Here is a 230686-nt window from a genome sequence, read left to right as displayed (position 1 = left end):
AGGTCAATGGAATGCATGGTTTGATACGTATTTGTATAATGGTTCAAGCCCTCATCTGACGACATTGCAATATGAACTGATGAAGGTTCTGCAGAGTACAACCAGTGGTAATGGTGGCGATTATCGCTCCAACATTGCTTCTCTAGCTTCGAATCAGGTCTCGCCAGAGTCTATCAAGATGGCGATTACGATTGTCGTAACCGTGCCAATTTTGTTGGTGTATCCGTTCATTCAGAAATATTTTGTTCAAGGTATGACACTTGGCGCTGTGAAGAGCTAATCACAGCTAACAGGGGAGCATAGTCTCCCCTAAGCTTTAAGAGTATTTTGTATCCGTTTTCTTTTCTTGTGGGAAGTTTTGGGATAAGTATTAACAGGATTTATCTGTGATACGATAGATAAACAATTTTAAGGAGGGTTTATGTAATGGGGAATAATAGAAAAATAAAAGCTAAAGCAACGGCACTTACACTTACTTCTATTATGATGCTCGGCATGCTCGCAGGTTGTGGTGGAAACAACGGCAATAACGCAGCTGGGGATGCAGCTGGAAATGCAACAAATAAGGGGAACGCGGCTAATTCGGCCAATGCGGTTGAGGATACTTCTCCGCTCACGATGACTTTCTTCAGTGCTGACCCTAACCCGAACTGGACAGGCATGCAAGATGAAGTAGGTAAAGTGATTACGGAAAAAACAGGAGTTACCTTGAATGCTGAATACGCGGTTGGTGACCCTGCTCAGAAAGTAGCGTTGATCGCAGCGAGCGGTGATTATCCGGATCTGATCAGTGCCAAGACCGACGTAAGCAAGCTGGTGGATGCAGGCGCAATGCTTGATCTGACAGATCTAATTGAAAAATATGCTCCGAACATCAAAAAAGTATTAGGCGAAGAAGGCATGAAACGCTCACGCTATAGTGACGATGACCACGCGATCTATGCTATCCCTACGTATGCAGGTGTGGATAACAAATACTTTGATGCTGGCGGCGGATTTGAACTACAGCACCGTGCTGTTAAAGAAGCGGGATATCCTGCAATTAAAACTGTCCAAGATTATGAGAACGTAATCAAGGCTTACCTGGAAAAACATCCAACCGATGAAAATGGTAACAAAAACATCGGTCTGACCCTAAATGCAGATGATTGGTACATGTACATTACAGTAACTAACCCAGCATTCACTACTACAGGCTCTCCTGATGATGGAGAATATGCAATTGATATCGACACACAAGAAGTAACTTATCACTTCCGTCGTCCTGCTGAGAAAGAATATTTTCGCTGGCTCAACCATATGAACGATATCGGATTGCTTGACCCGGAAAGCTTCGTTCAAAAGTATGATCAGTACAAAGCTAAAATCGCTACCGGCCGTGTTATTGGTTTGATCGACCAAGACTGGGGTTATGGCGATGGAGAAAGAGCATTGAAAGCTGAAGGTAAGCTGGATCAAGGATACGGACACTATCCAGTAACCCTGTCTGAAGAGTACAAAGAAACTTCCTTCTGGCCTACAGGCTTTATGGGTGGTAACGGCATTGGGATCAGTGTAGATGCTAAAGATCCGGTACGTGCAATTAAATTCTTGGACTACTTAGCTTCCGATGAAGGTCAAGTATTGGTTAACTGGGGTATCGAAGGAAAGCATTACAACGTAGTTGACGGCAAACGCGTCATTCCTGAAGATGTGAACAACCGTAAATATAATGACACTACCAATTTCCAAAAAGAAACAGGACTTGGCAATGTCGGATCAAACTATGCTCTGCTTAGCGCTCACTATGGTGACGGCGTATTGGATCCAACTGGAAACTACTATACAACTCGTTTCCCTGAGCAAGTAACTGTAGGCTACAATGCAGTTGAAAAAGAAACACTTGCTGCTTATAAAGCAACAACTTGGAAAGACCTCTTCCCAAATGAAGATGAATTCAAAGTTAAACCTTGGGGCGCGGCATGGAACATCACGATTCCTGGGGATAGCGAAATTGTCGTTCTCGACAACAAGCTGAAGGATATCAGTTGGAAACGGATTCCTGAAGCCATCTTGTCCAAACCAGCTGATTTCGACAAAGTTTGGGATGCTTACATGGCTGAACTGGATAAAGCTGGTGTGACGAAAGCTGAAGATTTACGTGAAGAGCTGGTTAAACAACGCGTGAAACTTTGGAATGAGTAATTATTCCTGAAACACGGCTAATAAAATAAAAGCATGAAGATGGCGGGAAGTCCGAACGAAAGTCCGGGCTTCCCGCCGATTTCTTTTCATCTGTAATTATAGGATAGGAGGAATATACGTGGGAGAAAGTAAGAACACTGGGGTGCATGATCTCTGGTATAAGCAGCCGGCGGCTGAATGGGAAGAGGCACTGCCCGTGGGTAACGGCCGTTTGGGCGGTATGATCTTTGGTGGAACGGAAGAAGAACTAATTCAACTAAATGAAGACACCTTGTGGTCGGGATTTCCGCGGGATACAGCTAATTATGAGGCGCTGCGTCATTTGACTCCGGCCAAACAATTAGTGGCAGAGGGGAAATACAAGGAAGCGGAAGCACTGGTAGATTCCAAAATGTTAGGCAGACGGACTGAATCCTATCAACCGCTCGGAGACTTGCGAATGAAGTTCAATCTTGGTGGTCCTGTAGAGGATTATCAGAGGGGGCTTGATTTGGATCAAGCGCTTGCTACGGTATCCTATACTGCTGGGGATGTAAGGATTGTGCGCGAAGTTTTGGCCAGCAGACCAGATGAACTTATAGTCATGCATATCCGTGCAGAGGGGAAAGAGGGGCTGGGTATTTTGCCGGATTTCTCAGTGGCTCTGACTTCGCCGCATCCTTTCCGACTAGAGATCACTCCGGATGGCGCGCTGATGATGACCGGTCGTGCTCCATCGCATGTGGCTGATAATTATGTAGGAGATCATCCGCGTGCCGTATTATACGAAGAGGGGCTTGGCATAAGTTTTGCCGCTGCAATGGAGATCCGTACAGATGGCGGCAAATGTAATGCTGAGAACGGCATGTTGTCGGTTTCAGGTGCGCGCTCCATTACGATCCGCCTAGCTGCCGCAACCGATTTTGTCGGGTATGACCGGATGCCAGGAAGCGGCGGTAAGCTGCCTTCGGAGTTGTGCCTAGAGCAATTGGCTTTGTCCTCTAATGGATATGCAGAGCTGAAGCAGCGCCATCTAGAGGATCATCAGTCCTTGTTCCGCCGCGTGGAGTTGACGCTTGCACCCTCGTCCTTCCGGATAGAGATTCCTACGGATGAGCGACTAGTACGGTATCAGGAGGGGCAGGCAGATTCTGCGCTAGAAGCGCTGCTGTTCCAGTATGGCCGCTACCTGATGATTGCTGGCTCACGGCCGGGGACGCAAGCTCTGAATTTGCAAGGGATCTGGAATCCCTATCTTCAGCCGCCATGGAACAGCAATTATACTTCTAATATAAACACTGAAATGAATTATTGGCCAGCCGAGTTATGCGGGTTGGGTGAATGCCATGAACCTCTAATCGATTTTATTAAAGAGCTTAGTATGGCTGGCAGCCGTACAGCAAATATTCATTATGGCGCACGTGGCTGGACGGTGCATCATAATACAGATTTGTGGCGTATGACGTCTCCGTCAGACGGCAAGGCGATGTGGGCATTTTGGCCAATGGGAGGCGTTTGGCTCTCTCGCCAATTGTGGGAGCGTTACGCTTTCCGTCCAGATGAGGAATATTTGCGAAACACAGCTTATCCTTTGTTAAAGGGAGCCGCGTTATTTTGTCTGGATTGGCTGGTAGAACTGCCTGATGGAAGCTGGACAACGGGTCTGTCTACCTCACCGGAGAATGTATTCTTGACTGCTGATGGCACGCCATGCAGTGTTTCAGCTGGCTCAGCTATGGATTTATCGCTGATCGCTGAGCTGTTCAAGCATTGCATTCAGGCTGCTGAGATTTTGAATACCGATGCCCAGCTGAGGCAGGAGCTACGCCAGAAACAGGAACGACTCGCTCATCCTGGGATTGCACCGGACGGACGTATTCGTGAATGGAATGAGGATTTTGCTGAACAAGAGCCTGGGCACCGCCATGTCTCTCATTTGTATGATTTATATCCCGGGAATGTAATTAGTCCTTCCTTCACACCAGAGCTAGCAGAAGCGGCAGCGTTATCGCTTAAGAAGCGCTTGGAAGGCGGGGGCGGACACACGGGCTGGAGTGCAGCCTGGCTACTTAATCTATATGCGCGTTTGAAGGATGGAGAGAGTGCGTATAGCTGTTTACGTCGTATTTTGCAAGATTCAAGTCTGCCGAATTTATTCGGTAATCACCCTCCATTTCAAATTGACGGTAACTTCGGAACTACGGCCGGAGTTGCTGAGATGCTCTTGCAGAGTCATCAGGAAGGGCTTGAATTATTACCCGCTCTTCCAGAAGAATGGTCTGAAGGAAGTGTGAAAGGCTTGGTAGCCCGAGGCGGCTTTATCACAAATATAGAATGGCGTGAGGGACGCTTAACGAAGGCGGAACTGACCTCGACGCATGGACAAATATGCAGAATTTACAGTCACCAGCCTTTGCTCATTCAAAGTCCCGATGGTTCACGAATAGGGATAGAGATGGAATTTGAAACCGTTATAGGAGAGACCTATATCATTACACCGCAAAGCGAATAAAACACATCGTTCTAGCATATAGGCTGTTCTCAGAGTAGAATTATTCTACAGGGAGCAGTCTTTTTTTGCCTAAACGCTCATTATCTATTAAATGGTAGGGTTCATTACAAGTCTATAGGAGCCGGAGGAACGGAATATATATGTGGAAAAAACGCTTCACATTAGTAAAGATCATTCTGGGAGGAGTGATTATATTCGCTGCTATTCCACCGATGATTTATTGGGGCTGGGGTCATGCTTATGCGGCTTCGAGTTCACCCACCCTTCGTTCTGTAAATGAAGTAGCGCAGAAGCTAACGGGTGCAATGAACAACCGCAGGGAGACCATTACTTTTACTTATGAGAGCAAAGCTTCAAATTTGAAAACGAAAATACAAGCGGCTCTGGATCAAGCGATGGCTAGTGACCCTTATTTGTATTACATTATAGACAGCTACGGATATACTTATCGAGGAAGCGCAAGCTCTGTAAAAGTTACGGTGGAAGTGAAATATTTGGAGACGCTGGAGCAGACGGCTTTTGTAAACAAAGAAGTGAAGGCTGCGCTGAAGAAGATCATAACGCCGGGCATGAACAATCATCAGAAGGTGAAGGCTATCCACGATTGGGTTGTGCTTCATCTGAAGTATGACACTTCGTATCGTAAATATACGGCTTATGAAGGATTGAAGAGTGGCAGCGCCGTTTGCCAAGGGTATTCGCTGTTGACCTATAAGCTGTTAAAGGAGGCTGGATTCACGAATAAAATCGTTGAGGGTACAGCCAAACAGCCTGGAGGACGTAGCCAGTTGCATGCCTGGAATCTTGTGCTGTTAGATGGACGGTGGTATCATCTCGACACGACTTGGGATGACCCGACACCTGATAAAGCAGGTGTGGTTAGCACTGCATACTACTTGAGAACGGATGCGCAGATGCGTCAGGACCATAGCTGGACGAAGTCTTATCCGGCAGCTTCTGTAGGTTATCATAAGACCTTGTCTGCGCTTGTGGAGCGTGGAGGACAGAATGCGGCTGTCTATAAACAGCTTCAGAAGGATCTCAATTATGAGCTATATGCCGAGGAGCTAATTGTACGTTCGGTAGGAGATCTGACTCGGCTAGCGAATAAGGCAATTGCCTCCGGTGAGGTGTCTATATTATTCCGTTATCAAGGGAGTGGGACCAAGCTTAAGAACGACCTGCAGGAGCTATATAAGCTTGGACTAGAGGATGTATCTTACTCCAGTTCTGCTTTTGACAATACGGGCGATCTCAAAGTGTTTGTGACCTGGGAATAGAAGGATAACAAAAAAGGACATCCCATAAGCCTAAGTGGCTACGGGACGTCCTTTTTTGTTTTTTACCGGGTCTATTTTATTCTGGGTGAGTACTTAGGTCGCATTTATCCAAAGGAATAATATTACTCTTCCGGAACCAGCGATAGCCTACCCAGATCAAGACAAACAGCGGCAAGCTGATATAGGAAACGGCGATACCATACCAGTCGATATTTCCACCTGAGAAGGCGCCCATATTCTGACCGAGGATAGCTACAATACAAAGTCCTAAAGCAAAGATAGGTCCGAATGGGAACCATCTAGCTCGGTAAGGTAGTTCATCTAGCGAATGCCCTTGTGCTATAAAAGCACGTCTGAAACGGTAATGGCAGACCGCAATACCCAACCAGTTAATAAATCCGCACATACCAGAGGCGTTCAGTAGCCAGTTATATACGGCACCGTCACCAAAGAATGAAGCGAGAAAGGCGAGCATTCCGACAGCCGTAGTTACTAGCAAAGCGCCAACAGGGACACCACGGCGATTGAGCTTACCCAGTGCGCGCGGAGCCATGCCATCCTTAGCCATTGCATACAGGACACGGGTGGAAGCATACATTCCAGAGTTCCCTGCCGACAGTACAGAGCTGAGAATGACGGCATTCATTACGGATGCAGCAATTGCAAGCCCGGCTTTATTGAACACGATCGTAAACGGACTGACTCCGATGTCATCGATGCCTCCACGCAGAAGATCTGGATTCGTATAAGGAATCAACATTCCGATTACAAATATAGCAAGGATATAAAAGATTAATATACGCCAGAATACTTGGCGGATTGCAATTGGGACGTTGCGGCGTGGGTTCTCGCTCTCACCAGCAGCAACGCCGATTAGCTCGGTACCCTGGAAGGAGAATCCGGCTGCCATAAAGACCCCGACGAAGGCGAAGAAGCCACCGTGGAAGGAGCTTCCCCCGATTTGGAAGTTACTGAAGCCTACGGCTTCTCCACCCATAATGCCGAATATCATGAGGACACCGACAACGAGGAAGGCGATAACGGTAATGATTTTGATAATGGCAAACCAATATTCTGATTCCCCGTAGCCACGAGCAGATAGGAAATTAAGGCCGAACATCAGCAGTAGGAACACCAGACTCCAGAGAAAGGAAGGGCTGTCCGGGAACCAATATTTAATGATGACGGTAGCCGCTGATAGCTCTGCTGCAATCGTAACCGCCCAGTTATACCAGAAGTTCCAACCGATGGCGAAGCCAAAGGCGGGGCTGACGAAACGAGTGCCGTAGGTACTGAAGGACCCGGAGTCCGGTAAATAGGTGGCGAGCTCCCCAAGACTAGTCATGAGAAAATAAACCATTACACCCACAGCCGTATAAGCTAGAAGCGCTCCACCAGGTCCTGCTGAAGCGATCGCGCCGCCACTGGCTAGAAACAGACCCGTACCAATAGATCCGCCAAGCGCGATCATGGTCAAATGTCTTGCTTTGAACGATTTTTTTAGCGCAGGCTGATTTATGTTGCCTTGCGCTGGGTTTTGCTGATTGCCCTGCATGAATATGACACTCCTTATGATCTAATCTTACTGTTCATGAACGGGGAGTGCTGAGCTGCTGACTCCCGCAAGGCGGGAGGTATACTTCGTGATTTCCAGAAGGTTATGGATGACTGTACGAAACATACAAATTCTGTAAACGCAAAGAAGCCGCAAACTATGTCTGCGGCTTCCATCTATACAGCTCCGCATCATACTCCCTGTGAAGATAGCGCAACACACTGCAGTCTGCTACTTACGCAGGCTGTACAATGTGACAGTTCCGTGCCTTTCGGCAACGGCCCCAGCCTGCACCGCTGTAAGAGCTACAGCGCAAGCTTCGGCGGATATTCCTTTCGACGTGATTCATAGACGGCTCTAACGTCTCCACACGCGTACTCTTTATATCCGCGACCTCTACCTCATCTTAGTATGACGAGGCTATCTTTACTTCATTCATTTATAAACAACAGGAATTAGTATAAAGCAAGTTTACTTCTCAAAGCAATGACAAAATCAGGTACTTCCATGTTAATTACGACGGCGTTCTGACATCTGCTGCCATACGGTGCCTGCTGCGGCTTCACCTGAGGCGATACGCTCCAAAGCCATCTTGGCCTGAAGGCCAACCTCGAACTCTGGATCATCCGCTGCAAGTGTGAGCGCATCTTGAGCTTCGGATGTGCCAACTTCATAAAGAAAACGTGCTGCGCGCCAGCGGACAAGCTTGCTCTTATCCGTTAGTGCCGCCGTCATCACTGGCGTGGCGGCAGGATCGCCGATGTCGGATAGCGTATCGCCAGCCGTACGTCTTACGGCTGGGGCGCTGTCAGCCATCGCCTCATAGAGCAGCTCCATCGCCTCAGGCGTGCGAAGGTCGCCTAGATACACGACCGCAAGCCTGCGAATATGCAGCTTGGAATCGTGTAGCGCCGCCTTAAGCTCCGGCAGGAGCTCCGCCGTCGGCGTAAGATCCTCTAGCGCGGCGTATCGCACGCGCCAATCCTCATGCTTCAGGTCTCGCAGCAGCTCATCCTGTGTGCGAGTTCGTCTCTGCTCGACGAACTCACCTTCGGCTCCGTGCGCAATGGCTTGCTGCACGAGGGAGTCGAGGCGTTCCTGCGGATACGCTGCCTCGATCTCTTGCTCGACCTCGCGCGCAATGTCCGCGGGCTCGCCATAACGCACGCCGTAATCGGTGAGCTTGCGCTCTTTGATCATCACGGCGCTAGCCACATCCATAACCGCTTTAGTAAAGCGGTTAGCTAAGGATATGCGCTCTTCATTCGCGCCCGTTTTGACGCGGATTTGCATCGGAATTCCGCGGAATAATTGGACGAAGACTTGCGCTTCCCCAAAATGAGCACCGGCATTCTCGTCAGCTAGGCTCCAATCTCCAGTTACACCTTCGCTGTTAGCGAAGCGGCTTTGAACTTCTCTTAGAATGGCTGCCCAATCGGCATTGCCTTTGCGCTCAAGTGCTGCGAAGTCAGCAGCATGATAAATGCTAATAACGCCCGGTATCGTTAACATTTCACGTGCCCAAGCAGGTGCGGAACGCTCACTTTCTGGAGTATAGGTTCTGCGAATTCCGGGTTCTAAACTTTCGTCCAAATGTAGCTTCATCGTATTTGGACTTGGAGTCGGTTCAATAAAAGTAATCTTCATACGTAGCTCCCCCTTGAACGGTATATGCACCGCCATACTTTATACACATATTATCTCATTTCTGGTGTGAAACCAAAAGAACTCTTCTATTATTTCGCTAAAGTCTGCAATTGTGAGGAATAAAAGGGCGAACCTTTACCATGCTATTTGTATATTTTGCAAAATACGCTGCTGTTCAATTTAGTTGTAGTATATTCGCTAAAGCTAGGGTTGCTCGGTAAACTTCTGTAGAAGAGGTGTTGTATGCCTAAAACTCGTTACCATAACGTCGATAATGTAAGTACCGATAAATCATTAAAGGAATTTCGCCAGTGGCGTGAGGAGCGTCGTCGCAAGAAGAAGGATTATTCATATGTTGTACCGAATACGCCGCCCAGATTATCTTATCTGTCTGAGAATCGATTGGAGTCTACCATTACGTGGATTGGGCATTCAACATTTTTCCTTCAATATGAAGGGATGAATATCATTACAGATCCCATCTGGGCGAGAAGGCTGGGCTTTGAGAAAAGACTGGGACAACCTGGGATTCCACTTAGCGAAGTGCCACCGATTGACCTGATTCTGATTTCGCACTCTCATTATGACCATTTGCATATTGCCTCTATCCGCAAATTATATCGGGCAGGGACAACGCTTGTAGTTCCTGTTGGTCTGAAGCGAAAAATGCTTCGCAAAGGGTTCCACAACTGTGTGGAAATGGAATGGTGGCAGGAGATTAAGCTAGGTAAGATCAAGCTTAGTTTTGTGCCTACCCAGCACTGGACGCGGAGAACGCCATGGGATACGAATACTTCACATTGGGGTGGGTACATCCTGGAGCCCGCTGATTCCGGAAATCAGAAGTCTTCTCCGAATCTTTATTTCGCTGGGGACAGCGGTTATTTTCCTGGCTTTAAGGAGATCGGAAGTCGTTATAAGATCGATATCGCGCTTATGCCGATTGGGGCCTATGAACCGGAATGGTTCATGACCTCTCAGCATGTAAATCCTGAGGAAGCCATTCAAGCTTTCCTAGATGTAGGGGCGGAGACCATGATTCCGATGCATTACGGTACCTTCAGACTTGCTGATGATACCGCCCGGGAAGCACTGGATCGCATGGAGAACGCCCGAGTTAAACATGCGATTTCGGAGGAAAGAATTCGTACACTCGGTTATGGAGAAACACTGGTCGTACAAAAGGAGAATCGCACATCTGGGGAATAATTGAAAAAATTCCTCCTTAAAAGTTGTCGCCGTAAAACAGTTGGAATAAGTTTCGTAGGAGTGAGATCAGCTTAAATGCCTATTTCACGGGATTTTTGCACTGATTTTATGCTATAATGAGCCGAAACCCTAAAGTGAAAAGGATGGTAATGCGTAATGATTAGCACAAGCGGCGTAACACTCCGCTACGGAAAACGCGCTCTCTTCGAAGATGTAAACATAAAATTCACCCCTGGTAACTGCTATGGTTTGATTGGTGCCAATGGTGCTGGTAAATCAACCTTTCTGAAAATTCTGTCTGGGGAGATTGAAGCGAACACGGGTGATGTTCATATAACACCAGGTGAACGCCTTGCAGTTCTGAAGCAGAATCATTTCGAGTACGATGAATTCCCAGTACTTGAAACAGTAATTATGGGTCACACTCGTCTTTATGAAATCATGAAAGAAAAGGACGCGCTTTATGCGAAGTCTGATTTCACGGAAGCAGATGGTCTGCGTGCCGGTGAGCTTGAAGGCGAATTTGCAGAACTTAATGGCTGGGATGCAGAGCCAGATGCGGCGGCTATGCTGATCGGTCTTGGCATTATGCGTGAACTGCATGATAAGAAAATGGCCGAACTGAGCGGCAATGAGAAGGTACGGGTACTCTTGGCACAAGCCTTGTTTGGCCGTCCAAACAACCTCCTGCTCGATGAGCCTACCAACCACTTGGATCTAGAATCGATTGGCTGGTTAGAGAACTTCCTCATGGATTATGAAGGTACTGTTATCGTCGTATCCCATGACCGTCACTTCCTGAACAAAGTATGTACGCATATTGCGGATATTGATTTTGGCAAAATCCAGATGTACGTTGGTAACTACGACTTCTGGTACGAGTCCAGTCAGCTTGCTCAAGCTTTACAGCGTGATTCGAACAAGAAGAAGGAAGATAAGATCAAGGAACTGCAAGCCTTTATTCAGCGTTTCTCGGCCAATGCTTCCAAGTCTAAACAGGCGACTTCTCGTAAGAAACAACTCGAGAAAATTACGTTGGATGACATTCGTCCATCTAACCGTAAATATCCGTTCCTCAACTTCAAACCTGAACGTGAAGCAGGTAAGCAGCTTCTGACGATCAGCGGATTGACCAAATCGGTTGAAGGTGAGAAGGTTCTTGATGAAATCAGCTTTGTAGTTAACAAAGGTGATAAGATTGCTTTCGTGGGTCCTTACTCCCAGCCTAAATCACTTCTATTTGATGTGATCATGGGTGAGCAGGAAGCGGATGCGGGTGAATATGCGTGGGGCGTCACTACAACTCAAGCTTATTTCCCAAAAGACAACTCCAGCTATTTCGATGGTGTGGACTTGAATCTCGTAGAATGGCTGCGTCAGTATTCTAAAGATCAGGATGAGACGTTCCTGCGTGGATTCCTTGGACGGATGCTGTTCGCCGGAGAAGAAGCACTGAAGAAAGCGAGTGTATTGTCCGGGGGCGAGAAGGTTCGCTGTATGTTGGCGAAGATGATGCTGAACGGTGCGAACGTACTTGTATTCGATGAGCCTACCAATCACTTGGATCTGGAATCCATTACGGCACTGAATAACGGACTGATCGATTTCGACGGGACTATTCTCTTTACTTCCCATGACCATCAGTTCATCCAAACGATTGCTAACCGTATCATCGAGATCACACCTACAGGTGTAATTGATCGCACGATGACTTACGATGAGTATTTAGAGAATCCTGAAATTAAGGAAATGCGCCAACGCATGTATCCTGTAGAAGTATAATATTTACTTTCCGTTATGCGGAAGGAACCCGTTAAGCAGCTACTCTAATCCTGATAGGATTAGGGTAGCTGTCTTTATAATTTCGATTTTGAAAAGGTAACGGTAGGTGAAGCATGTGGACAGAACTATTTTTATTATGAGGCATGGGGAGACCGAGTTTAATACGCAAGGTCGTTACCAAGGCCAATTAGACTCACCTTTGACTGAGTATGGAATAGATCAAGTCAGACAAATGGGGAGGCTGCTTCGTTATTCTGTGGATCATCCCTCCGAATGGAAGGTGATTTCAAGTCCACTTGGGAGAGCGCTGCAAAGCACACAAATTTTGTGTGAAATCTTAGGTTATGATTTCAATAAAATAGAAACGGATTCTAGGTTAAGTGAAGTTTCCGTTGGTTCTTGGTCAGGGCTAACGCTTAAGGAAATTGAGCAGGGCTGGCCGAATAGTCTTGAAGATACGACTATGTATGATTGGTATTTTCGTTCACCAGATGGAGAGAGCTATGAAGCGGTTCAGGAGCGTGTCACAGACTGGCTGGATAGCTTGTCCTCCACTCCGCGGGTCATTGCGGTTACACATGGATTAACAAGTAGAATTCTACGGGGAGTATACGCTGGGCTTGCAAGACAGGAAGCCTTATCACTTGAGGTTTCCCAAAGCGCATGTTTTCAGTTGTCTAATTGTACAATAAAGAGAATCAGTTATGAATTTGATGAGTTCTAGCCCATCCTTTAAGGCAGGCGAACGCATAAAAGGCTGCGTTGTCCCTGAGGGATGCGCAGCCTTTTATGTTTATAAAATAGTACTAGGATCCGCCGGTACGACGGCGTTGGTTGTTAGGCTTTTTGTTATTCTGACTTTTTAGTGGTTTAGCGGATCCGGCCTGAAAAGTTGATCCAGGTTTGGAGGAAGATTGTTGTTTCTTCTGCTCCAGCTTTTGCCGGATAGCTTCAGCTAAATTGATTTTTCCTTTTTCATTGTTTTCGCTCATTATGATAACCTCCTTTGAAGCAAGTCCTTCACTTTATTCTAATTGTTTTTAAATGCTGCTACAAGGGCAAGAATAATTGAAAGAATTCTTTTCTAACAAAACTGAAAACGAGGAGATAGCCAAAATGGTTGATATTTACGAAGATATACGTAAAGGCGAGCGGGGCGCTTGGGTTAGCATAGCGGCTTACCTCATTTTATCGACTTTCAAGCTGGTTAGCGGTTATCTATTCGCCTCTAGTGCATTGGTCGCGGACGGAGTCAATAATTTAACTGACATCGTAGCATCTGCAGCCGTGTTGGTTGGTCTAAAGATTTCGCGGAAGCCACCTGACTCTGACCATGCTTATGGACATTTTCGAGCAGAGACAGTAGCTGCATTGTTGGCTTCTTTTATTATGGCGGTAGTAGGTATTCAAGTGATTGTGGAGGCGGTGCGATCCTTTTTCGATCGTGCAAAGGAAACACCGCAGCTATGGTCTGCTGGTGTGGCTCTAGTGTGTGCAGTAGCAATGATGGGAGTATACATATACAACAAAAGGCTGGCTAAGCAGATAAATAGTAGTGCACTCATGGCAGCGGCGAAAGATAATTTTTCCGATGCTATGGTTAGTATAGGTGCTGCTGTTGGGATTGTAGGTGCTCAGTTCGGACTGCCATGGATTGATTCTGCGGCGGCAGTAGTTGTCGGACTGATTATCTCTAAGACGGCATGGGATATTTTTCGTGACTCGACCTACCGGCTTACGGATGGCTTTGATGAAGATAGATTGATGGATCTACGTAGTACGATTGCTCGAACACCGGGAGTAGAGGGGATTAAAGATGTGAAGGCACGTGTTCATGGGAATCATGTACACGTGGATGTTGTAGTGGAGGTAGACGCGAATATTACAGTGGTGGAAGGTCATAGGATCAGTGACTCCATTGAAGAGAGAATGAGCAAGCTACACAATATTATGAATGTACAGGTGCATGTGGAACCTAAAGATTAAATTTGAAAAATTCTATTTTAAGGAAAAAACAAACATATTTAAGGAGGATTCAAGACTTTAGTCCTGTATTTTACCATAAAGTGGCATGATTATATGTGCAATTTGGAGCATGTTCCAAATCCCGGGCAAGCCTATAATGAGGGCATAAAGGAATGTAGTTCACACCTTTGTTGAAATCTCATCATGGTATTGGGGGAACGTATGATTAAATCACATAAGCAATTAACAGCATCCTTATTGGTTTCAGCTGCAATTGTTGCAGGTTTAGGAGTATCTGCTCCTGGAAATGCAGCAGCAGCCTCAAGTCCATCAAATTCAGTTATGGCAGCAGCAGCCGGTCAAACAGCGGTCATCGAGGCAAGTGTTCGCCTTCGCAGTACACCTTCTACAAGTGGAGAAGTAGTGAAGTATTTGCAAAAAGGAGATCAAGTGCAGATTGTGGCACAACCGAATAGCTATTGGTATCAGGTGAAAGCAGCGGATGGATCCGTAGGCTATACAAGTACAGATGATAAGTATATCAGCGTAAATTCATCTTCAGTAGGTACACCAACAGCACCATCAGCACAAACGGGAACCATAAAGTACGGAGTGAATCTTCGAACTGCGCCTTCTACAAGCGGAAAAGTACTGAGACTTCTGAAGAAGGGGGAACAAGTACAGCTTCTGGCACAGCCGAACAGCTCCTGGTATCAAATTCAAACCTCTGATGGTAGCATTGGATATATAAGTTCAAGTGATCAATATACTTCGTTCGCTAATAATGGGGGGACTGGGACGGTAACGCCGACACCAACGCCGCCAGCACCAGTACCACCTATTTCTACACCTGGGGCTTCTGCCCAAATCGAGAGCGTAATCTCAGCAGGTATGGGCTATCTGGGTACACCTTATGAGTTTGGTTCCAGCAGATATGATACAAGCACCTTCGATTGTTCTGATTTTATCCGGCAAATTTTCATGGATGCTGTGAATTTGAAACTGCCTGCTGATTCCCGTCAACAGGGAGATTGGGTGAAATCGAATAGTACGGTAGTTACGTCTACTTCCGGTTTGAAACGCGGCGATCTAATGTTCTTTATGGATTATAAAGGGAACTCCGCTTCAGCGTATGAAGGGATCGACAAATCTAAGGCAAGAATATCGCATGTTGCTATGTATCTAGGAGATGGACAAGTTCTCCATACGTATTCCGTAGCTTCAGGCGGGGTGAAAGTAGATAAATTAAGCGCTTCTTGGACGAATCGTTTCCTCTTCGGGGGATCGGTCATCCGATAATTATATAGGTATACAGAAGCGGCAGCATCGCATGTTTGTGACGGGTGAACAAAGGCGGCGTAAGCGCAAAAGCTACCCCCTCAGTAGAATGATCTACTGAGGGGGTAGCTTTTTGTAAATATAAGAATTTATATGTTCCGTTCTATAAATTATCCTTATATTTCTCGCTTAAACACTTGCCGTCCTTATAGGGACGCCGAAAGCGTTTATGCTTGTTATCATCTTTTCTGTACTAATTACATAATTACATTGGCAGCAACAGGAACCTTTACCCACGCTTTTCCTAGCCAAGTGTAGATTTCTCTCCATTCATTGCCCCAAGTATCCGTAATCACTTCACCTGTGGTATCAAGCGTTTGAGCGCTAAGCCAGCCTGCAGGAATCATACTGCCAACTGAAAAGTGAAAAGCTGTTTTTTCGGTTAGAACAATTTGTGGTGTGGCTGGAGTAATATCCGATGGGGTAATGATCGTTTCAAAAGATGTTGTGTAAGTGCTTCCAGTTCCGGGCGTAGAATCTGTAGTTGTCCCTGTTACCTCAGCGGCTGATGCTGTAGCTGCTATTGAAGCCATAAGTCCCAAGGCAAGTGTAATGCTGGCGAATTTTTTCATGTTAAGTTCCTCCTCATTATGATCTAACTTCAAAACTTTTTCTTATTTTCTCAAGTGACATCTGTGTGGGAATGACCTATACTTTCTGCATGATGAATAAGATATATGGATAGATATGGGAGGAGGCTACATCGATCTACCTCTGCGTCCCGTGAAGAGGGAAACAACAAACAGAACCAAGAATACGAAGAATAGTATCTTTGCAAGACCAGCAGCGGCTGCTACAAGATTGAAGAAACCAAAGATACCAGCGATTACAGCTACAACTAGCAGAATTGCGGACCATTTTAACATTACATATCACCTATCCTTTTTTTGATTTGTAGTCATTGTATAAACGGGGACTTTGATTCTGAAACAAAGGGGAGCAGGGAATTTTGACAACGCTCGACAGATTGTTTCGGCATATGGTAGTAGGGGTAACTATGCAGTATACAAGGCTGATTAGCCACTATTTATGAGATTTGGAAGGGGTTATGAATATGATCATTGAACTTAGTGTAGCTCTCGTTGCTATCGCATTCGCAATACTTGTTTTCTTTCTAATTAAGACTTTGCAGTCAGCGAAGCAATCTCTCGACAAAGTAAGCCAGACCTTGGTGGAAGTGCAGAAGACGATGGATGAACTGACTTATGAAGTGAAGACTACAGTCAGACATGCAAATGAAATTACCGCTGATGTACAGAATAAAATTCAGAAGATTGATCCTGTCATAGATTCTGTGAAAAATTTGGGAGAAGTTATGAATGAGTTAACCTTAACCGTTAAGCAAGTTTCAGTAACTGTGATTGAGAGATATCGTAAATCACATGAACTGAGGGAGAAGCGTAAGGGGGTATCCATAAAAGAAGCTCCGCTGACTCCAGCTGAGGAACGTACGGTAAACTCTTATGATGCTGTTAATAACGAGAAAGCACCGGGGAAAATAGCTACTGTGTTAAAAAGTGTAGATGTAGCTGCAACTCTTTGGAAAAAATTCCGTCATTAAAGTTAAGGCAGCAAGTCCTCTGTAAATGGCGGCTGCAGATAAGAAAGGTGGGATAACAACATGAACATTATCATACTCTTGTTTAGTCTACTTTCCCCATACTTTGATGCGTCTCCACAGTTGACGCCTATCTCGACTTTTAGTGATCAGCCTAAGACAGTTCTTACATTTGAACATTCCTCAGAAACGAGCCCTGCTATAAATCAGTTTGATTCACTGCAAGGTGTTGCTTTATATGCTACGAAGGAAGAATTGCTTCTGGCCAAGGGCAATCCGCTGGCGGTAACAAATGATCCATTGCAAGGGACAGAGGAGTACCAATACGCAGATGTAACAGTGGGTGTTGGTGAGGGGTTTGTACTGTATGTGCATGTCTCACCTTCTCAAGCACAGCAGTTTGGGCTACAGGTAAATGGGGTGGGAATTGATCCCGTGAAGGATAATGTGCAATCGACCTTGGGTAAACCGTATTTTATTGCCGAAGATGGTGATGTATATATGAGAGGAAACAATGCGCTCAAAATATATCGAAATTTGGCAGGTGAATTTGAAGGTATTGATTTATTTGATAGTATTTCTTCTTAATATGTTTCACTTTTGATCATTTTGGTTAATAAACAGAGGCTGTCTTTACCATAGAGTAACCTCCCGAACCACTACATGTAGTGGTTCGGGAGGTTACTTTGCTGAAGGCGTAAATGAACCTATTACTATATTTACATATATTAAAAATAGAAATAACACATTTAAATAGCGTATGATATAGGTAATGAGTCGCAGAATTTTACGTTCGTAATACTATTCGTGTGAGGTGAAGATGATGAGAATCTTAATCGTAGATGACAATCCGACTAATGTTATCATTATCCGTGAAATCCTGAAAAAAGAAGATTACCGAAATTTCGTAACCGCATCCTCTGCAAAAGAGATGCTTACACGGTTGGGTATCGGTTCTGTGAGTGAAGATGGACGTCCTCGGATGTCAGATATCGATCTGATTTTACTGGATATGATGATGCCGGAAATGGATGGAATCGAGGCATGTCGTGTTGTACAGCAATACGAACACCTAAAGGATATTCCAATAATAATGGTTACAGCTGTTGGCGATTCCAAGAAGCTGGCAGAAGCACTGGATGCAGGTGCAGTAGATTATGTTACGAAACCCATTAACAAAGTGGAGCTGATGGCCCGAATTCGGCTCGCGCTGCGGTTGAAGCGAGAGAAAGATTGGCATAAGGAACGAGATCAGCGAATTCAAGAAGAATTGAGACTGGCCGCACTTGTTCAGAATGCTGTGTTGAGCTTGCCTCTTCAGGAAGAGAATTTTGAGGTCAATGCCATCTATCAGCCATCCTCTGAGCTTGCCGGTGATTTATACGCGTGGTACCCCCTTGGTGATGGCCGATATGGCGTGATCCTGCTGGACATTATGGGACACGGAATATCGTCATCTCTTTTTTGTATGTTTCTTGCTTCTGTGTTGAAGGACACGGTAACTACGTATGTAGAGCCGGAAAAGGTAATTCAGGAGCTCAATCGAAGGTTTAATCAGCTCTATATTGAGAAAAAGCTGATCCAATACTACTTTACGACCATTTATCTTGTGATAGATACCCGTATGAAACGTATTGACTACGTCAACGCCGGGCATCCACCTGCGCTATTTTTTGAAGGAGTGGCTAAGACTCCAGTCATGCTGGAAAGTAACTGTCACCCAGTAGGTTTGTTTGAACGGATTGATATTCAGCCACAGAGCTTAACCTATGAAGATGAAGGGCATCTAGTTCTTTATACAGATGGTCTATTGGAACTGGTTGAGGGCGAACAAGAAGAGCAGCTGAAATTTATGATTCAACATTTAAATGTTGAACATGAGTGGAACGAAGAAGCTATTCGAGCTGCTTTTTTCAATGTTGAGGTTCCTAAAGAGCGTGATGATGATAAGTGTATTGTGTGGATCTCACTGAAGAAGGGAACAGATAGAGAATGAAGATAAAGGCTAAACTCTTAATTGGCTTCAGTGCCATGTTAGCGATTATGCTTGCACTTACGATGATAGGATACGACCGCTTAAATTATATGAATAATCAACTGGAAGGGTATCAGGATAGATATATGAAGGGGCGGTCTTCTTCAGGGATGCGTGGAGAAGTCAATGATATGGCGCGAATATTAACCACGACCATGTTAAGTGCAGATGCATCATCGGTAGAATCTCAAAAGAATGAGATTGATAAAAAGATCACTAAAGCCAATGAGCACTACGAGAAAATAAAAGCGTCGATGACTAGCGCTGAAGAAATGCAAATGGTCAGTCAAATAGATGGCGCGTACACTACTTATTTAAATTATCAGGAAAAGGTATTGAAACTGCTATCGGCTGGTTATTTTCAGAATGCTAGCACGTATTCCAACACAGAGGGACAAGCGATTCAGAATGCCGTGTTAAACGCTCTGAACAGTCTCTCTGATTATAATGCTTTTATTATGAATGAAGAGAGTACGAAGGCCAACGAAGCTTATAAAAGTTCGACTCAGATGGTAGTTCTAATGATGATTATGGGCTTACTTCTCGGACTTGGAGTAGTTCTATGGATCATCCCAAGCATCACTCGGGGGCTTAATGTCGTTTCGATGATGATTACCAGCTTTGGCAACGGTAAAGTGAGGGCTATACGGCGTATAAAGGTTACTACTAAAGATGAAATTGGTGAGGTTGCTCTTGTCTTTAAAAAGATGGCTTTAGATCTTGAACAGAAGCAGCAAATGGAACAGGCCTATGCGCAAGCGCAGAATGACCAATCCTGGCTGAATGCGAATGTTGCTCGGGTGACGGAACTATTGCGAGGTGTTAGCTCCTTGGATCAGGTCTCACAGACCTTCATCAATGAGTTTACCCCTGTGCTGGGAGCACAGTTCGGAGCTGTATATTTAAAAGATGCCAATCGTCCTGATTTTTTACGAAGCAGTGGATATTATGCAGTAGATAATGATAAGAAACCTAAGGACGGGTTTGTGATTGGTGAAGGGCTTGTAGGGCAAAGTGCGCTCGATATGCACCCGATCAGACTGGAGAAAGCTCCTGAAGACTATTCATCCGTTAAGTCCGGATTCGTGGATGCACAACCTGGATATATTTCTATCCATCCGCTTATTTTTGAAGACGAACTGCTAGGCGTAGTAGAATTTGCTTCATTCCAACCTTTTAGCAGTTTGAAAAATGATTTGCTGCAACAACTCGCTAATAATTTAAGTATTATTTTTAATAATATTAGCCGTCGTTTGATCGTGGAGAAGTTGTTGCGTGATTCACAAGCTCTTACGGAAGAGCTGCAGTGTCAGTCGGAGGAATTACAGACTCAGCAAGAGGAATTGCGTCGTTCCAATGAGAACTTAGAAGAGCAGACGGATGCGCTTAAACGTTCGGAAGAACTACTCCAGCGTCAGCAGGAAGAACTGGAGCATTATAATACGGAACTTATTGCCAAGACCCGCGCTTTAGAGGAACAAGTGCAGGAGGTTGAAGAGAAGAAAGACGAAATTGAGCATGCAAAAATTCAATTAGAGAAACAGGCCAAGCAATTATCCGTTACTAGTAAATATAAATCAGAGTTCTTGGCGAATATGTCTCATGAATTGCGAACTCCGCTCAACAGTCTCTTGATCCTATCGCAGCTACTTACGGAGAATAAGGATGGCAACTTGTCAGAGAAACAGGTTGAATTTGCACATACGATTTATATGTCAGGTGCAGACTTGCTTAAGATGATTGATGAGATTTTGGACTTATCCAAGGTTGATGCTGGCAAAATGGAACTGAACCAAGAAGAAATTAAATTAACGGAGCTGAAGAGCTTTGTGAAGCAGAATTTTGCTCCGCAAGCGCTCAAAAAGGGACTTTCTTTAAGAATTACCTTTAACGAGCCGCTGCCAGATAGTGTCATTGCCGATGGTCATCGGTTGAAGCAGGTGCTAAGAAATCTGCTTTCTAATGCCTTTAAATTTACGATGGAAGGATTTATTGAGTTCTCGGTTAGCCAAGCAGATGACAATCTTATTCCGCTAGATCTGCCAAGTGAAGTTGAATATATTGCTATTGCTGTGAAGGATAGCGGAATTGGTATTCCGGCAGATAAAACTGATATTGTGTTCGAAGCCTTCCAACAGGTGGATGGAACTACCAGCCGTAAATTTGGAGGGACAGGATTGGGCTTGTCTATTAGCCGTGAGTTAGCGCGTTTAATGGGTGGAGCTATTGTGCTGGAATCCCGTGAGGGTCAAGGTAGTACCTTTACTATGTATTTGCCGGTTATAGGGAATTATAATAAGCAACCTTCAGTAATAGAAGCTGCTGCTTCTAGAGAGGATGTAACCTTCGAAGAATATATCGGAGATATGACTCCAACCCTTGTACCAACACCAGTCCATGAACCTATTCCACAATTAATGATCGATGATGACCGTGATCATTTGACTGCAAATGATAAGGTTCTGCTTATTATTGAAGACGATGAGAGCTTTGCGAAAATATTGCTGGATATGGCTCATGGCCGCAATTTCAAAGGACTTGTAGCCCTTCAAGGCGATACTGGACTGCAGATGGCGAAGACTTATCTACCTGATGCGATTATTCTAGATATTCAGCTGCCTGTTATGGACGGTTGGACCATCCTTAGAGAGTTAAAAAGTGCATCACAGACCCGCCACATTCCTGTCCATGTCATCTCTGTGAATGATGAAGTGAAGCAGGGACTTATGATGGGGGCTATGGCTTATTTAAGAAAACCATCTTCTAGAGAGGCTCTAGAGCGGGCGTTCTCCCAAATCGAGAATTACACCTCCAGTACGTTGAAATACTTGCTGATTGTTGAGGATGATGAAATTCAACGTCGTTCAATCATGGAATTGATCGGTCACGACGATGTGGCCATAACCGCAGTTTCAACTGGCGGGGAGGCACTGAGTGAGCTACGGAAGCAGAGATATGATTGTATGGTTCTGGATCTGATGCTTGAGGATATGACAGGTTTCGATCTGCTGGATCAAATTCGTGATGATGAGGAATTAAATGATCTACCTATTATTATTTATACGGGTAAGGATTTGGATGGCAAAGAAGAGACGCAGCTGCGCAAATATGCGGAATCAATTATTATCAAGGATGTACGTTCTCCAGAACGGTTATTGGATGAGACTACGCTGTTCTTGCACCGGGTAGAAGCAAATCTTCCGGAAGATAAACGTAAGATTCTGCAGAAGCTTCATAATAAAGAAGAATTGTTCGAAGGAAAGAAAATACTGCTCGTCGATGATGATATTCGCAATGTCTTTGCGCTCTCCAGTGTACTCGAAGAGTATCACATGGAAGTGAAGTTTGCGGAGAATGGACGCGAGGCGCTGGAAATGCTGGTAGAGCAAGAAGATTTTGATCTTGTATTAATGGATATGATGATGCCGGAGATGGACGGATATGAGGCTATGCGCCGGATCCGCGAGATGCCGCAGTATCAGAAACTCCCTATTATTGCGCTCACCGCCAAAGCTATGAAAGAGGATCGTGCCAAATGTATTGAAGCTGGAGCCTCCGACTATATGAAGAAGCCAATCGCAACAGGTCAACTTCTATCTTTAATGCGAGTCTGGCTGTATTCGTAACCTCAATATTGGGGTAATACTTTAAAAGAACTAACAAAAAGCCATTCTTCAAAAGTACGGCGTGTTGATAAGGGAGTCGGGATAACAATGAAAGCAATAGAACACGGATATGAGGAGCAGCCCGTTCTGGCGGGAAGTGACGAACTGGAGCAAATTGAGATTGAGCTGCTTCTTGATGGGGTACACCGTTTATATGGCTATGATTTCCGGAATTATGCGTTGCCTTCATTAAAACGACGCATCTGGCATCATGTTCATGCGGAGAATGTACTCACCATATCCGCGCTGCAAGAGAAGGTTCTGCATGATCGGGCTTGTTTTGAACGATTTGTTTACAGTCTCTCTATTCCTGTTACTGAAATGTTCAGGGATCCAGGATTATTTCTAACTTTTCGCCAGAAGGTAGTTCCTTTGTTAAGAACCTATCCCTATATTCGTATCTGGCATGCCGGATGTTCCACTGGGGAGGAAGTTTATTCTATGGCCATCCTGCTACATGAAGAAGGGCTTTATGATAAAGCTCGAATTTATGCCACAGATATGAATGAGCGTTCTTTACAGCAGGCTAAGGAAGGCGTTTATGATATTAGCAGAATGAAGCAATACACAAAGAATTATTTGGAGGCAGGAGGTACTCGGGCATTTTCCGAATACTACACTGCGAAGTATAACTCAGTCATTTTACAACCGTATTTACGCAAAAATATTATTTTTGCTGAACATAATTTAGCTACTGACACTTCTTTTAATGAATTTAATGTTATTTTCTGCCGAAATGTAATGATTTATTTCAATGATGAGCTTCGTGATCATGTTCACGGGTTGTTTCATGAAAGTCTCAGTCGCTTTGGAATCCTTGTTCTGGGCTCTAAAGAGTCTATTCACTTTACGAAATATAGCGATTGCTATGAATCTTTAGACAGAGTGGAGAAAATATACCGTAACATAAAATAACGCATGAAGGAGGGTGGTCCTATGGGGTTTCAAGAACCAATTCATATACTACTAGTCGACGACCGTCCTGAAAACTTGCTGGCGCTGGAGGCGGTACTTGAGAGCCAGCATTACGAGCTAGTCAAAGCCACCTCCGGTGAAGAGGCACTGCGGTGTTTGTTAAGGTATGATTTTGCTGTCATCGTACTGGACGTACAGATGCCAGGTATGGATGGGATCGAAACCGCAAAATTGATCAAAGCCAGAGAAAAAACAAAGGATATCCCCATTATTTTTATCTCTGCGAACAGCAAGGAAGCGGAGCACTTATTCGCTGGTTATTCGGCAGGGGCTATTGATTATATGGTCAAGCCGTTCATTCCACAGATTTTGAACTCTAAGATACAAGGCTTTGTCGAAATGTACATCACGAGTAAGAAACATCAGACTCAAACCATGCTGCTGCAGCAAAAGACGAAAGAACTGGAAATTATTAATAGTGAGCTTATTAAGGCAAAAGAAGAGGCGGAGATTGCCTCTAAAGCAAAGTCGGAATTTCTTGCTATGATGAGTCATGAGATTCGTACACCTATGAACGGCGTAGTTGGCATGATCGATCTATTAATGGAGACGGATCTTACTTCTGAGCAAAAGGAATATTCGGAGATCATTCGGAAAAGTGCCGACACGTTGATTACGGTAATTAACGACATTCTTGATTTTACTAAAATGGAATCCGGAAAAATGGAAGTTGAAGAGCACTTATTTGAACTTCGAAATTGTATTCAAGAGGTGTTCAGCCTCTTCTCGATAGAAGCGGGAAAGAAGAACCTGGAGCTCGCTTATTTTATTGATCAGAAATTGCCTCGGCTTTTATATGGGGATATGGCTCGTTTACGCCAAGTTCTAATTAATCTGATCGCTAACGCAGTTAAATTCACAAATCAAGGTGGGGTCTATCTAGTCGCCTCGATCAAGAGTGTTGCGGATCATAAGATGGAAGTTGAATTCACAATTATGGATACGGGGATTGGTATTTCTCCGGAGAAATGTGACCGATTATTTGAGCCCTTTTCGCAGCTTGATTCTTCCATGACACGGAAATATGGGGGAACAGGTCTGGGACTAGCTATATGTAAATCTCTTGTCGGAATGATGGGCGGAGAAATTCGGGTAGAATCGATGGAGCAAAAAGGAGCTACTTTTATCTTTACGATTCAGGCATCCATGCCAGGAGAAGATTTGATAGGTGGATATCAAGAAGAGGAATCCACGCATCCTGTTCCCAATCAAGAGGGGAGAAGTAGAATCCTTGTTGTGGATGACCATCCGATTAATCAGCGTCTAATGGTCAGCATGCTGGATAAGCTGGGCTATGCGGCCGATATGGCTGAAGATGGTCAACAGGCTGTGGATATGGCGATTAAACATCCTTATGATTTTATCTTTATGGACCTTCAAATGCCAGTGATGGATGGCTTAGAGGCGACCGCTCAAATTCGTCGAGAGGGTGGTCCTGCTGCCGAGAAGACCATTATCATTGCAATGACGGCGAACGTCATGGAAGGGATTCAGAATCGCTGTAAGGCCTCTGGAATGGATGATTACATCAGCAAACCGCTGAAGATGAGTAGTATAAAACAAATTATTTCTCGATATTCTAGCAACGACAATGTATTAGTAGAACCTGATATATCTATTTTCCAAGCGTAATCTAGTATTTACCAATCTGTTTTTTTAACGTTATCTGATTCAAAGGTATATCATTAAGGTTATTAATATAGAAAATATTTGTTCAGGAGAGATCGTCTAATGAATACGCATAAAAGTAACAAGTTCCATGCTAAGACAGAAACCAAAGGGAATGTATGCACAGTTTTCCTGAGTGGTGAACTTGATTTATCAGTTGCTTCCGATTTCCGCCTGGTTATGGAGCCACTTGTGGGAGATACCAAACTAGATCTAGTTATTAATCTAAAAGAATTAAAATACATCGATAGCACAGGGATTGGTATTCTACTTTCGATCCTGAAATCAAGACAAGGAATGGACGTTAAGTTTATGGTTGAGGATGTTCCTCCACAAATTCAGAAGCTGTTTGACATGACTGGTATTTCCAAGTTTTTTGCCTCCCAAGAGAATTCCCACTAGGAAAGGATAGAACAAAGAATGAGTGATGATGTGCAAAAAGTAATTCTTCAGTTGCCTGCTAGCGCAGAGTATGTGGATATTGTTAGGTTGAATTTATACGGCATTGCCTCGAAAATGGGTTTCACCTATGAGGATATAGAAGACATGAAAGTGGCAGTGTCAGAGGCGTGTAACAATTCAGTATTATATGCTTATGGCCAAAAAGACGGAGTAGTAGATGTTATTTTTGAGGTAGAGGAAAGCTCCTTATCCATTACAGTCAAAGACGAAGGGGAGAGCTTTGACGGCTTGGACAAGTCTAATGAACGTATGACACTGCACGATAAGGAGTTAAGTGACGTTCAGGTTGGCGGGTTAGGGTTCTACTTAATGCAAGCGTTGATGGATGACGTTAGTGTCGTAAGTGAAGCCGGAAAAGGGACGGTGGTAACTTTGAAGAAGCACCTTAATTTTAGCGAGGAGAAAGTATGAGTGACAAAGTGACTCCCCCCGAGTCCATGAATGAAGCAGTCACCCAAATTTGGGAGTATCAGCAGACCAAGGATAACGATCAGGCGACGTTGCTGATACAGAAATATGAGCCTATGGTGAAAATGGCTGCTGGGAAAATTTCCCGTAATCGCCCCGACTTGTATGAGGATTTATATCAGGTCGGGCAAATGGCGCTCATCCGGTTACTGCAGCAATATGATATCAGTCTCGGAATCCCTTTTGAGCCCTATGCGATGAAAAGCATGATTGGACATATGAAGAATTATTTGCGTGATAAATCTTGGTACATACAGGTTCCTAGACGGATTAAAGAAAAAGGAGCGCTTGTTCAACACGCGATTGATGAACTTACAGTGAAGCTTGAGCGTTCTCCTGCGGTCGATGAGATCGCTCATTATCTTGATCTGTCTGTTGAAGAAACTGTAGAAGTACTGGCAGGCAGAGAATGTTACCATTACGTATCTCTAGATTCACCGCTTTCTCAAGAGGAGACTGGAGCTACGCTAGGGGAGCTTATCAGCTCTGATGCGAACGATTACGAGACTGTAGAGAAACGAATGGATCTGCAGCAAGCACTAGGACAATTGAAGGAGCAAGAGCAGCAAGTGTTGCTGCTAGCCTTCCAAGATGGTCAATCCCAGCGGGCAATTGCTCAGAAGCTGGGGGTTTCACAGATGAGTGTTTCACGGATACAGAAGCGGGCCACTGAGAAGTTAAAGCAGATTATGGCCAACTCATCCTATTGAGCTCCTTTATGTGTAATATACATTACCTGGATTTGAATTTTACTGTTCGACGATAAGGACATGCCTCTCTCTGTGCCTGGAGAATAGCATGTCCTTTATTTGTGTTCCATAACGCCCTTACCCCGCTTGTCCGGCTAACCCTGAAGGATTAGACAGACAAGCGGGGTAAGGGGGAGCGGTGATAGATGGGCGATAGATAGCCCAGTTGTTAGCTGTTCGCATCGATGTATTTTTTGATCTCGCCAAGGTACTCACCGATCACGGGAACATCAAGAAATAGGCTAAGAATGTAGCCCAGAACACCAAGGACTACGAACGTTCCGAGAGATAGGCCGAGACCTCGGGATATACCGGCCATCAAGTTTGTGATAATTCTTTTTTTTGGATCTGAGTAGTTATCAAGGATGTCCTTAAATTCTGATTTTTCTAGTGAATCAGCAATCTTGTCCAGACGATTGTTTAAGCGTTTGACCTCATGACGTAATTCGAAAGGATGTTCATCAATTTCATATGCTTTTGTTTGGCTATTTGATTCTCCCATGGAGCACCCCTGCTTTCTGTAGCCCGATCGGGCATTCATTAAGGATCTATTCAATCAGATGAAACTTTATATAGGGTATAACTAAACAACAGCCAGCTGCGGACAGCTGGCTGTTGTCGGATGAAATGATAGCTGTATTATGCCGCAGATTAGTAACTGGATTTATAGGAGGATTTAACATCCTCTTTCGCATCTTTAGCCTCATCGGCGACTTCTTTAGAGGATGCTTTGGCTTCGTCAGCCACTTCTTTAGAAGCGTCTTTAACATCAGAGGCTACATTATTTGAGGCTTCACTTATAGTGTCACCAATTTTGCTGCCTGCGTCTTGAAGGGTAGCGGCAATTTGCTGCTTGCTGTCACTGACAGTAGTGTAGATATCAGAGGCTTTGACTGAAACCGTACTAGCCAGATCGGTTGCTTTTTCACCTACCGTTGTGGCAATGGCTTTGGTCTTGTCAGTTACGACACCAGCAACTTCTTTGGTTTTGTCAGTAGCAAGCGTAAGTTTATCGGACAGATCACTGCGCATTTCACGACCAGGCTTTGGTGCAAATAACAGGGCTGCTGCAGCACCTATTAAGCTACCAATAAAGATGCCTTTGAAAAAGTTGCTTCCGTTTTCTACTTCATGCTCTACTTTATGTTCTACGTTACTCATCACCAATCACTCCTTATAAGTTATCTTACTTCGTATTTAAACTTTGGCGTATAGGCTGAAACAATTGATGAGCAAGGCGTAGATGGCGAGGGGCTCTTGTTATGGACTATTTATTAACAGCTTGGAATACCGCATAGCCGAATTCGGGCAGATTCAGATGTAGTAATGATGTGCATTTTTCTGTTCGCTTCTGCGTCTCTAGGTTTACCCATATAGCGTCCATCCCGGGTACAGGAATGGTGGCGTCGACTAACACCTCTTCATTGTTGAGCACGATTAAGAAGCGGTTATGTTCGTCCCACCGTTCATATACAAGCAGACTTGGGTGGTCCGGGATATCCAGCGATTTAAAGCCGCTACTACGGAACGCAGTATGCGACTTACGAAGACCGATCATCCAGCGATAGTATTCGAACAGTTCCCTGTTCTGTTTCTGGATGTCCCACTCCATACATTTACGATTATCTGGGTCATATTCACCTTCCATACCGATTTCATCGCCATAGTAAATACATGGTGCTCCCTGAAAGGTCATTTGGAACAAAATGGCCAGTTTTAATCTCCGGATGTCACCACCGCAAAGGGTCAGGAAACGAGTTGTGTCATGGCTGTCTAATAGATTAAAAGTGGCCTCTGTAATTTGCTGCGGGTAATTTGCTAGCATAGTAGCAATCGATAGAGAGAATTGTGAAGCATTAATTTGTCCTTGAGCGAAGAAATTAATCTGAATATTGGTTAGTGGGTAATTCATAACGGCGTCAAACTGATCGCCAAGTAGCCACGGCAAGGAATCATGCATAATTTCGCCTACAAGATAGGCTTCTGGATTAATGCTTTTGATCGTATTACGGAATTGTCGCCAGAACGTATGAGAGACTTCATTCGCGACATCAAGCCGCCAACCGTCTACACCGATTTCCTCAATCCAATAACGACCAACGTTCAACAGATAATCTCTGACTTCAGGATTCTCAGTGTTGAATTTTGGCATGATAGGCTCGAATGCAAATGTCTCATAGGTGGGAATTCCGTCGATGACTTGTGGTGGCCACTCACGCACATGAAACCAATCGGCATAACGGGATGAGCGCCCGTTGGTGAGCAGATCAACAAATGGCGGAAAGGTATGGCCGCAATGATTAAAGACACCGTCTAGAATGACGCGGATCCCTTTGGAATGACAGGCGTCGACAAGTTCTTTTAGCAAAGCGTTGGTTCCCAAATGAGGATCCACCAAGAAATAATCCTTTATATCATATTTATGATTGGTGGTTGCCTCAAACAGAGGATTGAAATAGATGGCGGTAATGCCCAATTCACAGAGATAATCCAAATGATCTAGTACACCTTGCAAGTCTCCTCCGAAGAAATTCCGGGGACTCGGCGTACCGCCCCAATCTAGCACATCTGCCGGATCGTTAGTAGGATCGCCATTTGCGAAACGCTCCGGAAAAATTTGATAAAATACTGCATCCTTCACCCATGCTGGAGGGGAGTGTACATCTTCACGGTTCAAGAAAGGAAAGTCGAATAAGCCCTCATATATTATGACTGGAGGCTCTGAGAAGAAGCCTTTTTCCAAATAATAAAGGACCTCATCTTTGTTATAAAGTGCAAAATAGTAAGTGAGTCTGCGATAAACAGGACGGACCGCAGCCTGCCAATAATCGAATAAGCTGTCAGAAGCCATGTGCTGCATGGGAATAACCTCATGGGTTTTGTCCCAACCGTATTTATCTCCGCAAAAAAGATCAATCTTTGACACGTTATCCCGTTTAGTTCTTATGCGAATATGCAGTGTAGACTCATCGTAGGCATATGACCAATTCTGCCCCATGCGATGATAAACAGCTTCTTGTTGAATCATAATCAATTTCCATCCCTTCGCGGCATGTAAACGCAAAAAAGGGCCAACCTCATGATAATCAGAGGTTGAACCCTTGGCGGTTTCATTGCCTTTAAATTTTGTCTGAATCTTATCATACCCCTCAAGATTAAAGCAATAGATTATTTCACATGAATTCACAATATGGAATATTTAGTATGTAGTTAAAAAAAGGAGAAAATATAAGCAAAAACAAGAAAAGTGCTATTAAATCACCCCATTTGGATCTATACTCTGATTGCAATCCAAATTATGGGTATTATAGAATGAGGGCGAACGAACTTGATTTTTCTTAATACGCAAACAAATTAAAGGCGCTGTTACCTAAAAGGTACAACCTCGGCACTTTGTGCAAATGAGGTTGTACCTTTTTTGCATGCTCTTTTTCTATGCGTGTTAGGTCTGATCACTTATGAATAAAGGGGAGATGAGCAAATGAAGAAGAGTAAACGATCTAAAATGCAAGCGGTATCATTTAGTTTGACCCTGAGTCTGCTGTTGGCATTGACGGTTACGGCTTGCGGTTCAGGCAATGGGAACTCTACGGCTCAGCCGAATTCAAGCCCGAATTCCACAGTGAACGAGCCGGGGGGAACTACAAATGAGACGAATCCCGCCGAAGAGGAGCTGAAACCGGAAGCTGGGGCCGAATTAACGGTCTGGGAAGCCAAGGAGCAGGTTGAGTACATGAAGCAGTTAGCCGCTGATTTCGAAAAAGAATACGGCGTTCCTGTCAAGGTTGAGGAAATGGCGGGCGGCGATCAGGGAACAAGGTTGGCGACAGATGGCCCGTCCAAACTAGCCGCTGATGTGTTGACTCTCCCGCATGATCAGATCGGTCAGGCTGTCAAAGCGGGATTGCTTTTGCCAAATGATGTGTTTGAGGAAGAAACGAAATCAACTATGGTGGAGACAGCTATTCAGGCATCGACTTATGACGGTATCCTGTACGGTTATCCTAAATCGGTGGAGACCTATGCGCTGTTCTACAACAAGGATCTGATATCCGAAGCTCCAAAAACTTGGGATGATGTGATCGCTTTTGCCAATACGTACAATAAGCCGAAAGAGAACAAATTTGCGATCATGTGGGAATTCGTCGGGTATTACAGCTATCCATTCATTGGCAGCTTCGGCGGATACATTTATGGTGACAACAATACGAATGTCAAGGATATCGGCTTGAATAATGAAGGCACCGTCAAAGGATTTACTTTTCTCCAGAGCTTAAAAGGAATTCTGCCATTGAATGCAGGAGATATCACCTATGACGTTAAAACCCAATTGTTTCAGGAAGGCAAGCTGGCAATGAACATCGACGGGCCATGGTCCATAGCGATGTTCAAGGATCATATCAACCTTGGAGTGGCGCCTCTTCCTAAGGGACCTGATGGTCAAGACAGCATTTCTTTCTCCGGAGTTAAATCGTATTATGTCAATTCCTATACGGTATATCCGGTCGCAGCTCGCCTGTTCGCACATTTTGCAAGCAACAAGGAGAATCAGCTCAAGAACTTTGAAATGACGGGTGCGATTCCTGCGAACATTGAAGCCGGAGAAGCGCCGGTAATCAAAGATGATCCGATTATAAGTGGATTCTTCGAGCAATTCCAACACTCCGTGCCGATGCCTTCCCTATCGGAAATCAAATCCGTCTGGGAACCGCTAAAGGCAGCATTTGTATCCCTGTGGAACGATCCGGGTCTTGATGTTAAGCAGACGCTCGATAAGACTGTATCAACGATTCAGGCCGATCTGGATTCGAAGTAAAGGACAGGTGATTTGAGCTATGCACAAAAAAACAGGTGCAGCGCTACTCTCGGCTATTATTCCGGGACTGGGCCAGTTCTTCAATCGACAGTGGCTGAAAGGATTAGTATTCCTGCTGGTGGGGTCTGCTGGAATCTATTTTATTGCTCATGATCTAATGGGGTATTTGCGGGGGTTGATCACACTTGGTGAATTTCCAAGCCGTATGGTCAAGGTAGGTAAATTAACCCGGATGGTGGAGGGCGATCACTCCATTTTTATGATGATCAATGGTCTGATGTCATTGCTGGCGCTGCTGTTTTATACAGCTTTTCATTTACTGAATATCAGGGATGCCTTTCTAGTTGGAGCTGCGCGGGACCGGAATGAGCCCATTCATTCATTTGGTGAATCGCTCAGACATATGGGGCGTAGAAACTTCGCCTATCTTGTACTAGCGATTCCTTTTGTGGCAGTGGTTTTTCTGACGATATTGCCGCTTGTTTTTTCGGTGCTACTGGCGTTTACGAACTATGCCGACCCGATTTTACCGCCTGCGCATCTAGTAGAATGGGTGGGGTTCGGTAATTTTAATAAAATGCTAAGTTTGGATGTATGGAGTTCAACCTTCGGCGGAGTGCTGACTTGGACACTGATCTGGGCGATTATTGCTACTGCGACGACTTACATTGGAGGTGTGCTCATCGCTGTACTTATTCACCAGCCCCGTGTTCGGTGGAAAAAGCTTTGGCGTACACTGCTGATCGTTCCCTTTGCTATTCCTAATATGATTTCTCTGCTCGTCATGCGTAATATGTTCAATAATCAGTTCGGACCGATCAATAGTTATGTAAGAGCTTTGGGATTGGAGGGGGTGGCCTGGCTGACTAATCCTTTCTGGGCAAAGGTCACCGTAATTCTGGCTAATATGTGGATCGGAATTCCGGTTACCATGATTCTGGCCTTTGGGGTACTGACAACGATTCCAAGGGATATGTACGAAGCTGCTGAAGTGGACGGAGCTGGGGCATTCTACAAATTCCGCATGGTTACACTGCCTATGGTGCTGTTCGCGACCGCTCCAATCCTGATCATGCAGTTCGCCGGTAACATTAATAGCTTTAACGTCATTTACCTGATGACCAACGGAGAACCGGTTAATCCGGATTACCAGTATGCGGGCCATACCGATCTGCTGGTGACTTGGCTCTACAAACTGGCGCTTAACCAATCGCAATACAGCTTTGCTTCCGTAATCGGGATTGTCATCTTCCTGCTGGTCGCGACCTTCTCCATCTGGAGCTACCGCCGAACGCGATCCTACAAAGAGGAGGATATGATTGCATGAAGCCAAAACTGACAGAAGCGTTTAAAACGATTGGAAGCCACTTGCTACTGATTGTGCTCAGTTTTATTAGTCTTTTTCCAGCGTTTTGGATTATTATGTCTTCATTCAAGACGGGAAACAGTTTGTTCAGCGACTCGTTGATTCCTAAAAATTTCACGTTCATTCATTACAAGGAACTGTTTGAGCAAACTAAATATTTGATTTGGTTCATGAATACACTAAAGGTTGCAGCGCTGTCTACGCTACTTGGCACTTTTCTGCTGCTGTTGACTTCGTATGCCATCTCTCGCTATCGGTTCACGGGCAGAAAAACGACACTGACTGCGCTTCTAGTTCTGCAAATGTTTCCGGGATTCATGGCTATGATTGCAGTTTACGTGCTGCTGAACACGCTTGGGCTACTGAATTCCCATTGGGCACTTGTGCTTGTATACAGCAGTGGCGCCATTATCACCAATGTGTTTGTGGCTAAAGGTTTTTTTGATACTATTCCTAAAAGTCTGGAAGATGCTGCGCGGATGGATGGGGCGAGTCATATGAAAGTTTTTCTATCTATAATGATCCCGCTGTCCAAACCGATGCTTACCTATGCCAGTCTTATGATATTTAATGGCTGCTTTGTGGATTTCATATTCGCGGACCTTGTATTGCGTACGGAAGAGACGAGAACGCTCGCTGTCGGGCTTTTCCGGATGGTGAATCAAAGCAATTCGACCGAATTCACATTGTTCGCCGCCGGAGCTGTGCTGGTTGCTCTCCCGGTCACGCTACTGTTCATTTTCCTTCAGCGTTTCCTGGTGGACGGTCTGACCGCGGGTGCAAGTAAGGGTTAATTCGATTTGCGCTCCCACTCTACAGCAGTACTGAATTCTATAAAAACCACTTCCTTTTCAGAAGAGCAAGAATCTGATGCGGGAGTGGTTTTTTAATTTAAAAGCTTCATTTATGTTCCTGTCATTCAGGATTTATTGCTGATGGAATTTTTTTGTGTGATTTCTAAAATCTTCTTGGTGTGGAGAGGATTGAAGAATGATGAAAATAGGAGTAGAATTCCTCATGGAACTAACACTTAAGGGAGTTTGTGATGTACAAAAAATCCCCGGAGCACGGGGTTATTTTCTAGCATTTATTAAATGTAGAATCCTAATAAATCCTTGTGAGTTATAGAGCAGTAAAGAGAAAAGAGGAGAGTTACCATGGAAACAGTATTAGTACGAGAATATCGGTCAGATTTGCTGGAATGTGTCCATAGCGGACATATTGCTATTGTAGGAGAACAGGGGAACGTAAAGGGCTATGCAGGTGATCCTGAGTTTGTATCCTTTACCCGTTCTGCGGCCAAGCCACTTCAGGCTATCCCAGGCATTCGTGGAGGAATCGTGGAGCATTATGGTTTTACACCCGCAGAGGTTGCCCTAATGACTGCTTCTCACCGAGGAGAGAGCTACCATGTTGCCGCGCTAGAGAGTATTTCCTCCAAGATTGGGATCGATGAGCAACAAATGATATGTGCCACTAGCTATCCACTGGATTATACGAGTAGAGAGAATGCCATTCGCGGCGCGGGCAAAAGAAAGTTCTATCATAACTGTGCGGGCAAGCACATGGGGATTTTATCGTATAGTAAGCTCAAAGGACTACCACTTGAAGAATACTCTCAGCCGGAGCAAACGGTTCAGCGTGAGATTATAGATACGATTGCTTATATGGCTGGTGTAGCACCAGACAGTATTGGTCTAGGTACGGATGGATGCGGTCTGCCGGTATTTGCCATGCCTTTGACAGCCTTGGCGACTGCGTATTTGAAATTAGCCAATCCTGATTTAATTGCTGACGAGGCAACTCGCAGAGCGGTCACCACAATCACTGCGGCCATGAATGCTCATCCGGAGATGGTTTCTGGGTCTGGACGCCTTGATTCAATCCTTTTGGAAGATGAAAATATTATTGCTAAGGGTGGATTTAAAGGCGTATATTGCTTCGGGTTGCGCCGCGAGCGACTGGGCATTGCCTTCAAGATTCTGGATGGATCAGAAGAAGAGTGGGGACTTATTGTACAGGGGATTTTAAATCAGATTGGATACAGTCAGAAAAATACTTTGGAAAAGCTGCGTAATGCATTTTCAGGTGTGATCTACAATGATGGTGGTACACGGGTAGGTCATGCAGATACAGAATTTCAGCTTCATTTCATGAAATAGGAACTTAAAAAGGAGCCCGTCGCTGCGCATCCATCTCGGATTCGCAGCGACGGGCTCCTTTTGTAAACGAAGAACAATTATTTCTGACGTAGACGGCCGAGTTCGGAGACGAGCGCTTCCACCTGAGAAATACTGAGTCTATCGCTGCCCATGGCTACCTCATAGACATCGAAGATATCTTCATATTTATCTACTGAAAAAGCGGAGGCTTGCATTGCAGCAGCACTTGCCATCTTCAGTTTGTTCTTGATGGCCTCGATCATATATTCAACATTTTCCTGACTAGGTTGTGTTAAATCCATAGGGTTATTAACATCCTTTCTGTACACTGATTCATGTATTTTACCATGATTGTGAGCTTGATCACCATTTTTTTGTCGGGCTCACAGAAATCATGTTAAATTAAAGGCATGAAATCAAAAATATCGTCGAAGGGAGGAAAGGTATTGGCAATTAGAGAACAGGGAAGCAGTAAACGAAGCAAAATGGACGATGTAGGATTGGTGTCCTTTTTTATGGAAATTGCAGCGCTACATTCAGCTAAGAAAGTTACCTTTCTGTGTATCGGAACGGATCGATCTACAGGTGATGCTCTCGGTCCACTAACAGGCAGCAAACTTCTGGAATATGGCTTTCCGCACGTAATCGGTACGTTGCCATCTCCTTGCGATGCAGATAATTTGGTGGCCAGAGTCGCTGAGATTCCATCTGAGCATATCATTATTGCTGTGGATGCTTGCCTAGGACCTCCAATAGCTCTTGGATATTACTTCGTTTCGAATGAGCCGCTTCAGCCAGCACAATCGGTGGGGGTATGCCTTCCCGCAGTGGGGCATTATAGCTTGGCGGCGATTGTAGATATCAACGGTCCCAAGCCCTATCGGACGCTGCAGACGACTCCACTACATAGAGTTATGGTTATGGCTGAACAAATTGCTGCCGCAGCAGCAAAAGGGTTTGGAATTGGGCGTTAAGAATAGGATGCCGGTTTCAAGGAGAGCTGTTTTGCTTAATAATAGATATTAGTTAATATATCTTAGTATTTTGGAAAGAGGGAAGCAGCCATGGAAAGAGTACGTTGTGACGGAAGCAATATTTGCTACAGTGATCAGGGGAAAGGCGAGGTTATTGTATTACTGCATGGCTTTTGCGGAAGTGCTGAATACTGGGAACAAATCATTCCCATCTTAAGCAGCGACTACCGAGTGATTGCTCCCGATTTACGTGGTCATGGAGCTTCAGAGGCTCCACTAGGCCCCTATACTATTGAACAAATGGCAGACGATGTTCTGGGCTTGTTAGATACACTAGAAATTTCTGAATGCACCATGCTGGGACATTCTCTTGGTGGGTATATTACACTTTCGTTCGCGCAGCGGTATGCCTCTCGATTGAAGGGCTTCGGATTAATCCATTCTACTGCATATCCGGATAGTGAAGAAGCTCGGGAGAATCGATTGAAAAGTGTCAGCAGGATTCAAAATGAAGGCATTACTCCTTTTGTGGACAGCTTCGTCCCAGGAATTTTTGCTAAAGCAACCGCTTCTGCATCACCGCAGCTGCTGGAGCGAGCTAAAGAAATTGGTTACAAAACGCCTCCACAAGGAGCAGCGGGAGCTGCGCTGGCGATGCGCGAGCGTCCGGATCGGCGTGATGTGATCACAGCTACCACGTTGCCGGTACTACTTGTTGCTGGCGAGCAGGATGAACTGATTCCTGCGGAGCGCACCTTTACTTCGGATAAACCAAATATAACGCAAGCTACGATTTCTGGAGCGGGCCACATGAGCCTCTTTGAAGCTCCTGAACGGTTAGCTGAGGTTATCAAGGAATTCACCCAAGCTACGGTTAGTATTAACAGCCATTCGTGATCGCTGAAATAATAATTCAAAAAGAGGCAGCTCCGCGTCAAAGTAACTGGCGTGGGCTGCCTCTTTTTTAGGAGACTATTGAAACTTACGGATTCCCAATCCGGCAAAGATAGCTATGGTTGTTACGCCGCCAATGTGGAACGGCATTTCATGCCAATAAGTAGAAGGATTCTAGTCATTATTTTTCCCGTAATTGCTTTAGTGGCATAGCGTAGTGCAATGGTTTAAGATAAATGAATAAAACACATATAATACCTAGATACAAAAGCTTCACAGTTACAGTATGGAAAAGGGGGAAGTTCATGTTCCGAAGAGACTATATTGTCCGAATGATCGAAGATATGACGGCGATGGTTGCCAAGGTTTTAACGCTGAAGCAAGAGCGAAAGACAACGGAAGCCTTATGGGAAATTGATGAGCTATTGAACCGACATTTTCCGCTGAACTCACGTCTTTTAAATTCACTAACAGTAGAAGATATTATAGATATGTTCCGGTTTAACGGTGTATTGGAGTCAGATAAGCTTCAAGGTGTAGCTAAGCTACTTAAGGAAGAGGGCAGCATTTATGCTGCAAAAGGCGATCATGACGCGGCACTATTCAGAAGTATGAGAGCACTGCATTTATATTTGTACGCAGATTTGCACGGCGCTGATCGAGAAATGCTGCAGATGACAGAGGATATTAATGAACTTCTGGAGGAAGTCAAAGCGTATCGTCTTCCAGCCAAGACGGAACGGCTGCTTCTAGATTATATGGAGTCAATCGGACATTATAGTAAAGCGGAGGACAGTCTGTATCGACTATGGGAGCAGGGGGAAGATGTCTCACTGGAAGGTGATGAATTGTACAGACGGCTGCTGCTTAAATCACCGGAAGAATTGGAACAAGGCTCGCTTCCTATCCATGAAGTGGAACAAGGATGGAAAGAGTGGCGCCAAATCACAGAAGTTCGGAGGGAGTCGGAAGCCTAATGAATACCCCTTTATTTATTATCGATGCCTTTGCAGGAAAAGCATATTCAGGAAACCCGGCAGCAGTATGCTTGCTGAAGCATCCAGTCGACGAGGCATTTATGCTTAAGACAGCAGCAGAAATGAACTTGTCAGAGACGGCATTTCTCTGGCCGGAGAATGATGGATATCGTCTGCGCTGGTTCACGCCCAAGGTTGAGGTTAATTTATGTGGCCATGCTACTCTAGCGAGTGCACATATATTATGGGAGGTGGGATTGCTGGATCCAGAGGTGGAAGCTAGATTTTATACACGCAGTGGGTTGCTTAGAGCTTCTCGTGCGGATGACCTCATCTCACTGTACTTCCCGCCTTATGAGCTTAAGTCTTCTCCTACAATTCCGGCTCTTATAGAAGCGCTTGGTATTACAGAAGAAAATGTGGTAGAAACTATGCTCTATGCTGACAATGTACTTGTACGGCTCGATCAGGAATCCCTAGTTCGCGAACTTAGCCCAGACTTCGGGGCTTTATCCCGGCTTGAAGAGCGAGCCTTTGCGGTTACTGCAGAAAGCTCCAGCGAAGGCATTGATTGTGTGTCACGGTTCTTTGCACCGAAGATGGGGGTAAATGAGGATCCGGTCACAGGCTCAGCGCATACTGCGCTAGCACCTTTCTGGGCTAGTCGACTTAACCGTACGCAGTTGACCGCTTATCAAGCTTCCGAACGAGGAGGCTTACTTCAACTTGAGGTAAGCAAAGATCAGATTAAGATGTCTGGCCGAGCAATAACTATTGTTAGTGGAGAGCTGCATGTGAAGCCCTGATAGGATAACTCTTGTAGAGCCGTGATATAATGGAACGATGATGGTTAGGAGACAATGATTCTCCATTTTTAATCCCGAAAGTGAGATGTGCGTTGTGGAATCTTTAAAAGCTCTTATTGAACAACTGATTAATGACCGTACCTTGATTATGGCTACCTTAAGCCAAGTACGTAACAAAGGGGAGACCTGTACGAAGGTACAGATTAAACCTGTCGAACTAAAAGGTAAGTTGCATTATCAGTTTGCGTCCTATATTGGTACAAAGGTTGAACATCGCAACGTACCGGCAGAATTAGCAGCGGAGGACATGACTCTTTTATTTAGAGAATCATATCGCCAAGGCTTGTTATGCACGGTGGAAGCGGATTATCAGGTGCTGATTAGCAAGAAATTCAAAGTATCCATCCTTACCAAGTCTCCAAGTAAAAAAGAAGAGCCGGATCTGGCACATAACCGCCGCAAGCGTTATGTGCTGGAGGATGGAGAACCTGTCCCATTTCTTGTGGAGCTTGGCATTATGAACAGAGAAGGAAAAGTGCTGGCCAAGCGATACGATAAGTTCCGGCAGATCAACCGTTTTTTGGAGATGGTTGAGGATGTGCTTGCCGATCTGCCAACGGGACGGCCATTAACGATTGTTGATTTTGGCTGTGGTAAATCGTATTTGACCTTTGCTCTTTATCACTATCTGACCGTCCGCAAGAAGCGGCAGCTTAATATTATTGGACTTGATTTAAAAGCGGATGTAATCGAGCATTGTAATGAGCTTGCTGCGAAAATCGGTTATGATCACCTGAAGTTCCTTGTGGGTGACATTGCCGAGTACGATGAGCTGGATCAGGTAGATATGGTTATAACGCTTCATGCTTGTGACACAGCTACAGATGCTGCACTCGAAAAAGCAGTACGTTGGGGCGCCTCCGTCATTTTGTCTGTGCCTTGCTGTCAGCATGAATTGTTCGCGCAGATTGAGAATGAAGTAATGAGTCCGATGCTTTCACATGGGATACTTAAGGAGCGTTTCTCTGCCTTGGCTACGGATGCTATCCGTGCCAAATTGCTCGATATGATGGGTTATAGCAGCCAGCTGCTGGAATTTATCGACCTGGAGAATACACCGAAGAATATTTTAATCCGCGCCGTTAAAAGCTCGGGTGGTGATAACTCCGTCAAATGGCGTGAATACACCGCATTCCGTGATTTTATAGGGGCGAAACCTTACCTTGAGCGCGTATGTGCTGACCTGCTTCCGAGTGAAAGTTCGGTGGAGGGATAGCACGAGCAATTCTCCGCATATGGCGGAATTCTCGAAAAATAGTTGTACATTATGCAATTACACTAGGATGCAGTAACGAATATCAGAGGTTAGTTGTACTTTTTGCAACTATATAGCTTTTTTGATGAGAATTGGGACGGTACAGCTCCTTCGTGGAGAGGTATCGTCCTTTTTGCATTCTAGTTTTGCGAAGGGGAAATGTGGAAAGGATAGATATAACTTAACGAATATAGGGGTATCTAAATGGGGAGCGTTAACAGAGAGCGGAGTCTGAATTCAATAATCGTATATTTTAGTGCAGCCTTAGTCATCGCAGCCGGAGTAGGAGCTTGTTTGCTGCGTGGATTTTTTTTTACAGAGGAGATGTACCTCTTTCTGACCCTATGGTTTGTGATGTGTTCTGTGGCTTTGCTTTATTTGTACATTGGAGTAGGCAAGTGGAGAAGTAGCGCAGGGGGAGCAGGTGGAGTACGTAGAGCTTTGAAAATAATGTTGACTGCACCTTTAATAGTTCTATCACTCTATCTGATTCATTGGCTAAGAGATCCTCTTTCGGCACAGGGAACAATGAACGAAATATTACGGTGGGGCTTGTATGCTAGCTTTGCATTTTTGGTTTGTTTTTGCGCGTTGAATCGGGTGGGGCGTCAGCTTATCATTGCTGCGTGGTCTATTTTGGGCATATTCTTAAGCATAAGTGCTTTGCTGGCAGTGTGCGGGGTGGTAGAGTTACCTTTCGCTATAGCTTACAGCAATTCATCGGAAGTTAGCATTACAGGTGCCAGATTAGCAGGGGTGATGGAATATCCTAATGCCTTTGGTGCTGTGATGGCTGTTTTTCTACTGGAGCGGCTGTTTGCTGTCGCTGCTTATTATGAAAGACCTCAGAAGAGTGTGGATGGATGCGATAGATTGGAGCGGCGAGAACCGCGAAGCACGGCCGCCGCGCTGCTGCGCTTGCTGCCGCTGTTTCCGTGCGCCGCCGCGCTGCTCCTCAGCGAGTCGCGCGGCGCGTGGCTGACGGCGGCTTGCGCCTGCGCCGCCGTTTTGCTCTGGAAGCGGCAGCTCATCGCGCCGCTTCTTGCCGCTGGCGCCGCGCCCGTGGTCGCCGCGGCGCTGCTCTACCGCCAACTGGCCCGTGCCGGGTTGGCGGTAGAGCCTTTGCCCGGCCTGCTGTTGCTGGCCGGGCTTTGGGCCGGCGCGTTGCTAGCCGGCCTATGGCTGTGCCGCCGCCAGCGCAGCGCGGCGGGCAGTGCCCGAGCCGCCATGCTGGCATTGGCGGCAGCAGGTTGGACGGCGGCGGGCACCGCCGTCCTCCTGCACGTGCGCGAGCGGATCACCGGACCGTCATTGACGGTATCCGCGCGTGGTCTGTTCTACCGCGACGCCTGGCGGCTGGCGGTAGAGGCACCTTGGCTGGGGCGCGGGGGCGAGACTTGGCGGAGTTCATACCTCGCCGCCCAATCTCGCCCTTATGTTGGCAGCCAAGTGCATAGCGGTTATCTCGACATCCTGTTGAACCTAGGATTTGTCGGCCTGGCAGCCATACTGCTTATGCTGCTAGCAGCAGGCTGGCTGCTGGCTAAGAGATCGCCGCGTCTGCTGCCGCCATTTTTGGTTATCGTTATGCATAGCGCAGTCGATTTTGACTGGAGCTACGGATTAATCTGGCTGCTGCTTTTTTGGCTGCCAGCACTTGCCCTGTCTGAATATGAGCAGAAACATCAATCTGCGAATACCCGAATTACGTCCATAAGTTTGCTCACCACTCATTTCGCATCCGCGAACCTCGGCGCCACTATCCCTGCATTCGCGAGCCTGTCACATCCATATCCCCGCCGACTATTTATCACTGTCGCCTGCTGCCTTTGTCTCATGCTATCTGTATTGTCCCTTCAGGCCGCACAAGGAGAGAGGTACTACCGGCAAGCAGTTCAGACGGTTGATCCCTCGGTGAAGGTAGATTTGCTAGAGCAATCACTAGCGTGGAATCCCCAGTCTCCCAAAACAGCTGTAGCATTATCCAGGCTACTTACGGGTGAACAAAGCGTGAGTATACTCCAGCAGAGTTTGCAATATTCTCCGGATAATGCAAGTTTAAACTGGGAAATGGCTAGACGATGGATGTACAGTGATGATCCGGGAGCTGCATTATATTGGATACGTCGAAGTATTCAGCTTGATAAATACAACTCTGTTAAGTGGGTCAAAGGGATTGAAGGCATGCTTATGATGGGCCGGAAAAAGTTAGCGGAAGGGAATCGAATGGAGGCCATAAGCTGTATTGCCTCAGGGAACGAGCTTCTGCGGGAGTATAGAGTGTTGGCAGAATACGAGGGAAGTAAAGGTGAGCAGCATAATGACCGGAAGTTCCAAATAACAGAACAAGCCGACGACCTGAGTCGACGGCTTAGTGTATTGGCTTCACGATTTTAACTGACGTGAAATGATCCAAGAGTATAGAACAGGAACGAGAATAACAAGTACAAGAGCTGTAATAATAAGGGTCTGAGACAAGACGCCGCTCAAAAAGGCTCCCCCAAAAATAAGCAACCCGCCGATCATCCACATTCTTCCGGAAAGACGATGTGTTTTTCGCCACACCTCTGGGCTAGAGAGCGTCCATGCTGTGCGGACACCGAACAAATAATTATCTTTTACCTGTGGCATGTAGTTGCCGAGCGCAATAAACATCACTCCTAGGGCTCCTATAGCAATTTTACCCACATTAATATCTTTACCCAGACCGTAAGCAACCGTGAGCACGAGCATGAGATTAAAAAGCACCCCAATGGCGAGTCTGCTCATAGCATAGGCATTTTCGAACTTCTTATAATTTTCCCGTTTAGGATCGATGCTACGTGTGAATTGCATGATCAGCGGAAGCACAATACCCAGGATTCCGAACATAAAAATAGCTATGTTTTTATCCCAATACCGGTTGACTTTACCCGAAATTCCCCACTGCGCGGGCAGCTCCTGTGGCAGCTTGCCATAATTGATTAAAGCATAAGCTAATGAAGCTAAACCTAATATCACAATCAGTGTATCTTGCCATCTCCATTTAAAATCCTTCATCTTCAATCAGCCTCCTTCTCAGAATCCATACCACGGCTTTGTTTTCCGTCCAGTGATTTGCTTTCCGTCTCCGTTTGCTTTCCCGTACCTGTAAGCTCGAGCAACCAGCCAAGAACCTCTTCGAGAACCGTCGTATTTAATGAATACATAATGAATTGACCTTTGCGTTCATCCTGTACGAGATCGGCATGCTTCAGTGCATTCAGATGGTGAGAAATGCTTGGTTTTGACATGTTGAAAAAATCAGCAATTTCACCTGCGGTTCGGTCCTTCTCCCTTAGTAACCGAATGATTTGGCGACGGGTAGGGTCAGCTAGTGCTTTGAAAGACTCATTCATATTCCACCCACCATTTCGATATTTAGGTAATTGTCTAAATATATAATAACCATTCTTATTCTTATCTGTCAATGCGTATTCTCCTCATTTTGATTGAGAAAGAAATTGTCACCGAATCTTTGGATTTACCGCCGTTTGCGGCTATGCCCTTGCTAATACTAACTGTGGGCAAGTATTCGATGAATGGTTCGAAACATAGAAGCGGAGGAGAGGATATATGATGCTGACGAATAAGGTTGCAGTTGTTACAGGTGCGGGTTCTGGGATTGGGGAAGCAATTGCTCTTCTTTTTGCCCAGCAGGGGGCTAAGGTTATTGCAGCGGACATCCATCTGGGGGGTGTTGAAGCGGTGGCCAAGAAGGCAGAACAAGGTCATGGCAACGGGGTGGTGTATCCTGTAAAAGCAGACGTTTCGAAGGAAGAGGACACTCAGCGAATGATTGATATTTGGTGGACTTCATATTCTCGTTAATAATGCGGGGATCATGGATAAAATGACCCCGGCTCATGAAATCACAGACGACTTATGGGAGAACGTAATTGCAGTGAACGTCACCGGACCCATGAGAGCCATTCGTAAGGTCTTACCGATTTTCATGGCACAAGAAGGTGGATGTATCATCAATGTAGCATCGATCGGCGGCTTAGAGGGATCACGTGCAGGAGTGGCCTATACTGCCTCCAAGCACGCTGTCATCGGTATCACTAAAAATGTAGGGTATCAGTACTCGAAGCTTGGAATTCGCTGTAATGCTATAGCACCAGGTGGGGTAAAGACGAATATTGATTTGTCTAATCCGAGTGCTTTTGGTAGTCAAAAGGCAGGAGATGGTATGGCGTCCATGCCGCGAACAGGGGAAAGCAGCGAGATCGCATCGATAGCTTTATTCCTGGCTTCAGAAGCTGCGAGCTTCGTGAATGGAACGGTAATAACGGCGGATGCCGGATGGACCGCTTATTAAATAGCTTTTACATTTTAGACAAACAGGTGTCCATTTCCATCTTCATTGCTGGAAGTGTACACCTTTTCTGGTTATACAGGTCGTTCTAACTCTTTTTAAGAGAGGGTCTATATAGGGTAATGGCCTCGCCGCTGTAAGTAGATGTGATAAGGTTGCTTGTGCTAGAATAGGCTAAGAGAAACTGGAAAATAGAGCAGAGCGGCAGAGCTTTTAAAAATATAAGAAAGTATAAGTTTAGCATCTATACTTTATGTTCTTATATTTCTCGCTTAAACGCTAAGCGTCTTTATATAGACGCCAAAGATGTTTATGCTAGATACATAGCCATATTCTGCGGAAAAGGGAGGAGGAGTACGGTTGCATGTTATTTCTGATCTGATCTCAACATTGTTTGAATGGATTCAGAGTCTTGGTTATTTTGGGATTATGATCGGACTTATGATTGAAGTTATTCCGAGTGAAATTGTACTGGCTTTCGGTGGCTTTTTAGTATGGAGTGGAGATATTAATTTTTTTGGCGCAGTATTATTCGGTACGATCGGCGGAGTCATTGCACAGATTTTTGTGTATTGGATTGGCCGTTATGGTGGCAGACCTGTTTTGGAGAAATACGGGAAATATATTTTCATTCAAAAGAAGCATATTGACCATTCGGAAGAGTGGTTCAATAAATACGGGACTGGCGTAATCTTTACAGCTCGTTTTATTCCGGTTGTTCGTCATGCCATTTCCGTTCCAGCTGGGATATCGAAAATGCCTTTAGGTAAGTTCACTTTGTTGACTACGCTTGCTGTTATACCATGGAGTGCTTTGTTTGTATATCTGGGGATGACCTTGGGGAATAAATGGGAAGATATTGACAAAGTAGCAGCTAAGTATACCAACGAAATTATACTTGTAGCGATCGCTCTGATCATCATTTACTTTGTGTTTAAATGGTACAAATCCAAGAAAAAGGGGACTACAAAATGAAGCGGAATGTAGCTCAAAAGTTTGGAAAAGGCCTAACACCGCGCCAATTCGTAGAAAGTATGACGAAGAATCAACAGGCTTTTGAATCCTGGTATGAGAAGTTTAATTGGGAAGATGAGAGCGATAAGGAATATTTCGAAAGTCTGAACCATCGCGACGATTTGCGGGTACTTATCCTAGCAGCGGATTGGTGTGGAGACGTAGTACGCAATGTTCCTGCTGTATTCCGTATTCTGGAGACGGCGGGAATGAAGACAGAGGTATTTATTTTGGAAGAGAATCCGGAGCTTATGGATGATTTCTTGACCATGGGTGGCAGATCTGTCCCAGTCGTGATTTTTGCAGACACTGGAGGATATGTGCTCGGACATTGGGGTCCTAGACCAGAGCATGTGCAGCGTATAATGAGAGAGTTCAAACGTGAGAATCCTGACCGTGAGGCCGCTGATTACGACAGCAAAATCGCAGAAGCACGTAAGGCTATGGGGCAAGCCTATGGGGAAGGAACGGAATATCAGGCAGTTATCGCAAAAGAACTGCGTAGTCTGATTTCCGGATTCTAAACCGATGCTAAATATACGTTCATTTAATCTGGGTCCGCTTCAAACGAATGCCTACTTACTGACAGGTGCGGATCCTGCGAAGGGCATCATCATAGATCCTGGTATGAATCCTGCTGCATTAGTGCGGAGTATCGAAGGAATGGAAATCGAAGCTATTTTGTTAACACATGCACATTTTGATCATATGGGCGGTGTAGACGAAATTCGTAAAGCTAAGAAATGTCCTGTTTATTTACATCCACTTGAAAGTGAATGGCTAAGCAGCCCCAAGCTGAACGGTTCACTAATGTGGTCGGAGGTGTCACCTCCTTTAGCTACAGATCCTGCGGAATATGATCTGGCAGAAGGGCAAGTTCTGCAGTTCATTGGACACACCTTCCGTGTGTACCATACACCTGGTCACTCTCCAGGCAGTGTAAGTTTCCTTTGTGGAAATGATCTATTCTCCGGAGATGTACTCTTTAAAATGGGAGTTGGGCGCACAGATTTGCCTGGTGGTAGGGAACGGGATCTGTTCGATTCTATTCGTGGCAAGCTATACAAAATGGATGATGAAGTAAAGGTTTATCCAGGACATGGTCCACGGACAACCATTGGATTTGAAAAGATTCGCAACCCTTATGTTCCTCAATAGACGTTGGTTCTAGTAGAACCGACAAAAACCGAGGAAGTTTTAATAGACAAAAGACTACAAAAGGACTAGAATGAGGTTAATTAAATGTAACATTAACCTCGCGAAGCACGCAGACTGCGGAATTAATCCCGGTTTGCGTTCTTTTTTTGTCTTCATATAGGCTTAAAAGCATGGAGGGAAGTAGAATGGAGAAGAATATATACTACCCGCTGGACTACGGTTGGTATGACTCCAAGGAGAAATGGAACCATTTTTGCAGCAGTAATTGCCGATTTTTTTCGGAATGTTCAGGAAAGGGTGGCTTTTGTTCATCCATAGAACGTAGAGACATACAATTTGATAATAAGGAACTTCGTAATGGCTTGCTTCAGGAGACCTGTGGGGTTTACGGGGGAGTACCAGTGGTTTCAGGAGGCGAGCTCAGAAGAACGCCTCTTTTTTGGCATTTTCCGGCAAGGAAAGGGATAATTCAGCCCTGGCGGCGTAAGTTGTGGGATCTCAAAAAATAATTATGGAGTGGAATGAACGATTCATAATACATATTCGTACTACAAATAGAAAAGAAATCTTGAATGGAGGGGCAGATGAGCGATCAGTCGCTGGAGAGAATCAGACGGGCACAGCAGGGAGATACTTCAGCACTGTCTTCACTGCTGCGGGAACACTATACTTTTTTATTCAAATATTTAATCAAGGTGACCATGGACCCGTTGCTGGCAGAGGATCTTGTACAGGACACCATGGTCAGATGTATGGAGAAGATCAACACCTATAACGGAACTTCTTCCTTTTCCTCTTGGTTAATCACAATTGCTACCAGAATATTTATTGATCGAAAGCGGCGCTGGAAGCGTGAAGCGGAATGGAAACAGCGGGAGCAACAGGAACAGGGGATCCGTTCGATTCGTTGGCGATTTGAGAGCAGGGGGGAAGAGTGGGGTGAAGTGCTGGATTCCCTCTCCAAATTACCTTCTGCGCAAAGAGTGGCTGTGCTACTGAAGCATTACTATGGCTATAGTTATGACGAAATTGGCGAAATCCTGCGAGTTCCTTCAGGTACAGTCAAGTCGCGTGTATCCCTTGGACTTAACCAACTACGAAAGGAGCTGAATGAGGATGGAGAAGGATAAAGATAAGGAGCCTGAGTTGTATTTGCATAAGCTTTCAGATGAGCTTGACCGGTTAGATGCACAATATAATGACATCACACCACCTTCATTACAGGAACTGGAGAGGTTAATGGTTGATGCCTCTGTGCATAGAAAGAGCATGGAACGTAAAGAGCTGCTGTTATTCTGGGGCATATCGTTGATCCTGATCAGCGTATTTCTATCCATTCTCGGTTCTGCACCGATGATCTATTGGATTATTCAAGCGCTTATTCCTATTGCGGGACTCAGTGCTCTAGGAATAGCGAGGATCAGGAGGAACAGAGAAGGTGCGCAAGAATGAATGAGCTGCAGGATGTGCCTCTATGGTTATGGTTTTGCATAGCGATAGCATTATTGCTGCAAGGGACATTGCTGTTCCGGGACGCAAGACGACGCGGAAGAAAAGCTTGGTTCTGGGGACTGTGGGCTATTACTACAGTTCCGTCACCCGCATTAGTCTACTTACTTGTTGTCATTCTTCCTGACCGACGTAGAAGGAAGAAGCAGTTGTAAAGCTTTAGTAAGAAGCTCGTTCCTTTCATCCTATTACAAGGAGTGGTACTTCATGGAAGAGGTAAAATGGGGTTTAATCATGCCGTTAATCATTCTGCAGGCTTTGCTTGCTATTATTGGACTGATATCTCTGGCTAAAGCGGATAACGTTCGTGGTCCAAAATGGATGTGGATTATTATCATTATTTGCGGAAATATATTAGGCAGCGTAGCTTATTTCACAATAGGAAGGAAAGATGTCTGATGTCACTCCTTCAAGTTACGAATTTGCGCAAAAGCTATGGGGCGCATGTTTCCGTAAATGATATAAGCTTTGAAATTGAGAAAGGACGGTGCGTCGCTTTACTTGGGCCTAACGGTGCTGGGAAAACGACCACACTTCGTATGCTGGCAGGGCTGTTAGAACCCACCTCCGGAATGATTTCATTTGAGGGGAGCCGTCCGGGAGCAGGATATCGCAGGGGATTAGGATATGTGCCACAGTCTCCAGCTTTTTATGGGTGGATGACTGGACATGAATATGTTATTTTCGCTGCAAAGCTTAGTGGAATGGGAACTAAAGACGCTACCAGCAGGGCATTGGAATCGCTTGAGCGAGTAGGGCTTAAAGGTGATGCTCGTCGCCGGATTGGTGGATACTCTGGCGGGATGAAGCAGCGGCTGGGTCTGGCTCAGGCGCTTGTGCATCGGCCTCGTCTACTATTGCTTGATGAGCCTGTATCTGCACTTGATCCAATTGGTCGCAGAGAAGTAATGGGACTGATGCGGGAAATACGTGAAGAGACAACTGTAGTTTTTTCTACACATGTGCTGCATGATGCAGAAGAAATTTGTGATGATATTATTTTAATGAATCAGGGCTTGATTGCTGAGAAGGGGTCTTTATCACAGCTTCGTTCACAATACAGCCTTCCTGTTATTCGTGTACGTACGGAGAAGCAAGAAAAAGCTATTCAGTGGCTGGAGTCTCTTGCTGCCAAACCGTTTGTACTAGAGACTCAGTTGTTCGGAGATCAGGCCATTTTTAATGTGAACGATGTAGACATGGCTCGTTGGACGATTCTGCAAGAAGCGGCGCAGCTAGAAATTCCATTGCTGCAATTTGAAGCGGGTTCTTCCACGTTAGAGGATTTATTTATGAAGGTGGTGGGAGTATGAGAAGCGCCTGGGTCCTTTATCGCAAAGAAATGCTCGAAATGACTCGCAGTTATAAGTTAATCTGGATACCTGTCGTTTTTATCATATTAGGCATTATGCAGCCGTTAACTACTTATTATTTGCCGGAAATATTAAAAGCTTCAGGTGATGTTCCCCCAGGACTGCTAGAGGGGTATGAAATACCGAGTGCCGCAGCTGTGATGGCACAATCTCTGGGACAGTACGGAACGATCGGAATGTTAGTATTGGCGCTTGGCGCGATGAATGTTTTAGCTGGTGAGCGCTATAGCGGAACTATGGAATTAATTCTGGTAAGGCCGGTTTCTCCGGCCGCAATAGTGTTCGCTAAATGGGCAGCGCAGCTGACCCTGTTGATCGTTGCTCTTGGATTGGGTGCAGCGGGCGCGGCTTACTACACGGAGCAGTTGATTGGTTCACTATCTTGGGGCGATGTTATCGCAGCTTCTGGAGTATATAGTTTATGGTTATTATGTGCTGTCTCGGCTACGTTGTTGTTTAGTGCCTTTTTAAAACCTCCAGTAGCCGCATTTTTAGCACTGGCGTTAATGGCTGGCTCGTCATTAGGCTTAAGCTTATTGCCTAGATGGTTTGACTGGACACCCGCAGGACTTTCCGGGCTGTCAGCAGGAATTCTTACAGCTGGAGAGGGCTTTAGAGCAGGTCCATATCTTTCTGCCGGTGTATTGATCATAATTTGCCTTGTTGGGGCTTCGCTTTTGACAAGGAAGAATAACTTTCCCGACTGATTATTATCCTGTGCTGTATCGAATATAGTATATTTAAAAATATAAGAAAGTATAAGTTTCACACTATACATTTTCCTTCTATTTCTCGCATAAACGCATATCGTCCTTAGGGGACGCCGAAGGCGTATTGCTTGGTAGAATTCTCAGGATCGTCCGGCCTGCCGCTAGACAGTTCTATCTTTTTTTAGTAGACTGTTGAAATAAGCAAAATCATGATAGATTTTGGGGTCAGGAGGTAGGGCGATGCTGCGTTTAGGAGAAAAGATTGTCATTGTTGCGGACGCTTTTGAGCAGAGTCTTCCTATCGGGGAATACGGCTACCTAATTGCTTACGACCGCAATCCCGATAATGCGTTTGACTATGTTATACGTGTACCGGAAGCCAACAGGAACTTTTATGTTCCGGCTGAAGACATTGAGGCGGAAGAACATTTATTAGTAGCTGAGGCTGAAAGAGCAACGCATGAAGCGTTAATTGATTATGCTTTGTCCACGTACAATGAGAAGCTGTTCCATCATTTGATGAACGGTGAAGATATGGATACAGAAGAGACGGAAACAACGTCAACCGAAAGCATGTCCCAAGCAGATTTCATCAAACAAGTGAATCTTAGAGCTTGGATTTAAGGAAGGCCGGCGAAAGCCGGCTTTTTTGTTATAACCCCATCATTGAATTGTCCAAGCTTCTACAATATAATTAAAAACGTTATCCGGGCGCTTTAGCCCTTTAAACAGGAGGGATTTATCTTATGAGCATTACCGTTAAAGATGTGCAGCATGTGGCCAAGCTGGCTCGTCTGCAATTGAGCCCGGAAGAAGAGGCAACCTTTACAGAACAAATGAATGCTATTTTACAATATGCTGAGAAGTTGAATGAGCTAGATACGGAGAATGTGAAGCCGACCACGCATGTACTGCAGGTCAGTAATGTGATGCGTGATGATGTTGTGAAGGAAAGCCTAACGCAAGAGGAAGCACTTCTTAACGCGCCGGATGATGAAGACGGACATTTCAAGGTTCCAGCTGTTTTGGAATAACTACATAATTAGAAAGGGGGAAGAATCTTGAGCCTGTTTCAAAATCGATTGCCTGAAGTACATCGCATGTTAACTGCTAAAGAAGTATCGGTCAGTGAACTGACTGAAGAATCGCTGGCGATTATCGCTGAGCGGGATAAGAAAGTAAATGCATTTTTGACCTTGAACGAGGAGGGCGCTCGTAGCACCGCACGCGCTTTGGACGACAAACTGGCATCTGGAGCAGCACGTGGATTGCTGTTTGGTCTTCCTGCCGGAATTAAGGATAATATTGTAACTAAGGGACTACGCACGACCTGTGCCAGCCAATTTTTGAAAGATTTCCAGCCGATTTATAACGCTACTGTGGCTTCTAAACTGCAGCAGGCAGATGCCGTAACGATCGGTAAATTGAATATGGATGAATTCGCAATGGGTGGATCTAATGAGAATTCAAGCTTTGGTCCTGTACGCAATCCTTGGGATTTAGAGCGTGTGCCCGGCGGTTCCAGTGGCGGATCTGCTGCAGCAGTAGCTGCAGGCGAAGTGTTCTTCTCACTAGGTTCGGATACTGGGGGTTCCATCCGCCAGCCTGCTTCCTATTGTGGTGTTGTAGGTCTCAAACCTACTTATGGTCTTGTATCACGTTATGGACTGGTAGCCTTTGCTTCCTCACTCGATCAGATTGGACCATTAACACGTAATGTAGAGGATTCTGCATATGTGCTTCAAGCGATTGCTGGTTATGATGCCCAGGACTCTACTTCAGCTAAAGTAGAAATTCCTGATTATTTGAGTTCTCTGACTGGTGATGTTTCCGGACTTCGCATTGCTGTACCTAAGGAATACTTGGGAGCAGGTGTCGATGCTTCTGTGCGTGAGACAGTCTTGTCCGCACTTAAGGTGCTGGAAGGAATGGGTGCTGTCTGGGAGGAAGTTTCGTTACCACATACGGAATACGCAGTAGCAGCTTATTATTTGCTGTCCTCTTCGGAAGCTTCATCTAACCTCGCGCGTTTTGACGGTGTGCGTTATGGTGCACGTGTAGATGAAGGCGGAGGATTGCTTGATCTATATCTTAATTCCCGCAGTCGCGGCTTTGGCCCTGAAGTCAAACGTCGTATTATGCTAGGGACTTATGCGCTTAGCTCCGGGTATTACGATGCTTATTATTTAAAAGCACAAAAAGTGCGTACTTTGATTAAACAGGACTTTGATGACATCTTTAAAAAATATGATGTGGTCATCGGGCCTACAGCGCCTACGACAGCATTCAAATTAGGTTCACAGACGGAGGATCCGCTGACCATGTATCTGAACGATATTCTCACGATTCCTGTGAGCTTGGCGGGTATTCCTGCTGTTAGTGTTCCTTGTGGCTTTGCGGAAGGTATGCCAGTAGGTTTGCAAATTATCGGTAAAGAATTTGACGAGAGTACGATTCTGCGTGTTGCTCACGCTTTTGAACAAAATACTGATCATCACAAGCAGCGTCCACAGCTGTAGTAAAGGAGGGAATGGGATTACTTATGTCTAAATACGAAACGGTCATCGGCTTAGAAGTTCACGTAGAGCTTCATACCAACTCCAAAATCTTTTGCGGATGCTCCACTGAATTTGGAGCCCCGCCTAACACGCATACCTGTCCTGTCTGCCTGGGTCACCCCGGCGTATTGCCAGTTCTTAACAAACAAGCGGTAGATTACGCTATGAAAGCAGCGATGGCGCTAAATTGTACCATTGGTGATGTTAGTAAATTCGACCGCAAGAACTATTTTTACCCGGATTCACCGAAAGCTTATCAGATTTCGCAGTTCGATCAACCTATTGGTTTGAACGGCTGGATCGACATTGAAGTGAATGGAGAAACGAAACGGATTGGTATTACTCGTCTTCATTTGGAAGAGGATGCGGGTAAGCTTACGCACGTAGATGGCGGTTTTGCGTCGCTCGTCGATTTCAACCGGGTGGGAACACCGCTTATCGAAATCGTATCTGAGCCAGACTTGCGCTCGCCAGAGGAAGCTCGTGCTTATCTGGAGAAAATCCGTGCCATTATGCAATACTGCGACGTATCCGATGTCAAGATGGAAGAGGGATCGATGCGCTGTGACGCGAACATCAGTCTACGTCCAGAAGGACAAGAGGAATTCGGTATTAGAGCAGAGCTTAAGAACATGAACTCCTTCCGCGGTGTGCTGCGTGGACTGGAGTATGAACAATATCGTCAGGCTGAGATCCTGGATGATGGTGGAGTAGTTGTACAAGAGACTCGCCGCTGGGATGAAGCCCAAGGTAAAACTTTATCTATGCGTGGAAAAGAAGAAGCGCACGATTATCGTTATTTCCCAGATCCAGATCTGATCGTGCTGCATATTGACGATGCCTGGAAAGAATCCATTCGTTCGACGATCCCGGAACTACCGGATGCAAGGCAAGCTCGCTACAGTGAAGAACTGGGTCTTACAGCTTATGATGCTGGCGTGATCACTTCCTCTAAACCGCTAGCGGACTTTTTCGAAGGATGCCTTACTTATACGCAGGATGCCAAGGCTGTAGCTAACTGGATCATGGGTGATCTGCTTGCTTATTTGAACAGTAATAACCTGGAATTGTCTCAGGTCAAAATTACGCCGCAAGGGCTCGGGGAAATGATCGGCCTCATTGCAGGTGGAACCATCAGCAGCAAGATCGCTAAAACGGTATTTAAAGAAATGCTAGAGAGCGGTAAATTGCCTGCTGCAATCGTTGAGGAAAAAGGTCTGGTACAAATCAGCGATGAAGGTGCCATTAAAGGAATTGTGGAAGCTGTCGTAGCTGCCAATCCACAATCAGTGGAAGATTATAAAGCAGGTAAACAGAAAGCCATCGGTTTCCTCGTAGGACAAGTTATGAAAGAAAGTAAAGGTAAGGCAAATCCAGGTCTTGCGAATAAACTTCTGATCGAGGTATTGAGCAATTAAAACGATTATCGTCTTTAGTAGTCGATAACGTTGTTTATACTTGGGGTAATATACTTATGTAATAAGCTAAGGGCTTGTCGGCAACGGCAGGCCCTTAGCGGCATATAAGGGGACTAGTAGGGATGAATACAATTATTAAGCTAAACCTCCAGGATGATAGTACCGTTAATGAACTATGGAGCCTCCAGCATAAGGCCTACCGGCTAGAAGCGGAGTTAATAGGGTTTCGTGAGATCCCACCGCTTATGGAGACGAGAGAGATGCTCAGCCGCTCTAAAGAGGATTTTTACGGCTGCTTTGATGAAGATGAAGAACTGATGGGTGCTATTGCTATAGAAGAAGAATCCCCGGGCAAACTCACGATTACGCGGATGATGGTGGGACCGGACTTTTTTCGCAGAGGTATTGCAAGTTGTCTCTTGGAATATGTATTTGAACATTTTTCAGGGATGGAGCAATACATCGTATCTACGGGGAAGCTAAACCTGCCTGCCGTTTCTTTGTACAGCAAGCATGGTTTTGTACCTATGGGATCGCAGGAAGTTGCTCCCGGTGTGGAATTGATTGATTTTTATCGGAGTGGTTCACTTTGAAGAAGCATATACACAGACCCATGTTTACGAAAGGAGGAGCCGAGATATGACAAATGATTCTGCAATACTCTCAGCGCAGGAAGAGCAGCGGGGTTCAGCCGATCTTGAGACTACGGAGAGTGAGATTCAGAAGAAGATAATCCCTCCACGTCCAAAACGGCGCCGCCGCAAACGCAAATTTATCGCTGGACTATTGGCAGCTCTCATCCCAGGAACTGGGCACTTATACTTTGGGCTTCTCCGCAAAGGAATTACCTTTATCTTCATGATACTATTGGATATCTCAGCTTTAATTTATTTCTCATCCATTGGAATGCAGATTAATGTTCCGTTGCTTATTTTACTTGCACTGATTATTCCGGCGATATATTTCTATAATGTGTATGATGTACTGCAATCAGCGGACAAGATTCTCCGTTACCCTGAAGATCAAGAGCTTGATGATCCTGTGGCAAAAATAACTACACCTCCTAAGCGTCGTAGTATCGTCAGTGAACCTGGCGTATCCTTTGGATTTCTACTTCTTTTAGGGGGAGCGCTTCTCATTCTGTTTCGCCAAAAGCCAGCATGGCTGCAATTTTTTATTGAGCATTACTCCGAAGTGGCCGTGTCTGCAGTTTTATTATGTGGTGGTATATATGTAGGAGCGAGGGAAATCGTCAGAGGAATCGTTTCGCGCAAGAAAAATGAGTCTCAAAACCGGCGTGTAGGAAGATGTACGGCATCGGTCTTGCTTATTGCTATTTCCATCCCGTTGTTTCTGGATTGGAGAGATGGGTCGGATTATATGCTTTTACTTTTGAAGTGGTGGCCGGTCATCCCAGTGTTATGGGGGATTGAGTTCCTGTTCATGTATTTCTTCTCTGGTCGTTCAGGCTCTGTACAAAAGGGAACAAGAATCAGATTGGATTTACGCGGCCTTTTATCTGCTATATTGCTCGCTGCGAGTGTGTTTATCGTTGCCGAACAAGAACATTACTTATATCTGTGGAAAAATGTGAGTCTCAACCTTACAGCAGCTGCAGTCGACTATGGCGAGGCGAAGGGAAGTAAATTTCAGAAGGCTCCGCTTATTGTTCCAGTGAAGCTAAATACAGCCAAAATATCCGTTGATGGTATTAATGGAGATATTTTATTGCACCGGGCTCCCGTAGATAATATTCAAATTACTACTACAGTTTGGGTAGATCAATTGGAAGGTCCGATGGCTGAGGCCATTTCGGAACAGTCCTTTGTGGATGTTGTTGAAGGACCAACTATAAAAATCACTTCAAACAGCAAGGCGTACGGAGAATCAGGTAAGCGTCAGCCGCGAATGGATTTGGACATTTCTTTGCCGGAAGACCGCCGTTTTAACCTAGATGTTCGCACTATGAATGGTGGGATCACCCTGCAGAACATAGAGGCGATCGAAGATATTTCGCTGGAAACGGGAAATGGAGAACTTATTCTTCATCGTATCTTTGGTAATGTGAAAGGGAAAACACTGAATGGAGCTGTGCGTGCGAGATCCGTCCAGGGCAGCGTTGATTTATCAACGAGCGGTGGCAATATGAATGCTTGGAATGTCACAGGAGCCTTGAAATTATCAACGGCAGTTGGCAATATCGGTGCAACCGGGAATGAAGCCGAGATCGATATTTCTAGCAAAAATGGTAATTTAGAGATTGATGGAGCCAGATCGAAGCTGCATGCAGAATCCTTGAATGGCATCATTGATGTTCGTTCACATGAAATTGGAGGAGACTGGGACATTTATAGTGCAGTTGGCGATATTCAATTGTATTTGCCGCAGTTAGGGAACTATAAGTTGAATGGCTCAAGTGGATATGGCGATATTATTTCAGATTTACCTACCTTAACCATTGATAAGAAGAAGATATCTGGTGAAGTGGGCACAGGTGAGTTCAAGATTCAGGTTGAGGGAAACAGCAACTTAAATGTGAGAGGTTATTGAAAAAAGTAATTTTTCTTATATAATAATGAATATAATGTATCGACTTCGTTGACAAGATTGAAAACCCAGTCTTACAATTATAAGAAATATTTCTTTTATTTTTAAATTTAAAAGGCGGTGACAGTCATGGGGAGTGGCGTACAACATGCATTGGAACAATTAAAAACAACAGGTGTCCGTATAACGCCCCAGCGTCATGCGATTCTTACGTATTTGATGGAAGCAATGAATCATCCTACAGCTGACGATATATATCGGGCATTAGAGCCTAAATTTCCGAGCATGAGCGTGGCAACCGTATATAATAATCTCAAGATGTTTATGGAAGCTGGCATGGTTCGTGAGTTGACCTATGGGGATAGCTCCAGCCGTTTTGATGCCAATGTGTCTGATCATTATCATGTTATATGTCAGAAATGCGGTAAGATTGAGGATTTCAGTTATCCTTCGCTTAGGGATGTAGAGCTGCATGCTGAGCAAGCTACAGGCTTTAAGATTACAGGATTGCGTATGGAGCTGCATGGATTTTGCAAAAGTTGTAGAGAGAAGCAGCATTAAGACTAGAATAGAACGGTATCAAGGCGATCTACCAAGTTATCACTAAACGTGCGAAATCCGAAAGCGGAGGACTCACGTTTTTATTTTTTTACAAATATAAGAACGACAACGTCATTTCTTCTTGAATATAACAATTTGTAGGATAAATGACTATTTTCTACTGGTTATACGAAACCAAGTGGATGTTATAATCGTAATGTTAGACTCTACTAAAAATCATATTATTATCTGGAGGATATATTTTGGACAGAAGACTGGGACAGAGGCGCGTCAAAAAGCGCGGAGGTTTTTTTAGGCGGTTATTTGGACTTTTAATCATTGTAGCAGCAGCATATTGGGTAGTGTTTTATGTATTGCCAAATCGTCAGCACATAGATGTAGATTGGAAAGCTCAAGCGCACCCCATCTTTGTAAAAGGAGAGCATACAGGTTATTCTGCCTCGGGGACTGGAGATAGCATGCTATTACCATTACCATTGTTGCAAGAGTATGTGGATCCTTCCATTCGTTATGAAGAGAAGACGAAATCGGTCATCCTATCAACGGATAGTGAGCTCCTTTACATGCAGGAGGATAAAACCGATGCTAGTCTGAACAATCGTCCGCTGCAGCTGCGGTTAGCGCCTGAAGTAAAGGAGAAAGTGACCTACCTTCCTGCGGATGTATTAGAAGATCTATATGGGTTTGAAATACAGGAGGATACGAATACCGGAGCAATACTACTAATGACGGCAGGAGAATCTGTCTCGCTAGGAAAAGTTAAAGGTGAAAAAGGCGACAAGTCAGTAGCTCTACGAAATGAGGCATCCATCCACGCACCTATAGTTGCGGATATGTCTCCTGGGGCAGTCGTGAATATTTGGAATGAAGAAAATAAGGACTGGCTGTTTGTACAATTAAGCAGCGGGTATGCAGGTTATGCCAAGGCAAGTGACATTGTTCGGGATGGTCAAAAGACAGTGGAACCGAAAAAATCCACGCCAACACGCGCTGAACGTAACTGGAAAGGGAAGTCAGTGAATTTGTATTGGGAGGCTGTTTACCAACGCAAACCTAACCCAGAAACCTTCGGTGAGCTACCAGGCGTTAACGTGGCTAGCCCAACCTGGTTTAGTATTATAGATGGTGATGGCAATGTGCGCAGTCAGGCCGACAGTGCGTATGTGCAGTGGGCGCATGGGCGCGGGTTAGAGGTATGGGGGTTGCTTAGCAATAGCTTCGATCCAGACATGACTACTGAGGCATTGTCCAGCTATGAGAAACGGATGAATGCAATCGTACAGATCTTAGAATATTCGGATTTATACAATTTGGATGGAATTAATATCGATTTTGAGAATGTGTATACGAAAGACGGAGAGAATGTCACTCAATTTATGAGAGAGCTAAAACCGATGGCTCAGGCTAAGAATCTAATCGTCTCCATAGACGTGACACCTAAATCCAATAGCGAGATGTGGTCAGCATTCCTTGATCGTAAGGCTCTTGGGACATTAGTCGATTATCTAATCGTGATGGCTTATGATGAACATTGGGCAGCTAGCCCTATCGCGGGCTCTGTTGCCTCCTTACCTTGGGTAGAGAATTCAATAAGCCGGATCATAAAGGAAGACAATGTGCCGCCTGAGAAGGTGATTTTGGGGATCCCATTGTACACCCGCATCTGGACAGAGGCTCAAGTAGATGGCAAGACAAAGGTAAGCTCCAAATCCGTTAGTATGAATGCCGTTGAAAAAATTATCAAAGAGAAGAAGCTAACTCCTACATTTGATAAGGCTGCTGGGCAGAATTACGTAGAGTACAAGGAAGATGGCGCTCTTAAGAAAATATGGATAGAAGATAAGGTTAGCTTAAAATCAAGAGTTGAGCTTGCTAAGTCCATGGGGCTTGGAGGCATCGGATCATGGAATCGCAGTTTTAGCAATCCATCAGCATGGGAAGCATTACAAGAGATTCATAAGTAATCATAATTTCATTTATAACAAACAAAGAGGCTCCCATATCGGGGGCCTCTTTGTTGTATTAACAGATATTTGAGTGCATTTTAACTAGTTAGTAATGAGCCTCTGTAAGGTGTGTTTAGTGGTTTAGTTGCTGATGCTCAAGCTGATCTGCAGTAATAGTAGCCTCAGCCCGATCCATAGTAAGAATGGTGTGGCAGAACATACAGCGGTCTGTTTTACCGAGCATCTTGGTCAGCTTGTGACACTCAGGGCACTCTAGCTGAACTGCACTCGTTGAGAGCATGCCAGCCCAGAAATAGATCGCAAGACTTGCCATCATGGAAATTAAACCGATTACAAGTCCGATTCCAGCGAATACTTTCCCAGTCGATCCCCAGAATACGATGCCTGCTGTACCCAAAACCATAAGTCCCATTCCGAGCATTGTGAGCAGTAATCCCCATGTGCGAAAAGCGTTGATCTTAGCCGTTTTAAACTTCATGAGTGTTTGCTCCTAACTAAATATAGTTGGGTTGTCCAGAAGGAACTGTCTTTCATATGTAGAATAATTATTATAACTGAATTATAACTGACTGGACGCAAATTCGCCAAATTTAATGGAGGGAAGCATGGAATTATCCAATGTAACTTTGTTGAGTGGAGAAACGTTTGAAGAAAATGTTTTAGGAGCTGTCGCTTTGCGGCAGAAAGGGAGTACTCCTTTTCAAAGCGCGCTACTTCACGATTTTGATATGGTTGTGTTAGTTTTACATGAGGAACAGGATTTAGAACATATTGTTCGCCACACCATTGCCGGTGACACACGGACCCAGTCAGTCCATATTGGCCTTTCCGCTTTGGAGCGGGCTGTCATGGCGGGAGATAATAACGAGCTCCTTACTAGTTTGATGATTGGGGAAGTGATCTGGGATCCCAAAGGAATACTAGGGGATATGCGCCGGGAGATTTTACAATTTGAAGGGCCTCTTAAGGAACGAGTTGAGTTCATGGAGTTTGCACGATTCTTGCATTTGTATGTGAAATCTAAACGGTATATAGAAGCTGGCTACATTATGGATGCATATAACTGTGTATTGATGGCTCTATATCATTGGGCAAGAATAGAAGTGAGTGAATCTGGTTCATTTCCAGAGCCGGCTGTTTGGGAGCAGGTTAAAAGTATGAACACTTCGGTCCATAAACTATATGAGGAACTAACCATCAGCACGGAGACCTTAGAGCAAAGAGTAGAGCTTGTTCTTCTAGCATGTGAATTTGGGATCATGTCCAAAATGACGGATTGTTGTGCATTGCTTTTCAATATTCTGAATAGCCGTAAGGAAGCATGGAGTATAAAAGAATTACTACAGCATTCTGGCCTGTGTCAATTAGAGGCTGAGTTGCCCCTAGTTTTACGAAAACTTGTTTCTCGTTCGCTAATCCGTGAGATTACTTTATGGGCTGACGGTCATGGGGGAGAGGGTCATGCGATCCGATATACCTTATAGATAAGAAATTAGATGCAGGATTTGCCGGTAATCTATAGATAAAATAAGTAGGGATAGGGAGAGGCTGAGCACTCTCTTTTTTGTTTGCTCGCTATTATGATGCGCTCATATTTATTCTAATAAATTTATGGTTGACTCTTTCCTAGTTCATGTGTTAAATTATAACTCGTCCCTCTGACACAGAGATGTGCTTTCGAAAACATTCGAAAGACAACCGAAAAAAGAAATTAAAAAAAAGGTTGACTAAAACGAGGACGCTGTGATATATTATAAAGGTCGCTGCTGAACAACACAACGACGAAATAAACAGCTTGATCTTTGAAAACTGAACAACGAGTGAGTAGGGAATCACGAAAGTGAAATCCAAAATTAGAGAATTAATTTTCTCGTCAGATGTTTCAAAATGAGCATATCGCTCTTTTCAATACTAATTGGAGAGTTTGATCCTGGCTCAGGACGAACGCTGGCGGCGTGCCTAATACATGCAAGTCGAGCGGAGTTACTTTGAAAGCTTGCTTTCAAAGTAACTTAGCGGCGGACGGGTGAGTAACACGTAGGCAACCTGCCCCTTAGACTGGGATAACTACCGGAAACGGTAGCTAATACCGGATAATTTCTTTTTTCTCCTGAAGAAAGAATGAAAGACGGAGCAATCTGTCACTGAGGGATGGGCCTGCGGCGCATTAGCTAGTTGGTGGGGTAACGGCCCACCAAGGCGACGATGCGTAGCCGACCTGAGAGGGTGAACGGCCACACTGGGACTGAGACACGGCCCAGACTCCTACGGGAGGCAGCAGTAGGGAATCTTCCGCAATGGACGAAAGTCTGACGGAGCAACGCCGCGTGAGTGATGAAGGTTTTCGGATCGTAAAGCTCTGTTGCCAGGGAAGAACGTCCGGTAGAGTAACTGCTATCGGAGTGACGGTACCTGAGAAGAAAGCCCCGGCTAACTACGTGCCAGCAGCCGCGGTAATACGTAGGGGGCAAGCGTTGTCCGGAATTATTGGGCGTAAAGCGCGCGCAGGCGGTCATTTAAGTCTGGTGTTTAAACCTTGGGCTCAACCTGAGGTCGCACTGGAAACTGGGTGACTTGAGTACAGAAGAGGAAAGTGGAATTCCACGTGTAGCGGTGAAATGCGTAGATATGTGGAGGAACACCAGTGGCGAAGGCGACTTTCTGGGCTGTAACTGACGCTGAGGCGCGAAAGCGTGGGGAGCAAACAGGATTAGATACCCTGGTAGTCCACGCCGTAAACGATGAGTGCTAGGTGTTAGGGGTTTCGATACCCTTGGTGCCGAAGTTAACACAGTAAGCACTCCGCCTGGGGAGTACGGTCGCAAGACTGAAACTCAAAGGAATTGACGGGGACCCGCACAAGCAGTGGAGTATGTGGTTTAATTCGAAGCAACGCGAAGAACCTTACCAGGTCTTGACATCCCTCTGAATCCACTAGAGATAGTGGCGGCCTTCGGGACAGAGGAGACAGGTGGTGCATGGTTGTCGTCAGCTCGTGTCGTGAGATGTTGGGTTAAGTCCCGCAACGAGCGCAACCCTTAACTTTAGTTGCCAGCAGGTTAAGCTGGGCACTCTAGAGTGACTGCCGGTGACAAACCGGAGGAAGGTGGGGATGACGTCAAATCATCATGCCCCTTATGACCTGGGCTACACACGTACTACAATGGCCGGTACAACGGGAAGCGAAACCGCGAGGTGAAGCCAATCCCATCAAAGCCGGTCTCAGTTCGGATTGCAGGCTGCAACTCGCCTGCATGAAGTCGGAATTGCTAGTAATCGCGGATCAGCATGCCGCGGTGAATACGTTCCCGGGTCTTGTACACACCGCCCGTCACACCACGAGAGTTTACAACACCCGAAGTCGGTGGGGTAACCCGCAAGGGAGCCAGCCGCCGAAGGTGGGGTAGATGATTGGGGTGAAGTCGTAACAAGGTAGCCGTATCGGAAGGTGCGGCTGGATCACCTCCTTTCTATGGAGAATCGTCTTCTGCAATGAAGACATTCAAATCGGAAGTTAAACTTCCACAACTCACTCGTTGCTCAGTTTTGAGAGTTTAAGCTCTCAAGTAAGACTTGATCCTTGAAAACTGGATACCGAAACGAATTTGCGTTTTAGAACATCTTTTAGCAACTTGTGCAAACAAGTAAATGTTATTAGTGAGATGATTCCAAAGAGAATGTCATTATGTGATATTTTCCTGCGGAAAAATCAAGGTTAAGCTAATAAGAGCACACGGAGGATGCCTAGGCGCCAGGAGCCGACGAAGGACGTGGCGAACAACGAAACTGCCTCGGGGAGCTGTAAGCAAGCTTTGATCCGGGGGTGTCCGAATGGGGAAACCCAGCTGTGGTAATTCGCAGTTACTCATCTCTGAACACATAGGAGATGTAGAGGCAGACCAGGGGAACTGAAACATCTAAGTACCCTGAGGAAGAGAAAACAATAGTGATTCCGTCAGTAGCGGCGAGCGAACGCGGAACAGCCTAAACCTAAGAGCTTGCTCTTAGGGGTTGTGGGACGTCTCACATGGAGTTACAAAGGAATATGGTAGGCGAAGAGGTCTGGAAAGGCCCGCGATAGAGGTAAAAGCCCTGTAGCCTAAACTGTGTTCTCTCCGAGACGGATCCCGAGTAGTGCGGGGCACGTGAAACCCCGTATGAATCCAGCAGGACCATCTGCTAAGGCTAAATACTACCTGGCGACCGATAGTGAAACAGTACCGTGAGGGAAAGGTGAAAAGCACCCCGGAAGGGGAGTGAAATAGAACCTGAAACCGTGTGCTTACAAAAAGTCAGAGCCCGATCTATGGGTGATGGCGTGCCTTTTGTAGAATGAACCGGCGAGTTACGTTTAACATGCAAGGTTAAGTCGAGAAGACGGAGCCGCAGCGAAAGCGAGTCTGAATAGGGCGACTTAGTATGTGGACGTAGACCCGAAACCGTGTGATCTACCCCTGTCCAGGGTGAAGGTGCGGTAACACGCACTGGAGGCCCGAACCCACGCATGTTGAAAAATGCGGGGATGAGGTGGGGGTAGCGGAGAAATTCCAATCGAACTCGGAGATAGCTGGTTCTCCCCGAAATAGCTTTAGGGCTAGCCTCGGTATAAGAGTAGTGGAGGTAGAGCACTGATTGGGTGCGGGGTCCGCAAGGATTACCAAGCTCAGTCAAACTCCGAATGCCATATACTTATTGCCGGGAGTCAGACAGTGAGTGCTAAGATCCATTGTCAAAAGGGAAACAGCCCAGACCATCAGCTAAGGTCCCCAAGTGTGTGTTAAGTGGGAAAGGATGTGGAGTTGCACAGACAACCAGGATGTTGGCTTAGAAGCAGCCACCATTGAAAGAGTGCGTAATAGCTCACTGGTCGAGTGACTCTGCGCCGAAAATGTAACGGGGCTAAACACACCACCGAAGCTATGGCTAGATACGTATGTATCTGGGGTAGGGGAGCGTTGTATGTGGGTTGAAGGTGTACCGTAAGGAGCGCTGGACAGCATACAAGTGAGAATGCCGGTATGAGTAACGAAAAGATCAGTGAGAATCTGATCCGCCGAAAGCCCAAGGTTTCCTGAGGAAGGCTCGTCCGCTCAGGGTAAGTCGGGACCTAAGGCGAGGCCGAAAGGCGTAGTCGAAGGACAACAGTTTGAAATTACTGTACCACCGTAATCCGCTATGAGCGATGGGGTGACGCAGGAGGGTAGTGACGCGGACTGATGGATATGTCCGTCTAAGCAGTGAGGCTGATGTGTAGGCAAATCCGCACATCATTAAGGCTGGGCTGTGATGGGGAGCGAAAATTACAGTAGCGAAGGTCATGATCTCACACTGCCAAGAAAAGCCTCTAGCCAGGAGAAGGTGCCCGTACCGCAAACCGACACAGGTAGGCGAGAAGAGAATTCTAAGGCGCGCGGAAGAACTCTCGTTAAGGAACTCGGCAAAATGACCCCGTAACTTCGGGAGAAGGGGTGCCCCGGTAGTGTGAATAGCACGAGGGGGCCGCAGTGAAAAGGCCCAAGCGACTGTTTAGCAAAAACACAGGTCTGTGCGAAGCCGCAAGGCGAAGTATACGGGCTGACGCCTGCCCGGTGCTGGAAGGTTAAGGGGAGTGGTTAGGGGTAACCCGAAGCTATGAACCGAAGCCCCAGTAAACGGCGGCCGTAACTATAACGGTCCTAAGGTAGCGAAATTCCTTGTCAGGTAAATTCTGACCCGCACGAATGGCGTAACGACTTGGGCGCTGTCTCAACGAGAGATCCGGTGAAATTTTAATACCTGTGAAGATGCAGGTTACCCGCGACAAGACGGAAAGACCCCATGGAGCTTTACTGCAGCTTGATATTGAATTTGGGTACGATCTGTACAGGATAGGTGGGAGCCGTAGAAATCGGAGCGCAAGCTTCGGTGGAGGCGCCGTTGGGATACCACCCTGATCGTATCTAGGTTCTAACCTAGTACCCTAACCGGGTACGGGGACCGTGTCAGGCGGGCAGTTTGACTGGGGCGGTCGCCTCCTAAAGAGTAACGGAGGCGTTCCAAGGTTCCCTCAGAATGGTTGGAAATCATTCGAAGAGTGCAAAGGCATAAGGGAGCTTGACTGCGAGACCTACAAGTCGAGCAGGGACGAAAGTCGGACTTAGTGATCCGGTGGTACCGCATGGAAGGGCCATCGCTCAACGGATAAAAGCTACCCTGGGGATAACAGGCTTATCTCCCCCAAGAGTCCACATCGACGGGGAGGTTTGGCACCTCGATGTCGGCTCATCGCATCCTGGGGCTGAAGTAGGTCCCAAGGGTTGGGCTGTTCGCCCATTAAAGCGGTACGCGAGCTGGGTTCAGAACGTCGTGAGACAGTTCGGTCCCTATCTGTCGTGGGCGCAGGAAATTTGAGAGGAGCTGTCCTTAGTACGAGAGGACCGGGATGGACGTACCGCTGGTGCACCAGTTGTTTCGCCAGAAGCATGGCTGGGTAGCTACGTACGGACGGGATAAGCGCTGAAAGCATCTAAGCGTGAAGCCCCCCTCAAGATGAGATTTCCCAATTAGTAAGACCCCTTGAAGACGACGAGGTAGATAGGTTGGAGGTGGAAGTGCAGTAATGCATGGAGCTGACCAATACTAATCGGTCGAGGGCTTATCCTATACTTAAAATGCAAATTCAATTCGGATTCAGTTTTCAGGCATCAAGCCTGGTATGAATATTCCCTGATAGCTCAGTTGGTAGAGCACTCGACTGTTAATCGAGTTGTCACAGGTTCGAGTCCTGTTCGGGGAGCCATATGGAGAGGTGTCCGAGTTTGGCCGAAGGAGCACGATTGGAAATCGTGTAGGCGCCACAAGCGTCTCGAGGGTTCGAATCCCTCTCTCTCCGCCACAAATTTTACTTAGTATGGCCCGTTGGTCAAGGGGTTAAGACACCTCCCTTTCACGGAGGTAACATGGGTTCGAATCCCATACGGGTCACCAAATTTTCACTTGATTTTACATAGTGGACTTTGGTACAATAACAATTGTTGTTTACGGAGGCTTAGCTCAGCTGGGAGAGCATCTGCCTTACAAGCAGAGGGTCGGGGGTTCGATCCCCTCAGCCTCCACCATATTCATTTAAGAACGACGCGGGGTGGAGCAGCCCGGTAGCTCGTCGGGCTCATAACCCGAAGGCCGCAGGTTCAAATCCTGCCCCCGCAACCAATTTTCATCAAGTAATTATATCTTTTGGAACCGTGGTGTAGTTGGCCTAACATGCCTGCCTGTCACGCAGGAGATCGCGAGTTCGAATCTCGTCGGTTCCGCCATTTTCTTGGCTCGATAGCTCAGTCGGTAGAGCAGAGGACTGAAAATCCTCGTGTCGGCGGTTCGAATCCGTCTCGAGCCACCATATAGTATACAACTTAATATGCCGGTGTAGCTCAATTGGTAGAGCAACTGACTTGTAATCAGTAGGTTGGGGGTTCAAGTCCTCTCGCCGGCACCATCTTTGGGGGATTAGCGAAGTGGCCAAACGCATCAGACTGTAAATCTGCTCACGTACGTGTTCGGTGGTTCGAATCCATCATCCCCCACCATTTTTTTTAGGGGCATAGTTTAAAGGTAGAACAACGGTCTCCAAAACCGTTGGTGTGGGTTCAATTCCTGCTGCCCCTGCCAATCTTTATCTAAAGTCTTTCTCTAAAGTTTAATATGGCGGTCGTGGCGAAGGGGTTAACGCACCGGTTTGTGGATCCGGCATTCGTGGGTTCAAGTCCCATCGGTCGCCCCATTTACTTTAAGAAGAACAGCAATAATATTAGTTTAATATGGCGATTGTGGCGAAGTGGTTAACGCACCGGATTGTGGTTCCGGCATTCGTGGGTTCGAGACCCATCAGTCGCCCCTTTTATTTTAAAATGTTATTGGGGATTAGCCAAGCGGTAAGGCAACGGACTTTGACTCCGTCACGCATAGGTTCAAATCCTATATCCCCAGCCATTTTATGCGGACGTGGCTCAGCGGTAGAGCATCGCCTTGCCAAGGCGAGGGTCGCGGGTTCGATTCCCGTCGTCCGCTCCAAAGTTTTCATATGGCGCCATAGCCAAGTGGTAAGGCAAAGCTCTGCAAAAGCTTTATCCCCAGTTCAAATCTGGGTGGCGCCTCCATTAAGTTCATATGTGCCGGCGTGGCGGAATGGCAGACGCGCTCGACTCAAAATCGAGAGGGAAACCGTGGAGGTTCGAGTCCTCTCGCCGGTATATCAAAAAGGTTTGTAAAGTCGCTTGTATAAGCAACTTTACAAACCTTTTTTCTTTGTTTTTGAGCTTTTATTCTTAAGCCGTTGAATTAGAGGCGTCTCTAATCAACGGCCTTTTTGTGTGGAGTGTTGTTTTATTGACTGCTTAGTCGGAATGCTCGTGGGGTGAGACCAATTTCACGTTTAAACATATTGCAGAATTGGGCGTCATTCACAAACCCAGCAGCAGCTGATACTTCAGAGATATGCATTTGGGTATGTTGCAAGAGAGACTTTGCATAATCCAGACGTTTCAATAGTAGATAGCGCAGAGGTGAAGAACCGAATCGTTCTTTAAATAAATGGCGGAAACGATCATAGCTGTATCCAGACATCTCAGAAAGTGTTGCGACCGATAGCTTATGGCGGTAATGCTCATTCATATAGTTTAGAACATATTGGACTCTGTCTTCCGTTGGTGATTGAAACCCAGAGGCGCTAAGAAGCCGTATCAGATGAACAGTGATTTCGCTCATTTGCAGGTTCAATAGTTCAGAGAATCCATCTTGTTTGCGCGTAAACTCTGCTTTCATTCGAAGCAAGATCTGTAGAACAGTATGGTCTTTATCATCTTCATATACGCCTTGCAAATTCTCCATATTTGGGTGATTTGAATGGAAGCCTACAAATAGTATAGTAGCATCCTCGCGATGGTTCTCGTCATGTTTATGATTGGGTGGTATCAGCGCGAATGAAGAAGAACGAAAATGATAACTTCGCGAACCTACATTGGTAGTTCCTAAGCCGTTTAAATAATAGACTAGTTCATAACATTCATGCTGGTGTGGTGGAATATAGGTATTAACCTCATGTACTGCATTTACAATATATAGAACACGATCCATGATGACCCTCCAATAATTATGTTTTAGCCGAATCGTACAAAATCATGACCGAAATCATATAATTATTTTCATTAATATTTGATATGATCGTATCAGTAAATCCGAAGATTAGCAACCTGACTGGCCATCTCGTTCGGAAATTAGTCGGATTATTCGTAAAAATTATAATTTTATCTCTTTTTTTGAGTGTATTCGTTAAAATCGTTAAAATTTTGACAATGTTACATGAAAAATGAGAGTTTCCATCTAAATCGTGAAATATACAACGGACTAAGAAGGAGAACCTCTCAAATTACTAACCAACTATAAATAGGGGGAATAGAAAAATGAAAAAGAAAGTTCTTTCTTTGTTGTTACTAGTAGTAATGGTAATGGTCACAGCCTGTGGAAATAATACGTCGAGTAATGGATCTTCCGCGAATGCAGGATCTAATGCAGCTGAAGGTGGAGCAACGGGTTCAGGGGATAAACTCAAAGTTGTACTTCTGATTCCAGGAACGCTTGGAGATAAATCTTTCTTTGACTCTGCGAATAGCGGTTTGCAAAAGGTTAAGGATGAGCTGGGTGCAGAAACAAAAGTTGTAGAAATGGGTGTCGATAAAACGAAATGGGAGCCTACGTTTAACGATATCGCAGCTGAGGACTGGGATGTTATTATTTCTGGTGGATCGGAAATTACAGAGATGTTTAATGCAACGGCTGAATTATATCCTGACAAAAAGTTCATTAACTATGATACCGATATAGATGAAGCACCAGAGAATATGTACAACATGTCTTATGCAACAAATGAAGTATCTTTTCTAGCAGGTGCTGTAGCGGCGCTAGCTACACAATCGGATATGGAAAATGCTAATCCTGAGAATGTGATCGGTTTTGTAGGCGGCATGGACATTCCAGGAATTAACGCTTTCTTGGTAGGCTACATTCAGGGCGCTCAATATGTTGATCCTGATGTGAAGGTCGCTGTATCATATGCTGGTGATTTCGTTAACCCGGCTAAAGGTAAGGAGCTTTCGCTGATTCAATATAACTCCGGTGTGGATGTTATTTTTAACGTGGCTGGGGGTACAGGTCTTGGAATCTTTGACGCAGCTAAGGAGAAGAAGAAATATGCTATCGGTGTAGACTCCGATCAGGCGATGTTGCTTAACGATACAGATAGCGAAAAAGCAAACTTGATCGTTACTTCTTCTATTAAAAAGATTGATAGTGCTATTCTGGGTGCCGTGAAGAGATTACAAGACGGTACACTTGAGATGGGTAAACGTGATGTGTTGAGCTTTGTAGATGATGGTGTAGGCATTGCAGAGAATGAGATCTATAAAAATATCTTCCCTGCCGATCTTCAGGCTAAAGTTGAAGAAGTGAAGCAAAAGCTGATCAATAAAGAAATTACAGTAGATAACGCGATGGGAATGGAAACCTCTGAAGTAGAAGCCATTCGTAACGCAGTTAAGCCTTAAGTGTAGCTATAAAGTGATAAACCTACAGTTGGAGATTCTTCTTTAGAAGAATTCCAGCTGTATATTTTTGCAGACCTCCAAGTCGAAAGGCGTTGAGACCTATGAACAAAGCTCTGCTGGAAATGCGGGGAATTACCAAGGTGTATCCCAATGGTGTCGTTGCAAATAAAGACGTGCATTTTTCTTTAAGTGAGGGAGAAATTCATGCGATTGCGGGCGAGAACGGCGCTGGTAAATCAACTTTAATGAAGATCATGTTCGGCATGGAAGAGCCTAGTGAAGGTGAAATCTTTATCAAGGGTGAAAAAGTGAAGCTGCAATCTGCTCAGGATGCCATTGATAGAGGGATTGGTATGGTTCACCAGCATTTTATGCTGGTCCCTTCTTTTACGGTAGCAGAGAACATGGTGCTGGGCATGGAACCTCGTAAGGGCGTTGGCATCAATTATGCAGAAGCTGTACGCATGACCGAAGAGACTGCGAAAAAATACAATCTGGCAGTGGATCCAAAAGCAAAAGTGGAGGATCTCACGGTTGGTATGAAGCAAAAGGTTGAAATTCTGAAGGCGCTGCTGCGTGGTGCAAAAATCCTCGTTCTGGATGAGCCGACCGCAGTGTTGACCCCACAGGAAACAGAGGAATTGTTCCGGGAGCTTAAGCAGTTAAGAGAGCAGGGTCATACGATTGTTTTTATTTCACACAAGTTGAAAGAAGTTAAAGCGATCTGTGACAGAATTACGATCATGCGTAGTGGACGTAGTGAAGGTGTCTTCCAAACGAAGGATGTCACGGAGCAAGAAATCTCACGCCTTATGGTGGGCAGAGACGTCGTGTTGAAATATGACAAGGAGATTCTGTCTATTGGCGAGCCGGTACTCATTGTGCAAGGTCTAGGTGTAAATGATGCACACGGCAAAGCGTTGCTATCAGATATCAACTTTGCGGTACGCGGGGGACAAATTATCGGGATTGCTGGTGTAGAAGGAAACGGGCAGACACAGCTCATTGAGGCTCTTACGGGTAGCCTAAGAGGGGTCTCAAGCCAAGGCTCTGTGCTAGTGAAGGGAAAAGATATTCGTGAATCGGATATTTTAAATATTCGTCAGCTTGGCGTTTCCTATATCCCAGAGGATCGGATGCATCAAGGGATAGCCAGTGATGCGAGCATAGCGGATAATCTGCTGTCCACTCAGTATCGTACAAAAGCTATGAATAAAGGCCCCTTTTTAAATGGATCACGAATTGCCAAGCTTGCAGTATCACTTGTAGAAGAATTTAAAGTCCGCTGTTCGGGACCTTCTCAGCCAATAGGTATGTTATCAGGTGGTAACATGCAGAAGGTTGTCGTAGCTAGAGAGTGTTCTACAGAACCGCAACTGCTTATTGCAGAGCAGCCGACACGGGGCGTGGATATAGGCGCGGCGCAGTTCATACATCAAAAGCTGTTGGAGCTGCGCTCAGACGATTGCGCTATTTTGCTAGTGTCAGCAGACTTAAATGAGATCTTGGAGATCAGCGATAGTCTACTAGTGATGTATGAAGGAAAGATTGTTGCCTTTTTCGAGGAGCCTTCCAAGGTTAGTGAAGAAGAATTAGGGCTTTATATGCTAGGGATTCATCGACAGGACGAGGAGCAAATCAGGAGGGCCGTAAATCATGTTTAAAGTAAAATATTTTGAATACATTCGAACATCGGCAGTAATCGTAATTGCACTCGCTATTGCTTTTCTGATCATCTCATTGGTCAGCAATCAGCCGGTGAAGACGATTGGGATATTCCTATTTGAGCCGCTATCCAGTAAAGGTCATATCGGTAATGTGATTGAGATGGCCATTCCGCTCATGTTCACTGGGCTAGCAGTTTCCTTGTTGTTCCGGGCAAATATGTTCAATTTGGGAGCTGAAGGGATTTTCTATTTCTCCGGTGTTGTAACTTCCGTGTTGGCTATTCATTTAACGCTGGACGGGTGGCTTCATCCGATCGTAGCTATTGCTGCGGGTTCTATTGTTGGTGCGTTGCTCTCGGCAATACCCGGGATCCTCAAAGCCAAATGGAATGCTAATGAGCTCGTTACATCCTTGATGTTCAATAATATTTTGTTTGGAGTAGGTTTATATCTACTGAACTATCACTTACGTGATGCAAAAGCATTTGCCAATGTATCCTACAAATTCGAGAAAACGGCACTGCTGAGTAAAATGGTACCTGGCACCCGTATTCATACCGGACTTATTATCGTTATCGTGCTTATTATTGCAGCGCATTTATTCCTATACAAGACTAAATGGGGATATGAGCTGCGAATGACAGGCATCAACCGGAACTTTGCACGTTATTCAGGCATGAAGACCGCGAAGGTTATTATACTGGTTCACTTGATTGCTGGTTTTATCGCGGGAATGGGTGGTTCCGTAGAAGTGCTAGGGATGTACAATCGATTCCAATGGACATCGTTACCAGGTTATGGCTTAGATGGTGCTCTTGTAGCGATGTTAGCCAAGAATAATCCGCTATCCGTAATCGGCGCTGCATTGTTCCTTGCATATATCCGGATCGGAGCCGACATGATGGCACGTCTATCGGATGTACCTTCAGAGATGATTTCTATTATACAGGCGATTATCATTCTTCTGATTTCGGCTGAACAATTTCTGAAGTTCTGGAAAAATCGGATGCTCTTGAAGGAGGCGAAGGAAGCGTGAATAGCTTGTTTGATGTAATTTTTACGACTGACTTTGCGTTTTCTGTTCTTCGAGTGACGACACCGATTCTATTCGCCGCATTGGGAGCGTTAATCTCTAATAGGGCTGGCATCATCAACATTGGTATGGAAGGCATCATGCTTGTCGCGGCGTTAGCCGGTGTCATTGTAAGCAGCTACACGCATAGTGCGTGGGTAGGTTTACTTGGGGCTGTGATGTCCGGAACACTGATCGCTGGAATATTAGCTTTTTTCACACTGAAATTTAAAACACATATCATTCTCGGCGGTGTAGCTATTAATATGTTCGCTTCAGGAGGAACCGTGTTTATTCTTTATCTGCTGAGTGGAGACAAGGGTTCTTCTACTTCTCTGGCGAGTAAAGTGCTACCTAGTGTAGAGATTCCTTTACTGAAGGACATTCCGGTGCTGGGGCCTATTCTATCAGGACATCACATTTTGACGTATGTATCTATTATTGCTGTGTTTGTTGTCTACTATCTCTTAAACCGTACACCGCTTGGTCTGCGCATTCGTTCAGTGGGTGAAAATCCACATGCGGCTCAATCTGTGGGAGTAAGTGTTGTGAAAATACAGTATATGGCTTTGCTGCTTAGTGGATTTTTCGCTGGTTTGGGTGGAGCTTACATGTCGATGGGTTACCTGTCACTGTTCACTCGCGATATGATCGCTGGTCGGGGCTGGATTGCGATTGCCGCAGAGTCTATGGGGAGAAGTACGACAGTGGGTACGGCGCTGACCTCTCTATTATTTGGTACGGCAGACGCCTTGTCGAATGCGCTACAGGTCTTGAAGATTCCTGCAGAACTGATCGCGACGCTTCCTTATGTAGCAACGGTAATTGGACTAGTGATCTATGCCGTATCTGAGACACGGAAAAAGAATAAAAAACTTAAAAGCCCGCTAGTGAAATAGCGATAAGAGTAACGAGGATTTATACAACTAAGGAGTGAATGACTATGCGAACACCTATTATTATTGACTGCGATCCAGGGCATGATGACGCAATCGCTATCCTGCTTGCAATAGCAAATTCGGAGAAGCTGGATCTGCGCGGGATTACAACGGTTGGTGGAAACCAGATCCTCGATAAAATCACAGAAAACGCACTTAAAGTGATCAGCTTTGTGAATGCTGATATTCCTGTAGCCAAAGGGGCTGCGGGTCCGCTGTTCGGCAAGCTTGTTACAGGTGAGGAAGCGCATGGTGAATCAGGCATGGACGGCCCACTATTGCCACCAAGTAAATTCCGGCCTGTAGAAGAAGGCGCTGTGGAATTCATGCTGAATATTATCCGTTCTTCGGAGGAGAAGATTACGCTCGTACCGATGGCTCCTTTAACAAATATCGCCCTGCTAATCACTGCTTATCCAGAGATTAAGGAAAGAATTGAAAAGATTTCACTGATGGGCGGAGGAATTTCTTATGGAAATGTAACCTCTACTGCGGAGTTTAACATCTATGTAGATCCTGAAGCTGCTCGTATCGTGTTTGAATCGGGTATTCCGATTACGATGAGTGGTCTGGATGTGACCGATAAGGCTGCCATTTTCGAAGATGAGATCGTAGCATTGAAAGAGCGTGGGCCAGTGTCCACTATGGTCGGAGAGCTGTTAGATTTCTATTCGATCTTCGGAAAGAAAATGGGCTATGTCGGTAGTGCACTGCATGATCCATGCGCCGTAGCTTGGCTCTTGCACCCAGAACTGTTTGAATCCGAGCATCTATATGTAACGGTAGAGACAGAAGGTAAGCTGACGCGGGGAATGACGGTTGCAGACAAACGAAAGAAGACGGATCGCCCAGCGAATGTAGAAGTCCTGGTGGGAGTAGACCGGGAAGCATTTATGAAGTTGATTTTTGATTCACTGGAAAAGCTAGATCAAGAGCTGCTTGCGGCTGAAGGGAACTAACCTATGGCAGGATGGGAGAGACTTCAGGAGACGGTTCAGTTTGAATTGGTTCAGCGTGGAGAAGAAGGCTGCAAGATTGAAGGCTTCGCGGATAAACTAGCCGCTGCAGGTGCCGATGAGATTAAGCTGATGCAAGTATACAACGAGTTGATGGAGCTCACGGTTACTGAGGACTTTCCTTATGAAGAGCCGTCTTCACTGGAGGAGATTCGTCGTCTTCGTCCAGAAGGTCCACGTAAGCTTGAGGCTGACTGGAGCGAAGCAGAATGGAGAGATAAGTTCTACGGAGCTTGGCTAGGTAGAAGCGTCGGTTGCGCACTTGGCAAACCATTGGAGTATTGGGACTACCTCTACGGTAAAGATGGACGTCCGGGTTGGGAGAATATTGAGCTGTGGTTCCGTGGTGCCGATGCATGGCCAATTACTGGATATACCCCTGGGCATTCACGGGCAGAGGCAGAATATGGTCTTGGCTTAAGTGATTGGACGTATGCGAGTACCAGCGAGACTATTAAGTTTATGGAGAGCGATGATGATATTCGTTACACGTTACTGGGCCTTATGCTGCTGGAGCAGAAGGGGCTGGACTGGGATTCTTGGGATATCGGGAAGCTCTGGCATAAACATCTGACATATGCTCAGGTATGTACGGCAGAGACACAGTCGTATATGAATTTTGCGCAGGAAACGTCTCATCTGCATGGTGAGAAGCCTGCGGATTGGCTGGCGCGGCAGGAAAGAGTGCGGATGCACTTAAATCCATACCGGGAGTGGATCGGTGCGGCTATACGCGCAGACGGACTGGCGTATGGTGCAGCAGGCCATCCTGAGCTTGCGGCGGAGCTAGGCTGGCGTGATGCTTCTTTTTCACATGTGAAGAACGGGATCTATGGAGAGATGTTTAATGCGGCGATGATTTCGGCTGCTTTTGCTGAAAAAGATAACGAGCGTATTCTTAAGATTGGTCTTAGTGAGATCCCTAGTACTAGTCGTCTGGCAAATGACGTTCTACGAGGTATAGATATTGCGCAGAAGGCCAAAAGTGAGCGGGAGTTGGTAAGTAAGATTTGGGATACATTCAGCCACTATGATGCGGTGCACACCAATAATAATGCTGCTCTTGTAGCTGCTTCGCTGGTCTATGGCGGGAATGATTTTGAAAAAGTGGTCGTTACATCCGTTTACGGAGGAATGGATACAGACTGTAATGGTGCTACAGTGGGTTCTATTATGGGAGCGAAGCTTGGAGCAAATGTGTTGCCGGCTTCGTGGGTTGAACCGCTCCATGATACGCTATATGCGGATCTACCCGGGTTTCATCCGATAGCGATTTCGGAATGCGCAGAGCGCAGCTATCAGGTCTTCTTGAAGATTCGAGGAGAGCTTGCCGAAAAGTCTTAGATCAAGGATTACGAAAAGAATGAAAGGATGTCTTAAGCTATCGAGCTTAGACATCCTTTTTTTCGTGGCGATCTAGTTCTTGAAATAGATGTAACAGCGGGTTTAGGAGTTAGGTAACAGGAGAATCCTGATTTGAAGAGGGATTAAGCTCAGTCATTTATTGGGAGATAAGCACGTGAAAATAGTCCGATATAATGGGCTTTTATTCTTTAATCCTTTTAATCTGATATATTACTAAAATAAAAATGATGACACAGAACATAAAATGCCTTATTATTTAAAGAGATTTTTAGTAAAACAGTTTTTAAATAATTATAGTACAAACCTTGGCTTAGAAGGTTTCAGAATAAACGGAAAGGAAGGGGGAGTTTGCAATCCTATCGCTGAGTCGGGTGAGTAAAGGTTTCAAGCTGAAGGACGGCACATATCAGGCGGTAGATGATGTATCGCTTGATGTGAAGAAGGGATCGATTCACGGGATTATTGGTGAAAGCGGGGCAGGGAAATCCACGCTGCTACGATTGATTAATCTGCTGGAAAAGCCGGATCAAGGGACAGTTACCGTAGAAGGGCATAATTTAACCGAAATGCCGAGTAAACAGCTACGGAAAGCTAGGGAAAAGATTGGGATGATTTTTCAGCAATTCAATCTGGTCAATAACGTCACGGTAAGCCGCAACATTTCGATCCCTCTGGAACTGGCGGGGGTGCCGAAGCGTGAACGGATGAAGCGGGTGAAGGAATGTCTCGATTTTGTCGGATTGGCTGATAAGGCAGAGCAATATCCCGCACAGCTAAGTGGAGGACAGCGACAACGTGTGGCGATCGCCCGGGCGCTTTCGAACAGTCCAGGACTATTGCTATGTGACGAACCAACATCCTCACTAGATCCAGGAACAACTGCGGATATTCTAGACGTCCTGAAGCATATTAATGGGGGCCTTGGGGTTACGGTAGTGATTGTTACGCATGAGATGGATGTTGTCAAAAGCATATGCACTCACGTATCGGTGATGGAAAATGGTCGAATCGTAGATTCATTCTCACGCCAAGATGGTGATTTCCGGCCTGCTGCAGTCCGTACTGGATCTTACCGGGATCAAATTCTGGGTAAAGCGGGGGAAACGCATGTTTGATAGTGTACTTCAATATCAGGCACAAATGTGGGAATCTATCGGAGAAACTTTTATAATGGTCGGTATTTCTGTTGGTGCCGCACTGCTGCTGGGGCTTCCGCTCGGGACGTTATTGTTTTTTTGCCGAAAAGGGCAGCTCTATGAGAATAAAACATTGTCACTGGTACTCAACAGCATCGTAAATATTATCCGTTCATTTCCATTCCTGCTGCTTGTGGTTGCACTCATTCCGGTCACTCGTTTCCTCGTCGGAACTGCGATTGGAACAATGGCTGCCACGGTTCCGTTATCCATTGTTGCCATTGCTTATTACTCTCGTCTGGTGGAGCAGTCTTTGCTGGAGGTTCCTAAAGGAGTCATAGAAGCGGCGTTGTCTATGGGAGCCTCGAAGCTGGGGTTGATCTTTAAGTTTCTGTATGTAGAGGCTCGTTCGGGTCTAGTGCTCGGACTTACTACCTCCACCATAAGTTTTATCTCTTACTCGACCGTAATGGGGGTTGTTGGAGGGGGCGGGGTTGGTGATTTTGCGATCCGTTACGGATATCAGCGTTTTGAGACTGAAGTGATGATCTATGCGATTGTTGTGATGATTGTATTGGTTCAGTTGGTTCAATTCACAGGAGCTACGATCTCACGGCTGTTAGATAAACGTTAATCGTTCAACCCGTACATCAAATTTTGTAATACAAAATGGTTAAACATATAAACTGGGGGTTAGTTGTAGTAATGAAAAAATCAATGATAGTTGTGCTTATGTTAATGGTATTGGTCGTAGCGGGTTGTGGCTCTAATAAAGCAGCCGAGAACAATTCTGCAAAAGGTAGCGATGAGCTAACGAAATTAAAGATTGCTACTTTGATTCCACCAATGACGGAAATTCTGGATATTGTGAAGCCACTTCTGAAGGAAGATGGCATTGATCTTGAAATCGTTGTGCTGTCTGACAATGTACAGCCTAATGAGGCTTTGGCGAATAAAGAGGTAGATGCTAACTTTTTCCAACATGTTCCTTATATGAAGCAGTTTAATGAAAGCAAAGGCTCCAATCTAGTAGAGGTACAGCCTGTCTACGACGCTATTTACGGTGGATACTCCAAGCGTTACAAGAATGTTGCGGATCTGCCGGAAGGCGCAACACTAGTAATGGCTAATGACCCTTCAAATATCGGCCGTTCTTTACAAATGTTCGCTGCAGCTGATTTGATTAAGCTAAAAGAAGGTGTAGGCATTAAGGCTACACAAGCAGACATTACTGAGAATCCAAAAAACTTTAAGTTTGAGGAAGTGGATCTATTGATGTTGGCCCGTATGCTGGATGATGGAGATCTAGTGGCAATGACTCCGGCTTATGCCAGCCCGCTTGGATTGACACCAAAGAAAGATGCACTGATTACTGAAGGCGCGGATTCTGAATTCACGATCACCTTGGTTGCGCGTGAAGACAACAAGGACTCTGATGCGATTCAGAAGCTAGCTAAACGGATTAGCGGACCAGAAGTGAAGAAATTCCTTGAAGATAACTATGCGGATATTGCGTTGCCTGCTTTTAAATAAGCTTAAATAGTTAGATTAGTAATTCAACGAGACTTGTCCATTATGGGCAAGTCTTTTTTTACATATACAGAAAGTATGTATTGGGAGGCCCTGCTTTGTGGGGATATTTTGGTGTGTCACTAGAATGTAAGAACTGCTCTATATAATGGGTTGTAGAATAACAAAGCGGAATGGAGATGGGAAATATGTCTGTACTCAGCGCAATTAATCTCACAAAACATTACGGTAAGGGGACTAACCTGGTCAAGGCACTGGATGGTATTAATGTAGAGGTACACAACGGTGAATTTATAGCGATTGTCGGGACTTCAGGAAGTGGCAAATCAACGCTCTTACATATGCTAGGCGGGCTTGATCGGGCGACAGAAGGTCAGGTGATCATAGATGGTAAAAATATTTTTGGGATGAAGGATGATGAGTTGACGGTATTTAGAAGAAGAAAGATCGGATTTGTGTTTCAGAACTATAATCTAGTGCCGATTCTTAATGTATACGAGAATATTGTGTTGCCCATAGAGCTGGATGGAAACAAAATAGACAAGGATTTCGTGGATCATATTGTGAATACGTTAGGTCTTTCGCAAAAATTGGACAACCTCCCTGGTCAGCTTTCAGGCGGTCAGCAGCAAAGGGTAGCCATCGCACGGGCCTTGGCAGCTAAACCTTCCATTATCCTAGCAGATGAACCTACAGGGAACTTGGACAGCATCACTAGCCAGGAGGTCATTGGATTACTCAAAGTAACAAGCAGACAGTTTAATCAGACGATTCTAATGATTACTCATAATGAAGAGATTGCTCAGCTTGCAGACCGGACCATCCGGATAGAGGACGGTAAAATTACTGGAGGGGCATTGTGATGATGTTTCCAAACAGTAATAAGCCCGTTGTTAAAAAGCTGACGAGCAGAAGCCTGAAAGCCAATCGGACCCGAAATCGTTTTGTGATTCTGGCCATCGTGCTTACTACCTGGCTCATTACTTCTTTTTTTAGTATTGGACTGAGCAACTATAAGACCTTCGAAATGCAGCAATTGAAAATAAACGGAACCATGGCTGATGTCTACTTAACCTCCCCGTCAGAACAACAAATGAACAAGTTAAAGGAACTCTCCTATATTAAGACCATCGGACTCCAGTCCAGAGTAGGTAATGTGATCAATACGCCAGAAATAGGAGATCTTAATTTAGCTCTGCTCTGGTATGACTCTACAGAATGGACAGAGATGCGTAAGCCAGTGATCGATGGTCTAAAGGGAACTTATCCAGATAAGGAAAATGAAATCGCCGTTCCTTTATGGATATTACAGTCAATGGGGATGGATGATCCACAGATTGGTATGAGCTTGCATTTAACTTACTCTTTTACCCGTGATGGGGTGAAATCTCAGCAAAGTAGCAATTTCGTACTAAGTGGATGGTTTACCGATTACAGTCATGTTCGTACCGGAAATTCTGGAGCAATGCTGGTATCGGGGGCTTTTGCTACAGCTCATGGCGTAGATCTTAAGAATCCCAAAAATGCCACTATTCTATTTAATGAGAAAAATACGGATGGACTTATCTCACGTTTGCAACAGGATATTCCTTTGGGAAAAAATCAAAAGCTTGAACCTGTCTCTAACCAATCGTCTACCTCTTCGGATAGAACAGCAACTTTGATTGGTTACGCTGGAATTATATTATTTGTTATGTTGAGCGGATATTTATTGATTTATAATGTGCTATATATTTCTGTCTCACGGGATACAAGGTTCTACGGTCTGCTTAGAACGCTAGGAACTACACAACGGCAGATTAAAAAAATAGTTAGGGCACAGGCTTCACGGTTAGCACTTATCGCTATCCCACTGGGACTTGCCGCAGGAGCTGTGACTTCCTTCGTAATGGTGCCGCTTGCTATGAGTACAATGGATTTGGATACGGGCGTGGTGATTTCTTTTCACCCGTTAATCTTTATTGGAGCTGCGTTGTTTGCTTGGTTGACCACCATGTTTAGCGCTATCAAACCTGCCTCTATCGCTGGCAAAGTTTCTCCAATAGAAGCGGTGAGATATACAGGGACGATGGTTAAAGCTAAGACGAAGCGGGGAACTGGCGGATCTAAGCTGCACCGACTGGCTTGGCGTAATATTTTTAGAGTGAAAAAACGGGCGATGGTTGTGTTTCTCTCTTTATTTCTGGGACTGACAACTTTTCTGGTGATCAATACACTTGTGCTTAGTATGAGTACAGATCATTTTATTGCTGAATACATGGATAACGATTTCACGCTGTCTAATCAAACGATGTCCTTTGGATTTGAGGGGGAAGAGAAAGCCAAGATTACAGCGGATATGATCAAGGAAATTCAGGATATAAAGGGAGTAAAGGAGGTCTTCAAAGCTTATAGTGGGATAGGTCAGATCAAGTATGATCCTGAGGTATTCAGTAAGTATGTGGATGAATTCGCAAAATCATATCACACAGATCGCCCTACCGATGATCAATTGGCTGAGCCTCAAAGCATGTTCTCAATGACCCATGTTATTGGGGTAGATGCAGATCAGGTTAAGAAGATGGAAGAAAAATTAGGAATCACTGTGGATAAGGAACGTTTTGAAAAGGGTGAGATTGCCTTGCTGGACAATTTTAGTCTCGCTGGTATTAAGATTGGAGATAACTTTCAAATTAGTCCTATAAACAGCGATGCAGCACAATCTTTCGAAATTGGAGGGCTTGCTGATTTCAGCTCTCTAGGGTCGTCACACTTTGTAGCTCCAAATGTATACATTAGCCATACTGCTATGGAGAAACTCATGAATGACCCACTTATAAGTAAAGTATATATTAATGCAGACCCAAAAGACTGGAAGCCGATTACCGATCAATTGGAAGGACTCATCGGCGGAGATGGTGAGCTGAAGCTGGAGTCGAAGCTGTATATGGAAAAGTTCATGGAATCGGCTAAGCTAACCTTTTACATTATGGGTGGCGGAATTGCGCTCATTCTAGCGCTGATTGGAATTTTGAATTACGTTAATATTATGTATACAGGGGTTGTAGCTCGGAAGCTGGAGTTCGCAGTGATGGAGAGCATCGGGATGACCTCTAAGCAGATGAGAAAGCTGTTGCTGTTTGAAGGGGCAGGTTATGCGATCATATCGACACTGCTAATCTCAACAATAGGCACATTAATCAGTTACGGTGCTTATAGCCTGTTCAGCCAAGAGGCTACTTATGCAGTATTTAGCTTTCCAACCCTTCCGCTTTCTATTGCGATTGTACTCGTTTTTGCGGTTTGCCTGAGTGTTCCGCTTATTGCTTATAAGCAAATCAAAAAGGACAGCATTGTGGAGCGTCTGCGGCAAATGGAATAGAGCTAATTAATTAACAGCGTAGCCTTCCTCTGCTTGTTACAATGATAAGTATAGAGGTGAGTTTAATGACAACCATTCTAATTGTAGAGGATGACCGTCTCTTAAACGAGGGGCTGAAGTTCATGCTTGAAAAAGAAAACTATAATATTATTCAGGCCTATTCTTTTCAGGAGGCGGCTTCTAGAATTCAGGATCAGACCATCAGTCTGGTCCTTTTGGACATTAACCTCCCAGATGGGAGTGGTCTTGCACTGTGCCAGGAAATTCGGCGAACGAGTTCCATTCCGGTTATATTTCTAACTGCCAACGATACTGAGCAGGATATGGTAGCTGGATTTGGGCTAGGAGCTGATGATTATATTGCGAAGCCATTTAGCATGGTCGTACTTTTGCAGCGTGTTAAGGCTGTTCTTCGACGAACAGGCACTGATGGTGGCTCAGAGCTGTTTCAATACAAGGATATTACAATTAACTCAGCCAAAATGAAGGTTTACAAATATGGACAAGAGATAAAACTGACCACCAATGAGCATCGTCTCCTTGCTATCTTAACCGAGAATAGCGGTCAGGTTCTAACTCGGAGGTTAATGCTGGAGAAGCTATGGGATATAGAAGGTAATTTCGTGGATGAGAATACGCTAAGCGTAAATATTCGTAGGTTACGGGCCAAAATTGAGGATGACCCTAAAGATTGTCAATACATTAAAACTGTATTCGGTATTGGCTACACATGGGGAGAGTAAGGATGAAGAACCCTTTTAGAAAAATTATTTGGAGCTCGTTCACCCTTTTGTCAGTAGTCGTTGTGTTGTTTGTATCTATGCTTATCTATTATAAGCCTGAGAAGTATGTAGTTATTGGATGCGTGGTGTTTATTAGCGTGATGGCTCTGCTGTTTATAAGTTTTGTGCTCGCGCTTCGTAAAGAAATGCTAAACACGCTATCTTCATTGTCGGGATTGATTCAAGATCTTATCAATGGACAAATGACTCAGATGTTCCCGGTGCAGGAGGATACACTCCTCTCTAAATTACAGCATCAGGTTATTCAATTATCTGAGCTGTTGTCTTCGCAGAAGCAGCGCTACCGTGAAGAGAGTCAAGAAGTCAAAACATTGATCTCTGATATCTCTCATCAACTGAAGACCCCTTTAGCCAATTTAGGGATGTATAACAGTCTTCTTATGGATGAAGGGCTCCCCGCTGAAACACGCAGTGAATTTACTCGCCATATGGGTAGTCAGATTGAGAAGCTGTCTTGGCTTATGGAGAATCTGATCAAGTTATCACGGCTCGAATCCGGTATTATAGAGCTTCATGATGCGGAGAAGCATAATCTTGAGAATACTGTGCTGTCAGTGATCAAACAGGCATTTCCAGCAGCCGAGCAAAAGAATATAGAGATCTTACTGGAAACGGATCAGGAGATTACGCTGCAACATGATCCCAAGTGGACGGGAGAAGCTATCTATAACATCATCGATAATGCTCTGAAATATACGCTCGGGTCCTGCAGTGTTAGAATTACGATTCGCAGATATGATCTTTTTGCAAGGATTGATATTGCTGATGGTGGAATAGGAATTCCTGTCGCTGAGATGAATGACATTTTCAAACGATTTTACCGAGGAACGGGTTGTAATGGAACAGAAGGTGTTGGCATAGGCCTTTATTTAGCCCGTAAAATTGTGACCGAGCAGGGTGGATATATAAAAGTGAGATCAGAGTTAAGTAAAGGAAGTGTTTTTTCTATATTTTTGCCGTTACGCTGATTCTGAAGCTACTCGAAGCTTAGCCCCTAAATTGGGGGTTTTTCTCATTAAAGTCGCTATTTAATTGAGGAAAAGTGCTTTGCTAGCCCTATAGTGGTCTGCAGTCGCACAGCTACCTCGACTTAGGTCCAGTAACAAAAACCGTCGTTGGTCTGTTTTGAAAGTCTGCGAATTGCTCTAGAATAAGGCTATAAGGTTAAGGACAACGAAAGGCGGTGAGAAAATAATGCAAAGAAGACAAGGAAACGGATTGGCGGTTGTGCTGATTGTGATTGGTGCGGTAATGCTACTCGGTTTAGCGCTTCCTCTGATTCACGGTATTTTCAGACTACTGTTCCCAGTATTGCTGGTTGTTCTCGGGTACTATGGGATTAAGAGTGGACGCAAGGTTATCGGTTGGGTACTAATGTTCATTGGTGTCATGACCTTAATCGCGAAGCTTTCCTGGATCATCGGACCACTTCTAGGTGTGGCGTTGATCGTATGGGGAGTGTCAGCTTTAAAGGGTAGAAGAAATGGTACTTATTAAGAAGAATTGTACTTAAACAAGAAGCAGGGAGGGAGCAGGAGATTATGAGTGTTTTTCGTCGCATGAGGGATATTACAGTAGCTAATCTAAATGAACGTCTAGAGCAAAGTCAAGATCCTGTGAAGCTAATTGATCAATTTCTACATTCAACTCGCGAGGAAATCAGTGAAGCTGAAAGACTGTATCAGCAATACGCTTCCCATACGAAGCAATTGCAGCAGCAAGTGAATCAAGCGACTGCCATGAGAAATAAACGTGAGGAACAGGCGTTACTCGCATTAAAAGCGGGCGAAGATCATCTGGCAAAGCTGGCTTTGCAAGAAAAGATCATTCACGAGGAAAAGTTGGAGCAGTACAGCGGGCTACTTGAACAAAGTAAGCAATCCTTGTTTGAACTTGAAGGACAGCTGAATGAGCTGAAAATAGAGTATCAGACAGTGTACAGCAAACGTCAGTATTACGCGGCACGGATGGAGTCGCTGAGACTACAGCAACGTATGAACCAAAGAGCAAGTGCTTATGGTAACGGCGGTGATGTTCCCAAAATGTTCGGACGTCTGGAAGATCGGATGTCAGATTGGGAATTAGAAGCGAAGAGCTTGCGCGATGTGCGTCGCATGGGACAGGAATATGCGGTGCAAGCAGGTGAGACTGTAGCAACCGTACTCGAAAGAGAAATGGCTCGCTTAAAGGAGAAACTGAACAATGGTGGAAAGGAGTAGCGCTATGAGTCGATTATATCGTTCAACTAGAGATAAAGTGATGACGGGTCTTGCAGGTGGATTATCTGAGACACTCGGTATTGATTCCACGCTATTCCGGATTCTGTTACTGGTCAGCATTCCATTTACAGGAGGTGCCGTGATTCCAGTGTACTTCATTGCAGCGCTGGTCATTCCGAAGGAGCCTACGCATTATAATCCTTTCGGACCAGGCCCTGGTGCACCGGGTGGCCCATTCGATGGTCCTTACTCAGGTAGACCGGAACATGGACACGGACCGCATGCTAATGGCGGACATGGACCTTATGGACGCCAACCTAACTACAATCCTAATTTTGAGAAGAACAACGCATATTCAGCTCCGGATTCCGGTTTGGATGCGATGATGAAGGATATCGAGAAGAAGGCTTTGCAAAAAGAAGTAGAAGAACTCAAACAAAAACTGTCTAAATATGAGAAAGGGGAATTGTAAATCATGGGAGTATTTCAAAGAATTAAAGATATGACTAAGGCGTCGGTAAATGACTTGTTGGATAAGGTAGAGGACCCAATCGTAATGCTTAACCAATATCTGCGCGATATGGAGGCTGAAATCCACGAAGCAGAAGTTACAGTTGCCAAGCAAATGGCGAACGAACGCCGCATGAAACAACGCGTGGAAGAAGCAGCAAAAATGTCCGCACAACGTGGAGCACAAGCTGAATTGGCACTGAAAAACGGCCAAGAAGAAGTGACTCGTAAGCTGTTGGAAGAAAAAATCTACTTCGATCAAAAACAAGCGGAATACAGCGATCTTCATGCTCAAGCTGAAGTGCAAGCGAAGGAATTGGTTGGGCAGCTGCATGATATGAAGGATGAATTCTACAAGCTACGCAACAAGCGTAACGAGCTCGTATCCCGTGCTCAAATGGCTAAAGCGAAGAAACAAATGACGCAAATCAGCAGCGTACATTCCATCGAAAGTGGCAGTGCGTCACTCGGATTCCACCGGATGGAAGAGAAGATTATGCAGCTTGAAGCAGAAGCAGATGTAATGCGTGCACCTTACAGCCCATCCGCTGCCTACACAAAACCAGTCGATGTTGAGAAGCAACTGAAAGTGGATGAGCAACTGGCTGCACTGAGAAGCAAGCTGAATGATACACCGGCTGCTCCTTCTTTAAACAAAAAAGAAGAATAAATCCTGTTCCTAAAACTTAAGTAGATATGATATGCTGGACAAGAAGAAGCCATACGGTATGGATCTCCATACCGATATGGCTTTTGTAGCGGCTGGCTATAATATATTGATGGTTGTAGTTTTGCTTACAAAGTTAGTTTTGCTACGCAAAACTTTTGGGAGGTGCGAAATGGATAAACGAAACCGTTTGATTGCCATCGGACTGATCGGTGTTGGCTGCATGATGATTTTTGGTAGATGGCTCGGCTTTTTCTCCATTGTCGCGCTTCTATTCCTGTTCCTAGGGGTCTACCGCACGACGTCAGGAAAAGTGAAGCAGGGTTATAAGCTGCTCGGGATTGGCGCTATATTACTTTTGCTGGATCATTTGGTGCTCGTGCTGGGGATTTGTTTGATTTCATTGGGGATGTTTTTTACTAAATCCAAAAGAGTTCAGCGTAAGGAAGGGTTTATGCAGAAGCAAAACTTTTCGTCTAGATTTGACTGGGATCGCTCACCCTGGGTGATGCATAGCCTCAGCTCATGGCATATCCTTGGAGAGGCCGATCTTGATCTTTCACTGGCTATGGCGGAGCAAAAGGAAACGGTTATGCTGTTTCAAGGAATCTTTGGTGATATGGACATTCAATTGTCAGATGATTATGGTGTAGAAATAGAAGCCTTTGTGCTTTTTGGATCGATTGAATTCGGTAATGGGCGCGATACTGGTATGCTAAACCGTCTGAATTGGAAGTCCCCTAACTATGAGAGCAGTGAATATAAGGTAAAGTTTAGTGTGTCTTATTTGATGGGAGATTTGGATGTGCGATTATCCTGATTAGTTTGATACAGAAGGGAGGGTCCCCGTATGGATAAAAAGAACAAAAATATGATGTCACGTAGTATGGGTGAGGGGGCTCTGTTCTCTTTTGTCATGCTGCTTGTGATATTGTACACCATGTATACATATGGCTATTTAAAGCCTTTTGAAAGCTGGATGATTGGATTACGCACGGCATTTACTCTAATTCTGCTGCCCATGGGGTTCGGGGTTGGCTTTGGTTTCTATCAGAGCTTCCGAGTAAAGCGAAAGTTGGAACGCCTGAGAGAAACTCTCGTATTGTGGGAGAAGGGAAACTTAACGCTATCTATGCCTGACTTGGGTGACGATGAGCTGGGAAGGCTCGGAGAACAATTAGGCCGAATTAGTGGAAAATGGGAAAACCAAGTGACAACACTGCAGCGATTGTCTACAAATAACGCGAAGCTCGCGGAGCAAGCACGAGTATCTGCTATTATGGAAGAGCGCCAGCGGCTTGCGCGTGAATTGCATGATGCAGTCTCACAGCAGTTGTTCGCGATCTCTATGACCGCCACGGCTGTAGGCCGGACGCTGGAGAAGGATTTTGACAAGGCGCAACGGCAAATTGCACTTATCGAAGAAATGTCTGCTGTAGCCCAATCAGAGATGAGAGCACTATTGCTTCATTTAAGACCTGTTTATTTGGAAGGTAAGGGATTAGAGCAGGGGCTGCAGGAGTTGATCAAGGAACTTAAGGTTAAGGTTCCGATTGAAATCGTGTTCGAGATGGACCCTGATGTACAATTGCTAAAAGGGGTAGAGAATCACTTATTCCGTATTGTGCAGGAGGCAATCTCCAATACGCTTCGTCATGCGAAAGCAGAAAAGATGGAAATCAGGCTGCATCGGCGAGGAGATACAGTTCGTTTGACGCTCCGTGATGATGGGATTGGTTTTGAATTGGATGATAGTAAACAAACTTCCTACGGTTTGTCGAATATGCAGGAGCGGATGAATGAAATCGGAGGTTCCATTCAGTTTATTACCGCTCCGGGTAAAGGAATGCGGATTGAAATTACCGTTCCGTTAGTCAATGAATAATAGGAGGAAAGAGTGACCATGGAGATGGAGGAAGCCATTAAGGTATTGCTTGTAGATGATCATGAAATGGTGCGGATCGGACTAGCTGCTGTTCTAGGTACTGAAGACGGAATTGAAGTCGTAGGGGAAGCTGGAAGTGGGGAAGAAGGTATCCGCCTGGCACAAGAGTACAATCCGGATGTAGTCCTGATGGATCTCGTAATGGATGGGATGGATGGGATTGAAACGACCAAACACTTAATGAAGCAGTATCCCGAAATCAAAGTTATTGTGTTGACAAGCTATCTGGATGATGAAAAAATGTATCCGGTGATTGAAGCAGGTGCGTTCAGTTATCTACTAAAGACCTCACGAGCTAGTGAAGTGGCAGATGCCATACGCGCTGCGGCAAGAGGCCAGTCTGTACTGGAGTCACAGGTCGCCTCTAAAATGATGAATCGTTTTCGAAACAATGCAAAGGGTGAATCCCCTGCTTATAAAGAGCTTACGGAGCGCGAGATGGAAGTATTACGCCTGCTGGCGCAAGGTAAATCGAATCAGGATATCGCGGACCAACTAATTATTGGGATCAAGACTGTGAAATTTCATGTAACGAATATTCTCGCGAAGCTGGGTGTGGAAGACCGGACCCAAGCAGCAATTTATGCATATAAAAATGGACTAGCTGAATAATTGGATATCCCAATTGGTGTGAGTACAAGAACTGGCCAGAGTAAGAAGGGCTGGTTTTTTGTGTGCACGAGTATAAGAAAATACTTGTCTCCGTATAAAATCTTGTAAAGCGGACATCCTGTTTAGTAGATTAATAGACCGGATTGAGAGGGTGTTGGATTGTGGGGTATGTAGAAGAAAGTAAAGGAAAGAGACACGGTGCAGGCCGAAAAAGCGGTATTAAAGGAATGTTGCTGGTATTGATTCTATGCTGTACTGCGTTACTTTTGGCAGGTTTTCGGGGCGAAGGTGAAAAAGAGAGCAGTCAGATCGCCCAATTGAAAAAGTCACTTCCTCTCCTGACCTCCCTTGGTAAAAGTGTTACATTACCCGGCTCCCCTCTTCGTTTAGTTTTAAAATGGCAGGGAGAATTCAATGGTGATGGTCTAGAGGCTGGTGTCACTGCAACTAACCTATCCGATGATCTTGGGTTGGGAGAAACAAGCCGGGAAGACGAGGGTGAACATCTTACTTATCGTTCGGCTGCCGACAAAGCCGGTTTTCAAACCACCATGTTCTGGAGTGAGCTTGGAAACGGACGTAGTTATGTGATTGTAACCCTGGAGACACCCGATTTGTTAAATGCTCCCGATCTGCAAGCTGAAGCAGAAGAAGCTGGCGCGAAACTTCGGAAGATCGGAATCGCAGCGGAATGGAACACCTCACTTCAGGGTGCTGCGAAGGAGCAGGAGGACCCTCAGAAGGCTCTATTGTTAACGGAGCAGAATATGTACGCACAACTGCCCGATCTTAAAGTACAGGAAAGCTACGAAGACGAAACAACAGCCAGCCATACTTATAGTACATCAGCATTGTTGCATTCCGTAATCAGCGGAAACCACGAGGTAGTTCTACAGACAGCTATTCATCAGGATACAAAAGAGGGAAGCAGCCGCGTTACGATTGGATCACCATTAATAACAATAGAATATTGAAAAAGACCAATCAAGGATCTATTGTAGAATGCCCGTACTTACAATTTTAACATCAACCTTGGTATGGAATTTTACTTTCCGGTAATCCTCAGACCAATTTTTGTTGCTCCAGACATTGTGATGATAAGCAATAAGTTTTCTTCCTACACCAAAGATATCACAGTTTGCCTTTTGGATTTCATTAACAACTGTCTTGGCTTCCTTTGTAAGCAAATCCGAAAGATCTTGATTGACTTTTTTAAGTTCTTTTTCGTCGAGTACATCCGTAAACTCTTCTACGACGGCTTGCAGCTCTAAGCCCAAATTCACATCAATGCTTTCATCAGCAGAAACGGATACCTTGAATTGCCGCTTTATTTTTTTTGAACCCACATTAATAGTAATGAAATTCCGAATATCATCGGAATGTCCCAAATCAAGTTTCTTAGTGAAGCGGGCATTTTTCCCCTGTTGTCCCATCAGCAGAACCATCATGATTGACTGATCGGGGTTCAACATTCCGCTGTAATTCTGGTCATGAAAGAGAGCTACCCCTTTCGTGATTATTTCGCCCCCATCTCTGCCTAGATATGGAAGAGCAAAGTCATGCCCTGGATCCATCAGGGATCGGAACACGGTATCTGCCGTTTCTTTTGGAAAAATACTCATTTCTTCCAGACTATCGATCTTTTGCTTAATGAATTCACCGATCTTTAATTCCCCAACCTTTTTTTGTTCGAGAATTTGGGCAGCTTCTCCTTCCGTAATAATTAGCCGAACGTTGGATGTTGGATTGCTTGGATCCCTATAATTCACATCCAGAATAGGGTACAGGCCACGCTCAGCCGTAGTCCTTCCCATAAGCTCAAACCCATATTTAATAAATCTAATGTTTCCCCTAACTTTATTTCGCAATTGATTGCTTGCATTGCGCACAGTCGATCCGATACTTGAATGGATTTCATTCTTGGTAGCTTTCTGCTCAATATCGGGGGGAATGATTAATTCGATGGTTTCTTTGATCTCTCCGTTCTCTGTATAATCAATTGCAGCACAATAAGCCAGATGCAGGTCTTTCAAATATTCCCGGTCCCAACATCCAGTAAGACAGATGGAAACAAGGGCAATTAAAAGTAAATGCGACTTGAATTTCATGTCAAACTTCATGCAAGACCACCTGGCTTTCTCTTCATAAATAGGGAAATCATCAGCAATACCATCGATAATCCGGCAATAAACACATAGGCCGCATAGTTAGCGGCTGTATCAAAAAGATGTACACCTGCAGGAGTTACAGGTGCAAGTGCGATCATAAAAGAAATGATTTTTACAAACGGAGCAAAATGTTTATGGCTTTTTCGACTAAATAAAACACTGAGTCCAATGGATGCTGCATAGCAGTAGCTAACAATAGAACAAACAAGCGTGATGGCCCAAATCGGCAGAAACAGGATATCTGCACGATCCACGATATAAAAGTTAAGAGATTTTACTAAGTAGATGACGGGTTCGGGCATGATTTTGATTTGCTCAGAGTTAAATACCATCAGACAGGTGGATACCACGAAGACATAGAGCAGGGTTACGAACCAACTGGCTAGACTAATGGTCATTAATTTTTGTTTATTTGTACCTTCGGAAAGCGGATAGACGATCATCATCATTTCGAAACCATACATAGATTTAGTTGATTCCTGTGCTCCCTTCACGACATTCCAGAATCCGTTCTCCAAAAGGGGGAGCATAAATTCAAAATGAGCTTGAGTTAAACCATAGCTGACAAATAGTATAAGCGGGACAAAAAGAACTGTTGCCAATGTATAGAATCTGGCCAACACTGTAAGCTTTTCCCTTGCCAAATAGAGTGTCATGATCGAAAAGAGGGTTAATATAGCCCATCTTGGTGTGGATTGCAGAATCCACCTCTGCAGCACCTCTACCGCACTGAACATAATATTGGAGCCAAGCAGAACAAAGTAACTGATGTAAGCGATTATAAGTATTCTACCGATAATTGGACCTCCGAGCTTTAAACATATAGAAAATAAGTTGAGTCCGGGGAAATTTTTCAGCAGAACCCATAGAAGAATGATAACAAGTTGGGTAATGATGCCCGCAATCAAAACAGAGAGCGCTCCTCCACCCTTGGCCACTTCGTTAAGCTTGAAGGGAAGAGACAGAATGCCAACCCCGATTTGAGCTTGAATCATAAAGCAGAAAAGTTGCCCCCTCGTTATCATTTTTTCTTTTTGAGTCATTCTTATAACTCCTGTCAGTTCAGATTAAATGATTATTCTTCTTCTGCCCCTGATTTGCTTGTATTCTTGCGGATGGACCATATCGGAAGGCGCAAAAAGGTGTCTTTCAAGCCTTGAATATTTATCGGGCTTAGCGGTGTAAGGTAAGGTTGTCCAAAAGATTCAAGCTTACACAAATGTACAAAAATAAGTGTCAACCCAAATGATATCCCAATATATCCGAACAAAGAGGCCGCAACCATAAGTGGAAACCGCATAAATCGGATCGCGGAGCTCATCTCGTTGGAAGGGATGAGAAAGGATGATATGGCAGTCAATGCAACAACGATGATCATTGTGTAAGAGACCAATCCAGCTTTAACAATGGCATCCCCGATGACCAAACCGCCTACAATCCCAATGGTTTGACCTACACGGCTGGGCAGACGGAGCCCTGCCTCCCGCAGCAATTCGAATATGAGTTCAAGCAGCATTGCTTCAACCAACGGAGGAAATGGGATCCGGGTCAGTGAACCTTGAATCGTAAAAAACAATTGCAAGGGAAGGACACTGGAGTGAAAAGAAACGGTGGCAATATAGAGCGCGGGCAGTTGGAATGCTGTTACAAAACCAATCAGACGGATAAAACGGACAAAGGAAGCAATCAGCCATCGATTGCTATAATCATCCGGCGTCTGATAGAAGGTGAAGAAGCTGGCAGGTACAATCAGAGCTGTGGGATCTCCATCCAGCAGGATTGTGACGTATCCTTTCAGCAAGTAGAAGGAGGTATGGTCTGGGCGCTCAGTATTGATATGTTGTGGAAATATAGAGTACGAATTATCCTCCGTTAATTCCTGAATAAAGCCGGTGGAGAGCACCGAATCAAGAGTGATTTTTTTTATTCTAGATTCTACTTTTTTTACTAATTCAGGTTTGGCAAGGTTCTCCATATAGATTAAAGCTACCTTTTTGGGAGCGATTTTCCCAAGGGTGAAGTAGCGAACAGTAAGGTTTGGAGTGGTGATTTGTTTACGGATCAGGTATAAGTTAACCGTCATATCTTCAATAAAACCGTTATGCGGCCCCCGAATAACTGCTTCATTCAGAGGTTCGGTTATGGTTCGTTCGTGTTTGGCAGGAGTAGAGAGTATATAAAATTCAGATATTCCTTCAACAAAGTAGAGGCAGCCTCCGTTAATAAGTCCCTGAATGCCTTTATTTAGTTCTGTTTCCACACCGAAGCTGAGCGTTGTAAATAGTTTGGAAAGCTCTTTGTTTTTGCTATTGTGAAAAGGAGCAATCACATTCTGCTCAACCAGTTCCATGTCTGCCATGGACTCTAGATAAAAGAGAATTCCTTCAGTTCCGTTAAAGGATATTCTTCTTTTTTTGAGATCATTTGAATAGAACAAGGCTGCTTCGATGAAATCGGCGTTTTGATCTACAGTAGTGAATGAGATCTGTGTTTGGTCAGTCATTAAGGGCGCTCGACTTTCGAGTTATTTTCCTTTAACGTTCCCGAATGATTTGCAGAATATTCCTGAATGAAAGTAACTAATTGGTATAGGCGTTTGTCTGCACAGCTTGAGAAACAAAACGATTCACTTATATTAATGGATAAAGTGACAAACACTTCGTCAATATAGATAGTTTTATAAGGTGAAGTATAATTAGTAATAAGAAATTTTAATTGAAATTTGCGAAATCCCGAGAGTATTTGTCAGTAATCTGATAGCATCCTTTTTAGGAATATGCTAAAATGACATAACGTCGTTTTCTCGACGCTGAGAATGTCAATAAACTATATTACATACAGAAAGATGAGGAGCCATGGCTGAAAATCAAACCCTTGATGCACTGCACACACCCGGTGCTGTCTTTTTTATCTTTGGGGCAACCGGAGATTTAGCCCGGCGTAAGCTTTTCCCGGCGATTTACAGCTTGTACCGTGAAGGTAAGCTGGCACATGATTTTGCGGTAATTGGCGTGGCGCGGCGCCCGCGTACTCAGGAAGAATTTAGAAGTGATGTGAAGGAATCCATCCTTGAATTCTGCCGTTATAAAGCGGGAGAAGAGAATGAATGGAATGAGTTTGTACAGCATTTTGAATACAAATCTCTGGACATCAACGATATTGATGGCTTCCGTGAATTAAGAGCTCAAACAGAAGCTCTTGAAGAGAAGTTCAGAATTCCGGGCAATCGGATGTTCTATCTTGCGCTGGCACCTGAATTATTCGGCAGTGTCTCGTTCAACCTTAAGGCTGGCGGCATGCTGGATAGCACAGGTTGGAATCGCCTCGTCATCGAGAAGCCTTTTGGATATAATCTGGAATCAGCTGAGCAGCTGAACAAGCAGATCCGTGAGGTGTTCAAGGAAGAGGAGATCTTCCGGATCGATCATTATCTTGGTAAAGAAATGGTTCAAAATATTGAAGTCATTCGTTTTGCAAATGCTTTTTTCGAGCCGCTTTGGAATAATAAGCATATTGCCAATATTCAAATTACACTTGGCGAAACCGTAGGTGTTGAAGAGCGTGGTGGTTATTATGACCATGCTGGAGCGTTACGGGATATGGGCCAGAATCATATATTGCAACTGCTGACTATGATTGCAATGGAACCACCAAGCCGTCTGCTTGCAGAAGATATTCGTGACGAGAAGGTGAAGGTACTTCGTTCACTTCGTCCTTATGGTACATCTGACGAGGTTCGTGAGAACGTCGTGAGAGCACAGTATATTCAAGGCTTGCATAATGGAAAGACCCTTCCTGCTTATCGTCAGGAAGATAAGGTTGATCCTGAATCGAGTACTGAGACGTATTTTGCTGCCCGTGTGTTTGTAGATAACTTCCGCTGGGCTGGAGTTCCTTTCTATATTCGTACAGGTAAACGTCTACCGGTGAAGACAACGGAAGTGGTAGTTGAGTTCAAGGGAATGCCAACCAATGTTTATTTGGGACAAAAGCATACGCTGGAGCCTAACCTGCTTGTTATCCGTGTGAACCCTATGGAAGGCATTTATGTAAAGATTAATGCCAAGAAGCCGGGTTCCGAGTCTGAAATTCAACCATTAGCTATGGACTTCTGTCAGAGCTGCTTGGTTGGAATCAATTCCCCGGAAGCTTACGAGCGTTTGCTTCATGACGCGGCACGTGGAGATTCCACTTATTTCACTCGTTGGGATGAGGTATCGTCGGCATGGTCGTTCGTGGATCGTATTGCGAAGGCTTGGAAGGAAGAGTCGAGTGATCTATCTGCTTATCCTGCTGGCACTTGGGGTCCGGTTGAAGCGGATCAATTGCTTGCTCAGGATGGCTTCCATTGGTGGCCGGTAAACGGTCAGGAAGAAGATAATGTAGTATGGCTGAAGAATAACTAAACTTTGCTTTAATGCTATCTCCCTGCAGAGGATGCAGGGAGATTTTTTGTAATGCTGAGATTAGAGAACACTCAGCCTCCCCAGGCCACTCTGGCTCCAAATGCCGCTCGGGCGACAGGAGCATTTTTTAAATAACTGCACTTTGTACAATTAAAATCACATATTGGGTGGAAATTAGTCTTTTAAGTGTATTCTCTGCAACTATTTTCTCCGCATAAGGCCGAAAAGCTAGCACATTGAATTTTTAATTGCATCAAATACAACTAAAGGCGATTGGAAATGCTAATACTTCTTATAAGTGTAGGAAATACAACTATTTTACTATAAGAGACTGCGGAGAAATGTGGAAACGAAATCAAGGGAGGGGCCTATATTCAGCGGGGGGCCATGGGGAGCTCTGTTTTCAATTAACACACACCTCTTTGAGACGATCGAACGGACCTTATCCTCCCAAATGCATGTTTTAGTCGAGCTTACGGACAAATGTATGCGAAAAACCGAATATAATGTGCCGCCGGTAACGTAAACGAGCCGATTGTATGCGATAAACCGAATATAATGTGCCGCCGGTAACGTAAACGAGCCGATTGTATGCGAAAAACCGAATATAATGTGCCGCCGGTAACGTAAACGAGCCGATTGTATGCGAAAAACCGAATATAATGTGCCGGCAGTAACGTAAACGAGCTAATGCTGTTATCTGCCCTGAATCACCCGGGAATGGGCTTGTTATTAGGGAATAAGTGCAATAAGGACGCAGTCAGGCGTTTTTCTTGTTGAGCTACGGGAACTGGTGAACAGCATATAGACCTGATTTGGGATGATATTTTGCTGCAATAGCTTTTTAGTAGATAATGTCTGCCGGATTTTGATATACTTTAGAGGATGCTTTCACTTGAAGCGGACTGGAGCTAGACCTAAGATAGCTATTCATTCAGAAATGAAGGGGTATGAACGATGAGCAGAGCACCGATTTGAAGATAACCCCAGTGTAATTGAAGCAGAAGCAGGAATTTTATATATGAAGGGATATGTGTAATGAACAAAGCAATAGATCAGAAGCTGCAAAAGGAAGTGGACAGACGCAGAACCTTTGCGATCATTTCCCACCCGGATGCGGGTAAAACAACTTTAACGGAAAAACTACTGTTATTCGGTGGTGCTATCCGTCTGGCGGGAACGGTTAAGGCCCGTAAGGCGAACAAGCATGCAACGAGTGACTGGATGGAAATTGAAAAGCAACGGGGGATTTCTGTTACTTCCTCTGTGATGCAATTTGATTATTTGAATCACCGCGTGAATATTTTGGATACACCGGGTCACCAAGACTTTAGTGAGGACACCTACCGTACACTAACAGCAGCGGATAGTGCGGTCATGCTTATCGACGTGGCAAAAGGTGTGGAAACCCAAACGACCAAGCTGTTTCAGGTATGTGCTAAACGTGGGATTCCAATCTTTACTTTTATCAATAAGCTGGACCGTGAAGGACGCAGTCCGTTTGATCTAATGGAAGAGCTGGAGCAGGTACTGGGTATTCGCTCTGTGCCTATGAACTGGCCGATTGGTAGTGGACGTGAGCTATGCGGCGTATATGACCGTATGAAGAATCAGGTGGAGCTGTTCCAAGGTGACGATCACTCCGTAATCAAGGTGCAAAAGGTTGACGGATATCGTGATCCAATCATTCGTGAGATGGCTGGGGAATATCTGCATGATCAACTGTGTCAGGATCTGGAGCTGCTGGATGTAGCAGGCGATGCTTTTGACTATGAAAAAGTACTAAGTGGTGAACTCACACCTGTGTTCTTTGGTAGTGCAATCAACAATTTCGGCGTACAGACTTTCCTCGATAATTTCTTGGATCTGGCACCGAAGCCTGAACCACGCCGTAGTACTACAGGTTTGGTAGAACCAATGAACGAGAAGTTTACTGGCTATGTGTTCAAAATCCAAGCCAATATGAACCCGGCTCACCGTGACCGGATTGCTTTCCTGCGTATTGTGTCCGGGAAGTTCGAACGAGGTATGAGCGTGAAGCATGTACGTGCGGGTAAGGACATTAAGCTGGCCCAGCCGCAACAATTCTTAGCGCAAGACCGTGATATCGTAGAGGAAGCTTATCCGGGAGATATTATCGGGTTGTTTGATCCAGGTATTTTTAGAATTGGAGATACACTGAGTCAGGCCGGAGATTTGGAATTCGATGAGCTGCCAACATTCTCACCAGAGATTTTTGCTAAAGTGAGTATTAAAAATGCTTTGAAATCGAAGCAGTTCCAAAAGGGTGTCGATCAGCTGACTGAAGAGGGTATGATTCAAGTATTCCGTACGGTTAACTTTGACGATATTCTGCTCGGTGTAGTTGGACAACTGCAGTTTGAAGTGTTCGAGTACCGCATGAAGGGTGAATATGGTGTGGATGTTCAGTTGCAGCGTATGCCATACCAGTTCGCGCGTTGGATCGTAGATGAGGCTAAACCGGATGCGAGTAAGTTCCGTATTAACTCTACGCTCGTTACAGATAAGAAGGGCAATTTTGTCGTGTTGTTCGAGAATGAATATGCTATGCGGACAGCGATGGATAAGAACCCGACAGCTACGTTCCTAGAGATGGCTCCAAAAGCATTGCTATAGTAAGGAAGCTACAACTTTCTGATTGTTAATAAAAACCTCCGCCTTCAGCGTGCAATTGCACAATGAGAAAGCGGAGGTTTTTTGACTAGTTGCGGCTATCTATGACGTGATATTCCCGGGAGTAATCGCCTCCAGGTGATCATGGAGCATAGAAACCAAATTATCTTGCTTAGCGGTGTCTAAGTCCTTCCATATCATTTCGAACACGGCGCCAAGTCCCGGGAGTGCTGCTTCCGGTCCGTCTACCGAGCCTTCGATCATATGCCGCAAATCTTCTTCAGATTGACCATGCACTTTATGAATAATCGCCTGGCGTAAGTCAATAGTAACCGGCATAAAGTACCTCCTTTTTGAAATATAGTGATATTCACTTCGTTTTAATGTACCCTGTATAGGTGCTGGAAATTCAAGTTTTTGTTCGTGTATGCTATACTGTTTTAGATATAGAAATGCTACGGGAGGTACATAAGACATGGCCAAAAAACAATATGCCATCATTGGCATGGGGCGTTTCGGATCCAGTGTTGCGAGAGCACTCAGCGGTATGGGGTTTGACGTACTTGCGATTGATGCGGACGAGCAGCGGACACAGGAGATTTCAAATATAGTAACACACGCCGTATCTGCAGATTCAACGGATGAAGAAGCGCTACGCGCACTTGGTATTCGCAATTTTGATGTGGTGGTTGTGGCTATTGGAGAGGACATTCAAGCAAGTATTCTTACAACTTTAATCCTGAAGGACCTTGGTGTACCAGCAATTATCGCAAAAGCAAAAAGTGAGCTGCACGGCAAAGTATTAGGAAAAATTGGTGCAGACAAGGTGATTTATCCTGAACGGGATATGGGAATGCGGGTTGCGCATCATTTGGCTTCGCCTAATATATTAGATTATATCGAGCTGTCGCCTGATTATAGTATTTTGGACATGAAAGTATCCGGATCGATGCTCGGGAAAAATCTACAAGAGCTCGATATCCGTGCAAAATATGGCTGTAACGTAATGGCTATTCGCCAAGGTGAAGAGATGAACATCTCCCCTCGCGCGGAGGATCGCTTGATCGATGGGGATATCCTTGTAATCGTTGGGCATAAAGATAACCTGACGAAGCTGGAGATCGCGTATCAGTAGGTAAGTGTCCTGATAGAGTACGTTATTCCGAGGAAAGTTGGACTTCCGGTCGCTGTTGTCTCCAGATTTTTTGATTTGAACCGCTTGCTGCGGATAAAATCCCGAGACAAAGGCGAGCGCTACGCTCCTACAGTTCCAAATTTCCTCTCCATAACGTAATCATCAGGTTTATAGGGGAGTAGAAGTGAAGAAGAATAAAGATAAAGAGCAAAAAATATAAGAGCAAGAATAAATGGCAAGGCATAAGAAAGGAAGACTTTATGGAAATCATGTCTCCGCAAAATACGCGGGTTAAAGAGTGGGCCGGGCTGCAGGAGAAAAAGCACCGTGACAAGGCTCGTAAATATATCGTAGAAGGCGTTCATCTGGTACAGGAAGCGCTGCTGGCTGAAGCAGATGTGGAATGCCTTGCTTATGACCTGGACAAGGGAATGCCCGCTGAACTCAAGGGGCTTCTTCAGTCCGTTCAGGGCATGGATGTGATCGGCGTAACAGCGGCGATCATCTCGAAATGCAGCAGCACTAATACACCGCAGCCGGTGTTCGCCATCGTGCGGAAGGAACAGCAGGCGGTAGAGGCTATCCTAGCGAAGAAGGATAGTCTGGTGGTTGTCCTGGACGGTGTCCAGGACCCCGGTAATGTCGGCACCATCATCCGTAGTGCGGATGCAGCGGGAGCAGACGGAGTGATCCTCGGACAAGGCTGTGCTGACCTCTATAATCCTAAGACCATCCGTTCTACGATGGGCTCGATGTTCCATCTCCCGGTGGTGGAGGGAGATCTAAGTGAGATTTTGCCACAAGCACGGGAAGGCGGGGCATTGCTGGTAAGTACTTCGCTGCAAGGAGAAGAATCTTGCTATCAGCATGATTTTCACGGCAGTCAGTGGCTTCTGATTGGCAGCGAGGGTAAAGGTATTTCGCCCGAAACTGCTCGACTCGTGGATAAGAGTATCATCATCCCGATGGCAGGCCGTGCGGAATCGCTGAATGCGGCGATGGCGGCGACGATTTTGCTGTTTGAGGGAATGAGACAGCGAGAGGCATAAGCTGCTTCTAAAAAGGAACGGACGATAAAAAACTGCAAGCTCATGATTGAGTTGCAGTTTTTTTTGTCGTTTTTAAGAAGCCTGCTCAAACTGGCTATTGTACAGCTCTGCATAGAATCCGTTCTGAGACAGCAATTCCGCGTGGCTGCCGCTTTCCAAGATATCGCCGTCCTTCAGGACCAGAATCACATCAGCATTCTTGATCGTTGAGAGTCGGTGTGCGATAACGAAAGAGGTTCTGCCTTCCATAAGCTTATCCATCGCCTGTTGAATCAGCAGCTCTGTACGGGTATCCACCGAGCTTGTAGCTTCATCAAGAATGAGCATCGGCGCATCCTTTAGCATCGCGCGGGCGATGGTCATCTGCTGCTTTTGGCCGGCGGACAGATTAACTTTATCGTTCAGTACGGTGTTGTATCCGTCACTTAAGGATTTAATGAAGCGGTGCAGGCCAACGGACTTGCAAGCCTCTATAAGCTTCTCGTCTGTAATGTTCTGCTGATTGTAAATCAGGTTCTCTTTGATGGTACCCTCAAACAGCCAGGTATCCTGCAGGACCATACAGAACAGATCATGAATGTTCTTTCTCGTAAGGCTGCTGATCGGCGTATCATCGATGTAGATTTCTCCGCCCGTTAATTCGTTGAACCGGATGAGCAGATTGACCAGCGTAGTTTTGCCTGCGCCGGTAGGACCAACGATCGCCACTTTTTGCCCAGGTTTTACATCTGTCGAGAAGTTATTGATAATCAGTTTTTCTGAAGTCTCATACGCAAATTGTACTTGGTCAAATTTTACTTTACCTTTAGCAGTTGGCAGTGTGTTCTCTTTGTGGCTCTCGTCTTCCATTTCCTCAGCCTCCAGAAATTCGAACACGCGTCCGCCAGCTGCAGATGCAGCTTGCAGGCTCTGCGCGGCCTGGGCAATCTGGGACAACGGCTGGGTAAAGTAACGTACATACATAATGAAGGCGACGATAACCCCAAATGAAATCGTACCGTTCATGGCGAGTACACCTCCAACGATACAGACGGCAACGAATCCTAGATTACCAATAAAGCCCATCAGGGGTGGCATCAGCCCAGAGAGGAATTGCGCTTTAAAGGCGCTGTTCTTCAGCCCCTGATTTAATTCCTGGAAGGTAGTGCGCATCTGCGCTTCGCCATTATACGCTTTAACTACATTATGTCCTGTGTACACTTCTTCGACATGACCGTTGATTTTACCTAAATACTCCTGCTGGCTAGCAAAATATTTCTGCGATTTCTTCATAATGACCACCATAAGGCCAAAGCCGATGATCGTTGCCACGATAGCGGTAAGGGTCATAATTACATTGGTCTTCAGCATCATGACGATCGAACCGACGAACATAGCTAAGGCGGTTACGACATTACCAATACTCTGATTCATCGATTGCCCGATGGTATCTACATCATTCGTTACCCGGGATAAAATATCACCTGTGGCCGATTTATTATAGTAGGAGATTGGAAGTTTGTTCATTTTATGAGCCAGATCAGTTCTTAATTTCTTCGAGACCTTCTGGGTAATAATCGACATGATCAAGCCTTGTGAGAGTGACAACAACGCACCGACGCCGTAAATTACGACGAGGGTAATACCAATGGTAGTAATGCCGTCCATATCGATGCTGCCGGCAAGACCAGCTGTAATTTTGTCGGTGATCTCGGAGAGTTTGTCCGGACCGAATAACGTGAGCACCGTTCCAGCTGCCGCGCAGATTAGCGCAATCACAATAACCGGAACATATTTACGGCAGTAGCGGAGCAGCTTGCTCCATGTATTCTGGCCTTTATTTTTGGTTTTCATTATGCAAGCTCCTCCTTTGTAAGCTGAGAATAAGCAATTTCCTGATAGACGTCGCAGGACTGCATTAGTTCGTCATGGGTTCCCATGCCTGCGATTCGTCCGGCTTCCAGCACAATGATCTTGTCGGCATCTTTAATCGTACCAATACGCTGTGCAACGATCAGCATCGTTGAATCATGCGCGTCTTTCTTAAGCTCACTGCGCAGTTTGCGGTCAGTCTTATAGTCAAGCGCGGAGAAAGAATCGTCAAAGATTAATATTTCTGGACGCCGGGCAATCGCTCTGGCAATCGACAGCCGCTGTTTTTGCCCGCCAGACAGATTCGTTCCGCCTTGGGCGATATGGGCATCATAGTTCCCCTCTAGCTTTTCTACAAATTCAGAGGATTGGGAAGTGTACACCGCATCTACAATATCTGAACTGAGGACCTGACCGGATCCGTTCTCACCAAATGCAATATTGGAGGACACTGTTCCGCCAAATAGAACAGCCTTCTGAGAGACATAGCCCATTTTATTCCGCAGCGCTTGCTGGTCGTATTCTCTGACATTGATACCATTTACCAGCACTTCGCCTTCTGTAGCATCATAGAAACGGGGAATGAGGTTAACAAGTGTACTTTTCCCGCAGCCTGTAGATCCGATAAAAGCAACCGTCTCCCCCTGCTTCGCCGTGAAGCTGATGTTCTCCAATACATATTCCTCTGCATCTGGATATTTGAAGCTAACCCCCTTGAATTCAATCTCATCTTCTCGCTTCACAGGGAATTGAGTTACTGATCCATTCTTCAAGCTAGGTACTGTTTCTAGCACTTCATTGATACGTTTAGCCGATACTTGAGCACGGGGCAGTAGAATAAAGATCATAATCAGCATCATAAAGGCCATAACCACTTGCATGGCATAAGATGAGAATACGATCATATCTGAGAACAAGCCCATCTTGGCAGTGCCCTCGGCTGCTTGAATGAGCACTGCACCCACCCAATAGATGGAGAGACTGAGTCCACTCATAATCAAAGTAATACTCGGCATCAATAGGGTCATTACATTGTTGGCAAATAGGTTGGTACTGGTAAGCTCGTTGTTAGCTACAGCGAACTTCTGTTCTTGATATTCCTCGGCATTATAAGCCCGGATGACACGAAGACCGTTAAGATTCTCTCTGGATACACGATTCAGATTATCTGTAAGCAGCTGCAGCTTTTTAAATTTAGGCAGGACGAGCACGATACAGACTGCGACAATAACTACTAGCAATGCGACCGCGGCACCTGTCGTAAGAGTCCATTCCCAGCTTTTGCCCGAAATCTTGAGTATCGCCCACACTGCGAGGATGGGTGCTTTCACAAGTAGCTGTAAGCCGATCACAATCAGCATTTGTACTTGCGTGATGTCATTCGTGGAACGGGTAATTAGACTGGCTGTTGAGAAGTTACTGATCTCCTCCATCGAAAAGGATTGTACCTTATCGAACAATTTGGAACGCAATCTTGCAGACAAATCGGCTGCTATTCTTGCAGCAATGCCCGCTACAACAACCGAGGTCGCCAGACTGCCAAGAGCACAGAGCAGCATCCAACCGCCTGCGACAAGGATTTCATTCATTTCGCTCCCTGGTGTCTGGATCAGCCGGGTAATATCACTCATGTAGTCAGGCAGTTCTAAATCCAGCCAGACTTGAGCGATAATGAACATGAGACTGATACCGAATAAGAACCATTCTTTGGGTTCCAGATTCTTGAGTAATTTCAACATAAGAATGACTCCTTTGCATTATCGTTGCTATGATCTTAACGGAGAATGATAAACTGAAAGTTAACTTTTGCTATGAAAAGAAAGAAGAGACCGTCCCTTAAGCCATAGAATGACTGCTTGGGGTGGTCTCTTCTGTTTGAGCAGATATACGTGAACACATTAGCATTTTATAAAAAATACACATAATCTATGAATTCTTCAATAAAGTCTGCGCCAGTTTCACTTTTCCTTTTTTGATACATTGTGAATCCAACACTTTCGTACATCCGTTGAGCAGGGTTTAAATCGTCATTCGTGGTTACAATAATTTTTGTTACATCATTCTGGGTGATTCTATTAATTGCCTCTTGAAGCTGGATTTTACCATAGCCATTGCCTTTATGTTTTGAAGCAATGCAATTATGCCCAATTTCTGCATACTCAGGCATGTTTCTCGGGTCCCACACCACAAATCCGATGGGTTCATCATTTACAGTTGTGATAAAAGCATATTTATCTGCAATTTGTAAATGGTCAAAGAAAAAGTTGTCAAAATCCTGCCAATCAGAAATAGAGCTTTGTTCATATCTGCGATCAAATGAATACGCATCTGTCAATAATTCAAGGAGAATTCCCCGGTTAAAGCCGCTCAGTTTTTTGAATTGTACACTCATTTACTGGTAACCCCCAATTCTTTAGTTACCTTTTTAAAATCGGGGAGCAGCACGGTGAAAGTGGTTCCTTGCATTGGAACACTGGCGCAGGTGACGGTTCCGCTGTGCAGCTCAATGATTTTTCGGACAATCGTAAGCCCCAAGCCATTACCGGCAGTAGAGTGAGAGGTATCTTGCTGATAGAACTTGTCGAAGACCTTGGGAAGTGCACTTGGACTGATGCCTGCTCCATTATCACGGAACGTAATTTCAACCTGATCTTTCAACTGCCTCATAGTAACTTCGATTTCGCCGTGCTCGGGAGTGAATTTAATCGCATTGTCCAATAAATTCAGCCAGACCTGGTTCAGCATCTCTTTATTCCCAGGTACCATATAGTCCTGTACGTTGGCTTTGAAGGAAATATGCTTTTTCGTAAGTTTAGTATGCAGTAGCAGGACACATTGGCGAATTTGTTCTCCGACATTGAAGGGCTGCCGGTCGGTTAATATGGCCTGTGCTTCCACTTTGGAGAGGTTCAATACATTGGAGGCCAGTGTAGCCAGACGGGTAGATTCCTCGATAACAATATCCAGATATTCATTCCGTTCATCCTTACTCAGCTCGTCATCCTTCAGGATTTCAGCGAACCCTTTAATCGACACAATCGGAGTACGGAATTCATGGGAGAAATTGTTTACAAAGTCTGTTCGCAGAATTTCAATGCCACCCAGTTCCTCGGCCATCCGGTTAATATTCTCGGAAAGAATCTTGAACTCCGGAGGGTGCTTGAGCTGCAGACGCATGGAGAAATCGCCTCCGGCCAGTTGGTCAATAGCATCAATAAATGTGCGGATTGATTTCAGCATTCTGCGACTGGTAATTACTGATGTGACGGTGCCGATAATAATGCAGGCAATCAATATAATCAAGGTGAGAATTTTTTTGTCCTGAAGAATCCGCTCATCGAGTAGGCCGAAGGCTAAGGACAAGTAGGTCAGAATTCCGGTGATTAACACTGTAATGAGGAAAATAATGAATACAGCAAGCGAGAAGTAGATTGGCAGACTGATTTTGCTGCTTAGCTTTTTGATCATTTTCTCACCGCCTTGTATCCGAGACCGCGGACGGACACAAGTTCGAATTCCGGATAGTTTTCAAACCGTTTCCGCAATCGGTTGATATGTACATTAACCGTAGTGTCCGTAGTCTCGCTGTCCATCCCCCAGATTTCGTCCATCAGCTGGATTCGAGTGAAAATGCGCTCCGGATAGGATAAAAGCTTATAAAGGAGATGGAATTCCTTCTGGGGAAGCATCTGTTTTTCATTGTCTCGAGTTACTGTTAACGTATCAAAATCAAGAATAATTTTACCGACTACAAGCTTACGGGCGCTTACAATCTGCGAGCGGCGCAGTAGGGCTTGTATTCTCAACAGCATTTCTTCTGTATCTACAGGTTTGGTCATATAATCGTCGGTTCCGAGGCGAAAGCCTTTTTTCTTATCTTCTGGAAGCTGTTTGGCCGTGGCCATGAGGATCGGGATCATGTTGTTCGCATTCCTTAGCTCCTCGGCAAATTCATAACCATCCATCCCCGGCATCATGATGTCGAGAATAATTAGATCAATATGCTGGATTTCAAGAACTTCCAGTGCCTGGATTCCATTCTCGGCGGTTAATACTTCATAACCTTCCCGTTTCAGGACCGCGTTCATCAGCTTTCTGACATGCTTATCGTCTTCCACAACGAGGATCTTAATCATGGTTTCACTCCAATAGGTTTCGGATTTGACCGCTTTCCCCCATAATTCTAATTGATAAAAGTACTAAAGACAAAATCTTTAGTGGTTGGGCAAACTAAGTAGTCTCCCGTTCCACCAATGTAAACGAAAGTGGCTGCAGCTCCAAATCCCGCTCAAGCAGCACTGGAGCTAGCAGTAGAAAAGCGTTCTCCGCTTGTCCCGCAATCGGATTCAGAATGGTCGTGATTCCAAGAGTTCGCGACAGCTCTGAATTATCAAAACCAACGATGGCCAGATCGCCGGGCACATTAAACTGCTGCCTGCGTGCTTCGCTAAGGACGCCTACGGCAACCAAATCATTGGCGCACAGAATAGCATCCGGCTGATCAGGTTGTCCCATTAGGGTCTGCACCAATTGCTCTCCATCTCGGATTCCATAGATCGTGGAGTAATACCATTTCTCCATAATGGGAAGATTATATTTGGTCATGATTTGCTCATAGGCCAGGCGTCTACTGTGGGTATTAATGCTGCTGGGACGGCCAAAAGCATTGGCGATGCGCTTATACCCTCGCTCTATCAAATGCTCCAAAGCGAGTGTGTATCCATCATATTGGTTCATGGCAACGGACGGTATTTCAGGATGGTCCATACGCTGCCAGGATACGATGGGTCCGTATTTGCAGTAAGAAGAGATAACATTCTGTTCGTTTACGGAGGTCAGGATGAGCAGGGCGTCGACCCGTTTCATTTTGAGATCTTCAAAAGCCTGAAGCTCCTTCTGCTTATCCCCGCCGGTAGTATAAATAATCGTCTGGTATCCGTAACGACCTGAAATTTCGACGAAGCTGTTCATAAAACTCAGAATAAGCTCGTTTAGGTCCATGGTGATCATGCCGATTTGTTGTGTTTGACCTTTGGATAAAGAAATGGCATTTCGGTTAGGAACATAGTCCGTTTCTTTCATGATGGCGAGAATTTTCTCACGAGTCTCCTTGCTAACATGAGGAGATTGGTTCAGGACGCGGGACACCGTGGCTTTGGAAAAGCCCGATAGCTTAGCAATTTCGTCAAGAGTGGACATCGGTTTGTTCTCCTTCGCATGAATAATACTTGACATGTAACGCGTTCCAAGGTTTAGGATTCGAATTAGAGCAGTAATCCTATACTATCACAATAGCAAAGGCGGGAAAAAATATGGAATTGCAATTTCCAAAAGGATTCTTATGGGGCGGTGCTGTAGCAGCCAATCAGCTTGAAGGGGCGTATCAGGAGGATGGTAAAGGATGGTCCACCCAAGATGTTATGCCGAAGGGGATTAAGTCTGCGCCTACAGAAGTTCCTACCGACGATAATATGAAGCTGGTGGGAATCGATTTCTATCACCGATATAAAGAAGATATTAAGCTGTTCGCGGAAATGGGCTTTAAAGTGTTCCGGACGTCTATTGCCTGGTCCCGGATTTTTCCGAAAGGGGACGAGCTGGAGCCCAATGAAAAAGGTCTGCAGTTTTACGACGACCTATTCGATGAGTGTCATAAATACGGCATCGAGCCACTGGTGACTATCTCCCATTATGAGACTCCGCTGCATCTGGCAAGAGAATATGATGGATGGGTTAACCGTAAGATAGTGGATTTTTACGAGCGCTATGTGAGAACGATATATAATCGTTACAAGAACAAGGTTAAATATTGGCTGACCTTTAACGAGATTAACTCCATTCTTGAGTTCCCATTTATGAGTGGCGGGATCAATACGCCGTTAGAGAAATTGAGTAAGCAGGATCTGTATCAAGCTATTCACCATGAGTTCGTAGCAAGTGCTCTGGCTGTGAAGATCGGACATGAGATTAATCCAGACTTCCAAATAGGGTGTATGGTGCTTAGCATGCCGATTTATCCGCTCACTCCGCATCCGGACGATTTGATCAAGGCAATGCAAAGTGATCACAAAAATATGTTCTTTGCGGATGTTCATGCTAGAGGGTATTACCCTGGCTATATGAAGCGGTTCTTCAAAGAAAATGGGATTCACATTCATTTTGAACCAGGGGACGAAGAGATTCTGAAGCATACTGTGGATTTCATATCGTTCAGTTACTATATGAGCACTTGTGAAACGGCCGACCCGGAGAAGCAAATTAGAGGAGAAGGTAACCTGTTAGGTGGGGTTGCGAATCCGTATCTGGAAGCGAGCGAATGGGGCTGGCAGATCGATCCGCAGGGCTTGCGTTATGTTATGAATATGTTCTACGACCGATATCAGAAGCCGCTGTTTATCGTGGAAAATGGTCTTGGTGCTGTCGATCAGCTGGTAGTAGATGGGCATGGAGAAAAGGTAATAAACGACGATTATCGGATCAATTATTTACGAGATCATCTGGTTCAGGTCGCGGAAGCTATTGCAGACGGGGTAGAAGTTATGGGCTATACAAGCTGGGGCTGCATCGACTTGGTTAGCGCAACGAGCGCCGAACTAAAGAAACGTTATGGCTTCATTTATGTGGACCGTCATGACGATGGCTCGGGCACTCTTGAGAGATTCCGGAAAAAGTCCTTCCACTGGTACAAAGAAGTGATTGAATCCAACGGGCAGAACCTGTTCTAGTATGCCGGTTGACATCATGAATTGAACATGTTAATTTGTAAGTAACAATTAATCGGATATCAGGATTGCTACTGCATAGCAGGCAAAACCTAAGTTTCATTTATGTTTACGGGAGATTTCTCTCTCGTGCATGAATGTGATTTAGGTTTTTTTGCGTTCATTCCTTCTCGATTGATTAATAAATCGGTTACCAAAGGGGTGTAGGATAATGAGTTATGAACAGCTGGGTAAAGACATCATTCAATCTGTCGGTGGAGAGAAAAATATTAACAACGTAATTCACTGTGCTACTCGACTAAGATTCACGCTTAATGATGAACAGAAAATTGATAAAGAAAAGCTGGATAAAATGGAAGGGATTATTGGTGCAGTTAGCAAAGGGGGACAATTCCAAGTTATTGTGGGTACCCATGTTGCTGATGTTTATAAAGAGATAAGCAAATCCATATCCCCTAGTAGTAATTCTGGCGATAATACGGTTAAGAAACCTATAGGAACCCTGATTTTTGATGTGATTTCTAGAAGCTTCTCGCCTTTAATTGGTGCCTTAGCGGGTGCGGGTATGTTGAAAGCGCTATTAACTGTACTGACTTCGTTAAATGTTTTAGCGGCGGATGGAGAGACTTACAAAGTATTAGCCGGCGCTAGTAATGCTGTGTTTTACTTTCTGCCAATTTTCCTAGGCATTACGTTATCGATTAGACTTGGTGTAAATGCTTATGTAGGGGGCGCTATCGGTGCGGCCTTACTCGAACCTAATATTACGGGATTAGCCAGTGTTGAATCTCCACATTTTCTAGGTATTCCTTTAGTAATGTCGGATTATTCATCGAGCGTTTTTCCGATTTTCATCGCCATCTGTATATATGCTTTACTAGATAAGCAACTAAGAAAATTTATACACAAGGATTTACAATTGTTCTTGGTACCTATGTTATGTTTGATGTTAATTGTTCCTTTAACCATTTTGGTTTTCGGACCGTTTGGAGTGAATGTAGGGAACTTAATCGGAGACGCTATTGTGTTTCTCAGCAGTAAGAGTGGTATTATTACGGGTGCAATTGTGGGGATTTCCTGGACGTACCTGACCGTGCTCGGTTTGCACTGGGGACTCGTTCCGATTATTCTTGAAAACATTGCTAAGGGTGGAGATCCGATCTATGCAATGGCAGGTATGGCTATTTTCGCCCAACTTGGTGTAGCTTTAGGGATTTTCTTGAAAACAAAAGACAAAAAGTTGAAAACATTGGCCGGAAGTACCTTTTTACCTGGCGCGCTCTCAGGCGTAACTGAACCTATTATTTACGGATTGTTGACACGTTACAAACGGACTTTTATTTATGTATCCATTGCCGGTGGTCTAGGTGGAGCAATGTCGGGTCTTGCTGGCGTAAAAATGGAAGTATTCGCATTTGTGAGCGTATTAAGTCTTCCAGCATTCAATCCTTTGGCTATTCAAGCGATCATAGCTCTTGGGACGATTATATTGGCTACGGTGATTACGATGTTCTTTGGTTTTGAAGACAAAAAGAAAGCGAATGCTGTGGAAGAAACATCGAATGGTGTAGAAGAAAAGACGAATACTGAAAAGAGCGAAGTTATTCTCCCACACGCTGTGAAAAGTACAACTATTGTAAGTCCTCTAGCTGGTAACGTAATCCCTTTATCCTCAGTAGATGATGCTGCATTTGCTTCTGAAGCAATGGGCAAGGGGATGGCAATCGAACCTTCAGAAGGTAAGCTGTACTCCCCGGTAAGTGGGGTTGTATCCACCATTTTCAGAACAGGTCATTGTATTGCAGTCGTATCGGATGATGGCGTTGAAGTCCTGATCCATATCGGTATAGAAACTGTGAAGTTAAAAGGGAAATACTTTGATGTGAAAGTGGAAGAAGGAGCAACGGTTAAACAGGGTGACCTACTGATTGAATTTGATCTCGAACAAATAAAAAATGAAGGCTATCAAAGCACAACGCCAATCATTATTACCAATACAGCTAACTATAGTGACGTCATTGGCACCAAGAAAGCAGCGATCACTCCGGGGGAAGATTTGATGTCTGTTGTCGTTTGATTTAGTGGCTGGCCATAAGAATTAAAATGAAATCGATCTCTTAGTATGGATGCTGAGAGGTCGATTTTTTATGAAAAACATAATAAAAATATAGCTAGTTGCGCATAATGGAAAGGATTGCTAGATGCTTGTCGATTAAATAAGTCCATGGTATGATTTTTATTAATTAATAATTGTGGATTGTTACTGGTCGTGCAGGCAAAACCCGAAGTTTAGCCATTTTTTAATGGTTACTTTTGGTTTTGCCTTTTTTAATTTTTGGTGCAAGGGGTTGCCATATGCGGATCGAAAAAGTGTTAAACAACAATGTTGTTACTGTCATAGATGATCTTAATTTTGAACTGGTAGTCATGGGAAGAGGACTTGCCTTTAAGAAAAAACAAGGGGACTATCTAGAAGAAGACAAAATTGAAAAGATCTTCACTTTAAGCAATCAAAAGCTTTCAGATAAGCTAAAAACACTGCTTTCTGAGATTCCAATAGAGCATATGGAGCTTTCAGAAGAGATTATCAATTTCGCCAAGCTGCAACTAGGTAAAATGCTGGATGATAGTATCTACATCAGTCTGACCGATCATATCAGCTTTGCGTTAGAGCGATTCTCAAAAGGGATGAAGATTAAAAACGCCATGCTTTGGGAGATCAAAAAGTTCTATAAGGAAGAATATGAGGTTGGGAAAGCTGCACTTCAAATTATTCATTCAAAGTTTGGCATTATGCTTCCCGAGGATGAAGCTGGACATATTGCTCTCCATCTGGTGAATGCTGAACTGAATGAATATGGTCAATATTACGAAGATTATGAATGACATCTTAAATATAGTGAAGCATCATTTTAGACTAGAGTATGATGAGGAGTCCCTCGCTTATTATCGGTTTATCACTCACTTGAAATTTTTTGCCCAACGTCTCATCAACGGCACTCCACCGCCGGATAATGAGAATGGCCTATTTAATTTAGTGAAGGAGCAATACAAAGAAGCTTTCGCCAGCGTTGAGAAAATAAAAATCTATATTGATAAAACATACAATCGTGAATTAACAAATGATGAAATGCTGTATCTTACCATACACATTGAAAGAATTACAAACCAAAAAATGGAGTAGCAAACATCCTAATGATCAAGGAAGCCCTTGATTTATTAGGATTTTTTTTTAGAAAAAAGTCCAGCTATATTAAATTTTAACTTTGACTTTCGGTGGAATCACGTATAAGATAACTATTATGTTATCTATGATAATCATTATCAATAGAATGATAACAATTATCATAGAATATAACTTCGAGCGTTATATACAGGGGGATAAAGAGAATGCACAAAAGGTTAATTAGTTTATTTATGGTTATTGCTATCATATTGGTAGTATCGGGCTGTGGTACTAACCAAAAGAATAATTCAACATCAAACGCGGGAGCAAATGACAAACCAGCTTCTGAAAACGCAAGTAGTGATTCTACAAGCGGTCCGATCGTATTAAAAGATTCTAAAGGCGAGGTTAAGCTGGATAAGCCTGCGCAAAAGGTTGTAGTTCTGGAGTGGACATTTACGGAAGATATTATTGCGCTCGGAATGCAGCCGGTGGGGAATGCCGATAACGAAAACTACAAGTTATATGTAACTTCTGAAGTGCCACTCGATGCAAGCGTAACGGATGTTGGTTCACGCGACGAGCCGGATCTAGAGACCATTGCTTCATTAAAGCCGGATTTGATTATTGCGAATACGGGTGGACACGAAGGAATTTATGATCAATTAAAAGGCATCGCTCCAACACTGATTTTCGGTCTGTATCCGGAAGAAGGACAAGGCAATCAGTATACGTTGATGGAAGATACTTTCAAAACGATTGCAGCGGCTGTAGGTAAAACTGCGGAAGGCGACAAGGTTCTTGCTGAGCTGGATGCACATTATGCGGAAGCGAAGGCAAAGCTGGCTGAAGCAGGTAAAGAAGGCTTGAATTACGTGCTGACGCAAGCTTACAGCTATCAGAATGCAGCAACATTACGTCTCTTTACAGACAACTCACTGGCTGTTCAAACGTTGGATCGAATTGGTCTAAAGAACGACTGGAAACCCGAAAAATTCGAAGTTTACGGCTTCACTACATCAACAGTTGAAGCATTGCCGGCTGTTCAGGATACTAACCTGATGTATATCGTTCAGAAGGATGATAATATTTTCACGAAAGAACTGAAGGATAACTCCGTGTGGAACGGCCTTAACTTTGTGAAAGAAAATCGTACCTTCGGATTGAGCAGTACTACTTGGGTGTTTGGCGGTCCGATTTCCTCCAAAGTTATCGTGGATGAAGTAGTAAATACATTAACGAAATGAGTGCTTTTATGAACGGGAAGAGCAGCAAAGAAGCCTCAAGTGGAATGACTTGGCGAATCATTGGAATATTTGGGGGCGGCCTTGCCGTCCTCTTTGTTCTGTCCATTCTAAGCCTAGGCTTCGGCGAAGCCAAAATTCCTGCAGCTACGGTATTGGAGGGATTGCTAAATCGCCAGGATGTGATGGAACATAATCTGCTCTGGGATATCCGGATGCCGCGTACGGTAATTGGCCTACTGGCTGGGGCCGCTCTAGCTGCGGCTGGAGCATTATTGCAAACGATAACGAAGAATCCGCTTGCTTCTTCAGATACATTGGGGATTAATGCCGGAGCTTATTTTATGGTTGTCCTTGGAATGGTTACTTTTCCAGCTTTGCAGCATGAGTTCCCATTTTTGCTTGCAGTAGCAGGGGGGCTGCTTGCTGCACTGGCTGCCTATTTGTTGAGTGGTGGTAAGGGGGCCACGCCTGTCCGATTAGCTTTGTCAGGTATGATCGTGTCTATGGTTCTCGGCGCGTTTACATCGGCCCTACATATTTTTAACAAGAACGAAACGCAAAACCTATTTTTATGGGGCTCCGGCTCACTGATTCAGCTAGATTGGGACGGTGTTAAGTATGCCTGGCCTTTTGTTATTCCATTGCTAATAGCAGCTATGCTCGCAGGTAGGCAGTTTGACGCGTTGGAGCTTGATGAGTCCACTGCTCGTTCACTCGGGCAACGTGTTGGATTGGCACGGGGGTTAGGTCTAGGTTTATCTGTATTGTTGGCTGCGGTCGTGGTCAGCGTGGTCGGTCCGATCGGATTTGTGGGTCTGGTGGCTCCTCATCTGGTTCGGCTTAGCGGTATTCGAAAGCATCACCTGCTCATTCCTGCAAGTGCGCTGTGGGGAGCACTGCTCATTACGGCAGCGGATACGCTTGCGCGTATGGTTCGTAGCAGTGTAGGTGAGATGCCAGTTGGGGCGGTTATGGCGATTATTGGAGCGCCTTGGCTCATATGGCTGGTGCTCACCAAGATGAAAAATATATCGGGTTCAGGCTCAGGTCAGTCATCTATGAATATAGGTGGAACTGCGCTTCGGATGCGCTTTGTTCCGGCGGTGATAACCATGACCGTACTGCTCGTTGCGGTTATCCTTGTGAGTTTGTCACTTGGGGGAACGAGAATACCGATTAGCGAGCTACTGAGCAGTCTTATCCACAGCGGAGATGGATCTTATTCCGTCCTGCTGAATTTACGGCTTCCGCGTACACTCGTTGCGGCTGGAGGCGGTATCGCGCTTGCCATTAGCGGTGTCTTGATTCAAAGCGCTGTCCGAAATCCGCTGGCTGACGCCTCCATTATTGGTGTGACCTCGGGTGCTGGATTGGGGGCGTTAACCGTAATGGTCGCTTTTCCGGCATTGACGGTATTAGCAGTCCCTATTGCAGCAATTGCGGGTGGTGCTTTGGCTGCAGCCTTTGTGTTTGTTATGGCATGGCGTAGAGCCTTGAATCCATCTGTCCTTATCCTGCTTGGAATTGCAGTATCAGCAATTGCTTCTGCGGGAATACAGGTCATGATCGTCAAGGGCAGTTTATGGAGCAGCAGCTCCTTAATTTGGTTAACGGGTTCGACTTACGGACGAAGCTGGAATCAATTTAATAGCTTGTTTATCTTCCTGATTGTACTCGTTCCTTTTGCTTATTATTTAGGACGTAGATTCGATTTACTAGCATTTGGCGATGAGAGTTCAACAGGTCTGGGCTTGCCCGTTCGCGGAACTCGGCTTTGGGCGATGATTATCGGTGTGATGCTTGCAGCGGGAGCCGTTGCAAGTGTAGGAACCATTGGGTTTCTCGGACTTATGGCGCCGCATGCTGTACGGATGATGATTGGGCATCACACGAGACGATCTATTGTTCTGTCAGGATTACTTGGCGGATTGATGCTCGTGATTGCGGATACGCTGGGAAGAACCATTATGGCGCCGAAAGAAATTCCATCGGGTCTTATAATAATGTTGATCGGAGCTCCGTATTTCCTATTTTTAATGTATCGGTCGCAAGTCAGAAAGGTGTAACCCTTGGGGAGAGAGTGGTAATACTGCTCTCTCTTTTTTATTTCTCTGAGTGCTTAGCTCGTCTTTCATCATGGATTGATGGGTGTCTAGATTATTTTTTTGTAACCTATAAATCATGAAACTTTTATATACTTAGAAGCGTCAGATGAGTAGGTAAAAAATGTATTCGTCATTCCAGGAGGGTGGATCTGTGAAGAAGTTATGGATTTCAATTTTAGTAGTTTTAGTAGTCTTTCCGATGATGTTTCAATCATCTGTAAAGGCTGCTACTCCGATCAGTATTATTATTGACGGGGTTCGATTGTCTACAGATCAAGCACCGGTGATGGTGAATGGGCGGACGATGGTGCCGTTGCGGGCTATTTTTGAAGCCTTTAATGCCACCATCAAGTGGAATCAAAAAGCACAAACTGTAACTGCAACTAAAGATGATACAACGATTATGTTAAAGATTGGCTCAAAGACCGCCACCATTAACAATAAGGCTGTAACTCTAGACGTGCCTGGTTTGAATCTGAAGGGGAGAACGATGGTCCCAACCAGGTTCGTCAGTGAAGCACTGGGCCATGAAGTAGGATGGAACCCCAAGACGCAAGTTGTAACTATAACGACTTCAGCCTCTAACGTTGGAAATGCAGGCCCAGTATCCAACGTAGTAGCGCAGGATGTGAGTGATTTCGGTGATGGTCGTGATCTTCAGGTTAGTTTCACTCGAGCGGCAAATGAATCACTAGTGGATCATTACCGTGTTTTGATTGTGAAATCAGGGAATATTCTCAACTTGTCGTCCGCACAAACGATAACCTCTTACAATTATTCTACGGTATTACCAACAGGTACTAATCCTTCGATTCAATTGACTTCTGCTTCGAGGACTGTTGATGGTGATTCAATTAAGAGTAATCAAGCGTATGTGGCTTATGTCTTGACGGTTGGCAAAGGAAGTAACGCCAGTGCACTTTCTAGTGGATCCTCCACTATGACACTAGTGAATAAGACTGTAGCGGCAATAAATAATGTACAAGTAAATGATATAAGCGATTATGGAGATGGAAGAGATTTATCGGTAAGCTTCAATAAGCTGTCAGATGAGTCGAAGGTAAGTTCTTATCGGATATTTGTTGTCAAAGCTACTAATTATTCGAATTTTAATTTAGCTACAGCAAATAATGTGACCAGTGCTAATTACACGTTAGTCAGCAAGACGGGAAATAATATCACGCAAATTTTATCTTCAGGAGCCAGAGATGTGGACGGAGCTCTTGTTAAAACTGGCGTGAACTACAGAGTGTTTGTCATGGCGATTGATAGCAGTAATGCAGCAAATAATGTATTATCTTCTGTTTCATCTGCAATTACGCTGTCCAACATAGGGGTTTCTAACTTAAGTGTTAGCGACGTTAACAACTATAATGATGGCCGAGATTTGAGGGTGTCATTTACTCATGCGACGGACGAAACCTATATTAGCCAGTATCGTATCCTGGTAGTTCCGACGTCATATTACAGTAGCTTTAGTTTAGCTGAAGCCAATAATATATCCAGTGCCTACTATACAGCAGTGAGTACAACAGGTACTACAACCAATCAAGTATTGACTTCATCAACCAGAGATGTACGTGGAGCTTTGATAAAGAATGGAGTCAACTATAAAGTATATATTTTATCTATTGGAAGCAGTAATACTGGCAATGTGCTTTCGTCACCTTCATCGGTCATTACGTTGTTGAATGATTCTAGTGTGAGTATCGTCTCAAACTTGAGTGTCAGTGACGTTAACGACTATGGTGATGGCCGAGATTTGAGAGTGTCCTTCACTCATCCGACGGACGAAACCTATATTAGCCAGTATCGGATTATGGTAGTACCCACATCCTATTATAGTAGTTTTAGTTTAGCTGAAGCGAGTAATGTATCAAGTAGCAACTATACATCGGTGAGTACATCTGGGTCTTCTACCAGTCAGGTATTGAATTCGTCAACTAGAGACGTTCTCGGAGCTTCGATAAAGAATGGAACTAGCTATAGAGTATATGTGTTAACCATCGGAAGCGGGATTTATTGGGATTCGAATGTGCTCTCATCCGCTTCATCGGTCATTACGTTGTTGAATGATTCTAGCGTAAAAGCCGTTACAAACTTGAGTGTCAGCGATGTAAATGACTATGGCGATGGCCGGGATTTAAAGGTGTCGTTTAGCCATGCCACAGATGAAACGAACATTAGCCAATACCGAATTATGGTGGTGCCTACGTCCTATTACAGCAGCTTTAGCCTATCCGAAGCGAATAATATATCCAGTTCTAACTACACTTCGGTAAGTACATCAGGCAACAGTACCAGTCAAGTATTAGAATCCTCAGCCAGAGACGTACGAGGCAATTTGATTAAAGATGGAACCAGCTATAAAGTATATGTGCTATCTATTGGTAGTGGGAATTATGCCGGTCCAAATGCTTTGTCCTGGGAGTCATCGGTCATTACGTTGTCTACGACTAAGAGCCCAGTGATCTCTGTAACCAATGTAACGTATAAAGAGGACAATGGCAGAATCCTGATTAGCTTCGTCAAATCAGCCAATGAGTCCAATATTTCTGAATATCGAGTATTGGTGGTTCCTTCCAAACAAGGGTTTGGTTCTGCTGATGCTATTGAGGTGAGATCTTCGTATTATACGTCTGTAACCCCTAACGGGACGAATCCTTCAATATTCACTGCGACAAGGGATGTAAACGGAGATTCAATTGTTAAAGGTGTCAAATATAAGGTGTATGTTCTTGCTGTAGCCAATAATAGTGGTGTACAGAATGGTGGTCTTTCAAATTCAACAGAAGAGTTTGAAATATAACCGAAATAAAGTTATTGTAAACATTTCAAGTTGACACCCTGTGTGATTTATCATATTATAATTCGTATTGTTATAAGTAAATAAACCAAACTCTATCCAGTGGATGGAGTGGCGGAATTTTGTCAAAGATGTATTCTTTGGTTTCAGTCGCCCCTTGTCATTTCGATGACAAGGGGCTTTATTATGTGATTTGGACGGTTCAATAGGATGGTTCAACAGAAAGGAAAGAAGATTACGATGAATATGAAGTTACTCAAATATGCTTTACTAGTATTTATAGGAGCATGTAGTTATGGATCGCTGTCTACGATCGTCAAGCTTGGAATGAACGATGGATTTAGAATGCAGCAACTGGTCGGGTCGCAATACTTTTTTGGATGGTGCATGCTGCTCTTGTTAGTTGTATTATTTTCCCGAAAAAAACTCGGGTTAAAAGTAGGTGCTTCGTTATTAGGCGCGGGGATTACCATTAGTATGACGGGTATTTTCTATGGGTTTGCCGTTGAACAATTACCTGCTTCGATTGCGATCGTTCTCTTATTCCAATTTACTTGGATTGGTGTGATTCTGGAGGCTGTTGTAGATAGAAAATGGCCTAGTCGAGAGAAAATAATTTCAATGGTTATCCTTCTGATAGGAACCATATTAGCTGGGGGGATTCTAGAACCTAGTGTAGGCGAAATGACTACGAGTGGTATTGTTTTCGGTTTGATGTCTGCGGTGTCGTTTGCCTTTTATATTTTTGTTAGTGGAAGAGTAGCTACTCAGGTACCTGCTGTGAATAAAAGCTTGTATATGACTACAAGTGCAATGATTATTATTATGGTTGTTTTTTCCCCTTCCTTTATTTATGACGGAGCACTTACAGATGGACTTTGGAAGTATGGTCTTCCTTTAGGGTTGCTTGGCATAGTTATTCCTGTGCTTTTCTTTTCTATTGGTGTTCCGAAACTGGGATCAGGTCTGGGAACGATTCTTGGTGCGGCGGAGTTGCCGGCAGCTGTTGTAGCCTCCGTGTTAGTCCTGCAAGAAGAAGTATCCCTACTTCGCTGGGTTGGAATTTTCGTTGTTCTGATCGGAATTGCTGCACCACAAATCATACCGATGCGAACAGGGAAAAAGTCACCTAAACCTTCCTCCAAACCATCACTCCGTAAGGTAGAACTTTAAACTGTATACTAACATCGATGGTATGATCAGGTCCTTATAGGATGAGATCATCAATCGGTGTTTTTTTTGCGAAAAAAGATTGGTGTTAATTTTTCTGGTATGGCGAATCATTGTCTATTATATAGTGGTGCTATTCTATTTAATGGAGATGACCACTGATGAACAGAAATGACTATGACTATTTTAAGTCTTTGCACGATCAAGAAAATCCGCTAATGCTATATAACTGCTGGGATGTAGCTTCGGCTAAAACGATAGAAAAAGCCGGTTCAAAGGCTATAGCCACAAGCAGCTTCGCTATGGCGGATGCATGGGGGTATTCGGATGGTGAACAGCTCTCATTTGAGCAGCTACTGTGGGCTGTTACGAGAATAGCAGAACATGTATCTGTGCCATTGACGGTAGATATTGAAGGTGGGTATGCTGTAGATGTAGAGTCCTTAGCCAATAACATAGAACAATTATTCCAATTAGATATATGTGGGATCAATTTCGAGGATCAAAAGGTGAATCATCCGAATGATGAATTATGGGCAATCGAGGAACAAAGTCATCGTATTCGAACTATACAGCAAGTAGCAGCCAAGCTTCAGAAGAACGTGTTTATTAACGCCAGAACCGATCTCTTTTTCAAAAAAACGAAGCATTCGCTGGGTCTAGTAAATGAAGCTATAGAACGTACCTATGCTTATGCTGAGGCTGGGGCAGACGGGATTTTTATTCCGGGGTTGACTGAGCAAAGTTTTATAGAACAATTTGTGCAAAAGTCACCACTGCCTGTAAATGTTATGGTAATGGATGGTATGATTTCAAATGTTGAATTGCAAGAGCTTGGCGTAAAAAGAATTAGCTATGGACCGTATAGTTACTTTCAAGCACAGCATAATCTTCAAGAAGATGCTCGGGCTATTCTGCAGATACCTGTACATTATTCAGAAATGAGCTAACGACACTATGATCACTAATAAACAGCAAATCGATAAATATTATGAGATGTTAGTCGAAAAAAACTCTAATTATGAAGGTGTATTTTTTGTCGGCGTAAAGACAACAGGCATCATGTGCAGGCCAACTTGTCCGGCTAAAAAGCCATATAAAGAAAACTGTGAGTTTTTCGCAACAGCCAAAGAAGCCTTATTAGCTTCATATCGACCGTGTAAAAGATGCCAGCCTTTGTCCAATCCCACGAAAATGTCCTCAGAAGTAAAGCTTCTTGTTGAAGCTATAGAGCGTAATCCGGAAAGGAAATGGACAGATAAAGATTTTGATGAGCTGTCGATTAGTGCAAATACTGCACGCAGACAATTTAAGAAGCAATTCGGAATGACCTTTATTGAATATGCACGTTCTAGACGTTTAGGGCTGGCATTCAAGCACATCAGGAATGGGGATTCTATCATAAACGTACAACTGGACAGCGGGTATGATTCGAGTAATGGGTTTAGGGATGCTTTTTCAAGAACGATGGGAACGGTCCCGAATCACTCTAAGCAGATTAAAGTGCTGTACTGTACCTGGATAGAAACGATATTAGGGTCTATGCTTGCGATCTCAGATGAAGAGTGCCTTTTACTGCTGGAATTTGTGGATCGAAAGGGACTTGAGAACGAAATTAAGAAATTACGTACTCGCTTGAATGCAACTCTTTTGCCTGAAAAGGTACCGGTGCTAGAGCAAATTGAAGAGGAATTAAGTCTTTATTTCGAAGGAAAACTTACAGAATTCAGAACGCCGATTCGTTATCTTGGATCTGATTTTCAACAAAATGTATGGAATGAACTTCGAAGAATTCCTGTAGGCCAGACGGTCTCTTACAAGGAGCTTGCAGAGAATATAAACAACCCTTCGGCTTGCCGCGCTGTAGCAAGGGCTAATGGAGCGAATCAATTATCGATCTTGGTTCCATGTCATCGAGTGATCAATAGTAACGGTGAATTAGGGGGCTACGGCGGCGGCATTGCAAGAAAAGAATGGTTAATCAATCACGAGAACAACCTTAGTTCGAAGGTAGCTTATTAACTAAAAACATACTGAACTCGATGTGTCTGAAAGTCTGGATACGTCGTTTTTTTATGCTTTTACCAGATTTAAAAGTACTGTTTCAAGCAAAAGAAGGGAAAATTATGAATTCACAACAATATCCAATTGTGTTAGCATAATATATATTTTCATAAGAAAGCGAGCCTTATCTTAGGAGATTGGAGTGAACATCATGCTGAAGGTTCTGATCGTGGATGATGAGCCCTGGGTGCTTGAAGGGCTGAGAACGATGATTGACTGGGAAAAATATGGCTTTGAAGTGTGCGCGGAAGCCCATAATGGCTCAGAAGCATTGAGACTTATACAAGAATATAAACCGGAATTGGTCTTAACGGACATTAATATGCCGGTTATTAACGGTCTTGAGCTTATCGCAAAATTGAATGAAGTGATGACAAAGCCTCCAAAATTTGTGGTATTGACTGGGTATGATGATTTTAAATATGCACGTACGGCATTGCAGCAACGAGTGAACGACTATTTATTAAAGCCTATTGATGATGAAGAAATAGAGTCATTATTAAGCAGGATTACACCTATGATTCGAAATGAAATCGCTTCCAATGAAGAGCTTGATAAGAAGCAATTTTTTATCGTAAACAATATTATCAACCGTCTAATTCAAGGTGAGTGCAACGAAAATTTAGAGCTTCTAACCCAGAGCACGTTGAAGCTTCAAGCGAATGCAGAATTAATGTGTATTCTTATCGAACCAGCCACATATTTTAATCCATTTCTTCCACGAACCGTCGACTACTTTCCTCAGGAAAGTACCCATTTCTTTCAAGATCGATCGGGAAGAACAGGGATCATTCTTGAGTCTGCTTCTATTGGGAATGAGAGTCTGGACGCTATCGTCAACCAGATTCGTTCGGATTTCGCTGAACAATCACATGAGCCGGTACTCCTGGCGATTAGTACTAGAATGGTAGGCGTATGCTCGGTTCGAGAAATCTATATGCAGGCACTTGATGTATGGAAACGAAAGACACATCAGCAGAAGAGGGGGATCTTTTATTATAGCGAGCTTAGGGTTCTAAAGAAGAAGGAACACCATGAGGATCACTTCAAGCAGCTGCTGGATAAGGTCCTGGCAAATGATTTAGAACAGATACAACCTTGTGTAAAAGAAGCGTTCGCCTCTTTCGTAGAAAATCTGTTGACGATTGAGGTCGTGCAAGCCCAGGTGGCTCATTTAGAGCTTACGATATGTACACTGATAGCCCAAATGAATGGTATCCCGGATACGATGATGATAAAGCTTCAGCAAGAGTATGGAAATCTAGGTGAACTAAATGATTATTTTGTATTAAGCCGTTATGTTCAAAGTCTGTGTATGCTGGCGACGGTCTATCTATCTGAATTAGAGCAGCAGAATGAACAAAATACGATTTACAAGGTGATTCAGTATGTGGATCGTGAATTTCGGAATAAATTAAAGCTTCAGGATTTAGCTAGGCAATTTCATATCAATTCTACCTATTTGGGACAGCTATTCAGGAAACAAACGGGTCAGGGCTTTAGTGAATATTTAAATGCCAAAAGGATTGAGGAAGCCAAAAGTCTGCTTAAGCGAACGCAGCTGAAAATATCGGATATTGCGGTGCAGGTGGGATTCTCAAACACAGACTATTTTATTGATAAGTTCAAGCTGATTGTAGGGGTAGTCCCATCGGTTTATAAAAATGAAAATAAAAACTAATAGCTCTAGGGGAAGCAAGGTGTTTCGTATGGAGAGAAAAAAATTCAGATTTAGAAAAGTAGTGAATGACATTCCACTGAACTACAAATTTTCCCTCATTTACGTTATAGGCGTTCTACTCCCTATTATTATTATTAACCTTGTTTTTTTGGATCGGATTTCCGATTTGATCAAATCCAGAGAACAGCAAAACTTAGAAATCTCTTTAGAGAGGGCCAGAAAGGATATTCAAGATTTCATTGAGGGTGGAGTAGCAGTTAGTTATACGCTGTCCTCGGATAAGAATCTGTATGAATTGCTAGAGCGGAGGTATGGGAACTTGATTGAATTTTATGACACCTTCGACGAACAGCTTCGAGATCGGATGAACAGTTATATGCCAGTTAACAATCAACTTGAACGAATTACTGTATTTACGAATAATGACTCCATTGTTTCCGGTAGTAACTATCAGGTCATCACGGACAAGGTAAGGGAGAGTGAGTGGTATAAGCAGTTCAGTGCTGCGAATAAACATATGTTTCTTGCTGCTTATCAAATGAGCGCAGCGCCTAATGTGGCTTCTAATGCCCCGTATTTAAGTGTAATTGAGCGAATGGATGTATACAGCTCACTGAATACCTATGAGAAGCTGCTTAGAATTGACCTGGATCTCAGTAAAATATATGACATTATAATTAGAGAAAAGGATTATTTGAGTCTTTACCTGGTTAACGGGCAGGATGAAATCATTATGTCTGCTCAGAGCGGGTATCAGAGGGGTACGAAGGATCCTTATCCTGTGTTCGAGCTTCAGGATGATGAGCACAAGGAAGACATACATATTGTACCCGTTGGCGGGGCTAGTTATATAAAAAGCTGGCGAATTATAGGGGTTACGCAAGGGGAGCGTATTGCTCAGGCGATTATGGAGATTCGAATTTATGCGGGTATTTTGGCATCCATTGTCACCTTGCTCACAACCGCCTTTTTATATGTGATGTTAAGATCGTACAATTATCGGGTGAAACGGTTGTCTAGGCATATGCAGAAAGTAACGAATGAGAAATTCGATCTTATTCAAATCGATGAAGGACAAGATGAGATTGGTGACTTGATTCACAACTTTAATAGAATGACCACTAAAATTAATTCTCTAATTAACGATGTATACAAACTAGAGATTCAAAAGAATAACCTGGAGATGGAAAGAGTAAGGGCTGAACTGAATTTTTTGCAAAGTCAGATGAATCCCCATTTTCTCTTCAATACTTTAAATGCCATTTTAGTGGTCTGTACCAAAAATAATTATTCGGACGTTACAGACATCATTAAGAGTTTATCCAAGTTGCTCAGAAGACTACTTAGCTGGAAAGAAGATCTCGTTACATTGGAAGAAGAAATGACGTTCATTGAGATGTATCTGAAAATAGAAAAATTCCGGTTCAGAGATAAATTTGACTATCAATTTGAGATCGATGAGCAGTCGCTGCAATATAAAATTCCAAAGCTAAGCATGCAGCCGTTAGTGGAAAATTCTTGTAAGCATGGTCTGCAGGCTATAGAAGGACTCGGTATCATTAAAGTAAAGACGGAAATCGAGGATAGTCGTTTACAAGTTACGATTTCAGATAACGGTAAAGGGATCGAACCAAGCCAGCTTAAAGAAATTTTATTTAATGTTCAAAATGAAGAAGCCTCCTCAGGAACGAATATCGGAATCCGCAACGTGTATCGCAGACTGGAGCTATATTATGAAGATCAGGTTCGCTTTGAAATCAGCAGTGTCCCGAATGAAGGGACTGTTGTCACGTTTGGCATTCCGCTAAAGCTCCTGGAACGAAAAAATAGCTAGAAGGTGAGGGAGCCTATGAAATACAAAGTATTGTTGATCGATGATGAGCCTAGTGCTCTTGAGGGGATGCAGCTATGGATAGACTGGCAGGCGCTTGGCTTTGAAGTATGTGGAACCTCCAGTAATGGCAAAGAGGGCTTACAGTTAATAAAGCAGCTACTGCCGGATCTTGTCATTACAGATGTAAATATGCCGCTAATGAATGGTCTGGAAATGGTTTCCGCCTGGCAGCAAGAGGAGACTAAACCGATTAAGTTTGCCATACTAAGCGGTTATAGTGAGTTTGAATATGCTAAGACAGCTATACGTTATGGCATTAACCATTATCTGATGAAACCGCTTTTCGAAGAAGAGGCGTCAGAAGAATTGAAGGAGATATATCGGGAATTAGAACAGGAAACTCAGAAGCGAAGCTTAAATCAAATGGCAAACTCAGAGGAAGTTGTCTCTCTTCTTAAGAGCATTCTGAATGAGAAGGCAGAAGATAAGTCAGACTTTACAGTACTTACACGTCTATCGGAAGGCAAAAGCCTTTGGAATATTTGTTTACTACAGACAGACCCGGCGATGTATACGGAAATCAGAGAGAAAGCAGTAGCTCTCCTAACGAATACGGAATCGATGTTTCTGATCGATCTGGAGGCTTTTTGCTTTGGAATCGTATACGGCTATCCTTCGGAGTCTGATGAGGGTGCCGCAATATATCCTGCAGTAGCTCCCTTGCTGAATGAACACCCTAAGCAAGCCATGTATATTGCAGTAGGGGATAGCGAGGGCTCTTTGCTTCAAATTGCGAATAGCTACCGAACGGCGAAAGAAGCGTTAATGTATTATTTTTATAATTCGGATCATTCGGGGTTCTTGACCTATCAGGGAACCAAAGATAGTCCCTTCAGCTATCACTATGATCAAATTCAACTGATGGATGATTTAATGAGACCCATTAACACACTGGACATAAAAGGCTTTAAACAAGCTGTAGGCTTGGCTTCTCGCAGTTTTCGTGAGATGCGCATCGCTCCAGAGGTTGTGAAGAAGATCGTTATTCATATTATGTATAAGATCGTTGAGTTTACTTCAAAAGCTAGTGAAGTTCAAGTATCCTCCCTGTTAACCCAAATAACAATCCCCGAAATACGGGACTCGATGATGAAGTTGAACGATTTAATGCGTAATCTTTTATCATGTGGTGAGGCGAGTATTGATATTCTTCTAAAAGAACAAATCCAAAAATCACAGGGGATTGTACAGGAAATCAACAACTATATTGAAGCGCATTATCACGAAAATCTTACAATTAAAAAGCTGTCGGAGGTATTCTTCCTGCATCCAGTGTATCTGGGACAATTATTGATCAAGAAGAATGGCATTCATTTTAATGAGCAGCTGCATGACCTCCGGATTAAGGAATCTGCGCGTTTACTTCAACACAATAAGCTGAAAAACTGTGAGATCGCCGAGAAAGTAGGGTATTCCAATTATAGTCAGTTTCTCAAACAATTTGAAAAGAAGATGAAGATGAGCCCTAATGAATTTAAACATACGAATACCTAAACTTTTTGGGGGTACACCTTTAGTTCTGGCGTATTATCAGTGGCATCATCACCTCTATAATTTAACTTGTAAGGGCTTACAATATGGTTACACCAACAAAATATGGAGGTGCTTTATGGGGGGCAAGTCAATATCAAAGTTCAAACTTAGTCTGATTGCTGTGTTATCCCTAAGTTTTGCTCTAGCAGGGTGCGGTGGAAATAACAGCGGTAATACTGCTAAGGGGGAAAACAAACCGGCAGAAACAACAGCTGCAACTGCAGCTGGAACCGATGACAAGAAGGTAGAGCCTTTTGAAGTTAGTATCTTTCTTGGAGAAGCAGGTCAGCAACCCACACCAGATAACAAAATTTACAAGATGATCAAAGAAAAAACAGGCGCATCATTCAATTTCGAATTCTTGGCTGGAGACCTTAAACAGAAGCTTGGCGTTATGATTGCCGGTTCGGATTATCCAGATCTGATGAGTTCCAATACCCAACTGACGGCAGCAGGTGCATTTATTCCTCTCGAGGACTTAATTGAAGAACACGCTCCGAATTTGAAAGCGCATTACGCAGCTTACTGGAACATGATGAAGGATCCCAATGATGGACACATTTATACACTTCCAAACTATGGTGCGTACAATGGTGAGATGAATACAACCTATTACTCTGGCCCAGCTTTCTGGATTCAGAAAGCTGTACTTAAAGATGCCGGTTATCCAACGGTTAAAACTTTGGACGAGTATTTCGATCTTATCGTGAAATATAAAGAGAAAAATCCAACCATTGATGGTCAACCAACAATTGGGTTTGAGATTCATAACAAAGACTGGAGAAACTGGGGATTGTTTAACGCTCCTCAGCATCTGATCGGTCATCCTAATGATGGCGGAGTAGTAGTTAAGGATAACGTAGCAGAAATCTTTGCGGATAAAGACTATGCAAAGCAGTACTATAAAAAACTTAATGATATGAATGCGTTGGGTATTATTGATAAAGAAGCATTTGTAATGGATTATGACCAATATTTAGCTAAATTGTCTAGCGGAGCCGTACTGGGAATGTTTGATCAGCACTGGAACTTTGGTAAAGCAGAAGATTCACTCAAGACACAAGGGAAAGATATGAGCACTTATGTAGGTCTGCCTCTTGTGTATGATACTAACACCAAAGATTATTATCTGGATCGTCCTGCTCTTAACTTGAATAATGGATTCGGGATTACTGTCAATGCTAAGGATCCAGTGAGAATCCTTAAACTTATGGACACATTGATTCAAGAAGATTGGCAAAGAACCCTCACTTGGGGTATTGAAGGCGAAGATTATCAAGTGGTAGACGGTCGCTTTATAAGAAACCAGGAGCAACGGGATAACGCAGTTGATGCTACATGGAAGCTAAGTAACAAAGCAGAAGCTTGGTATGCTACCGCTCCGAAAATGCAAGGGTACTTTGCAGATGGTAACTCAACGGATGCGGCAGCCCAACCAGAAGAATATAAAGCAGGGTTGGAAGCGTATGACAAGGAAGTTCTTGACGCATATGGATTCAACAGTTATGTAGATTTCTTCAGTAAGCCTGGACCGAACCCAGTGGCTTATCCTGCTTGGTCGATAGATCTTGTTGAAAATTCTCCAGCAAAAATTGCCGATACGAAGATGGGAGAAGTTAAGACCAAGTACCTGCCAAAAGCAATCTTGGCTAGCCCTTCCGATTTCGATAAAGTTTGGACTGAATTTGTTGGAGAACTTCATAAAGCGGATATTAAAGCTTACGAAGACAGAATCAATGAACAGCTTAAATGGAGATTTGATACTTGGAGTGTTAAATAGTTAGAGCTTGCTTAAAAATCAGAAAGTGGTGGCTTATTAGCCAACCACTTTCTGAAATATATGGATGATGTGGGGAGAAAATATATGGATGAGATTTTAACGGGAAAAAAAGTTAACCGGCATCCTAAAAGAAAAAAGAAGCAACCGATTACTCTGACCTTGATTAAGAATCAGAAACAGCTGATTTGGATGTCAGTTCCATTGCTGCTGTATATTGTACTATTTGCGTACGTACCTGTTTGGGGATGGACAATGGCTTTTCAGGATTATAAACCAGCTAAGGCATTTGGCGAACAGACATGGGTCGGCTTGAAACACTTCAAGTTTCTATTTACGGATGATACCTTTTTAAGGGTACTACGAAACACACTGGCTATGGGATTAATTAATTTCTTTTTAGGATTTATAACCGCGATAACATTGGCCTTACTTCTTAATGAAATCAAAAATGTATTTTGGAAAAGAACCGTGCAGACCATATCCTACCTACCTCACTTTCTTTCCTGGATTATTGTAACAGGGATTGTAGGTGTCTCCCTCTCGGTTAACGACGGGATTATCAACATCGTGCTCATGAAATTACATCTTATCGATTCACCAATCCTTTGGTTGAGTGAAGGGAAGTATTTCTGGGGTATTGTGGGTGCTTCAACCGTCTGGAAAGAGGTTGGATGGAGTACAATCATCTACTTGGCTGCTATGGCTTCTATAGATCCAGCTTTATATGAGGCTGCTGAGATTGATGGGGCTAACCGGTACAAAAAAATGTTCAATGTAACATTGCCGGGAATTAAACCAACCATTGTAATCCTGATGATAATGTCCATAGGACATGTATTGGATGTCGGATTTGAGGTTCCGTACTTGTTAGGGAACGGGCTTACTGTAGACTGGTCGGATACGATTGATATATTTGTATTGAAATACGGGATTGGGCAAGGGAATTATTCCTTAGCCACTGCGGGAGGCATATTTAAAACAGTCGTAAGTGTAACGTTACTGCTTTTAGCTAACTGGACGTCGAAGCGGCTAGGGGAAGAGAGGCTGTTATAATCATGGAAAAAACTCAATTAATACCTCAGAAATCTCCAAAAATTAATAGTAGAAAACGTATGAGAATTATAGGGATCGAACCAGTAGTGTTCGGTACCTTCAATACTATCTTTATGATATGTCTAGTCATTGTTACCTTGTATCCATTCTTGAATACTATAGCAGTTTCCTTAAATGAGGGAAATGATACCATCCGCGGCGGCATTTATCTATTGCCTAGGGAGTGGACTATACAGAACTACAAAGCTGTTTTTGCCTCTGGTACAATTATTCCTGCTTTTTGGATTTCGGTAGCACGAACAGTGATATCTACGATCCTGAATCTATTTTTAACCACAATGCTTGCTTATACTTTAAGCCGGAAAGAATATGTTTTCCGCAAGCAGATTACCTTTGTTTTCGTCCTAACCATGTATTTTAATGCGGGTCTGATTCCAAACTATTTCCTAATTAAGGATCTTCATTTGCTTAATACATTTTGGGTATATGTAATACCGACTATGATAAGTGCATTTAATATGATCGTCATCCGTACTTATATTGGTAGCTTACATGAAAGTCTTATGGAATCCGCGAGAATCGACGGTGCCGGGGAATTTAAGATTTTCATGAAAGTAGTCTTCCCTTTATGTAAACCTGTTCTTGCTACCATTGCCCTTTTTGTCGCTGTAGGTGCATGGAACTCATGGTTTGATGCTTTTATCTACACCTCTTCCCGCCAGCACTTGAGTACATTGCAGTATGAATTAATGAAACTAATACAATCTAGTATGAATGCGAACAGTAGCGCAAGTGTAGCTAACGGGGCAGGGGTAACTGCGGAATCAGCGGGGTCAATGGTAACTCCAAAGTCCATTCGTGCAGCCGTTACTATCGTTGCTTCGGTTCCGATTCTGCTAGTCTATCCATTCATGCAAAAGTACTTTGTAGTTGGAATGAACGTAGGAAGCGTGAAGGAATAAGTAGCTTGCACCCACTATTAAATAATAGGAAGGTTGTTTGTTGAATTATGACTCCATCTCCAATCACATACACGAACCCAATACTTCCAGGTTTTTATCCAGATCCTAGCATCACTCGAGCAGGGGATGATTTCTACTTGGTGTGTAGCTCCTTCGAATATTTTCCTGGGGTGCCTATCTTTCACAGCCAGGACTTGATTCACTGGACACAAATTGGTCATGTATTAGATCGTGTAAGTCAGCTAGATACACGTAAGAGCAAAAGCTCTGGAGGTATATTTGCTCCAACCATCCGGTATCATGAAGGAACGTTTTACATGATAACGACCGAAATACACGGGAAGGGGAATTTCTATGTTACGGCTACGGACCCAGCGGGTCCGTGGTCAGACCCGATTAGTATTCCTTATGGAGGAATTGACCCTTCCCTAATGTTTGATGAGGATGGAAAGGTATATGTAACCACCCAGCAGGGAGCAGATTATGATTCCCACGCTATTCAATATGAGATAGACATTGCTACAGGAGCAGCATTAACAGAACCTGTTGTCATCTGGACTGGGGATGGTGGACCTTGGACGGAAGGACCACATTTGTACAAAATTAACGGAATGTATTATATCATGTCTGCTTCAGGCGGCACGGCAAAGGAACACCGAGAAATTATCGGTCGTTCTTCCTCCCCTTACGGTCCTTTTGAAAGATTAGAGCAACCGATATTGACCCATCGCGGGACTGATAGTCCTATTCAGTATCTAGGACATGCTGATCTGATCGAAGATCGTAACGGGGATTGGTGGGCCGTATTCCTTGGAGTACGTCTAGTAGATTCCAAGTATACAGTGCTAGGAAGAGAGACCTTTCTTGCCCCTGTAACGTGGAATGAAGACGGATGGCCGATGATTGATAATAATGAGGACACTGTCGGGCTGGAGATGAAGGTTCCGCGTGTACCGGGTCATTCGCCAAAACCTGAGACTAGCGGAAGATATGATTTTGATGACCCTGTATTGCCGTTGGGATTATCCTTTCTGCGGAATCCGGCAGAGGGAAGCTGGTCACTAAGCCAACGTCCGGGTTTTCTAGCTCTTCGAGGGCAATCGAAAGACCTTAATGAAGTGGGTCAGGTAGCCTTTATAGGCAGAAGACAGCAGCATACTTCAGCTGAATGGAGTACATTACTGGATTTTAACCCTACCGTGGACGGTGAAGAGGCTGGACTCTGTGCTAGATTGGACGAGAATGCACATTATGAAATTGCACTATCGCAAAGAAATGGACATAGAGTGATTACAGCTTATTTAACTGTTGATGGAACAACACATGTGGCGGCTGAGATTCCAACGATTGCTGGATGTTTATATCTGAAAATTCGGGCGGAGCTAACGGAATACACTTTACTTTATTCTTTGGATGGTCAGGAATGGATCGAGCTATCTAGGGCTCTAGCCTATCCATTATCCCCTCAAGCTGTCAAAGGAAACGGATTTACCGGTGTTCTTGTTGGCTTATATGCGACAGGTCATGGTAAAGTAGCTGAGGTACCTGCCCACTTTGATTGGTTCGATTATCGGTCATAATGAATAGCGTTTGTTAGGAGGGAACTCGTTGAGAAAAGCTAGTGATTTTACAGAGCCTGCACTAAAGACAGTGTTCGCAGAGGATTTCAAGATTGGCGCAGCCGTCAACCCATTAACTATCCAATCACAGGAGCATTTGCTTGCTTATCATTTCAACAGTATTACCGCTGAGAACGAGATGAAATTTGAAAGTCTGCATCCACTTGAGGACACTTATAACTTTAGGGCAGCAGACCAGCTGGTTGCCTTCTCCAGGGAACATCATATGGCGATGCGCGGACATACCTTGATTTGGCACAACCAGACAACGGACTGGCTGTTTGAGGATAAGGGCGGAGGACCTGTAAGCAAAGAGATTCTGCTTGCACGAGTCAAATCACATATTCAGACCGTTGTAGGACGTTATAAGGATGATATTTATGCTTGGGATGTTGTCAATGAAGTTATAGCCGATGAAGGAGAAGAGCTTCTTCGCCATTCGAAGTGGCTCGACATTGTTGGCCCGGATTTTATCGCCAAAGCGTTTGAATTCGCCAATGAAGCTGACCCTAAGGCATTATTATTCTACAATGACTATAACGAATCCCATCCATTAAAGCGTGACAAAATCTATAAACTGGTGAAGTCTCTATTGGAACAAGGCGTGCCGATCCATGGCGTCGGATTGCAGGCACACTGGAATTTATACGATCCTAGTCTGGATGATATTCGTGCAGCGATCGAAAAATATGCATCGTTAGGACTTCAGCTCCAACTGACAGAGCTGGATGTATCCATGTTCCGTTTCGATGACAGACGAATGGACTTAAAGACAGTACCTGCTGAGCTGCTCGAGCTTCAAGCAGATCGATATGAAGCGATGTTCGCACTGCTGAGAGAATACCGGGACGTGATTAGTTCGGTTACGTTCTGGGGAGCAGCGGATGACTATACCTGGCTGGATGATTTCCCTGTTCGTGGGCGGAAGAACTGGCCGTTCCTATTCGATGAAGGGCATAAGCCGAAGCCAGCTTTCCATCAAATTATCACCTCTGCCACGAAATCATAGAGTGGGCAAGCTGCTCAAATAATGAACTGTGAACCCGTCCTTATATCGATTAAGGGTGGGTTATTTATACGTTGATAGATTAGTAGAATAGATCTCAAAGGGCAGATTAAAGTGAGCGTGACAATTAGAATGATTCTGGAAGATTTAATAGGAGCCATGGAACAGATAGATGGGACTGTGGATACTCTTAAGCCGGGGAATCCGGAAATGGTGATTACAGGGATGGTTACGGCATTTTGCGCTACGCAATATGTTGTGGAACGAACGATTGCTATGAACGCCAATTTGTTAATCACACATGAAGGTGTGTTTTACAGTCATCATGAGACGAACAAGTGGTTAGAGGATGACCCTGTATATCGCGCGAAACGGAGTTTGATTGAGCGTTCTGAACTGGCTATATTTCGTTATCATGATTATTGGCATCGGCATCAACCGGATGGGATCATGGTGGGCTTGCTACGAGAGCTTGAATGGTCAGCCTATGTGGTTGAGCAGCAATCCACTGCTACAATCCTATCGATTCCAGCTATGACGGTAAGTGAAGCGGCGCAGTATATAAAAAGAAAGCTAGGCATCTCCTATGTACGTGCTGCCGGAGACGTATCCCAGATATGCAGACATGTGGGGATATTAGTAGGTTACAGAGGAGGTGGGACGATGGCTATTCCTCTTTTTAATCAGCATAATCTTGATTTAATTATTGCTGGCGAGGGCCCCGAATGGGAAACTCCAGAATATGTGAGGGATGCTGTCCACCAAGGCAGATCAAAAGCACTGATTATGTTAGGACATGCGGAAAGTGAAGCTCCAGGAATGAAATATTTAGCTGAAGTTCTGGCACAGAAATACCCAATGATTCCTACTTATTTTATTGCTGAACAACCGGTCTATCAGCTGGTTTAATTCGTATAAACCGAAATGAAGAATAAATTTGCATATTATGGAGAAAATGATTGGAAACCAGGTCACTGAGAAAGGAGTGTTTCAATGGAAATTCCTTTGGAGGCTGATGAAGTGTTAAGTCGTATCAAAAAGCTTCAAACCGATGGAAGCTCGATCAGCAAAAAACAAGTGAAGCAAAGCGATCCTGATCTTATGCGAAGTGCGCTGTTCTTTTTTCCGAGCTGGGAGCATGCATTGAAAAACGCCGATCTGTTGTAGCCATATGATTGTATAACGAAGCCGAGTGGTTCAGGGATTGATCTCTGATGGCCGCTCGGCTTTTTTTAGATATATTGAGTAAACAAGAGCAAAAGAAAGAGAAAACGAAGTGTATGCTCAATATGAAATGAAAAGCATGGCTTTCAACATTATTTTGCCCACGGCTCAACTTTACAAGAAACCTTACACGGAGTATGATTCATCACATAACTGACAATTACATAAGAAGTCCGCTTAATTTCCGTTAAGGAAAGCGGGGGAACCAACAACTGGGAACCAGTGTAACAATCGGTACTAGTTATGGGGTGAATCCTGTTCCAGGTGCATAAATGCATCCATGCAGGTAGGGCAACTCTCACTGCCCGAATCCGACAGCTAACCTCGTAAGCGTATGGAGAGAGGATGAATGGCGTATTTGATGATGAATAGCCACAGAGAATCCCTCTGTGGTTTTTTGCTGCGTTAAAAAGCAGATATAGTTGTAGAACCTATCTATGAAAGAGGTGTTAACTTTGCCTATTGCTAAACTGAATGGAACTTCGCTCTATTACGAAATCAATGGAACAGGGGCTCCGGTTGTGTTTATCCATGGACATGGATTAACACATAGTATGTTCAAGCCACAATTGGAGTATTTTTCTGATAAATATAAAGTGATTCTGTGTGATTTACGGGGGAATGGCAAATCAGGTGAATTACTGCAGGCCCCAAACGAGATTATTGAAACCCAATGTCTAGATATAATAATGCTATTGAATGATTTGGGTATTCGTGAGGCTGTTTTTGTTGGGAGTGCCTATGGGGGGCTCGTCGTTCAGCATATTGCGAAACAATATCCAGAGCGAGTAAAAGCGATTGTTGTCGCGGATAGCTTTTGTAGAAGTCAGGCGTCAACGATAATCGGTAAAATCCAGCTTATGGCTGCTTATTGTAGTTGGTTAATGTATTACGCTCCAAGTGAGCTTGTACTGCCTTCGATTCGTATGATGTACCGGGAACGCTGGAATCTGGCTTATAACGAGATTAGAAGAGGACTTCTCGATAAACGTCCACGGGAATTGTATCGGCAAAGGCTGGCTACGAGCCATGTGGATTACACTAGATGCTTAAAGTCTTTTAAGCGTCCCGCCTTATGTATTGTAGGTGACTTTAGTGAATTTGGAGTTAATTGTATGAAGGATATGGTGTCTCAGCTGCCACATGCTCAGTTAGTGATCATCCCTAACGCATTAGATCCTAGTAATCTGTGTCAGCCGGAGAAATTTAATGCTATACTTCAGCGGTTTTTGGAGAAACAGCAGGAAACTCAGCAGATTAGTTGATCTTAGTGGTAAGTGAGAAATGAGGGGCGTCCCATAGCCGGGGAGTATGTACTGGCTCCGGGGCGTTCTTCTGTATGTCTGTATTTTGTACAATGCTGTCTACTGATGTAAGATTAAAGATATTCGATATTAACTATCTAAAGGAGCTGAGTCATGATGTCTCAAGCCGAAACCATAAAATTGACCTCATTATCTTCAAAAGGGGGCTGCGGCTGCAAAATCGGTCCCGCCGATCTCATGCAGGTTATTCGCAGTCTACCACCAACCGTTCCTAATCCGGATCTACTTGTAGGTCTGGATACCAGTGATGACGCTGGGGTATATCGATTAAGTGATGATCTAGCGTTAGTGCAAACTGTTGATTTTTTCACGCCGATCGTGGACGATCCTTATTCCTTTGGGCAAATTGCAGCAGCTAATGCGTTAAGTGATATTTATGCTATGGGCGGTAAGCCGCTTACAGTGCTTAATATTGTGGCCTTCCCTATTTCTGTTTTGGACAAAAGCATTCTCGGTGACATTTTGCGCGGTGCAGCAGATAAAGTGCAGGAAGCAGGAGCAACGCTTGTGGGCGGACATTCCATCGACGATAAAGAGCCTAAATTTGGATTGGCCGTTACGGGCCTTGTGCATCCGGACAAAGTAAGAACGAATGCAGGTTCGCAGGCAGGAGACAAGCTGATTTTGACTAAACCTATCGGTGTGGGCATCTTAACGACTTCTATTAAAAAGGGTCAGCTATCCCCAGAAGAAACTACACGCCTTACGACAGTCATGTCTACATTGAATAAAAAAGCGGCTGAAATCATGGAGCCCTATGATGTACATGCTTGTACAGATGTTACCGGATTCGGGTTGCTTGGACATGCCTCGGAAATGGCAAAAGGGAGCAATCACGGACTGATTATTCGTCAAGGCGATGTACCGATGCTGCCAAGAGTAAGAGAGCTCGCGGAGCAGGGCTTTGTTCCAGGCGGCACTAAGAATAACTTTGCCCATTTGGAGGGCAGTATTCTTTATCCGGAAGAGATGGACCAATTAAGCCGCTATATTCTGTGTGATGCTGTGACTTCCGGTGGATTGCTGATCTCTGTTGCTCCTGAACAAAGTGAGGATTTGCTAAAAGAGTTAGTAGATGCAGGTGTAGAAGCAGCATTGATCGGAGAGGTAACGGAAGAGCATCCGGGTCAGATTGCAGTTATAGCTGCGCAATAACGCTGGAGTTCAGCTTAGAGGCGACCTAAGAAGTTAGCCACCAGAGGAGAGAGCGCATTGTTTCAGGATATTACATTGGAAGAACTAAGAGTGTTAAAGAATAAGAAGCAGATCACCGTTATCGACGTTCGATCTCCTTCTGAATATAAAGATGCAACGCTGCCGGATAGCTTGAATATTCCCTTTTTTGATGATGAGGAACGGGCTGAAGTAGGTACGTTGTATAAACAGACAAGTGTGCAGGCTGCGAAAGAACGCGGTTTGGAGATTGCTGCTGCGAAGCTACCTTCCTTTGTCAAAGAATTTGCTGCGATTCAAGGGGACAAGGCTGTATTCTGCTGGAGGGGAGGTATGCGCAGCCGTACAACTGCGACTGTACTTTCTTTAATGGATATTCACGCTTACCGATTGATTGGCGGCTATAAAGCTTACCGTAAATGGGTACTCGATGAACTGGAGTCCTATGAATTCAAGGCGAAGCCTTATGTCATTCATGGAAATACGGGTACAGGTAAAACAAACCTGCTGCACCGCCTGAAGGCACAGAGCTATCCTGTTTTGGATTTGGAAGGAATGGCAGGTCACCGCGGTTCTATCTTTGGCGAGATCGGACTTCATGCAAACAATCAAAAAACGTTCGATAGTCTTCTTATGGAGGAATTAATTAAGCTTGGGGATGCTCCTTATGTACTGTTTGAAGCGGAGAGCAAAAAGATTGGGAAGGTCGTAATGCCCCCATTCATGGCCGAGCAGAAAGAGATTGGAACACAAATTTGGATTGAGATGCCACTACAAGCCAGAGTGCAGCAAATCCTTGAGGATTATCGACCAGAAGAATATAAAGAACAGTGCATTTCAGCATTTCGAAGTATCAAATCACGAATTCATATCCCCATTGCGGCGGAAATCGAGCGTTGCTTGCAAGCTGATATGTTCGGAGAGGCTGTTGCGCTGCTGTTAGAATACTACTATGATCCTAAATACGATTATACGTCTACTCAGTATGAAGGCATTGAGAGAGTTACCTTTAAGGTGAACAATTTGGATGAAGCTGAGGCTGCGGTAATCTCTTTTTTGAGTAATCAGAAGGTATAAGCTTTAGGTATCGTAAAGTATGAGGGGTTTAGAGGAGGCTCGGCTTAACAAATGATCTATTTAGACTATAACGCTACAACACCTGTAGATAAGGAAGTAGCAGAGGTTATGATTCCTTATCTTTATGGTCATTTTGGCAATCCTTCAAGCAGTCATTCTTTGGGACAAAAAGCTAAAGTCGGAATCGAGCGAGCAAGAACACAGGTGGCTAATTTCCTGAATTGTACGCCGGGTGAGGTGCTTTTTACAAGCGGGGGCAGCGAGTCGAATAATACCGTTATCAAGGGCGTCGCCCAAACGTATCGACATAAAGGCAATCACATTATTGTGTCTGCTGTGGAGCATCCTGCGGTAATTAAACCGTGTCAGTATCTGGAGCAGTTGGGCTACACGATTACTTATGTACCTGTTGACGCGTATGGAACGGTGCAGGTAGATGATGTGAAAAATCAGCTTACAGACCAAACTATACTAGTCTCCATTATGCACTCTAATAACGAAACGGGCACGATTCAGCCGATCAAAGAAATAGCTGAGGTCTGCCATGAACGGGGTGTCCTTGTACATACCGATGCTTCGCAGTCCGCTGGAAAAGTAGAGCTTGATGTGGCTGAGTTAGGGGTGGATTTTCTAACGCTGGCAGGCCATAAATTATATGCGCCAAAAGGGATTGGAGCATTGTACATCCGAGAGGGCATTCACATCGAGCCATTAATTCACGGAGCGGGTCATGAGCAGGGGAGACGTGCCGGAACGGAAAACACCCCTTATATTATTGGATTAGGAAAAGCCTGTGAGCTTGCTTCGGACTCTGCATCCAGAGAGCGTGTGAAAGAAGTAGCGGATTATTTCTATGATAGATTGCAGAAGGCATTTGGCGACAGAATTCACCTGAATGGTCATAGGCATAAGCGATTGCCCAACACGCTTAACGTTAGTTTTCTTGGAGCGGTGGGTCACGAAGTGATTGCTTCGCTGGAAGATGTGGCTGCCTCAACAGGCTCAGCTTGTCATTCTGGAGAAACATTGATTTCACCTGTTCTAAAGGCAATGAATGTCTCAGCAAGTATTGGGCAGGGAGCGGTTCGTTTTAGTGTGGGACGGTATACGACTAAAGCGGAGATCGATGAGGTTATCGGTAAGCTGAAAGAGTATTTGTTGTGAGTGGATTGCCAGGGATAGCTAAGTTTGCTCAATAGCGTCTCTCCGGATCGAAAGATTAAGAAATTTTAATCGAATAATATAACAAAAGCATCTGTTACTCCTTTAGTGGGGAGGGCAGATGCTTTTGTTTGTGTTAGTGATTATACAATAGTAAAGCCTGCACTTGCATAACCAGTGACTGTATTTACAAGGGTAAGACCTGTAGCAGTGGCTGAGAATACCATAAGAAGACGTGTCTGCGGTGTTACAGCAAAATTGATACCATTCGTAATTCCGCTGACAAAAGTTCCTAAATTAATAGTACCAGTGATAGATGGAAGTGGTACTATTGCACCTGGAATAGGAGTAAATGTGTTATTTGGTGTGGCCGATTGGTACAATTGCGCTGTTACATTTATCGTAGTACCAAGAAGCGATAAAGCAATGGTATTACTGAAGTATGCAGCAATAGATGTTATCACTCCTGAACGAGGAACGGACATTGCGAAGTTGATAAGAGGTCCAAGAACAGTACCTGTCAAATCTATATTTCCACCAACAAGAGAAATGCCTGTGGCTGAACTTCCGAAGCCTATAAGGCTTGTTGTTCCCACCAAACCACCTAAAACCGTGGTCATAATAATTGGTCCACCAGATGCCAGTGGAATGATTGCGCCATCACCGGTTGCCCCAGTAACTCCTGTAACTCCGGTAGCCCCCGTCGGTCCAGCAAGCCCGGCAGTACCCGTAGCCCCCGTCGGTCCAGCAAGTCCGGCAGTACCCGTAACCCCCGTAGCTCCAGCAAGCCCGGCAGTACCTGTCGCACCCGTCGGCCCAGCAATTCCAGCAGTACCTGTCGCACCCGTCGCGCCAGCCAGCCCGGCAGTACCTGTAGCGCCTGTCGGTCCAGCAATTCCAGCTGTACCTGTAGCGCCTGTCGGTCCAGCAATTCCAGCTGTACCTGTAGCGCCTGTCGGTCCAGCAAGTCCGGCAGTACCTGTAGCGCCCGTCGGTCCAGCAAGCCCGGCGGTGCCTGTAGCCCCTGTCGGACCAGCAAGCCCGGCAGTACCCGTCGCACCAGTCGGCCCCGCAAGCCCGGCGATGCCTGTAGCCCCTGTCGGACCAGCAAGCCCGGCGATGCCTGTAGCCCCTGTCGGACCAGCAAGCCCAGCAGTACCCGTAGCCCCTGTCGGTCCAGTTGCCCCTGCTCCAGGTCCTGTCGGTCCCTGTATTCCTTGCGCGCCTTGAGGACCCTGAGGTCCTTGGAGTCCTTGAAGACCTTGAAGACCTTGAAGACCTTGAGGACCCTGCGCCCCTTGAGGTCCTTGCGCTCCAGTCGCGCCTGTCGCTCCACCAGCAATTAGTAAATAATCTGACGAACTACCTGGTGTTCCTTTGGGTCCGGCAACAGTAGCTATATAAGTGCTGCCATTAAAGGTTACTACTTGACCCGCTGGATACAATGGGCTTTGTGCCGGATTAAAGACTACAATACCTTGCAGCCCTGCACCAGTGGCTCCTTGAGGTCCTTGAGGCCCTTGAGTTCCTTGAGTTCCTTGGGGTCCCTGAGGACCTTGTGGCCCCGTCGCACACTTAATAGGTAAGCCGAGCGCTTGTGAAATAGAAGCTTGAATATGTCTGATTTGAATTACCAACTGATCTTTGCAATGAGAGTCTATTTTCGTGGCGAGGATAAAAGATAATAACTCGGCTAACAGCTGTTGAAGATTAGTACCCACGCTCACGACGGAGAAGGGACTGACCTCAGTAGATACAATGGTTATTTCTACTACAGAAAGAAGCTCCGTTCTAAAAGGGCTGCATATCCTAGCCTCATGCAAGAATTCCATGAGCTCTCTTAACACTCTTTGAAGATTGGAAATATGAAGTGTAGTGGGATTCGTAAGTGCGGGAGGTACCACTGTAGCAAGCTCTGTGACTATTTTTAATAGTGCAGCACACTCTCTTTTTCTGACAGGACTGCTTATTCTTCCTTGTTTGTTTAGGATAGCGTCACCTTTGAATGGTCTATGATAATGATCTGACATCCTTCTGTATCTCCTCCTTGAGCTTCTCCTTTTCATACCTTTAAAAATTGGGAACCTGCCCAATCAGCATATTCAGAGAAGCAGAAGTTGTTACAGTAAACGCTCTGGAAGTCGATACACATGAACCTACATTAAAAAGGCAAGCCACCGCTAATAAAGTAGCCTGCCTTTTTTGATAGAGTAGTTTAGTAGTGTTATTAATCTGTACTCCGTTCGCCTTCTCACTCAGCCTTCAGTTTTATGAACGAGTATTAGAACGCCTGTATTCCATCGGCGTGATGCTGAAGTTGCGTTTGAACATCCGATGGAGATAAGAACTGCTCGTGAAACCGGTCATTTCAGCAATATCCGATACGGACAGATCGCTCTCTTTCAAGAGGCGACATACTTCCTGCATTCGTACATCCATGATGACATCCACAATAGCTGTCATTGTTTGCTGCTTATAAAGACGGCTGACATATATAGGTGACAGGTTAAGCTCATCAGCAATCTGGTTCAGGCCCAGGCTGGGGTCCGTGTAAGATTGATTGATTTTTTGGTTAATTTGACGGATCAGATCACTTTGCTTAGAGCTACGTTTATCGGCCTGTAATTCCTGAATATCATCGAAGAGTTGGTGAAAAGCTTCTTCAAGCTCCTTCATCGTCTCGTAATTCTCAAGGGAAGGTATCTTGAGGATATCTTCCACAGATGTAGAGTTGAGCTTTTTGATATTATCGATGATTCTCTTAATTGTTAGCGTCACCCTGGATAGCGTTAGTTCTAGTATATAGTAGGGGTATTGGTCCAATTCGCGCACGATGTCAGAGAAATGGCTATGGGCTTCGTCTGTTCTACCACTGGTGAGGGCATCAACCAGCTTTTTCTCGTTATCCGCAGGGTAAGAGTATAGGTTATTCTGCAATTCGTTAATCTTCTCTGCGTTGATTAGGCAGCCATGCCCATAAAAAAGTCTATGTTTAGAAGCTTCTTTGGCCTGGCTATATAGGTGGTTCAATCGATCTGGATTATCACTAACGGGACTGTACACTAGCGATAATCCTATTTTCAGATAATCGCAGCAAGCCACACGGATTTGTCGCAGCAGCACTTCGATCAATTCTGTATCGAGAGATTCAGCGGACGACATACTGCTAAGTAACATAACTACGCTGTCGTCGTTCATATCTACGCTTTCCACTTGATAAGTCTGACCGCAAATTTCCGAAGCAATATTCATGATCGCGAACTTGTATGCAAGTAGATAAGCACCTCGCTCTTGTCGCAGGGTATTGTATTCATCAATACGCAGCAATACTAGCCGATAGCTCTCGTTTAAGCCGAAGGCAATACTCAGCTGCTCCAAATCAGTTGGCCGGCTGCTGTGGGGTGATTTAATACCGAGAACAAGATTACGTAAAGAATTCTGTCTAATCGTAAACATACTGTTGCGCTTGTCAGCTTCAAGGCTATTCATTCGGCTTACAATGGAATCAATAGGAAGGTAGAGGCGTTTGGATAGCATTCTAGAAATGATAAGTCCGAATATTAAAATAATCAAAGAAATCAGTAGTGTTGTATTACGGATTTGGTTGGTCTGTTCTGTGATCACATTATATGGAGTAATGCGAACATACTGCCAACCAAGAGAATCTGGTGAAGTATAGGACACTAGTGATTTCTGGCCTTTAAAAGGAGCTGTGAAATAACCTGCGGAGCGGTCTTTAACTTTATGCTCTACCCAGCTGCTTTCATCCCCTGAGAGTTTCTCCAATGTCAGCTTGTTCCCCGATAGAAACCGATCTTGGTCATCAAGAAGATAAGTGTTACCACTACCGGCGGTATTGCTGTTAGCCAACTCCTTGTTTATCCAAGCTGCTGATATATTAACAATAACTGCAGAATTGATGGCGCGGTCCCAGTTGATCGCATCATAGCAGAGATAAGTATAGACAGCGATAGCTTCTGATTTGGGTTCGCCGATGGAATAGGTGCGTGGGATCGGAGTGAATGTTTTGTAATCCTGATAATGATTCAACATCTGTATGATTTCAGTGTCCTCTAACTCTCCTGTGGAGTACACACCATTCTGCCCTTGCGCCGCTGAGATATATATAGTGTCATTATTCGGATTATAAACATAGATGGATTCAATGTATGGCATGGAGTTCAGATAGTTTCCGAGATCCGACATTGCAGCCGTAACCTCATAAATGGAAGGTTTGTTGTAGAACAACAGATGGGAAATAGTGGAGGTTCTGTACAGCTGAAATGAAAGCGTTTGAGCTACTTCAGCCATGTTGACTACTTTTTTGCCAGTCTGAGTTAGATCTCTTAGATCGGAACGGAAGGTCTGAGTCTTCTCGACGCCGATGTAGTATGTATAGTACACGATTGTAGAGACCAGAAGAGTTAACGAGATACATAGTGTGATCGTTGTTAGCAGCTTGCCATACAGCAGTCTTTTTCTCCGTATATCACTATTCTTCATAATAGCCCTCCCCCGAAATATATGCGGCTTATTGGATAAGGCTCTGGATGAACTCTAGATATGAAGTCCTCTTATTATAATTGCCCTAGAGTGAACAGAACAGTGGAGTAACACTAGAATGTTGTATTTTACCAATATATAGCTGTGAAGAAAATAAATATTTGTGCACATATCATCATTATTTTCGGGATATTCGAGTGCACTCCCCTATGTACACTGGCATTAACACGATTCATCGCTGCTTCATAAACATCCTTATTGTTCATTAGCGGTTTCTCCAGTTTGTGCAGGAAAGCTATGAAGCTTCACTTCTGTGTTCAAAAGAACCACCCTATAGTGGAATTATGCAGTTTCTACATTAAAGGGAGTGAGAGACCTTGAGCCAAACCTCATCCAAAGGAATCTCAACCGTCGAACTTGGCATCCAGGCCGATGGAAGAGCACGCTTACGGACGACAAGAAAGAAGAAGGGATTTATTTATGAACTGATACACAATCGGATGATGTTTCTGATGCTGCTGCCCACCTTGATCTTTTTCTTAGTAAATTCTTATTTTCCAATGGTAGGTATCTATTATGCGTTCACTCAATTTGACTTCAACAGCAGTATGTTTAATTCCAAGTTCGTCGGCTTGCAGAATTTCGAGTTTCTCTGGAGATCCGGCACACTGGTGAAGCTGACGATGAACACGATAGGTTACAACATCGCTTTTATTGTACTTGGGAATGTGCTGGCGATTGCTTGTGCGATTCTCTTAAGTGAACTGAATGGGAAATGGTTTAAAAAGATTAGCCAATCGATAATGTTTCTACCATATTTCGTATCCTTCGTCATTCTAAGTGTTATTGTCTACAACCTGTTCAATTATGACAGCGGTTTCTTAAATACAATGCTTACACAATTTGGGCTTGATCCGGTGGACGTTTACAGCAAACCCTGGGCTTGGATTTTTCTAATTATTATCTTCTATCTATGGAAGAATCTCGGTTATAGCATGGTTATCTATCTAGCAGCGATTACGGGGATCAGTGATGAATATTATGAAGCGGCTAAGATCGATGGCGCTAATATTTTTCAACGGATTTGGTATATTACAGTGCCAATGCTGAAATCAACCTTTGTGGTGCTGCTGCTCTTTGCGCTCGGAAGTATTATGAAAGGGCAGTTTGATCTGTTCTATCAATTAATAGGAAACAACGGGCTTCTCTATAATACGACGGATATTCTAGATACCTACGTCTATCGCTCGCTTAAAGTAACGTTTGATGTGGGCATGGCTACTGCTGCCGGGGTCTATCAGTCCTTGTTCGGTTTTGTCCTCATCATGACGGTTAACTATATTATTCGCAAAATAAATGATGACTACGCCCTGTTCTAGGAGGACAAGAAATGAAAATTCAAAAGGATAAATATACACGGATGCTTCATGCGATCGCCTATGTGGTCATCATTGGACTGTCGGTTGCTTGCCTGCTGCCCTTTCTGCTAATTATATCCGCATCATTAACCAGCAATGAATCTATTATCCGGGATGGCTATCATCTGATTCCGGGTGAGTTCTCTCTTGAAGGCTACAAGACGGTGTTCATTTTCCCGGATGAAGTACTGCGTGCTTACACGGTCACCATCGTCACCACTGTAGTGGGAACGACATTAGGACTCTTCTTCATGACGATGGCTGGTTATGTGCTGGCCCGCAAGGATTTTAAATACCGCAATACCTTTTCCTTCTATATATACTTTACGACCTTGTTTGGTGGAGGACTTGTTCCTTGGTACATCATGATTACTAAATACCTCGGTCTGCTGGATTCCTATGCTGTATTGGTGCTACCAGGCCTGATGACACCGTTCTTAATTATTTTAATGAAGAATTTTGTTAAATCAGCAGTCCCTGAGGAGCTATTTGATTCTGGGAAAATCGATGGGGCCGGTGATTTCAGAATCTACTGGCAGATCGTCCTCAAGCTCTCCATGCCAGGGATTGCTACAGTCGGATTGTTCCTTGCATTGTATTACTGGAATGACTGGTTCACATCTTCACTGTTCATTAATGATACCCATAAATATCAACTCCAGTTCTATCTGTACAATGTTATCAATTCAGCGCAGTTCATTGCACAGATGGGTGCTGGAACTGGGGTATCTCTGGCTACAGAAGTCCCTGCTGAGTCTACCAAAATGGCCATGGCGATTGTTGTGACTGGACCGATTCTATTTCTGTATCCATTCGTTCAGCGTTACTTCGTCAAAGGGTTGACCATCGGAGCTGTAAAAGGTTAGAACCGTAACCTTACCCCTACCCGGGTTTAGGTAAAGTCGGCTAACATAGAAGCATAGTGAAAAGGGAGGATTCAGATGAATAAGCTACGGGGCAAGAGCATGTCTATTCTGCTCACGTCAGTACTGAGCTTGGCTCTACTGGCAGGCTGTGGGGGGAATTCTAGTTCCACGAACGGGGAAAATGCAGCGGTAAAAGAGAGTAATAGCGGCGGGAATACGGCTCAGAGCACCAATGCTGAGACTGAGGAGAAGTCGGGGCTGGATACATCGAAGAAGGTCGAGCTGCAGTTTTATATGCTGGGCGATGCCCCGAAAGATCTTTCAAGTATTGAATCGCAAATTAACAAGATGGCTGAAGAAGATCTGAATGCAACCGTTAAATTCAACTATACGACTTGGACAGACTGGGATCAGAAGTACAAATTGCTACTATCTTCTGGACAATCGATTGATTTGATTTTTACTGCGGATTGGACACAGTATCAAGCTTATGCTAAAAAAGGAGCTTTTTTGGCTATAGATGATTTGCTGCCGACGGCTGCTCCAGCGCTCCAGCAATTTGTACCGCAGGATATGTGGGATGCAGTTAAGATTGATGGCAAGATTTACACTGTACCCGCGACCTATAAGGAATATGTAACTAACGGTTTCGTATGGCGTGAGGATCTGCGTAAGAAATACAATTTGCCTGAGCCAACAGATCTGGCCAGCTATGAGGCTTATATGGAAGGGATCAAGAAGAATGAACCGAAGATGTCGCCGGCATCCTTTAACAGTGATGTGAGGGGCAATCTGCACGATGTCTACACTACACTTACCGCTATGGTCGGAAGTCCGCTTCCTTATGGTATCGGAATCAAGTACAGCGATCCTTCGAAGGCTTATCTTTACTGGGGCTCGGAGGAACATAAAGAAGAACTGCTGACCATGAGACGTTGGCAGGAAAAAGGCTTGATCTCCAAAAACGTATTGAACGTGAAGGACACTCTTCAGGCTCCGGTTATTGCGGGTAAAGCGGCATCCATCTTCGGTGATAACCCGACTCGCTTTAACGATACGCTGATGAAAGTTAAAGCAGCTCATCCAGATTGGGAGTTGGGTTACTATCCTTATGGTCAAACGATCGGTTACGCAACACCGGTGCATCCTATTCATAATGGATTTGCTATTCCGAAGGGCAGCAAGAACCCGGAACGTGCATTAGCCTTTTATGAGAAGATGGTTTTGGATAAACGTTATAACCAGCTGACACAATACGGTGTTGAGGGAAAAAATTATAAGGTTGATGCAAACGGCTATTATGAGCTTATTGGAGATGCTTCTACGAACGGCTTCACTCGTGAAGGGATGAACGGCTGGGCATGGCGGAACCCGGAATTTATGTTATTCGACAAATCCTATGATGGCGTCAAAGAGATTTTCGCTGAGCTTGATAAGATTCAGAAGCCGGATATCTTCACAGGATTTGCTGAAGATTACACCTCTTATCAGGCTGAAAAAGCGGCGCTGGAACAGGTAGAAAAGCAATACCTGTATCCGCTGCAAGCCGGATTGGTAGAGGATGTTGATGCGGGTCTAGCTACCTTCATGGAGAAGGCTAAGCAAGCCGGCCTTGAGAAAATTCAGGCGGAATATATCAAGCAATGGAATGCTTACGTACAGGAGAAGGGGTTGTAATAAAGAAGAGCAAGGGATGTTCCTTAAGCCAAAAAGGCGGGGGAACATCCCTTTTTTTGTATTCTAGGAGACTACGAGAAGCGCTGGCGGAATTCCCGCGGAGTGGTTCCCTCAATGCGGATGAAGCTGGAGCTGAAGTAAGGCGCTTGATTGAAGCCGACCTCCTCGGCGATCCGGGCAATCGTGTAACTGGTCTGCATCAGCAATAGCTTACTCTGCTGAATTCGGTAGTGCAGCAGGTAATCCATAGGTGCACAGCCGTATTCCTTTTTCATGCAACGAGCGATATATACAGGATGAAAGTTCAGGTTCTCCCCTAGCTGCTGTGCTGTAATGCGCTCACGGAAATGACTGCGCAAATAGGAGGCAGCTTGCTCTGCACATATTTTGGAGGGAGAGGGACGCTCATGACGCAGAGAGGCAGATAATTGCTGGAGAACCTCTTGGAATAGCAGCTGCTGCTGAAATGGAGTATCGCTCAAATGGGAATTAGGCGCTAGTTGATTCAGCTGCGAGAGCAGTTCCTCCATCTTGGACGGTTGCAGCAGAGAGGTATATTGGGGCAGCTGTAAGGTAAAAGTGCGTATATTAAATTCGTCTGAATGAAGAGGATGCTCCACTCTGGTGTGTTCTGTCTCTGGTGTTGAAGCTGTAGCCTCGGAAATATTCCAATCGCCCACTGTCTGAAAATGCAGCCAATAATAAGAGGTGTGTTCCTTGCAGCTGTCCGTACTGAAATGATGGCTATCTGGACGAAGAAGCAGTGCCTGACCTGCACGTACCTGAAAGGTGAGACCTCCTTCATTCATATATAGGCAGCCCTGCTTGACTACAAGTAAGTCAAAAACCTTGATATTGTGGCGGCTCATGTGGTAATGCCCTGGTGAGAAGGTGTGCAATCCACTTACGATATAATAGGGCATTGGCGGGACGGTAAAATTAATAATGTTCATGGAGAGATCTCCTTTTATGAGGTTGAAATAATGAAATTATTGGTTTGAAATCTGTACCATCACCAAAAGTATATCATCTATAATTTAGTCTGACCTAAAGAAAAAATATGCTGTTTCTTAGGTCCAGTATGCATGTTTGGTTTAAGGGGAGGTTTATTTAGTGAAAAAAGAAAGACAGGGCTTTGGACTATGGGTATTGGCTTGGCCTATATTTATAGAGGTGTTTCTACAGACCCTGCTAGGTACGGTGGATACGCTCATGGTCAGCCGTATTTCAGACGATGCAGTCGCCGTAGTCGGCATTTCCAATCAATTGTTCGGTGCGTTGACCACACTTTTTACCACCTTTGCGGGCGGAGCGGGGATCCTGATCGCGCAAAGAATGGGTTCAAAACGTTTCAGCGAAGCGCGTACGATTGCAATTATGGGCGTATCGGTTAGTCTCATTCTTGGTATCGTCGTGAGTATCATCCTGTTCTTCTATGCGGGTCCAATAGCGGGGATTCTAAATATATCGCCTGAGCTATTATCACTGTCCAATATCTATATCTCGTATGTCGGTGGCGGTCTGTTTTTGGTGGGGATGATTGCTTCCCTTGGAACAGCGATTCGCAATACTGGGAACACCAGAGGACCAATGTACACAGGGGTCATCATAAATGTCATTCACATTATTCTGAACTATACCTTTATATTCGGGATGTTCGGTCTGCCACAGCTAGGGCTTGCGGGAATCGCAATCTCAAGTATTATCAGTAGACTGGTCGGTGTGATCATGCTGTATACCATGTTTAGAGGTTCCTTCGAGATTAAGATTAGACTTAGGGATTTCCGTATATTCAACGGCAAGCTATTCAAGGAAATTATAAGGATTGCTTGGCCTCTAGGGATTAATTCTTCCTGCTGGGTGTTCTCTCAGTTGATTGTCTATTCCTTTCTAGCCGCACTGGGCGCAGAAGCGTTAGCCGCACGGACTTATCTCAATACCTTAGAGTCCTTTTGCTTCACGTTAGGGTATGCAATCGCGCTGGCTGGACAGATACAGATCGCGCATTTGTTCGGGGCAGGGAAGCTGAAAGAGGCTTATCGTAGTGCATATCGCACGCTGTATATCGGCTTGGCTATTGTATCAGCGAACATGTTACTGCTATTTCTTTTCGGCAGGAATCTACTAGGTTATTTTACTTCCGACCCGCGGATTATTGCGATTGGGATTTCCCTACTGGCCCTAAATCTCCTACTGCAACCTTGCAAAATGCTGAATATGGGCATGGGTAATGCGCTGAACGCCATCGGCGATACCCGTTATACGATGTATACTTCCATCGTGTCTATGTCCATTATTGGAGTGGGATGTTCTTACTGGTTTGGAATCAGCTTAGGCTGGGGGCTCACAGGGATCTACTGCTGTATGATTGCTGATGAATTTGTGCGGGGGATGCTTGTTCTAATGCGCTGGAGAGGGAGGAAAGTTATCCGTCAGGCGGATATTGGTTTGAGTGAAGGGAATGCCTCACTACATGGAGCCGGGAAAAGAAGTACTTCGTTAACTATATGAGCGGGACTCTATAAGCCGACCATGGTGGGCAATGGAGTCTAATGATGTCTTTTTGCACCAATAGTGTCTCTGGGGTCCGATAGTTGCCCAAAAGAGCCGTTTTTTCGAAAATAGCGACTCTGGAGTCCAATAGAAAGTTTGAGAACTGCAAGTAACATCGAGCGACAACAAACATCAAGTATTCCAAGCGCCACTGAGCACCCTAAGTGCGCCAAGCACTAATCTCCATCTGCTGCGCAATCGCCCACCGAGCTGTGGGTGTTTGGGGATGTTTTCGGAGAGAGGCTACCCATGAGTAAATAATTACTTAAGGGTTAGCCTCTTTTTTGTGCGAGTATAAAATTTAAGTTTGATGGTTCTGAAATTTGATTATTCATTCATATAGAATTTGATTCTATGATATAAATGAGTTAGCCTTTAGAGCATGGGTACCTGTTTTATGAATACATACTACTGAAGGGTTTGAGGAAAATGCCGTTAAAATGGAGAGGCTTGACGATCCTAACACTGCTCTTAATGATGATACTAATATCGGGATGTTCTAATGGTACCGTTCACGTCACGGTGAATAAGAATCAAAGCGTAGATTTAGCAATGAATGTGAAATTGGATTCCCGAACAGAAGCATTGATCAGCGATAAGATGGAGAAGAGTCTGACAGACAAACTGAAGGAGGAAGGAATTCAGCTAGAGAAAAGACAAGAAGGTAAGTCTACAGTCTATGAAATCCAGAAAAATTACGCTTCATTTGAGGATATAGGTTCAACCTCTATGGGGCTGGATATTGTGGATCTACAGCTCGTTACTAAAAAGAATTTGTTATATACCACGTATGATGTTGAGGCACAGCCTCAATTTAATAGCTATGTGGATACTATTATGGATAACATGGGGACATTGAGTTTATCAAAGCCGATTATTCGGGCGGTGTTGAAAAACTTTGCATTTGATTTTAAACTAACGTTGCCAATAGATCTAATTGGTGATAATAATGCAGCTGTTGATGAAGGCAGAACACTTACCTGGAATGTTACGCTGGGGGATACGGAGCCGATCAAAATGCAGCTTTATGTGCCAAATGTATGGAACATAGTGATCGTGTTAATCATCCTAGTGGTGGTGATCATTGCTGCGATTCTATTTTTCGTCAGAAAAAGAAAACACCGTAAAGTAAATCGTGCTTAAGTGGTTCGAGATATGTATTGATAGTGCCGGGAAGCCATGCTGCTTTACCGGCTTTCTTTACTTTATAGCAGGTGTAGAGTTATAATTAGTACCAAGTACTAATATCAGATACTAAATGAAGAGGTGATTGGAATGACAGGTGCAAAAATTACAGCTATCGGAACTTATGTCCCGGAAAAAAGACTGACGAATGCCGATCTTGAGCAGATGGTGGATACTGATAATGAGTGGATTGTGGGGCGGACTGGAATTCGTGAACGCAGAATTAGTCGGCAGGATGAATACACAAGCGATTTATGTGTATCGGCAGTACAGGATCTAATGAAACGTTATGGAAAAAACGTTGAGGATGTGGATATGGTCCTTGTAGCTACTAGTACACCTGATTTTTCCTTTCCCTCAGTAGCTTCTTTGATTCAAGACCGCTTAAATATTCCGCAGACTGCAGGAGCTATAGATTTGAGCGCAGCCTGTGCGGGTTTTGTATATGCACTTCATACAGCTCATAGCTATGTTGCTTCAGGGATGCACCGTAAGGTTCTAGTGATTGGTGCGGATACGATCTCCAAGATTACAGATTATACTGATCGCAGTACATGTATCCTTTTTGGTGATGGGGCCGGTGCAGTGCTTGTGGAGAGTGATAAGCAATCGACGGGATTTCTAGGCTTTCAGCTAGCTAGTGATGGCAGCGGCGCGCATCATGTGTATCGCACGGGTCTAGCCCATACGGTGAATAATATTGAACTGGTAGATACACAGATGCTCGTACAGAACGGACGCGAGGTATTTCGTTGGGCGGTCAGAACCGTTCCTCTCGGTGTACAGCAGCTGCTTGAAAAAGCAGAAGTGGGTCTGGAGCAAATCGATTGGTTTATTCCACACAGCGCAAATATGAGAATGATTGAGCCGATTTGCGAGCGTATGAACTATCCGATGGAGCAAGTGCTGCATAGTCTTGTGAATTTTGGCAATACTTCTGCCGCAACAATTCCCTTAGCTCTTGATTTGGGCATTCGTGAAGGCAAAGTAAAGAACGGGCACAAGATTCTGATGTATGGCTTTGGTGCGGGGCTGACGCAGGCCGGTCAACTGGTAGAGCTGAACTTGGATGAGCAAGTAGGGGAGCCAACTTTATTGTGAGTTGTTCAGGTAAACATAAATAATAAAACTTTGTTAAAGCAACGACCGTTTCTCGGTATTTTTTCGAGGAACGGTCGTTTTTGTTTCATTACTAAAAGTATTTTTGGGCATATATTATGCATGTATTAGGCTACTGTTGTGATTATATTCGGCTAATGATATGCAGATGTTATTCGTTTATTAGGCATCTTTTGGTATTGAGTTAGGCGTTTTGACCCATATCACAGCCTTTGGATGCATCTTTTGAAGTTTACAGATATTTAATGCTAGGCAAATAATCCATACCTACAATAAACACAGCAGACCCCAGTCTACCAAAAAAATAGTATGGGATGTACTTTGAATAGGATGAAGAAAGGAGGAGTTATCGAATATATCCGAGATAAGGGTAGTTAGCTCTTTTGTCGATGGAGAGTTCTCATGGGATTCAAAACTATAAAATAATGCTTGGGAGAGATGATTTTGTTCAGAAAAGGTAGGAAATTTGTTGCATTATTACTGGCACTCACAGTGATTTGTTCCACGATGCCGAATATCACCCCTGTGTTTGCAGCTGAAGAATCTGAGATTCTATCTGTAGATCAACCAACGACTTCTGTACCCACCGGCCGATATGAAGAAGCGCAGACGATCCACCTCACAACTGCAACGCAGAATGCTGACATTTACTATACACTCGACGGAACGCTTCCGGATGTTCATAGTTTGAAATATAACGGGCCGATCTCGATCTCCAAAACAACGAATTTGTCAGCCATTGCGATCAAAAATGGTGTGGCAAGTAAAGGAGTAACCTTCTCTTATATCATCAAGACCAAAGAAAAGCCATTACTCCAGTTTGTAGCGATGTCAGACGTACATGTGGGCTCGCATGCTTCAGCAGATGCACGTTATACCCAATTCTTTGATACGATAGGGTCGATTTTTCCGAACCCGGATGCGATACTCGTCGTTGGCGATATGATTAATGATAATGGGAACGACAAGCCTAATGACCATGTGATGGTTCGGGAAATTTTTGAGCAAAATTTAGCTAGAAAGCAGTGGAATAACACCCAGATCCGAATGGCTATAGGTAACCACGATTCCACCGTTGCTAAAGTCAACGAACATTATCCCACGGACTGGTTCACAAGCCAGCCGAATGGCTATTATGAATCTGAAATTGGTGGCTATCATTTCTTATTTTTAAACGGGAACAACTACAACTCAGATACAGGTCAGCGTAATTGGCTAAAGGGTAGACTTGCAGAGCTCACAGCTGATCCGAAGAATCAGAATACCCCCATCTTCGTGAATGTGCACCAACCTATATCGAATACGGTAATGGATGGGCAACAGGCATCGAATCCTAATCTTTATACGGATCTCAAAGACTATCCTCAAGTGATTACCTTCTCCGGACATTCCCATCTGAATATTAGTGATGATCGCTCCATTTACCAGAAGGAATTCACTTCAGTTAACCTTGGCTCCATGTCTTACATTGAATCCGATCGCGGTTACTCCCAAGTGACTAAGAAGGGACTTGAAGGACGTTTTGAATTTCCTGTCAGTCAGGCCGACTTCGTTGAGGTATATGCGGATCGGGTTGAAGTGGATCGGATTGCGTTTAACGCAGATCCTGGAGATATCTACACTGACGGTAAATGGACGGCTGAGCCGCAGCCCCCATTCAACAGTGCGGGTACAGTTGCTGGAGACAAGTGGGTCATTCAGCTAAAAGGCTCGACGAATGAAGCAATTAAGAGCAATTTCAAGTACACTACGGCTAACCGTAATAAGGTTGCTCCTGTATTCAATAGTGAACTCGACATAACGAATCAGGATACGGTACCTTTACTTTCCTTTAAGCAAGCGAAAGATGATCAATCTATGCATCATTATGAGATTAATGTCATCGATAAAAGATCTGGAGTCAGCAGCAAATCTGTAAATGTATTCTCTGACTACTATTTTTCCCCGATTCCGAATGTTATGAATATTCCACTCGAAGGACTTGCACCTCAAACTTCATACATTGTTCAAGTGACAGCTGTTGATGCCTACGGGAATCGCTCTGCAACGCTAGAGCAATCGTTCACAGCCGGCAATGAAGCACCTGAACTGACGCCAATTGATCCATCGACCATGTGGAAGGATCTAGTGGTCGATATGAAATTGGATGGTAACCTATCCGATGAAGCTAAAGACGTGACAGGGCTTGCAAGTCTAGCAGGCAATGTAACGTATGTCGATGGTAAATCCAATAAAGCTGCGCTCATTGCAGCGGGTAATAGTAATTATATTGATTTGGGCAAGCGTGATGATTTGAAATTCGGAGCAGGAAGCTTCACCGTGTCTTTCTGGCACAAAGGCAATCTTTCCGGGGATCAGACTATCCTTTCCAATAAAAACTGGAATAGTGGCGGTAACCTAGGCTGGTATATTGGACCTGCCTCCACCAATGGTATGACCTTAAATATTAGTGATGGAACGAAAAGAGCGGATATTACAGCATCAAGTGTAGGAACGGAGTGGCATCTCTTTACCATTACGGCGGACAGAACAAACAACTTAGCAAAAGTTTATGTAGATGGGATGGAGAAGGCATCGGGGAGTATTGCCTCGCTTGGTACTCAAAGTGTAGATACAACCTTTAACACGCTGATTGGTGTGGATGGCAACAAAGGAAATGGCGGAGCAACGATTACCATAGATGATCTGAGAATCTGGAAGAGATCGCTCACAGCTACGGAAAACAAAGCATTGTCGGATTCCTATAAGGGTGTTCAGCTCTTTACCTTTGAACAGCTCACCACATTAATTCATGACGCTGCATCCTTCCAAAAGAACAGCGATAAAGTCAGTGGTGTATCTTACCCGAAAGAACAGCTAGACGAGCTTGCGAAGCAAATTCAGAAAGCCAGACAACTGACGGCAAGTAATAGCCCAACCGAAATTGACCTTGCTTATGTCGAGCTTCAGTGGGTCTATAAAAAAATACAACAGGCAGCAATATATTCCTTTATTCCTAAGAACGCATTCACAATCGACTCCTTCAGTTCCTATGCGGACAATGAGAATGCCTATGCTGCGAACATCCTAGATAACGATACCGCTACGATTTGGCATTCCAAATGGCAAGAGCCTGCAGCCTCATTTCCACATTGGGTGATTATCGACATGAAGGGTAGTAAGAACTTAACTGGTATTGGGCGCACTAGCCGCTTAAGTCAGACGGCTCTGGAATTTCCAAAGGATTTTGAACTCTACGCCTCGGATCAATTATCGGATTTGACCGATCCGGCGTACTTGAGCAATCCGGCGAATAAAGCGATCGGCACATTCCAGAAAAGCTGGAAAGGCACGAGCTATCAAGACTTCAATATTTTGGATAAAGCGATACAAGGTAGATATGTGAAATTTGTTGTCACGAGCACCTATAACCCAACCGCTTTATTCACCAGTATGAGTGAAATCGATTTTACTGGTAGCTCAGTGCTCTCTGCGGATACACTTCTACAGATGTCCTTCGAGAATAATTTGGAGGATCAATCTGTAAATGCTATACCGGCAACACCGGTTAAAGATCCACAGTTCGTGAAAGGTCGCGTCGGACAAGCCTTGAGTATCGATTCCAAGAGCTCAGCGCTGCAATATGTTGATCTTGGCAAGCCAACAAGTCTGCAATTCGGCAAGGACAAGAACTTCTCGTTCGCATTTTGGGTTAAATCGCCTTCTGTCTCAGGAGACCCTGCGATTCTATCCAACAAAAATTGGGATTCCGGTGCAAATGTAGGTTATGCCTTAGCGCTGAAGGGAAGTGCACTCCAATGGAACTTTAATACATCCGGCGAATCGCGTGCAGATGCCCAAATTCCAAATGTTGTAGATGGCACCTGGCATCATATCGCCATATCGCATGATCGTGCTTCAGGGCGAGTTGATTTTTATAAAGATGGTGTTCCTGTAAATGTGACCAAAGTTAATGGCACGAACTATCAGGGTATAGCAAGCACCATGACCATTGCAGGTCGAACGGGTACGCTGGATACAGGATTGTCAACCATGATCGGAAATGATGGTACAGGCAATTACAGCAATGCGCTGCAAGTACAGCTTGATGAGCTTCATATGTATGGAAGAACATTAACCGCGCAGGAAGTTTCTAATATGTATAACAGTGCTCCACCGCTTGCTTCCATTGAGGATTTTTCAGGTTCATTAAATCTGATTGGAGCTAAGCACACGGTTCAAGGTACGCAATTCCGATATAATCTAGATTTGCGTACTCCTGATATGACGACTAAAGTGGACAAAGCTGTCGTTGAGATAGCCTATGATCCAGAACAGTTCGAATTTGTCAGCGCATCTCGCGCAACGAAGACAGACGCTTCGATCCCTGGTATCGTTAGACTAGAACTGCCAGGAGGTAATGTCTATAACATCGAGAATCCGCTGGAGTATGCAAAGTCCAGAATCTCGGAGCTCAAATTCAATACGCTTGGTGCTTCCGGCCAAGGCATCATTGAAGTTAAGCATGCGGATTTCTATACTGGATCAACAAAACTAACGATTAAGGCATTTGAATCGGCGCCTGCCGTTATTCAGATCCATGCTAAAGCTTCCGAAGATCTTAATGCAGATGGTTATGTTACGATAGGTGACCTTGCACTTGCGAAAGGCATTTCGGATGAAGAGCTGGCAGATATGGCAACCCAAGCCCAATACCAGCCCTATAAACGTGTAGTTGTCATCGGGATTGATGGTGGGGGTGTAGCGGTCTCCAAGGATGCGCCTTATTGGGAGACGCCTAGCTCCAAGAAAGAAAAGGTAGGCGATCGCCTGCAAATTCCAGCCATTCGGAACATTATCGAGCATGGAGCTATTAGCTATACGGCTAAAACTACTTTACCTTCCAGCTCATCTCCAAACTGGGGTTCGATGATTAATGGTGTTGGTTATGAAAAGCATGGTCTATATAATGACGATACCGCAGCCTACACATACAGTGAATCATGGGACTACCCAACGGTATTCAAAAAAATTAGGGAGGCATTGCCTGCTACTAAACAAACGGTATTCTCCACCTGGAGCAACATCGTTCAGGGGCATATTGAACCTTCTGTTGGTGTCGAAGGTTATTCCCTAGGAGATGAAGCTGATGTAGCGGCGTTCACGCAATACGCTGCTAGCGGCAAAGCGAAAGATACCTCGTTAATTTTCTTCCAATTGGATGATATGGATGGGGCGGGCCATGGTGATGGATTCTATACGAAGTCGTATTATGAGCAAATAAAGAAGACGGATAAGAACATCCAGACCATCTATGATGCTTTAAAGAACAATCATTTGTTGGAAGACACGCTCATCCTCATGCTGCCTGACCATGGTGGGGGTAAAGAGAATGCAGACGGAACTTTGGGCATGGCAACAAGTCATGGGCAAGATGAGCCCCTTGCCACCACAATCTTCTTCGCGGCGAATGGTAGAACAGTAGCCACCGAAGACGGGAAGGAAAAATTATTGCAAGGTGGGAATACAAGAGACTTGGCTGCAACAGTTCTAACTGCACTTGGCCTGAACCCATCCATTGGAGATTCTCATGTCATTGACGGTATGTTCATACCTCAAACCGAACAGAAACAATCGGGTGCTGCGGACTTGCGATTCACAAAATTAGTTGATGCTGCTACACAAAAGGTTAACGGTTATGAAGTATCAATCAACAATGCGACTTCAGATGTGACAGCCATCGATTTGAATGTAGACTCCAGCAGTCTCATCTTCTCATCGATTGAACCGGCTCAACCTGGCGTTAAGATTGTGCACAAAGAGACGGTTAATGGAATGACAAGAATCATTCTAACCTCAACGAATGGCATTCAAGCAGATGCTCCGATTCTTAAGCTACGAGTATCACCACAAGAAAAGGCTACTGCTGTACAAATTACGCAAGCGATGATTGCAGATGCGAAAGGGCATGAAACGATGCCGAATTTGACCACTGCAACTAAAGAAGTACAGATCTCTCAGGCAACACTAGTAGATCTTCAAGTAAACGGTCAATCGTTGATCGGCTTCACACCGGATCAAATGAACTATGCGATTCGTGTACCGAATAATGTTTCGGTCGCAGAGGTCACTTATAAGGTAGCAGATCCTTTACTAAGCGTTCATGTCATAGGTGGTAAATCTCTGCAAGTAGGCGAGAATCTGGTGGAAGTGCATGTCCAAGCTCCAGACGGCAGCTCGAATGTGTATACCATTATCGTCATCCGTGAGTCAGAATCCTTACCTAACCAAATTCTGCTGTCCGATCTACGAATGAATGGGGAAACTCTACCAGCTTTTGCACCTAGTACGTTGAACTATAACGTAACGGTTCCCTATAGTACGTCGGTAACGGATATTACCTATACGGCATACGATCCGACTAGCGTAGTTAAGATTACGGGTAGTGGAGCCCTTGAGGTTGGTAGGAACGTCGTGAAGGTTACCGTGACAGCTCAAGACGGATTACAAAATATTTATACGATCATCATTACGCGTCAGCCTGAAGCGGAGTCTTCAAGCAATGCAGATCTGGTAGATCTTCGCGTTAATGGAACTACGATTCGTGGATTTGCCTCTGGGCAATACAACTACGAACTGACTGTACCTTACTCGACAACCGTTACGCGAGTAACCTATACAGCAGCGGATCCTATGGCTACTGTATCGATAACAGGCAGTGGAGATTTACATGTCGGCACTAATATGATCACCGTAACTGTGACAGCTCAAGATGGAACCAAACAGATTTACACTATTTCTGTTATGCGCGAAAATGATACCTCGACAACACCACCAACGGGTGGGGGGAACCCAGGATCAAGCGTTACGCCGCCAGTGGTGGTGAAGCCGGAGCTGCCTGCAGGGGCGGTTGTTATCCCAGATGAACTCTTAACGAAGAGTGCTGAAGGAAACATCATTTTGCAGCTTCAAGCGGATAAGAATCAAGTTATGATTCCGATCGATCAACTCGATCAGATCGGCAATAGGGATCTAGAGATTCAAGTGAATGGGGTTCGTGCCGTTATGTCCTCCAAAGTATTGAATGAGCTTCGTAAGCTTCTGCCATCAACTGCGAAGACAGCAACAATACTTTTGAAGATGGAAGCCATTCAATCGAGTCAACTTACAATAACTCCACCGTATTCACGGGTTAGTGACATCATGGACTTCTCATTACTCATGTCAGATGAGTCCGGTAATAAATATTCACTGAAGCAATTCCCTGTACCCGTGAAGATAACACTACCGATTCTAAATGGAACCAATCCAGCTCTAGCGGGTATTTATCGTATTGAGGAAAATGGAAGCTTTACCTATCTAGGGGGGACGATGAATCCATCCAAAACCAGTCTTACCGTAGATTTAAATCATTTTAGCCAATACGTTGTTCTTTCGTTCCAAAGCAGCTATCGAGATGTACCTGAAAGTCACTGGGCATACAAGACTATTCAGGAACTATCTGCTAAACAAATTGTGAAGGGACAATCTGACTCTATGTTTAACCCATCGGGTTCCATCACAAGAGCAGAATATGCAGCTCTCCTCAGCAGAGCGCTTTCCTTAACTGCGAATCGTCCGACTTCATTCCAAGATGTAGTCGCTGGATCGTGGTACGAAGAGGCGGTCAATGCAACCTTTGAAGCAGGTATTATTCAAGGCGTATCCGAGGATCGTTTTGACCCTAATCAACAGATTACCCGTGAGGAAATGGCAGCTATGCTGGTAAGAGCCTATGCATATCGTACGGGCGTTAAGCCGGAAGCAAGCTCATTCCATGCGACTAATGACAGCTCTAAAGTTAGTTCTTGGGCAGTAACCTATGTACAAGGTGCGCTAGAAGCTATGCTTCTGACGGGTCATCAGGATGGTAACTTCCTTCCGCAATCGATGACAACCCGTGCCGAGGCAGCTCAAAGTATTTCAAATCTACTTGCGAAATTCTAAAATGAAATTGTAAGTTCCCTACATGAAAAATCCCCTCAATTTAGACAATGCTTAGACATCTTATCGAGGTCTGAGACGTTGTAAACTTTGAGGGGATTTATTCATGTTATACCTTAAAATTTCAATTGGCTTCCGCAGGACTCGCGCACAACAAGCACTGGCTCCACAACAAATGAACCGCCACCTGACTGATTGTTAATCAAGTCATAGAGCATATGGGCAGCGAGGATACCAAGTCGTTGTTTGTTCTGACGGATGGTAGACAGTCTTGGTGTAGTATATTTGCAGGCTTCGATGTCATCACAGCCGATGATGGCGATATCCTCAGGGACCCGGAGGTCATGTTCTTTTAATGCACGGATGGCTCCTAAAGCCAGCAAATCAGAGGCAGCAAAAATGGCCTTTGGTAAACTGCCGCTTTGAATTAATTGTTGCATAGCTGTATACCCGCTGGACTCAAAGAAATCGTCGCCATGTACAAACCAACGCCGGTTCAAAGGGAGACCGAAACTTTCGATAGCTTTGGTATATCCTGCTTCCCGTAGATTGGATATTTCTGAATCCGCGGCACTTCCTATAAAACCAAGCTCCCTATAACCAAGAAGGTAAAAATGCTCTACGACCTTAGAGGATATTTGGAAGTTATCTGACATAACAAAGCCTGACTTCTTCCCTTTTAGTTCGAGATCTACCCCGATACAAGGGATACTGCTCACGTCCAGATCGTGGATCGTTGGCTCCATCTTCTGTCCAGATATAATGACACAGCCATCCACATTAAAATGAACAGCGCGCGCGAAGTAATCTCCGCTGCTAATAAATTTTTCGTTCGAAAAGAAGATGAGATCGTATCCCAGTACACCCATTTGTTTCTTGAAGGAGTTTAATACCTCAACGAAAAAAGGGTGCGTAAATTCTACATTAAGCTCACCCGCAAAAATCACACCGATCAGATTCGATTTTTTGGTTGCAAGTGTCTTGGCGGAGTTGGATGGTGAATATCCAGTTTGCTCGATGATCTCCAGGACTCTTTTCTTGGTCTTTTCCGAAACATCGCTGTAATTATTCATAATTTTCGAAACGGTCGAGACAGAAACGCCTGCCATTTCGGCAATCATTTTGATATTCATATGTAGTATAAGCCACCCTCCGCTTAATAGTTGGAATATGGGGGAAAGACTGTAGTAGAGCGGTTATTTATGAGTTTTTTTGAATGGAGTGAAGAGTAAAACAGTTGTTTTAAGTCTATTCTTATTACCGAAACAAGTCAAACGGATATTTTAATACTGAGATATATTCCGAAAAAAATAATGTAAAAAAATTCAAAATTATATCTTTACAAATATGAAAATCTAAGCAACAATAACATTGTCGAAACCGATTTCGATTCTTCGCTTGAATTACGAATATTACGAAATTCGAGGAGTGATGTTTAGGATGAAGAGGAATTTCACGGCAGCAATAGCTGCTATGCTCCTTGTCACCGGGCTGCTATCACCGGTTGGGAGCATGAATGCTTCAGCGGCAGAGCCATTAAAGGGAAACTCACCTGATTCAGCGGCAACGAAAGTGGAAAATGAAACAATCGATGTATTGAAAGCGTTTACGGATGTATCTCCAAGCCATTGGGCTGCAGGTCCATTACAGCGTTGGAGCGCAAATGGGATTATAAGTGGATATGACGATGGGTCGTTTCGACCTGGTAAGGAAGTCACAAAGGCAGAGTTCGCAGCTATTATGAATCGTATATTTAATTATCAGGAGCAATCGGATAAGCTTCCAGCGGATGTGCTGGCTACAGACTGGTATAAGAGTGATATTGCCAAAGGGATTACAGCTGGATATTTAAGCAGTGATAAGAATAACAATATTTATCCTTCACATGCGCTTTCGCGTGCTGAGGCGGCACTATCCTTGGAGAAAGTGTTTCGTTTCAATACGGACAAAAGTAGCACATCAGCATTCACTGATTTGAACGGAGTCAGTGATGAAACTGCGAAAGCGATAGCAGCCCTATCGAGTGCTGGCTTTATTAAAGGTTATCCTGGAGGTTTGTTTAAGCCTGAGGGCGGAATTACACGTGCAGAGCTTGCTCAGCTTGCTGATCGAATGGTTTCGGGACTCATCTTAAAATCTGGAGAGACTTCGCTTGGAACAGTAAAGGGCAATGTAATCATTAATCATGCCGATGTGGTTCTTAAAGATACTGTCATCCAAGGCAATCTTTATTTAACGGAGGGGATTGCCGAAGGGAATGCGAAGCTTGAAGGTGTAAAGGTAACAGGGACTACGTTTGTACGAGGTGGCGGTGAGCAGAGTATTGGCTTACACAATACTTCTCTTGGGCCGCTTCAAGTAGCCAAACCTAACGGGAAGGTTCGAATTTATGCCAGCGGTTCAACAGCTGTGGGTACTGTGCAGCTGCAATCCGGAGCTATCTTGGAAGAGAGTAGCGATCTTACGGGAGCAGGCTTTGGGGATGTTGAGATGAACGTCGTTCCTCATATTATCTCACTTCGTGGGATATTTGCAGCGGTTCGCTCGGCAGACTCAGCAGTCAGCGGTTCTTTGCTAAGAATCTCAGGAACTGTTGCCAGTCTTACGGTGGGCAGCTCAACGCAATTGACTCTGGAGAACAATGCACAGGTGGTCGCGTTAATCCTGACTGCGAGCGCTGGAGGCACAGCGATTCAAGGTAGCGGTAGCGTGACCTCAATAGATAACAAGGCCGATGGAGTAACGATTGGTGGCTCGTCATTAAAGAAAGGAAACACTAGTAAAACGACACTGCCAGTAGCAACTTCAGCCTCAAGCAGTTCTGGTAATGGAGGTCCAATATCGACACCGACCTCTACACCTGAAGCAACAGCTACACCAACCGAAACACCAACATCAACCGCAATACCAACGCCGACACCAACAGCAACGCCTACCGCCACACCTATAGTGACACCGACACCGACACCGACACCAACACCAACACCAACACCAACACCAACACCAACACCGACACCGACACCAACACCAACACCAACACCAACACCAACACCAACACCAACACCAACACCGACACCGACACCGACACCGACACCGACACCGACACCGACACCAACACCAACACCAACACCAACACCAACACCAACACCAACACCAACACCAACACCAACACCAACACCAACACCAACGGCAACACCAACCAATGATCCGTGGACGCTGGTTTGGGGAGATGAATTCAATGAAGGAAGCATTGATCCTACGAAATGGACCTATGACCTTGGAGATGGTTCGCAATTTAACAATCCAGGTTGGGGTAACAACGAGAAGCAATGGTATACAAGTGATGAGAAGAACGCAAAGGTACAGGATGGTAATCTAGTGATTACCGCGCGTAAAGAAGCAGTAAGTGGCAAGGAGTACACTTCTTCGCGACTTAAAACGAAAGGTCTGTTTAGCAAGAAATATGGGAAATTCGAGATTCGGGCTAAAGCGCCTACCGGAAAAGGGTACTGGCCAGCGATCTGGATGCTGCCGGAGAACTACGAGTACGGAAATTGGGCTTCCTCTGGTGAGCTTGATATTATGGAGGGCTGGGGCAGCCGTCCTAATACGGTAGCGGGTACCATTCATTACGGCGGCGAATGGCCTAACAATGTATACTCTGGCAAAGAGTACGTGTTCCCGGAAGGCTCCACGATAGAACAATTCCATACGTACTCCATTGAGTGGGAACCGGGAGAAATTCGCTGGTATGTAGATGGTGAGCTGTTCTTGACCAAAAATGACTGGTACAGCATCAGCAATGGCCAGCCTGCGAATAATGCTTATCCAGCACCGTTCAATCAGGAGTTCCACCTGCTGTTAAATCTGGCTGTCGGCGGCAACTTCGATGGTGATCCAACACCAGAAACCGTGTTTCCAAAATCGATGCAGGTTGATTATGTCAGAGTCTATGAACTGACAGGCCGAGAGTATCGTGAGCCGGTACCAGTTACGCTGAATAAGGAGCCTTACTTGGAAGGCTCAAAGCTAGCACTTCCTGACGGAAACCTTGTCTATAACAACAACTTCACGGAGCAGGTTCCGGGAGATGATGGAATGGGCATACCGAATACTTCACACTGGGTTTTGTTTAAAGAACCAGGAGCTGATGCTACAGTTTCCACTGTACCGATTGGAGGACACAACTTCCTAAAGGTAAATATCAGTAATGCTGGGGGCAATGCCTATTCCGTTCAACCTCAAGCGATTGTATCCGTTGCTAAAGGTAGATTCTATAAGCTCAGCTTCGATGCCAAAACAGATGTGTCACGTAATATTAGTGTTAAATTAACGGGGGGAGAATCACGTGGCTTTGCGGCTTATTCTCCAGCGCTTAAAGCAGAGCTGACTTCCGAGATGTCCCATTACGAAACGATGTTTCAAATGAAGGACAACTCTGACATTGCAGCACGGATAGAGTTCAATATGGGAACTAACGCTTCACCAGTTTGGTTAGGTAATGTCCGTCTGGAAGAGGTAGATAGTATTCCTTTTGATCATGATGGAATAAAAACACCGCTCGGTAGCGGTAATCATCTGTACAATGGCACTTTCGATCTTGGTGAGCCCAATCGGATGAGCTATTGGCACGTAGAAACAGCCAATGGTACAACGTCCACTGCCAATGTAGATGATACAGGAAAGCTGAATCTGCAGATTGGCGGCAGCGAAAGTGGCGAAGTTCGATTGCTTCAGAAGGGAATTCAGCTCATACAGGGCCAAGATTATGAGCTTACCTTTAATGCTGCAGTATCCTCTGCACGTACTGCCACAGTTCAGCTTCTTGGAAAAGACGGCAGCGTACATGCGCAGCAGTCAGTTAATTTAGCCCAAGGTGAACAACAATTAAAAGCAGTCTTCACCAACCTTGCAGGTACAACGGATCATGAGGGACAATTTGTGTTACTTCTGAAAGGTGCTACCGATACAGTCATCTTGGATAACTTCAAGTTGCTGCGCACGAGCTTTTATTATGATCCATCACTTGTCTACTACCCGCTTGTGAATGGTGAATTCAACACCGAATTTCATGCCTGGGATCGGCTGTTGACGGAGCAGGGCGGACAGAGCACTGCTACTGCTACAGATGGAACAGCGAAGTTTAACATTACGAATACGGGTAGCCAGCCATATTCCGTGATGTTGTTTCAAAATAACTTGAAAGCTGCAAGCGGAATAGATTATGTGCTAGAGTTTGATGCCAGTTCAACCATTGCCCGAAAAATCGGTGTGAATGTTGAAAATGCGTCTTATCAGGCTTCATTTACAAAAATTGTAGAGCTCACACCAGCAACGAATCATTACACATTCGAATTCCGTCAAGGCAGTAAGGACACATTGTCACTTAAATTCCTGCTTGGAAAGGTTGAGGGAATTAGTATTCCTCAAAGCCATGATATTATCATCGATAATGTGAAATTTGAAATCAAAAATGCACCGGCCAAACCGCAGGAATTACTAAGCGATAGCAGCAATAACAGAGTTTCGCAGCCGATTGAGCTAACCTTCATAGACCATGAGGATTGGAGAAAGAAAATCATTGCAGTGAAGGTTAATGGTATAACACTTGAAACCGAACAGTACACCATTGAGCCTGGAAAAATCACAATCGATGCAGCAGTATTTCCATCCGAGGGCAGCTATACAATCACTGTAGAAGCTGACCATTACGCAAATGGATCTGTGCTTCAGACGATACTTGCTAACGATAACAATCTAGTCATAAATGGCTCGTTCGGCAGTGGTAAGACGGGTTGGTCTACATGGTCTGGAGAAGGTGGTGTTTCTGCGTTTGAGGTAAAGGATGGCGTGGCAGAAATCTTGATTACGTCAGCAGGATGGGAGGCGTGGCATACACAATTTTACCAAGAGGGTATCCCACTGGAAGGCGGAAAAACGTATGAGGTGAGCTTTAAGGCGAAATCAACGGTTCCGCGGCAGATCATCCTAGAATACTCCAATACTTCTGCAGCTTCCGCTCAAGCTAAGTTTGATATTACTGCCGATTGGGCAACGTATGGCGCACAATTTAAGGTGTCCAACAGCAATCCGCTGAAGCTGAATTATCTGATCGGCAAATCGCTGGGCACTGATCCTACGGCTAACAGTACGCCACATACGATTTCTTTTGACGATATTGTGGTCCGGGAGGTACAAGGTGGTCCGCCAGTGAACCCACCAAGCGGTACGCTGGATAATGGAACCTTTGATGTGGATTCTAAAGGGTGGAGCCAGTATTTTGATGGAACTGGATCTGCTGCTGTAAAAGATGGGGAATTTGCGATAGATCTGACGGGCACAGGGCAAGCTGCCTACAGCGCACAAGTGGATTACGAAAACCTCAAGCTTGTTCAGGGAAAGACGTACACCTTGAAGTTTAAGGCCCGTTCTACGGTAAACCGTAATATTCAGGTAGCTGTGGAGCATAAAGGCGGGGACTACAACAAATATATGGAAGCTGAGCTTATAGCTTTGACCCAGAGTATGAAAGAATTCAGCTACACATTTACCATGAACGGTGCGACAGACGCAGGGGCTCATTTGGTATTTTTACTAGGGCTTATTGATGGAAACAGTACGGAGACGAATAATGAAATTAGTGCGGGCAGCACGATCTATTTGGATGATGTAAGCTTAATCGAAGGTTAAACGAAAAAAACGGCAGTGTTTTCCTTTTTACAGGAGCACTGTCGTTTTTTTGTTTTGGAATTAAGATTCTTCTTTAGGGATAAATTCGAAGATCTTACCATTCTCAAAGGATTCTATTAATTTTAGCAACCAGCGGTAGTAATTAATGGATTCGGTAATCTTCTCTTCATCTGTATTTAAGAGCTGCATAAGTTTACTATCGTCACTATACTCTTTTTTCATATCGTTAATTTCTGCAAGTGATTTCGCTAGTGAAATCATATTTCCTTCGACGGCTTTTCTCCATTTAATAGAGAAGTAATCACTGAAGTTCTGATGCCAGTCAGGCACAGTGGTAAACAGGTCTTTGCGAGTCCCTCTCCCCCAAACTTTATCGATCATTTTCAGATCTAGGAGGGTACGGACTCCCGTACTCATGGACGTTTTGCTCATTCCCATTGTTTTGCTAAGCTCGTCCAGTGTCACTGGACCTTGATTGAAATACATATAACCGTATAAATGCCCAATGGATAAAGTGATGCCGTATAGGTCCATATTTTTACCGATAGAGTCTATCACGCGTTCACGGGCCTTACTAATCTTCTCTATTTGTTCGGGTGTTAACCCTTCTAAATCGTTCATGATGTCCCTCCTGAGGAATAGGTCGATAGACTGCTGCAACCTTATACAATGTATTGTAATCAAATCCCCCTCCATAAGTAAAGAAATCATGAAGAAAGGAATTTGGTGTAAAACAGAGTATTCTATACATAAAGTACGTAAAGTTAAAACTGTACACTAAATTTTATCCGTATATGGTGTTTGCATGAATTTTCAATAGTCCGGTACACTACTATAAGTGAACTAAACCCGGATATATTTTCGGGAGAAGGAGGACGGCATGGCTATTATAGAGGTGAAAAAGCTAACCAAAGTATTCGGTCATGATGCGGGAAAGGCGATTCCATTATTAGAGCAAGGGTGGTCAAAGGAAAAGATCGCTCAGGAATTAAAGTTGACGGTCGGAGTCAACAAAGCCGAATTCAGCATTGAAGAAGGAGAAATATTCGTAATTATGGGATTGTCCGGCAGCGGTAAGTCAACGTTGGTTCGTTTGTTGAACCGTTTGATTGAGCCTACAGGGGGACAAGTCCTTTTTAAAGGAAAAGACGTCGTTAAAATGAACCCGGAGGAGCTTCGGCAATTTCGGCGCAAGAACATCGGCATGGTGTTTCAGAAGTTCGCATTGTTTCCACACCGAACGGTATTGGAGAATGCGGAATACGGACTTGAGGTTCAGGGCGTAGATAAAAAGAAGAGAACTGAACGGGCCATGGAGGCATTGCATCTAGTGGGTCTAAAGGGATGGGAGAACCATCGCCCGGATCAACTCAGCGGAGGGATGCAGCAGCGTGTGGGACTAGCAAGAGGACTTGCTAATGACCCAGATATCCTGCTCATGGACGAAGCCTTTAGTGCACTAGATCCGCTGATCCGTAAAGACATGCAGCAGGAGCTGCTGGAATTGCAGTCCAGAGTGAAGAAGACGATTGTGTTCATCACTCATGATCTAGACGAAGCCCTGCGGATTGGTGATCGGATTGCATTGATGAAAGACGGTGTTATCGTGCAGATTGGTACGCCGGAAGAGATTCTCATTCAACCTGCCAATAAATATGTAGAGCGGTTCGTGGAGGATGTGGACTTGTCCAAGGTGCTAACAGCAGCTCATGTGATGCGGCAACCGGAAACGGTTAGACCTGAGCGTGGACCTCGGGTAGCACTTCAATTAATGCGTGATAGCGGCATATTCAGCTTGTATGTGGTAGACAAAGAAAACAAGCTCTTGGGTGTTATTACAGCTGAGGACGCAGCACAGGCACTAAAGGATAATAAATCCATCCTAGAGGTTACACGGCGGGAGATTCCTCGTGTATATCCAGAAACGCTGCTCAATGATTTCTTTGAACTAATATCTGAGACACATTTGCCTGTAGCCGTCGTAGATGAAGCGGATAAATTAAAGGGCATTGTGATTAAGGGAGCCGTTCTTTCCGCACTCGCGGGTAACGCGGTACCGGAAGGAGAAGGATCTTAATGGACATTCCAAAACTGCCTTTAGGAAAGGCCCTCGAGTGGTTGGAAAACTGGCTAACTACGTATTGTGGCCCCTTGTTTGACTTTATCGCTACAATAATCGGTGGAATGGTTTCTGCAATTGAAGGTGCGCTGACCTTCCTGCCTGCATTAGTGCTTATCGTACTTATTGCAGCTTTGTCTTATTGGATTGGGAAATGGCGCATGGCTTTATTTGCGGTAATCGGACTGCTCTTAATCGATAATCTCGGATTATGGGGACCTTCGATGCAATCTTTAGCCCTTGTTCTAACCGCCTCGATATTGGCTGTAGTAATCGGCGTACCGATTGGTATTTTGTGTGCGCAGAGAAATGCGGTTAGAAATACAGTTACGCCTATTTTGGACTTTATGCAGACGATGCCGGCATTTGTGTATTTATTGCCAGCGGTATCTTTTTTCTCACTTGGGGTAGTTCCAGGTGTAATTGCATCGATCATCTTTGCGATTCCACCGACAATTCGTTTGACCAATCTCGGTATTCGTCAGGTTTCAGAGGAGTTAGTTGAAGCAGCCGATGCTTTCGGTTCAACACCAACTCAGAAGCTGGTTAAATTGCAGCTGCCGATCGCACTGCCAACGATTATGGCAGGCGTCAATCAGACGATTATGTTATCACTCTCGATGGTTGTCATCTCATCTATGATCGGTGCGCAAGGTGTAGGTGCCTATGTATACCGCGCGGTATCGCAGGCTAAGACAGGAGATGGGTTCGAGGCGGGGATTGCTATCGTTATTATAGCTATTCTACTCGACCGTTTAACGCAGAATGCACTAAAACCAAAACAGAGATAGGGGTTTTAAATAGATATGAAGAAAAAAAATATAGGTATATTCCTGTTAGTGATTATGATGATTACTGTTATTGCCGGATGTTCATCCACTAGTAAAGAAAAAGTGAAATTGGCATATGTGGCATGGGATTCCGAAATTGCGAGTACTTATGTTGTTAAAGAAGTACTTGAAACTAAGCTTGGAGCTACCGTTGAAATGCTACAGGTAGATGCAGGCCCAATGTGGGCAGGGGTTGCTGATGGTAGTGCGGATGCTATGGTCGCAGCTTGGTTACCAAGCACGCATGCAGCTTATTTAGAGAAGTATGGTTCGAAAATCGAAGATTTAGGTGCTAATTTGAACGGAACTAAAGTTGGTTTAGCGGTTCCAGCGTACATGGATATTAATTCTATTGAAGACTTGAAGAACAGTGACCTGGCAGGTAAATTGAGCAATCGAATTATCGGAATTGAGCCTGGTGCTGGTATTATGACGACGACTGAAAAGGCTATTGCGGAATATGGTCTTAGTGAATATACGCTTCTAGAAAGTTCATCGGCAGCGATGGCTCAGGAGCTGCAAAAAGCCTATGACAACAACGAGCCTATCGTTGTAACGGGTTGGACACCACACTGGATGTTCGCCAATATGGACCTGAAATATCTGGAAGATCCAAAAGGTGTATATGGTGCGGATGAGCAAATCCATACGATGGTTCGTCAAGGTCTGAAAGAAGACATGCCGAATGTCTATAAGTTCTTGGATCAATTCGAGTGGACAGCAGAAGACATGGCGAAAGTAATGGTTGAGGTTCAAGGTGGGAAGTCACCAGAAGAAGCTGCTAAAACTTGGGTAGAAAACAACCCAGATAAAGTGAATGCGTGGATTCAAGGTGTAGAATTGTAAGTAGATAGAATTCTGTGGTATGATGTGAAGAATCAATGGATTACAAAAGTGTAACTTGTACGCTAACCACTGTTCTTTACAAATGCACTTCATAAGCAAAATCATTCAATAAAACACCCCGGAAGGGGTGTTTTTCTTGGGAATATAAGCAAAGTATTCAAAGGAATATCTATACTTTGCTTATATTTTAATGCTCACACTTATGCTTTAGCGAAGTAAATCAGGAGGCAGCTGCTGCAAGGAGTCAAGAGAGGAGACTGCTTCATGACAGAGACCATAAATACCTGGATAGATTGGCTGCTGCAAACGCTTGGCCTTAGTGGACCCTCTATTTTATTTGTGACGATTCCATTGGCGCTGTTGCAGAGTATATTAGGATTTTTTCCGTTCGTAATTTTGATTGTCCTCCATGTGTCAGTATTTAACGTTATTGGAGGTATGATAATTAGTTGGCTGGCTTGTAATCTGGGTGGAATACTGATGTACTTCCTCATTCGACGATACCTTTACAATTGGTTTGATCGAAAATGGAGGTCCAAGCTGAAAAGGTATGACAAATGGCAGCGTTACTTGGACCGATATGGAATTTGGACGCTGGTCCTTCTACGTACGATTCCCATTATTCCGAACAATGTAATCAATTTTATGTCCGCTGTTTCACCGATAAAAGCATCATCTTTTATTTGGGGAACCGTGCTTGGGAATCTGTCTTACATTTGGCTATTCGGTACGATCGGCTCAAGTCTAATTGTCCCTAGGGAAGAATGGAATGGATATATTACTTGGTATGCCGTGTTTATCGCTATTCTAATCGGTATCTTTATACGGCGGCACTGGGACCATCTACAGGAAGATAAACGGAGTAGAATGCACTAATATTAATTGATCATCAAATAAATGAAGAACGTTTCTTTGGCATTATCCGCCGGAGGGAACGTTCTTCTTTTTTGTCTTCTTTCCGAATACCTTAAACTAAGTGGAGGTGGCTTGACCTCTACGTAAGGTGGGAGGGACTATCGCAATGGGGAGATTAAGAAAATGGGGGAACCGAGGGCTAAGATTACCTGATCTAGGTCAGCTTCGGCTGCCAAAAATAAATGGGGGCGGGACGCCGAGGTTCTCTGGAAGAAGCTCCGCGTTCAAGTCAAAACCTAGTAGGGCAGCGGCAAGACCACAGAGTGCACGCTTTGAAGCTAAGCGAAGTAGAAGTCATATGAGATCATCCAGTAGGGCAGAGAGAAAGATGACCGTTTCCGGCGGAAACACGCGTAAGCCAAGAAGCCGGCGCAAATTTTGGTTGATTGCATCCTTGGTATTGATTGTGCTTGTGCTACAAGCACTGCGATACGTGGAGCTGCACATGAAGCCACCTATCTTGCATTTAGCGCAAATTCGTGTGAAGCAAATCGCAACAGAGTCGATAAATAAAGCGATTACTTCACAAGTTGCGAACGGAGGAAATGCGGAGGAACTGATTGATTGGAAGACCGATAAGAACGGGAAAATATCAGGCTTTATGTTGAACTATGCGGAGCATATGCGTATTACTTCGCAAGCAGCAGAGGTAATCCAGACCACGTTGCAGGATTTGCATAATCAGACAGAATATATTCCGCTCGGTCAGGCACTAGGTAGTCCTCTCATCGCCTCTTATGGACCTGATATCCCGATCAAGATTGAACCGCAAGGTGCTGTTAAGGTTGAACTCAGCACTCGCCAGCAAAATGCCGGAATTAATATGATTTTAGTTGAGGTCTATATCCATATTGTTACGGAGGTAGCGGTGGTTATTCCTTTTGACATGGAACCCCAAGTAGTGGATACGGAAATTCCTGTGTCATATTTGATGGTCGTCGGAGACGTGCCTATGTATTACTACGATAATCAGGGTCAGCCTGTCGGAGCTAATGGCAGCAGTGCCCCGGGAATTGCTATTCCTGCACCATCTGTAAGTGGAGATAAAAATGGAGTATCAGATCAGAGCAAGGATACCCCTGGGAATAGCCAAGAGGATAGCAATTCATCACCAGCTGCACCCAATTCTTCGAATACAGGCGCAGCTCATACAGAAGAAGGCGGCAAAGGTGTAAATGGAGGGAATTAAGGGATATCGTGCTTAACCGCTCATAGACTATTGGTAGAGTTGCTTTAAATAAATGGAGCGTGAGTCCAAATGTCACATGAATCGCTGAATATGGAACGCTTGGCAGGGAGATATGGTTTCCTTGAACGTGCCGGACTTTTACCCTTGCCAAGTGAAGATGGGATTTCTATTGTAGTTGAGCTTAGCCGTATGGAATGTGCCAGGGTCTGTTTACCCCTGCTGCTGCGCCACTCAGGAGTGGCTGTGCGCATTATTGCTGTTTCAATGACGCCCGATTTCCCCATGGAGGTATTAGCAAGACAGTTCTCGCCAGAGGAACCAGTGCTCTTCCTACCCTATGAGAAGGTGGAGTATATGCCGAACCTAGCTCTGGCCCATATCGAGACCACCTTTGCTGTTCTGCTTGAAGATTCGATTATGGTATCGCCTGGCTGGTTAAGCGAGTTAATGTGGGCTTCCTTTGATGATGCTTCCGTTAGAGTCATTGCTCCGCGTTCTTCTACCGAGAGAGGGGAAGGGAAGAAACGGCTTCACTTTGGTACTCATCATGAATTAGCTGAGCATGTAAGCTACAGTCTTGGGCGGTATCAAGGCGAATGGCGCGAGGTGGAAGTGCTAACCGGATCTTGTCTTCTATTCACTAAGGAATTGATTCAGCGAATTGGCGGCTTTGACACCTCGCTTCAAGCGCGGCATCTCATGATAGCTGACTGGTGTCTCCGAGCGCGGCAGATTGGAGCGAAACTGGCACTGAGTGAAGCTGTGTATGTTCATGCTATCCAGTCACTGGATAGATACCTGAGAACGAAGGACGAATCCAAACAGACGAATGGCTGGCAGACATACTACAAGAAATGGGCACTTGAAAGCGGGATAGATAACGAAGGACTTTTAGTACCACCTACTGAATCCTTAAAATTTCCACAGCCGGTTATACCATTGGGCAGGATACCCTTAGCTTCTCCGTTGGTAACGGCCTTAGTGTATTGTGATGAAGATTGGGATTGTGATGAGCTGAAGGAGCAATGGATAGCTGCACGGGAGCAGCAGAGCTACAAGTATATTCGCTGGATTTGGATCAGAGATACTTTGGTGGACGCTGCTCCTGAGTTTCCGGTTAGCGAACATGATGTAGTGATAACGGTTCATGGTGAGGATGTATGGCTACGGGCGTTAAAGAACGCATCTGCACTATATGAGAGTGAGATCATTCTGTATTTGTCCACTTCTATCCAATATGAGAAACATTATATTGAGCGGGTGGTGAAGGCCATAACCCAAGGCTCCGCTGATCTGATCGTAAGTTTATCGACTGAAATGGAGGAAGCGGGGGTTCATTTGCTTGCAGGGGGAGATTCAGCGCTCACGCTACCTCTTGAACGTGTTGCTTACAAAGGAGGGATCGTGCCTGGGATGATTAGCAATAGGAAGCTTACTTCCCGTCAATTGCTGCTTCACCCTAATGCCTCTCTGGTAATAGGCTATATTGGGGATTTGTCCGATTCCAAGGAGGCACACCCATGAAATATTTAATTCTAAGCGGAGGTTCTTGGGAGGACTACGAATATAAAAGATTGCTAGAGCTTCTTCCCGACCGGGAAGGGGTCTGCTTTGCTGGACGAATGACCAGTGAGCAGCAGACTAACAATCAGATTAGGGCAGTTGCGGCTGCAGATATTTATTCTTTGAACATGAAGCAATACACGATTCTTGTCTCTTCTCCTTATTGGCTCACAGAGGTTCTCTCCTTGCAGGCAGCTTATGTAGTGGCTCTGCTAGAACGTTGCCCGGAAGATGAAAAGAAGTGGTTATGGGATAAATACAGCGGTTTGCTTGGCGCAAAGGCTGATCTTGTAGCCACCCGATCTGAACGGATATATCTAGAGCAGAGCCTACGCAGGGAAGGTGTGCTCTATCTCGCCGGGGATCAGCAGGAATCCTATGGAGTTACCTTTCAGGGAGATCAGCTATATTTTCTTACGGATTATGAGGTGCTGTGGAGGAAGGCCATAGTGAACTTGTGGCAGGATTCAACGATATCACCTGCTGATTGGGTTACTATACAGCTTGAGTTGCGGGCGGACTATTACATTTCCATGTGTGCTAAGCTGCCCAGTCAACCTGTTGTACATTACTTGGCAGCTTCCTATCTGTACTTGTTGGGGGATTCCGTAGCAAACCGCTATCTGGCGCAATCCTTTGAGCTCATGGTGCTGTATGAATATTTAGATTGCCTTCATTCACATTTTCGCTTTTTTTCGGCTATAGAGGGTAAGACTGGGGATTTGGAAACTGCTGTTCAACAATATACGATTACGGCATTTACAGCTGAGGAGAAGCGGGATGCGGAAAGACTGCGGGGCTGGCTTCACTCCGGGCAGTACGAACTTGTCCGGGCAGAGCTGTTTCGCTTGAATGAGGATGAAGCTGCGGCAGTACGAATTCTGAGTTCGCTCACTACCTCAGAGGCGAAGCTGTTATTGATTCAGAATTATATTCGGACCTTCCAATGGGAGAAAGCGCTAGAGCTTCAGCAAGATTTGGAGGGGAGTGTTGATAGGACGATAGAAGGCACAATACACTTGCTCCATGGCAGGCGACATGAGGCTATACGCAGCTTCTTGAATGCGGCAGGGCAAGACAATCAGGCGTGGCCGCTTTTATCAGAGATGGCAGATCTAGAAGAGGCGGTAAAACGATTGAAAAGGAGAGTGGAGGGATGAGTAGTCATAGATGGCCTCTCCGCAAAACAGCAGGTAACCGCTTGACCGCTATGATGCAGGTTCGAAACGAAGCTGGAAGGTATCTGGAGCAGGTACTTGAAGAACTGAGTGAGTTCGTGGATGATATTGTAGTTGTTGATGATGGAAGTACAGATCATACGGCACAGTTATGTCGTTCTTTTGCCAAGGTTACGAAGCTTGTGACACTGGAGACCTCCTTGTTTAATCGGGAGTGGGAGCTAAGGCAGATGTTATGGGATTTGGCGGTATCTACGAATCCGGATTGGCTCCTGTCTGTAGACGCTGATGAGTTCTATGAAGAGGCAGCTAAACGGGAGATGAGACGGCTGATTGATCAGGATGTGTATGACTGGGTATCTTTCCGGCTATTTGATTTCTGGGGTGGCACCACCCATTATCGTGAAGATGAACATTGGAATATCCATACGAAGCATACTCGTACACTTGTCCGATATTTGCCGAATTTTCATTATTTCTTCCCGAAAATGGATCATCATGTTCCTAGGCTGCCGCTTTCTTACTCTGTATTGCCGGGTTTTCTTGCCGAACTGCGGGTGAAGCATTATGGATGGGCGGTTCCGCCGGAAGAGCTTCGACTTAAATATTCGCGTTATATGGAGCTTGATCCAGAGGGGCGCTGGGGGAGTCTGGAGCAGTACCAGTCCATTCTAGATGAGCGGCCCCATTTGATCGAATGGAAAGAATAGCTCTGAAATCCGAATCTGCCAGTCGGTTAGGTCTGACTGGCAGATCTGACGAGCAGCCCCCATGGGATTTGAACTGAGGAAATCCCATGGGGATAAGCTTTTGCCGCGAGTATGAGCTTGTAGTATGAGAGACCGACTGCAGCGGTAATTCCCCCGATTCTGCGCAAAGCCATTTCATCTGATTGAGCGATCTTTGGAGTTTCCCCACAGGAGCAAGCTATTGCCACATATAATAGCCATTCGGCGCAGTCCGTCGAGGCATTATAATGAGGGGTTTGACTGAGATAGATGGAACACCACTGTTTCTTTACGGGGATAGGAGCCTCAAGCAATCCATAGTATAAGGGCTGCGGCAGCTTGCACCACTGGAATAAAGAGCCCTCTGATTGTCGATAAAGCGATAATACACTATCCCAAGCACCGACCTGAAGCAGCAATTGCATAGCGTAGCTCAGATCAGGAAGAGCAGGCTTAATGTCAGAACGACTTGTTAAGATATGATGAATTGTTAGCATCCCCGGTCTGTATGGCGATATGGAGATAAGCCACTTCATGGCTGATTCAGTATCTCCAGCACGGCAAGACAAAGCCCAGAGATAGCCGAGTATAGATGAACGTTCGGAAAGAACAGATGGATTATGAAGCAGCTGCTCAAGCGGTGCTAGGGTGTGTTCCCCCTCTTGCTGCTGAGTACAAGCAAGGAAAGCCTGCACAATGGTTTGAACGGCTAACGGTAGCTGCGAAGCAAAAGAGAGAGTGACCAGCCATTCAAAGTCACGAGCATTGAGCGCCGCGGGCACAAGACAGCCTAAGGTAATTGGTGAGAGAGCGTGGATATGGCAGCGGGTCAATGCGATCAAACTTAACCTCTCTCCAGATAGCAGGCTTAGTGGGACAAGCTGTTTCCACGCATCCGTATAATCTGGTTTGAATTGTATAGCAGCCTCGTAGTGTTTCCGCGCGTTTGGATATAGAAATAACTTCTCGCATACTCTGCCCGCTAGTAGTTCTGTTCGATACGTTCCACTTCCCGAAGAAGATGGATATGGATGTGCTGTATCCCGGTTCTTCAGTGCTTGCTGCAAGAAGTGTCTAGCTTGTCTAAGCTGTCCTTGTTCGAGCAACAAAGCAGCATAACCCTCTAATAAATCAGTGAAATCAGGAAACAATAAGCTCCCCGCATGAAAGACTTCCTCAGATTCCTGCTGCCTGTTACATCGTTGTAAGGCATAGGCAGTCTTTAGATAAATATCGGAGGCATACCCGGATTGGGTTGGAACATCAGCGAGTAGTGGAAGAAGTATATCTGCCGCTGCATGATATTGTTCCTGTTGATAATGCTCTACCCCTAGTGCATAACGAAGGATTAGATGGTTCGGTTGAAGCTGCAGACCACTATTGATGAGAGCTAAATTGCGCTGGTATTTATTTTTGTGCTGCAGTTCATCCTCTAAATAACCGTAGTGATAAATACGCAATTCTGCGTAAGCAATCTCCCCCGCAGGAAGCTCCCAAATGCTGCTGGCCGTCTCCTCATGAATGATTCCACGAAAGATGATTCTTTCATCGTTTCTGAACAAGCGGCAGACATGATCGGTAACAAAATCCGCTTCAGGGACGTCACCGATATAGTGGATAATGGGTAGCCAATATCCGTGAATATGCGCTGTGTCCAGCAGGTGCTGGAGCTGCTCCCTCCTCCAATGATCTACAGCCTCATCGGCATCAAGTACTAGAATCCAAGGGGAAGTTGCATGCCTCAGACTTAGGTTTCGTGCTTTCGAGAAATCATTCTCCCAAGTCATATCGATGATCTTTGCACCGAACTTAAGTGCTATGTCTATGCTATTATCCTCAGACCCGGTATCCACAATGATAATTTCTGATACGATTCCTTGCACAGAGGACAGGCATTTCTCCAGGTGGTTCGCCTCATTCTTAATGATCATACAAAGTGTGATATCGGGTGTGGTCATAGGAAACGTCCCTCCTATTCTGAAACTTTGGGAAGAGGAAGAGCTAGGCGTACTCTTTTGACCGCTGGTGAATAGGTAGCAGAAGAGGATAGTGAAGCAAGCAGACGATCCGCTAACAAAATTTGTGAACGCCCCTGCTCAGATGCTTGATTAAATGCCACTTCTATAGAAATGGGCTGCTCTGTGACATTTATCAGCTGTGCGGCTGCTTCATTACATCCCTCACTCTGTAATAATCCTAGGAGAATCCTGTTCTTAGTCACTGTGTAGTCTGGCAGATGAGCGTGGAACCAAGCGTAAATCTCACTCTCACGACCTGCACATTTCAGGGCTCGCAGTAGCCGGGCAATGACGGGAGTAGGTTCGGGATGAAGCTGTGCGGTTTTGGTGTAACAAGCAATGGCTTCAGTCTCATCACCCATCTCTTCACATAGTTGACCCAGCATATAATACGTTAAATATGAACCGAGTCCAGCCTCAGTATGGTAGCCGGGAGGAGCAGCTCCGATGACCAGCGCTTGTAGCAATGCTACTTTGGCTTCTGCAAAGGCACCTAATTGTAAGAGTAGAGCCCCTTTGATATGAGCTAAGTCTGGGTAATCCGGATGTGAGCTAATCCCACGGTCACAAGCTGCAAGCGCCCCAGGATAATCTTTTAATTCTGCAAGCGAGCGAATTTCATATTTGTGCAGCAGGTGGATGTAACTTGTATCAGGCGGTGCCTCTTCTAATGATTGTTGGATATGTTTTAGAGCAGGTTGATACTCCCCCAAACGCATATACTCAACAGCCATATTAAAATGGTGGAAAGGATCTTTAGGATTTAACCTTAGCTGCTCTTTCAGCAGCTCAACATTTCGTTTGATTTTATCTTTCTTGACGACTACCCCTTCTGCGTAACCATAATGATGGATAACTACAGTGGTCAAATGCATCGGTGCCTGGGGTGTAGCTGTTATGATAGCCTCAGCGATCTGTTCGTGAATGATACCGCTAAACCGGTACTTAGGGCGATTACGAAACATCCGAATAATCGGATTGATGGTGATCGTCTGTGAAGCGGGGATTAACCCTTTATGATTATGAATGCGTAGGAAAAATGCCTCGTACTCCATATGCTCGGCACATAGCAGTAATTCTCCCTTGCTCTCCTCACTTAATTCCTCATCTCCATCTAGAACGAGAATCCAATGTCCATGGGCCTGCTGGAGACCTGCGTTGCGGGCAGCAGCAAAGTCGCCGCTCCAAGGGTGTTGTATGATTTTGGCCCCGAAGCTTAGGGCAATTTGAACTGAAGCGTCGGTGGATCCAGTATCGACTACAATGATCTCATCAACGACTCCGCGTACGCTTTTTAAACATTGGCTCAAGCTATCTCCTTCGTTCTTAACGATCATGCATAAGGAAATTAGTGGCTTTCTTCTTGAGCGGTTCATAGGGATGACCTCCCTTCGCTCTGACGGAAGCTCCACTGAGTGTGCCAAGGTGTACGATTCAGCAAGGTAATGGATTTACGGATAGCTCCGATATCCTCCTGCAATGGGCCATGAGCATGGGCATCCCTTAAACTTTGTAGAGCGTCTTCCATACTCAGTTTCGCTTGCTGAAGATAACAGAGGGATAAGCCGATCCTTGCGGATTCATGCTCAGGCTCTTGTTCCAGCGCTTGCTGAAACCATTCACTGGCTTCGGAATAATGCCCTTTGTCAAAGATCATCTCACCAATATAAAAAAGCATGTTTGCATCGGCGATCTTATCACGAACAAGTACAATAAATTCCTCTCCTGCGGCCTGCCAATTCCCTTCTTTATATAATGCTGTGGCAAATTCAGACCGATAAGCAGGGAACAGGTCCACTAAAGTATGACTAAGTGTGAGCTGATGCAGCTTTACGGATTGCCCGATGAGGTCGGAAAGGAATGAGGAACATATGTGATCTACCTCTATTTCTACCGGACATGCCACTTGTTGGCGTTGGGATCGCTCAATGTATTCCAGTCCAGAACGAAGTTCACCTGATATATGGTTGAGCAAGTCTTTTTTAAATTCTCCATATCGTTCCCATTGGCAAATGGCCCAAAGAGTATACCACTGCTTTTGATGCTCTAGACCAAGGTGATCTTGGGAAGCTAGTGAGGTCATCTGCCCTATAGCTGTACCCGCGTCTTCTAGCTTGCCGGTGATGATGAGTGATGAGATGATTCTATATGCAGTATCCAATTCCAATGGGAAAATATCTCGGGATAAGGTAGCTATGGTCTCATAAGCATTTATCTCATATAAACTTTCAATGATCGCGGATCTACTGATTGAGGTAGTTGGGGGAACGAGTTGGATCAGTAAAGTGGCGATTTCCTCATCGGGTACAGCTAAGCGTTGAAAAGCAGCAGCAATCCCCTGCAAGGCGGGCGTATATAAAGAATGGTGTTGAAGTGCACGATGAAAAAATCTCGCAGCATCCTCAAGAAGACCAAGCCGCTGTGAGATTAAACCCATCCGGTATAGGGGGCGAAAGGTACTCATTCCTTGTTCACATACATATTTTCCGCTAAGCACCTCATGCTCAGGAATGGACTCTGCATGTTGATAAGCTAATAGCGCACGTTCCAAAAGGCCTTGGCTCTCCAAAGATTGCCCTAACAAAAAATGCAAATCAGGATAGTCGCCATAACGTTCCAGTTCAATCATCAGCAAGGGGTCAATCGCATTCATTTTTCCTTGAGCATGATAAATTTTACAGAGATCCCTAATCATCGTGGGACGATAGGAGGCTTCGAGTACTACATGGTGAAGGCCTTGACGAAGCAACGTCTCAGCTTCCAGAAGACGACCGTCCTGACAGAAGTTTACTGCCAAATTATAGGAGTGGAAAGGATCATCCGGATATTCGGTTAAAGCGAGGAGCAGCAGGTGTCTATTTCGATTGATTTTATCTTTTCGTGTCATGATTTCAGGTAAATATCCAAAGTGTATAATCTCAAGTTGACTGTGCTCAATCGCCGAGAGGTTATGTTTGCTAAGGATTGAAGTGTCAATTCCCTCATGAATTCTTCCACTATATTGATAACCCTGTCCACTTCGGAATAAGCGGACTGCACTGTGTTTTACCTTATCTTCAGGTCGTTCGCCAACCCAATTATCAATGTTTACAGTAAAAGCCTGAGCTTGTGTGTTCTGCAGAAGGCTGCGGAGTTCTGTAAGTGGGGTCTGCAAGCACTCATCGGCATCAAGGATAAGAATCCAATTTGTTGAGGCATGAACGAGCCCTTCATTACGAGCTGCCGCGAAATCGTCTGTCCATTCCCGTTGGAAGACTCTAGCCCCGTGCGCTTCGGCAATAGCTATGGATTCGTCGGTAGAGCCTGTATCGATCATCACAATTTCGTCAGCACCAGCTACGCTTGCGAGACAGTGAGGCAGGAGATCAGCTTCATCTTTTACGATGAGGTGGACGCCAAGCGTAATATTATTCACGGTTGTTCCTCCTTGAAAAGCATTATGTGTTGTTGCACATATGTATAGCTGCTGACACAAGCATAAACGCCTTCGGCGTCCTTATAGTTAAAGAAAAAGCACATGGATATCCATGTACTCTTTCTTGTTACAACATATGATGGTCATCTGGATTACGTGCCCTGAGCATTGAAACTTACATTGATCGTGGATGCAGAGCCTGAATTGGCTGATTGATAGGATAGGCGGGTATATTTCAGGAATCTGGCTGGCACTATGACATCGATAGAGCCTGCTGCTAAAGGATTATCTCCTGTGGTATCGACGAAATAGTTCGTTCCATCAGCACTGATTTCCACACGTGTGTTGACCGGATTTGCCCCAGTATTGTTAATGAAGAAGGAATACGTTCCCAGTACGCTCGTAGTAACGGCTGGTAGAGGTGTATAGGTGTTAGCAGTCGCAATACCTGTAGTGGTCTGTTCTATAAAGCTGCGTTGTGAAATAGAAGTGACACTACTTAGTGTACCAGCTGTGATTGTAGCTCCGAGCACACTAGTGATGGTGCCGTTAAGGATGTTGGTGACTGTACCTGCGGAAGATAGAGTACCAGCTGTGATGGTGGCACCGAGTACGCTGGTAATGGTGCCGTTTAAGATGTTGGTGACTGTACCTGCAGATGACAAAGTACCGGCAGTAATCGTAGCTCCGAGTACGCTGGTGATAGTCCCGTTAAGGATGTTGGTGACTGTACCTGCGGAAGACAGAGTACCAGCCGTGATGGTAGCTCCGAGCACGCTGGTAATGGTGCCGTTTAAGATGTTGGTGATTGTTCCTGCTGAGGACAAAGTACCAGCTGTGATGGTGGCTCCGAGTACGCTGGTGATGGTGCCGTTTAAGATGTTGGTGACTGTACCTGCTGAGGACAAAGTACCAGCTGTGATGGTAGCTCCGAGTACGCTGGTGATAGTCCCGTTAAGGATGTTGGTGACTGTACCTGCGGAAGATAGAGTACCAGCTGTGATGGTAGCGCCGAGCACGTTAGTGATGGTGCCCTCAAGGATGTTAGTAATAGTACCTGCGGAGGACAAAGTACCCGCGGTGATCGTAGCGCCGAGCACGCTAGTAATGGTGCCGTTAAGGATGTTTGTAACTGTTCCGGCGGAGGATAACGTACCTGCTGTTATGGTTGCCCCAAGCACACTAGTGATTGTACCGGCAGTAATGGTAGCACCGAGCACGCTGGTAATGGTGCCCTCAAGGATGTTGGTAATAGTACCTGCGGAGGACAAAGTACCGGCAGTAATCGTAGCGCCGAGCACGCTAGTAATAGTCCCGTTAAGGATGTTGGTAACTGTTCCTGCGGAGGACAAAGTACCTGCTGTTATGGTTGCCCCAAGCACACTAGTGATTGTACCGGCGGTAATGGTAGCTCCGAGCACGCTGGTAATGGTGCCCTCAAGGATGTTAGTAATAGTACCTGCGGAGGACAAAGTACCGGCAGTAATCGTAGCGCCGAGCACGCTAGTAATAGTCCCGTTAAGGATGTTGGTAACTGTACCTGCGGAGGACAAGGTACCCGCAGTAATCGTAGCACCAAGCACGTTAGTAATGGTGCCGTTAAGGATGTTGGTAACTGTACCTGCGGAGGACAAAGTACCCGCGGTGATCGTAGCACCAAGCACACTAGTAATGGTGCCGTTAAGGATGTTGGTAACTGTACCTGCGGAGGACAAAGTACCGGCAGTAATTGTAGCGCCGAGCACGCTAGTAATGGTGCCGTTAAGGATGTTGGTAACTGTACCTGCGGAGGACAAAGTACCCGCGGTGATCGTAGCGCCGAGCACGCTGGAAATGGTGCCGTCAAGGATAATCGTTGTTAGATTTCCGCTTGGATCTGTAGTGAGTGGATGATCAATCAGCGAGGCATCCCGGCCGAATATAAGCGTTCTTAGATTATCAGGATTCGCTTGAAAAGAGCTATAGTTAGGCAAAGTTCCTCGTCCTTTCCTTATAAATGATTGAGTTATACCAAAAGACTGGGCTTGGACGTATACACAATCTTGATTGCCAATACCTTTTGAATGTAGCGTAGAGGCGGAGACTAACAGGGTGATCTCCCTGATTCTTAATTGTGTAAGAGATCATCGTTTTAGCTCCGCTTTTTTTGTTTTATTTTGCTGCGCTTTTTAAGCTCCAGGCCGTAATGGATTTCATTCACTTCCTACGGCTTTCTGGAACTCAATCCATGAAAAGGCTCAAACCGTCGTTTGAGCCCTGAGCCTAAAAATAAACCGCAGTCCAATAAGCCGCAAACCGATAGGGACAATCCTTAGCCATTCGAATGGTGTGATATTAATATATGGTGGGAAATAGGGGGTGATTGGGCAAAAAAAGCAATATACGCACATTCCCACAACCTGTTACTGAGTGTGGCATAAAATAGAATAAGCTTAAGTACGGGGAGGATAACTCATGCCGAACGACTCAGTATTCAATCAGAGTAGCCAGCCACTTTTTACAGAACAAGTCAATACGTATGTTGCACCTGGTATAGATTCAGCTCCTGAGGGGGGAGCAGCTAAGGCGGGGTTATTGTTTGGAATCCCATTTACTTCTACGGTAACGACGGCTGCCCCGTTAGTTATTCAGATTAGTAATCCGGGAGGAAGCGGACGTACCTTATATGTATCCCGTGTTACTGCCAGCTCAGCGACGGCGGCGGTTACTTTATCACTACTTCGGAACGCTACGGTCACCGGAACCACCGTTACACCGATTAATTATAATTTTGGCAGTGCGTTAACCAGTGTTATGACGGTAAGAACCTCTACAGCTGCGCCTACTGGAGGTCCGGCTACTCTAGTATCTCTATTGCTGGCGGTCGGTCCGGTCATTGTTGATTTTACTGGACAAATTGTTGTTCCTCCCGGAAATTCCATCACTACCTCCGTAACGATTGCATCGGGGTCATCAGCGGCGACAACGTCTATCAGCTGGTGGGAATATTAGAAACAGGAGGGGATAAATATGCCTAATCAATTTGTATTTAACGACAACGATCAACCGCTTTATGTGGATATGGTGAACACCTTCCAAGCGCCAGATATTAGCGCGCCGCCTGAAATAAGCGCTTCGCAGGCTGCAGTCTTGTATTCAACTAACACATCTGCGTCTAGTTTGGTCGTACTTAGTCTAATATCCGCAATAGCTTCTATTCGGATTAGTAATGCTTCAGGCAGTGGAAAAACTGTTTATATCTCACGTATAAGCGGCAGTATTGGCGGTTCTTCTCTACTATCCGCAATGTCGGGTAGCTTTACAATTGTAAAAGGAGGGACGCTAACTTCACCAGCAACCTTAACGCCAACGAATAATAATTTGGGCAGCTCGGCGACGAGTGCGATGACCGTTCAGTCTTCCACAGCAGCCATTAGCGGGGGAACGACGCTTTTCAATTATCAATTGGCACCGGGGGCTTTCACACAGAACTTTACGGGCAGCATCATTGTACCGCCTGGGACTGCTATTTGTGCTAACGTAACCTCATCCAGCTCCGCCGTAGGTTTAACGATTACCTCAGCGTTGGGTCTTCTTTGGTGGGAACAATAGCGTTTTTGCTGCGAACCATTCACAGAGCTGAACCTTGACATCACTTGGGTTGAGGTTTTACATAAAAGGGTGGAATGTATAGAAAATAAAGGGGATTGGCATTATACAATAAAGTTGCATGTCAGATTGGAATGTGAAAAGAGGGACAATTATGGAAAGTTGTTTATTTATTCATGGCTTTACCGGAGGTGAGCATGAGATCTCTCCCTTGTCCCAGTTTATGGAGCAGCATAATTACCGTTCCAGAACGTTTACCCTGAAAGGGCATGGGGGGAGCAGGAATGATTTATTGCATTCGGATCGACATGATTGGCAACAGAGTGCTGAAGATGAATTGACAGAGCTGTTAAAGACGGATGAAGGTGTTCATCTGATCGGCTTTTCTACCGGTGCCCTTATTGCTTCACATCTTTCTGTACGGTATAAACCCTGGATCAAATCCCTTACTTTATTGTCCACTCCCGTATTTCCGCTGAATCCTGTGGAGATTCTTAAGACTCTTGGGAGCTTTTCCATGCTAAAAACGTATATTAATAAATTCACTTCAACGCCCCCAAGGGCGACGAGAGAGTTTCAACGATTGGTCCGGGAGAGTTTTTCAATCTATCCGCATATTGAGACTCCAACCTTGATCGTGCAGGGTAAGCGAGATCATCTGGTGAAGACTCGAAGCGCTGACTTCCTGCAGCATACGATTCCTACAGCCCAAAAACAGGTGATAATGGTGGATAACAGTGGTCATATGGTTTGTCATTGTGAAGATAAGGACCGGATTATGAATGAAGTACTGCATTTTATTCAGAGTGTAGGAAGCTAAGCATATAAGGTGAATAATGAACCCCAAAGAGCCCCCAATAAGGAGGCTCTTTTTCTTGGGAATTTTAAATTTTATATCTTGACAACGCATTCACAATCATGGTAATTTTTAGTTGGGAAACCGGTTTCCCTAAAATTATTTGTTTTTTGTGTTAAAGACGTTAAAAACATTAGAGACATCACTGGGCGGGCTTGGTTTTTAATCAAGGAAGTAGGCTTTAGAGTGTTATGAATACGCTTTAATAAGAGAGGGAGATGCACGCAATGAAACGTAGGTTATGGTATGTACCCGTTCTAATTACATCTATTCTTCTTTCTACCGTGATTAATTTGTTTGTCTTAACACCGCAAAAAGCTGAAGCGGCAAGCATCGGCACGATTAATGAAAACGACACTATTTATCAGATTATGGTTGACCGATTTAATGATGGAGATACTTCCAACAATGCTACTGGTGCGGCAATTCGCTATGGAGAAAACTCTGAGGAAGATTTCCGTTATATGAAAGGCGGAGACTGGCAGGGGATTATCGATAAGCTATCATATATTAAAAATATGGGCTATACCGCGATTTGGATTTCCCCAGTGGCTGAGCCACAAATGACTAACCGGGAAAACAACGGTACCGGTAAAAACACAGCCTATCACGGATACAACGTTAAGAACCCTAACGCTGCCAATCCATACTTCGGAACGAAGGAGAAGCTGAAAGAGCTTGTGGATTCCGCACATGCGCTTGGCATCAAAGTAGTGATTGACGTTGTGCCAAACCACGTCGGTGATTACATGCTAGGTTCCCAAGCCTATTATGATATCCCATCATTGCAGCCAGTGGCTCCGTTCAATAATCCGGCGTGGTACCACCATAATGGAGATATTAACTGGTCTCTAGCGGATGGAAGATATGATCAGTGGGCGCAGGATTACTTAGAGAATCATGATTTGGGCGGGCTAGATGACATTGATTTCGATGTTCCTGCGGCTAAGCAGGCGATATTCGATTCCATCAAAGGCTGGTTTGATTATACAGGCGCTGACGGTGCGCGTGTGGATGCTGCCAAGCTGATGAAGCCAACAGATATTGGTGAGCTACAAAATTATCTGGGCGTTAATACATTTGGCGAGAATTTCGACGGAAATGCTGAATTTGTCTCACGTTGGGTCGGAAACAACAAGGAATGGGGCATGCTCGATTTCCCAATGTTCTTCTCCGTACTTAACAGCTTTGCTTATGGACAGTCTTTTGAGTCCAATATCAAAAGCACCTTGGCACAGGATTCCTACTACAACGGGAATGCCAATCACATGGTTACCTTTATCGACAATCATGACCGCAACCGTTTTCTAACGGAAGCCGGGGGAAGCGTTGATAAGCTGCAGAATGCTTTAACCTTTATTTTTACAGTTCGTGGAACACCGGTTGTCTTCCAAGGAACAGAGCAGAACAAAGGCAATGGCAACAGTCAGATCATGACAGGCGGTATTGCGGATACTTGGAACCGTTGGTCTATGGTGAAACGGGATGCAAGCGGAAACGTGATTGAGAACTATTTTAATGAAAATGCCAGCACCTACAAGCACGTAGCCAAACTTAATGAAATTCGTAAAAATAACCCAGCACTACGTACAGGTACTCAACGTGAAATGTGGGCTGCACAGAACTTATATGCCTTCTCACGTCGTATCGACACTGGAACTAATCAAGGTCAAGAAGCTATCTCTGTATTTAGTAATCAATCTAATGGTTCGCAAACGGTAACCATCCCGCTACGTGCCGAGAGTAGTTTGACCGCAGGAACAGTTTTGTATAATCAGCTGAATACTGCAGATACAGTGACTGTACAATCAGGCGGAGTAACTGGAAAGCAAATTACTGTAACTGTAGGTGCGAATTCAGCCAAAATCTATGCGAAACAACAACAACCATCAGAAACAGTTCCTCCAACCACTCCGACTAATGTAACGGCAACTGTTCAGAATGCATCTAGCGCTTTGATCAGCTGGACGGCTTCTACCGACAACGTAGGCGTAACTGGATATGAAGTTTATCGTAATGGTGTCAAGGTAGGCACAACGGCGACTACATCCTATACGGACAATGGTTTATCCGCTAGCACTACCTATAACTACACGGTAAAAGCATTTGATGCCGCAGGCAATCTATCTCTTCTTAGTGCGATTGCTTCTATTACAACACCAGCAGGGAACAGTGTCACGATTTACTATAAGCAAGGTTATACCTCGCCTTATATTCATTATCGCCCAGTAGGAGGTACATGGACGACATCTCCGGGTGTGGCTATACCTGTATCTGAAGTAGCCGGATACAACAAAATAACGATTAATATCGGTTCCGCCAGCCAGCTTGAAGCATGCTTTAACAACGGCAGTGGCACATGGGACAGTAACGGGGGGAGCAACTATCTATTCGGTACTGGAACCTGGACTTATACGCCAACAGGAAGTATTACATCGGGTGGACCAGTGACACCAACGCCAACACCAACAGTAACACCGACGCCAACATCAACAGTAACACCGACACCGACACCGACACCGACACCAACACCAACAGTAACACCGACACCAACGCCGACAGTAACCCCAACGCCAACGCCAACGGTAACCCCAACACCAACGACTACACCGACTGGCAACACTGCAACGATCTATTATAAGAATACGGCTTACAGCAGCTCTTACATTCATTACAAGCTGGATGGGGCGACAGTCTGGACGACGGCTCCTGGTGAACAGCTTCAAGCTTCTTCTTTCCCAGGATATAAGTCGATCACAATTCAGCTGGGCACTGCAGCCGGACTGACCGCAGCCTTTAATAATGGCAGTGGTACATGGGATAACAACGGCAGCAGTAATTACCATTTTGATGCTGGAACCTGGAGTCTAGTGAACGGAAGTATCAGCGCAGGGGAACCTCAAGCAGACAGTGTGACGTTTCGTGTAAATGTTCCAGCGTCTTCTCCGGCGAGCGGACCTGTGCATCTTACCGGTACCTTCAACAGCTGGAATGCAGCGGATCCAGCCTATCAACTGACTAAAGGTAGTGATGGGGTGTATTCCATCACACTGAGCTTACCAGCAGGAACAGCGGTGCAATATAAAGTTACGCGGGGCGCTTGGACTAATGTAGAGGTAAACTCGAACGGATCGGACATTTCCAATCGAACGCTTACTCCAGCAGGCGGCGCACAAACAGTGAACCTGACCGTGCAGCGTTGGAAAGATCTATAAGTTACTATAAGAGTGGATCAAAATACCTTTCACATGACAAGGAGCGGCCCCCCGTGTGGGGCCGCTCCTTGGTAAGTAGTACGAAGCTTTTTCATTGTAGAAGATACAATAGAAAAGTAGTCCAATTATGAAGTTGCTCCAGAGAATTTAGCTCTCATCGTAGATTCACGAGGAATTAGTTCTGGCTCTAGTAGCAAATGCTTGTGGGGCGCATCATTGCCACGAATGCGCTCCATCAGCAGCTGCCCTGAAGATACACCCAGCTTAAACGTATCGATATTAAGCGAAGTTAAAGGAGGTGTTGTATAACGGGACAGCGGATATTCATCGAAAGCGGCGATGCCGAGTTCAGATGGAACATCAATTCCGAGTGCTTTTGCGGCTTGAAGCACCCCAAAGGCTACATAACTGTTCATACACACCACAGAGTCTGGCCGTTCTTCACGCTGCAAAAGCTCAAGGGCAGCATGATAGCTATCATGTTCATCAGCCTTGCAGTTAATGATCCATTGCTGAGGAACGGTAAGGTCAGCCTGCTGTAATGCGCTTAAGTATCCACCTAGGCGATGTGTATAAATTTTTTCCTGCTGCTGCCCGCCTATGAAGGCTATCTTTGAATAACTTTGTTCGATGAGATGCTCGGTCAGCATGTTGCCGCCTGCTTCATTATCGAAATCAACCCAACTTCCGGGGGGCATAATCTCTCCAATGGAGATGTAAGGAAACTCCAGTTGATTCAGTTCTTCAGATAGCTCTTCAGTCAGCACAGAGTTGTTGGCAATAATACCGTCGACACGTTTGCTAAACACAAGCCTATTTAGAAAATGGCCTTCTGGACTGCTATGTTGCACATTGGAAATGGTCAGCTCGTATTTTAAAGGTGCAATTACGCTCTCGATTCCACCAATAATGTTGTAGAAGAATTGGTTCAGAAACTCACTTTCTTTAGACATATCGACCAGTAAGCCAATATTGCAGCTGCTTTGTCTAGCTAACCCAGTAGCGATACTGCTTGGCGTGTAGTTCATTTGCTTCATAATCTCTCGAACCTTTTGTTTCGTTTCCTGTGATATTTTTGGGGAATCATTTAGTACTTTAGATACAGTAGATTTAGCCACATTGGCTGCTTTAGCAATATCAGAAATCGTTACTTTCATCGTCGTCCCTCATAACTTGAAAACGGTATTTGTAACCATAATAACACAAATTTAGCAGTCTCTCTAATGATGTATGAACAGATAGATAGAACGATAAAAGTATAGAAGGAGTCCATAAGTTATGCCTCAATCATGGTTTGTATATCATACAAGTGAAGATCCATTTGCCTATCCTGTAGGTACAGGGACCCTGAAGCTCAGATTATTTACACAAGCTGGACAGCAATTATCCTGTACCGTAATCCACTCGGATCGTTATGATTCTCCGGGGCAAGAAGTTCCTTTGCAGATGGAGCGGATTGGGTCGGCCGGTATTTATGAGATTCATGAAGCAATTATTCAGACCAGCACTAGAAGAAGCAGATATCTATTCCATATAGCGAATGCTGCGGGGCAGTATATCTGGTATGGAGAGAGGGGCGCGTCGGAGAATCGGGAGCGTGCAGGTTCTTTTCAATATGCATATCTTCACCATTCTGAGGCTTTGAAGTTACCGTTATGGAGCCAGGATGCGGTGACCTATCAAATTTATCCTAGCAGCTACAATGGTGGAACTCTAAAAGGCATTACGGACAAAATACCTTATCTACAGCAGCTTGGTGTGAACACTATTTACATGACGCCTGTATTTGAGTCTCCTTCCGAGCATAAATATAACACCTCCGATTATTATAAGATCGACCCTGCATTTGGCGATGTAGATGGATTGAAGACGCTGGTCAGTGAGGCACATCGTCATGGAATTAGGGTCATTTTGGATGCCGTGTTTAATCATTCGGGAGATCAATTCTTTGCGTTTAAAGATGTGATGGAAAAAGGCGAACAGTCTCCATATAAAGATTGGTTCTTTATTCGTTCTTTTCCCGTAACACAGACGCCTGCCCCGAATTATGAGACATTCGCTAAAGCTGAAGCGCATATGCCTAAGCTGAATATGGATCATCCCGAGACGGCAGATTATATGATTGGAGTTGCCAAGTATTGGATTCGTGAAACAGAAATAGACGGCTGGCGTCTTGATGTAGCGAATGAGGTCAACCCGGCTTTTTGGTCCCGGTTTCGGCAAGAGCTCAAGTCTGAATTTCCTGAAATTCTACTCATTGGAGAGATAATGCATGCTTCTGGGCCTTGGCTTAGAGGGGATCAATTCGATGGTGGCATGAATTATGTGCTTCGGGATGCCGTGCTGGAATTTTTTGCAGAGCAGTCAACAGGGCCTGATCGCTTTATGGAGCAATTACTCCATCAGGAGGCGTTGTATAATGACCAGGCGAATTCGGCTATGTTTCAATTGATTGGCAGTCATGATACGTTGCGTTTTCTTACAGCGTGTAAGGAGGGGGGACGTGGCTGGGACCGCGAGAGTACGGCAATACAGCGCATGAGGTTGGCAGTTTTTTTTCAGATGACTTATATCGGTATTCCGATGATCTATTATGGGGATGAGGTTGGGATGGAAGGAGCTACGGACCCTCACTGTAGAAAAGCTATGGTATGGCAAGAGCAAGCTCAAAATACAGCACTGCTGAAGTGGTATCAAGAGCTAATTTTCCTAAGAAAAAGCTGTGATATTCTACGAAAAGGTAAGTTTCGTCCTTGGTTCACGGATGAAGTCCGTAATGTCTTCGGTTATACACGGGGAATGGATCAAGAGAAGATAGGTTTAATTATCAATAATTCTCCGAACGCGTACGAGCTTGAACTTAATGTATATCGTTCGGATAAGAATTTGCTTACCGATTTACTGTCAGGAGCTACTTTTAAAAATAATAATAAGCTTATAGTGAGCATTGAACCGTTTGGATGTTTAATGTTGTACTAAAATAGTATAAGGCCTCTCTTCAAAAGAAGGGGCCTTATTCATCAAGAAACGGGTGTCATCTCCAAAGGATGGCGAAGCCGTTTCTTTTTAAAAATATAAGAAAGTATAAGATTATCCTTATATTTCTCACATAAACGCTGACCGTCCTTTAGGGACGCTAAAGGCGTTTTTCCTTGTTTGTAGCACTTTTTTTATTTTTGTTCTTTAAGTCTCTATACTCCTGATTTTCCCATTGTTTTAGCAACGGAAAAGGGTCAAAAGCCCATTCAGTAATCCCTCGGTCACGGTAGATGCCAAAATGTAGATGTGGCGGGAATTTCCCTTGTGTTCCTGGATTTCCGTAACCTGAGCTACCAACCCAGCCAATGATTTCACCTGGTGAGACGATATCTCCACGAGAAATGGATTTGTTATACCCGGATAAATGGGCGTAATAATGGTAACGGTTCTCGATATCACGAATTCCAATTCTCCAGCCACCGTAGCGGTTCCAGCCTTTAGTTTCCACTAAGCCAAAGCAGGTGCTGCGTACCGGCATGCCTTGCGGTGCAAAGAGGTCAGTCCCTTCGTGAATACGTGCCCCACCCCAGCTTCTGCCGGTTCCCCAAGTGCTACGATAAGAATAAGAATTACTTAAGGGTAGTGGAAAAGCATTACCTGACAGGTCAAGCCGACCAAAATGTTCATATAGCTTAGCGAACTGAGCTATGCGCTGAGAGGCACGACCATTGTGATAATACTCCCAAATGCCAATGCTGAAATCATTAGCTGAATCACCATATTTCTGCAAGTGTCTAGCCATACTATATAGAACATCAGCATCATTCTCTGGATCGGCGATTCCATCACCTGAGCCATCACGGCCGAAGCCGTTAAAGAAAGTGATGGATTCAGGAGAAGTATCCTCCTGATCCGGGTTGAGTGGACCGGACCATACGGGTGCTGGAATCATGATTCCAGTAAGACGGTTGGTGACGGGTTTGTCTGAGGAACCTTTTTTGGCGATGGTGCGTTCATATTGATCAATGGCTGCGAATCTAAACCAAGGAATTCCAGTGGCTGCACTCAGTTGATCATAAATCCCCCTACGGGCAGACCATATGGATTCTTTGCTAGCATTAACAGAATTGCCGCTGCTTTCCACCGGTTGGACTGTAGCCTGTACTGCAGCTGCTGGAACGGGAAGGCCTAAACCACCCCAAAGGATAGCGGCCGCGGACAGACATAACATAGTTCTCCGGTTATTAGTATTCTTAAATAGGGCCAGCAAGATAACAGCCTCCTTTTGTCCGGGCGTAAAATTGAATGTAGGCACTTCGGATAAAGCTTTTATTATAGATTGAAGCAAAAGGCTACTTTTTATCCGTTCTTGTCTAAAGGTACCAGTAAATTCTTCGCCGGAATCGAAGTTGAGATGCCCTGCATATTTCACAAAAACAGGCAATTGTAAAGCGCACATGGTATAATATGAGGCAGCATCTTTCATCTGCAGCATCACATTCAGGAGGAAGCGGGGTTTATTATTTTGACGAATAAAACAGCAAAGCAACCTAAGCCGGATTGGATTAGAATCAAGCTTACTACCGGTGATAACTATCAGGAAATCAAGAGCATGATGCGTTCTAAAACTTTACATACCGTATGTGAAGAAGCTAGGTGTCCGAATATTTATGAATGCTGGGCAAATCGAACGGCTACCTTTATGATTCTTGGTGATATATGTACTCGCGCATGCCGTTTCTGCGCTGTGAATACAGGGTTGCCGACAGAGCTGGACCTGCAGGAGCCTGAACGTGTAGCAGAAGCTGCAGAGGGAATGAACCTTCGCCATTGCGTGGTGACCAGTGTGGCCCGTGATGATCTTGCGGATGGTGGCGCTCAGATTTTTGCTGAGACGGTAGCGGCAATTCGTAAACGCCTTCCGTTATGTAGTGTTGAAGTATTGATTCCAGATTTCCTGGGAGAACGGAATAGTCTAGAGATTGTTATGAACAGTAATCCAGACATTCTTAACCATAATATTGAGACGGTGGAACGGATGTCAGACCGTGTACGGGCTAAAGCGAAGTATCGCCGTTCGATGGAACTGCTGCGCAGAGCTAAGGAAATGAAGCCGGATATTCCTACCAAATCAAGCATTATGCTTGGAGTCGGTGAAGAGTGGGATGAGATTTTACAAGCAATGGATGATTTACGAGCCGTAAATTGTGATATATTGACTTTAGGACAATACTTGCAGCCTTCTCCAAAGCATTTGAATGTGGAGAAATATTATCCACCAGAGGAATTTGCGCTGCTTAAGGAAGAGGGATTGAAGCGTGGCTTTAGCCATGTGGAATCAGCCCCGCTTGTTCGCAGCTCTTATCGTGCGCATGAGCAGGTGAAATCTGCCGCTCAAGCTCGTGAGGAGCGCACGGTTTCTTCTAGTTAATTTTTTATTTTTCAAGGTAGCAGAGGGCATAAGGAGCGAAAGCGATCTGAAGCCCCCGCGCTTAGGCTACACACATAAAAAAACGTTGATTTGAGTCATTGGAGAGAAATGTTGGAGCTGTAGGAGCGTTAGCGTTCGCCTGAAAGCTTTCCGAAGGAAAGCTAGCATCGTAAGCATACACTGTTGATTAATTTCACCACTGTATGCGGTTCAAATAAAAGAAATTAATCAACAACAGCGACCGAAAGCCCAATATTTCTCGGAAATGACGGCATAATCAACGAAAATACTTTCCTTCGAAAGGCAGGCGACAAAAGGTTTGATCGTTATAGGCGGAAAAGGCTACGAACTAATGTTAGATCATAAGGATGGTTGGAATCCGGAGGCGTTTCGCGGAAGATATAGCGAAGTGCTGGAAAGATACGACTACATTATTGGTGACTGGGGTTACAGTCAGCTGCGTTTGAAAGGTTTTTATCGGGACAACCACCCAAAGGTGAATCGGGATACAGCGATTTCTGGCATGGTCGATTATATTAATGAATATTGCAATTTTGGCTGCGCATATTTTGTGTTGCATAAGTTAAAAGAGGTACCACAAGAGGGTTTGTTCAAGGATATTCTGATCAAAGAAATACCAGAGCCGAGTGAGGAAGAAGATTCGGAGCTAGAAGCTGAGGATAATGATGGAGCGGCTATAGATAAGGAGCTCTCCTCTAAAGAAACATCATCTAAGCAAGGTTCGAATTCATCTGCTGCATTTAAAGAGATGACTTCTGCTAAGGATAGACCTTTGAGAGAACATCAAAGTCGAAATCACCGGGGTAAAGATTCGCAAGGGAAGAAATCCAAAAAGGAATTTCAAAGCAGACCACCACAAGGTCAATCCCAAAAACCCCAAAACACACAAAAGCCTCAAAATAATCAAAACACACAAAACACACAAAACATAGAAAATCCACAATCTTAACGATGAAAGCTGACCATAAGTAGAGTCCTTCTACGAATGAGACAGCTTTTTTCTTTTGAATAGATATGTACAAATAATAAAGGCAGCAAACCCCATCTCTGGAGAATTGCTGCCTTTTCTTATGGATTATTTTATAGATAATTTCAATTGCTTTTGTGTAGCATTGTAACTCCATACGAGTGCCGGAAACTTCTTCTTAAAGGCATTTAATTCAATGTAGGTCTCACCATTCTGAGATAGCGCCTCTTTGGAGGAAAGCGTAAAGCCGGTAGATGTGCCTGTTCCGCTCTTTACGATGACCTTCTTGTTCTTGGCATCCCAGGTGATCTCGCCCTCGACAAGCGCAGCCAGCACCAGCGATGAAGCATAAGTTTTATCGCCCTGCTTCACAAGACCAACATTACCAGCAAAAGGAACCCCGTTGATATTTAAGATATGATGATCTCCGGTGACTTCTAAAGTCTTCATTCCAGCAATCTGCAGGGCAGTAATCAACTGTGCAGTTTTCCCTTTTACCTCAATATCCGGTGCGAGACCGATGTGATTAAAGTCTTCTTTTTTAGGTGTTAGATATTTCTGCGTGGTCAATTTCAGCATGTCGCCATTAGACACTGGAAGTAGGCTTTGAATACGCGCTTTGCCGTAAGAACGAGTGCCTACAACAGTAGCCAGCTTGTTGTCGCGCAGGGCGCCCGTAAGAGCTTCTGACGCACTTGCAGTGTATTCGTTGGTTAGAATTACGACGGGCACACCGATTTTGCTGCCACTAGTAATCGTTACAGGAGTTAACGCGCCACTTTGATCAGAGGTATACATCATGATGCCTTTATCCATAAAACTAGAGGCAATGTTGTATGCCGAATCCATGTAGCCACCCAAGTTATCACGTAAATCAAGCACCATGGATTTCATTCCCGCTGTACGCATCTTCTTCAGCATAGCGGCGAATTCTTCATCAGAATTCTGTGTGAAACCACTTAGCGAAATATAGGCAATCTTCGGACCAATGAGGGTTCCGAAAACGGAAGTCGAGTTCAATTCATTTCGGGTGACAACATAAGATTTTGTGACACCATTTCTGAGGATCAGCAGGGTGACCTTAGTGCCCGCGGCTCCACTTAGTTCCGAATCATCCGTTTCGTCAACAGGTATTCCGTTGATTTTGAGAATCGTATCGCCGCGTTTCAAGCCTGCCTTTTCAGCAGGAGAACCTGGAGAGATTTCTTCGATGTAGAGCTCTGTTGGCGTATATTGAAGTTTAACACCGATGCCAACGTATTCGAGATCAACCGCATGTTCAAATTGCGCCGCTTCCTCGGAATTGAAGTATTGGCTGTATGGATCATCCAATGTGTTCACCATGCCGTCAATTGCTCCGCGAATCAAAATATCTTTATCTACATCTGAAAGATTATAGTTCTCCAATAGCTTCATTACTTCATTAATAAGATCACTGTTGTCTGTGGAAGCTTTAGCGGCATCTGCAGCGGAAGCCAGTGGAGCAAATGTAATAGATAAAGCTAGACAGCTGGTTAACAGTGCACTTATTATTTTTTTTGATTTCATGGAATCAAACACCCTTTTTATTAGGATTTCACAAGTTTATTGTAGATGCTATATGTGTCATCGATTGTCCATACACCAGTATCCGACTTGGATAGAATATAGATAAGGCCCTGCTCATAAGTCTCCTCTTCACTAGCTTCCTTGTCTTTGCTTTCTACATATATAGCAGCTTCCTTGGCACTGTAATAATAAATATTTGAAATGCCTGGAGTATAGGTAATATCATACGAAGCAAAGAAATCATCCAAATCTGCCTTGAGAGAGGAATCATATTCTTCTCCATATGAAGTCATCGTGGAAAGAACTGCTGTAGGATTCTGTTCGTTCATTGCTTGATAATACTTGCTAATAGTACCTTTGATGGCATCCGCATCGTTTTGAGGGATGTTGGCTGCTGGTTTTATACCTTGTTCACGAGTAAGGAGAACGGTCGAGCTTTGGGATTCCACGGATGAAATCTTCCAGCTTCCATTCTTGCGGACCAGGGTATATACGTATTCATTCTCTGTATCTGGAGTATAAGTCCCACCTATTCTGCGTGAACTTTCAAGCGTATACACAGTGGCTTCGTCAGCTGTAATGTCGAGGATTTCCAAGCTATCAATAGTATTCTTTATGTCAAAAGCTTTAAAAGATTCATTGAGTTCGGCCACTGATTCCGTGTAAGAGTACTCCGAATCCATAAGGGAGTAGAAGCTAGTCGCTTTTTCTTCATTGAAATATTGATTAGACAAACGGATTAATGCTGTAATGGCTGCTTCGTCCTTACCTTTGGAGACAGGAGTAGTAATTTGTACACTTCTACTGGTAGAATTCCAGACAGCTGTGCCCCCGGTTGCCTCTGCGATAAAACGCAAAGGGATGTATGTAGTGCCGGCTGAGGAAACTGGTGCAGTGGTTAGTTTTTTAACGGTTCCGTTAACAGTAGCGCGGTTACTGCCAATTTTGAGGGTAATCGCAAGATTTGAACTTTTTCCTGTTACCGTTCCAGTTTTGGCATCCCAGAGAACTTGAAGTCCAAGCTTCTCAAAGACAACCCGGAAAGGTACAAGTACAGAATTGTTCGCTAAGTATGGGGATCCAGCGGTGAAGGAAACCTTACTTCCGTTAATATAAACATCAATTGGTTTCGATGCTGCAAAAGCCGGGACCGCAAGTATGAGGGCCAGTAGACTTATGCTTAAGAGGGATAAAAATCTTTTCAACAGTACTCTCTCCTTTTATGTAACTCTTTGTAAAATAGCCTCATTATACCATTTGGCTTCTCTCTCAGTCTATCAGTTGGTGTTAGTTTTGTCACACAAAAAAGCCGGAGAAATGGATATCTCCAGCCACTGAAAATCGTTGGATCGAAGGTTAATCTTAAACTAAAAAAGCTTCACGTACACGGTTCCAGAACGGAAAAGGACGGTACCTGGCGAAACTGACCTTCTTGTCCGATACTTGGCAGCGTACTGAAATCAGATCATCTACTGGGATATTGTTATGATCTATCGTGAGTAGTAAGCGCTGATCCTTACATGAAAGAATATCGCAATGGTGATGCTTCGGCAGTAGTAATGGCGACCCCATTGTTCGAAATACGCGGTTGTTAATTGAGGCGATTTCGGCAATCTGCAGCGCTTCTATAGATGGGTGAACCATGGCTCCCCCAAGGCTTTTGTTATAGGCCGTGCTACCAGAAGGAGTAGAAATACAAAGCCCATCACCCCGGAACATTTCGAAGGTAACATCATTGATGTCAACTTGAATCATTATAGTTCCATCTACCCCTTTAAGGGTAAATTCATTTAGGGCAATGTGGGACGAAGAACCGGATTTCTTGTGAATTTCCAGCTCAAGCAACGGATATTTCACGATACGAGGTTTCTGAGGCTCAGAATCCTCGGTTCCGCACATGTAGTCGATTAAGGTGGGTAGCTCTTCCGCTTGCCAGTCCGCATAGAAGCCTAAGTGTCCTGTGTGCACACCTACGAAGGCTAGATTGGGGATTTGATCGATAAAGGTATGAAAAGCGTGCAGCATTGTGCCGTCTCCGCCAATAGAGATGACGATTTCGGGAGACTCGGCATCCAGTTGCAGGTCCCGCTCCGCCGCCAGCTTGTGAAACTGCTCGGCAAGTTTGATTGATAGTTCATCACCGCGGTCCAGAACATAATATCTCAAGATGTACAGGCTCCTTTTGTATAATTCAGTCATACACCGATCATAATCAATCTTGACCCGGAACACAATATGTTAATCAACTTCGCCGTACCCATCGAATCATTGTCATGAATACAGGGATAAGCAGTGAGACTAGAATCGCAGCAGTTAATAATAGGCTCAGCAGGGCGAGGCTTGCCGTAATCCCTGAGGCAGAAGGAGTAAAGGCAGCAGAGGCTGGTAATGATACCCATGCGGTAGACAGTCCTGTGTTCATCACAGGGTTCCAGAGCAGCAAGACCAATCCTGATGCGAGTATGGCGTGAATTAGCCGTGCAGTCAAAAATGGCAGATACCGCAGCCCGGTACCATTCAGAATACTTGCCACCTGGGCATGTACAGATAATCCGCCCCAAGAGAGAATGAAGGCAGCTGCCGCTACCTTGAACTGAAGCGGGATGGCAGCTGCGGCTTCACCTGCTGAACGGGCACCGATTGTCACCTCAAAGAATCCGCTAATGAGAGCCTGAGCTAGTTCTGGAGGACCACCTACAAGGGACACAAGATGTCCGGTCATGTTAAAAAGGGAGGATAGGATACCGGCACGGGCTAGCAGTTCCATTAGCACATTGAAGAATACAACCAAACCGCCTACGACAATAATAAGCTTTAGCGAGGACTGGATTGCTCCCTTTAATAGCTCCCCAAAGCTCCGTCCATCTTTGCGCCGAGCCTCCTCCATGGCAAGAAGTGCTGCATGGATTCTTCCAAAACCTTTTTTGGCTGGAACAGAGGGGGCAGCAGAACTAGTTATGGATGGGTCTTGGGAGGGGGAGCTCTGTTCTTTGCGTCCATGGAACGACATTAGCAAGCCAACAATCAAACCGCTCCCATAGTGGGCGAGGGCTAGGATAAGCCCCAACGATGCGTCTCGAAAGAAACCAACGGATACTGCACCTAACAGAAAGATTGGGTCAGAGGAGGTTGTGAAAGCGACTAATCGTTCGCCCTCTACTCTGCTAATCAGATTCTGTTCCCGCAGCTTAGCGGTTAATTTAGCGCCAACAGGATATCCTGATACATATCCCATCGCAGCGACAAACCCGCCGCTACCTGGTATACCAAAAAGAGGGCGCATCAATGGATCGAGCAGTGCACCGAAGAGATGAACGATCCCTAGGCCTAGCATGATTTCGGATATGACGAAGAATGGAAATAGGGAGGGGAATAACACATCCCACCAGATGGCCAGGCCTCGTAAGGCTGCACCAAGGGATGCCTCCGGATGAAGCAACATCAGCAGCATACAGCCTGCCAATGTTAATCCCAGCAGTGGGCCGCCAATCTTTTTAAAAGTCATAATTAACGCCTCCTGATCTATGGTTAGATGTATGCGAAAAGAAGGACAAACAGCACAAAAAAAATAAAGGAAGCGGTTACATAATTCGGTGCTTTTTCGTTCGAAATATGATATTATGTAAATAAGAAATGCACCCTCTGTTACAAGAATAAATGGGATGGAGTGATGGCGATGAGCGTTGTAGCCGGAGTTCTCGTTTGTGCTTTTGTATATGTGATCCGGGTCTCTCTCGTCCCTTCAGGTGATGAAGAATTTCGGACCTACTGACAATAACCTCCAGGCGCTAAACTATAGTTTAGCGTCTTTTTTCTGCCGTTTAGGGGCACTTTCGACGGATATCCGAGCCGTGCTTTTTTTTGGTATAATAAAGTAAGAAACGTTTCATTAATATGGAAGAGAGCTGGTAACCTCAATGAATCCAAATGAGAGTATATATGAGAACCTAGGAGGAGCTGAGGCGCTACATCGATTGGTGGAAGTGTTCTATGCCAAAGTGCAGCTTCATCCGCAGCTGGGTCCGTTATTTCCTGAAGACATTTCTCCTGTTCTGGAGAAGCAGTATCAATTCCTGACACAGTTTTTTGGCGGTGGCCCATTGTATTCAGAACTGCATGGACATCCCATGATGAGAGCAAGGCACATGCATATTCCCATTACTCCAGAACGTGCTGAAGAATGGTTGCAGTGTATGAAAGAGGCGCTTGAGGAGACCGGCGTAGAAGATCCGCTACGTTCGTTCGTCCTTAGCCGCCTTGCAGGTCCCGCACATCATTTTGTTAACATGCCCCAGGAATAATAAGGGACAGGTTGATCCTGAAAGGAATGAGAGTACTTGCCAGAGTTAATACCCCTATATTCTATTAAGGTCAAATGTTGCAATTGTGAACATGAATTTTCAACCTCTCGCGTACGCCCTAGCCTAAAAAAGGCTATCCGCCGCGATGCTGATTTTTGCGCATATTACAAAAACGAGAATCCGGATTATTATGTTGTACGTGTCTGCCCGAGTTGTGGGTTTGCCTCTACAGAAAATTCAGCGGACAAGCTGACGGATCTGCAGCGAAAAGCATTTAATGAACAGGTAGGAAAACGATGGAAGAGCCGTGACTTTGGGGATAAACGAAGCTGGGAAACTGCACTTGAGACCTATAAACTGGCGCTTTTATGCGCTCAAAGTATTAACGATAAGGATCGAATTATTGCAAGTCTGCTTCATCACATTGCCTGGTTGTATCGGTATCAAGGGAATACGGAACAGGAACAACGCTTTTTGCGCTATTCATTAGCTGAATATGTGAAGGTATACGAAAAAGACGGAATAGCTGGCAATGATGCCCGGCTCATGTATCTTATCGGCGAACTTAACCGACGCATCGGAGAGTTCTCTGTGGCTGTAATGTGGTTTTCCCGCCTGATTAATGATCAGAAGATTATGGATGCTGCGATGATTCGAGCTGCCAGGGAGCAGTGGGTTGTGCTAAGAGAGCAAATGCGCGGCGAAGCTGTAGATATTGATGCCGATGGATTGCCTTCAGGTTCTTAAAGCTTCACGAACAACAAAAAGCGCAGAAGAGAGTAATGCTCTCGTCTGCGCTTTATAAAAATGGTAAGATTGGGATTTAGATGACCTTCTATTTATCGGACTGCACGATCGAATAGGAGGTAATCTCCGTCGTTATCTACAACTGTGGGACTGGCGCTGCAACATGGGAAGACAAGTAGTTTTTTCTTGCCGTCACGAACGATTTGCAATTCTTTTGGCTTCATAGGGAGAAGAACATTCTCCGAGTTGCAGAAAGGGCAATACTGCACATACATATCGCCTAAAATAATGTCATAAGGCCAGGTATGACTAAAAGGAATCATTGTGAATCCTTTCCAGAAGGAGACTCTTCATTTCCATCCTCAGCTTGCGGTGAATTCTGCTTTTTGGATAGCTCAGCTATTTTTTGTAGCAAAATATGTTGGGGCATATGCATCAAGTGTTCCAGTGGAACGCCTAGTTGCTTGGATAACGTTATGGCTGTTTCCGGTGAAATTTGTAGTGGCTTCATATGGATGCCCTCCTAAAGTTTATCGGCTATGAATGTTCCGGTATCGTTATTCACTTTACCATGGTGTTAAGTCAAATACAAAGAAAACCAAATGAGAGCAAAGGAATGGTGAGAAGACATGAAACAACCATTATCACTGACTTGGGAACTTGATTCCATATTTCCTGGAGGATCGTCCTCTACTGAGTTAGAAAGCTTTTTAAAGAATCTTGAACAAGATATTGCAGCCTTACAGGGTCTGGTGAAGAATGCTGTAGCTCCAACGGATGTTGAGTCTACAAAGGCGCTGGACGAGGTTATAGAACTGCTTCAGAGCTGTTCAGGAAGACTTGTGGAGGTCTCTTCCTTCGCAGACTGTCTGGGCGCTCAAAATCAAATGGACAAAGTCGCGGTAAGACTGGCGGCTCGAGTGACAAGTATGCGTGCCGGATTCGAAGGCATTAGCTCACAATTCAGTAACGTGCTTCGTCAGACTACAGACAAGGTATGGGCAGAGTGGATGGCACGTCCGGAGATTGCTCCATTAACGTTCGTGCTTAGCGAGAGCCGTGACTTGGCCCGTGAGAAGATGAGCCCAGAGTTGGAAAGCTTAGCGCTAGAACTAGCCGTTGACGGATATCATGGATGGAGCGGGCACTATGATACGATTGTAAGCTCGATTAAGATCCCATTTGAGGATGAAGAAGGAACAAAGCTCCTCTCCGCAGGTCAAGCTTTTAACAAGCTGGATGATCCAGATCCGAAAGTACGTCAATCCATGTTCCATAAATGGGAAGAAGCATGGACCGAAGCAGCAGATAACTGTGCGGATACCTTGAATCACTTAGCGGGCTTCCGTCTGAAGCTCTATAAAGGAAGAGGTTGGGAAGATATTCTGAAAGATCCGCTGAGCATCAATCGCATGTCACAAGATACTTTGAATGCGATGTGGGACGTGATTACGAATAGCAAGCCTGCACTCGTGACCTATCTTCAGCGTAAAGCTAAGCTGCTTGGACTGGATGCTCTTTCTTGGGTAGATGTCGAAGCGCCAGTGGGTAAATCTTCAGGTAAAATCCCATATGATCAGGCCGCTAAAGATATCGTTACCCAGTTCCGCAAATTTAGTCCGAAGATGGCAGAGTTTGCAGAGCGTGCTTTTGATAATAACTGGATTGAGGTTGAGGATCGTCCGGGAAAACGTCCTGGAGGTTTCTGTACATCCTTCCCTGAGAGTAAGGAATCGCGGATTTTCATGACTTATAGCGGTACAACTTCCAATGTTTCAACCTTGGCACATGAGCTGGGACATGCTTATCATTCTTACTTGCTGGATGATCAACCTGTATTTAATCAGAACTACGCTATGAACGTTGCAGAGACTGCTTCAACCTTCGCAGAGGTCATTGTATCTGACGCTCAGGTTAAAGCCGCTAGCAACGCTGAAGAGAAACTGGCGTTGCTTGAAACGAAAATTCAAAACAGCGTAGCCTTCTTTATGAACATTCACGCTCGGTTCTTATTCGAGACTCGTTTTTATGAGAAACGTAAGGAAGGCCTTGTAAATGCTGAAGAGCTGTCTGAATTGATGGTGGAAGCACAGAAGGAAGCCTTCTGTGGGGTGCTTTCGGAATACCATCCTCATTTCTGGGCTTCTAAACTGCATTTTTATATCACAGATGTGCCGTTCTATAACTTCCCTTACACCGTTGGCTACATGTTCAGCACAGGCTTGTATCGACTGGCTCTGCAAGAAGGAGCGTCCTTTGCAGACAAATATGATAGCTTGTTGCAAGATACTGGTGTGATGACTTTAGAGGATTTGGTACTTAAGCATCTGGGTGTGGATCTTACGAAGCCGGACTTCTGGCAAGGCGCTACAGATCTGATTGTAGCTGACATTAATGAGTTCTTGGAGATGACGGAGCAATTAGTTTGAAAAAGTCTAAACTAAGACAAATTTAGCGGTAGAAAAAACAACAATTTTTCAGCATGAACACGCAAAAGCCCCTGATACAGGGGCTTTTTTTAATGATAAAATGTCGAAAAATCACGATTTATAAAAAGAAATATGCGATTAATCTATGGATTTCGCGCATCTATAGGGATAATAACCCAATTTTGCCGAATAATGTTGTTTGCCATTTGTTAGTAACCTATAATGAGTCTTAAGCCTTATATAAGGCACGCTAGAGTACCACTTGGCTGAACTCACAAAAATAAGCAAGCGCTTACGAAGTCGGTTCTGCGAAGTGCACTCAAATCAAGCTATGCTCACAAAACTTTTAGGAGGAGAAGTAATGCTTAAGACGGAACAACTATCATTAGCGAGACAGATGGATATGGTGTTTAAGGAGCTGCAGGAAGAATTATCGGGATTAACTTCTGGTACGGTTTTTGTGCAAATACGAAATAACATGATCGGAAAATTCGGGATACGACATAATCCTCTTTCTGGGCGAAGCGGGGGATTCACTGATGCAAAAGAAGGGATGACAGATGGACAACAGTCTTCTTTTCGACTAATGGCGCTGGAAAGCCTGAAATACAAGCGGCGTTGGACGCATGGTGAGATTTCTTATGAATTCGCCATTAGACAGGGAATGGTGATTGTAGATGCTACGTTGGAGTCCAATTATAATATGGCGAATCTAATGATTCGATCGCCTCGTAATGCCTATGCTGAAAGTTCCGAACAGTTTTTTGGTTAAGCGTTGTTTACATAAAATTTCAATAATTGTGAAAATCAAAAACCCTCCCACAGCTTCAGAAAGAAGTGTGAGAGGGCTCAAAAGCTACTCGGCTTTAGGCTTTATGTTTGATATCGCCCTAGCCGGATAAAACACTTAAGATAACGTTGTTACTGACGACCAGACAGTTGTTGTTCTGCCAGTTGTACTAGACGTTTAGTGATGTAACCGCCCAGAGAACCAGTTTCGCGAGAAGTGTAGTTCCCGTAATAACCGTCAGCTGGGATCGTTACTCCAAGCTCCTGTGCTGCTTCATATTTCAACTGTTGCAATGCCGCAGTTGCTTGAGGAACGACCAGGTTATTGGAACGGCTGCTACGACCTTGACCTGCTTGACCCATGTGTGTCACCTCCTTCGCCCGTTGTGAAGATAGTATGAGCGCTAAGAGGTTAATTCATGCATCACTTCGAAAGGTTTTAAGGATGGTAATTATTAGTGAAATAAAAGTGAGGATAGAAATCCTTTATTACTAGGGATTACACAAAAAAATCGGTCTTCCCTTACGTAATCGCAAGGCAAGACCGATATAATGTATATCTGCTTTAAATCTCAGGATAGATCATTTCCAGCACGGTGGATAGATTCTGACTTTGACCGGGTTCTACCGTTAAAAGACCTGTGAAGGAAGCATCCTCGGATACATTCGGTGCATTCGCGAGCCAGGTATAGGGCTCAATACACAGAAATTGATCAGCCGGTCCTTTGGTATATAGCACCCAGTGACGGAATAGATTCTCGTCAGCAGTATAACGAAGGCCATAACCATCATCACGTAATAATAAGGCTTCTACAGGCTGTTTTTCTCCAATACGTAGAGCAGTATCAAAATTAGTTCCCTGCATGTTCATTCCGGTGTTCAAGGCTTCCAGATCACCAAGTGGAATCAGATTGCCGCTAGGGAGCAATTCATCGTTCAGTTCATAAATACTATTTACTGGGAGCTTAAGATTCCAGCGCTCAGGTTCTCCATCAATCATAAACCAGGTGTGATAACCGATCCCAAAAGGAATTCGATGATCTCCAAGATTTGTAACCTTTAAAGTTTGGGTAAATCGGGCTTCCTGAAGCCTAAACGTCATTTCGAATTTAAGTGGGATAGGGAATTGCTCCATCCAGTGTGGATCATCTTCCGTTCGGAATTCAGTAGTGACCGCGCAACCATCCTCATCTTCTTCAATATCGCTGACACACCAGGCCTGAGTTCGGTGTAGACCATGAATATGATTGTCATTAGCGGTATTCTGGTCAAATTGATAACTTGTACCCTCGAATTGAAATTGGCCCTTACGAATTCTTCCGGGTGGAATTAATAGCGGCATGCCAAAATGGTAAGGTTTTTGCATAAAGAAAGCTTGATCGCTTTCATCAGGCCGCCGTAGAATTTCCCGTTGTTTCTTGACATCAAACAATGAAATCACGTTATTTCCTAGTCGCGGCAAAAGCGTGACTTCCAGTTCACGGCTGTGCAAAATATAAGTATCATAACCGCCCCACTGCCCTTTGGTCACCTGTTTCATGAGATATGCTCCTTTATCGTAACTGTAATCGAATAGAACATGGATAACCTTATCATAACAGATTTATACGGTAGTGGTTAAGTGATTTGACAACTTCTCTTTATGGTTCTATGATGAAGGCATTAATTTATGATGATAATGTGATGACGGGGACAAGTAGGCAGGTATTGCACCTTCAGAAAGCCGGTGGTTGATGCGAACCGGTAGGACAAACCTGATGAATGGACCCCTGAGCGCCGAGCTTGAACGGGAGCTAAATGCCCTAGTAGACCGGCCGGATCTTCCCCGTTAACGGAAGACTAAGGCTGTTTTTTCTTGTCCAAACAAGATTAAGCAGCGAATAAGGGTGGCACCACGGTCTCACGTCCCTTGCGGATGAGGCTTTTTTTGCGTTCTCGGAAACTTAGAAATGACATCAAACGGAGGTCTATATTATGAAAAAAGTAATGTCAGGCATTCAGCCAAGCGGTTCACTTACATTGGGGAACTACATTGGAGCACTGAAAAATTTTGTGAAGCTGCAAGATGATCATCAATGTTTCTTTATGGTTGTCGATATGCATGCAATCACTGTAGCACAAGATCCTGCGGCACTGCGTGAACAGTCAGAATCCGTAGCGGCCCTCTTTATTGCAGCAGGAATTGATCCTGCACGTTCTAATGTCTATATGCAGTCGCATGTGCCACAACACGCTGAACTGGGTTGGATCATGACGACACTTACAGCAATGGGCGAGCTGGAGCGTATGACCCAGTTTAAAGATAAATCATCAGGTAAAGATTCTGTTGGCGCTGGTTTATTCGTCTATCCTTCCTTGATGGCAGCAGATATTCTTGTTTATAATGCGGATCTTGTGCCAGTTGGAGAAGATCAAAAACAACATTTGGAGCTGACTCGTGATTTAGCTGGTCGCTTCAATAATCGTTTTGGCGAATTCTTTACCATTCCGGAGCCGTACATTCCAGAGGTGGGTGCACGTATTATGTCTCTGGATGATGGCACCAAAAAAATGAGCAAGAGCAATCCTAACGCAGGCAGCTACATTGCTCTGTTAGATTCACCGGACGTAATCCGTAAAAAAATCAGCCGTGCAACGACTGATTCAGGACGTGAAGTAATTTTTGATCCAGCTAATAAGCCAGAGATTAGTAATTTGATGAGTATTTATTCCGAATGTTCTGGAATGACACTCCAGCAAATTGCCGATCGTTATGAAGGGCAAATGTATGGCGGCTTTAAGAAAGATCTTGCTGAAGTGGTTGTATCTACGCTTGAGCCTTTACAACAAAGATATAATGAAATTCGTAGCTCGGGTGCGATTACAGATATTCTTGCTGAAGGTGCTGGTCGTGCACGTATTGTTGCAACTGAGACGTTGAATGGAGTTAAAGAGCGGATGGGATTTCTGCCAGCTCGTTAATCTAATCAGCGCTTAGGCTTTCCTGTTTGCGTCTGATCTTGGCCTTGAGGATAAATCCCCAGCCAATATTCATGACACAGAGAAACCCGAGCAGAAGTGCCAACCAAAAGCTATAACTGATCGCGATTGAAGCGGCAGTAAGAATAAGAATAGAAGAACAAGCGAACCAAAGTGAAAGTCCTTTACCCATTAAGAGAGCCTTCCTTTCTATGTCTGCTAAAATGAATCCCGGAGTATGATAATAATACTCCGGGATTTTTTGTGATTATAGAATAGATCTCTGCGTAAGTCTACAGTTTCATCGTAAAGAACCAGGGTCAATGGAAAATCGTTTGTCGAGCTTCTCGCTGCTAAGCCAACCTACATAAGTATTTAAAGGTCGATATTGATTGTCCATCACTAATACAGCCACAAACGGGTATTGTTTGCGATGTAAATAACGTACGTCCCCCCAGCGCACCATATATCCTGAAGGGAGTTCCTCGACTTCGGCTACTGCATAAGAGGTGAAGTATAGAAAGGACTGAATATCAGGGTGCGACTTGGAAATCTCCACAGCAGGATGAGTCGAGCATACAGCATGTTTGAACCATTCCAGTCGGTTATTGACTAACTGCCCAACATCATAGCTGCCATCTTTTTTCACCTTGACTACGTTCCAGCGCTTTAGTGAAATTGTAGGGATTACAATATAACGTTCGCCGGCACTATGATGTAAATCCTCAAGCTTAATATTACGCGTGAGACGTGCGTGAACGACGGTTCTCCAAATATAATAAAGAATAGTACAGGCATACAGTGTAATAAATAAAGGTTGCGGTGGAATGATCCCGGTGATCCAGAGAAGGATGGCTGCGATATGGCTACCAAATATAAATGGATCAAAAATGTGGATGATGTTCCATGCAATCCATTTCTCCGTGAATGGACGTGCAGCCTGAGTGCCATAGGTATTAAATAGATCAGAAAATACGTGAACACCTACACCAATGAAGCTCCAGAGCGCAATATGGCTTAGAGCTTGTAAATCAGTAAAACCAAATAAGGGGCCTAACACGAAGGAAATCAGCGCGGGCCACAGAATTAGAAAGGGTAGGGAATGTGTGATTCCTCGGTGATTTCGAATATACATTGCATTGTCCTTCAGTCGTAGCGCAGTATCGGCATCAGGAGCCTGAGAGGCGAGCACTGTTGCCAGCATAACAGCCCCGGCCAGTTTCGGATCAGAAGCAACGATGGGATCAACGAAGGAAAGCCCGGCTAAGCCTAGGCCCATAACTAAATGTGTAGCAGTATCCATTGGTCAGTTCTCCTTTGTTGTTCGGAAGTTCTCTATTTAATAATTACCCAAATACAGCCCTGGTTATTAAGGGGATTGAAATAAATACAAAATAAATATTGTCACGTAATTGTCGAATTCATGAACTTACTGTTCCATGACTGTCAAAGTCTTCACGGGTTTGTTATGATAAAGTTAACAGCGAAGTTAAAAAAACTTCGGTTAGAACGTTACATGTTCGTTTAGAAGGAGGATCATTAGGTGTGGACAATCATATAACATTTCAAGCTTCTTCCGACTCTGCAGCCATGTCTGCAAAATCTCCACCGGAAGGTGCTAGCTGGCGTGATTTCATTGCTGTAACAAAACCCGGTATTATCCGATCTAACCTTATTGCCGCCTTTGCGGGATATTGGTTGGCCTCGGGTTGGGATGTTCATTACGGCAGATTAGTTCTGACTCTGCTCGGTACTATGCTGGTTATGGCTTCGGCCTGCGTTTTTAATAACTATTTCGACCGGGATCTGGACATGAAGATGGAAAGAACCCGTGAACGGGGGCTTCCTACAGGACGACTAAAACCAAACACTGTGTTATTATACGCCATTGGGCTTGGTATTGCAGGTTTGATCGTGCTGTTTGCTTTTTCAGGTATGCTTGCCGGTCTGTTTGGAATTGTTGGTATGTTCGTTTACGTAGTAGTATACACGCTTTGGTTGAAGCGGACATCAACATGGAGCACCTCCGTAGGTGCGATTTCTGGAGCAATGCCCCCAGTAATTGGTTATGTTGCGGTTTCAGGAACGGTTGATCTAGGCGCTTGGCTGATCTTTTCCATGTTGTTTCTATGGCAACCCCCTCACTTCTGGGCGTTGGGCATTAGACGTAAAGAAGAATATAGAGCGGCAGGATTTCCATTGTTACCTGTAGTTAAAGGGACGCGACGTACGAAATTTCAGATGATTCCTTATGTAGCCCTTTTGCTGCCTATTCCAGTGTTAATGTACGCCTACGATTACGCAGGCATATTTTTTCTAATCATTTCATCAGCGTTGTCCTTGGCTTGGTTAGTATTGACCTTGATGGGCTTTAAGGCTAAAGATGATGAAGTCTGGGCGAAGAAGAATTTCCTCTTCTCCATTAACTACCTGACAGTTAGTTTGATCGTACTTGTATTGAATACGATTCACGGTTAAGAAGAGGGAGGGTATACGTGTCCGTGCAAACCTTTAAGCGTTATAAATGGACTTGGCTTCTGCTAATACTTGCTTTGATTATGGCTGGTTATCTGGCAATTAACTCTTTGAATTTAGGAAAAGAGAAATTGCCAGTAATCGGAGAAGTGCAGGACTTTTCTCTTGAAAATGTGAATGGAGACCAGGTTACTCTGGCTGATACACAAGGTAAAGCACGGCTGGTATACTTCTTTTTTACACAGTGTCCGGATGTATGTCCTATAACTACGTTTTTGTTATCTCAGACACAGAAGATTCTGGTCGAGGATGGCAGTTTTGGTAAAGATACGGGTTTTGTTTCTATCTCTTTTGATCCGAAGAATGATACTCGGGAAGCTATTAAGGCTTTTGCAGACCGGTTTCAGGCGAATTATGATGGATGGTATTTCTTGCGGGGGGATCAGGAAGAAGTTCGTAAGTTAGCGACGGATTCTTTTAAAGTACTAATCGCAGGGAATTCCAAAGAAAATTTCGTACATGCCAACCGTATAGCGTTAGTTGACCGGAACAATCAACTTCGTGCATTGTATGACGCAGGAGATACGGAGAACGTAACTCCTGAATTTCTTGCCGATCAGCTAACGGAATTGGCTCGGGAATAGAACATAAACATTAAAAACGCCTTTTTCGAATCCCTCTTTATTGAGCGGATAACGAAAAAGGCGTTTTTTTAAATATACGATAGTATAAGTTTCATGCTATACATTATCCTTATACTTGTTTCAGCTAAAATGGAAGTGGTTCAGGGTAGACGATGAAATCTTCCAATCCGGCTTTTTCGAGCTGAGTGATGTTGTATTCATCAGGCGTACCTTCCACACCAGCATATCCGCGACGAGTATAAATATGATCGGCATCAGGGAAGGCATCCCGGAGCACACTGCGTATTTTTTTGCCAGAGCTATCGTTATCCAAATAAAGGTATACTTCTCCATCTCCTACTTGTTGCCGGAGGGATTCTAATTTTAGTGTATTTAATGTACCAAAGGTACATAGGATTTCTACTTCCGGTACCAGCACGCGCCGTAATCTGCTGCGATCGTTCTTACCTTCGACAATAATCGTTATGGACATTAGCTGACAATCACCTCCGGGAATGGGTCCAAGCTTCAGGCTCATTATAGTTTACCGAAGGATCGTCATTTTTAACAACTGTTTCTGCAGGAAAGTCTTCATTCCCCGGGAAATGTCGTAAAAGCAAAGAATCATGCGGCTCGCCCGTTCCATTTGGAAGTGAGGTTCGATAGTTTACCAGTGTTTTTAGGTGGAAGAAGAAGCAATGCTACCATTAGTATTAGAAAGGCTATGAAGTAAGGAGAAACGAAGGACCTTAGCTGTCCAGCAGCCACGGGCCCAGCGAATGCACCGAGTGACATGGCTATCGACTGCATGGAGAAAGTCCGACCCATTCGCCCAGGGCCACCGAGACTAATAAAGAGTGATGCCATTGCAGGAAACAACACTCCTTTGGCTGCGCCGAGCATAAAAAGAATCGCAGCAGTCGGAATCCTGTGAAATGAGGCGAGTGCAAAGAAGCTGATGGCCATTCCCAGTAATGCCGCTGCTATTCTTCCCCCCGGAGAAAGACGGTTAAGGAAGAGCATGCTGAGCGTTACCAAAGCACCTAAACTGAGGAGTGACAGTAGGATACCAGTGGAAAGAATACTGTTGCTCCCTGTTTGAGATAGCGGGAGCTCGAAAAAGAGAACGCCTTGTGAACAGGAAACGAAAAAAGGTAAAAGGTAATACCGTTTGGATACCAGATCATCATCTTTCGTTGGTATAGAAGGTTTATCTGGAACTTTTAATGCTGATTGCGCTGAGCTTAGCGGCTTTAATATATGTCTCGAAGGTGCAGGTACACTAAAAAAAGCCATGATTCCTGTTGCGATAAGGAGCCATCCAAGTGTGGTGAAGGTGCCAGAGTAGCCGGCTTTTGCTACGATAAAAGCTCCCGCAGCAGGCGATACAACTGAAGCTAACGTATGAACGATACCATGTCCGGACATATATTTACCCTGCTCTGTGGCATCCGATGACAAAGAAGCGAGTAACGTCATACAGGCTGGAGAGAGGAAAGCGAGCACGAATCCACTTGCTGCTCTTAGCATCAGCAGATGCCATGGAAGCTGTACATGAGCTTGCAGCAGTAGGATAGCTCCCGCTGCGACAAGGCTGAAGACGATGTAGCGGCGGGAGCCATTACGATCGACTAGTACGCCTGCAAGCAGATTGCCGGGAAGGTGGGTCAACGAGTACATGCCCATCATCCAGCCAATAAAGGTGGGTCCCGCACCAAGAGAGATGGCAAAGGGCGTAAGGACGGGATACTGAGCATGTAAATCGAAGAACGCCAAAAAGAGAAATAAGTATAGCCACAGCGCAGTTTTCACAGGGAAACACCTCCGAGAGCCACCTACAGCACAAGTGAATGCAGGACGGCGTAATAATGAAGAACCAATTCTTAAGCACTACTTGTACTTTACGTGGGACAGAGAGGGCTTATACCGCTTTTTTAATTCCGCTAGTAGGTATACCTTTTACGGAGGGTGGAACCATGAATTATGATGGGTATTCATGTATAATAATTAATATTGGCGTTATGTCTATGGGAAGAGAGAATCCTTGGGACGAAACTAGGCGATAGGGGTGTTGTGAGATTGATGGATCCAGAGGTATGGTCACAGTTTATAAGGGAAAATTGGCTAGTTATTGTAATTGCGCTTGTCCTGCTGTTTGCGGTTGTTAATTTGGTTAAAACCGTTCTGAAATGGGCGATTGTCATCGTGATCGTTGTAGGTTTGTTCATCTATAGTGGTGTTACAATGGACCAAATTGGTAACGCTGTGAATAAGGTGGCAGATGGAACGGTAAGCACGCTAAAGAAGGAAGCGCAAGAGGTTATGCTTAAAGAAGCGCAGGATGCGAAGTACACTTCAAATGGAGACGGGACCTTTACGATTACAACGCCGAATATTGAAGTGAAGGGCGCAGCGGGTGAAGATAAAGTAGAGGTTACTTTCCGGGGTGTGAGTCTTGGGAAGTGGAGTGTTACAGATACGACAAAAACATTTATCGAGGAAGCCCGAAAACATCAATAACAGGCTTGGACTCAAAAATAAACAAGCGAGCAAGCACGCGACTGAAAGGAGAGAGCGGATATGATAAACGGATGGATGACTAGTGTGAGTGATGCTAATATCATCTCCATCGCCCTCCTGCTGGTTGTAGTCTTCTCTCTATTGCAAGGCTGGAGCAGAGGTTTCTCAAGCGCTACCGGAAGATTATTTGGGCTGCTGGGAACAGGATTATTTACTATAGCATCTTTGGTATTAGCTATCCCAGCTGCGGCCTACCTCAATCCCTATGTAGAGACTTGGGCATCGGGGATTAGTCTTCCTGATACGAAGCTTACACAGTGGCAGCAAATTTATTATACGGCGGTGTCTGTGTTATCAGAATCACCGCTGGTTCGATTTCTATTGTTACTCCTGATTTCTTATCTGTTAATTCGTATGCTCTTAGGACTGTTATCCATGTTGCTACCTTTTCCACAATTGCGGCGTACTAAGAAGTTTAAAGACAGAAAGATTACGCAGGTAAGCCGTATGGGAGGAGCAATGGTTGGATTAATTATCGGCTTAATGCGTAGTCTGGTAATTGTTCTTGCTCTTTTCATCTGTGTTGGATTAAATCCGGAGAGTGGATTTAGTCGTTATGTGGAGTCCTCTCCAATCTATAGTCAGAGCGCTGCTGCTGTATTTGAACCTATTGTTGGTGAGACTGTGCAGAAGAAACTTCCAATTCTGACGAAGACCGTTGCAGCAGAGATGAATGATATCCTTCGCAGAAAATATGAGGTTATCGATCATGAAATTCCTCAGGATATTATAGGAGCAGCAGAAGACATTGTTGGACAAGCGCAAGAAGAAGAGAAAAAAGCGAGACTTCTCTATGATTGGGTAGGTACACGCGTGACTTACGATTATGCTAAGGCTGACAATTATTTGCAAAACAGGGTCTGGCATGAACAGACACCACAGGATACATTCGACACTCGGCAAGGGGTGTGTATAGACTATGCCCGACTGTACGCTGTGATGGCTCGTTCACAGGGCTTGCAGGTACGGGTTGTAACAGGTCAGGGTTATGATGGGCGTGGCGGATATGGTGCACATGCTTGGAATGAAGTATATATAAGTGATCGGCAAGCTTGGATTCCGCTGGATCCGACTTGGGCTAGCAGTGGAGATTGGTTCAATCCGAAGGATTTTGATGAAACGCATATTAGGGAGAACGCCCTCTGATTGAGGGCGTTGAACTCCTGGGGTGTGGTACAATAAACTCAAGTAACGTCAGTTCTAACTTAAATGCGAGGGCATGCTCACAATAAGCAGCTAAGAACTCACCTTCATCATAAGAGTAATGTCGCAGGCAAAGGGTTGTCAGACATTTTTTTAAAATATAAGAAAGTATAAGCACTATACTTTATGTCTTATATTTCTCGCTTAAACACTTACCTTCCTTATAAGGACGGTCAATGCGTTTATGCTTGTAGAAGGGGAGAAAGCTGGTGAGTTTGTTTGGTAAGCAGCTCCCGTCTAAGGACGGGGTATCTTCAAGAAATTCTGTAGGTTTGAGACTGAATATTTTTTTCTTTGGCACTTTTTTTATTTTTTGTATTATTATCGTACGTCTTGCAGGTTTACAGTTTACTGAGGGAGCTCTGTTGAGTGAAGAAGAAACGAGCCGGGAAACGAAAATTGTTCCGCTCGCAGCGATGCGTGGGATTATTTTTGCTGCCGAAGGAGAGCAGATTGCCTATTCAACACCTACGGAGTCGCTTTACCTTACATTAACTAAAGATTACACAGCTAGAACGACAGATAAAGCAACGGGTGAGACCTCACTTACGGAAAAGGCGAAGAATAACTCCGATATGCTTGCGGCAAGGCTTGCGGCTGATTTTGCTAAATATGGAGATCCGAATGCACCGAAGCTGACGCAGCAAGATATCTTGGATTCATTAGATTTAGATTTCAAAAAGTATTTAGGTTATGTGCCGCGACGGATCAAGACTGGATTAATTCCAGAGGAAATAGCCTATTTCATGGAGCATAAAGACAATTATCCGGGGCTAACGATCGTGGAGGAGAGTGTTCGTCACTACGATAAAGATACGGTAGCGGTGCAGACAGTCGGCTTTGGAAAGCCGTTTAAATCGACTGAAGATATAGCGATGTATAAGAATGTCCGTAGTGAAATGAAAAAAGATTCTCCCCCTGGACTTATGTATAAAGCAGAAGAATATGTGGGGTTTGATGGTCTGGAAATGCAGTATCAACGAGAGCTACGAGGAGAAAATGGTTATCAGGTCATTTCGGTGACTCCTCAGAATATGGCTGAGAAGGTTGAACAGAACGTTGCTCCTGTAAAAGGTAATAATATTTGGATGACCATTAATAAGAAGATTCAGATGAAGACAGAACAGGCCATATTGGATCAGATTAAATGGCTGCATACCAATGCTGTTCAAGGTGAGACGCATCCAGATGCATTAACCGGATACGCCGTAGCAATGGAAGTGGAGACTGGAAATATTGTCGCCATGGCAAGCATGCCGGATTACGATTCAAATGTATGGACCAAAGACTCCCTACCAACACCTGTCTGGAATAAAATTATGAATAATCATCTAAACGGTACGATTACTTCAAATTCATCGGGTAGATCAGGTCATGATTTTAGTTCACTTGTGTTTATGGGATCTACGATCAAACCATTAAGTGTGTTAATTGGTTTAAAGGAAGGTTTCTTTAATACCTCAACAACCTATTCAGATGTGGGCATTACTTATTTCGGTAAGGATAATAAATCATCCGTAAGAAATTCATCGGGTCACGTATATGGTTCACTAGATCCGGCCAAGGCGATTATGAATTCCTCTAATGTATTTATGATTGATATGGTGGGTAAGCAGCTTTACAAGAAATATCCGGGGGATAAAGGCATTGAGGTATGGGACAGATATATGAAAGAGTTCGGGCTGGGTGTATCTACGAAAAGTGGTCTCCCAGGTGAATCAGCGGGCCAGATTAACTATACTGATCTTAAGGCTGCAGGCAGCTCGCAGGCCGCACTTATTTATGCTTCTTTTGGCCAACAGGGCAGTTATACTACATTGCAGCTTGCCCAGTATGCTTCTACTCTTGCAAATGAAGGAGTGCGTATTAAGCCTCAACTCGTTAGCAAGATCACGGATGCGCAAGGTAAGGCGGTTAAGGAATTTCAAAGAGAAGTGCTTAATACGGTAACGTTTGACAAATCCTACTGGAAAGAGATCAAACAGGGGATGAGCAGTGAAGTTAGTGCCTTTGATGATTTTCCTTATGATTTTGCACGTAAGACAGGTACCTCTGAAAAAACAGACAGAAAAAATATAAACCGTGATAATGGGGTATTTATTGCATTTGCTCCGCGAGAAAATCCGAAGCTAGCCGTAGCGGTTGTTATACCAGAAGGGGGCTTTGGCTCCAAAAGCGCTGCTCCGGTGGCTCGTAAAATTTTTGACGCCTATGATTGGGAGTATGGGCTCGATGGTGTGCCAAAAAAGAATGTTGCTCCTGCGTCAGACCCCGTTCAAAAATAATTAGAGAAAAAGGAGAGAAATAAACTGTGAGTTTTTTTCGTAAGCAGGCCTCACCTCCAGATGAGACCAACAGTAAAAGTTCCATAGGCCTGCGACTCAACGTGTTTTTCTTTAGCACGTTTGTTATATTTTGCGTAATTATTATACGCCTGGCTGTGTTGCAATTCGTGGAAGGACCAACTTTAACTGAAGTGGAGACAAGCAGAGATACCAAAAATGTACCCCTTGCATCCATGAGAGGTGTAATTTATGCTGCTGAAGGTGAGAAGTTAGCGTACTCTACACCGGTTCAATCGCTGTATATTACGCTCAATAAGGAGTATACCGCTAAGCAAACAGATAAAAATACCGGTAAAACTACCCTAACTCCAGAAGCTAAAGCCAAGTCAGATGCATTGGCAGCCAAGCTGGTAACTGATTTCAATAAATATGGTGATCCAAAAGCTGAGAAGATGACAGAAGAAGATGTTATTGACGCACTGGATTTATATTTCCGGAAATCACTTGGCTTTATGGCACGGCGAATTAAGGCGGACCTGACTACTCAGGAAGTAGCCTATTTCATGGAACATAAGGGAGAATACCCAGGCCTTGAAATTGTCGAGGAAAGCATTCGTCATTACGATAAAGATACGGTTGCCGTACAGACGATAGGTTATATCAAGCCTTTTAAATCAGCAAACAGCCTTAATATTTATAAGAATATCTTAAATGCTATGAAGAACAATCCGGAGCCAGGGCTAACTTACAAGGACGACGAGTTTGTCGGATTTGACGGCCTGGAGCTGCAGTATCAGAGAGAGCTTCGGGGACAAAACGGCTATCAGGAAATCTCCGTCAATCCACAGAACATGGCAGAAAAAGTCGAACGTGTAGTCCCTCCTGTGAAAGGCAATGACGTCTGGACAACCATTAATAAGAACATTCAGATGAAGACAGAGCAGGCGATTATGGATCAGATTAAGTGGCTGCATTCCAATACTGTACAGGGTAAAACGCATCCTAATGCTTTAACTGGTTACGCTGTAGCGATGGAAGTCGATACGGGGAATATCGTAAGTATGGCGAGTATGCCGGACTACGATACGAATATTTGGACATCGGGATCCTTATCCACTGATGTTTGGAACAGTATTATGGACAACTATCAGAACGGTACCATTAATCCGATTTCTTCAGGGACGTCAGGTAATGGACTTAGGTCTGTACTGCTATTAGGTTCAACGATTAAACCTTTGAGCGTACTCGTGGGTTTGAATGAAGGTCTCTTTACAACCTCAACTTACTATTCGGATAGAGGTTTCGCGACTTTTGGTAAAACAGGTCATGAAACTAAGGTAAGAAACTCTGGAGGACATGTGTACGGTTCTATGGACCCTGCAAGAGCGATTGAGAAATCCTCGAATGCGTTCATGGTGGATATGATCGGTAAACGATTGTATGACAAATACAAAAGCAAAGGCGTAGATATCTGGGATAGGTATATGAAAGAGTTTGGACTTGGTGTATCCACGGGAAGTGGTCTGCCAAATGAATTCTTAGGACAGATTAACTATACCAATATAGAGGCTGCGGGTAGTGCCCAAGCGGCACTTGTATATGCTTCTTTCGGCCAACAAGGTAGTTATACGGTGTTGCAGCTTGCCCAATACGTAGCTACACTTGCTAATGAAGGACAGCGGATCAAACCTCAGCTAGTTAGCAAGATTACAGATGCTGACGGAAAAGTAGTCAAGGAGTTCGGTCGTGAGGTAATAGATGAAGTAACAGCCTTCGATAAATCCTACTGGAAAGAAATTCAACAGGGTATGCGAAGTGAAGTTAGTGCTTTTTCTGATTTCCCTTATGATTTTGCTCGTAAGACGGGAACATCCCAACAAGTGGCGAAGGGTCAAATTCGCGATAATGGTGTATTTATTGCCTATGCCCCACGAAATAATCCTAAGCTGGCAGTAGCCGTAGTCATTCCAGAAGGGGGCTTTGGTTCCCAGAGTGCTGCGCCGGTCGCACGTAAAATTTTTGATGCTTATGATTGGGAATATGGACTTGATGGCGTTCCGAAGAAGAGCCTACAGTCAGGTAATAATACGAATGATCCTGCGAATGAAGGAACGACTACAGGTACTCAGTAACTTTGACTCTAAGGGAATAATGATTAAAAATAAACAGCTGCTCTATTGAGAGCATAAAAGAATGGAGGGGTGGCAATGACTGCCAAATACCGCCTGCTTGCTTTGGATATGGATGGAACCCTACTGAATGATGAACAGATTATTACACCTACAACGGTGAAATGGCTTCAAAAGGCGGTCGACGCAGGCGTTCATGTCTGTCTGTCGACAGGCCGGGCTTTTACAAGTGCATTTCCATATGCTGAGCAGCTTGGACTAGAAACACCTATGATTACTGTGAACGGTAGTGAGATATGGCGAGCACCACATGAAATTTATCGGCGATCACTGATGGATCCTATGCTGGTACAACAAATGTATGAACTTGCTAAAGAAGATGATATCTGGTTCTGGGCCTATTCTACGGAAAAAGTCCACAAACAGGATAACTGGGATGGGGATGTAACGGGCAGAGAATGGCTTAAATTCGGTTATCACACCGAAGATGATGAGCTTCGTCATAAGCTGCTGCTTCGTCTTCAAGATATGGGTGGATTGGAGATTACGAACTCCTCTCCACATAACCTGGAGATTAACCCTCTAGGAGTGAATAAAGCAGCCGGAATCATGGAAGTCTGTAAGCTGCTAGGACTAGACATGTCCCAAGTTATAGCGGTTGGTGACAGCCTCAATGACCTTGCAGCGATTCAGCAGTCAGGGCTTGGGGTTGCCATGGGCAACGCTCAGGAGACGGTTAAAGAAGAGGCTGACGTTGTGGTGGCTTCTAATAATAATGATGGAATTGCAGAAGTCATTCAAAAATACATTTTTAATGAAGCAATTGCGAAGTGAATCCATAGAGCATATTTGCTATTAGGAGGTTAAGTGTTGACGATCCTGGGTTGGATTCTTATTATTGCTTTATTTGCCGTAGGGCTAGCGGGGGCTGTGTACCCTATACTGCCGGGTGCGCTTGCGATTTATCTTGCCTTTTTCGTATATGGCTGGTTCTTTTCTTTCGAGCCTTTTGGTGTCTGGTTCTGGATCATTCAAACGCTGATCGTTGTAGTTTTATTTATTGCTGATTACGTTGTAGGGGCGTGGGGCGTTAAGAAATTTGGCGGCTCACGTTCATCGATTATCGGGAGTACGATTGGGCTAATCATTGGTCCTTTTGTAATCCCAGCCTTTGGACTTATTATTGGTCCGTTTCTGGGTGCCTTTATAGGAGAATTGATCGTAGGTTCTTCACCGGCTAAAGCTGCCAAAGTAAGTGTAGGATCAATACTTGGGTTGTTTAGTAGTACTGTTGTCAAAATTGTGCTACAAATTATTATGGTCGTCCTCTTTTTTATATGGGTCGTCCGGTTTTAATTTTAACAGTGAAGAAGGGGAAATGGTTTGTCCAAGAAAGAGTCTTTCGTAAAAGGCACGCTTATCCTTGCTGCTGCAGCTTTGGTGGCAAGGGTACTCGGGCTTGTTCAGCGGGTGCCGCTGGATCATATTTTTGATGATGTGGGGAGAGCATCATTTGGGGTATCGAACAATATCTATTTAATGCTGCTCACCGTGGCTACAGCAGGTATTCCAAGTACGCTCAGTAAAATGGTCTCCGAGCGGTACGCTCTGAATCGTCCTGAAGAGGCGAGACAAGTGTATCATGCAGCATTGCTATTTTCAGTAGCAGCAGGGGTAATCATGACGGCCTTGCTGTACATAGGCGCTCCGTTCTATGCGACACATATTGCTGATGTACCTGAATCAGCGATGGCAGTTAGGGCTATTGCACCTGCGCTTTTACTTTTTCCGGCAATTGCCATGATGCGTGGATATTTTCAAGGGCGCAACAACATGATGGCTGGTGGTATTTCACAGATTGTAGAGCAGTTCGCTCGCGTACTAGTCGCTATTTTACTAGCTTATATTTTATTACAGCAGGGGTATAACAATACAACTATAGCTGCGGGAGCATCCTTCGGTAGCGTAATTGGTAGTATTGCAGCATTTGGTGTCATGATTTATTTTGCAATCAAGCTGCGCCGAGAGGATAAACAGCAAGGATTAAATTACAATACCACTCAAAAATTGCCGATTTGGGGAATTTACAAAGATATTTTCACACTATCAATTCCGATCGTGCTCTCTTCACTTACGATTCCCGTAGTGAATGTGATTGATACTTCTTTGGCTGTTCCACTGCTTATTGATCAGATGGGTAGAGAGAGTGCAACAGCAGCTTTGGGTATACTAACCACGCGTGCTCAAAGTGTGGCCGGAATTCCGCCGGTACTAGCCATTGCGCTAGGTACCTCGCTGATTCCGATCATTTCAGCTGCCTATGCCCGTCGTGATGAGGGACACTTGAAGAAGCAAATTACACTTGCTTTGCGGATTTCTATCCTAACAGGGATGCCAATTGTGTTGGCACTTGTGGCAGCAGCCTATTCTGTAAACGGGTTATTGTTCAGCAGCTTGGACGGAAGCGGAATTGTGGCGATGCTTACGATTGGAACGATCTTTCAGATCACCATGATGACAACGAACTCCATCTTGCTCGGTATGGGCAAATCACGCATTTCAATGTATTATGTGCTAGTGGGTATTATTGTTAAATTAGTCGCAAGCTTCTTACTAAGTAAGATATTTGGGATCTACGGGATTATCGGCGCAACAGCACTTTGTTTCGTAGTTATTACTATTCTTAACTTACGGATGCTGAAATCCATTGTACCTTTCGAAATTATGGGTAAACGGTGGGGCGGCTTCGCAATTGCGGTTCTGGTGTCCGGTGGTATTGGTTTTGGACTTAACCAAGCTGGAATTCTGTTAACAGATCTAATGCCTGCACGTCTGGCATTTCTGATCACTTGTCTTGTTGTAGGGGCCGCAGTTGTTGTTATTTATCTGGTCATGCTAATTGTACTGGGTGTGCTTACTAAACAGGAAATCTCCAGTTATCCGCGTGCATTGCAAAAATTGCTCCATCCGCTGATGAAATTGCAGCCTGCGCGTGTTCGTATGAGAGAATAAGTTTGACTTCTGCATGACATTTTGCTTCACTTAAAGAATAGAAATTTGACAGATATGGAAGAAAGGACTGAACAAGCTATGGACAAAATTAGTTCTCCTGCTGAATTTCAGGTAGCCATTCAATCTCCTCGATTAACTGTAGCCATCTTCAAGGCGGACTGGTGCTCGGATTGTAAATTTATCGATCCTTTTATTCCTGAGGTAGAGCAAGCCTATGCAGATCGTCTAACGCTGGTTGAGGTTGACGTTGATGCTGTGGGTGACGTTAGTCAGGAACAAAATATTATGGGTATTCCAAGCTTTGTCGCGTATTCCGATGGACGTGAATTGGTTAGATTCGTTAATAAATTACGTAAATCCCGCGAGGAAATTGAGAATTTCCTGGATAAAGCGGTTCAAGTGCATCAAAGCCTTCAACAGTAATTCCGGAAAACCACCGCTTTCGCCTGTTCGAGCAAAAGCGGTGGTTTTTTAAGATGCTTCTTCATTACTAAAAACTGCGGGTGATATTTTTGTCGACAAATCAGTTGAAATGGCTTAGTTATCTTACTTGCCTTATCATGTTCCTCGCTGTACTAGGGGGAGCGGTTGTAACGAAGACTGGATCGGGATTGGAATGTGGAAATGAATGGCCGCTCTGTCATGGGAAATTGATTCCGGCCTATACTGTAGGTTCGATGATTGAATACACCCATCGCTTGTTTAGCGGATTGGCAGGGTTATTGTCACTTGCCTCGATGATTGCCTTTTGGCGTTATGCTCGAAATCGGCGGGACTTGTTAGTATATGCATTCATGACGTTGCTGTTTGTAATTGTTCAAGGTGGTATGGGAGCGCTTGCAGTGATTAAATCCCAATCTGCTGCTGTAATGGCACTACATATGGGCTTTTCTTTGATCGCTTTTTCAAGTTCTCTAATGCTGGCTCTAGGAACTAAAAGGCGACATGAAGCAGGTGAGTACGATCCTAAGATGGAGCTTCAGAAGCAACCCGTCAGTAAGGCTTTCCGCAATTTAACCTGCTTTACGGCCTTTTATTCCTATGTTGTTGTTTATATTGGAGCCTTTGTTAGTCATACGGATTCGCGCGGTGGATGTTCTGGCTGGCCGCTCTGTAACGGTGAATGGGTTCCCGAGCTTTCCGGGGGAGTAGGTATTGTTTTTACGCACCGGATTGCGGCTTTGATCTTATTCATTCTTACTGCGGTGCTTGGACATTTAGCTTTTTGGAAACATAAGGATTACCCAGAGCTAAGAGCTCTTGGCGTAGCGGCTGTTCTGCTGTGCTTGATGCAGGTATTTAGTGGAGCTGCTGTTGTTTACACACTAGATAATGAAAGATTGTACATATTTGCCGCTTTGGCTCATATTTTGTTGATCGCTAGTTTGTTTGGTGTCTTATGTTATATGAGTGTAAGAGTCTGGCAGCTGAATCGCGCGAGAAATGTAGTTGTTGAAAAAAATCCAACGAATCCAATGACACCGTTGTAACACCCTTGGTAGAAAGTTCCCACCGTGGATAGAGTCGCTTTACCTGCGGAATAATAAAGTGGAAATCGGTATATCGTGGTGCTGGACAAAACTTTAGGAGGACTGGGATATGCTGCGGGTTATACTTGGAGAGCCGCCTCGAAAGAACAGCGGTGTATTGGCTGACGCGATGGAGAACATGGCCACATTTGCAGCCTTACTGCGCAAGGAAATGAACGCTCATGAGGATAATGACCATGAATACCGCAAGCTGGAGATTTGGACACGTGGACTGATCTCCTCATTGGATGAATTGGAGCAAAGCTGGTTCGCAGCTGCTTTTTACCGGAAATCGGTAATCGCTGGTTATATGGACGATATGTCACCAGTGGAACAAGGCGATTATGCGCGGTATGTTTATTTTTATAAAGATGGATTTATTCGTGTGTTCTCTCTTCTGGACAAGCTTGGAACGGTACTGAATCATTTTTATGACCTCAAAACCTCCAAATTAAAAACGCACTTTTCTTATTTTACAGTACTGCGTCAACTTCAGTTATTGAATGTGCATCCTGCATTAGCGGATCAACTGGAACAGATCAAGAACTCTTATCGTGATCCACTGGAGAATCTACGCAAGCGCAGAAATGCTGAAATTCATTATATGAATTCCGAAATGCAGGATGATTTATGGCAGCGACATCAAGGCTTGCATGACAAAATTCAGCTTGAGGATTTAGATAGCCATCTTGAGGATTTAAAGCAGTCCCTTGAAATGAACTGTAAAACATTAATCGCGGCATTCAGCTACAGCAATGAACAGCTGCGTAAGGAAATCAGCAAGGCAAAGCGTGTACAATCCTAAGCGTTCAAGATATTTCCTTTTGACAAAAAACAAGAAACTTACTATACTTATGCTTGCATTAAAGTCTGTACGAATTCAAACATAAAATTTCATACTCTATATCTTATCGAGAGTGGCGGAGGGATAGGCCCGATGAAGCCCGGCAACCGATTTGTATACAGCGCGATTAGCGTTATGTACAAATGTCATGGTGCTAATTCCTACAATGACGCAAGGTTTGTGGTCGTTGGCAGATGAGAAGGCATTGTCTAAATAAACACACAGAGCCTCTTGCGATCTGCATCGATCGTCGGAGGTTTTTTTTGTATGGAATAAGTGAATTATAAAGGGGGCGACGAGCGTTGATTAATCTAAAAGGAATAACAAAGGTATATGGAAAAGGCAGCCATGCGGCTACAGCACTTTCCGGATTGAATTTGTCTATCGAAAAAGGTGAAATATTCGGAGTTATTGGCCATTCTGGAGCGGGGAAAAGTACATTGATCCGTTGCATTAATCTGTTGGAGCGTCCGACAGAAGGGGAAGTATGGGTAGATGGCATTGAACTAACCAAGCTTACCCAAGGCCAGCTGCAGGAGCAGCGGCGCAAGATAGGAATGATTTTTCAACATTTCAATCTGCTATCTTCTGCGACGGTGTACGATAACATTGCTTTTCCTCTGCGACTCACAGGCACCTCGAGAGCAGATATTGATACTAAAGTGAAAGATTTGCTTGCCTTAGTGGGGCTTGAAGAACACCGGGATAAATATCCCTCCCAATTATCAGGAGGACAAAAGCAGCGGGTCGGGATCGCACGGGCACTTGCCAGCGACCCTGATGTGCTGCTGTGTGACGAAGCAACCTCTGCGCTTGACCCACAAACGACAGACTCTATTCTTAAGCTATTGCTCGATATTAATAAACGATTCCATCTGACCATTGTGCTGATCACTCACGAAATGCACGTGATTCAGAGCATCTGCGACCGTGTTGCGGTCATTCATGGTGGTGGTATCGTTGAGCAAGGTAAAGTTACGGAGGTATTCCTGAAGCCGCAGCATGAGGTCACTCGCGATTTCATTCGCAGTGAATCACAGAATGAGGGACCCCTTCGTACGGCGCTTGACGCTGCTGCTGGGGACAACTCTCAGGCCGTCAAAATTACTTTTTTCGGAGAGAAGACCTACGGCTCTGCACTTTCCAATGTAGTACGTGAGACGGGTGTTAGCTTCGCCATTCTGCATGGTACCATCTCAACGATAAAAGACGTACCTTATGGACAAATGATTGTTCGGTTCGAAGGTCCAGCTGAAGCGATCGCTGTGACGATAGCCGAACTAACCGCTCAAGGCCTTGAAGTGGAGGTGATTTCGTAATGAATTTCGCAGACTTAAACTGGCAAGAAATGATGGATGCTACAGTTGCTACCTTGCAAATGTTAATATTCTCTGGATTGTTCACAATTATTCTTGGTTTACCACTCGGAATTCTATTGTATTTATGGGGAAGATCGAATAGTATAGTAATCAGAGTAATTTACTCGGTCTTATCATTCTTTGTAAACATCTTGCGTTCCGTACCGTTTATCATTTTGATGGTGGCTTTAATTCCTTTTAGCAAAACCATCGTTGGAACCTCCATTGGAGTACTTGGTACGATTCCACCGCTCGTGATTGGTGCAGCTCCATTCTTTGCTCGCTTGGTGGAAACGGCATTAAGAGAAGTGGATCGTGGAGTAATCGAAGCGGCGCAAGGGATGGGAGCATCCACGAATCAGATCGTTATGCGTGTTCTTTTGCCAGAGGCTCGTCCAGGTCTGCTCGCTGGGGTTACGATCACACTGGTTACACTGGTCTCCTATACGGCAATGTCCGGGATGGTAGGCGGCGGCGGGCTAGGGGATCTAGCGATTCGTTACGGATATTACCGATATGAGAAGGAAGTTATGATTATCTCTGTAGTCTTAATGGTCATACTGGTGCAACTGCTACAAATGGCCGGTGATCGACTAGTACGACATTTCACACGGAAATAAGGTACGTCCATATATAGCCTTATTCATACAAATACCAAGGATAAGAGGGGGATTTAAAATGAAAAAATTACTACTTACTTTTTTTAGTCTGACACTGGTTGTGGTGCTGGCTGCTTGCGGCAATAACAATAATGCTTCTAACTCGGCTGCTACTAATGCACCAAAAGATGGTGCTGCAACTGAGTCATCTGCAGAACCTGTAAAATTGGTGGTTGGTGCTTCACCTGTTCCACACGCTGAGATCCTAAAAGCTATTGCTCCATTGCTTGAAGCGCAAGGAATTAAATTAGAAATCAAAGAATTCACTGACTATGTTCAACCAAACGTTCAGCTTTCAGAGAAGAATCTGGATGCTAACTTCTTCCAACATCAACCTTACCTGGATGACCAGAATCAAAAGAACGGTTCGGATCTAGTTTCTGTTACAGCCGTTCACGTTGAACCTTTTGGTGCTTATTCCAAAAAAATCAAATCCATCGACGAGCTGGCTGATGGTGCGAAAGTTGCCATCCCGAATGATGCTACAAACGGTGGTCGTGCACTGATCCTGCTTGCCAAAAATGGACTGATTTCTTTGAAAGATGATACCAACATCACATCTACCCAAGCAGATATCACTGAAAATAAGAAAAACCTTAAAATCATCGAGCTAGATGCAGCAATGTTAGGTCGTCAATTGGATGAAGTAGATCTTGCCTTGATTAACACTAACTATGCTTTGGAAGCTAACCTAGTTCCTACTAAAGATGCTTTGTTCATTGAGGGTACGGATTCCCCTTACGCTAACATCCTGGTAGCTCGTCCTGACAATAAAGATTCTGATGCAATCAAAAAGCTTGCCGCTGCACTGAATTCTCCAGAAGCTAAAGCTTTTATTGAAGAGCAGTACAAAGGCTCGATCATTCCAGCATTTTAAGACAGAAAGCTAACTTAATCTCTAATACAGCATAAAACCCGCTGCCTAACGGCAAGCGGGTTTTATGCTGTATGTTGTAGGGGAAGTGTAAATCCTCTATAATAAGAAAATCCCGATCTCCTGAAGAGGAGGATCGGGAATGATATTGAATGGGATTAGAATACTTGCATAACTTCTTGTACGCCTTCTACTTCTTCAAGAAGGGCGCGTTCAATCCCGGCTTTCAAGGTGATCGTGGAGCTTGGGCAGCTGCCGCAGGCACCCATAAGTTTCAACTTAACGATGCCGTCTTCTACATCGACCAGTTCAACGTCGCCGCCATCGCGTTGCAGGAACGGACGAAGCTTATCCAGCACTTCCAATACTTCATCATACATTTCGGTGCTTTGTGCATTCTCACTCATTTCTCAATCACTCCTTTCATAAGTTCATTATAGTACAAAAAGTTAAAAAATAAAATGGTTAGGCGGAATAGGGAGATCATCATGAGACCAATTATTGAATTTTGTGCCAGTAACATGGGTCACGGAACAGACAAGCTAATGCATAAGCTGGAGGAAAATCCAGATTACGATGTGATCGAATACGGATGCCTGAACAATTGTGGGGAATGTTATTTAACTCCCTTTGCCATGGTTGAAGGTGACATCGTTGCTGCAGATACGGTTGTCGAGCTAGAAGAGAAAATTGATGCTAAAATCAAAGAGCTAGAGGCTTGGTTCAACATGGACCTTGACTAAATGCTTTTTGTGGAAAATAAAGGGCTGCTCTTTTCCGTTATAAATACGGAAAAGAGCAGCCCTTGGGTTTATCCTAAAGTGCGTTTTGACATCCAGAGCACCCCGCTCTTAAGGATACGGGGAACCCGTCCTTTGACGGAGCGTTGGCCCATCAGACCAAATCCAGCTTTCTTGCCTAGTGAGCCTAAGGTACCCTTTAGACGAATAGGATGAAGCTTAGGGGTCTCGCCGCGCCACATGGCTTGAATAACCTGAGCAACCTGCTCACCCTGCGCTCCTGCGGCTTGTGCGCTTGGAGCGAATGGCAGGCTGGCACAGTCGCCAATTACATACACTTCTGGATAATCAGGTACACGATAATATTCATCCAGAATGATTCGTCCTCCGCGATCCTTCGGGACTGTTAATTCCTGAACAACCTTCACCGGTTGGATCCCCGCGGTCCATACCGTAACATCTGAAAGAATTTCCTCTGTACCGTTAAAAAGCGCATCTTTCTCTACATGGGATACGGAGACACGTCCAAGTGTCTGGACTTGATGGTGGTGAAACCATTCCTCCACGTACTGTGACAGCTTCGCAGGGAAGGCAGATAAGACACGTTCACCGCGATCCAGAATAGCAATATTAAGATCTGGTCGGCTCTCCCGAAGCTCTGCCGCCAATTCCACTCCACTTAGTCCTCCGCCTACAATGTTTATAGTTCCATAAGGCTTCACATCGTTTAAACGTTGGTAAGTTTCGCGTGTCCCTGCAAAGGTCTGGATACTGCAAGTATATTGATCAGCTCCAGGGATGTTATGGTAATTGTCGGTACAACCTAGTGCAATGGCAAGTATGTCATAAGACACAGTCTCGTCAGGCTCCATTGTAACGATTCTACTCTCCAAATCAATGGAACTCACCTCACCGTAACGGATAGTGAGACGGGGATGAACCGGAAACTGGATCCGCAAGTGATAGTCAGTTACTGTACCTGCGGCAAGCGCATAATATTCCGTTTTGATTCCTTGATAAGGCATTCGGTCAATTAAGATAATTTCAATATCCTGTGGAAGGTGATTATTGAGCAATTCTTGAATTAGGGCCAAGCCGCCATAGCCGCCGCCCAGAACGAGTAGTTTTCTCATGCTGACCGAACTTCCTTTCCAATATAGGATAACGGATCTAGGTAGTCGTTTATTCGTATACCTTTATCGCATTGTAGAACGTGTCGCGTTCTACTGGAATTCGTCCAGCACCTTTTACTAACCAGATCAATTCATCGCGAGTGAGGCCTTCAGGTGTTAAGGCACCAGCCGCATGGCTAATGCGTTCTTTAAGAATAGTACCATGGACGTCAGAAGCACCGAAGTTCAGTGCAACTTGAGTAAGCTGAGGACCGATATTAATAAAGTACGCTTTGATGTGATCGAAATTATCCAGCATCAATCTGCTGATCGCAATCGTCTTCAGATCCTCATAAGCGGAGTTGCGGCGCATAATCCCTGCATTCTTGTTCTTAGGCTGCATAGATAATGGAATGAATACCATAAAGCCATTGGTTTCATCCTGTAGATCGCGGATCTGCATCATGTGCCGGATACGATCTTCATGAGATTCAATCGAACCGTAAAGCATAGTTGTATGTGTCTTCATGCCAAGCTGATGTGCTGTTCGGTGAACTTCCAGATATTCTTCCACATTAGCCTTATCTACACGCATTTTTTTACGGTATTGATCGGATAATATTTCTGCGCCGCCACCAGTAAGTGTCTTAAGTCCTGCAGCACGCAGCTGCTCGAGTACCTCACGAATACTCAATCCGCTAATTCGGGTGAAAAAATCGATTTCGGCTGCAGTGTATGC

Annotated in this window: 187 protein-coding genes, 16 tRNA genes, 2 rRNA genes, 2 pseudogenes, 3 riboswitches and 1 other annotated feature (2 of these 211 running past the window's edge); of the genes and pseudogenes, 158 read left to right on the top strand and 49 right to left on the bottom strand. The window is 44.6% G+C overall.

Annotation, left to right across the window (positions count from 1 at the left end):
- The 4 genes from MKY19_RS26495 to MKY19_RS26480 all read left to right on the top strand — a co-directional run.
- Positions 1–280 carry the 3' portion of a carbohydrate ABC transporter permease gene (locus MKY19_RS26495; RefSeq protein WP_042131063.1) on the top strand. 626 nt of this gene lie to the left of the window's left edge, so the window shows 280 of its 906 coding nt (coding positions 627–906); its start codon lies off the left edge, out of view; its stop codon occupies positions 278–280.
- A gap of 146 nt (positions 281–426) precedes the next feature.
- On the top strand, positions 427–2184 hold the full coding sequence (locus MKY19_RS26490; RefSeq protein ID WP_076285489.1) for an ABC transporter substrate-binding protein: 1758 nt from the start codon (positions 427–429) through the stop codon (positions 2182–2184).
- A 118-nt stretch (positions 2185–2302) separates the two neighbouring features.
- The gene (locus tag MKY19_RS26485; RefSeq protein WP_339798642.1) at positions 2303–4675 is read left to right on the top strand and encodes a glycoside hydrolase family 95 protein; all 2373 of its coding nucleotides are present in this window, start codon (positions 2303–2305) and stop codon (positions 4673–4675) included.
- Between the two features lie 140 nt (positions 4676–4815).
- The gene (locus MKY19_RS26480; RefSeq protein ID WP_339243509.1) at positions 4816–5955 is read left to right on the top strand and encodes a transglutaminase domain-containing protein; all 1140 of its coding nucleotides are present in this window, start codon (positions 4816–4818) and stop codon (positions 5953–5955) included.
- Between the two features lie 76 nt (positions 5956–6031).
- On the opposite strand, the gene MKY19_RS26475 is transcribed toward MKY19_RS26480, so the two are convergent.
- Both MKY19_RS26475 and MKY19_RS26470 read right to left on the bottom strand, forming a co-directional pair.
- Positions 6032–7510 carry an amino acid permease gene (locus MKY19_RS26475; RefSeq protein ID WP_042131059.1) on the bottom strand — a complete coding sequence of 493 codons (1479 nt, stop codon included), beginning with the start codon at positions 7508–7510 and terminating at the stop codon, positions 6032–6034.
- 201 nt (positions 7511–7711) lie between these two features.
- Positions 7712–7917: riboswitch (Lysine riboswitch) on the bottom strand.
- Positions 7918–8020: 103 nt separating this feature from the next.
- Positions 8021–9157: a virulence factor gene (locus MKY19_RS26470; protein WP_076300664.1), complete on the bottom strand. Its 1137-nt coding sequence runs from the start codon at positions 9155–9157 to the stop codon at positions 8021–8023.
- Positions 9158–9400: 243 nt separating this feature from the next.
- Here MKY19_RS26470 and MKY19_RS26465 point away from each other — a divergent pair, with 243 nt between their 5' ends.
- The 3 genes from MKY19_RS26465 (at position 9401) to MKY19_RS26455 (ending at position 12872) form a co-directional block, all read left to right on the top strand.
- Positions 9401–10366 (top strand): MBL fold metallo-hydrolase, encoded by a 966-nt coding sequence (locus tag MKY19_RS26465; protein WP_076285485.1) that lies wholly within the window; start codon positions 9401–9403, stop codon positions 10364–10366.
- 156 nt (positions 10367–10522) lie between these two features.
- Positions 10523–12148 (top strand): ATP-binding cassette domain-containing protein, encoded by a 1626-nt coding sequence (locus MKY19_RS26460; protein ID WP_042131056.1) that lies wholly within the window; start codon positions 10523–10525, stop codon positions 12146–12148.
- A gap of 115 nt (positions 12149–12263) precedes the next feature.
- Entirely contained in the window at positions 12264–12872 is a 609-nt protein-coding gene (locus MKY19_RS26455) for a histidine phosphatase family protein (RefSeq protein WP_339798636.1), read from the top strand.
- 82 nt (positions 12873–12954) lie between these two features.
- On the opposite strand, the gene MKY19_RS26450 is transcribed toward MKY19_RS26455, so the two are convergent.
- On the bottom strand, positions 12955–13140 hold the full coding sequence (locus tag MKY19_RS26450; RefSeq protein ID WP_042191867.1) for a hypothetical protein: 186 nt from the start codon (positions 13138–13140) through the stop codon (positions 12955–12957).
- Between the two features lie 124 nt (positions 13141–13264).
- On the opposite strand from MKY19_RS26450, the gene MKY19_RS26445 reads away from it, so the two are divergent.
- Entirely contained in the window at positions 13265–14134 is an 870-nt protein-coding gene (locus tag MKY19_RS26445) for a cation diffusion facilitator family transporter (RefSeq protein WP_042191865.1), read from the top strand.
- Positions 14135–14335: 201 nt separating this feature from the next.
- Entirely contained in the window at positions 14336–15412 is a 1077-nt protein-coding gene (locus MKY19_RS26440; protein ID WP_076285484.1) for an SH3 domain-containing C40 family peptidase, read from the top strand.
- Between the two features lie 236 nt (positions 15413–15648).
- Here the strand turns inward: MKY19_RS26440 and MKY19_RS26435 are convergent, their stop codons facing one another.
- Complete coding sequence (locus MKY19_RS26435; RefSeq protein ID WP_042191861.1) at positions 15649–16023, bottom strand: hypothetical protein; 375 nt, start codon at positions 16021–16023, stop codon at positions 15649–15651.
- Positions 16024–16149: 126 nt separating this feature from the next.
- Positions 16150–16317, bottom strand: a complete 168-nt coding sequence (locus MKY19_RS26430; RefSeq protein ID WP_042131050.1) for a DUF1328 family protein — start codon at positions 16315–16317, stop codon at positions 16150–16152.
- A 188-nt stretch (positions 16318–16505) separates the two neighbouring features.
- Here MKY19_RS26430 and MKY19_RS26425 point away from each other — a divergent pair, with 188 nt between their 5' ends.
- The 9 genes from MKY19_RS26425 to MKY19_RS26385 all read left to right on the top strand — a co-directional run bounded on the left by MKY19_RS26425 (position 16506) and on the right by MKY19_RS26385 (position 26992).
- Positions 16506–17012, top strand: coding sequence for a DUF948 domain-containing protein (locus MKY19_RS26425; RefSeq protein WP_076285482.1), 507 nt, complete (start codon positions 16506–16508; stop codon positions 17010–17012).
- A gap of 60 nt (positions 17013–17072) precedes the next feature.
- A complete protein-coding gene (locus tag MKY19_RS26420) occupies positions 17073–17597 on the top strand; it encodes a hypothetical protein (RefSeq protein ID WP_076300663.1) in 525 nt (174 codons plus the stop codon).
- Positions 17598–17832: 235 nt separating this feature from the next.
- The gene (locus tag MKY19_RS26415; protein WP_076285480.1) at positions 17833–19005 is read left to right on the top strand and encodes a fused response regulator/phosphatase; all 1173 of its coding nucleotides are present in this window, start codon (positions 17833–17835) and stop codon (positions 19003–19005) included.
- A complete protein-coding gene (locus MKY19_RS26410) occupies positions 19002–22670 on the top strand; it encodes a response regulator (RefSeq protein ID WP_339267232.1) in 3669 nt (1222 codons plus the stop codon). The genes MKY19_RS26415 and MKY19_RS26410 overlap by 4 nt, the downstream gene beginning before the upstream one ends.
- Positions 22671–22757: 87 nt before the next feature.
- Positions 22758–23624, top strand: a complete 867-nt coding sequence (locus tag MKY19_RS26405; RefSeq protein WP_076300661.1) for a protein-glutamate O-methyltransferase CheR — start codon at positions 22758–22760, stop codon at positions 23622–23624.
- Between the two features lie 21 nt (positions 23625–23645).
- Positions 23646–25316 carry a response regulator gene (locus tag MKY19_RS26400; protein ID WP_339798630.1) on the top strand — a complete coding sequence of 557 codons (1671 nt, stop codon included), beginning with the start codon at positions 23646–23648 and terminating at the stop codon, positions 25314–25316.
- Between the two features lie 99 nt (positions 25317–25415).
- Complete coding sequence (locus tag MKY19_RS26395; protein WP_042131044.1) at positions 25416–25754, top strand: STAS domain-containing protein; 339 nt, start codon at positions 25416–25418, stop codon at positions 25752–25754.
- An 18-nt stretch (positions 25755–25772) separates the two neighbouring features.
- On the top strand, positions 25773–26225 hold the full coding sequence (gene rsbW, locus MKY19_RS26390; RefSeq protein WP_042191848.1) for an anti-sigma B factor RsbW: 453 nt from the start codon (positions 25773–25775) through the stop codon (positions 26223–26225).
- Positions 26222–26992 carry a sigma-70 family RNA polymerase sigma factor gene (locus MKY19_RS26385; protein WP_042131042.1) on the top strand — a complete coding sequence of 257 codons (771 nt, stop codon included), beginning with the start codon at positions 26222–26224 and terminating at the stop codon, positions 26990–26992. Before rsbW ends, MKY19_RS26385 begins: the two co-directional genes overlap by 4 nt.
- 208 nt (positions 26993–27200) lie before the next feature.
- Here the strand turns inward: MKY19_RS26385 and MKY19_RS26380 are convergent, their stop codons facing one another.
- From MKY19_RS26380 to MKY19_RS26370, 3 genes are all read right to left on the bottom strand, one after another.
- Complete coding sequence (locus MKY19_RS26380) at positions 27201–27533, bottom strand: DUF5665 domain-containing protein (RefSeq protein WP_042191847.1); 333 nt, start codon at positions 27531–27533, stop codon at positions 27201–27203.
- 149 nt (positions 27534–27682) lie between these two features.
- The gene (locus MKY19_RS26375) at positions 27683–28192 is read right to left on the bottom strand and encodes a YtxH domain-containing protein (protein WP_076300659.1); all 510 of its coding nucleotides are present in this window, start codon (positions 28190–28192) and stop codon (positions 27683–27685) included.
- Positions 28193–28298: 106 nt separating this feature from the next.
- Positions 28299–30059: a glycoside hydrolase family 13 protein gene (locus MKY19_RS26370; protein ID WP_339798626.1), complete on the bottom strand. Its 1761-nt coding sequence runs from the start codon at positions 30057–30059 to the stop codon at positions 28299–28301.
- Positions 30060–30512: 453 nt separating this feature from the next.
- Between MKY19_RS26370 and MKY19_RS26365 the strand changes: the two genes are divergently transcribed.
- The 4 genes from MKY19_RS26365 to MKY19_RS26350 all read left to right on the top strand — a co-directional run bounded on the left by MKY19_RS26365 (position 30513) and on the right by MKY19_RS26350 (position 35375).
- A complete protein-coding gene (locus MKY19_RS26365; protein ID WP_339798623.1) occupies positions 30513–31847 on the top strand; it encodes a maltose ABC transporter substrate-binding protein in 1335 nt (444 codons plus the stop codon).
- A 19-nt stretch (positions 31848–31866) separates the two neighbouring features.
- Positions 31867–33174 carry a sugar ABC transporter permease gene (locus MKY19_RS26360; RefSeq protein WP_042191843.1) on the top strand — a complete coding sequence of 436 codons (1308 nt, stop codon included), beginning with the start codon at positions 31867–31869 and terminating at the stop codon, positions 33172–33174.
- Entirely contained in the window at positions 33171–34007 is an 837-nt protein-coding gene (locus tag MKY19_RS26355) for a sugar ABC transporter permease (RefSeq protein WP_042131038.1), read from the top strand. Before MKY19_RS26360 ends, MKY19_RS26355 begins: the two co-directional genes overlap by 4 nt.
- A gap of 363 nt (positions 34008–34370) precedes the next feature.
- On the top strand, positions 34371–35375 hold the full coding sequence (locus tag MKY19_RS26350) for an asparaginase (protein WP_339798617.1): 1005 nt from the start codon (positions 34371–34373) through the stop codon (positions 35373–35375).
- Positions 35376–35452: 77 nt separating this feature from the next.
- Here MKY19_RS26350 and MKY19_RS26345 read toward each other — a convergent pair whose 3' ends face one another.
- Positions 35453–35677 (bottom strand): DUF1128 domain-containing protein, encoded by a 225-nt coding sequence (locus MKY19_RS26345; protein WP_042191840.1) that lies wholly within the window; start codon positions 35675–35677, stop codon positions 35453–35455.
- Positions 35678–35821: 144 nt separating this feature from the next.
- On the opposite strand from MKY19_RS26345, the gene yyaC reads away from it, so the two are divergent.
- From yyaC to MKY19_RS26315, 6 genes are all read left to right on the top strand, one after another.
- Positions 35822–36349 (top strand): spore protease YyaC, encoded by a 528-nt coding sequence (gene yyaC / locus MKY19_RS26340; RefSeq protein ID WP_256716395.1) that lies wholly within the window; start codon positions 35822–35824, stop codon positions 36347–36349.
- A gap of 90 nt (positions 36350–36439) precedes the next feature.
- Entirely contained in the window at positions 36440–37246 is an 807-nt protein-coding gene (locus MKY19_RS26335; protein WP_042191837.1) for an alpha/beta hydrolase, read from the top strand.
- Positions 37247–37548: 302 nt separating this feature from the next.
- The gene (locus MKY19_RS26330) at positions 37549–38220 is read left to right on the top strand and encodes a DUF6483 family protein (protein WP_339798614.1); all 672 of its coding nucleotides are present in this window, start codon (positions 37549–37551) and stop codon (positions 38218–38220) included.
- The gene (locus MKY19_RS26325; RefSeq protein ID WP_339798612.1) at positions 38220–39026 is read left to right on the top strand and encodes a PhzF family phenazine biosynthesis protein; all 807 of its coding nucleotides are present in this window, start codon (positions 38220–38222) and stop codon (positions 39024–39026) included. The genes MKY19_RS26330 and MKY19_RS26325 overlap by 1 nt, the downstream gene beginning before the upstream one ends.
- An 85-nt stretch (positions 39027–39111) precedes the next feature.
- Positions 39112–40302: an SAM-dependent methyltransferase gene (locus MKY19_RS26320; RefSeq protein WP_339243498.1), complete on the top strand. Its 1191-nt coding sequence runs from the start codon at positions 39112–39114 to the stop codon at positions 40300–40302.
- Between the two features lie 243 nt (positions 40303–40545).
- Positions 40546–42738, top strand: a complete 2193-nt coding sequence (locus tag MKY19_RS26315) for an O-antigen ligase family protein (RefSeq protein WP_339798609.1) — start codon at positions 40546–40548, stop codon at positions 42736–42738.
- On the opposite strand, the gene MKY19_RS26310 is transcribed toward MKY19_RS26315, so the two are convergent.
- Together MKY19_RS26310 and MKY19_RS26305 are read right to left on the bottom strand one after the other, a co-directional pair.
- Positions 42727–43380 carry an SdpI family protein gene (locus MKY19_RS26310; protein ID WP_076285470.1) on the bottom strand — a complete coding sequence of 218 codons (654 nt, stop codon included), beginning with the start codon at positions 43378–43380 and terminating at the stop codon, positions 42727–42729. The genes MKY19_RS26315 and MKY19_RS26310 overlap by 12 nt on opposite strands.
- Before the next feature lie 2 nt (positions 43381–43382).
- On the bottom strand, positions 43383–43718 hold the full coding sequence (locus MKY19_RS26305) for an autorepressor SdpR family transcription factor (protein WP_076285584.1): 336 nt from the start codon (positions 43716–43718) through the stop codon (positions 43383–43385).
- Between the two features lie 217 nt (positions 43719–43935).
- On the opposite strand from MKY19_RS26305, the pseudogene MKY19_RS26300 reads away from it, so the two are divergent.
- The 19 genes and pseudogenes from MKY19_RS26300 to MKY19_RS26210 all read left to right on the top strand — a co-directional run bounded on the left by MKY19_RS26300 (position 43936) and on the right by MKY19_RS26210 (position 59489).
- Positions 43936–44680, top strand: a pseudogene (locus MKY19_RS26300) (SDR family oxidoreductase).
- Positions 44681–45037: 357 nt separating this feature from the next.
- Entirely contained in the window at positions 45038–45652 is a 615-nt protein-coding gene (locus tag MKY19_RS26295; protein WP_042191826.1) for a DedA family protein, read from the top strand.
- Positions 45649–46215: a thioredoxin family protein gene (locus MKY19_RS26290; RefSeq protein WP_339798607.1), complete on the top strand. Its 567-nt coding sequence runs from the start codon at positions 45649–45651 to the stop codon at positions 46213–46215. The genes MKY19_RS26295 and MKY19_RS26290 overlap by 4 nt, the downstream gene beginning before the upstream one ends.
- A gap of 4 nt (positions 46216–46219) precedes the next feature.
- A complete protein-coding gene (locus tag MKY19_RS26285) occupies positions 46220–46849 on the top strand; it encodes an MBL fold metallo-hydrolase (protein ID WP_094872421.1) in 630 nt (209 codons plus the stop codon).
- Between the two features lie 185 nt (positions 46850–47034).
- Positions 47035–47358, top strand: a complete 324-nt coding sequence (locus MKY19_RS26280; RefSeq protein ID WP_339267206.1) for a hypothetical protein — start codon at positions 47035–47037, stop codon at positions 47356–47358.
- Between the two features lie 75 nt (positions 47359–47433).
- A complete protein-coding gene (gene sigY, locus MKY19_RS26275) occupies positions 47434–47979 on the top strand; it encodes an RNA polymerase sigma factor SigY (RefSeq protein WP_339267204.1) in 546 nt (181 codons plus the stop codon).
- On the top strand, positions 47966–48301 hold the full coding sequence (locus MKY19_RS26270; RefSeq protein ID WP_339267202.1) for a YxlC family protein: 336 nt from the start codon (positions 47966–47968) through the stop codon (positions 48299–48301). Before sigY ends, MKY19_RS26270 begins: the two co-directional genes overlap by 14 nt.
- Complete coding sequence (locus MKY19_RS26265; RefSeq protein WP_339267200.1) at positions 48298–48513, top strand: hypothetical protein; 216 nt, start codon at positions 48298–48300, stop codon at positions 48511–48513. The genes MKY19_RS26270 and MKY19_RS26265 overlap by 4 nt, the downstream gene beginning before the upstream one ends.
- 52 nt (positions 48514–48565) lie before the next feature.
- A complete protein-coding gene (locus MKY19_RS26260) occupies positions 48566–48757 on the top strand; it encodes a PLDc N-terminal domain-containing protein (protein ID WP_036680175.1) in 192 nt (63 codons plus the stop codon).
- Complete coding sequence (locus MKY19_RS26255; RefSeq protein WP_339798604.1) at positions 48757–49671, top strand: ABC transporter ATP-binding protein; 915 nt, start codon at positions 48757–48759, stop codon at positions 49669–49671. Before MKY19_RS26260 ends, MKY19_RS26255 begins: the two co-directional genes overlap by 1 nt.
- A complete protein-coding gene (locus tag MKY19_RS26250; RefSeq protein ID WP_339267196.1) occupies positions 49668–50438 on the top strand; it encodes an ABC transporter permease subunit in 771 nt (256 codons plus the stop codon). The genes MKY19_RS26255 and MKY19_RS26250 overlap by 4 nt, the downstream gene beginning before the upstream one ends.
- A 243-nt stretch (positions 50439–50681) precedes the next feature.
- Positions 50682–51065, top strand: a complete 384-nt coding sequence (locus MKY19_RS26245; protein WP_042131017.1) for a hypothetical protein — start codon at positions 50682–50684, stop codon at positions 51063–51065.
- Positions 51066–51187: 122 nt separating this feature from the next.
- Positions 51188–51475, top strand: coding sequence for an Asp-tRNA(Asn)/Glu-tRNA(Gln) amidotransferase subunit GatC (gatC, locus tag MKY19_RS26240; RefSeq protein ID WP_042131015.1), 288 nt, complete (start codon positions 51188–51190; stop codon positions 51473–51475).
- 27 nt (positions 51476–51502) lie between these two features.
- On the top strand, positions 51503–52960 hold the full coding sequence (gatA, locus tag MKY19_RS26235) for an Asp-tRNA(Asn)/Glu-tRNA(Gln) amidotransferase subunit GatA (RefSeq protein ID WP_042191806.1): 1458 nt from the start codon (positions 51503–51505) through the stop codon (positions 52958–52960).
- A gap of 23 nt (positions 52961–52983) precedes the next feature.
- Positions 52984–54417, top strand: coding sequence for an Asp-tRNA(Asn)/Glu-tRNA(Gln) amidotransferase subunit GatB (gene gatB / locus MKY19_RS26230; protein ID WP_179086742.1), 1434 nt, complete (start codon positions 52984–52986; stop codon positions 54415–54417).
- A 122-nt stretch (positions 54418–54539) separates the two neighbouring features.
- The gene (locus MKY19_RS26225; RefSeq protein WP_339243492.1) at positions 54540–55010 is read left to right on the top strand and encodes a GNAT family N-acetyltransferase; all 471 of its coding nucleotides are present in this window, start codon (positions 54540–54542) and stop codon (positions 55008–55010) included.
- A gap of 46 nt (positions 55011–55056) precedes the next feature.
- Positions 55057–56967: a DUF4097 family beta strand repeat-containing protein gene (locus tag MKY19_RS26220; protein ID WP_339798601.1), complete on the top strand. Its 1911-nt coding sequence runs from the start codon at positions 55057–55059 to the stop codon at positions 56965–56967.
- Positions 56968–57093: 126 nt separating this feature from the next.
- Entirely contained in the window at positions 57094–57525 is a 432-nt protein-coding gene (locus MKY19_RS26215; protein ID WP_042191799.1) for a Fur family transcriptional regulator, read from the top strand.
- A gap of 242 nt (positions 57526–57767) precedes the next feature.
- Positions 57768–59489 (top strand): glycosyl hydrolase family 18 protein, encoded by a 1722-nt coding sequence (locus MKY19_RS26210; RefSeq protein WP_339798599.1) that lies wholly within the window; start codon positions 57768–57770, stop codon positions 59487–59489.
- Positions 59490–59604: 115 nt separating this feature from the next.
- On the opposite strand, the gene MKY19_RS26205 is transcribed toward MKY19_RS26210, so the two are convergent.
- Complete coding sequence (locus MKY19_RS26205) at positions 59605–59970, bottom strand: DUF2614 family zinc ribbon-containing protein (RefSeq protein WP_076285462.1); 366 nt, start codon at positions 59968–59970, stop codon at positions 59605–59607.
- 127 nt (positions 59971–60097) lie between these two features.
- On the opposite strand from MKY19_RS26205, the gene MKY19_RS26200 reads away from it, so the two are divergent.
- The 19 genes from MKY19_RS26200 to MKY19_RS26110 all read left to right on the top strand — a co-directional run bounded on the left by MKY19_RS26200 (position 60098) and on the right by MKY19_RS26110 (position 67720).
- Positions 60098–60976: a nucleotidyltransferase-like protein gene (locus tag MKY19_RS26200; RefSeq protein ID WP_042191792.1), complete on the top strand. Its 879-nt coding sequence runs from the start codon at positions 60098–60100 to the stop codon at positions 60974–60976.
- Between the two features lie 428 nt (positions 60977–61404).
- Positions 61405–62962, top strand: a 16S ribosomal RNA gene (locus MKY19_RS26195).
- 243 nt (positions 62963–63205) lie between these two features.
- Positions 63206–66134, top strand: a 23S ribosomal RNA gene (locus MKY19_RS26190).
- Together the 16S and 23S rRNA genes with 16 tRNA genes alongside form the textbook arrangement of a ribosomal RNA operon.
- Positions 66135–66194: 60 nt before the next feature.
- A tRNA-Asn gene (locus tag MKY19_RS26185) sits at positions 66195–66270 on the top strand.
- Between the two features lie 3 nt (positions 66271–66273).
- A tRNA-Ser gene (locus MKY19_RS26180) sits at positions 66274–66366 on the top strand.
- 17 nt (positions 66367–66383) lie between these two features.
- Positions 66384–66458: transfer RNA gene (locus MKY19_RS26175), tRNA-Glu, on the top strand.
- Between the two features lie 55 nt (positions 66459–66513).
- Positions 66514–66589: transfer RNA gene (locus MKY19_RS26170), tRNA-Val, on the top strand.
- A 17-nt stretch (positions 66590–66606) separates the two neighbouring features.
- Positions 66607–66683: transfer RNA gene (locus tag MKY19_RS26165), tRNA-Met, on the top strand.
- Positions 66684–66709: 26 nt separating this feature from the next.
- Positions 66710–66787, top strand: a tRNA-Asp gene (locus MKY19_RS26160).
- 7 nt (positions 66788–66794) lie between these two features.
- A tRNA-Phe gene (locus tag MKY19_RS26155) sits at positions 66795–66870 on the top strand.
- A 20-nt stretch (positions 66871–66890) separates the two neighbouring features.
- A tRNA-Thr gene (locus MKY19_RS26150) sits at positions 66891–66966 on the top strand.
- 5 nt (positions 66967–66971) lie between these two features.
- A tRNA-Tyr gene (locus MKY19_RS26145) sits at positions 66972–67057 on the top strand.
- Positions 67058–67065: 8 nt separating this feature from the next.
- A tRNA-Trp gene (locus MKY19_RS26140) sits at positions 67066–67139 on the top strand.
- 36 nt (positions 67140–67175) lie between these two features.
- A tRNA-His gene (locus MKY19_RS26135) sits at positions 67176–67251 on the top strand.
- A gap of 40 nt (positions 67252–67291) precedes the next feature.
- Positions 67292–67364: transfer RNA gene (locus MKY19_RS26130), tRNA-His, on the top strand.
- 21 nt (positions 67365–67385) lie between these two features.
- Positions 67386–67460, top strand: a tRNA-Gln gene (locus MKY19_RS26125).
- A 6-nt stretch (positions 67461–67466) separates the two neighbouring features.
- Positions 67467–67541, top strand: a tRNA-Gly gene (locus MKY19_RS26120).
- A 12-nt stretch (positions 67542–67553) separates the two neighbouring features.
- Positions 67554–67627 (top strand) — tRNA-Cys (locus tag MKY19_RS26115).
- A gap of 14 nt (positions 67628–67641) precedes the next feature.
- A tRNA-Leu gene (locus MKY19_RS26110) sits at positions 67642–67720 on the top strand.
- A 133-nt stretch (positions 67721–67853) separates the two neighbouring features.
- Here MKY19_RS26110 and MKY19_RS26105 read toward each other — a convergent pair.
- Positions 67854–68603 carry an AraC family transcriptional regulator gene (locus MKY19_RS26105; protein ID WP_339798596.1) on the bottom strand — a complete coding sequence of 250 codons (750 nt, stop codon included), beginning with the start codon at positions 68601–68603 and terminating at the stop codon, positions 67854–67856.
- Positions 68604–68929: 326 nt separating this feature from the next.
- Between MKY19_RS26105 and MKY19_RS26100 the strand changes: the two genes are divergently transcribed.
- The 21 genes from MKY19_RS26100 to MKY19_RS26000 all read left to right on the top strand — a co-directional run bounded on the left by MKY19_RS26100 (position 68930) and on the right by MKY19_RS26000 (position 89884).
- Complete coding sequence (locus MKY19_RS26100) at positions 68930–70069, top strand: BMP family ABC transporter substrate-binding protein (protein WP_076300396.1); 1140 nt, start codon at positions 68930–68932, stop codon at positions 70067–70069.
- A gap of 101 nt (positions 70070–70170) precedes the next feature.
- Positions 70171–71733, top strand: a complete 1563-nt coding sequence (locus MKY19_RS26095; RefSeq protein ID WP_339798594.1) for an ABC transporter ATP-binding protein — start codon at positions 70171–70173, stop codon at positions 71731–71733.
- Positions 71726–72772 (top strand): ABC transporter permease, encoded by a 1047-nt coding sequence (locus MKY19_RS26090; RefSeq protein WP_042131006.1) that lies wholly within the window; start codon positions 71726–71728, stop codon positions 72770–72772. The genes MKY19_RS26095 and MKY19_RS26090 overlap by 8 nt, the downstream gene beginning before the upstream one ends.
- Positions 72769–73707: an ABC transporter permease gene (locus tag MKY19_RS26085; RefSeq protein ID WP_042131005.1), complete on the top strand. Its 939-nt coding sequence runs from the start codon at positions 72769–72771 to the stop codon at positions 73705–73707. The genes MKY19_RS26090 and MKY19_RS26085 overlap by 4 nt, the downstream gene beginning before the upstream one ends.
- Positions 73708–73751: 44 nt before the next feature.
- A complete protein-coding gene (locus tag MKY19_RS26080) occupies positions 73752–74705 on the top strand; it encodes a nucleoside hydrolase (RefSeq protein WP_076285325.1) in 954 nt (317 codons plus the stop codon).
- A 3-nt stretch (positions 74706–74708) separates the two neighbouring features.
- The gene (locus MKY19_RS26075) at positions 74709–76106 is read left to right on the top strand and encodes an ADP-ribosylglycohydrolase family protein (protein ID WP_339798591.1); all 1398 of its coding nucleotides are present in this window, start codon (positions 74709–74711) and stop codon (positions 76104–76106) included.
- A gap of 374 nt (positions 76107–76480) precedes the next feature.
- A complete protein-coding gene (locus tag MKY19_RS26070) occupies positions 76481–77242 on the top strand; it encodes an ATP-binding cassette domain-containing protein (protein WP_076285323.1) in 762 nt (253 codons plus the stop codon).
- A complete protein-coding gene (locus MKY19_RS26065) occupies positions 77235–77897 on the top strand; it encodes a methionine ABC transporter permease (protein ID WP_339267174.1) in 663 nt (220 codons plus the stop codon). Before MKY19_RS26070 ends, MKY19_RS26065 begins: the two co-directional genes overlap by 8 nt.
- Positions 77898–77968: 71 nt before the next feature.
- Positions 77969–78796 carry a MetQ/NlpA family ABC transporter substrate-binding protein gene (locus MKY19_RS26060; protein WP_042191777.1) on the top strand — a complete coding sequence of 276 codons (828 nt, stop codon included), beginning with the start codon at positions 77969–77971 and terminating at the stop codon, positions 78794–78796.
- 185 nt (positions 78797–78981) lie between these two features.
- Positions 78982–79656: an ABC transporter ATP-binding protein gene (locus MKY19_RS26055; RefSeq protein ID WP_042191775.1), complete on the top strand. Its 675-nt coding sequence runs from the start codon at positions 78982–78984 to the stop codon at positions 79654–79656.
- The gene (locus MKY19_RS26050; protein ID WP_339798588.1) at positions 79656–82154 is read left to right on the top strand and encodes an ABC transporter permease; all 2499 of its coding nucleotides are present in this window, start codon (positions 79656–79658) and stop codon (positions 82152–82154) included. Before MKY19_RS26055 ends, MKY19_RS26050 begins: the two co-directional genes overlap by 1 nt.
- 65 nt (positions 82155–82219) lie before the next feature.
- Positions 82220–82897 carry a response regulator transcription factor gene (locus MKY19_RS26045; protein WP_339798586.1) on the top strand — a complete coding sequence of 226 codons (678 nt, stop codon included), beginning with the start codon at positions 82220–82222 and terminating at the stop codon, positions 82895–82897.
- Positions 82898–82899: 2 nt separating this feature from the next.
- Positions 82900–83925 (top strand): HAMP domain-containing sensor histidine kinase, encoded by a 1026-nt coding sequence (locus tag MKY19_RS26040; RefSeq protein WP_339798584.1) that lies wholly within the window; start codon positions 82900–82902, stop codon positions 83923–83925.
- Positions 83926–84151: 226 nt separating this feature from the next.
- Positions 84152–84454 (top strand): hypothetical protein, encoded by a 303-nt coding sequence (locus tag MKY19_RS26035; RefSeq protein WP_042191767.1) that lies wholly within the window; start codon positions 84152–84154, stop codon positions 84452–84454.
- Between the two features lie 44 nt (positions 84455–84498).
- Positions 84499–85176: a PspA/IM30 family protein gene (locus MKY19_RS26030; protein WP_042130994.1), complete on the top strand. Its 678-nt coding sequence runs from the start codon at positions 84499–84501 to the stop codon at positions 85174–85176.
- Between the two features lie 4 nt (positions 85177–85180).
- Positions 85181–85648: a PspC domain-containing protein gene (locus MKY19_RS26025; RefSeq protein ID WP_042194525.1), complete on the top strand. Its 468-nt coding sequence runs from the start codon at positions 85181–85183 to the stop codon at positions 85646–85648.
- Between the two features lie 3 nt (positions 85649–85651).
- Positions 85652–86356, top strand: a complete 705-nt coding sequence (locus MKY19_RS26020) for a PspA/IM30 family protein (protein ID WP_042191765.1) — start codon at positions 85652–85654, stop codon at positions 86354–86356.
- Between the two features lie 169 nt (positions 86357–86525).
- Positions 86526–87173 (top strand): cell wall-active antibiotics response protein LiaF, encoded by a 648-nt coding sequence (liaF, locus tag MKY19_RS26015; protein ID WP_042191763.1) that lies wholly within the window; start codon positions 86526–86528, stop codon positions 87171–87173.
- Between the two features lie 30 nt (positions 87174–87203).
- The gene (locus tag MKY19_RS26010) at positions 87204–88238 is read left to right on the top strand and encodes a sensor histidine kinase (RefSeq protein WP_042191761.1); all 1035 of its coding nucleotides are present in this window, start codon (positions 87204–87206) and stop codon (positions 88236–88238) included.
- Positions 88239–88256: 18 nt separating this feature from the next.
- Positions 88257–88910, top strand: a complete 654-nt coding sequence (locus tag MKY19_RS26005) for a response regulator transcription factor (protein ID WP_179085807.1) — start codon at positions 88257–88259, stop codon at positions 88908–88910.
- Positions 88911–89071: 161 nt separating this feature from the next.
- Positions 89072–89884: a YwmB family TATA-box binding protein gene (locus MKY19_RS26000; protein ID WP_339798581.1), complete on the top strand. Its 813-nt coding sequence runs from the start codon at positions 89072–89074 to the stop codon at positions 89882–89884.
- 18 nt (positions 89885–89902) lie between these two features.
- Here the strand turns inward: MKY19_RS26000 and MKY19_RS25995 are convergent, their stop codons facing one another.
- Genes MKY19_RS25995 through MKY19_RS25985 form a run of 3 tightly spaced genes read right to left on the bottom strand, consistent with a single transcriptional unit; the run spans position 89903 to position 93581 of the window.
- Positions 89903–91030, bottom strand: coding sequence for a Ger(x)C family spore germination protein (locus MKY19_RS25995; RefSeq protein WP_339267157.1), 1128 nt, complete (start codon positions 91028–91030; stop codon positions 89903–89905).
- Positions 91027–92103 (bottom strand): GerAB/ArcD/ProY family transporter, encoded by a 1077-nt coding sequence (locus tag MKY19_RS25990; protein WP_339804514.1) that lies wholly within the window; start codon positions 92101–92103, stop codon positions 91027–91029. Before MKY19_RS25990 ends, MKY19_RS25995 begins: the two co-directional genes overlap by 4 nt.
- A 50-nt stretch (positions 92104–92153) precedes the next feature.
- Positions 92154–93581 carry a spore germination protein gene (locus tag MKY19_RS25985; RefSeq protein ID WP_042191753.1) on the bottom strand — a complete coding sequence of 476 codons (1428 nt, stop codon included), beginning with the start codon at positions 93579–93581 and terminating at the stop codon, positions 92154–92156.
- 352 nt (positions 93582–93933) lie between these two features.
- On the opposite strand from MKY19_RS25985, the gene zwf reads away from it, so the two are divergent.
- Both zwf and MKY19_RS25975 read left to right on the top strand, forming a co-directional pair.
- Positions 93934–95484 carry a glucose-6-phosphate dehydrogenase gene (gene zwf / locus MKY19_RS25980; protein WP_339798578.1) on the top strand — a complete coding sequence of 517 codons (1551 nt, stop codon included), beginning with the start codon at positions 93934–93936 and terminating at the stop codon, positions 95482–95484.
- Positions 95485–96522: 1038 nt separating this feature from the next.
- Positions 96523–98121, top strand: coding sequence for a peptide chain release factor 3 (locus MKY19_RS25975; RefSeq protein WP_042191749.1), 1599 nt, complete (start codon positions 96523–96525; stop codon positions 98119–98121).
- Between the two features lie 99 nt (positions 98122–98220).
- Here the strand turns inward: MKY19_RS25975 and MKY19_RS25970 are convergent, their stop codons facing one another.
- Complete coding sequence (locus tag MKY19_RS25970) at positions 98221–98457, bottom strand: small acid-soluble spore protein SspI (RefSeq protein ID WP_339798576.1); 237 nt, start codon at positions 98455–98457, stop codon at positions 98221–98223.
- 136 nt (positions 98458–98593) lie between these two features.
- On the opposite strand from MKY19_RS25970, the gene MKY19_RS25965 reads away from it, so the two are divergent.
- Both MKY19_RS25965 and MKY19_RS25960 read left to right on the top strand, forming a co-directional pair.
- Positions 98594–99253 (top strand): TrkA family potassium uptake protein, encoded by a 660-nt coding sequence (locus tag MKY19_RS25965; RefSeq protein ID WP_076285312.1) that lies wholly within the window; start codon positions 98594–98596, stop codon positions 99251–99253.
- Positions 99254–99513: 260 nt separating this feature from the next.
- Entirely contained in the window at positions 99514–100302 is a 789-nt protein-coding gene (locus MKY19_RS25960) for an RNA methyltransferase (RefSeq protein ID WP_339267151.1), read from the top strand.
- 72 nt (positions 100303–100374) lie between these two features.
- Here MKY19_RS25960 and MKY19_RS25955 read toward each other — a convergent pair whose 3' ends face one another.
- The 6 genes from MKY19_RS25955 to MKY19_RS25930 form a co-directional block, all read right to left on the bottom strand.
- Complete coding sequence (locus tag MKY19_RS25955; protein WP_339267149.1) at positions 100375–102135, bottom strand: ABC transporter ATP-binding protein; 1761 nt, start codon at positions 102133–102135, stop codon at positions 100375–100377.
- Positions 102135–103892, bottom strand: a complete 1758-nt coding sequence (locus MKY19_RS25950; protein WP_339798574.1) for an ABC transporter ATP-binding protein — start codon at positions 103890–103892, stop codon at positions 102135–102137. The genes MKY19_RS25955 and MKY19_RS25950 overlap by 1 nt, the downstream gene beginning before the upstream one ends.
- Positions 103893–104059: 167 nt before the next feature.
- On the bottom strand, positions 104060–104545 hold the full coding sequence (locus tag MKY19_RS25945) for a GNAT family N-acetyltransferase (RefSeq protein ID WP_339798572.1): 486 nt from the start codon (positions 104543–104545) through the stop codon (positions 104060–104062).
- A complete protein-coding gene (locus MKY19_RS25940; RefSeq protein ID WP_339798570.1) occupies positions 104542–105621 on the bottom strand; it encodes a HAMP domain-containing sensor histidine kinase in 1080 nt (359 codons plus the stop codon). The genes MKY19_RS25945 and MKY19_RS25940 overlap by 4 nt, the downstream gene beginning before the upstream one ends.
- A complete protein-coding gene (locus MKY19_RS25935) occupies positions 105618–106289 on the bottom strand; it encodes a response regulator transcription factor (protein ID WP_076285307.1) in 672 nt (223 codons plus the stop codon). The genes MKY19_RS25940 and MKY19_RS25935 overlap by 4 nt, the downstream gene beginning before the upstream one ends.
- 94 nt (positions 106290–106383) lie before the next feature.
- Positions 106384–107352: a LacI family DNA-binding transcriptional regulator gene (locus MKY19_RS25930; protein ID WP_339804511.1), complete on the bottom strand. Its 969-nt coding sequence runs from the start codon at positions 107350–107352 to the stop codon at positions 106384–106386.
- A gap of 113 nt (positions 107353–107465) precedes the next feature.
- Between MKY19_RS25930 and ascB the strand changes: the two genes are divergently transcribed.
- From ascB to MKY19_RS25815, 23 genes and pseudogenes are all read left to right on the top strand, one after another.
- Entirely contained in the window at positions 107466–108878 is a 1413-nt protein-coding gene (gene ascB / locus MKY19_RS25925; protein ID WP_339798568.1) for a 6-phospho-beta-glucosidase, read from the top strand.
- Positions 108879–109086: 208 nt separating this feature from the next.
- Positions 109087–110952 carry a beta-glucoside-specific PTS transporter subunit IIABC gene (locus tag MKY19_RS25920; protein WP_339798566.1) on the top strand — a complete coding sequence of 622 codons (1866 nt, stop codon included), beginning with the start codon at positions 109087–109089 and terminating at the stop codon, positions 110950–110952.
- A gap of 278 nt (positions 110953–111230) precedes the next feature.
- Positions 111231–112059 (top strand): annotated as a pseudogene (locus tag MKY19_RS25915) (PRD domain-containing protein).
- A 206-nt stretch (positions 112060–112265) separates the two neighbouring features.
- On the top strand, positions 112266–113288 hold the full coding sequence (locus MKY19_RS25910; RefSeq protein ID WP_339798564.1) for an iron-siderophore ABC transporter substrate-binding protein: 1023 nt from the start codon (positions 112266–112268) through the stop codon (positions 113286–113288).
- On the top strand, positions 113285–115354 hold the full coding sequence (locus MKY19_RS25905) for an iron ABC transporter permease (protein ID WP_339267135.1): 2070 nt from the start codon (positions 113285–113287) through the stop codon (positions 115352–115354). Before MKY19_RS25910 ends, MKY19_RS25905 begins: the two co-directional genes overlap by 4 nt.
- Positions 115355–115544: 190 nt before the next feature.
- Positions 115545–118202 (top strand): copper amine oxidase N-terminal domain-containing protein, encoded by a 2658-nt coding sequence (locus MKY19_RS25900; RefSeq protein WP_339798562.1) that lies wholly within the window; start codon positions 115545–115547, stop codon positions 118200–118202.
- Between the two features lie 243 nt (positions 118203–118445).
- Positions 118446–119372: a DMT family transporter gene (locus MKY19_RS25895; protein WP_042194515.1), complete on the top strand. Its 927-nt coding sequence runs from the start codon at positions 118446–118448 to the stop codon at positions 119370–119372.
- A gap of 158 nt (positions 119373–119530) precedes the next feature.
- On the top strand, positions 119531–120319 hold the full coding sequence (locus tag MKY19_RS25890; protein ID WP_339798560.1) for an isocitrate lyase/phosphoenolpyruvate mutase family protein: 789 nt from the start codon (positions 119531–119533) through the stop codon (positions 120317–120319).
- A gap of 7 nt (positions 120320–120326) precedes the next feature.
- On the top strand, positions 120327–121391 hold the full coding sequence (locus tag MKY19_RS25885) for a trifunctional transcriptional activator/DNA repair protein Ada/methylated-DNA--[protein]-cysteine S-methyltransferase (protein ID WP_339798558.1): 1065 nt from the start codon (positions 120327–120329) through the stop codon (positions 121389–121391).
- A gap of 193 nt (positions 121392–121584) precedes the next feature.
- The gene (locus MKY19_RS25880) at positions 121585–123114 is read left to right on the top strand and encodes a response regulator (RefSeq protein ID WP_339804508.1); all 1530 of its coding nucleotides are present in this window, start codon (positions 121585–121587) and stop codon (positions 123112–123114) included.
- A gap of 28 nt (positions 123115–123142) precedes the next feature.
- Complete coding sequence (locus tag MKY19_RS25875) at positions 123143–124948, top strand: histidine kinase (protein WP_339798556.1); 1806 nt, start codon at positions 123143–123145, stop codon at positions 124946–124948.
- Positions 124949–124963: 15 nt separating this feature from the next.
- Positions 124964–126502, top strand: a complete 1539-nt coding sequence (locus MKY19_RS25870; RefSeq protein ID WP_339798554.1) for a response regulator — start codon at positions 124964–124966, stop codon at positions 126500–126502.
- Between the two features lie 115 nt (positions 126503–126617).
- The gene (locus MKY19_RS25865; RefSeq protein WP_042191712.1) at positions 126618–128321 is read left to right on the top strand and encodes a sugar ABC transporter substrate-binding protein; all 1704 of its coding nucleotides are present in this window, start codon (positions 126618–126620) and stop codon (positions 128319–128321) included.
- An 84-nt stretch (positions 128322–128405) separates the two neighbouring features.
- Positions 128406–129374, top strand: coding sequence for an ABC transporter permease subunit (locus MKY19_RS25860; RefSeq protein ID WP_042191710.1), 969 nt, complete (start codon positions 128406–128408; stop codon positions 129372–129374).
- Between the two features lie 59 nt (positions 129375–129433).
- Complete coding sequence (locus MKY19_RS25855) at positions 129434–130336, top strand: carbohydrate ABC transporter permease (protein WP_339798552.1); 903 nt, start codon at positions 129434–129436, stop codon at positions 130334–130336.
- 47 nt (positions 130337–130383) lie between these two features.
- Entirely contained in the window at positions 130384–131916 is a 1533-nt protein-coding gene (locus tag MKY19_RS25850; RefSeq protein WP_339798550.1) for a glycoside hydrolase family 43 protein, read from the top strand.
- A gap of 28 nt (positions 131917–131944) precedes the next feature.
- A complete protein-coding gene (locus MKY19_RS25845; RefSeq protein WP_339798548.1) occupies positions 131945–132964 on the top strand; it encodes an endo-1,4-beta-xylanase in 1020 nt (339 codons plus the stop codon).
- Between the two features lie 111 nt (positions 132965–133075).
- Positions 133076–133870 (top strand): Nif3-like dinuclear metal center hexameric protein, encoded by a 795-nt coding sequence (locus MKY19_RS25840; RefSeq protein ID WP_339798546.1) that lies wholly within the window; start codon positions 133076–133078, stop codon positions 133868–133870.
- A gap of 84 nt (positions 133871–133954) precedes the next feature.
- Entirely contained in the window at positions 133955–134128 is a 174-nt protein-coding gene (locus MKY19_RS25835; protein ID WP_170880375.1) for a hypothetical protein, read from the top strand.
- A 221-nt stretch (positions 134129–134349) separates the two neighbouring features.
- A riboswitch (cyclic di-AMP (ydaO/yuaA leader) is annotated at positions 134350–134534 on the top strand.
- Between the two features lie 106 nt (positions 134535–134640).
- Positions 134641–135450: an alpha/beta hydrolase gene (locus tag MKY19_RS25830; RefSeq protein ID WP_042191701.1), complete on the top strand. Its 810-nt coding sequence runs from the start codon at positions 134641–134643 to the stop codon at positions 135448–135450.
- 156 nt (positions 135451–135606) lie between these two features.
- On the top strand, positions 135607–136665 hold the full coding sequence (selD, locus tag MKY19_RS25825; protein ID WP_339804505.1) for a selenide, water dikinase SelD: 1059 nt from the start codon (positions 135607–135609) through the stop codon (positions 136663–136665).
- A 57-nt stretch (positions 136666–136722) separates the two neighbouring features.
- Positions 136723–137760 (top strand): tRNA 2-selenouridine(34) synthase MnmH, encoded by a 1038-nt coding sequence (gene mnmH, locus MKY19_RS25820; RefSeq protein WP_076285291.1) that lies wholly within the window; start codon positions 136723–136725, stop codon positions 137758–137760.
- Positions 137761–137811: 51 nt separating this feature from the next.
- Entirely contained in the window at positions 137812–138924 is a 1113-nt protein-coding gene (locus MKY19_RS25815) for a cysteine desulfurase family protein (protein WP_076285290.1), read from the top strand.
- Between the two features lie 140 nt (positions 138925–139064).
- Here the strand turns inward: MKY19_RS25815 and MKY19_RS25810 are convergent, their stop codons facing one another.
- Together MKY19_RS25810 and MKY19_RS25805 are read right to left on the bottom strand one after the other, a co-directional pair.
- Entirely contained in the window at positions 139065–140951 is a 1887-nt protein-coding gene (locus MKY19_RS25810; protein WP_339798544.1) for an exosporium glycoprotein BclB-related protein, read from the bottom strand.
- Positions 140952–141189: 238 nt separating this feature from the next.
- On the bottom strand, positions 141190–143424 hold the full coding sequence (locus MKY19_RS25805) for an AraC family transcriptional regulator (protein ID WP_339798542.1): 2235 nt from the start codon (positions 143422–143424) through the stop codon (positions 141190–141192).
- Between the two features lie 500 nt (positions 143425–143924).
- On the opposite strand from MKY19_RS25805, the gene MKY19_RS25800 reads away from it, so the two are divergent.
- The 3 genes from MKY19_RS25800 to MKY19_RS25790 all read left to right on the top strand — a co-directional run bounded on the left by MKY19_RS25800 (position 143925) and on the right by MKY19_RS25790 (position 147385).
- The gene (locus MKY19_RS25800) at positions 143925–144803 is read left to right on the top strand and encodes an ABC transporter permease subunit (protein WP_143759548.1); all 879 of its coding nucleotides are present in this window, start codon (positions 143925–143927) and stop codon (positions 144801–144803) included.
- A gap of 11 nt (positions 144804–144814) precedes the next feature.
- Positions 144815–145708 (top strand): carbohydrate ABC transporter permease, encoded by an 894-nt coding sequence (locus tag MKY19_RS25795; RefSeq protein ID WP_339798540.1) that lies wholly within the window; start codon positions 144815–144817, stop codon positions 145706–145708.
- A 69-nt stretch (positions 145709–145777) separates the two neighbouring features.
- The gene (locus tag MKY19_RS25790) at positions 145778–147385 is read left to right on the top strand and encodes an extracellular solute-binding protein (protein ID WP_156113186.1); all 1608 of its coding nucleotides are present in this window, start codon (positions 145778–145780) and stop codon (positions 147383–147385) included.
- A gap of 71 nt (positions 147386–147456) precedes the next feature.
- Here the strand turns inward: MKY19_RS25790 and MKY19_RS25785 are convergent, their stop codons facing one another.
- Positions 147457–148338: an AraC family transcriptional regulator gene (locus tag MKY19_RS25785; RefSeq protein WP_339267108.1), complete on the bottom strand. Its 882-nt coding sequence runs from the start codon at positions 148336–148338 to the stop codon at positions 147457–147459.
- A 160-nt stretch (positions 148339–148498) separates the two neighbouring features.
- Between MKY19_RS25785 and MKY19_RS25780 the strand changes: the two genes are divergently transcribed.
- The 4 genes from MKY19_RS25780 (at position 148499) to MKY19_RS25765 (ending at position 160207) form a co-directional block, all read left to right on the top strand.
- Positions 148499–149896, top strand: coding sequence for an MATE family efflux transporter (locus tag MKY19_RS25780; RefSeq protein ID WP_042191684.1), 1398 nt, complete (start codon positions 148499–148501; stop codon positions 149894–149896).
- 516 nt (positions 149897–150412) lie between these two features.
- Positions 150413–151081, top strand: a complete 669-nt coding sequence (locus tag MKY19_RS25775) for a hypothetical protein (RefSeq protein ID WP_339302243.1) — start codon at positions 150413–150415, stop codon at positions 151079–151081.
- Positions 151082–151213: 132 nt separating this feature from the next.
- Complete coding sequence (locus MKY19_RS25770) at positions 151214–152224, top strand: ketoacyl-ACP synthase III (protein WP_042191683.1); 1011 nt, start codon at positions 151214–151216, stop codon at positions 152222–152224.
- Between the two features lie 462 nt (positions 152225–152686).
- Entirely contained in the window at positions 152687–160207 is a 7521-nt protein-coding gene (locus MKY19_RS25765; protein ID WP_339798537.1) for an S-layer homology domain-containing protein, read from the top strand.
- A 113-nt stretch (positions 160208–160320) separates the two neighbouring features.
- Here the strand turns inward: MKY19_RS25765 and MKY19_RS25760 are convergent, their stop codons facing one another.
- The gene (locus tag MKY19_RS25760) at positions 160321–161337 is read right to left on the bottom strand and encodes a LacI family DNA-binding transcriptional regulator (RefSeq protein ID WP_339798534.1); all 1017 of its coding nucleotides are present in this window, start codon (positions 161335–161337) and stop codon (positions 160321–160323) included.
- Positions 161338–161644: 307 nt separating this feature from the next.
- Between MKY19_RS25760 and MKY19_RS25755 the strand changes: the two genes are divergently transcribed.
- The gene (locus tag MKY19_RS25755; RefSeq protein ID WP_339798532.1) at positions 161645–166894 is read left to right on the top strand and encodes a carbohydrate binding domain-containing protein; all 5250 of its coding nucleotides are present in this window, start codon (positions 161645–161647) and stop codon (positions 166892–166894) included.
- Between the two features lie 60 nt (positions 166895–166954).
- On the opposite strand, the gene MKY19_RS25750 is transcribed toward MKY19_RS25755, so the two are convergent.
- Positions 166955–167515, bottom strand: coding sequence for a transcriptional regulator (locus MKY19_RS25750; RefSeq protein WP_042191677.1), 561 nt, complete (start codon positions 167513–167515; stop codon positions 166955–166957).
- A 259-nt stretch (positions 167516–167774) separates the two neighbouring features.
- Here MKY19_RS25750 and MKY19_RS25745 point away from each other — a divergent pair, with 259 nt between their 5' ends.
- From MKY19_RS25745 to MKY19_RS25710, 8 genes are all read left to right on the top strand, one after another.
- Positions 167775–168971, top strand: coding sequence for a glycine betaine/L-proline ABC transporter ATP-binding protein (locus MKY19_RS25745; RefSeq protein WP_042191675.1), 1197 nt, complete (start codon positions 167775–167777; stop codon positions 168969–168971).
- Positions 168971–169804: a proline/glycine betaine ABC transporter permease gene (locus MKY19_RS25740; protein ID WP_042191673.1), complete on the top strand. Its 834-nt coding sequence runs from the start codon at positions 168971–168973 to the stop codon at positions 169802–169804. Before MKY19_RS25745 ends, MKY19_RS25740 begins: the two co-directional genes overlap by 1 nt.
- A gap of 15 nt (positions 169805–169819) precedes the next feature.
- Positions 169820–170689 (top strand): glycine betaine ABC transporter substrate-binding protein, encoded by an 870-nt coding sequence (locus tag MKY19_RS25735; protein WP_042191671.1) that lies wholly within the window; start codon positions 169820–169822, stop codon positions 170687–170689.
- Positions 170690–170953: 264 nt separating this feature from the next.
- Positions 170954–171565 carry a VTT domain-containing protein gene (locus tag MKY19_RS25730; protein WP_076285278.1) on the top strand — a complete coding sequence of 204 codons (612 nt, stop codon included), beginning with the start codon at positions 170954–170956 and terminating at the stop codon, positions 171563–171565.
- Between the two features lie 367 nt (positions 171566–171932).
- Entirely contained in the window at positions 171933–172793 is an 861-nt protein-coding gene (yunB, locus tag MKY19_RS25725; protein ID WP_042191667.1) for a sporulation protein YunB, read from the top strand.
- A gap of 69 nt (positions 172794–172862) precedes the next feature.
- Positions 172863–174317: a hypothetical protein gene (locus MKY19_RS25720; RefSeq protein WP_339798528.1), complete on the top strand. Its 1455-nt coding sequence runs from the start codon at positions 172863–172865 to the stop codon at positions 174315–174317.
- Positions 174314–175516, top strand: coding sequence for a hypothetical protein (locus MKY19_RS25715; RefSeq protein ID WP_339798526.1), 1203 nt, complete (start codon positions 174314–174316; stop codon positions 175514–175516). Before MKY19_RS25720 ends, MKY19_RS25715 begins: the two co-directional genes overlap by 4 nt.
- Positions 175513–176244 carry a glycosyltransferase gene (locus MKY19_RS25710; protein ID WP_339243441.1) on the top strand — a complete coding sequence of 244 codons (732 nt, stop codon included), beginning with the start codon at positions 175513–175515 and terminating at the stop codon, positions 176242–176244. Before MKY19_RS25715 ends, MKY19_RS25710 begins: the two co-directional genes overlap by 4 nt.
- Positions 176245–176270: 26 nt before the next feature.
- Here the strand turns inward: MKY19_RS25710 and MKY19_RS25705 are convergent, their stop codons facing one another.
- The 4 genes from MKY19_RS25705 to MKY19_RS25690 all read right to left on the bottom strand — a co-directional run bounded on the left by MKY19_RS25705 (position 176271) and on the right by MKY19_RS25690 (position 183668).
- On the bottom strand, positions 176271–178220 hold the full coding sequence (locus MKY19_RS25705; RefSeq protein WP_339798524.1) for a glycosyltransferase: 1950 nt from the start codon (positions 178218–178220) through the stop codon (positions 176271–176273).
- Between the two features lie 14 nt (positions 178221–178234).
- A complete protein-coding gene (locus MKY19_RS25700; protein ID WP_339798522.1) occupies positions 178235–179656 on the bottom strand; it encodes a glycosyltransferase in 1422 nt (473 codons plus the stop codon).
- Positions 179653–181695, bottom strand: coding sequence for a glycosyltransferase family 2 protein (locus MKY19_RS25695; protein WP_339798520.1), 2043 nt, complete (start codon positions 181693–181695; stop codon positions 179653–179655). Before MKY19_RS25695 ends, MKY19_RS25700 begins: the two co-directional genes overlap by 4 nt.
- A 152-nt stretch (positions 181696–181847) precedes the next feature.
- Positions 181848–183668: a DUF6385 domain-containing protein gene (locus tag MKY19_RS25690; protein ID WP_339798518.1), complete on the bottom strand. Its 1821-nt coding sequence runs from the start codon at positions 183666–183668 to the stop codon at positions 181848–181850.
- A 481-nt stretch (positions 183669–184149) separates the two neighbouring features.
- Between MKY19_RS25690 and MKY19_RS25685 the strand changes: the two genes are divergently transcribed.
- From MKY19_RS25685 to MKY19_RS25670, 4 genes are all read left to right on the top strand, one after another.
- Complete coding sequence (locus MKY19_RS25685; protein WP_339798516.1) at positions 184150–184686, top strand: hypothetical protein; 537 nt, start codon at positions 184150–184152, stop codon at positions 184684–184686.
- Positions 184687–184704: 18 nt separating this feature from the next.
- Complete coding sequence (locus MKY19_RS25680) at positions 184705–185286, top strand: hypothetical protein (RefSeq protein WP_042191651.1); 582 nt, start codon at positions 184705–184707, stop codon at positions 185284–185286.
- Positions 185287–185404: 118 nt separating this feature from the next.
- The gene (locus tag MKY19_RS25675; RefSeq protein ID WP_081383011.1) at positions 185405–186103 is read left to right on the top strand and encodes an alpha/beta fold hydrolase; all 699 of its coding nucleotides are present in this window, start codon (positions 185405–185407) and stop codon (positions 186101–186103) included.
- 263 nt (positions 186104–186366) lie between these two features.
- The gene (locus MKY19_RS25670; RefSeq protein ID WP_339798514.1) at positions 186367–189354 is read left to right on the top strand and encodes a carbohydrate binding domain-containing protein; all 2988 of its coding nucleotides are present in this window, start codon (positions 186367–186369) and stop codon (positions 189352–189354) included.
- 125 nt (positions 189355–189479) lie between these two features.
- Here MKY19_RS25670 and MKY19_RS25665 read toward each other — a convergent pair whose 3' ends face one another.
- Positions 189480–190511, bottom strand: a complete 1032-nt coding sequence (locus MKY19_RS25665) for a LacI family DNA-binding transcriptional regulator (RefSeq protein WP_339798512.1) — start codon at positions 190509–190511, stop codon at positions 189480–189482.
- 121 nt (positions 190512–190632) lie between these two features.
- On the opposite strand from MKY19_RS25665, the gene MKY19_RS25660 reads away from it, so the two are divergent.
- Positions 190633–192333, top strand: a complete 1701-nt coding sequence (locus tag MKY19_RS25660; protein ID WP_339798510.1) for an alpha amylase N-terminal ig-like domain-containing protein — start codon at positions 190633–190635, stop codon at positions 192331–192333.
- 157 nt (positions 192334–192490) lie between these two features.
- Here MKY19_RS25660 and MKY19_RS25655 read toward each other — a convergent pair whose 3' ends face one another.
- Positions 192491–193603: a M23 family metallopeptidase gene (locus MKY19_RS25655; RefSeq protein ID WP_339267073.1), complete on the bottom strand. Its 1113-nt coding sequence runs from the start codon at positions 193601–193603 to the stop codon at positions 192491–192493.
- A gap of 255 nt (positions 193604–193858) precedes the next feature.
- On the opposite strand from MKY19_RS25655, the gene lipA reads away from it, so the two are divergent.
- Both lipA and MKY19_RS25645 read left to right on the top strand, forming a co-directional pair.
- A complete protein-coding gene (gene lipA / locus MKY19_RS25650; RefSeq protein ID WP_042191639.1) occupies positions 193859–194764 on the top strand; it encodes a lipoyl synthase in 906 nt (301 codons plus the stop codon).
- A gap of 319 nt (positions 194765–195083) precedes the next feature.
- On the top strand, positions 195084–195734 hold the full coding sequence (locus MKY19_RS25645) for a YutD family protein (protein WP_149645015.1): 651 nt from the start codon (positions 195084–195086) through the stop codon (positions 195732–195734).
- Positions 195735–195860: 126 nt separating this feature from the next.
- Here MKY19_RS25645 and MKY19_RS25640 read toward each other — a convergent pair whose 3' ends face one another.
- From MKY19_RS25640 to ylbJ, 4 genes are all read right to left on the bottom strand, one after another.
- Positions 195861–197300, bottom strand: a complete 1440-nt coding sequence (locus tag MKY19_RS25640) for a S41 family peptidase (protein WP_339798507.1) — start codon at positions 197298–197300, stop codon at positions 195861–195863.
- Between the two features lie 20 nt (positions 197301–197320).
- Positions 197321–198505 (bottom strand): copper amine oxidase N-terminal domain-containing protein, encoded by a 1185-nt coding sequence (locus tag MKY19_RS25635; protein WP_339798506.1) that lies wholly within the window; start codon positions 198503–198505, stop codon positions 197321–197323.
- A 157-nt stretch (positions 198506–198662) separates the two neighbouring features.
- Positions 198663–199466 (bottom strand): NAD kinase, encoded by an 804-nt coding sequence (locus MKY19_RS25630; protein WP_042191633.1) that lies wholly within the window; start codon positions 199464–199466, stop codon positions 198663–198665.
- A 76-nt stretch (positions 199467–199542) separates the two neighbouring features.
- Positions 199543–200805 carry a sporulation integral membrane protein YlbJ gene (ylbJ, locus tag MKY19_RS25625; protein WP_339798504.1) on the bottom strand — a complete coding sequence of 421 codons (1263 nt, stop codon included), beginning with the start codon at positions 200803–200805 and terminating at the stop codon, positions 199543–199545.
- A gap of 412 nt (positions 200806–201217) precedes the next feature.
- Here ylbJ and MKY19_RS25620 point away from each other — a divergent pair, with 412 nt between their 5' ends.
- Together MKY19_RS25620 and MKY19_RS25615 are read left to right on the top strand one after the other, a co-directional pair.
- Positions 201218–201601 carry a globin gene (locus MKY19_RS25620; protein WP_339798502.1) on the top strand — a complete coding sequence of 128 codons (384 nt, stop codon included), beginning with the start codon at positions 201218–201220 and terminating at the stop codon, positions 201599–201601.
- 36 nt (positions 201602–201637) lie between these two features.
- Positions 201638–202348 carry a DUF2225 domain-containing protein gene (locus MKY19_RS25615; RefSeq protein WP_076285264.1) on the top strand — a complete coding sequence of 237 codons (711 nt, stop codon included), beginning with the start codon at positions 201638–201640 and terminating at the stop codon, positions 202346–202348.
- Between the two features lie 92 nt (positions 202349–202440).
- Here MKY19_RS25615 and MKY19_RS25610 read toward each other — a convergent pair whose 3' ends face one another.
- Together MKY19_RS25610 and MKY19_RS25605 are read right to left on the bottom strand one after the other, a co-directional pair.
- The gene (locus tag MKY19_RS25610) at positions 202441–202671 is read right to left on the bottom strand and encodes a hypothetical protein (protein WP_042130921.1); all 231 of its coding nucleotides are present in this window, start codon (positions 202669–202671) and stop codon (positions 202441–202443) included.
- Complete coding sequence (locus MKY19_RS25605) at positions 202668–202859, bottom strand: YycC family protein (protein ID WP_042130920.1); 192 nt, start codon at positions 202857–202859, stop codon at positions 202668–202670. The genes MKY19_RS25610 and MKY19_RS25605 overlap by 4 nt, the downstream gene beginning before the upstream one ends.
- A 118-nt stretch (positions 202860–202977) precedes the next feature.
- Between MKY19_RS25605 and MKY19_RS25600 the strand changes: the two genes are divergently transcribed.
- Positions 202978–204777 carry a M3 family oligoendopeptidase gene (locus MKY19_RS25600; protein WP_339798499.1) on the top strand — a complete coding sequence of 600 codons (1800 nt, stop codon included), beginning with the start codon at positions 202978–202980 and terminating at the stop codon, positions 204775–204777.
- Between the two features lie 361 nt (positions 204778–205138).
- Positions 205139–205549, top strand: a complete 411-nt coding sequence (locus MKY19_RS25595) for an O-methyltransferase (RefSeq protein ID WP_094873297.1) — start codon at positions 205139–205141, stop codon at positions 205547–205549.
- A 149-nt stretch (positions 205550–205698) separates the two neighbouring features.
- Here MKY19_RS25595 and MKY19_RS25590 read toward each other — a convergent pair whose 3' ends face one another.
- Both MKY19_RS25590 and MKY19_RS25585 read right to left on the bottom strand, forming a co-directional pair.
- Positions 205699–205929, bottom strand: coding sequence for an alpha/beta-type small acid-soluble spore protein (locus tag MKY19_RS25590; RefSeq protein ID WP_042130917.1), 231 nt, complete (start codon positions 205927–205929; stop codon positions 205699–205701).
- Between the two features lie 202 nt (positions 205930–206131).
- Complete coding sequence (locus MKY19_RS25585; protein ID WP_076300354.1) at positions 206132–207106, bottom strand: aldose 1-epimerase; 975 nt, start codon at positions 207104–207106, stop codon at positions 206132–206134.
- Positions 207107–207240: 134 nt separating this feature from the next.
- Positions 207241–207479: a binding site (T-box leader), on the top strand.
- 61 nt (positions 207480–207540) lie between these two features.
- Here MKY19_RS25585 and trpS point away from each other — a divergent pair.
- Complete coding sequence (trpS, locus tag MKY19_RS25580; RefSeq protein ID WP_042191616.1) at positions 207541–208527, top strand: tryptophan--tRNA ligase; 987 nt, start codon at positions 207541–207543, stop codon at positions 208525–208527.
- 1 nt (position 208528) lies between these two features.
- On the opposite strand, the gene MKY19_RS25575 is transcribed toward trpS, so the two are convergent.
- Positions 208529–208717, bottom strand: coding sequence for a hypothetical protein (locus MKY19_RS25575; protein WP_042130914.1), 189 nt, complete (start codon positions 208715–208717; stop codon positions 208529–208531).
- A 108-nt stretch (positions 208718–208825) separates the two neighbouring features.
- A complete protein-coding gene (locus MKY19_RS25570; RefSeq protein ID WP_339798497.1) occupies positions 208826–209827 on the bottom strand; it encodes a metal-dependent hydrolase in 1002 nt (333 codons plus the stop codon).
- A 242-nt stretch (positions 209828–210069) separates the two neighbouring features.
- On the opposite strand from MKY19_RS25570, the gene cyoE reads away from it, so the two are divergent.
- A complete protein-coding gene (cyoE, locus tag MKY19_RS25565; protein WP_339798495.1) occupies positions 210070–211002 on the top strand; it encodes a heme o synthase in 933 nt (310 codons plus the stop codon).
- A 17-nt stretch (positions 211003–211019) separates the two neighbouring features.
- Positions 211020–211643, top strand: a complete 624-nt coding sequence (locus MKY19_RS25560; RefSeq protein ID WP_331281395.1) for an SCO family protein — start codon at positions 211020–211022, stop codon at positions 211641–211643.
- Between the two features lie 124 nt (positions 211644–211767).
- Here MKY19_RS25560 and MKY19_RS25555 read toward each other — a convergent pair whose 3' ends face one another.
- Together MKY19_RS25555 and MKY19_RS25550 are read right to left on the bottom strand one after the other, a co-directional pair.
- A complete protein-coding gene (locus MKY19_RS25555) occupies positions 211768–212115 on the bottom strand; it encodes a DNA primase (protein WP_042191609.1) in 348 nt (115 codons plus the stop codon).
- Positions 212116–212246: 131 nt separating this feature from the next.
- Positions 212247–213434: an MFS transporter gene (locus tag MKY19_RS25550; RefSeq protein WP_042191606.1), complete on the bottom strand. Its 1188-nt coding sequence runs from the start codon at positions 213432–213434 to the stop codon at positions 212247–212249.
- Between the two features lie 270 nt (positions 213435–213704).
- On the opposite strand from MKY19_RS25550, the gene MKY19_RS25545 reads away from it, so the two are divergent.
- The 13 genes from MKY19_RS25545 (at position 213705) to MKY19_RS25485 (ending at position 228098) form a co-directional block, all read left to right on the top strand.
- A complete protein-coding gene (locus tag MKY19_RS25545; protein ID WP_042191604.1) occupies positions 213705–214142 on the top strand; it encodes a hypothetical protein in 438 nt (145 codons plus the stop codon).
- 60 nt (positions 214143–214202) lie between these two features.
- Positions 214203–215348: a transglutaminase-like domain-containing protein gene (locus MKY19_RS25540; protein WP_339243427.1), complete on the top strand. Its 1146-nt coding sequence runs from the start codon at positions 214203–214205 to the stop codon at positions 215346–215348.
- A 266-nt stretch (positions 215349–215614) separates the two neighbouring features.
- On the top strand, positions 215615–217690 hold the full coding sequence (locus tag MKY19_RS25535) for a penicillin-binding transpeptidase domain-containing protein (protein WP_339798492.1): 2076 nt from the start codon (positions 215615–215617) through the stop codon (positions 217688–217690).
- A gap of 26 nt (positions 217691–217716) precedes the next feature.
- On the top strand, positions 217717–219822 hold the full coding sequence (locus tag MKY19_RS25530; protein ID WP_339243425.1) for a penicillin-binding transpeptidase domain-containing protein: 2106 nt from the start codon (positions 217717–217719) through the stop codon (positions 219820–219822).
- Positions 219823–219897: 75 nt separating this feature from the next.
- Positions 219898–220653, top strand: coding sequence for a Cof-type HAD-IIB family hydrolase (locus MKY19_RS25525; protein WP_076285252.1), 756 nt, complete (start codon positions 219898–219900; stop codon positions 220651–220653).
- Between the two features lie 36 nt (positions 220654–220689).
- Positions 220690–221175 (top strand): DUF456 family protein, encoded by a 486-nt coding sequence (locus MKY19_RS25520; protein WP_076285251.1) that lies wholly within the window; start codon positions 220690–220692, stop codon positions 221173–221175.
- A gap of 27 nt (positions 221176–221202) precedes the next feature.
- Positions 221203–222831 (top strand): polysaccharide biosynthesis protein, encoded by a 1629-nt coding sequence (locus MKY19_RS25515; RefSeq protein WP_042191597.1) that lies wholly within the window; start codon positions 221203–221205, stop codon positions 222829–222831.
- A gap of 78 nt (positions 222832–222909) precedes the next feature.
- The gene (locus tag MKY19_RS25510) at positions 222910–223254 is read left to right on the top strand and encodes a thioredoxin family protein (RefSeq protein WP_042194485.1); all 345 of its coding nucleotides are present in this window, start codon (positions 222910–222912) and stop codon (positions 223252–223254) included.
- An 89-nt stretch (positions 223255–223343) separates the two neighbouring features.
- The gene (locus tag MKY19_RS25505; RefSeq protein WP_042191594.1) at positions 223344–224321 is read left to right on the top strand and encodes a heme A synthase; all 978 of its coding nucleotides are present in this window, start codon (positions 223344–223346) and stop codon (positions 224319–224321) included.
- A 109-nt stretch (positions 224322–224430) separates the two neighbouring features.
- Positions 224431–225165 carry a Cthe_2314 family HEPN domain-containing protein gene (locus MKY19_RS25500; protein ID WP_042191592.1) on the top strand — a complete coding sequence of 245 codons (735 nt, stop codon included), beginning with the start codon at positions 224431–224433 and terminating at the stop codon, positions 225163–225165.
- A gap of 100 nt (positions 225166–225265) precedes the next feature.
- A riboswitch (SAM riboswitch) is annotated at positions 225266–225405 on the top strand.
- A gap of 101 nt (positions 225406–225506) precedes the next feature.
- A complete protein-coding gene (locus tag MKY19_RS25495) occupies positions 225507–226523 on the top strand; it encodes a methionine ABC transporter ATP-binding protein (RefSeq protein ID WP_076300346.1) in 1017 nt (338 codons plus the stop codon).
- Positions 226523–227182, top strand: a complete 660-nt coding sequence (locus MKY19_RS25490) for a methionine ABC transporter permease (protein WP_042191587.1) — start codon at positions 226523–226525, stop codon at positions 227180–227182. Before MKY19_RS25495 ends, MKY19_RS25490 begins: the two co-directional genes overlap by 1 nt.
- 58 nt (positions 227183–227240) lie before the next feature.
- A complete protein-coding gene (locus tag MKY19_RS25485; RefSeq protein ID WP_042191585.1) occupies positions 227241–228098 on the top strand; it encodes a MetQ/NlpA family ABC transporter substrate-binding protein in 858 nt (285 codons plus the stop codon).
- A 155-nt stretch (positions 228099–228253) separates the two neighbouring features.
- Here MKY19_RS25485 and MKY19_RS25480 read toward each other — a convergent pair whose 3' ends face one another.
- The gene (locus MKY19_RS25480; RefSeq protein ID WP_042130899.1) at positions 228254–228502 is read right to left on the bottom strand and encodes a NifU family protein; all 249 of its coding nucleotides are present in this window, start codon (positions 228500–228502) and stop codon (positions 228254–228256) included.
- Between the two features lie 81 nt (positions 228503–228583).
- On the opposite strand from MKY19_RS25480, the gene MKY19_RS25475 reads away from it, so the two are divergent.
- Positions 228584–228838 carry a YuzB family protein gene (locus MKY19_RS25475; protein ID WP_339267028.1) on the top strand — a complete coding sequence of 85 codons (255 nt, stop codon included), beginning with the start codon at positions 228584–228586 and terminating at the stop codon, positions 228836–228838.
- A gap of 68 nt (positions 228839–228906) precedes the next feature.
- Here the strand turns inward: MKY19_RS25475 and MKY19_RS25470 are convergent, their stop codons facing one another.
- Positions 228907–229968: an FAD-dependent oxidoreductase gene (locus tag MKY19_RS25470; protein ID WP_339267026.1), complete on the bottom strand. Its 1062-nt coding sequence runs from the start codon at positions 229966–229968 to the stop codon at positions 228907–228909.
- Positions 229969–230017: 49 nt separating this feature from the next.
- Positions 230018–230686: the 3' portion of an aminofutalosine synthase MqnE gene (gene mqnE / locus MKY19_RS25465; RefSeq protein ID WP_076285245.1), read on the bottom strand. The gene runs 438 nt beyond the window's last position; 669 of the gene's 1107 nt are visible here — the last part of the coding sequence; its start codon lies off the right edge, out of view — the gene reads right to left on this strand; it ends in the stop codon at positions 230018–230020.

This window comes from Paenibacillus sp. FSL R5-0744, from assembly GCF_037972555.1.
In the GTDB taxonomy this organism is placed as follows: Bacteria; Bacillota; Bacilli; order Paenibacillales; family Paenibacillaceae; genus Paenibacillus_AQ.
The sequence above is the reverse complement of the archived record's forward strand: the minus strand, read 5'-3'. Positions and strand labels throughout refer to the sequence as shown.

Bases quoted from the DNA above. Each gene is read 5' to 3' on its own strand.
- MKY19_RS26490 (WP_076285489.1), top strand. From the start codon at position 427: ATGGGGAATAATAGAAAAATAAAAGCTAAAGCAACGGCACTTACACTT.
- MKY19_RS26480 (WP_339243509.1), top strand. From the start codon at position 4,816: ATGTGGAAAAAACGCTTCACATTAGTAAAGATCATTCTGGGAGGAGTG.
- MKY19_RS26475 (WP_042131059.1), bottom strand. From the start codon at position 7,510: ATGCAGGGCAATCAGCAAAACCCAGCGCAAGGCAACATAAATCAGCCT.
- MKY19_RS26470 (WP_076300664.1), bottom strand. From the start codon at position 9,157: ATGAAGATTACTTTTATTGAACCGACTCCAAGTCCAAATACGATGAAG.
- MKY19_RS26465 (WP_076285485.1), top strand. From the start codon at position 9,401: ATGCCTAAAACTCGTTACCATAACGTCGATAATGTAAGTACCGATAAA.
- MKY19_RS26460 (WP_042131056.1), top strand. From the start codon at position 10,523: ATGATTAGCACAAGCGGCGTAACACTCCGCTACGGAAAACGCGCTCTC.
- MKY19_RS26450 (WP_042191867.1), bottom strand. From the start codon at position 13,140: ATGAGCGAAAACAATGAAAAAGGAAAAATCAATTTAGCTGAAGCTATC.
- MKY19_RS26445 (WP_042191865.1), top strand. From the start codon at position 13,265: ATGGTTGATATTTACGAAGATATACGTAAAGGCGAGCGGGGCGCTTGG.
- MKY19_RS26440 (WP_076285484.1), top strand. From the start codon at position 14,336: ATGATTAAATCACATAAGCAATTAACAGCATCCTTATTGGTTTCAGCT.
- MKY19_RS26435 (WP_042191861.1), bottom strand. From the start codon at position 16,023: ATGAAAAAATTCGCCAGCATTACACTTGCCTTGGGACTTATGGCTTCA.
- MKY19_RS26430 (WP_042131050.1), bottom strand. From the start codon at position 16,317: ATGTTAAAATGGTCCGCAATTCTGCTAGTTGTAGCTGTAATCGCTGGT.
- MKY19_RS26425 (WP_076285482.1), top strand. From the start codon at position 16,506: ATGATCATTGAACTTAGTGTAGCTCTCGTTGCTATCGCATTCGCAATA.
- MKY19_RS26420 (WP_076300663.1), top strand. From the start codon at position 17,073: ATGAACATTATCATACTCTTGTTTAGTCTACTTTCCCCATACTTTGAT.
- MKY19_RS26415 (WP_076285480.1), top strand. From the start codon at position 17,833: ATGAGAATCTTAATCGTAGATGACAATCCGACTAATGTTATCATTATC.
- MKY19_RS26410 (WP_339267232.1), top strand. From the start codon at position 19,002: ATGAAGATAAAGGCTAAACTCTTAATTGGCTTCAGTGCCATGTTAGCG.
- MKY19_RS26405 (WP_076300661.1), top strand. From the start codon at position 22,758: ATGAAAGCAATAGAACACGGATATGAGGAGCAGCCCGTTCTGGCGGGA.
- MKY19_RS26400 (WP_339798630.1), top strand. From the start codon at position 23,646: ATGGGGTTTCAAGAACCAATTCATATACTACTAGTCGACGACCGTCCT.
- MKY19_RS26395 (WP_042131044.1), top strand. From the start codon at position 25,416: ATGAATACGCATAAAAGTAACAAGTTCCATGCTAAGACAGAAACCAAA.
- rsbW (WP_042191848.1), top strand. From the start codon at position 25,773: ATGAGTGATGATGTGCAAAAAGTAATTCTTCAGTTGCCTGCTAGCGCA.
- MKY19_RS26385 (WP_042131042.1), top strand. From the start codon at position 26,222: ATGAGTGACAAAGTGACTCCCCCCGAGTCCATGAATGAAGCAGTCACC.
- MKY19_RS26380 (WP_042191847.1), bottom strand. From the start codon at position 27,533: ATGGGAGAATCAAATAGCCAAACAAAAGCATATGAAATTGATGAACAT.
- MKY19_RS26375 (WP_076300659.1), bottom strand. From the start codon at position 28,192: ATGAGTAACGTAGAACATAAAGTAGAGCATGAAGTAGAAAACGGAAGC.
- MKY19_RS26370 (WP_339798626.1), bottom strand. From the start codon at position 30,059: ATGATTCAACAAGAAGCTGTTTATCATCGCATGGGGCAGAATTGGTCA.
- MKY19_RS26365 (WP_339798623.1), top strand. From the start codon at position 30,513: ATGAAGAAGAGTAAACGATCTAAAATGCAAGCGGTATCATTTAGTTTG.
- MKY19_RS26360 (WP_042191843.1), top strand. From the start codon at position 31,867: ATGCACAAAAAAACAGGTGCAGCGCTACTCTCGGCTATTATTCCGGGA.
- MKY19_RS26355 (WP_042131038.1), top strand. From the start codon at position 33,171: ATGAAGCCAAAACTGACAGAAGCGTTTAAAACGATTGGAAGCCACTTG.
- MKY19_RS26350 (WP_339798617.1), top strand. From the start codon at position 34,371: ATGGAAACAGTATTAGTACGAGAATATCGGTCAGATTTGCTGGAATGT.
- MKY19_RS26345 (WP_042191840.1), bottom strand. From the start codon at position 35,677: ATGGATTTAACACAACCTAGTCAGGAAAATGTTGAATATATGATCGAG.
- MKY19_RS26335 (WP_042191837.1), top strand. From the start codon at position 36,440: ATGGAAAGAGTACGTTGTGACGGAAGCAATATTTGCTACAGTGATCAG.
- MKY19_RS26330 (WP_339798614.1), top strand. From the start codon at position 37,549: ATGTTCCGAAGAGACTATATTGTCCGAATGATCGAAGATATGACGGCG.
- MKY19_RS26325 (WP_339798612.1), top strand. From the start codon at position 38,220: ATGAATACCCCTTTATTTATTATCGATGCCTTTGCAGGAAAAGCATAT.
- MKY19_RS26320 (WP_339243498.1), top strand. From the start codon at position 39,112: ATGTGCGTTGTGGAATCTTTAAAAGCTCTTATTGAACAACTGATTAAT.
- MKY19_RS26315 (WP_339798609.1), top strand. From the start codon at position 40,546: ATGGGGAGCGTTAACAGAGAGCGGAGTCTGAATTCAATAATCGTATAT.
- MKY19_RS26310 (WP_076285470.1), bottom strand. From the start codon at position 43,380: ATGAAGGATTTTAAATGGAGATGGCAAGATACACTGATTGTGATATTA.
- MKY19_RS26305 (WP_076285584.1), bottom strand. From the start codon at position 43,718: ATGAATGAGTCTTTCAAAGCACTAGCTGACCCTACCCGTCGCCAAATC.
- MKY19_RS26290 (WP_339798607.1), top strand. From the start codon at position 45,649: ATGAAGCGGAATGTAGCTCAAAAGTTTGGAAAAGGCCTAACACCGCGC.
- MKY19_RS26285 (WP_094872421.1), top strand. From the start codon at position 46,220: ATGCTAAATATACGTTCATTTAATCTGGGTCCGCTTCAAACGAATGCC.
- MKY19_RS26280 (WP_339267206.1), top strand. From the start codon at position 47,035: ATGGAGAAGAATATATACTACCCGCTGGACTACGGTTGGTATGACTCC.
- sigY (WP_339267204.1), top strand. From the start codon at position 47,434: ATGAGCGATCAGTCGCTGGAGAGAATCAGACGGGCACAGCAGGGAGAT.
- MKY19_RS26270 (WP_339267202.1), top strand. From the start codon at position 47,966: ATGGAGAAGGATAAAGATAAGGAGCCTGAGTTGTATTTGCATAAGCTT.
- MKY19_RS26265 (WP_339267200.1), top strand. From the start codon at position 48,298: ATGAATGAGCTGCAGGATGTGCCTCTATGGTTATGGTTTTGCATAGCG.
- MKY19_RS26260 (WP_036680175.1), top strand. From the start codon at position 48,566: ATGGAAGAGGTAAAATGGGGTTTAATCATGCCGTTAATCATTCTGCAG.
- MKY19_RS26255 (WP_339798604.1), top strand. From the start codon at position 48,757: ATGTCACTCCTTCAAGTTACGAATTTGCGCAAAAGCTATGGGGCGCAT.
- MKY19_RS26250 (WP_339267196.1), top strand. From the start codon at position 49,668: ATGAGAAGCGCCTGGGTCCTTTATCGCAAAGAAATGCTCGAAATGACT.
- MKY19_RS26245 (WP_042131017.1), top strand. From the start codon at position 50,682: ATGCTGCGTTTAGGAGAAAAGATTGTCATTGTTGCGGACGCTTTTGAG.
- gatC (WP_042131015.1), top strand. From the start codon at position 51,188: ATGAGCATTACCGTTAAAGATGTGCAGCATGTGGCCAAGCTGGCTCGT.
- gatB (WP_179086742.1), top strand. From the start codon at position 52,984: ATGTCTAAATACGAAACGGTCATCGGCTTAGAAGTTCACGTAGAGCTT.
- MKY19_RS26225 (WP_339243492.1), top strand. From the start codon at position 54,540: ATGAATACAATTATTAAGCTAAACCTCCAGGATGATAGTACCGTTAAT.
- MKY19_RS26220 (WP_339798601.1), top strand. From the start codon at position 55,057: ATGACAAATGATTCTGCAATACTCTCAGCGCAGGAAGAGCAGCGGGGT.
- MKY19_RS26215 (WP_042191799.1), top strand. From the start codon at position 57,094: ATGGGGAGTGGCGTACAACATGCATTGGAACAATTAAAAACAACAGGT.
- MKY19_RS26205 (WP_076285462.1), bottom strand. From the start codon at position 59,970: ATGAAGTTTAAAACGGCTAAGATCAACGCTTTTCGCACATGGGGATTA.
- MKY19_RS26200 (WP_042191792.1), top strand. From the start codon at position 60,098: ATGGAATTATCCAATGTAACTTTGTTGAGTGGAGAAACGTTTGAAGAA.
- MKY19_RS26105 (WP_339798596.1), bottom strand. From the start codon at position 68,603: ATGGATCGTGTTCTATATATTGTAAATGCAGTACATGAGGTTAATACC.
- MKY19_RS26100 (WP_076300396.1), top strand. From the start codon at position 68,930: ATGAAAAAGAAAGTTCTTTCTTTGTTGTTACTAGTAGTAATGGTAATG.
- MKY19_RS26095 (WP_339798594.1), top strand. From the start codon at position 70,171: ATGAACAAAGCTCTGCTGGAAATGCGGGGAATTACCAAGGTGTATCCC.
- MKY19_RS26090 (WP_042131006.1), top strand. From the start codon at position 71,726: ATGTTTAAAGTAAAATATTTTGAATACATTCGAACATCGGCAGTAATC.
- MKY19_RS26080 (WP_076285325.1), top strand. From the start codon at position 73,752: ATGCGAACACCTATTATTATTGACTGCGATCCAGGGCATGATGACGCA.
- MKY19_RS26075 (WP_339798591.1), top strand. From the start codon at position 74,709: ATGGCAGGATGGGAGAGACTTCAGGAGACGGTTCAGTTTGAATTGGTT.
- MKY19_RS26065 (WP_339267174.1), top strand. From the start codon at position 77,235: ATGTTTGATAGTGTACTTCAATATCAGGCACAAATGTGGGAATCTATC.
- MKY19_RS26060 (WP_042191777.1), top strand. From the start codon at position 77,969: ATGAAAAAATCAATGATAGTTGTGCTTATGTTAATGGTATTGGTCGTA.
- MKY19_RS26055 (WP_042191775.1), top strand. From the start codon at position 78,982: ATGTCTGTACTCAGCGCAATTAATCTCACAAAACATTACGGTAAGGGG.
- MKY19_RS26050 (WP_339798588.1), top strand. From the start codon at position 79,656: ATGATGTTTCCAAACAGTAATAAGCCCGTTGTTAAAAAGCTGACGAGC.
- MKY19_RS26045 (WP_339798586.1), top strand. From the start codon at position 82,220: ATGACAACCATTCTAATTGTAGAGGATGACCGTCTCTTAAACGAGGGG.
- MKY19_RS26040 (WP_339798584.1), top strand. From the start codon at position 82,900: ATGAAGAACCCTTTTAGAAAAATTATTTGGAGCTCGTTCACCCTTTTG.
- MKY19_RS26035 (WP_042191767.1), top strand. From the start codon at position 84,152: ATGCAAAGAAGACAAGGAAACGGATTGGCGGTTGTGCTGATTGTGATT.
- MKY19_RS26030 (WP_042130994.1), top strand. From the start codon at position 84,499: ATGAGTGTTTTTCGTCGCATGAGGGATATTACAGTAGCTAATCTAAAT.
- MKY19_RS26025 (WP_042194525.1), top strand. From the start codon at position 85,181: ATGAGTCGATTATATCGTTCAACTAGAGATAAAGTGATGACGGGTCTT.
- MKY19_RS26020 (WP_042191765.1), top strand. From the start codon at position 85,652: ATGGGAGTATTTCAAAGAATTAAAGATATGACTAAGGCGTCGGTAAAT.
- liaF (WP_042191763.1), top strand. From the start codon at position 86,526: ATGGATAAACGAAACCGTTTGATTGCCATCGGACTGATCGGTGTTGGC.
- MKY19_RS26010 (WP_042191761.1), top strand. From the start codon at position 87,204: ATGGATAAAAAGAACAAAAATATGATGTCACGTAGTATGGGTGAGGGG.
- MKY19_RS26005 (WP_179085807.1), top strand. From the start codon at position 88,257: ATGGAGATGGAGGAAGCCATTAAGGTATTGCTTGTAGATGATCATGAA.
- MKY19_RS25995 (WP_339267157.1), bottom strand. From the start codon at position 91,030: ATGAAGTTTGACATGAAATTCAAGTCGCATTTACTTTTAATTGCCCTT.
- MKY19_RS25990 (WP_339804514.1), bottom strand. From the start codon at position 92,103: ATGATAACGAGGGGGCAACTTTTCTGCTTTATGATTCAAGCTCAAATC.
- MKY19_RS25985 (WP_042191753.1), bottom strand. From the start codon at position 93,581: ATGACTGACCAAACACAGATCTCATTCACTACTGTAGATCAAAACGCC.
- zwf (WP_339798578.1), top strand. From the start codon at position 93,934: ATGGCTGAAAATCAAACCCTTGATGCACTGCACACACCCGGTGCTGTC.
- MKY19_RS25975 (WP_042191749.1), top strand. From the start codon at position 96,523: ATGAACAAAGCAATAGATCAGAAGCTGCAAAAGGAAGTGGACAGACGC.
- MKY19_RS25970 (WP_339798576.1), bottom strand. From the start codon at position 98,457: ATGCCGGTTACTATTGACTTACGCCAGGCGATTATTCATAAAGTGCAT.
- MKY19_RS25965 (WP_076285312.1), top strand. From the start codon at position 98,594: ATGGCCAAAAAACAATATGCCATCATTGGCATGGGGCGTTTCGGATCC.
- MKY19_RS25960 (WP_339267151.1), top strand. From the start codon at position 99,514: ATGGAAATCATGTCTCCGCAAAATACGCGGGTTAAAGAGTGGGCCGGG.
- MKY19_RS25955 (WP_339267149.1), bottom strand. From the start codon at position 102,135: ATGAAAACCAAAAATAAAGGCCAGAATACATGGAGCAAGCTGCTCCGC.
- MKY19_RS25950 (WP_339798574.1), bottom strand. From the start codon at position 103,892: ATGTTGAAATTACTCAAGAATCTGGAACCCAAAGAATGGTTCTTATTC.
- MKY19_RS25945 (WP_339798572.1), bottom strand. From the start codon at position 104,545: ATGAGTGTACAATTCAAAAAACTGAGCGGCTTTAACCGGGGAATTCTC.
- MKY19_RS25940 (WP_339798570.1), bottom strand. From the start codon at position 105,621: ATGATCAAAAAGCTAAGCAGCAAAATCAGTCTGCCAATCTACTTCTCG.
- MKY19_RS25935 (WP_076285307.1), bottom strand. From the start codon at position 106,289: ATGATTAAGATCCTCGTTGTGGAAGACGATAAGCATGTCAGAAAGCTG.
- MKY19_RS25930 (WP_339804511.1), bottom strand. From the start codon at position 107,352: ATGTCCACTCTTGACGAAATTGCTAAGCTATCGGGCTTTTCCAAAGCC.
- ascB (WP_339798568.1), top strand. From the start codon at position 107,466: ATGGAATTGCAATTTCCAAAAGGATTCTTATGGGGCGGTGCTGTAGCA.
- MKY19_RS25920 (WP_339798566.1), top strand. From the start codon at position 109,087: ATGAGTTATGAACAGCTGGGTAAAGACATCATTCAATCTGTCGGTGGA.
- MKY19_RS25910 (WP_339798564.1), top strand. From the start codon at position 112,266: ATGCACAAAAGGTTAATTAGTTTATTTATGGTTATTGCTATCATATTG.
- MKY19_RS25905 (WP_339267135.1), top strand. From the start codon at position 113,285: ATGAGTGCTTTTATGAACGGGAAGAGCAGCAAAGAAGCCTCAAGTGGA.
- MKY19_RS25895 (WP_042194515.1), top strand. From the start codon at position 118,446: ATGAAGTTACTCAAATATGCTTTACTAGTATTTATAGGAGCATGTAGT.
- MKY19_RS25890 (WP_339798560.1), top strand. From the start codon at position 119,531: ATGAACAGAAATGACTATGACTATTTTAAGTCTTTGCACGATCAAGAA.
- MKY19_RS25885 (WP_339798558.1), top strand. From the start codon at position 120,327: ATGATCACTAATAAACAGCAAATCGATAAATATTATGAGATGTTAGTC.
- MKY19_RS25880 (WP_339804508.1), top strand. From the start codon at position 121,585: ATGCTGAAGGTTCTGATCGTGGATGATGAGCCCTGGGTGCTTGAAGGG.
- MKY19_RS25875 (WP_339798556.1), top strand. From the start codon at position 123,143: ATGGAGAGAAAAAAATTCAGATTTAGAAAAGTAGTGAATGACATTCCA.
- MKY19_RS25870 (WP_339798554.1), top strand. From the start codon at position 124,964: ATGAAATACAAAGTATTGTTGATCGATGATGAGCCTAGTGCTCTTGAG.
- MKY19_RS25865 (WP_042191712.1), top strand. From the start codon at position 126,618: ATGGGGGGCAAGTCAATATCAAAGTTCAAACTTAGTCTGATTGCTGTG.
- MKY19_RS25860 (WP_042191710.1), top strand. From the start codon at position 128,406: ATGGATGAGATTTTAACGGGAAAAAAAGTTAACCGGCATCCTAAAAGA.
- MKY19_RS25855 (WP_339798552.1), top strand. From the start codon at position 129,434: ATGAGAATTATAGGGATCGAACCAGTAGTGTTCGGTACCTTCAATACT.
- MKY19_RS25850 (WP_339798550.1), top strand. From the start codon at position 130,384: ATGACTCCATCTCCAATCACATACACGAACCCAATACTTCCAGGTTTT.
- MKY19_RS25835 (WP_170880375.1), top strand. From the start codon at position 133,955: ATGGAAATTCCTTTGGAGGCTGATGAAGTGTTAAGTCGTATCAAAAAG.
- selD (WP_339804505.1), top strand. From the start codon at position 135,607: ATGTCTCAAGCCGAAACCATAAAATTGACCTCATTATCTTCAAAAGGG.
- MKY19_RS25815 (WP_076285290.1), top strand. From the start codon at position 137,812: ATGATCTATTTAGACTATAACGCTACAACACCTGTAGATAAGGAAGTA.
- MKY19_RS25810 (WP_339798544.1), bottom strand. From the start codon at position 140,951: ATGTCAGATCATTATCATAGACCATTCAAAGGTGACGCTATCCTAAAC.
- MKY19_RS25805 (WP_339798542.1), bottom strand. From the start codon at position 143,424: ATGAAGAATAGTGATATACGGAGAAAAAGACTGCTGTATGGCAAGCTG.
- MKY19_RS25800 (WP_143759548.1), top strand. From the start codon at position 143,925: ATGATGTTTCTGATGCTGCTGCCCACCTTGATCTTTTTCTTAGTAAAT.
- MKY19_RS25795 (WP_339798540.1), top strand. From the start codon at position 144,815: ATGAAAATTCAAAAGGATAAATATACACGGATGCTTCATGCGATCGCC.
- MKY19_RS25785 (WP_339267108.1), bottom strand. From the start codon at position 148,338: ATGAACATTATTAATTTTACCGTCCCGCCAATGCCCTATTATATCGTA.
- MKY19_RS25775 (WP_339302243.1), top strand. From the start codon at position 150,413: ATGATGATACTAATATCGGGATGTTCTAATGGTACCGTTCACGTCACG.
- MKY19_RS25770 (WP_042191683.1), top strand. From the start codon at position 151,214: ATGACAGGTGCAAAAATTACAGCTATCGGAACTTATGTCCCGGAAAAA.
- MKY19_RS25760 (WP_339798534.1), bottom strand. From the start codon at position 161,337: ATGAATATCAAAATGATTGCCGAAATGGCAGGCGTTTCTGTCTCGACC.
- MKY19_RS25755 (WP_339798532.1), top strand. From the start codon at position 161,645: ATGAAGAGGAATTTCACGGCAGCAATAGCTGCTATGCTCCTTGTCACC.
- MKY19_RS25750 (WP_042191677.1), bottom strand. From the start codon at position 167,515: ATGAACGATTTAGAAGGGTTAACACCCGAACAAATAGAGAAGATTAGT.
- MKY19_RS25745 (WP_042191675.1), top strand. From the start codon at position 167,775: ATGGCTATTATAGAGGTGAAAAAGCTAACCAAAGTATTCGGTCATGAT.
- MKY19_RS25740 (WP_042191673.1), top strand. From the start codon at position 168,971: ATGGACATTCCAAAACTGCCTTTAGGAAAGGCCCTCGAGTGGTTGGAA.
- MKY19_RS25735 (WP_042191671.1), top strand. From the start codon at position 169,820: ATGAAGAAAAAAAATATAGGTATATTCCTGTTAGTGATTATGATGATT.
- MKY19_RS25730 (WP_076285278.1), top strand. From the start codon at position 170,954: ATGACAGAGACCATAAATACCTGGATAGATTGGCTGCTGCAAACGCTT.
- yunB (WP_042191667.1), top strand. From the start codon at position 171,933: ATGACCGTTTCCGGCGGAAACACGCGTAAGCCAAGAAGCCGGCGCAAA.
- MKY19_RS25720 (WP_339798528.1), top strand. From the start codon at position 172,863: ATGTCACATGAATCGCTGAATATGGAACGCTTGGCAGGGAGATATGGT.
- MKY19_RS25715 (WP_339798526.1), top strand. From the start codon at position 174,314: ATGAAATATTTAATTCTAAGCGGAGGTTCTTGGGAGGACTACGAATAT.
- MKY19_RS25710 (WP_339243441.1), top strand. From the start codon at position 175,513: ATGAGTAGTCATAGATGGCCTCTCCGCAAAACAGCAGGTAACCGCTTG.
- MKY19_RS25705 (WP_339798524.1), bottom strand. From the start codon at position 178,220: ATGACCACACCCGATATCACACTTTGTATGATCATTAAGAATGAGGCG.
- MKY19_RS25700 (WP_339798522.1), bottom strand. From the start codon at position 179,656: ATGAACCGCTCAAGAAGAAAGCCACTAATTTCCTTATGCATGATCGTT.
- MKY19_RS25685 (WP_339798516.1), top strand. From the start codon at position 184,150: ATGCCGAACGACTCAGTATTCAATCAGAGTAGCCAGCCACTTTTTACA.
- MKY19_RS25680 (WP_042191651.1), top strand. From the start codon at position 184,705: ATGCCTAATCAATTTGTATTTAACGACAACGATCAACCGCTTTATGTG.
- MKY19_RS25675 (WP_081383011.1), top strand. From the start codon at position 185,405: ATGTCAGATTGGAATGTGAAAAGAGGGACAATTATGGAAAGTTGTTTA.
- MKY19_RS25670 (WP_339798514.1), top strand. From the start codon at position 186,367: ATGAAACGTAGGTTATGGTATGTACCCGTTCTAATTACATCTATTCTT.
- MKY19_RS25665 (WP_339798512.1), bottom strand. From the start codon at position 190,511: ATGAAAGTAACGATTTCTGATATTGCTAAAGCAGCCAATGTGGCTAAA.
- MKY19_RS25660 (WP_339798510.1), top strand. From the start codon at position 190,633: ATGCCTCAATCATGGTTTGTATATCATACAAGTGAAGATCCATTTGCC.
- MKY19_RS25640 (WP_339798507.1), bottom strand. From the start codon at position 197,300: ATGAAATCAAAAAAAATAATAAGTGCACTGTTAACCAGCTGTCTAGCT.
- ylbJ (WP_339798504.1), bottom strand. From the start codon at position 200,805: ATGACTTTTAAAAAGATTGGCGGCCCACTGCTGGGATTAACATTGGCA.
- MKY19_RS25620 (WP_339798502.1), top strand. From the start codon at position 201,218: ATGAATCCAAATGAGAGTATATATGAGAACCTAGGAGGAGCTGAGGCG.
- MKY19_RS25610 (WP_042130921.1), bottom strand. From the start codon at position 202,671: ATGATTCCTTTTAGTCATACCTGGCCTTATGACATTATTTTAGGCGAT.
- MKY19_RS25605 (WP_042130920.1), bottom strand. From the start codon at position 202,859: ATGAAGCCACTACAAATTTCACCGGAAACAGCCATAACGTTATCCAAG.
- MKY19_RS25600 (WP_339798499.1), top strand. From the start codon at position 202,978: ATGAAACAACCATTATCACTGACTTGGGAACTTGATTCCATATTTCCT.
- MKY19_RS25595 (WP_094873297.1), top strand. From the start codon at position 205,139: ATGCTTAAGACGGAACAACTATCATTAGCGAGACAGATGGATATGGTG.
- MKY19_RS25590 (WP_042130917.1), bottom strand. From the start codon at position 205,929: ATGGGTCAAGCAGGTCAAGGTCGTAGCAGCCGTTCCAATAACCTGGTC.
- MKY19_RS25585 (WP_076300354.1), bottom strand. From the start codon at position 207,106: ATGAAACAGGTGACCAAAGGGCAGTGGGGCGGTTATGATACTTATATT.
- trpS (WP_042191616.1), top strand. From the start codon at position 207,541: ATGAAAAAAGTAATGTCAGGCATTCAGCCAAGCGGTTCACTTACATTG.
- MKY19_RS25575 (WP_042130914.1), bottom strand. From the start codon at position 208,717: ATGGGTAAAGGACTTTCACTTTGGTTCGCTTGTTCTTCTATTCTTATT.
- MKY19_RS25570 (WP_339798497.1), bottom strand. From the start codon at position 209,827: ATGGATACTGCTACACATTTAGTTATGGGCCTAGGCTTAGCCGGGCTT.
- MKY19_RS25555 (WP_042191609.1), bottom strand. From the start codon at position 212,115: ATGTCCATAACGATTATTGTCGAAGGTAAGAACGATCGCAGCAGATTA.
- MKY19_RS25545 (WP_042191604.1), top strand. From the start codon at position 213,705: ATGGATCCAGAGGTATGGTCACAGTTTATAAGGGAAAATTGGCTAGTT.
- MKY19_RS25540 (WP_339243427.1), top strand. From the start codon at position 214,203: ATGATAAACGGATGGATGACTAGTGTGAGTGATGCTAATATCATCTCC.
- MKY19_RS25525 (WP_076285252.1), top strand. From the start codon at position 219,898: ATGACTGCCAAATACCGCCTGCTTGCTTTGGATATGGATGGAACCCTA.
- MKY19_RS25510 (WP_042194485.1), top strand. From the start codon at position 222,910: ATGGACAAAATTAGTTCTCCTGCTGAATTTCAGGTAGCCATTCAATCT.
- MKY19_RS25500 (WP_042191592.1), top strand. From the start codon at position 224,431: ATGCTGCGGGTTATACTTGGAGAGCCGCCTCGAAAGAACAGCGGTGTA.
- MKY19_RS25490 (WP_042191587.1), top strand. From the start codon at position 226,523: ATGAATTTCGCAGACTTAAACTGGCAAGAAATGATGGATGCTACAGTT.
- MKY19_RS25485 (WP_042191585.1), top strand. From the start codon at position 227,241: ATGAAAAAATTACTACTTACTTTTTTTAGTCTGACACTGGTTGTGGTG.
- MKY19_RS25480 (WP_042130899.1), bottom strand. From the start codon at position 228,502: ATGAGTGAGAATGCACAAAGCACCGAAATGTATGATGAAGTATTGGAA.
- MKY19_RS25475 (WP_339267028.1), top strand. From the start codon at position 228,584: ATGAGACCAATTATTGAATTTTGTGCCAGTAACATGGGTCACGGAACA.
- MKY19_RS25470 (WP_339267026.1), bottom strand. From the start codon at position 229,968: ATGAGAAAACTACTCGTTCTGGGCGGCGGCTATGGCGGCTTGGCCCTA.